This is a genomic window from Serratia sp. TSA_105.2 (assembly GCF_052692115.1).
Genome location: NZ_JBQZFT010000002.1, coordinates 114,351 through 342,785 on the forward strand (window position 1 = coordinate 114,351; position 228,435 = coordinate 342,785).

The following is a 228,435-nucleotide window of genomic DNA, read 5'->3' on the forward strand; positions in this document are numbered from 1 at the left end:
CGGCCGAGTTCTGCCGCAGGCCTACCTGCAGCAGGCGTGGCAGTTTACCCGCGAGCGGCAGCTGGCGCTGCATATCGACGGCGCGCGCATCTTCAACGCCGCCGTGGCGTTGAACCTGCCGCTGAAAGAGATCGTGCAATACTGCGACACCTTCACCATTTGCCTGTCGAAAGGACTGGGCGCGCCGGTCGGATCGCTGCTGTGCGGCAGCGAGGCCTTCATTCAGCGCGCGCTGCGCTGGCGCAAGATGACCGGCGGCGGGCTGCGTCAGGCCGGCATCCTGGCGGCGGCCGGTCTTTACGCTTTGGAGCATAACGTCGCGCGGTTGCGCGAAGACCATGACAACGCGGTCTGGCTGGAGCAACAGCTGCGGCAGATCGGCGTGGAGGTTGCCGAACCCGGCGCACAGACCAACGTGCTGTACCTGCGCCAATCACCGGCGCTGGCGGCCAAATTCGGCCCGTGGATGCGCGAACGCGGCGTGCTGATCAGCAGCGGCCCGCTGACGCGCATTCTGACCCACCTCGACGTCAGCCGTCAGGATCTGCAGCGGGTGGTCGAGCTGTGGCGGGAATTCCTCCAACAGCACGCCTGATCCCTCCTCCCCGGCGCGCCGGGGAGCCCTTCACCGCCCGCCGATGGCCTCGACAAAACGGCGGGTGATCTGCTGCGGGCGCGTAATGGCGCCGCCCACCACGACCGCATGTGCCCCCAGCGCCAGGCAGCGTGCGGCCATCGCCGGCGTTTCGACATTGCCCTCGGCGATGACCGGCACCGACACCGCCGCCAGCACCGCACGCAGAAAGCCGAAATCGTCCTCCGCCAGTCGGGCGCCCCGGCTTTCGGCGGTATAGCCGTGCAGCGTGGTGCCCACGCAGTCGAACCCCAATCTGGCAGCCTCTTGCGCTTCTTCCACGGTGGCAATGTCCGCCATCAGCAGCAGCCGGGGATACCTGGCGCGGATCGCGGCAACCAGCGCCGCCAGCTGCAGCGCCCCTGGCCGAGGGTGGCCGGTCGCGTCCAGCGCAATCATCTGTGGCGCCGCAGCCATCAGCTCATCGATTTCACGCAGGGTCGGCGTGATATAGACATCGCTACCGGCATAATCGCGCTTGATAATGCCGATCACCGGCAGCGCCACCGTGCGCATGATGGCTTTAACGTCTTCGACGCCGTTGGCGCGGATCGCCGCCGCACCGCCTTGCTCGGCCGCCAGCGCCATGCGTGCCATGATAAAATCGCTGTGCAGCGGCTCGTCGTCCAGCGCCTGGCAAGACACCACCAGCCGGCCCTTAATCTGCTGCAAAATGGAATGCGTCATAAATCCAACAACTCCTCGACTTCATTTTTAATGATGGTCACGTGCGGGCCATAGATCACCTGAACGCCGTTGCCGCGAACGATCACCGCCCGCGCGCCGCTGGCCTTCAGCCCGCCCTCGTCCAGCAACCGGCTCTGTTTTACCGTCACGCGCAGCCGCGTGGCGCAACAATCCAGTTCGACGATATTCTCTTTGCCACCCAGCGCCGCCAGCACCTGCTGCGAGCGTTCGGTGCCGGTCGTCACCGCTTCCGGTACGGTTTCCACCTCGCGCCCCGGCGTTTTGAAATTGAAGCGCAGGATCAGGAAACGGAACGTGAAGTAGTACAGGAAGAACCAGGGCACCCCGACCAGCGGCACATACATCCAATGGGTTTTCGCTTCGCCCTGCAACACGCCGAACAGCATGAAGTCGATAAAACCGCCGGAGAACGTCTGGCCGATGGTGATATGCAGAATGTGCGCGATCGCAAACGCCAGGCCGTCGAACAGCGCGTGCACCACGTACAGCGCCGGCGCGATGAACAGGAACGAGAATTCGATAGGTTCGGTGATGCCGGTCAGGAACGAGGTCAGCGCCGCCGACAGCAGCAGCCCGCCGACGCGCTTGCGGTTCTCCGGGCGCGCGCTTTGGTACATCGCCAGGCAGGCGCCGACCAGGCCAAACATCATGGTGATAAAGCGGCCGGACATGAAACGCGCCGTGCCGATGTAGAACTGCTGCGTATTCGGGTCGGCCAACTGGGCGAAGAAAATGCGCTGCGTGCCTTCCACCAGCTGTCCGTTGATCACTTCGCTGCCGCCGAGCGCGGTGGTCCAGAACGGCAGGTAGAAGATGTGATGCAGGCCGAACGGCCCAAGCATGCGCAGCACGAAGCCGTAGATAAAGGTGCCGAGATAGCCGCTGGCGTCCACCAGGCCGCCCATGCCGAAGATCAGCCGTTGGAAAGGCGGCCACACCACGGTCATCAGGGCGCCGACCGCCATCGCCGCCAGCGAGCTGACGATCGGCACAAAGCGCGAGCCGCCGAAAAAGCCCAGGAACGGCGGCAGCGCTATCTTGTTGTAGCGGCCGTGCAGATACCAGGTCACCAGACCGATGACTACCCCGCCGAACACCCCGGTCTCCAGCGTCTGGATGCCGAGAATCGTTCCCTGCCCCAGCGCGCCGGCGTTCTGCGTGGCCAGCGTGCCGTTGATTTTCAACAGCGCATTGATGGTGGCGTTCATTACCAGATAGGCGATCAGCGAGGCCAGCCCCGCCGTGCCCTTGTCGCTTTTTGCCAACCCCACCGCCACGCCGACCGCGAACAGAACCGCCAGGTTGGCGAACACGATGGCGCCGGCGCTGGCCATCACCGTAAATACGCTTTGCAGCCAGCCGACGTCGAGGAAGGGATACGCCTCGACGGTATTGGGATTGGACAGCGCACCGCCGATCCCCAGCAGCAGGCCGGCCGCCGGCAGCACGGCGATCGGCAGCATGAACGATTTGCCGAACAGCTGGGCTTTTTCGAACCAGCCGCCGGAGCGTGACAATTCTGGTGTTGACATAAATTTTTCCCCGCTATCATTTTTATAATGAAAATTTTTACCACATTAAAATTAATTTAATGAAAATTTTATTCATAACGATGATCGGCTTCACAATCCGTCGATTTCGCTGGCGAGCGGCGGCGTCTTTCCGCCACAATAGAAACGGGAATACTCAGAAAGGTAACGTGATGAATACAGGCAACTTGTTATTGCGGCTGCGGCAGGATTTGGCGGGGTACAGCCCCACGCTGCAAAAGCTCGGCAACTATCTTCTTGCGGAGCCCTCCCGCGCCGTTTACCTGACCATCACCGAACTGGCGCGTGAAAGCGCCACCAGCGAAGCCAGCGTCACGCGGCTGTGCCGCCATCTGGGCTGTAAAGGCTATACCGAATTTAAAATGGCGCTGGCCATCAGCCTGCAGCAAAGCCAGCCGGAGGCGGCGACGCGGCAAAGCGCGGCGGAAAATTTGGTGGAAGAGAGCGTCCAGGCGCTGCGGGATACCGGCGCGCTGTTGGATCCGCAGGCGCTGCAACAGGCGGCGGACAGCCTGCAGCGTTGCGCTTCGGTGCAGATTTACGGCGTCGCCGCCAGCGCCATCATCGGTGATTTCCTGCACTACAAGCTGTTGCGCCTCGGCAAACCGGCGCAGCTGTTCAGCGACATGCACCGGGCGGCGATGAATGCCGCCTCGCTGAGTGAGCGAGATCTGCTGATCGTCATCTCCAGCTCCGGCTCCACCAAGGACGTGCTGCATGCAGTGACGTTGGCTAAAGGGCGCGGTGCACGCGTGATCGCCGTCAGCAATACCCAACGCAGCCCGCTGGCCAAGATGGCGGATACGCTGCTGGTGGCGGCCAAACCGGAAGGGCCGCTGACCGCCGGCGCCCTGCCTGCCAAGGTCGGCGCCATGCTGCTGGTGGAGTTGATGATCGCCGAACTGGCTCAGCGCGATCCCGCCTACGCTCAGGCGATGCAGGCCACCGCGAGCGCTACCCTGCCACTGCTGCTGTAATCAGAAGATCCAGCGGCCATAAACCCAGTACCACAGCCCCAGCACCGCCGCCAGGTTGAGCGCCACGCTGAGGATGAACCAGGTTTTAAACGGCTGCTTCTGGGTTTTGTGGCGAAACAGCTGCTGTGCCGCCAGTGCGCCCAACCACCCGCCCAGCGCGCCGAACAGCAGCAGCGTCGCCTCAGGCACCCGCCGCCACCCCTTGCGCGCCGCCAGCTTATCGCCGCCGTAGATCAGAAACGTCAGCAGGTTGGCCAACAGCAACCACATCCACACCGGATGCAGCGAGAACAGGCTGGCGATCAGCGCCAGGCCCAGCAGGGCGTAACAAATCACATTGAGCTTCATGACATCCGGTTTTTCGTTCGGTAAGGGGCGCGTAGTGTGAACTCGCGTCGCGACGTATGCAACCGGCTTATACCCATACAAAAAGTGCATTTAAACCCTGAATTTGGCATCCTGTCGTTCAGCCAATCCTCTACCGTACAAGGCGGCCCGATGACACCCCAACGCGTACTGGTTCTTGGAGCCAGCGGCTATATAGGCCAGAACCTGATCCCGCACCTGATCGAACAGGGGCACCAGATTACCGCCGCCGCGCGGCGCATCGAGTGGCTGCAGGAGCGGAACTGGCCGCAGGTCAACTGCCTGTATGCCGATCTGTATCGCCCGGAAACCCTGAGCGCGGCGCTGTGGGAGATAGATACGCTTTACTATCTGGTACATGCGATGGGCGACGGCGACGACTTTATCGAGAAGGAGCGCCAGGCGGCGGAAAACCTGCGCGACGCGCTGCGCAATGCCAGCGTCAAACAGGTGATCTTCCTCGGCGCGCTGCAGCCGAACGACGACAGCTCACCGCACCTGGCGGCCCGCCGCCTGACCGGCGAGATCTTGCGCCAGAGCGGCGTGCCGGTGACCGAGCTGCGCGCCGGCATCGTCGTCGGCCCCGGCTCAGCGGCGTTCGAAGTGATGCGCGACATGGTCTATAACCTGCCGGTGCTGACGCCGCCGCGCTGGGTGCGCTCGAAGTCGTCGCCGGTGGCGCTGGAGAATCTGCTGGTTTATCTGGCCGACCTGCTGGCGCACCCGGCGCAGGAACACCGCATCTTCGACGTTGCCGGGCCGGAGTACCTCAGCTATCAGGATATGTTCAAACGCTTTATCGCCCTCAGCGGCAAGCGGCGCTGGCTGATCCCGATCCCTTTGCCGACGCGGCTGATTTCGGTGTGGTTCATCAGCCTGATCACCTCGGTGCCGACGCCGATCGCCCGCGCGCTGATCCAGGGGCTGAAGCACGATCTGCCCGCCGACGGCCGGCCGCTGCAGGCCCTGATCCCGCAGCGGCTGCACACCTTTGATCAGGCGGTCGCCACCACGCTGCAGCGCGAACAGGAGGTGGTCGATTCCGCCGACTGGGGCTACGATCCGGCGGCGCGGGCCCGCTGGCGCCCCGGCTACGGTTACTATCCAAAACAGGCCGGTTGTTCGCTGGACACCGCCGCCTCCAGCCAGGCCCTGTGGCAAACGGTGCAGCAGCTGGGGGGCGAAGAAGGCTATTTCTACGCCAATATTCTGTGGCGGATCCGCGCTCGCATGGACGACATGATCGGCAACGGGGTGGTCTACGGCCGCCCGGCGCGCGCGACCCTGGCGCTGGGCGACGAGATCGACGGCTGGAAAGTCATCACGCTGAAGCCGCTGCGGCAACTGGCGCTGCTGTTCGGCATGAAGGCACCGGGGCTGGGGCGGCTGAGCTTCAGCATCACCGATCACGGCGATCGCCGCACGCTGGACGTGCGCGCCTGGTGGCATCCGGCCGGCTTCAGCGGGCTGCTGTATTGGTTCGCCATGATGCCCGCACACCTGTTCATTTTTCGCGGCATGGCGAAGCGCATCGCCGAGCTTGCCGAGAGCCTGGACCGCCAACAGCGCTGACCGGCGTTCATTTGTCGATCAACCGCACAGTTTGCCGCTGTGCTTCGGGGCTTTCCGATTGCATAGCGCACGAAATCACGGAAGAATGGCATCTTATTTGCTGGGAGCGCCGCAAGCGCCCGCCGGTATTCCGATTTTGGGTGAGAATAGAGTCCGTTATGAAGGTATTGGTCACCGGTGCCACCAGTGGGTTAGGCCGTAACGCCGTTGAATATCTGCGCCGCCAGGGCATCAAAGTGCGCGCCACCGGCCGCAACCAGGCGATGGGCGGCCTGCTGGAAAAAATGGGCGCGGAGTTTATTCATGCCGATCTCACCAATCTGATCTCTTCGCAGGCCAAGGCGATGCTGGCGGACGTCGACGTGCTGTGGCACTGCTCCAGCTTTACCTCGCCCTGGGGCACCGAAGAGGCCTTCGAACTGGCCAACGTCCGCGCCACCCGCCGCCTCGGCGAATGGGCGGCGGCCTATGGCGTAGCGCAGTTCATTCACATCTCCTCCCCGGCGATCTATTTCGATTACCACCATCACCGCAACGTGACCGAAGACTTCCGCCCGCAGCGCTACGCCAACGAATTCGCGCGCAGCAAGGCCGCCGGCGAGCAGGTGATCCAGCAGTTGGCGCTATCCAATCCGCAGACCCATTTCACCATTCTGCGCCCACAGGGATTGTTCGGGCCGCACGACAAAGTGATGCTGCCGCGGCTGCTGCAGATGATCAAACGCTACGGCAACCTGCTGCTGCCGCGCGGCGGCGCGGCGATGGTGGACATGACCTACCTGGAGAATGCGGTGCACGCCATGTGGCTGGCGACGCTAAAAGAAGATACGCCGTCCGGCCGCGCCTACAACATCACCAACCAGCAGCCGCGCCCGCTTCGCACCGTGGTTCAGCAGCTGATCGACGATTTGGGCATGAAATGCCGCATCCGCTCCGTCCCCTATCCGATGCTCGACATGATGGCGCGCGGCATGGAACGCCTCGGCAGCAAAAGCGAGAAGGAGCCGGTGCTGACCCACTACGGCGTCGCCAAACTCAACTTCGACCTCACGCTCGATACCACCCGCGCGCAGCAAGAACTGGGCTATCAGCCGATCGTCTCGCTGGAAGAAGGCATCGCGCGCACCGCCCGCTGGCTGAAAGATCACGGTAAGCTGCACGGCCTGTAATCAACGCGTCGCGCCGTACTTCACCAGCAGCGCATCGACAATCGCCTCACTCTCTGCATCCGGCTCGCCGCGCACATCGTCGGGCCGGAAGTGCATCTGAAACGCCGCCAGCACATTGCGCTGCTGCCGCGCATCCCATGACGGGTCGATCGCATAGCCGTAACGCGCCAGCTTTTCGAGCAGTGCCGCCATCGGCACCGGCGCATGGCGATCGCGCCCCGCCAGCAAGCGCTGCACGTCTCGCTCGTCCGGCCAGGCGCCGATGCCGGCCTGCGCCAACTGCCGCCAGGGGAACAGCGGGCCGGGATCCTGTTTGCGCTGCGGCGCGATGTCGCTGTGCCCCACCACGTCCTGCGGCTGGATGCCATAGCGCTGGATGATATCGCGGCTCAGCGGGATCAGCACGGCGATCTGCTCCGCCGTATAGGGCTGCCAGTGGGTGAACAGCATGCTGCGGGTGAAACCCTTGTTGACGATTTCGATACCGATCGAGGTGTCGTTGAGGTTGCTGCGCCCGCGCCAGGCGCTGGCACCGGCATGCCAGGCGCGCATCGCCTCCGGCACCAATCGGTACACCGTCGGTTTGCCGCGCTCGCGCTGCGGGTGCGCCGGCAACAGGTAGTGTGCGCTGACGTGCTCGTCGGTCAGCGTTTTCAGCGATGAATGGAAGTCTTCCGCCGTGTAGTGCATCACCAAAAACCGGATGCGCTGATCGGCCCCCTGCGCCTGATGCAGGGTTTCGAGCTGGTAATCGCCGCGATCGACGAGCGTGTCCTGCTGCGGATTTTGGCATCCCGCCAACAGCGCGGCGGCGATAATCCCTGGCCAAATTTTCACTTATCCTCCTGATTGACGTCCGTGAAAGCGGTAACGCCGCGCGATTAATCTGTGTCCAATCATCACGCTCATCGAGAAATGATGACAGACAACGCCGATGTGCAAGCGGGTGTTTCTCCCGACTGGCGGCCTCTCACGCCCATGATAGTCTCAAAGTATCATCTGCGCTGAAAGAGCGGAGTCGAACATGTTCACACCTCGCTATCTGTCCTGGTTGCTCTGTGCCGCCATGCTGCCACTCAGCGGCTGCGATCAGCAAAAAGTCGCCGGTGCGATGGGCGGGAGCACACCGCCCCCGGCCGCTCCCGCCGCCACTGCAAGTGCGCCGGCCTATACGCCGCTGACCGCCGATCAGCTTTACCAATTGGTCAGCCCGGTGGCGCTGTTCCCCGACAAACTGCTGGCGCAAGTGTTGGCCGGCGCGGGTTACCCTGACCAAATCAGCGCCGCGGATGCCTGGCTGGCGCAAAACCGCGGCCTGCAGCTGGCGGCGCTCAGCTCGGCGGCCGACGCTCAGCCCTGGGATCCCAGCGTGCGCGGCCTGGTACAATTCCCCGACGTGCTCGATCAGATGGCGAAGAACATCCCCTGGACCACCGCCCTGGGCAGCGCCTACCTCAACGATCCCACCGACGTGATGAACGCCATTCAGGTGATGCGTCAGCGAGCGGCCAGCCAGGGTACGCTGAAAAACACCCCGCAGCAGCGCATCGTCGTAGCGCCGACGACGCGTTATGTCGAACAGCAGCCCTATCGCCAGAGCGTGGTGGCGGCGCCGGGCGAAACCATCGTCATCGAACCCAGCCAGCCGGATACGGTTTACGTCCCGCATTACGATCCCTGGGTGGCCTACGGCACGCCGATCCCCGCCTACCCCAGCTATCAGTATCAGCCTTCGGGCTATAGCGGCGGCGACATGTTGGCGGCCGGCGCGATCAGCTTCGGCGTCGGCATCGCGGTCGCCTCATTGTTCAATCAGCACAACAGCGGCTGGCACAACTGGGATATGCGCTGGGACGATCGACGCCAGCCGGTGGTCTACCGCAATGCGCCCTACGTGTCGCATTCCACCACCGTGGTAAATCGCGTCACCAACATCAACCAATATAACAACGTCAACAATGTGAATCGCAGCAGCACCAGCACGGTGAACAACTACAATACATCCCCCGCCGCGCCGACGCCGCGCTTCAACGCATCGACGCCGAACGCGGCGCCGCAACAACCGCGCGTCGCGCCTGCAGCCCATGCGCCGATGACCCTGCCGAACTTTGCGCATACCCAGCCGGTAGCGGCCGCGCCGCACGTGCAACAATCGGTCAACGCGCCCCATGTGCAGCAACCGATGAGCATGCCGACGTTCACGCATACCGCGCCGGCGGCGCCCCACGCGCAGCAGCCGATGGCCGTGCATTCCACGCCGGTACAGACGCATCCGATGCCGGCCGTCGCGCCGGTGCATCAATCCGCCGTGCGGCCACCGGTTCAGGTTGCGCCGCACGTCGCTCAGCCGGCGGTGCGCGAACCGGCCGCAACGTTGCATCCGGCGGTAGTACGCCCGATGCCGGTGCCGCAAGCACGCATCATGCCGCATCCGGCCCCGGTGCCGCAGATACGTCAACCGTCCGTTCAGCCGATACAGCATCGCCAGGAGCCGGCGTCGGTAAAACCGCAGGAGCACCGCCCGATCGTCGAGCAGCACAAGGTGGGGTAAAGCAAGAGAACGTCGCCCCGGTGGAACGGCCGGGGCGCGAGAATGGCGTTAGCGGCTGACTTTCACCGCGGTGCCGCTGACGGTCACCATCAGCATGCTGCCATCTTTGCCAACGGTTTCATAATCGATATCGATGCCGACCACCGCGTTGGCGCCCAGCTCTTTCGCCTGATCTTCCAGTTCTTCGAACGCAATCAAGCGCGCCTTGCGCAACTCTTTCTCATAAGCGCCCGAGCGGCCGCCGACGATATCGCGCACGCCGGCGAAGAAATCACGAAAAATGTTGGCACCGAGGATCGCTTCGCCGGTGACGACGCCACAGTATTCGGTGATGGTGAACCCTTCCAGGGTCGGGGTAGTTGAAAGCTGCATCAGAATTCCTTGTTTGATTAATTCAACGTATCTATGACCAGAAGATTGGCGTTATGTTCGCTTAATCAATGGCACGCAGTACGAATGCAAGGCCAAAAAACGCATTTATACTGTAAGCTATCGGTCTTCATGGTAGAGACTTTCACATAAGGTAATAAGATGAAAACAAAAACGATTGCGGCTGTTTTACCCTTAGCGCTGTTGCTGAGTGCCTGTACCACGGTGGAACCGGCATACAAGGATATCGGCACCCGCAGTGGCAGCTGTGTGGAAGGCGGCCCGGATACGGTCGCGCAAAAATTCTATGACCTGCGCATCCAGCAGGGTGCCGGCTTGCCGGACAGCAACCGCCTGGCGCAGCTGCAGCCCTATCTGAGCAAAGTGCTGTATCAGGATCTGGTCAGCGCCGGCCAGAACCCGGGCAAGCACCGGATAACCGGCGATCTGTTCTCCGGCAATGCGCAGGGGCCAAGCAGCGCCTCCGTCACCAGCGCCTCGACCATTCCTAACACCGATGCGAAAAACATCCCGCTGCGCGTTGACTTGAGCTACCAAAAAGACGCCAACAGCACCGTGAACTGGCAGGACGAAGTGCTGATGGTGCGCGAAGGGACCTGCTGGGTGGTTGATGATATTCGCTACCTGAATGTTCCAGCGCACGCCACCAACGGCAGCGTGCGCCAGGTGCTGGAAAACCAGTAACCCGCAATACCCCGGCCGACGCGGGCTTGCCGCGTCGGTCATCCCTGCCGTCAGTCCACCGCTCGAATTTCGTCCAATAGAAAAAATTTCGCTACCGATCTCACAGCCTGCACCACAAATCCCCTCCCTCGGCTTGAGTCGCGGTATCTTGTGCTAATCTTTTACTGTCCCGCCGCACACTCATAAATTTTAACGCACAAAGATTGCATAAGTATTCTGTGGAAGTTAACATTTGCGGCATCAATGTCTATTCAATTCTGGCGCATGAGTATTCAACTTAACGGTATCAATTGCTATTACGGCGCTCACCAGGCGCTGTTTGACATCACGCTGGATTGTCCAGCCGGGGAAACCCTGGTGCTGCTTGGCCCAAGCGGCGCCGGGAAAAGTTCATTGCTGCGGGTGCTGAACCTGCTGGAAATGCCGCGTTCGGGCCAACTGCAGATCGCCGGCAACCAATTCGACTTCAAGCAGGCGCCGGGCGAGAAAGCCATTCGCGAACTGCGCCAAAATGTCGGCATGGTCTTCCAGCAATACAACCTGTGGCCTCACCTCACTGTGGTTCAGAACCTGATCGAAGCGCCTTGCCGCGTGCTGGGTCTGACCAAGGCTCAGGCGATGGAGCGTGCCGACAAGCTGCTCAAGCGTCTGCGCCTGACCGACTTCGCCGATCGCTTCCCACTGCACCTTTCCGGCGGCCAACAGCAGCGCGTGGCGATCGCCCGCGCCCTGATGATGGAACCGCAGGTGCTGCTGTTCGATGAACCGACCGCGGCGCTGGATCCGGAAATCACCGCGCAGATCGTCAGCATCATTCGCGAACTGGCCGGCACCGGCATCACGCAGGTGATCGTCACCCACGAAGTGGAAGTGGCGCGCAAGACCGCCAGCCGCGTGGTGTACATGGAAAACGGCCACGTGGTGGAGCAAGGCGACAGCAGCCACTTTACGCAGCCGCGGACCACCGAGTTTGCCAACTACTTATCACACTAACAATTAACTTGCTGTAATTTGGGGAGTTTGCGATGAAAAAACTAATAATCGCCGCCGTTCTGGCCGGCATCAGCGTTTCCGCCTCCGCAGCCGAAACGATCCGTTTCGCTACCGAAGCCTCCTATCCTCCATTTGAATTTATTGACGCCGGCAACAAGATTCAGGGTTTTGATGTCGATCTGGCCAACGCACTGTGCAAAGAGATGCAGGCCGAGTGCACCTTCACCAACCAGGCGTTCGACAGCCTGATCCCGAGCCTGAAGTTCAAGCGTTTCGATGCGGTGATGGCCGGTATGGACATCACGCCGGAGCGTGAAAAGCAGGTGCTGTTCACCAAGCCGTACTACGATAACTCGGCGCTGTTCATCGCGCAGAAAGGCAAAATCGCCGACGTGGCGGCGCTGAAAGGCAAGAAAGTGGGCGTGCAAAACGGCACCACCCACCAGAAATACCTGACCGACAAACACCCGGAAATCACCACCGTGCCTTACGACAGCTACCAGAACGCCATTTTGGATCTGAAGAACGGCCGCGTTGATGCGGTGTTCGGCGATACCGCGGTGGTCAACGAGTGGCTGAAGCAGAATGACGCGCTGGCGGCAGTGGGCGCCAAAGTGACGGATAAAGACTACTTCGGCACCGGCCTCGGCATCGCGGTACGCCAGAAGAACACCGATCTGCAGGGCAAGTTCAACGCCGCTCTGGACAAGATCAAGCAGGATGGGACCTATGAAACCATCTACAAAAAATGGTTCCAGCAGTAATACGCCCCGATGAATGAATTACAACCTTTAGCAAGCGCCGCCGGCATGACCGTCGGCCTTGCCGTTTGCGCCCTGATCCTCGGGCTGATTCTGGCGATGCTGTTCGCCGTATGGGAATCGTCCCGCTGGAAAGCGGTCAGCTGGCTCGGTACCGCCTGGGTGACCGTGCTGCGCGGCCTGCCGGAAATCCTGGTGGTGCTGTTTATCTATTTCGGCTCGTCGCAGCTGCTGCTGATGCTCTCCGACGGCTTTACCCTCAACCTCGGTCTGTTCCAGCTGCCGATTCAGCTGGCGATCGACAACTTCGAAGTCAGCCCGTTCCTGTGCGGGGTGATCGCTCTGGCCCTGCTCTATTCCGCCTACGCTTCGCAGACGCTGCGCGGCGCGCTCAAAGCGGTGCCGCAGGGGCAGTGGGAATCCGGCCAGGCGCTGGGGCTCGGCAAGGCGGCGATCTTCTTTCGCCTGATCATGCCGCAGATGTGGCGCCACGCCCTGCCCGGCCTCGGCAACCAGTGGCTGGTGTTGCTGAAAGACACCGCGCTGGTGTCGCTGATCAGCGTGAACGATCTGATGCTGCAAACCAAGAGCATCGCCACCCGTACCCAGGAGCCTTTTACCTGGTATGTGATCGCGGCGGCCATCTACCTGCTGGTGACGCTGTTCAGCCAATACGTCATCAAACGCATTGAGCTGCGCGCCACGCGCTTTGAGCGGGGGCCGGCCTGATGATTGAGTATTTACCTGAGATCCTCAAAGGGTTGCACACCAGCCTGACGCTGACCGTCGCCGCGCTGATCGTCGCGCTGGTGCTGTCGCTGCTGCTGACGGTGATCCTGACGCTGAAAACGCCAATCCTGACGCCGCTGGTCAAGATCTACGTGACGCTGTTCACCGGCACGCCCTTGCTGGTGCAGATCTTCCTGATCTACTACGGCCCCGGTCAGTTTCCGGCAATCCGCGACTACCCGTGGCTGTGGAACCTGCTGTCGCAGCCCTGGCTGTGCGCGATGATAGCGCTGGCGCTGAACAGCGCGGCCTACACCACGCAGTTGTTCTACGGCGCGGTGCGCGCCATTCCCGCCGGACAGTGGCAGTCGTGCGAAGCGCTGGGCATGTCGCGCCGGCAGACGCTGCGCATTCTGCTGCCGTTCGCCTTCAAGCGCGCGCTGTCGTCTTACTCCAACGAAGTGGTGTTGGTGTTCAAAAGCACCTCGCTGGCTTACACCATCACGCTGATGGAGGTGATGGGTTACAGCCAGCTGATGTATGGCCGTACCTACGACGTCATGGTATTCGGCGCCGCAGGCCTGGTGTACCTGTGCGTCAACGGCCTGCTGACGCTGCTAATGCGCTTGGTGGAGCGCCGCGCGCTGGCGTTTGAACGCCGCAACTGAGGCCGCCTCTCCCCATAAGCCCCGCCCTTGTGCGGGGCTTTTTTTACCCCTGCAGCAATATTTAATCATTTACATTGCATTTTAATTCACTCAGTGGCAGGGTTATCAGCAGACGCACGCGCAAATATCTCTGGCGATTACCAGTAAAAACAAACGATAGCGAATAATCACTTTCAGGATCCAGACAGGAGCTCTACGCATGAAAAAACTGCTGCTTGCCGCGACGATGTTGGCCGGGATGACCTTTAACGCCACCGCGGCCGAGACCATCCGCTTCGCCGCTTCCGCCACCTACCCGCCGTTCGAATCGCTGGACGCCAACAACCAGATCGTCGGCTTCGATATCGATCTGGCCAACGCGCTGTGCAAGCAGATGCAGGCGCAGTGCACCTTCACCAACCAGGCGTTCGACAGCCTGATCGCCGCGCTGAAATTCAAGAAATACGATGCGGTGATTTCCGGTATGGACATCACGCCGGAGCGCAGCAAACAGGTCGCTTTCACCCAGCCTTACTACGCCAACTCGGCGATCGTGATCGCGCAAAAAGGCAAGTTCAGCTCGCTGGCGGATCTGAAAGGCAAAAAGCTCGGCATGGAAAACGGCACCACCCACCAGAAATACATGCAGGACAAGCATCCGGAGATTAGCACCGTCTCTTACGACAGCTACCAGAACGCCATTCTGGAGCTGAAAAACGGCCGTATCGACGGCGTGTTCGGCGACACCGCCGTGGTGAACGAGTGGCTGAAAACCAACCCGCAGCTGGCGCCGGTGGGCGAGCACATCACCGATGCGCAATACTTCGGCACCGGCCTCGGCATCGCGGTGCGCCCCGACAACCAGGCGCTGCTGGCCAAGCTGAACGCCGCGCTGGACGCCATCAAGGCCGACGGCACCTACAAGGCCATCAACGACAAGTGGTTCCCGCAGTAAACAATAAGGCCCGGTTATCCGGGCCTTATGTTTTATAAAATCCGCACCAACAGCGTCAGCACTTCGTAGTGCGCGGTATGCGGGAACATGTCGAACAGTTGCACCCGTTCGATGCGGTACCCCGGCAACATCTCGATATCTTTCGCCATGCTCTCAGCGTTGCAGCTCGAATAGAGAATAGAGTCCGGCGCCATCCGGCTCAGGTAGTCGCACAGCGCCTGGCCGATGCCGCGCCGCGGCGGGTTGACCAGCACCAGCTGCGGCACCTGGCCTTCGGCGGTGGCGAAGCGGGTGGAATCGAGCGCCTGAAAATCTACGTGCAACAGCCCTAACCGCTGCGCCGACTGGCGCGCGCAGGCGATCGCTTCCGCGCTGATTTCGATGCCGGTCAGCCGCGTTTGCGGTTGCGCGCAGTGCAGGCCAAAGCCGCCGACGCCGCAGAACAGATCCCACATGCTGTCGATACCCAACGCGCGCACCCAGTCGCGGGCGGTAGCATACAGATCGGCGGCCACCTGCGGGTTGGTCTGGAAGAAGCTTTGCGGGCGGATAAACAGCGGTACCTGATTGAACTGCTCCTCGAGCGCCTGCAGTTCGGTCAGCGCGATCTCGCGCTCCCCTTCCATGATCGCCATGTGCACCGGCTGAATATTGGCGGAGATCACCTTGAGCTGCGGCAGCTGCTGCTGCAGCCACGGCAGCGCGGCGCGCAGCTGCGCCAGCTTGGTTTCCGAGCGCAGCACGAAACGCAGCATCACGCCGCCGTCGAACGTGCTTTCGGTCAACAGCAGGTATTTCAACTCGCCGCGTTTGCGCGCCACGTTATACGGCGTCAGGCCCGCCCGGGCGATGAAGCTTTTCAGCACCGCAAACATCGGCGCAAAACCGGCGGGATACAGCGGGCAGTCGCTCAGATCGACCGGCGTGCCGTCGCGGTGCAGCATGCCGAGCAGCGGGCGCTCCACGCTGCCACTGACCACCATCTTGGCTTTATTGCGAAATGCGCTCAGTTCCCCCGTCGCCGGCTGCAGCCACTGCGCGACGTCGCGCCCGGCCAGCAGCGATTGCAGGTGATGCTGTTTGTCGGCCAGTTGCTGCGGATAGGGCTTTTCCAGCCACTGACAGGAACGGCAGGTGCCCGCCGTATACAAAGCGCAATGCATGAAGATTACCGTGAAGTTCAGGATGACGAATTAAGGGCGCAGAGTTTACCACTCCGCGCGCCTAAAATCTCACTTGCGCGCGGTGAAGAAGCGGCGGCTGGCGGTGGGAACAAACAGCAACGCCAGGATCACCGCGTCGGGGATCTTTTGCAGGATCAGAACGTGCAGGATTTGGCCGCTGGTTTCGCCTTCCACGGTGAACACCTCGGGGAAGACGCTGCCGATGGTGGCCAACAGCAGGTAAAGCACCACGATGCACTGGCAGACCACATAGCCCCAGCGCCCCCAGTTGCGACCGCGCATCACCGCAAAGCCGCAGCTGATTTGCAGGCACAGCAGCAACAGGCCGGCCAGAAAAATAAGGGTGGAATCCCACGCCTGCGCGCTGGTGTTGACGAACTCCTGCGCACCGTCGACGCCCAGTTCGCCCAACAGCAACACCACGCTGATACACTTGATCGCCACCATGGCGGTGCCCGCCACCATCACCGGCACCGGCGCATCCGAAGTCGATCTCATTCCCTGCCCGCTTTTCAGCATGTCTGACATATCCGTGTTCCGCTACGACGCGCCACCAATACAGATGGCGCATGTAAAGTCAGGTAGTTAGTTGCAATACTTATTGATTGCAAAAATAGCAGGTTTGTTACGATTCAGCTACGGGCCGCCCGCTGCAATTCGCGCGATCGTTGTTTTTCCGAGCGCGCCATAAACCACCAGGCGATCAGGCCGAGAATGCCCACCACCAGCAGGATCAAACTGGCCAGCGCGTTAATTTCCGGATTCACCCCCATGCGCACGCTGGAGAACACCAGCATCGGCAGCGTGGTGGCGCCCGGCCCAGAGACGAAGCTGGCGATCACCAGGTCGTCCAGCGACAGGGTAAACGCCAGCATCCAGCCGGAGATCAGCGCCGGCGCGATCATCGGCAAGGTGATGACGAAGAACACCTTCAGCGGCGTCGCCCCCAGATCCATCGCCGCCTCTTCAATCGAGCGATCCACCTCGCGCAGGCGTGAGCTGATCACCACCGCCACGTAAGCGGTACAGAACGTGACATGCGCCAGCCAGATGGTGAACATGCCGCGTTCCGACGGCCAGCCGAAAGCGTGCCCCATCGCCACGAATAGCAACAGCAGCGACAGGCCTGTGATCACGTCCGGCATCACCAGCGGTGCGGTCAGCATAAACGCAAAACCGGTCGAACCGCGAAAACGGCCGAAGCGCACCATCACCACGGCGGCGATGGCGCCCAGTACCACCGCGGCGGTGGCGGAGGCGGCGGCGATGGTCAGGCTGAGCCCCACGGCGCTGATCATCGCCGAGTCGTGGAACAGTTCGGTATACCAGCGCGTGGACCAGCCGGCCCACACCGTCACCAGCTTGGAACTGTTGAAGGAGTAGATCACCAACATCAGCATCGGCGCATACAGGAAGGTAAAGCCGATCGTCAGGATGGCGATACGCCACGGTGAACGCACTACCGGCAAGTTGTTCATTCCTGCCCCCCCATTTCCTTGTTCTGGTGTTTGTGGAACCACAAAATTGGCACGATCAGCAACAGAAGCATGATGGTAGCGACCGCCGAGGCCACCGGCCAGTCGCGGTTATTGAAGAACTCCTGCCACAGCACACGGCCGATCATGATGCTGTCCGGCCCACCGAGCAGTTCCGGGATCACGAACTCGCCCACCGCCGGAATGAACACCAGCATCGAACCGGCGATAATCCCGCCGCGCGTCAGCGGCACGATCACGCTGAAGAAGGTTTTCAGCGGCCGGGCCCCCAGATCCAGCGACGCCTCCACCAGCGAGTAATCCAGCCGGATCAGCGCCGTGTAGATCGGCAGCACCATAAACGGCAGATAGGAATAAACGATGCCGATATACACCGCCAGGTTGGTGTGCAGGATCACCAGCGGCTGGTCGATCACCCCCAGCCACATCAGAAAGTTATTCAGAATACCGTTGTTTTTCAGAATACCCATCCAGGCATAGACGCGGATCAGGAACGAGGTCCAGGAAGGCAGGATCACCAGCAGCAGCAGAATGTTGCGGGTTGACGCCTTGCTGTGGGCCACCGCCCAGGCCAGCGGATAGCCGATGATCAGGCAGCACAGCGTCGAGACCGCCGCCACGCGCAGCGACTGCAGATAGGCGTCGATATACAGCGGATCGTCGGTCAGCTGCAGGTAGTTGGCGAAGTTGAGCGCGATGTTCAGCTTGCCGTCCGCCCAGCTCAGCAGCTCGGTGTAGGGCGGCACCGCCAGCGCCAGCTCCGCCAGGCTGATCTTGAACACGATCAGGAACGGCAGCATGAACAACAGCGTCAGCCATAAATACGGCAGCGCGATCACCAGCTTGCGGCCGTGAGCCATCAGCAGGCGGTGAAACAGCGCCTTGAAGGTGCCGGGCGTTTTGGCCGGTGGCTCCGGCGTGCGTTCAGAAAGCAGGGTCATACGGGTTACTCCTCACCGGCTCCACTACACCGTCAACACGACGCAGCTGTCGGTTTCCCAGCACAGACGCACTTCATCGCCCCAGGTCGGCATCCCCTTGCGGAAACGGTGGCCGTTTTGCAACTGGGCGCTGATGATCTGCCCGCTGTGCAGCTTCACGTGATAGATGGACAGATCGCCCAGGTAGGCAATGTGCGCCACTTCCCCCACCGCGAAGTTGCAGCCGTCTTCCGGCACCTGTTCGCACAGCAGGATCTTTTCCGGCCGCAGCGCCACCTGGATCGGCACGCCGTCCACCACCGAGGCGTCCGGATCGACCTTGATCGCATGGCGCAATCCGGGGCTTTGCAGGATCAGCGCGTCATCGTGCCGCTCCTGCAATACGCAGTCGAAGACGTTGACCGAGCCAATAAATTCGGCGCTGAAGCGGCTGTTCGGATGCTCGTAGATCTCTTCCGGCTCGCCGATCTGCACGAATTTGCCGCGGTTCATGATGGCGATGCGCCCCGCCATGGTCATCGCCTCTTCCTGATCGTGCGTCACCATCACGCAGGTCACGCCGACGCGCTCGAGAATGTCGGTCACTTCCAACTGCATACGATCGCGCAGTTTCTTGTCCAGCGCGCCCATCGGCTCATCCAGCAGCAGCAGCTTGGGCCGTTTGGCCAGGCTGCGCGCCAACGCCACCCGCTGCCGCTGGCCGCCGGAAAGCTGGTGCGGCTTGCGCTTGGCGTACTCCTGCATGTGCACCAGCGCCAGCATTTCCGCCACCCGTTCGGCGATTTCCGCCCGCGGCATTTTGTCCTGCTTCAGACCGAAGGCGATATTCTGCTCTACCGTCATGTGCGGGAACAGCGCGTAAGACTGAAACATCATGTTGATCGGCCGCTGGTACGGCGGCACGTGCGACATATCCTGCCCATCGAGCACGATCTGCCCTTCCGAAGGCTGCTCGAAGCCGGCCAGCATGCGCAGCAAGGTGGACTTGCCGCAGCCGGACGGGCCAAGCAGCGCAAAGATCTCGCCCTTGTAGATGGTAAGGCTGACGTCTTCGACCGCATTCTGCCCGTCGAAGGTTTTAGTGAGGTTACGAATTTCCAGCAGAGGGGTGAAGACCTTCTGCGACTTGGCTTGAGGACGAGGGATGGCGTCGTTCAATCGGGGTGCTCTCCGGCGTAAAGCGGCACAAAACCACGGCGAGCGCCGTGGCCCAAAACGGCAATGCAGGCGGGGAGCGCCCGCCTGCCGGTTTACCGACGATGGGGGCTATCCCCCATCATCACTTCCCGCTTTTAACTTTAGTCCATGCGCGGGTAATGACACGGTCCAGCTTCGGCGACTGCACGTTGAGCGTGAACAGCTTGGCGCGCAGATCGGCCGGCGGATAGACGTTCGGGTTATCGCGCACCTCGGCGTTCACCAGCGGCGTGGAATCCTTCACCGCATTGGCGTAATAGACATAGTTGCTGATGCCCGCCATCACGTCAGGTTTCATCAGGAAGTTCAGGAACTGGTACGCGGCGTCTTTGTTCTTGGCGTCCGCCGGCATGGCGAACATGTCGAAGTAGGTCAACGCCCCTTCTTTCGGGATCGCATAGGCCACGTTCACGCCGTTCTTCGCCTCTTTGGCGCGGTTGGCCGCCTGCATTACGTCGCCGGACCAACCGATCGCCACGCAGATATCGCCGTTAGCCAGATCGTTGATGTACTGGGAAGAGTGGAAGTAACGAATGTTCGGCCGCAGCTTCAGCAGCAAATCGTTGGCCGCGCCGGTATAGTCCGCCGCATTGGTGCTGTTGGGATCCTTGCCCAGGTAGTGCAGCACGGTGGCGTAGACTTCGCTCGGCGCATCGAGGAAGGAGACGCCGCAGCTTTTCAGCTTCTCGAGGTTTTCCGGCTTGAGGATCAGATCCCAGCTGTCGACCGGCGCGTCTTTGCCCAATGCCGCCTTCACCTTGTCGACATTGTAGCCGATGCCGGTAGTCACCATCAGGTAAGGGATGCCGTACTTGTTGTCTTTGTCATTATGCGCCACCAGCTTCAGCATCTCAGGATCGAGATTCTTGTAGTTGGGCATTTTGCTCTTGTCGAGCGGCTCGAAGATGCCGGCCTGCGACTGACGCTCGAGGAAGTTGGATGAAGGAACCACCAAATCGTAACCGGTGCTGCCCGCCATCAGTTTGCCTTCCAGCACTTCGTTGGAGTCAAAGACGTCGTACACCACTTTGATGCCGGTTTCTTTCTGGAATTTGGCCAGGGTATCCGGCGCGATATAGTCGGACCAGTTATACACGTGCAGCGTTTTCTCTTCGGCTGACGCCGTGACGGACGCGGCCATCAACAGACCGGCAACCACACCCGATAACCACTTTTTACGTAGGGTGACCATCCGTAACTTCCTCCAAAACAGGGTAAATCATAGAATTGAACTTGTATCTGCAGCGATACAAAACCTTTCCTGATTGAGCGCAATCGTTGCAACCGCGAAATGAATGGCTATGCATATGATTGCATGCGCCTTTTTGCACTGCCCTGCTCGCGTGGTTACAAGGGAAATCGCAAGCCCTTTGCAGAATCAGCAGCATAGCCGCTGCCATCGCAACCCGCCAGCCCCCAGGGTAAAAAACGCCTTTTATCGATTTTTTATGCAGTTTTTCTCTATGTGATACGCCATTAACGGCACAAAAGGCGAGAAAGATCGGGCGGCAAAGGCCAAAGTGCAGAATATTTTATTGCGGAGGGGAATAACGGCAGCATGCCGCCGGAGCGACGGCATGCTTAAGATATGGCGAAGATCAGTGCAGCATCGGCTGACGCGCGGCGCCAGCGGGGATCTCTTCTTCGTCACCCATAAACAGCAGATCGTTCGCCCGCGCCTCGAGGATCACCATCGAGATCTGTTCTTCGCCCTGCTGCATGAAGTGGGTGAACTGCTCGTAAGTGATGCCGACCGCCACGCTCAGCGACTGGCAGACGATCAGCTTCGGCAGGTTGTCGTCCTGAATATCGACAAACGCCTTGATGGTCAGCGAACTGGCGTTGATTTGGCTCAGATCTGCCACCAACGGGATCAGCGCGGTCGGCTTCACCTCGGCCAGCGCGGAGAATAGGATGACGTTGTCCACCAGATCTATCTTGGCGTCGAACACGCCGTCGAAGTTCTGCATGTGCGGCAGGTGCAGCGCCTGGCAGGAATCGCACTCAAAGAAAGAAATGCCCGACTGATCCAGCCAGCGCCGCAACAGCGCCAAATCGGGGACAATGAGTGAATCCATAATAACCAGCCTCACAATATTCAATACGCGAAAAGGCGCATAGCTTACGGAATATTCACCCGATACGCCACGATCAATGCGGCTTAATTCACTAATTAAGATATTGCTCGGCGGGAAAAGTGCACCGCCCGCCCCGTCAACCGCCGGATTTCAGGCGAAAGCCAGGCCGGCCGCGCTGCTCGATGTATTCGATCATCATGCCGGCGATGTCCAGGCCGGTGGTGGTTTCCACGCCTTCGAGCCCCGGTGACGCGTTGACCTCCATCACCAGCGGGCCGCGCTCGGCGCGCAGGATATCCACCCCGGCGACGTCCAGCCCCAGCGTGCTCGCCGCTTTCACCGCGATCGCCCGTTCTCTGGCGGTGATGGTCACCTTGCGAGCGGTGCCGCCGCGGTGCAGGTTGGAGCGAAACTCACCCGGCTTGGCCTGACGCTCGATGGCGGCCACCACTCGGCCGCCGACCACCAGGCAGCGCACATCGCTGCCCTGCGCTTCGCGCACATACTCCTGCACCAGGATGTGGGCGTTCAGGCCGCGAAAGGCATCGATCACGCTTTCCGCCGCCTGGCGGGTTTCCGCCAGCACCACGCCGATGCCCTGCGTGCCCTCCACCAGCTTGACCACCAGCGGCGCGCCGCCGACCAGTTCGATCAGATCGCCGGTATCGTCCGGCGAATGGGCAAAACCGGTGATCGGCAGATCGATGCCCTGCCGCGCCAGCAGCTGCAGCGAACGCAGCTTGTCGCGGGCGCGGGTAATGGCCACGGATTCGTTTAGCGGGTAGCTGCCGAGCAGTTCGAACTGGCGCAGCACCGCCGTGCCGTAAAAGGTGATGGCGGAACCGATGCGCGGGATCACCGCATCGTAACGCTCCAGTTGGCGGCCGCGATAATGAATGGTCGGTGCCGCCGGATTGATGTTCATGTAGCAGGAGAGCGGATCGATGATATCGATGCTGTGCCCGCGATCTTCCGCCGCTTCACGCAGCCGCTTGCATGAGTAGAGCGTTCCGTCGCGAGAAAGAATGGCAATTTTCACTCGTCACCCCAAAAGCCAACGCCTGCCCGGCAGGCGGGTTAGCGGCCGCGGCGCTCAGGCGCGCGGATCGCTGTCCTGATTATCTTTCGATTGCGGTTTGCGACGATCGTTTTCCGGCGGCAACCCGCCGCGCATCAGCGGCCCGAAACCCTGCACCACGCGCCACACCAGAAATGCCGCCGCCGGCACCATCAGCGCCACGCCGAGGAAAATCATGCCGACCGCCGCCTGCTGCGACGCCAGCCAGCCCGGCAGCTGCAGGTGGCCGTGAATGCTGAGGTAGGCCAACACCAGCATCACGATGCCCAGCCCTTCCAACACCAGCACCGGGCGCGGTAAGTCACCGAATGAACGCATATTTTTCTTCTCCAGAAGGTCTGCCCCCAGTGTAGTGAATTCCCGTCGGCGGTGACAGCCCCGGCCGACAAATTGGTTACATGAATCAGATTAACAGGTAATTCCTGCTTTTTTTTCACCGCCTCAACGGGCATAGTAGGCGCCATCTGACGCAGGTAATGACTTTTTCGGTGACGGGATGTCGTTGCGGTAGCGAACAATTTATTGAAAATCCAATTAAGGAGCGTTGCATGTTTGCAGTAATCTTCGGGCGTCCTGGCTGTCCTTATTGTGTCCGCGCTAAAGAACTGGCGGAAAAACTGACTGAAGAACGCGACGATTTCAACTTCCGTTACGTTGACATCCACGCGGAAGGCATCACCAAGGCCGATCTGGAAAAAACCGTCGGCAAACCGGTTGAAACCGTGCCGCAGATCTTCCTGGATGAGAAGCACATCGGCGGTTGCACCGATTTCGAAGCTTACGCCAAAGAACACCTGAACCTGTTCCAGTAACTTTTTGAACAACAAAGACAAAAAAGGCGCTTAACGCGCCTTTTTTTATTGCCGCTGCCGCCGGTGCAGCTGCTGCAGCGTCTGCAACAGGCCGAGGGCGAACAGCATCAGCATCGCGCCGAACACGCACCAGAACACTGCGCTGGTGGCGTACGCCAGCTCTTGCCAGAACGAAGAGGACGGCGTCAGCCAGAAGTGGCGGATCAGCAGACACAGCGGCAGCGCATACAGCGCGCCGAGCAGCGGGCAAAGCAGCCGCTTGCGGCTCGACAGATAGCTGGCGATCGCACCGGGGATCACAAACAGCAGCAGGCCGGTTTCGCCGTGATGCTCATGATCCGTGCTGCCGAACAGGCCGGTTTGCTGGCCGATAAACACCAGGCTGAACAACAGAAAACAGCTGAGAATACCCAGCCAATATCTATAACTCGTCATGCGAATTCTCCCCCGCCCAATTACTGCATCAATAGAAATCGGCCCGGCCCCCACGCGGAGACGCTGAACCGAATTTTTTCCTTGGTCAAAAGAGAGTTAAATGCGCACGGCGGCGCAGGAAATCAGCTTTCTGTGCTGGCTGTCATCGGTCATAGCGTCTAGAATGAACGCCGCCGAACGATGGTTCGCTTCGCCTTACGCTGGTGGTGATTTATGACGTCGTTTTAAGGCTGAATTTATCTCTTATAGTTATCTATATCAAGCACTTACTGGTAAACAATAAGTTATCCTCCGTGAACATAAACGTCGCTAGTTTGTTAAACGGTAACTACATTCTGTTACTGTTCGTGGTACTCGCACTGGGGCTGTGCCTCGGTAAACTCCGTCTGGGCTCCGTCCAACTCGGTAATTCCATTGGCGTTTTGGTGGTTTCGCTGCTGCTCGGCCAGCAACACTTCGCCATTAACACCGAGGCGCTGAATCTCGGCTTTATGCTGTTTATTTTCTGCGTCGGCGTGGAAGCCGGGCCCAACTTTTTCTCGATTTTCTTCCGCGACGGCAAAAACTACCTGATGCTGGCGCTGGTGATGGTCGGCTCGGCGATGGTGCTCGCCATCGGTCTCGGCAAGCTGTTCCACTGGGACATCGGCCTGACCGCCGGCATGCTGGCCGGCTCGATGACTTCGACGCCGGTGCTGGTGGGCGCCGGCGACACACTGCGCAACACCATCGTCAACGGCCCGGCGCTGCTGGCGGCGCAGGATCATCTGAGCCTCGGCTACGCCCTCACCTACCTGATCGGTCTGGTCAGCCTGATCTTCGGCGCGCGCTACCTGCCGAAGCTGCAGCACCAGGACCTTTCCACCTCTGCCCAGCAGATCGCCCGCGAACGCGGCCTGGACACCGACAGCCAGCGCAAGGTCTACCTGCCGGTGATCCGCGCCTACCGCGTCGGCCCCGAGCTGGTGGCCTGGGCCGACGGCAAGAACCTGCGTGAACTGGGCATCTACCGCCAGACCGGCTGTTACATCGAACGCATCCGCCGCAACGGCATTCTGGCCAACCCGGACGGTGACGCGGTGCTGCAGGTGGGCGACGAGATCTCGCTGGTCGGCTACCCGGACGCCCACGCGCGGCTGGATCCGAGCTTCCGCAACGGCAAGGAAGTGTTCGATCGCGATCTGCTCGACATGCGCATCGTGACCGAAGAGATCGTGGTGAAGAACAGCAACGTGGTGAACAAGCGCCTGAGTCAGCTGAAGCTGACCGACCACGGCTGCTTCCTCAACCGCGTGATCCGCAGCCAGATCGAAATGCCGATCGACGACAGCATCGTGCTCAACAAAGGCGACGTGCTGCAGGTGAGCGGCGACGCGCGCCGGGTGAAGAGCGTGGCGGAGAAGATTGGCTTTATCTCCATCCACAGCCAGGTGACCGACCTGCTGGCATTCTGCGCCTTCTTCATCATCGGCCTGCTGATCGGCCAGATCACCATTCAGTTCAGTAACTTCTCGTTCGGCATCGGCAACGCCGCCGGCCTGCTGATGTCCGGCATCATGCTCGGCTTCCTGCGCGCCAACCACCCGACCTTCGGCTACATTCCGCAGGGCGCGCTGAACATGGTGAAAGAATTCGGCCTGATGGTGTTTATGGCGGGCGTGGGCCTGAGCGCCGGCGCCGGCATCGGCCACAGCCTGGGCGCGGTCGGCGGCCAGATGCTGATCGCCGGGCTGATCGTCAGCCTGGTGCCGGTGGTTATCTGCTTCCTGTTCGGCGCCTACGTGTTGCGCATGAACCGCGCCCTGCTGTTCGGCGCCATTATGGGCGCCCGCACCTGCGCACCGGCGATGGAGATCATCAGCGACACCGCACGCAGTAATATCCCGGCGCTGGGCTATGCCGGTACCTACGCCATCGCTAACGTGCTGTTAACGCTGGCGGGTTCACTCATCGTGGTGTTATGGCCGGGGATACTCGGCTGATCGATTAGCGGGAGAGATGGATCGGCGATAAAAATATTTTGATTTTTTTGTCGCCGGCCAGAACTTTCGTTGGGGGCCGCAGTCTGAATTAGTGCCACTGCTTTTCTTTGATGTCCCCATTTTGTGGAGCCCGATAATCCCGCCTTTTAGGTTCAAGATTATCGGGTTTTTTGTTGCCTGAAAAACGTATTACATCAACGGCCCACGGCCTCAAAATGCACCTTTTTACTGTGGTTCGGTCACACATCCCTCTGCTCATTCGTCATCTATATGTGTTAACCCGATAAATGAGGAGTTCTTATGACTACGCCAGTGAATACCGACCCTGTCAATCATGCGCAAAACATTGCCAACGTTTTTTCCGCGCTGCTGAAAGTGCATGGCGCTATCGATGCGCACAATCTGGAGCGCAAGATCTACCATCTCGTCCTCCTGCGCGCTTCGCAAATCAATGGCTGCGGTTACTGTGTCGAGATGCATACCAAAGAAGCGCGCGAGGACGGTGAAACCAACGCACGTCTGGACAGGCTGGTGGTATGGGAACACGTTGATGATTTCACGCCTCGCGAGCGCGCCGCATTTGCCTGGACAGAAGCGTTAACGCGGCTTGAACGCCATACCGAGTATGGCCCACTGCGCGCAGCATTGCGCGCGTACTATTCCGAGGAAGAAATCAGCGTACTAACCGCAAATATCACTATGATAAATCTGTGGAATAGAATTCATATTTCCGGCCACTAATATGAAAAACGACAAGTATGCAGCACTGTTCGAATCGAGAAGGTCGTTTCTGATCGGCCTCGCCTATCGTATTTTAGGTTCTCTGGCCGACGCGGAAGATGCCGTGCAAGATACCTATATCAAATGGTTACATGCGGATCGCCACAGCATTCTGAATCCTGCGGCCTGGCTGACCACCGTCTGCACTCGTCGTTGCCTCGACCTGCTGCGCGCCGCGCAGCAGGCTCGCGTCGATTATGTCGGTATTTGGCTGCCAGAACCCATTCAAACCGCCGTAGCCGAAACGCCCGAGCAGATGTTGGAGCTCTCATCGTCGCTGTCGACGGCCTTTATGCTGTTGCTCGAAAGACTCACTCCCCGCGAGCGCGCAGCCTATTTGCTGCATGACATCTTTGACTTGCCCTACGCGGATCTCGCCATGACATTAGGTGGAGAAGAAACGGCATGTCGTAAACTGGTGTCACGCGCGCGCACAAAAGTTGGCCACCCGGAGGAGCGTAACACCCAGCCCACAGAGCGGCAGAAGGCGTTGCTGATCGCTTTCAAAACGGCGGTGGAAACGGCAGATATCGAACCGCTTTCGACCCTGTTGTCCGAAGACGTTAAGCTCAGTGCGGACGGCGGCGGCAAAGTGCCCGCCAACCTGGCTGAACTCGTCGGCAAACGTGACGTACTCGAGTTTATCGGCGGTAAATTGCCCGTATTTTGGCGAGCCTATCTCTGGCAACACGCGCTCATCAATGGCGTGCCAGGCGCCTTGCTATCCGAACAAGGCCGTATTACGGCGTCTGTCAGCCTCAACTTGAATGCCGAAGGCCGACTGGCTCAGGTATTTATCGTGCGCAACCCAAGCAAACTTTCGCAACTCGACCGTCTGTGGACAATGCCTCTGCGGTAAGAACACCTTTACAACATGTGCCCACTTTCTGGTAATACAGCGAGACGGTTTATTGACTGACAGGGGCAGGCGGCCATTTCCCACCACGCTTAATTAGCTCGTCTTTGATGTGCTCAAGAGACTCTTTCGCCTCACTGCCGTCCTGACTCCTATTAATCAGCCGTTGCAGTTGATTACCCATCGTCCAACCCGAGTTGCCTCTTATATCGCTATCGGCACCTTTTTCTAAAAGAAGAATGACGTGGTCATAGGAGTGATAGTCTAAAGCATCGATGAGCAGCGTATCACCCAGTGAATTTCTTATATTTATATCCGCACCATAATCCAGCATGACCTCTAATGTCTCTGTATTCTTCGCAAGAATACTTTTAAATATAATTGGCTTATTGTTGATTTTATCTTTTGCATTAGGAGAGAGCCCCCCATCTAACATGGATTTTATCCAGATTCCCTTATCTGCCTTCATAACAAATTCAGCTGGGCTACTCCCCCCCTCAGCTCTTGGCTGCAGTGGATCTGCTCCCGCCTTGACCAGATCCGTAATGATCTTGAGCCGCTCTGGCGTGTTCTTGTCAAAGATAGCGTTATTTATCGCCCAGAATAGCAACGTCATCTCCGCCTTGGCCGGCCGATTTAACGTTTCTTTGCTTACCGTCGGTAAAACCTTATCCAGCTTTTGCCTGTCACCCTCGTAGATGATGTTAGCGATGTCCAGCTGCTTTCCTTCAAAGTAATCCTGTGGTTGTAGATCCCTACCTTGTTTGCATCCCTGCATCACAAACATCGACAGCACCACGGTGATAATCAGAGTAATGTGCTTCATGCCGTACCCGTCCACGTCAAACGCCCGTTATTTCACCCACCTGAAAGCTAACTAATTCACAATGTTTATCTTCTCTTTAATTTTAATTAATTTTTTTATATAAGAATTATTTTTGTCTCCTTTATCTATTTCCGCAGAAATCAGAGAAAGGAAGCTGTCATTAAAATCATCTTTGGCTAAGGGGTTAGCGCCATGAGCCAAAAGAACCTCAATGTGCTCAGGGCAACTGTTATACAGCGCATTAATTAATGGAGTTCTGTTCATAGACCCTTTGATATTAACATCAGCTTTGTACGCAATCAGCACCTTTAATGTTTCGGTATTCTTCGCTTCAAAACTTTCAAAAATAATAGGTTGATTATGAACCTTATCTCTGGCGTTTGGAGAAAGGCCACCTTCCAGCATGGCCTGTATCCAGACGCCTTTGTCCGCCTTCATAACAAACTCAGCGGGGCTACCTGGCGTGTTGGGTTGAGGCTGTAAAGGATCTGCGCCGGCCTTTACCAAATCCGTAATGATCTTGAGCCGCTCTGGCGTGTTCTTGTCAAAGATAGCGTTATTTATCGCCCAGAACAATAAGGTCATCTCTTCCTTAGCTGGACGGTTTAAGAGCTCTTTGTTTACTGATGACAACAGTTTATCCAACTGCGGCCTATCACCATCATAAATGGCTTTGGCAATGTCCAATTGCTGACCGTCAAAATAATCCTGCGGTTGTAAATCCATACCTTGTTCGCACCCCTGTATGATGAGCATAGACACTACCATCGTGATAATGAGAATAAGCTTTTTCATATTCTTCCCTTGATTGTGGCAATGTCATCGTCTTTTTCATTTTCAATGCATTGTATCGCCTGGTCTATACCGTGCTTATCCAGCAGTGAGCCTGTTCCACCGGGAAGCGTGTGTTTAACCCCTACGGCGTCAGGCGCCAACATGGACAACCGCTCTTTCGCCATCACCGCAGGCGGATAAAAATTGAGGTCTTTGGCATCCTCCCACAAATCAACCTCCTGCAGCTTAGTCAACAGCTCCCCTTTTACGCGATACGCCTGAATATTATCGGCTCTGCCTATTATCGAACCGCCGTATTTTTCTACGGTTCCCGCATTCAGACCCGCTGCATTAAACGTCCATGCCGGTTTACCGCTGGCCATGGAGGCCGCAGATGCCATGCCCCCGCCCAGTGAATGGCCAGATATCCCAACATCGCCTTTGATTGCTTTACCGATATTAACCGCTTTTTTGTAGTATTCAGAATTAAGCCCTATTCCCTGAGCACCATTGTTTGTCCAGTCGCTCAGGTTTTTAACGCCTGACAGATCCCCTTTTAATAAAGCTTTTTGAACTGCAGTGCTTATTCCTTCCGGGAGCTCAGGCGCACGCGATCCTCGAAACACCACCGTCGGACTCATCGCTTTACCAAAGATACTCTCGTCTGGTTGATAAACTCGGGCTAAAAAATCAGGATTTATCGGCTTGTCATAAAGCATTTTACTGTCCAGACCAAGCCTATTTAAAGCTCGCTCGTCATTACTGATATCTTTCCAGCCCTCCGGTACTCCAGGTAGTTCGCCTAGTGAATCGGTGGTCTTGTAAACATTCTCAGCCAGCTTCGCCTTTTCGACCGCGACGTTGTTCTCCGCCAATCGCTGTGCCGCCATGCGCGCATCCGGGTAAATGCTGCGGTTGCCTCGCCCTATCAGGTACTGGCGTTCTTGCCAGCGTTCTGCCTTGGTCATCGGACGAATGGCCTGCACCGTGGCGGCAACGGTTGCCACTGCGGTAGCGATGGCTTGCTGCAGAGGGGGATTCCGGATCGTATTCTGCCTCGCCGGCAGCACCGTCGGTTTTGCCCGCCGGCCATAGCGGCTGACCATTTCTTCATAGCGGGCGATCACGCGCCCTGTAGGATAAAAGGCAGGAAGAGAGCTGCCGGGATAGCGCTGTAATCGGCCTTCCGCGTCGACGTAAAACGCGTATTTGGTCGGCGTCCAGGCGCCAATTTCCTCATCAATCGCCAGCAAACCGCCCCGGTTGAGATCATCGAACACGCTGCGCTTCACAATCGCGTCCTCACGATAACCGGTGACGCCAATACCGGATTGAGTATTGCGGGTTATGGAGTACCGGCTGCTTATCGATATGCCTGCTGCGCCGCCGAACAGATAATGCCGTTCCAGCTCATGGTGCGCTTGTGTCGGGGTGAGTATCCGGGAGAAACTTTCCGGCGCCGTGTGTTCAGAAAAGAGAGAGAGCAGCTTCATACGGCGCCAGCCCGAACGTCACTTCCCTGAGGCGGCGTTCCGGCCCCTTTCCTTGTCACCTCGCCGAGATTTAGCGAACGATAACGCATTGGATATCCTTATCTTGCAGGTCACTGCATGTCCGTGAATGTTCGAAAAACTAGCACAATTCAGCAAAGATTGCTTTGTTGTCTTGCTGTTCACACCGTAACACTCGGTGGAGGAAATTCATGCAGTGGCGTTTTTCGGCAGCGGCGTCTGGCAAACGCCATAGGAAAATAAATCTCAGATAAAAGTCTGGCGGAGAATCAGAAGGGATATAGAGAAAAAGAAAAATGGCACACCCGACGTTGCTGGGCTGCTTTTGCTGCGCCGGCCCCAGGCCGGCGCAGCAACGCCCGTTTAGAACCGCTGTTTGATAGGTTCATCACTGTTCAGATTGCCGTTGGCCTGCGCTTCTCCGCAGGTGGTGGGGCCAAAGGCCACCACTTTGCCGTCGCTGTTTCTGAAGCCGACGTAGAACGGCGTCACGGTGCCGTTCGGCAAGCGGTGGTTATAGTCGTGGCACACGCCTTGGCCGTTCAGCGTCGGCCGGGTGGCAATCGGCGCGCCGAAATCCCGGCTGACCGAGCGCTTGTCGGCGCCAACGTGAAAGGCCTCGGCGATCTTTTGATCGCGCAGCAGGCTGAAGGTATCGCAGCCGGTTAACAACAGGCTCACCGCCACAACGGCACTCCCTAACCCTTTACTCATTTTTCACTCCCTCTATATATTGAACCTGGCGGCAATCACGCTGTTTTGCCGGGTAAACGTCGGCGAGCGCCCAAGGGCGTGCCTGCTCGCTAGAGCATTAAAAAGAGAAGCCATACAAATTAATGATTCAACGAATGAGATAACCGCCCCATCGCCCTGGAAAGAACCGAATGGGAACGCGTTACAGTTTGCGGATCACATTGCCAATCAGGCATTTCACGGCGTTGACTTGCGCCGTCAGCCCCGGCTTATCGGCGGGAAACACGCCGTCCAGCGCCGCGGTACCGACGGTGAAGCCAACCGCATTGCCCGTCACCACGGCGGCGATGCGCTCTTCCCGGTCGATAGACCCGGCGATATAAACCGGTTTGTCGACCGCATCGCACACCCGCCGAATCAACGTCGGCACGTCGCCGGCAAAGCGGTAGGCCAGCAGATCCAGCCCTGTCACGCCCGGTAAAGCGGCGCGCTGGCGGGCGCTGGCGACAATATCGTCAATGTCACCTTCCAGCACGCTGGGGTGGCCGCTGATGCGACCGGCAAACGGATAGTAGCGCAGGCCAGACTGACGAATGATCGACAGCACGCTTTCCGGCCGCGTTCCCCCCATCAAGACATCAACACCCAACGCCAGCGCCGCGCGCGCCGAATTCATCTCGCTTTCCTCATCCAGGCTAACCACTTCCAGATAAGCGGTGGCGCCGCCGGCGTGGATCGCCAGCGCCAACTGTTTGAGTTGGTCCAGCGGCAGGCCGATATCCTTAAAGCCGATATGCTTCACGCCGGCAGCCAGCACCTCTGGTAGCCGCGCTTGCGCATCGGGTACCGTGCTGTCGTTGCGCGTCAGCATGAAAATAAACTCGGGTGTGTGCATGGTGTTTCCTTATTGTCTTCAGGTGATGTGAGTTATTGGGCGCGCAGCATTTTTTCCGCCTGCCGGAAGGCGTACAGCAGGCTGGCGTGTTCCGCCCGTCCGCTGCCCGCGATATCAAACGCCGTACCGTGGTCGACCGAGGTGCGGATAAACGGCAGGCCGACGGTGACGTTAACGCCGTGATCCACCCCGAGATATTTCACCGGGATCAGGCCCTGGTCGTGATATTGGGCGACCACAATATCGAACTCCCCGCGCCGGGCTCGCATGAAAACGGTATCGCCGGGCCAGGGGCCGCTGACGTCCAACCCCTGTTCCCGCGCCAGGGCGATGGCGGGCACGATGACGTCAAGATCTTCGCGGCCGAACAGGCCGTTCTCCCCGGCGTGCGGATTCAGGCCGGCCACCGCAATGCGCGGTTTCGCTATGCCTAACGCCCGACAGGCCGTTTGCGCCAGATGAAACGCGCGCAGCTCGTTTTCCACGGTCGCCGCGTCGATGGCGTCCCGCAGCGAAACGTGAATGGAAACCAAGATCACCCGCAGCTCGTCGTTGGCCAGCATCATGGCGAAGTCCTGGGTGCCCGAGCGCGCCGCCAGGATCTCGGTGTGCCCCGGATAATCGATCCCCGCCAGGCGCATCGCCTCCTTGTTCAACGGGGCGGTGACGATGCCGGCGATACGCCCCGCCAACGCCAGATCGATGGCGGCAACCACCCAGGCATAAGACGCCGCGCCCGCGCGCTTATCGAGCCTGCCGGGGGGCAAGTCCACCGGCAGCGCAACGCCGGCGGAATAGACGGCGGTTTCTCCCCGCATCCAGGCTTCGTCCCATCCCGCCAGCGAGGCGGGCAGCTCGCGGATGTGCAGCGTCAGCCCCAGACTGGCCGCCGCGCGCGCCAGGGCACCGGCATCGCCAATCACCACATAAGGCGTACTCAACCGCTCTGTGGCCGCCAGTTTGGCGATGATCTCCGGCCCGATGCCGGCGGGATCGCCCATGGTTATCGCCAGCGGCAAGGTGGAAAGGGTCATCGTTCTTCTCCTTCTCGGTCAGCGCGCAACCGGGTTACGCAGTTCAACAACGTGGCAGCCCGGCCAAAACCGCCCGCCTTGGTGGCGAACGGCAGCCTGCGGCCCGGCAGATTTAACAACCCGAAAGGCACGCCGGGTTCCACCTCACCGAACAGCGTCAATGAGCCGGCCGCCATGGCGTCGACGATACGCCGCGCGGTATCGCCGCCGGTCGCCACCAGCCCATCGAAGGCTTGCGTGCAACGGCTGACGACCGCGCCCAGCGCAGCGGCATGATCCGCCGCGGCCGCTCGCGACCGGGGCGACATCAGGCAAACGACATCGGCACGCGCAAACGCCGCTCGCACCTCTTGCGCTACCGCCTCGGGATCGGCTGCTTCAGGCAGCGTAACCAGCACCGCGCCCGCCTGCCGCAGGCTTGCCAGCTGGGCGGCATTCGCCGGATGCAGGCTGCCAATCGCCACCAGCACCTTGCTGGCTCGCAGCGGCGGTTGAGCGGGCGGCGCGTTCTCCTCTGGGGATAACGCACGCGACAGCGCCGCCGCCAGGCCCGGCGATCCCACCCACACCACCGGTTCGGCAATGCCGATCCGCCCCACGAGCTCATCCAGCTCGCCGTTGCCTGCGGCGTCGAATACCTGAAAGCGCGTCGGCTCCAGCCCCGCCATGCGCTCCATGACGTAACCGGTGACGATCGGGTTCTTCGGATCGCGCGCAAAGGCGGTCTGCTCCAGCGCGACGCCGTCGACGTATTGCCGGCCGCCCACCGTGGTGCGGCCGGCATCCGGGAAGGCCGGCGCGACGATGGCGAGACGGCGCCCGCTGCCCGTCAGCGCCCCGCGCGTTTCCGGCCCCAGATTGCCACGCAGCGTGGAATCCACCGTTTTGTAGATGAGGCGCGCCGGTTTCACGCAGGCGGCGGCATGGCGAAAACGCCGCTCCGCCTGCTCCGGCGAAACGAAGCGGGAATCTAAATCGAAGGCGACGATCTCAGCGCCCTGCAACGCGGCATCGGGCAGGCGCAGCATGACGCAGGCATTCAGTCCGCGTGCGGCGAACGGGGCCGCGCCGTCGAGCGCGCTGGTAAGGTCATCGGCGAGAATGGCAATCATCGCAGTTACCCGTAAGTGGAAAGTGATGCACACTTTGGCGGATTTGGCTGGCAATAAAAAACGATTTGCGTAGTATCGATGATTGACAAAAACTCAATCAAAAGGGGGCGCAGTGCGTCAACGAAGATTGCCTAACCTGGCGGTATTGCGGGCTTTCGAAGCTACGGTGCGGTACGGCAGCGTGTCGAAAGCCGCCAAATCTCTCAACGTCACCGACGGCGCCGTCAGCCGCGCGGTGCGCGAATTCGAGCAGACCCTGGGATTCGCGCTGTTTCAGCGCACCAGCCGCATGGTGCATCCGACGCCGCAGGCGCAAGAGCTGGCGAGCGAGATCGGCCGGGGGCTGGACAACCTGCAATCGGCGATCGACCGCGCCTGTCGGCATCATCAGAATCGCCCGTTGGTGATCTCCTGCGAGCCGACCTTTCTGATCCGCTGGCTGATCCCGCGACTGGCCGGTTTACAGCAGGCGGTGGGGAAAGAACGCGATCTGCAGCTGGTCTCCGCCGGCGGCGCCGTCGCCTTCTCACGCGAGGGCATCGATCTGGCGATTCGCCGCAACGATTTCCCGATCGCCGACGACGTGATCGCCCGCCCGTTCCTCAAAGAGCGGGTCGGCCCGGTTTGCCGCCGAGAGCATGCCGCGGCGGGGCGTGAGTTGCGTGGCACCCTGCTCCACACCGAGACGCGCCCGCACGCCTGGCGCGACTGGTGCGCCCACAGCGGCATCGAGCTCCGGCCGGGCAACGAGCTGCGTTTCGAACATTTCTATCTCAGCCTGCAGGCGGCGGTCGCCGGCGCCGGTATCGGCATCGGCCCGTTGGCGCTGGTGGCGGATGATATCGTCAACGGCGCGCTGGTGGCGCCATATGGCTTTGCGCCTGACGGGACGGATTACGTGCTGATGACCCAGGCCGACGGCCAGGAGGATGCGATCTTCTCAACGGTGTTGGATTGGCTGATCGCCATGGGGGAAGAAACCGAACGGGCGGTGTTGGTGGGCGAAAAAAAAGCGTAATGGGGAAAAGTCTCCGCCTGCCGCGCAGGGCAAGCGGAGTGGCGTCAGGCGGCGATTACTTCTGTTCGGCCTGGCTTACGGTGTCTTCGGCTTTCCAGATGCGGTATTTCACTTCCGCGTCTTTCGGCGCGTATACCACGATCGGCAGGCGGCTGTTGTAGCGCTGCATCGCGGCATCACCCAGGTTGGCGGCGATGAATTGCTTGGTCTTGGTGTTGTCCGGGCAGCCCATCAGCGTGGAGGCCGGATCGGACAGCTTCTCCAGCACCAGGTAGTCATAGCCCCAGCCGGAGAGGGTTTTGGTCTCCAGCGTGCCGCCAATCATGTGGCGGTTGCAGTCCACTTCCAGCGTCTTGCCGATCAGCAGCTCCACCTTGTAGTTCTCTTCGTGCTCTTGCTTCGGCAGGTAGATCACCTGACGGTTCATGCCCTTCTCGGCTTTCGGGTAAGGCGCGACCTTTTCCAGTGGCTGCTTGCTGATATCCGCGTCATCGCCAGAGGTCGCCGCCATGGCGCCGGCGGAAACGGCCATCAGCAGGCCAGAAAATACAACGGATGCCTTGTTCATGTTTTATCCCTACACGTTGTCAAATAATCCGCCTATAAACTAATACACTACAGCCAAGCCCGCCACAGGTTTAATCTTCTTTACAATAGGCGTTCAATAGTGACAATCGCCTGATATCGTCGATTAACCGGAGCAATGACTCAGCGTTTCTTCAGGTTGGCAACATAGGCCTTCACCACCTGATAGACATAATCCTGGCATGCCAGCCCGGTTTGCGGATCGTAGTTGCCCTGATTGGTGATGTTGTTGGACAACACGCGAATGCCGACGAACGGCACCTTGAATTCGGCGGCGATCTGCGCGGCGGAGGCGGTCTCCATCTCTTCGACCGAAGTCTGATAACGGTCGTGGAAATAGCGAATGCGGTCCAGCTCGCTGTTCCACACGTCGGCCGAGCCGATTACTCCTTCCACGACCTTGCCCTGTCGGTAATCGCCCTTAACGCTTTGCGCAATCGCCAGCAGGTTGGTGTCAGCGGGAAACTGACGCAGGCTGTGCGCCTTTTTGTCCTCGCCGGCGCTGCCTTTGGAAGCCAACAGATCCATCGGCTGCCACTGCCGCGAGTCGCTGCCTTCCCCCAACGCCTTGGCCGGCGTTTTGAACGCCCCGAGATTGACCGAGTATTTGCCCAGCACGATGTCATATACTTTCAGTGCCGGATCATGGCCGCCGGCGGTGCCCTGGTTGATGATCGCCACCGGATGGAACTGCGTGGCGGCGATCGCCGTGGCCGCCGCGGCGTTGGACATGCCCTTCAGCGTCTCCGACACCACCACCGGGTAGCCGTCTACGGTGCCGTGCCAAAAGCGCCAGCCGCCGATCTGCTCCTCGCGCGGGTTCTCCAACCGCTGGGCGAAACGTTCCGCCTCTACCGGCATGGCGCCCTGCACCACGATCGGCCCGGCGGCCGCAGGTTGGCCAAAACTCAGCGGAGAAAAGGCCGCACCGGCAGCCGCCAACAGTAAGACACGCGCTTTATTCTTCATCACCACACTCTCATCCCAAAAAAAGCAAACGATTACCTTAGCCGAAGGCGGTAACGTCGGATAGGGTTTTCTTACCGGCGGACTAAGGTTTTCTTAAGACAGAATTATTACAGTGGCGCTATTCAATCCTGTCACCGAGCCTGCGCGTGAATCCAGAATCATCATTAAATCAATCCTCAACGGCACCGCAAAATAAGACAACCGCCCTTTACTCCCTGCCGACATCCTTTTACCGTTGGCAAGTTTTTGTCCTGCTGATCAGCGGTTTGGTCTTCCTGTGGCTCTCCCGCAACGAACAGCTGGACTGGGCGATCAGCAATTATTGGTACGATGCCGCCAGCGGGCATTTCCCGTGGCAAAACAATTATTGGCTGGACCTGATCAACCACCGCCTGCTGAAGCAAATAGTGATCGTCGGGGCGGTACTGGCGCTGTTTTGGGGCATCTATCGCCGCAGCGCGCGCCTGATTGTCAGCATGCTGCTTCTCGGCATCGGCCCGCTGGTGGTGGGCATTCTCAAGGCCACCAGCGCGCACTCCTGTCCGTGGGATCTGATCGAGTACGGCGGCAAGGCGATGTCCTTCCCGCTGTTCGGCGCGGTGCCGGCGCTGCCCGGCCCCGGTCGCTGTTTCCCCGGCGGGCACGCCTCGAGCGGTTTCGCAGTCATGGCGTTGTTTTTCCTGTTTTATCCGCAGCGCCCGCGCCTGGCCTGGTGGTGCTGGTGCGGCGGTATTGCGCTCGGCATGTTGATGGGCTTTGGTCAGATCATGCGCGGCGCACATTTTCTTACCCATAACCTGTGGGCGGGTTGGTGGGTTTGGTTAAGCCAGTTGGCTATTTATTGGACGGTTAGCGGCTATTGGAGCCGCAAGATGAGGTAACGGTTATGGAGCAGTTAAACCATGTTCTTTTCGCTTGGATCAATGCGACCCCGGCGTCTCCCGAGTGGATGATCGATTTCGCCACCTTTTTGGCACGCGATCTTATCATTATCGTGCCGCTGCTGATCGTCGGCCTGTGGCTGTGGGGGCCGCGAAGCCAGCTGGTTTCGCAGCGCGAAGTGGTGGCGAAAACCACGATCGCGCTGCTGTTCGCCATGCTTGCCGCCTCCACTATCGGCGCGCTGCTGCCGCATGAGCGCCCGTTCGTCGCCGGCGTGGGTTATACCTTCCTGGCGCACGCGCCGGACAGTTCGTTCCCCAGCGATCACGGCACCGCCATCTTTACCTTTGCGCTGGCGTTCCTGTTCTGGCACCGGGTCTGGTCCGGTGCGCTGCTGATGATTGTCGCCGTCGGCATCGCCTGGTCACGCGTTTACCTCGGCGTGCACTGGCCGCTGGATATGGTCGGCGGTTTCCTGCTCGGCCTGGTCGGCTGCCTGTTCGCTCAGCTGGTGTGGAATCTGTTCGGCGATATCCTCGCCGACAAGCTGTCGCGCCTGTATCGCTTCCTGTTCGCCTTCGCCATCCGTCGCGGCTGGGTGAAAGAGTAACCGCACAACATGACCGGGGCGTTACCGCCCCGTGATTTCACACCACGCCGGTGGTCACACAAAACGCCCGCGTTTTTCCCGCTCCCAGCATCACTCCCGCCTCCCCTTCCGGCGCGTTCGGCCGACAGTTCGCCGGCTGGATAAAAGCCAGCAGCCGCCGGTTGCCCTGAACGGCGATGCGCCGGAGACCATAGTTGAATTGCCCGGTGGCGAAGCGCGTCACATAGCGTCGGCCTTGCGGCGCCAGCATAAAGAACTCGGCCTGATCCACGTAACGCGTCAGATCGTCAGAGCACAGCAGCTCCTGCCCGATCGCATCCCCTATCAAAGCCGGTGTCGGCAGATTCTGGCGGAATACCGCGTCGGGAATGCAATCGTAGTTGAGGCAGCAAACATAGCGCAGCGGCTGCGGCCGCTCGCCCAGGTTGGTGACCTTCATCTCTATGGCGAACTGCGCGCTCTGCGCCGCCAGACGCAGCGCCGGGCCGATGCGCCAATGGCCGCCCAACCGCTCGCCCTCACCGTGCAACGCCAACTCATCGCCTGCCAGCTGCAGCCACACGCGCTGCATCTGTGGCGGCGCCGGGTCCTGACCCGACCAGGCGGGATAGAACGCGGCATCGTCAGCGCGCTTTTTTCCTGCGCCCCGCACGCTGCGGCGGCCCGACTTCAGTGAGTAACCGTCAAACTCAGCGTCCCAGATCGCGAGGCCCTGATACGGTAAAACCGTCAGCGCGCCACGGCTGTTCGCCAGCGTCAGCATCGGCCCGCGTTTTGCGCAGCGATGCGCACTCACCGCGAAATCCGCGTTGCGGAACAGTTCCTGCCGCTGCGCCCCGAAAGCTTCAGGAGCCAGATCGATGTTGATCTTCATCTTTTTTCCCTCGACGTTTCGCTCGCGCAGGCCGCGAGCCCCAAAATGTTATTTAAATAACAAATCAATCGTCCTTAATGTATACACATAACGGCATCATATCGTCGATCTCGTCGACATTTTTAAACACCACTAGGTTTATCAGCATCGTAATGTTATTATTTTCACATTACTCACCCCGTTTACTGTCTTAACCTCACTAAGGAACCGCGATGACCATCGAAAACATCGATTACGCCAGCTACGTTGACCACACCCTGCTGGCGATGGACGCCACCGAAATGCAGATCGCCAAACTGTGTGAAGAGGCGCAACAGCACAACTTCTATGCGGTATGCGTCAACTCCGGCTACGTGCCGCTGGCGGCCCAACTGCTGCAGGAAAGCACCGTGAAAGTCTGCTCGGTGATCGGTTTCCCGCTGGGCGCTGGCCTGACCGTCGCCAAAGCCTTTGAAGCCAAAGCGGCGATCGCCGCCGGCGCGCAAGAGATCGATATGGTGATCAACGTCGGCTGGTTGAAAAGCGGCCTGCTGGACGAAGTGAAAGCCGACATCGCCGCCGTGCGCGAGGTTTGCGCGGCGATCCCGTTGAAGGTAATATTGGAAACCTGCCTGCTCAGCGATGCACAGATCGTCCAGGTTTGTGAAATGTGTCGCGAACTCGATGTGGCCTTCGTGAAAACTTCCACCGGCTTCAGCACCGGCGGCGCTCGGGAAGAGCACGTCAAACTGATGCGCGAGACCGTGGGCAGCAAAATGGGCGTGAAAGCTTCCGGCGCCGTGCGCGATCGCGCCACCGCCGAGAAGATGATCAACGCCGGCGCCACGCGTATCGGCACCAGCTCCGGCGTCGCCATCGTTTCCGGCGCCCAGCCGGCGGCGGGCAGCTACTGATCGTCGGCATGCCCTGACGGGCATAGCCAATACACAACGATGCGGGACAATACGGGCGGCCAAGGCGGCCCGATATTGCCCCGCATCGTTGTGTTTAGCCGGAAATGCCGGCACGCCCTTTACCTCTATCACCTGTGGGAAGACGGACCTATGGAAACGCGGCGCGAAGAACGTATCAACCGGCTAGTTCAGGCGTTAAAACGCGCTGACAAGATCCACCTGAAAGAAGCCGCCGCGCTGCTGGGGGTCTCGGAGATGACCATTCGCCGCGATCTGAGCGCCGAACCGGCGGCGGTGGTGCTGCTCGGCGGTTACGTGGTGACCGATCCGCGCAGCAACGGCGTGACCAACTACTTTGTTTCCGATCAAAAAGCCAAGCAGGTGACGGAGAAACGGCGCATCGGCCTGCTGGCGGCGCCGTTGATTAACGAAAACGACACGGTGTTTTTCGACTGTGGCACCACCACCCCGGCGATCATCGACGCCATCCCCGACGAGCTGGCCTTCACCGCCGTCTGTCATTCGCTGAACACCTTCCTGGCGCTGCAGGACAAACCGAACTGCAAGGTGGTCCTGTGCGGCGGTGAGTTCAAGCCGAACAACTACATCTTTTCCAGCGTCGGTGGCCGCAACGAGCTCGATCACATCTGCCCGAACATCGCCTTTATCTCCGCCGCCGGCCTCAGCCTGCAGCACGGCGCCACCTGCTTCAACTTCGACGAGCTGGAGATGAAGCATCGCGCCATGGCGATGGCGCAGCAAAAGATCCTGGTGGCGGATCACAGCAAGTTCGGCAAAACCAAACCGGCCTGCATCGGCCCCCTGACGCAGTTTGATCGGGTGATCAGCGACCGCCAACCAGACGCCGACTTCATTGCGTTCTTCAACGACAACGCCATCGCCACCCGCTATTAATCCGCCTTCTGCGCCGTCGAAACCGGCGGCGCACCGCTGCAACCCCCTTCTTTCTTCGCCCGGAAATGAACAAATAATGCGCAATCGATTCGCGTTTTTCGCTTATCCGCACGCAACATCAGGTTAATAAAATGCAACAGGTCACCCGAGTGATTATTTTCTCGCAGGCTAAACACGCTGTCGGCGGCGTGAATTAACGACTATTTATGGCTTTTATATGATAAATCGCGCCAAAGGCCGGGATGTTTAAATAAACGGCGGTTTACGCGATTGCAGCAAATCTCGCCAATACCTGTTAGCTATCTGTTATTTATATGATGAATGGTTACGCATTTTTATCCGCTAACCACGTAAGTAATTTCCCTTCGTTATTAGCGGTGATTTTTAATAAAAAATCTTTAAAAACAAATAAATGAATGGAATTTTACTTAAAAATACAATGTGATCTACGTCACTAAAACTGCTTAATCCGGGTTTTTCGCTAGATCCAAAACCACGCATAAAATATATTGCTCGGCTTGCTGCTGAGTACAGCGCTTTATCCGGCTAATTATTGTACAAACCGCATAATCGCAGAAATTTTTATGAGAGCGTTCTCAGCACAAAATCTTACACAAATGTGCAACAAATGCGTGAAAAGTCGATTAAAAAGCTGATAACTGCACATATTGCGCATTTGAGAGCAGGATCACGGTTGTTTCTACTGTAAATCGTTATCTTGCCGCCAACAAAAATCGACAGGCAATGACCTGTCGGCAGCGGTAACGACTTTTATCGCCCGTGACGGTGAAAAGTCTTTAGTGAATTACCCGGCGCTGTGCCTTGGTAATGAACGCAATAAACAACCAGGGGGACGCCAAAACATCCCCGCAAGCAACACCTGATTCTTACCGCAAGCGTTGCCTGAATAGAACGTTTGACGGTTTAACCTTAAGTTTTGCCTTTTAATTTTAAATTCGTGTTCACTTCGGAGATATTTATGGACACTACACAGACCGGCACAATTGCCTCTGCGGCCTCGGGCTCCAGCAGTACCTGGCGTAAAACGGATACCATGTGGATGTTGGGCCTGTACGGCACCGCCATCGGCGCAGGCGTCCTGTTCTTGCCAATCAACGCCGGCATCGGCGGTTTAATTCCTCTGATCATCATGGCCATCATCGCTTTCCCGATGACCTTCTTTGCCCACCGCGGCCTGTGCCGTTTCGTTCTGTCCGGCAAAAATCCCGGTGAAGACATCACCGCCGTGGTAGAAGAGCACTTCGGCATCACCGCCGGCAAACTGATTACCCTGCTGTACTTCTTCGCCATCTACCCGATTCTGTTGGTTTACAGCGTGGCGATCACCAACACCGTCGACAGCTTCATCACCCACCAGTTGGGCATGACGTCGCCGCCGCGCGCCATCCTGTCGCTGATCCTGATCGTCGGCCTGATGACCATCGTGCGCTTCGGTGAGCAGGCCATCGTGAAAACCATGAGCATCCTGGTCTTCCCGTTCGTCGCGGTGCTGATGCTGCTGGCGGTGTATCTGATCCCTAACTGGACCGGCGCCATCTTCGAAAACGTGTCGCTGTCCGGCAGCGGTACCGGTATGGGCCACGGCCTGATCATGACCCTGTGGCTGGCGATCCCGGTAATGGTGTTCTCCTTCAACCACTCGCCGATCATCTCCGCCTTCGCCGTCGCCAAACGCGAAGAGTACGGCGCAGACGCCGAGAAGAAATGCTCCCGCATTCTGGCTTATGCACACATCATGATGGTGCTGACCGTGATGTTCTTCGTGTTCAGCTGCGTGCTGAGCCTGACGCCGGAAAACCTGGCGGAAGCCAAGGCGCAGAACATCTCGATTCTGTCTTACCTGGCTAACCACTTTAACAACCCGATGATCGCGTACATCGCGCCGGTTATCGCCTTCGTCGCCATCACCAAATCGTTCCTGGGCCACTACCTGGGCGCCCGTGAAGGCTTCAACGGCCTGGTTGCCAAGTCGATGAAGAGCCGCGGTAAAACCGTCAGCACCGCCAAGCTGAACCGCATGACCGCTATCTTCATGCTGGTGACCACCTGGATCGTCGCCACCCTGAACCCAAGCATCCTGGGCATGATCGAAACCCTGGGTGGCCCAATCATCGCCATGCTGCTGTTCCTGATGCCGATGTATGCCATCCGTAAAGTGCCTGCCATGCGCAAGTACAGCGGCCACATCAGCAACGTGTTCGTGGTTGTGATGGGTCTGATTGCCATCTCTGCTATCGTGTTCAGCCTGCTCGGCTAATCACGTCCGGCCGGCGCCGCTGCGCGCCGGCCCTCCCGCACTCCCCCATTTCCCGTATTCACCGCCTGAAACCTGAAGAAGGAGGCGAGACCATGGTCAGCGTTTTCGATATTTTCAAGATTGGCATCGGCCCATCCAGCTCCCACACCGTTGGCCCGATGAAAGCCGGCAAACAGTTCGTCGACGATCTGATCGCCCACCAGCAGCTGCAGGACACCACCCGCGTGGTGGTTGACGTGTACGGTTCGCTGTCGTTGACCGGTAAAGGCCACCACACCGATATCGCCATCATCATGGGCCTGGCCGGCAACCTGCCGCACGACGTGGACATCGACAGCATTCCTGGCTTTATCCGCGACGTCGAACAGCGCGGCCGCCTGCCGCTGGCCAACGGCCATCACGAGGTGGATTTCCCGCTGCACGGCGGCATGAATTTCCACAGCGACAACCTGCCGCTGCACGAAAACGGCATGCGCATCCGCGCCTTCGCCGGTGAACGCCTGCTGCACAGCAAAACCTATTACTCGATCGGTGGCGGTTTCATCGTCGACGAAGAGCATTTCGGCCAGTCCGCCGAGGGCGCCACGCCGGTGCCCTACCCGTTCAAATCAGCGCACGATCTGCAGCAGCATTGCAAAGACACCGGGCTGTCGTTATCCGGCCTGGTGATGCAGAACGAGCTGGCGCTGCGCAGCAAAGCGGATATCGACGCACACTTCGCCGACGTCTGGCAGGTGATGAGCGCCGGTATCGAACGCGGCATCAACACCGAAGGCTTGCTGCCCGGCCCGATGAAAGTGCCGCGCCGCGCCGCCGCGCTGCGCCGCATTCTGGTGACCGGCGACAAGAACAATATCGATCCGATGAACGTGGTCGATTGGATCAACATGTTCGCGTTGGCCGTCAACGAAGAGAACGCCGCCGGTGGCCGCGTGGTCACCGCGCCGACCAACGGCGCCTGCGGCATCATCCCTGCGGTGCTGGCTTACTACGACAAGTTCATCCGCCCGGTAAATGCCAATTCCTACACCCGCTATTTCCTGGCGTCCGGGGTGATTGGCGCGCTGTACAAGATGAACGCCTCGATCTCCGGTGCCGAAGTGGGCTGTCAGGGGGAAGTGGGCGTAGCCTGTTCGATGGCGGCGGCCGGGTTGACCGAGCTGCTGGGCGGCAGCCCGGCGCAGGTGTGCATCGCGGCGGAGATCGCCATGGAGCACCATTTGGGGCTGACCTGCGATCCGCTCGCCGGGCAGGTTCAGGTGCCCTGCATCGAGCGTAACGCCATTTCCGCCGTCAAGGCGGTCAACGCCGCGCGCATGGCGATGCGCCGCACCAGCGAACCGCGAGTTTGTCTGGATAAGGTGATCGAAACCATGTACGAAACCGGCAAAGACATGAACGCCAAATACCGCGAAACCTCCCAGGGCGGGCTGGCGATCAAGGTCGTTGCCTGCAATTGACCGCCACGGCGAATCACTAAAGGCGCCGGCCGTTCCGATCTGGCCGGCGCCGTTTCAATGCCGCTCTTTCCCTGCCGCAACGCCCGGCTGAATACCGGCTCGAGCCCCCACGGCGCCGGGGCTGGCGCTGTGCCGCAGCCAGCCGTAAAGTTCGGCATTACGCCGGAATCCCATCTTGCGCATAACGCTCATCTTATGATTGCTGACGGTTTTCACGCTGATGTCCAGCATCCGTGCGATTTGCGTCACCCCCATCTCCCGCGTCATACAGCGCATGATCTCCTGTTCGCGCAGCGTCAGGCCTCGGTGTTGGCATACGCAGTTCATGCCACAGCCCGGCCTGCTCGGCCATTTGCTGCGCCGCTCCAGCTCGGCGCTCACCTGATACAGCGCCGAGACCAATGGCATATCGTGGTAGATGACGCCGGCCTCCAGCGCGCAGCGGGTGCCGACGGTGCGCTTATGCCGCCCCTCCGGCGTCCGCAACGAGAAATACAGCGTTTTGCGCCCTGCGGCCTGCGCCTCAACGAAGTGACAAAAACAGCTTTGCACGCCGGGAGGAAAATAGCAGAACACCAGATCGGCTTCGTGAATCTGCTGCGCATCCAGTAACAGCGTGCGCTTGCCATAAGTGCTGAAGTGCAGCGCCAGGGCCTCCTGCCAACCGGCGCTGAAGTAGCGGTTTTCATCAAATAGCGCGATTTTTATCATGGTGCTCATCCCTGCCCTCCCGCCGTTCCGGTTTCCCGTTTAACCGCCTGGCCCCCCTTTGCCGGAGCCTGACTGTTGTCGATGCGTAATTCATAAATCATGGTGGCGTTGGGTGGCACTTTCGGCGGATAGCCGGTTTCACCGTAGGCCAGCGCCGGCGGCACGACCATCGTCAGCGAACCGTGGTTGTGCAGATGGCCTATCGCCTCCCGGAACAGCGGCGGATACTCGGACAGCGGTTGCGACAGCACCTTGCCGCTCAGTTCCATATCCTGGATCACCGTGCCGTCGGTCAATTTCTCCTTCACGACCACCTCGACCACCGCCGTTGGCGCCAATGCGCCCTCCCCGGCGTAATCCACCCGATACCAAAAGCCCATCGCCGACTGCTTTACGCCCTTTTGTTGACTGAACTGCGCCAGATAATCTTCATCACGCCGCCGCTGTTCGTTAACGCGTTTCTCACGCGCGGCCATGGCGGCGGCATCCGCCTGCGCCGTCAGCGTATTCAATTCATCCGGCGGCAGCTGCAAACGCCCCGACACGCTATCGATGACGCCCGCCAACAGGCTGTCGCGGTCCACCGGTACGCCCCAGCTTTGACGCTCCGTCACTACCCCCTGAATATCCCGCCCCAGCGCACTGCCCGCCGCATAGGACAAACGCTTGCGTTCATCCTTCAACTGCTCCGGCGTCACCTCCCATTGCAGCCGCTTATGCAGCGCCAACAGCGCTTCGCGCGCCTGCTGGGTCACTTTCTGCTCATCGGCCCGCTTCTGCTCACTCGCCTCCAGCGCGGTACGCAGAGCGTGCAGTTCCTCCTGGTGCTCGCGCTGGCGTTGTGCAAGCGTCTGTGCCGATGCCTGCGCAGCGGACTCCAGCTCGGTGGCGCGCCGTTCGGCCTGCATCCCCGCCGCTTTGGTTTTGGCGGTTTCCTGCGTCGCCTGCCGCAGCAGCGCCTCGGCGCGCTGCGCATCGGGCGAGCCGCGCCAGGCGGCGCCTAGCCCGGCGATCCACTGCTGCAGCGTTGACGAATCAGGCAACGTCGTGACGGATGGCATCGCTTTCTCCGCCCGCAGCGCGGCGAGTTCCTGGCGCAACACCGTCAGTTCCATTCGCTGGCGCGCCAGCTGTTGGTCACGCGCCAATAACTCCTGGCTCAGCGTAAAAGCTTTGGCCGGTGAAGCCGGCGGGTGGGTATCCGACGGAAGCTTTGCCGACTCACGCTTTTTTTGCCCCGCCCCGCGGTCGGCGGGCGCCGCGTTTTCGCTCGCCGGCCCGGTGTTCTGCCGTTGATATTGCTCGGCAAACTGCAGCAGCGCCGGCACGCCGTCGTCCGCCTGCGCGGCGCCGGTGAACAGCAGAACCGCACAGCCCAGCAGGCACAGCCTCATTTAACCTGCTCCCCGCGATCCGCCAAGCCGGTCAACACCGCCTGATTCACCCCGGCGCACAGATAGTTGACCTTGTAGCGATACAGCGCATCCACCGTCTCCTGCGTATCGCCGTTTACCCGGGCGCGCAGGTTGGCGTACTGCGAAGCGCCGCTCATCAGACTGTCGAAGGCCTGTTTATAGCGCTGATACTGTTTCTCGTCGATCGTGCGCAATGCGTCCAACTGCTGCTGGCACTGCTGCAGTTGCTCGGCCTCACGCTGCTTGCGCAAAGCCTCTTCTGAGGGAGCTTGCACAGCCTGATTTTTGGTGTTCGCGGCGGGCTTACCCGCTTTTTGGTTTTGGCAGGCGGCGGCGCTCAACGCCAACAGGCACAGCAGGCCCATGCGCAGGGCGCGAGTGAGGGGCTTTATCATCATTGCGTTTTTTGTCCTTGTAGACGCTTATTCGTATTCCAACGTAAAAGTGGCCACCGCGCTGAAGGTGCCGCGGCCGATGGACTTCGTTTGGATGGCCTCCGGCTCCCCCTGCACATAGGCTTGCAGCGTGAGCGTGGTGTTGCCGGCATTCAGGCGGAACTTATCGCTGGCGCGATTGAGCGGCAGCGCCTTGCCGGTGCTGTCCTCCAGCCCGATGCCGATCCCCGAGGCCAGGCTGCCGGCATCCAGCGCCAACAGGCCGGGCAGTTTGGCGTTCTCGGTGCCGGTAAATGTGATGGCCACCGTATTGCCCAGGCTGAGATCGCACTCGGTCAGGTGCAACGCGAAGGTTTGGCTATGGGTGCGGGTATTCAGATACAGGTATTTGTCGACGATGGTGCCGAAATCCAGTTGGATATCCTCATCTCCCGGCTGAATGACGCACGGCTCTGCCACCAGCGTACCGTGGAAGCGCATGTTTTCCGCCGCAGCCGCCGGCTGCGCCATCATGCCGGCCGCCATGGCCATGCCTGCCCCCAACAGCGCGCTCCGGCGCCGGTTCGTCTTTGTCGCGCGCATGACGCCACTCCCTTTGATTAGGCTTGCGCCGGTCCGACGCAAGCGGCGTATTAGTCGTAATAAAGGCGGAAATCGATCGCCGCACGGTAGGCGCCGGCGCTCAGCGTCGCCGGGGTGCGCACCGGCGTCACCGTATACGTCAGGGTGTTTTGTCCCGGCGTTAACAAGATCGGTTTGTTACGCGCGCCGAGGCGCACCGGCAGGCCGCTGGCATCCGCCAACTGCAACCCCAAGCCGGTAACGCCGGCGACCCTGACCAAACCCGGCGCGTCGTCATCCGCCGGCGCGGCAAACGCCACCGACACCGCAGGCTGGCTGCCGCTCCAGGCCAGAACCCCGGTCCAGGCGTCGCGGTTGCTCGCCGGTGCCCGCAGACAGTCTTTCAGCGTCAGCTCAAACGCCACCGGCGTGCCGCGATCGCCCGGGCGCTGGAAGTGCGCCGTTCCTGTCTCCCCCAGCCACACCTCCTGACGAGCGGTGGTCATTTCCAGACTGCAGGCGCTTTCCGTCAACGCGCCGTAGACGTGGAGCGTGCCGTTCGCCCCCTCCACGTCCCAGTTGTCCACCGCGCGGGCCGGCGGCATCAGCATCAGCATCGTGCCCGCCGTCAGCGGTACCATCAGCGCGGCCAACACCGTCAGGCCGATAGTGCGTCGCTGATGACGTTCATAGGCCTTTCCCAACAGCATGGGGATCTTTCGTTGCATGATTCGTTCACTCCGCTGTGTTCACTCTGTCTTCCCTGCCTGCGCGCGGCTCGTCATTTGGCGACCGGCACGACCTGGCAGGCATTGCCGGCGCAGCGGAAGTTCAACTGCGGCCGCCCACCGTAATCGTTGATGTATGCCAGCGACGGACCGTTGCCGAGGCTCGCGGCGGAGACGTTCAGCGGGGCGCTGGCCTTCGGCGCCACCATCAGCGGTTCGAAGCCCGCCGCCCCTTTCCCGCCCTTACCGGCGCTCGCCTCAACGATCGTCACGTAATACGGGGTCGGGTTGTTCACCACGTACTTGTCGCCCTGCCGGGTCAGCGTCAGCTGCTCCTGCCACGGCGCCGCGTTCTTCTTCGGGGCGAGCGCCGCCGGGCGATAAAACATTTTGATGCGCGTCTGCAGCGCTATCTGCAGCGTGTTCGGCTTATTGCTGCGCGGCGGGATCTCGCGCAGGTTGAAGTAATACAGCGTCTCCCGATCCTGCGGCAGCTGACGCGCCGCCGGCAGCGACTGGATCTTCACCTGGCTCGGTTTGCCCGGTTCCACCCGCTGCACCGGCGGCAACACGGTGAAAGGGCTTTGGATCTTGTTGCCGCGATCGTCTTCGATCCATCCCTGTGCCAGATACGGCAACTGTTTGTTCTGGTTACTGATGTTAAGACTGACCGTTTTCAGGTCGCCGTCGAAAATCACGCGCGTGCGATCCAGCGCGATGGCCGCATGAGCGGGCAGGCTGACCGCGCCGATCGTCAACGCGGCGGCGAGCGGGCCCACAAGGAAAACGGTCTTTCTGGTCATAGTCAGATTCATCATGTCTTCACGGTTCCAGTCGGCCGGAAGCGGACGAGCCCGCCCCGGCGGTTTAGCGGCGGAGCGGGCTCCGCCGGGTGTATGTCAGTTGGCGTCAGCCGCCGGCTTGTCGCCGGCAAGAGGACGGCAAGGCAGCAGCAACGTGTTCATCAACATTTCGGCCGGCAGCGGCGCCGGCAGCTGAATTTCACACTGCGCCGCGCCGTTCCAGTGCACGCTCATGCGCTCGCCGGGGTTGAGGCCGGACAGATAAACGCTGCCGCCATCATTGATGATGCCGGTCTCCTGTTTGCGGGCATTCAGCACCGTGGCGCCGAACGGCGGCTCGCTGCCGTCCGCCAGCTTGACTATCGCCATCGCCTTCTCGCCGGCAATCACCTCAAACTTGCGGTAGCCGATGGCCCCCTCGGTCAACGTGGCCTGCACCACGGAACGCGTCGCCTCGACGTTGTCGCTCAGGCTGTTGAGATCGATGCTGGCCTTGTTGCGGTAGTAGCTGTTTACATCCGCCACCACCGCCTTGCCGTAACGGTTGGTCAGCACCGTACTGCCGTAGCCGCGCACCGGTACACCGGCGACGCCTTCGGTATCGAGCAGCAAGCGCGTACCGCCCGGCGTATTGACGCGGTGCAGCACCGCCCCTTCCGCCGCCATCGTCAGGCCGCCCTGCGCGCCGATGCCGACGGCGCTGTAGCGGCCGGCCTGGTAGCTGGCGTTGGCGTTGATCTGCGCCATGTCGCCCTGATGGCTGTAATAACCGCTGGCCGTCGCTCCGCTGCGTGCGGCGCCGGCGCTGATCTGATAGTTGTTGTGTTCATCGACCCGGTTGTAATACCCGACCCGATGAGCGTTCTCTTCGCGATCGAGCGTCATGTTGTAACTGAGCGTGCCCGCGCTGCCCCAGGGCAGCGACAGCGACAGATACATCCCGTCGTCGTTGCGCTCGTTGTATCGGTTGCGATAGGCCGACAGCGACACGCTGACGTTCTTGAAATCGCCGATGTCGAAGTAGCGCGATACCATCAGGTTGTAACGATCGTTCGGCGCCCGATCCCAGTAGGTTTGGTGGCTGTAGTTGAGATAGGTGCTCAGCCCCAGATCGCGGAACTGTTTGTTGAAGGTAATGGTGTACATCTCCTTGCTCTTGCCGCTGCGCCCCCCTTCGTAACGCGCATCCAGGTAGTCCCCCATGCTCATGAAATCTTCCTGGGAGAAGCGGTAACCGGCGAAGGTGACCTGGCTGTCGTATTCATCGAAGTTCTTCGAATAGCTCAGCCGGTACGAACCGCCGGTCAGCGTGCCATCCTGCGGCAACCGCGCACGCGACTGCGTGGCATCGAACGACAGCGCTCCCAGCGCCATCAGATCGCGCCCGATCCCCAGCGACAGCGCGTTGTAATCGCCGCCGGCGATGCCCCCGCCGTACAGCGACCAGCCGTTGCTGATCCCCCAGGAAAACTCACCGGTGCCGAACATCGGCCCGCGCAGATGGTGCCCCCACTCCGATGGCTTGCCCGTCGCCAGCTTGTAACGCACCGTACCCGGCCGCGTCAGATAAGGGATGTTGGCGGTGTTCATCTTGAACTCCTGCACGCTGCCGTCTTGCTCTTCGACGCGCACGTCCAGCTCGCCGGAAACCGCATCGTTGATGTCCTGAATGCGGAACGGCCCCGCCGCCACCTGCGTTTCATACAGCACCCGCCCCTGCTGGCTGACCACTACCTTGGCGTTGGTTTTCGCCACGCCGGTCACTTCCGGCGCATAGCCGCGCAGGTTGGGCGGCAACATGCTGTCGTCGGATCGCAGGCTGACGCCGGTAAAGCGCAGACTGTCGAAAATGTCGGAGTTCAGGTAATCCTCACCCATCGTCAGCCGCGAACGCAGCGCCGGGATCGCCCGGTAGGCGTAATAGCGGCTCCAGTCGAACTGTTTGTCGGTCGGCTGAGAAGAGCCGGTCTGATGGTTGAGGTTGGCCTGCCAGTCGGCGCGCAGACGCCAGGCGCCCAGGTTGGCGCCGCCGGTGCCGTTGCCGCTCAGGCTGTAACTGCTGCCGCCTTTCTGATGTTTTTGCGTTTGGGCGTTGACGTTATAGTCAAACAGCAGCCCAGGAATACCGTCATCCCAGCGCGATGGCGGGTCCCAGTTTTCCGAGCTGTATTCCAGATAGGCCTGAGGAATGTTGAGATACAGCGAAGAGCTGGCAAGATCGCCGCGGGCTTCCATCCCCGCCAGACTGGAGGCGTCAAGGCAACGGCCGCCGTGCGTCCAGTTCAGCGTGCTTAACAGTTTTTCTTTCAGCCCCAGTTGGTTGACCAATTCCGGCGAAAGACAGGCTTCGCTGCCTTTAGGATCGTTCTCGGGCGCCATAAACGTCACCGGTTGTTCCGGCAGATCGTTCTTATTGACGTGCACCACCATGGTATAAACGCCCGGCATGATGTAGCCGCTGCGCGTGAATTGGCTCAGATCGATATTTTTGCGATCGTTGATGTCCAATACGTCGGTATTGAATTGAATAACGTCGGCGGCATAGACCAACGCGATTGGATTTCCCAGAGAAAGGGCAACGCAAAGCCCCAAGGCCTGAAGACGAAATAACTTCCCTGCCGGTGAAAGCATAATAAAGTCCTTTCAATAACGAATTAACCGTCAGTACGAGAAAAAATCAAAAATAATCCAGCTTAAAACGCACTGTGGAAAAATACGCTCCCACCTTCAACGGCTGGTGATTCGGCATCAACGTCATGGAATAATTCAGCACTCGGTTCCCCGGTATTATTCCCTCCATCGGCAAAGGTTTCCCTGGAATAACCGCCGTGCCGCTGCTGTCTTTTATCTCCAATGCAACGCCGCGCGCATCGCCCTGTACGCCAAACAGGGCGCCCTCCGCATAACCATCAAACGTGACCTGAAAGAATTTCCAGTCAGGCTTGTTTTCCGGCCGTTCCAAAATGCAATTGACCAATTCGATACTGAAAGGTTTGGTCATCCCCTGGCCGTCACGAATGATCTGCCCGAGAGGAATAGTGTCCATATCGATCGTCTGATCGCGGCTGCCGGCGGCAATAGCGCAGGCGGTGTCGATAATGGCGCCGTGCATGTTGACTTTGCCCCACCCCTGCGCGGCGGAAGTTGCATAGCCGGGCGCAAACGCCAACGACGCCAAAAGAACGGCACCCGCTCGATTCCTTGGTAAAAACATCGCGACATTCCTTTGACAGGGAGATTCACCAGGCATGCGGCGAACCCCATGCCTGGTTGATTAAGCCTTCGGGCTCACTTACTGATAAGCCAGGGTGAAATCGGCTACGGCAGTGAAATCGCCCGGAACGATGGCGGCGGAAGCGCCTTCGCCCTGCAGGTAGGCGGCGAAATGCAGGGTGTTGTTGCCGGTGTTCAGGGTCTGCGCAGTAGTCGCTTCACCCAGTTTGATCGGCTGGCCGTTGTAAGAGATGGCTACGCCGGCGCCGCTGGCGGTGCCCGCGATACCCAACAGATCCTTGTCGGTGGACGATGCTACGCCGCTGAAGGTGGTTTTAACGGTTTTCAGCGTGGTGATATCACACTGCTCCAGTTTGATCTCAAACGGACGCGGGTTGGATTTGCCGCCGTTTTTCAACGCCACGTTGGAAACCTGGCCCAGATCTACGGTCTGATCGATCGACTCGGGTGCAATAGAGCATGGCGCATCAATAATAGAGCCCGTGAAGGTGACCTTACCGTGTCCCTGATCGGCTGCCTGTGCAAAAGAACTTGCGCCAAATGCAATCACTGCAGCCATCATGATTTTGTTAAGTTTCATAGAACCTATATTCCTTATAAGAAAAAATGCATATTCCAATCAAGAAAAAGAGCAACAGGAAGCCTGCTCGCGCTTATATGTGCGCAGCCCTGATTCTTTAGCATCTTGCTGGTTGGTTAACTGCCAAAACCCAAAGGCACCGACAATAAACATGTCGATAACGGCAAGTCTGCAGCGGCCACTCCATTAATGAATTCGTCATATGAAAATAAACGAAATCACAACAAGCAGAGGCCAATACTTTCTAATCCGCCCTTCTTGTCCGGCGATGAATATTCTGGCAAATGCCTCTCGGCAAAAAAAGGCTTTTTTTGATCAAGGCGAACATTCGCAATTTATTTCCTAATTGAAGTTAATTTACTGTTATTTTTAGGCTCATAGATCGTAAAAGATACTTTTATAGAGCAATATCCTGTTTTTCCGTGATTCCCAAGTAATCAGATCGCAAAGTGGCGCTTTGTGAATATAATAAACCAAAATTTTAGGTTTCAGCGTGATACCACCCCTGCCTTGGCATAGGCAAAAACGGGGCGGGCAACGCCTTTTTTTTCAATCCTGATAAATAGATAGGAATTTTCTTTGTTCGCGCTTTACCTCGTTGTTGGTAGGCAGCGAAAGTTTGTTTTTTCTTAGGAATACGGCAATCGGAATACAGAGGAAGTGCTATGGATGCGTTATCCCCGAAACAAAAGGAAATACGGCAATTGCAGCACGATCTGCTGCAAACATTATTCGCACAGTCGCCCCGTAAGTGCCCCGTCGCCGGGTTGCCGCCACCGCGGCAATGGCTATCGACGCGGCAACTGGCCAATGCTGTCAACGTCGGTGTTTACCGGGCTCGGCGGCTGTTGTTGGATCTTGTCGCCCGACAAAAAGTGATTGTGACGGACGGCTCTATCAACAACTCGTTGAGGTGGTATCCCACCGCGTTGCTGAACGGTGATAACGACGGCATACCCAACAAAATTGCCCCCCACTCCCCTTTAACGAAATGAATATGGCCAACCGGCCTGATTGGCAATATTTCATTGCGGAGTAATGCCGCACACTATTTATATATATTGGGATATTATCGTGAGAAAAACAGCCCTGCTATTTTTACGTTGCTGCCTGGCATTATCTTTCTTCATGCTGATTGGCAACGCCAATGCGTTTACCTGCCGTACGTCCGATGGCGGACTGATTCCACCCGGGGGCTCGACCACGCCGGTTGACGTCCGGGTACGCATCGGGCCACAGCTTTCTTATGGCAAAAACGAAATCGTCAACGTCAGCCAGGTCACCTGTAAAAACGACGTCGCGAGCTGGTATGACTATCTCAAAACCGACAGTCCGGCGCTGTCGATGAACAGTGCGATTTTTGGCGCCATCGGCAGCGGTACCACCATCAACGGCACCGATTACAACTCTCCGGTGCCATCAGGTATCAGCGTACTCAGCCTTACCGGGTTACAGACTCAGTCGGTCGCCATCCGGGTCTATATCGTGTTGAACCGTTTCCCAACGCCGGACATCAAGGTGAACAAGGGCGACGTCATCGGCCAAATCAACTTTATTCAGACCAACGATCAGCCGGGTTGCCCGCAGTGCGGCGTTTATCGCTGGCGCCTGATCGCCGACAATGACGCTTACTTCGTCACCACCAGTTGCACCATCAACAACGGCCAGCAGATTAACGTCGACTTCGGCCAGATCCGTCAGGACTTTCTGACTCAAAGCGCCAGCGATGCCCAAATCAAACAGGACAAGGCGCTCAGCTACCAATGCGACGACCAGAGCGCGACGCAGGATATTCTGATCCGCATGGTCAGCGATGCCAGCGGCTTCTCCAGCGATTTTATCAAGACCAGCAACCCTAACGTCGGCGTGGCGATGGTGTACAACGGCGCGGTGGTAAAGCCCAACAACGCCTTCAGAACACGCATCGTCAACGGCTTGGGCAACGATACCGTGACCTTTGTGCCGGTGAAGAACAATGTGCCTTACACCAGCATCGCCACCGGCCCGTTGTCGGGTTCGGCCACGCTGATCTTCAGCGCACCTTGAGACGGGAGCCAAAATGAACATGACGAGAAAAACGCGCTGCGCTCTGCTGTGGGCGCTGAGCCTGATCAGCGCCGCCGTTCAGGCCGCCGATCAGGGCACCAAGGTCAACATCACCGCCACCGTGGTGGCGCCTCCGCCTTGCGTGATCAACGACGGGCGCACCATCGATATCGACTTCGGCAAGGTCGGCATCAAGCGCATCGACGGCAATCGCTATATGCAACGCATCGATTACAGCATCAAATGCGAGTTTCTGGACAACAGCCGCCAGCTGAAAATGAAGATCATGGGCGGCGCGGCGGCCTTCGACGGCAGCGTGTTAACCAGCAGCGTCAATGGATTGGGCATCAAGCTGTTGGCCAACGGTAAGGCCTTCGCCATCAATACGCCGCTGAACATCGACTACGCCAATCCGCCGACGCTTGATGCAGTGCCGGTGAAAAACAGCGCCGTCACCCTGGCAGAAGGCGATTTCACCAGCGGCGCCACCATGCTGGTGGACTACTTTTAATCACCGCGTCCCAGATACTCGCGAAAAAAAAGCCGCAACGTCTCCGTTGCGGCTTGGTCGAGGATCGTGCGCCCGGGGCGCGCTCCTCACATCAGGGCATTCAGCCGAAGATCCCGCCGAACCACTGGCTCAGCTTCATCATCACCATATCCCAGATGCGGCTGAAGAAGTTGCCCTCTTTCACCTCTTGCATCACCACCAGCGGGTGCTGCTCGATGGTCTTGCCGTCCAGCTGGAAATCGATGGTGCCGACCACCTGATTTTTCGCCAGCGGCGCTTCCAGCGTCGGCTGGGTCAGCTTGTAGCTGGCCTTCAGGTTTTTCATCTGCCCTTTCGGAATGGTGACCGAGGCGTCTTTCGCCACGCCAAGCGGCACTTCGCTGACGTCGCCGAACCACACTTTCTGGGTGACGAACGGTTTATCGGCCTTGATCGGCGTCGCGGTTTCATAAAAGCGGAAGCCCCAGGTCAGCAACTTTTCGCTTTCGCTGAAGCGCACGCGATCGCTCGGCGCGCCCAGCACCACCGAGATCAGGCGCATCGGGCCGTCGGTGGCGGACGCCACCAGGTTATGACCGGCGCCGCTGGTGTAACCGGTCTTGATACCGTCGACGTTCAGGTTACTGCTCCACAGCAGGCGGTTACGGTTAATCTGGCGGATCTTGTTAAAGGTGAACTCTTTTTCTTTATGCAGCGCGTATTCGTCCGGCACGTCGCGGATCAGCGCCTGGCTCAGCAGCGCCATGTCGCGCGCGGTGCTGTACTGCCCTTCCGCATCCAGGCCGTGCACCGTCAGGAAGTGGGTATTCTGCAGCCCCAGGGATTTGGCGTAGTTGTTCATCAGGCCGACGAACGAATCCTGGCTGCCCGCCACGTAGTCCGCCAACGCGATGCTGGCGTCGTTACCCGACTGGATCACGATGCCCTTATTCAGCTCCAGTACCGGCACCTGATCGCCCGGCTTGATAAACATCAGCGAAGAACCGCGCAGCGCCGGGTTACCGGGTGCCCAGGCGTCTTTGCCGACGGTGACCATGTCTTCCGGCTTGATCTTGCCGGCCTTGATCGCCTGGCCTATCACGTAGCTGGACATGATCTTGGTCAGGCTGGCGGGATCGAGGCGAGTATCGGCATTGCCTTCGGTCAGCACCTTGCCGCTGTTGTAATCCATCAGAATGAAGGCCTTGGCGTCTACCTGCGGCGGCGCCGGCGGCTCGGCCGCGTACACAGCCGGTGCGGCCAGCAACAGGATGCCTACGCTGAAGGTCAGTTTTTTCAGGGAAGTGGATAAGTTTTTTTTCATCATGACGTCGCCAGAGTGTCCATTCAAACCATTGAAATAGCGTTAACTTTCAAACATGTTCACGTTTTAAGCCAACCAGCGAGAGTGGCCCGGTGCGCGCGTGCCGGCCGCAACCCCCTGCGGCGCCCGTAACGGGTAACGCAGCGCACCGTAAATGCCCTTGCTGTGAGTTTATGTGATTTATCTTATTTTTGCAGGGTTTAGCGTGAATTTTCAGCATTTTTACATAACTGTACGCAGGCCCCCGCTTATCGTTCAAAAAAGCATCGTGGCGCGCATTTTTGCATCCACCCACGGCTACACGGCCAAGCATCTGCACCGCTAAACATCTGCGCTTCTATACGTCCAAAAAAGATTAATATATTCCATAATGGCATATAGAACCGTTATTTGTTCTTTTTAAAGCGCTTATCCTCAGCGCTATCATCCATATAACGACTTTTATACCGAATAATCCTGGAGATGAGTCATGGCGATCCCCCATTCCGTCATCGAGATGATTGGCAATACCCCGATGCTGGAACTGACCCAGTTCGATACCGGCCCGTGCCGGCTGTTCGTCAAACTGGAGAATCAAAACCCCGGCGGTTCGATCAAAGACCGCGTGGCGCTGTCGATGATCGAACAGGCCGAGCGCGACGGCAAGCTGCAGCCGGGCGGCACCATCATCGAAGCCACCGCCGGCAATACCGGCCTGGGACTGGCGCTGGTGGCGGCGCTGAAAGGCTATAAGCTGCTGCTGGTGGTGCCGGACAAGATGAGCCGCGAGAAGATCTTCCACCTGCGCGCGCTGGGCGTGGAAGTGCAACTGACCCGCTCGGACGTCGGCAAGGGGCATCCGGCCTACTATCAGGATTACGCCAAACGCCTGGCCGGGGAGATCCCCGGCGCTTTTTATATCGATCAGTTCAACAACCCGGCCAACCCGGCGGCCCATACCACCACCACCGCCCCCGAACTGTGGCGGCAAATGGAGCATGACGTGGACGCTATCGTGGTTGGCGTCGGCTCCGGCGGCACGCTGGGCGGGCTGAGCCGCTATTTCGCCGACGTTTCGCCGCAGACGGAATTCGTGCTGGCCGACCCTGCGGGTTCAATACTGGCGGACTATCTCGACAACGGCCGCATCGGCGAAGCGGGCAGTTGGCTGGTGGAAGGCATCGGCGAAGACTTCGTCCCGCCGCTCAGCGACTTTGACCAGGTTCGCCACGCTTACCGCATCGGCGACGCCGAAGCCTTCACCACCGCGCGCGATTTGCTGCGCAAGGAAGGCGTGCTGGCGGGATCGTCCACCGGCACCCTGCTGGCCGCCGCGCTGCGTTACTGCCGCGCACAGACCGAACCCAAGCGGGTAGTGACCTTTGTCTGCGACAGCGGCAACAAATACCTGTCTAAAATGTATAACGACCACTGGATGCTGGAACAGGGCCTGCTGAGCAAACCGCAGCACGGCGATCTGCGCGATCTGATCGCCTACCGCCACGACGAAGGCGCGGCCGTTTCTGCCGCGCCGGACGACACGTTGGCGATTGTGCACGCCCGCATGCGGCTGTACGACATCTCGCAGCTGCCGGTGCTGGAAGGCGACCGGGTGGTCGGCCTGATCGATGAGTGGGATCTGCTGAACGCCGTCCAGGCCGACGCCGCCCACTTCAGCCTGTCGGCCGGCAGCGCAATGACCAAGCGGGTCCATACGCTGCAAAAAGAAGCCGGCTACGAAGAATTGCAGGCCACCTTCAACCATGGCCACGTCGCGGTGGTGCTCGACGGCGAGCGCTTCCTCGGCCTGATTACCCGCACAGACGTGCTTAACGCCTGGCGCCAAAAATTACGTTAATAAGGACCCATTATGGCCAAGTTTGATACGTTGACCGTTCACGCCGGTTACACCCCGGACGCCACCGGCGCCGTGATGCCGGCGATTTACGCCACCTCCACCTACGCCCAACCGGCGCCGGGCGAGCATACCGGCTACGAATACTCCCGCAGCGCCAACCCGACGCGCACCGCGCTGGAAAGTGCCATCGCCGAACTGGAAGGCGGTAGCCGCGGCTACGCCTTCGCCTCCGGCCTGGCGGCCTGCTCCACGGTGCTGGAGCTGCTCGATAAGGACAGCCACCTGGTAGCGGTAGACGATCTGTACGGCGGCACCTATCGCCTGCTGGAAAAGGTGCGCAGCCGCACCGCCGGCCTGCGCGTCACCTACGTGTCACCGGCGGATCTCGCCGGGCTGGAACAGGCTATCGAGCCGGATACCAAAATGATCTGGGTGGAAACCCCGACCAACCCCTTGCTGAAGCTGGCGGATCTGAGCGCCATCGCCGCGATCGCCAAAAAGCATGGGCTTATCAGCGTGGCGGACAACACCTTCGCTTCGCCGTATCTGCAGCGTCCGCTGGATCTGGGCTTTGACGTGGTGGTGCACTCCGCCACCAAATACCTCAATGGCCACTCCGACGTGGTGGCCGGCGTCGCGGCGGTGGGGGATAACCCGGCGCTGGCGGAACAGCTCGGCTTCCTGCAAAACGCGGTCGGCGGCATTCTCGATCCGTTCAGCAGCTTCCTGACGCTGCGCGGCATTCGCACCCTGGCACTGCGCATGCAGCGCCACAGCGACAGCGCACTGCGCATCGCCCAGTGGCTGGAGAGCCAGCCGCAGGTGGAAAACGTCTATTATCCCGGCCTGCCGAGCCACCCGCAGCATGAACTGGCGGCGCGCCAGATGACGCGCTTCGGCGGCATGATCTCGGTGCGGTTGAAAGGCGACGACGCCTATGCGCGCCGGGTCATCCAGCGCTCGCGCCTGTTCACCCTGGCGGAAAGCCTGGGCGGTGTGGAAAGCCTGATCAGCCAGCCGTTCAGCATGACGCACGCCTCCATTCCGCTGGAACAGCGCCTGGCAACCGGCATCACGCCGCAGCTGGTGCGCCTGTCGGTGGGGATTGAGGATGTGGAAGATCTGATCGCCGATCTGCAACAGGCGCTGGCGGAATAATCGCCTGAATCAATCGCCATCAGCCCGGCCGGCGCGCCGGGCTTTTTTGTGCCCGCTATTCAGACGCCGATGACGTCCCGATAAAAGCGTTGTGCCACATCGGGGTGGGAACGGATGCGGCCTTTCAGGTAGTTATACCCCACGTCGCGCAGCAGCGGGTTGAGCGGATCGCTGGCCGGGCCGCGCGCCTGCGCCGCCAGCGGCGGCGGCAATTGATACAACGGCACCACCGCGTCCAAGCGCGCGCCGAGGAAGAAAGCGATCGACAGCCTGTCGCGCCCCGCCGGCGGCGTCTCCACCCGGTGCACCGTGGCGCGCAGGTAGCCATTGGTCGCCAGTTCCAGCAGCTCGCCGATGTTCACCACGAAGGTGTCTTCACGCGGCTGGGCGTCAATCCACCGCCCTTCGCTCACCTCCACCTGCAGCCCTTTTTGCTCGTCCTGCAGCAGGAAGCTGAGAAAGCCGGAGTCCTTGTGCGCACCGACGCCCTGTGCGCTGCCGGTAGCGTCCCGCCCCGGGTAGCGAATCAGTTTGATGTGTTCGTTGGGCTTCTCGCCGTACAAGCGATCGAAAGCCTGCTCCGGCAGCGACAGCGCCAAAGCGAAAGCGCGCAGCAGCCGCAGCGACATGGCGGTCATCGCCTGTTGCCACTGCAGCAGCAGCGGTTTCAGCGTCGGCAGCGCCGCCGGCCACTGGTTTGGCCCCTGCAGGCGCGCCCAGCGCGGGGTGTCGTCAGACAGCGTCAGCGCCGGGCGTTCGGCGCCGATATCGAACTGCTCGCGCCAGTCCGGCTGCCCGCGCGTGAGCTCCGCCGCCGCCCGGTTGTAACCGCGAAAGTGCGGCGAATGCACCATCTGCACCGCCAATTTGTCGGCTTCCGGCAGCGCGAAAAATTGCCGCGCGCCCTGCTGCAGCCGCGCATTCAGCGCACTGTCCACGCCGTGCCCGCGCAGATAGAAAAAGCCGACGTCGCGGGCCGCCGCGCGCAGATCGTCGAGAAAGGCGCGCCGCTGACACGCATCGCCGTCAAGCTGCGAAAGATCCAGCAGCGGCAGCGTCTTCAGCGTCGTCAGGTGCGTCATCATGCGGTTCCTCTTCTTCCCCGATCGCGATCGGGCTGCCGTACAGGCGAATAATCAACATTGTCTCTCCCCGGCGGGTGGTTGCGTTTTCCTCATAGTTACCACCGCGCTCGCCGGGGCGGCCAATATTGTTGCGTTCTAAGTTATGCAAACGTTCAACAAACCGTCGCAAAACCGTCATCAATGTTTCTTATGCTCTGCGCAATTTCGCCGACGCCGCTGGCTGGCGATGGGCGCTATCCGCTATCCTGTAAACGACCACATACCCTGCCTGCCGGAGAAATACTGATGGATTTAGCCTTATTCGACCTGGATGAAACCCTGATTGACGATGACAGCGCCAGCCTGTGGATCCGCTGGCTGGTCGGCCAGGGCTTCGCGCCGGCGGAGCTGGAGTTGCAGGAGCAGCAGCTGATGCAGCTCTATTATCAGGGCAAACTGTCGATGGAGGACTACATGCAGGCTACGCTGGCGCCGCTGACCGGCCTGAGCGTGCAAACCGTGGCCGGCTGGGTGCAGCGTTACATTCGCCGCGATATCCTGCCGCGCGTCTACCCCGCCGCCCGTGAGCGCCTGCAGTGGCACCGCGAGCGCGGCGACTGCATCCTGGTGATCTCCGCCACCGGCGAGCACCTGGTGGCGCCGATCGCCGAACAGCTCGGCGCCGACGATGCGCTGGCGATCGGCGTGGAAATCAGCGACGGCCGCTTCACCGGCAACACCTACGGCACCATGACCTACCAACAGGGCAAGGTGATCCGCCTGCAGCACTGGCTGGCACAGCATCCGCACCTGAAATTCGAACACAGCCACGGCTACAGCGACTCCCTCAACGATAAGGCGATGCTGCAATTCGTCGACAGCGCCACGGTGATCAACCCCGACAGCGAGTTGAGCGCGCTGGCGGCGGAACACGGCTGGGAAGTGTGCCGCTGGGAGCGCTGAGCGGCAGGCAAAAAGTGCCCTGCGGTGTGACAAAAAGCGCGTTGTGGCGTAGGTATTAAGGGTCTTTAATTCACTAACGGAGTTGCGCAATGCTGACCATTTGGGGCCGTGAGAATTCGAATAACGTCAGGAAGGTGCTGTGGTGCGCCGCCGAACTGGGGCTGAGCTACACCCACATCAACGCCGGCGGCGCGTTCGGCAAGGTGAACGAAAAGAGCTACCGCGCGCTGAACCCGAACGGCCTGGTGCCGCTGCTGCAGGACGATGACTTCGTGCTGTGGGAGTCCAACACCATCGTACGCTACCTGGCGGCGAAATTCGGCGACGCGACGTTCTATCCGCAAGATCTGCAGGCGCGCGCCGCCGCCGAGAAGTGGATGGACTGGACCACCTCGACCATCGTCCCGGCCTTCACCATCGTCTTTTGGGGCCTGATCCGCACCGCGCCGGAATTGCGCGACATGGCGAAAATCGAAGCGGCGATCGCCACGCTGGAAAAACACTTCGACGTCATTGAACAGGCGCTGGCACATCAGCCTTACCTCTCCGGCGACGCGTTCGGCTTCGGCGATATTCCGCTCGGCAGCTTCGCCTACGCCTGGTTCGAAATGCCGATCGCCCGCCGCCCGCGGCCGAACATGGAGCGCTGGTATCAGCAACTGCGCGCTCGCCCGGCCTATCAGCGCGGCGTGATGAGCGAACTCACCTGATCGCTGCGGGGCGTTACGACGCCCCCACTTTCAGCAGCTTGCCGTCCCGCTCGTCCGTCAGCAGATACAGATAGCCATCCGGCCCGCTGCGCACCTCGCGAATGCGCTCGCCGCGATCGCCCAGCAGCCGCTCCTCCGCCACCACCTTGTCGCCTTCCAACGTCAGGCGAATCAGCTCCTTTTGCGCCAGCGCGCCGATGAACAGCGAGTGCCGCCAGGCGGGGAAGCGCTGCCCGTCATAGAACGCCATGCCGCTGAGGCCGGGCGAAACCCGCCAATAGTGCAGCGGCTGCTCGGTGCCGGGCACCCGTTCCCCCCTGGCCTCCGGGATCGGCTGGCCGGAATAGTTGATGCCGTAGGTGGCCAGCGGCCAGCCGTAGTTTTTACCCGGCTGCGGGAGGTTGAGCTCATCGCCGCCGCGCGGGCCGTGCTCGTGTTCCCAGATCGCGCCGCTCCACGGGTTCAGCGCCAGCCCTTGCGGATTGCGGTGGCCGTAGGACCAAACTTCCGGCCGTTTGCCGGCCTGGCCGACCCAGGGGTTGTCCGGCGGCACTGCGCCTTCGGCGGTCAGCCGCACCAGCTTGCCCTGCAGCTTGTCGGTCTCCTGCGCCGTCGGCCGCTGGTTGTTTTCGCCCAGCGCGATAAACAGGTAGCCCTGCCTGTCGAACGCCAGCTTGCCGCCGAAGTGATTGCCGACCGACAGCTTGGGCAACTGGCGGAAGATCACCTTGAAGTTTTCCAGCCGCGCGCCGTCGTCGCTCAAACGGCCGTAGCCGACCGCCGTGCCGGCTTTGCCGCCGTCACCCGGTTCGGCGAAGCTGAGGTACACCCGGCGGCTGGCGGCGAAGTCGGGGGCCGGCAACACCTCCAGCAGGCCGCCCTGCCCCTCGGCGTAAACCTGCGGCACGCCGACGATCGGCGGTGACAGGCCTTTGCCCTGCTGCCACAGCCGCAGCCGGCCGGGCCGTTCGGTGATAAGCAAGCCTTGTTCCGCCGGCAAGAAGGCCAGCGACCACGGGTGTTCCAGGCCGTCCTGCAGTTGGCTGACCGTCGGCGCGGCGTGCAGCAGGCCGCTGCACAGCAGCAAACCGGCCAGTAAAGTCAATCGGGGCATGGCATCCTCCTGGAGGTGAAATGACCCGTTTAGTGTAGCCCACTCAGCGGGCACGGTCGTTTGCATTACATTTCAACAGGTTGCCTTTTGGCTCCTGTGTGCTTAAGTTAACGCATCACCCAGGAGGAATCATGGACATTACCGTTACCGACGCGATTGACGAACACACCCTCGATGCGATCAGGCAAGGCCTGCGCGCTTACAACCTGCCGCATATCGACGCCCGTCACCGCAAGCCGCTCAGCGTCTATGCGCGCGACGAGGCCGGTACGGTGATCGGCGGGCTGACCGCCGAAACCTGGGGCAACTGGCTGAGCGTCGAGTGGCTGTGGGTGGCGGACTCCCAACGCGGCAGCGGCCTCGGCGGCCGGTTGATGCGCGCCGCCGAACGCGAGGCGCAGGCGCGCGGCTGTCGCTACGCTCGCCTGGATACCTTCAGCTTCCAGGCGCGGCCGTTCTACGAAAAACTCGGCTATCAGCTGCAAATGACGCTGAAAGATTATCCGGTGGAACATGAGTGTTATTTTCTCACCAAAACTCTGACTGATTAATGGATGGACGGATGGACAGCAAAAGCATGGTGGTGAACTGTGTGGCGTACAAAGCCGGCCAACGGCTGGGCGAAGTGACCATCGACGATATCAGCGAGGTGGTCAAACAGCCGGACACCTTCGTCTGGCTGGGGCTGCGGCAGCCGGAGCCGGCGTTTATGCGCAAGGTGCAGGAGGAGTTCGGCCTGCACGATCTGGCGATCGAAGACGCGCTGTGTGCGCATCAGCGGCCGAAGTTGGAAACCTACGGCGACTCGCTGTTTATCGTGGTCAAGACCGCGCAGTGGGGCGAGCACGACGAAATCGAATACGGTGAAACCCACTTCTTCGTCGGCAAAAACTTTCTGGTGACGGTGCGCCACGGCGCCTCGCCCAGCTACGCGCCGATCCGCGCCAAGGCGGAAGAGAACCACAAGCAGATGTGCCGCGGGCCGGGCTTCGCCCTCTATTCGGTGCTGGACTTCGTGGTGGACAACTACCGCAGCGTGGTGACGCGCTTCGAGAGCACCATCGAGAATATCGAAGCCAACATGTTCCAGTCGGAGTTCGATCAGGCGGCGATCGAGAACGTCTATACCCTGCGCCGCCATCTGCTGGCGCTGCGCAACGCCGCGCTGCCGATGGATGAAATCTGCAACCAGCTGATCCGCCTGCACGAAGAGGTGATCCCGAAAGAGCTGCGCGCCTACGTGCGCGACGTGCAGGATCACGCGCATCAGGTGGTCAGCAATATCGACGACATGCGCGAAATGCTGACCAACGCCATGCACGTCAACCTGGCGCTGGTGACGGTCAAACAAAACGAAGTGGTGAAACGGCTGGCGGGCTGGGGCGCGATTTTGGCCATCCCGACGGTGGTCTTCAGCCTGTACGGCATGAACTTCGCCGACATGCCGGAGCTGAAGTTCCCTTGGGCCTACCACGCTACGCTGGGGGTGACCGCCGTCGGCTGCATTTTCCTGTATCAGAAGCTGAAGAAATCGGGCTGGCTGTAAGCGCCAAACGGCAGCTGTGTTCCCGCCGGCGAAAAAAAAAACCTGCAGGGCAGCCCGCCCCGCCGCTTCAATACAACTTCGGCCGCCGATCGCGATGCACGTGATTGTGGCGGCCGATGTGCTTGTCATCGGCCGCGCCGATATCCATCGATGCCAGTACCATGCCTTCGCCCGCCAGGCTCTGCGTCAACGGATAGCCGTCGGCGTCGACGATCACCGAGCCGCCGATCCACGCAACGCCGCGCTCCGTTTCACAACGATCGCACACCGCGATGAACAGCCGATTGACGGCGGCGTTGGCCTGCGCCTTCACCATCTCCGCCGGACGTTCGCCCTGCGGGCGCGGCGCCAGCGGCCAGTTGACCGGCGCGCACAGCAGCTGAGCGCCGGCCAACGCCGGCAGCCGCACCCACTCTGGGAATTCGAGATCGTAACAGATCATCACCGCCAACCGGCCGAAGCGGGTCTCGATGACCGGCGGCGGCCGATCGCCGGCGGTAAAAATGGTGCTCTCTTCGTGCCACAGGTGCGCTTTGCGATAAATCGCCCTCACCCCCTGCGCATCGATCAATGCCGCACTGTTGGCCACCTCGCCATCGGGCAGGCGCTCGCAGAAACCGGCGACGATCGCCACATCCAACTCGCGCGCCAAAGCTCCCCACAGGCTGAGGCTCGGCCCGTCTTCGGCCTCGGCCAACGCGCGCGCCTCCGCCTTATCGCACAGCACGTAGCCGCTGTTCACCAGCTCCGGCAGCACGATGACGTTGGCGCCGCGCTGCGCCGCCCGGCGGATCGCCTGGGCGGACAGCGCCCGATTGTGTTCCGCTTCCCCGACCCGCAACGCTAACTGGCAGCATGCGACGCTGATTTTTTCCTTCACTCCCGTTCTCCTTCCAATAAACCCTCGCAGCACAACGCCACCCGCCGTTCGGCTTCAAGATCGAGCTTCCGGCACATCACGACATAAACGCTCCCGGCCACCAGCAGGCCGACCAGAAAAGCGATATCCGCACCGCCCAGTAAAACAGCAAAGGGGCCGGTGTAAAAGCCCAACGTCATGAACGGCACCATCGCCAGCAGGCCGATCGCGTAGGCCGTCAGGCCGGAGCGCCCCCAGCGGCCGTAGATCCCCGCCGGGTTGAAGATTTCACCGATCGCGTAATGCCCGCCGCGCACCACGTAAAAGTCCATCAGATTCACCGCCGTCCAGGGCACCAGGAAATACAGCATCAGCAGCACGAAGGTATTGAAGCTGGCGAGATAGCTCGCCGGGATAGCCAACGCAACCGCAAACACCGTCAGGGCGACGACGCTAATGCCGATCATGCGTAATCTCAACGTCGGCGTCACTTTACGGAACGCGTCAATCGCGCTGAGGCTGGTCAGCATCGCGCCATAACAATTGACCGCCATGATGCCGACCAGCGAGGGCACCGCGATCAGCACGGCCAGCGTGCCAAATCCCGGGTAAACGGCATTACCCACCGCCTGTACGCTGCCGATCGCATCGGGGGCCGGTAGGGCTGAGGCCAGAAATGCGCCCAGCGACATCAGCCAAAGCGCCGATCCGGCCGCCCCCAGATAAGTCCAAAAGATCACGTTGGCAGACGGCGTTTCATGCGGCAAATAGCGTGAGTAGTCGGAGACGTACACCGCGTAGCTGATTTGATAACCGGCGGCAGCCGACAGCTGAATCAAAAAGGCCGCCCACGAAAAATGCCCGGCGCCGACGGCGGCATCCATCCGCAACGACAACACGGCGCCGATCGTCAGCACGCCGAACACCGCCATCATCACATAGGTCAGCCAGCGCTGCACCGCATGCAGCATATCGTGGCCGACGATCGCCAACAGCACGGCCACCGCGATCAGCAACGCATACCAGGGCAGACGGTGGCCCGGCAGCACCGTGTTGATCGCATCGGTCGCGAGAATAACGTTGAACACATTGAAGCCGATGTAAACAAACACCACGGCGGCAAAGGGAACGATGGCCCCACGCAGGCCGAATTGGGCCCGCGACTGGATCATCTGCGGCAGCCCCATGCGCGGCCCCTGGTTGGCATGGCACGCCATGAAGAACGTGCCGAACCCTACGCCGGCGGCAATGGCCAGCATCGAATAAAGCGCGCCCAACCCCAGCGCCGGGCCGGTGAAACCGACCACCATCGTCGTCAAAACGAAATTGCCGGTGAACCAAAACGGCGCCTGATGCCAAACCTTGCCATGCCGCTCGTGATGGGGTACATAGTCTATCGAGCGCACTTCAATTTTTGGGCGTGACGCCACATTGCGATTGTTCATGTCCCACCTCGTCTTTTCAACGCTCGGTTTGCGGCTGCAGCTGTGCCGCCGGGCGGCTCAACAGGCAGCCCAGCACGAAGGCGACGCCGCCGCCCAGCAGGCCGCCGTAGATTGGGCTGTTGGCGTCGATGCCGTGCCAGGCCATCAACCCCACCACGCACAGGCTGCCGGTCAACATGCTGGCAATGGCGCCGGCGCTGGTGGCGCGCGGCCAGAAGATCGCCCCTACCAGCGGGATCAGCATGCCGCCCACCAGCAGGTTATAGGCCAGCGTCAGCGCCGCCAGCACGTCGCGTACCACAAACGCCAGCCCCAGCATGACCGCGCCCATGACAAGCGTGGTGAAGCGCCCGGCGGCCAACCCGCCGGAAGGTTTGCGGCGGATGGTCGGCAATACGTCCTCCAGCGCGATGGTGGAAGAGGCCAGCAGGCAGGCGCTGGCGGTGGACATCAGCGCTGCCAACGCCGCGGCGGCCACCAGCCCGCTGACGCCGGCCGGCAACACCGCCTGCGCGATGGCGGCGAAGGCGCCGTCGGTGTTGCTGAGTGACGGCAGCACGATCTTGCCGGCCATGCCGATCAGCGCGCCGGTCACGCCGTACAGCACGCAATAGACGCCCGCCCCCAGCCCGGCGAAGCGCGCCACGTTGGCGCTGCGGGCGGTAAACACCCGCTGCCAGATGTCCTGGCCGATCAGAATGCCGAAGAAGTAGATCAGGAAGAACACCAGAATGGTGTCCAACCCGATCGACGACAGCTGGTAGTAACCGGCGGGCAGCAGGCTGGTGAAGGCTTCCCAGCCGCCGGCCTTGACGATGCTCATCGGCATCAGCACCAGCATCATGCCGACGGTCATGATGATGAACTGAATGATGTCGGTCAGCGTCAGCGACCACATGCCCCCCAGCGTCGAATACAGCACCACCAGCCCGCCGCCGAGCAGGATAGACGCGCTGAACGACAGGCCGAACATCACCTGCATCACGCTGCCGATGGCGATGATCGAGGTCACCGCCACCATCAGGTCATACGCCAGCATGATCGCACCGCTGGTGACCCGCGCGGCAGGGTGATAGCGCCGCGACAGCACCTGGCTGACGGTATACAGCTTCAGCTTGAGCAGCGGCTTGGCCAGCACCAGGCTCAGCACCACGATGCCCAACCCCAGCGCGCCGCACAGCCAGACGCCGGAGATGCCGTAGGTGTAGCCGAGTTTGACGCTGCCGATGGTCGACGCGCCGCCGAGCACCACCGCCGACAGCGTGCCCAAATACAGCCCCGGCCCCAGATTGCGCCCGGCGACCAGATACGCCTCTTTGGAATTGGCGCGGCGAATGCCCATCCACCCCACCGCGCCTATCACCAGAAAGTAAAACACCACGACCAGCAGATCGAGATTCATGGGTACCTCCACTCCGTTGTTATTGTTATCAGGGGCCCCGACGCAACCGCTCCGCCGGTAGGGTCAGCGCACCGGCCTCAGCGGGCCGGCAGCACGCACAACATTTCAAACAGCAGGTTGGCGGCCAGCAGCGCCGTGTTACCGGAGCGATCGTAAGGTGGCGACACCTCCACCACGTCGCCGCCCACCAGGTTCAGCCCGTGGCAGCCGCGCACGATCTCCAGCCCCTGCCAGACCGACAGCCCGCCGACTTCCGGCGTGCCGGTGCCCGGTGCGAAGGCCGGATCCAGTCCGTCGATATCGAAACTGAGGTAAACCGGCGCATCGCCCATCTGTTCGCGGATCTCCGCCATCAGCGGCGTCAGCGACCGGTGCCAGCAGGCCTCGGCCGGCACCACGCGGAAGCCCTGGCGCCGTGACCAGTCGAAGTCGTCCGCCGCATAGCCGCTGCCGCGCAGGCCAATCTGCACCACCTTTTCCGGCGCCAGCAGCCCCTCCTCGAACGCGCGGCGGAAGGTGGTGCCGTGCGCCAGCTGTTCGCCGAACATCTCCTCATTGGTGTCGGAATGCGCATCGACGTGGATCAGCCCGACCGGGCCATGCCGACGGGCGACGGCGCGCAGCACCGGCAGCGTCAGCGTGTGGTCGCCGCCGAGCGTCAACGGCATGCAGCCGTGCGCCAGGATCTCGTGGTAAGCCGCCTCGATGCGCTGCACGCTGTCCGCCAGGCTGTAAGGGTTGATGGCGACATCCCCCAGATCGGCCACCTGCAGCCGTTCGAACGGGGCAGAGCCGGTGCCCATGTTGTAAGGGCGGATCATCACCGACTCCTGGCGGATCTGGCGCGGGCCATAGCGGGTGCCGCTGCGGTTGGAGGTGCCGATATCCAGCGGAATGCCGACAAAGGCGGCATCCAGACCGTGCGCCTGGTCGGCCGCGGGCAGGCGCATCATGGTGGGAATACCGGCAAAGCGCGGCATGTCGTTACCGCTTTGGGGTTGGTTCAGCATGGCGTTTCCTTGTCTTTATCTGCGATGAATTGAAACATTTGAGCAACATTCGCAGACTACCCCGTTGGCCACCCCGGCTACCATTCCCGCTTTTGCATGTAAACATCGAAAAACGCGATGCAACTAACTTATTGAAGTATTGATTTTTATTTCCAATTCATGCCATAAGGAAGGCCATATCTTCAGCGCCGCCCCTATTTCTTCGATGTTAAAAATGGGTTAACCGGCCGACGTTCTGCGGAGGGGGAATGCTCACCAACCTAAGCGATATCGATCTGAAACTGCTGCGGGTGTTCGTCGCGGTGGCAGAAGCCCAGGGCGTCAGCGCCGCGCAGGAAACGCTGCTGATGAACCAATCCACCATCAGCACCCACCTGGCCTCGCTGGAAACCCGGCTGGGTTTTCGCCTGTGCCAACGCGGCCGCTCCGGCTTCCGGCTGACGCCCAAGGGCGAACGCATGCTGATCGCCTGCCGCTCGCTGTTCAACGCCGCCCGCGACTTCACCCGGGTCAGCCAGTCGCTGAACGGCCTGCTGACCGGCGATCTGCAGATCGGTCTGGTGGATAATCTGGTTTCGCTGCCGGGCAACCCGTTCAGCCAGGCCATCAAGCACTTCCAGCGCCGACATCAGGACGTGCAATTGCAGTGCCGCATCTGCTCACCGAACGAGATTGAGCAAGGACTGCTGCACCGGCAGCTCGATCTGGGCATCGGCTACTTCGGCCAACAGTTGGAGGCGTTGCGCTATCAGCCGTGGCTGGAGGAAACGCAGGCGATCTACTGCAGCGCGGATCACCCGCTGTTCGCGGTGGAAGAACCGGAGCGCGAGCAGATTGAAAACGCGCGCTGGGTCAAGCGCGGCTACCTGCTGGCGCAGCAGCTGTGCCCGATCGCGCCGCCTCACCTGGCTGCGGTGGCCCACCATATGGAAAGCGTCGCCCATCTGGTGCTGAGCGGCTCCTGTCTCGGCTACCTGCCCACCCACTACGCGGCGCGCTGGGTGGAACAGGGGCTGCTGCGGCAGCTGGGCGGCGCGGCGCTCTCTTATCGCGCCACGCTCAGCCTGGTCAGCCGCCCCGTCCAGCCCGACGAGGCGTTGAACGCACTGCTGGAGGATTTGGCGCGCGCCGCACGCCAATCACCTCATCGCTGAGAGGCCAGCGCCCGATTCATGGCAAACAGCGTGCCGGTTAAAGACAAGATGAGGAGCCCGATGATGGCCCAGGCAAAAGAGGCCGCTCCGCCCTTGTCGAGCAGCATGCCGCCGATCGCGCCACCGGCGGCCACGGCGGTATTCCAGCCCGTCGTATACATGGACTGCGCCACGTCGGCCGCGCGGCCGGAAAGGCGTGACAATGCCGTCTGCGTGAGAGTGGCGAAACCGCCGAAAGCCGCGCCCCACAATGCGACCGCGAGATACACCATCGGGGCTATCCGTCCCCCACTTGCCAGCAGCACGGCGGCGAGGGCAAAGATGACGATGCTCATCACCGTAAGAGATTGGACTCGTCGATCGACCAGCACCCCGGCGACGCCCAATCCGGCAATCGCGCCCAGCCCGAAGATAAACAGCACGATATCGACCCGCTCGGATAACCCCGACGGCGTGAGGAAAGGCTCCAGGTAGATATACAGAATGTTGTGGGCAACGATGAAGGTGAACACCACGAACAGCACGGCGCGGATCCCGCATTGCAAGAATACGCCGCTCAGAGACGGGCGATGCGCCTTAGCCTGGCCGGGGAAATCCGGCACGATGGCGATGATCCACACCACGAGCATCAGCGCCATCAACGTCATCAGGCCAAAGGCGCCCTGCCAGCCGATGGCTCGGCCAAGCAACGTGCCGAGCGGTACGCCGAGCACCAGCGCCAGGGTGGCGCCGGCGCCGGAGATCGCAATAGCGCGGCCGCCAAGATGGGCCGGTGACATGCGCACGGCGTAACCGGCCAGCAAGGACCAAACGATGCCGCCGAAAACGCCGGCGAAGAAACGCGTCGCCAATGAGACGTGGTAATCATGCGACAGCGCCGTGACGAGGTTAACGATGGCAAAACCGCCGATCGCGCTCAAGAGCAAGGGGCGGCGCCGCATGCCCTGCGTCAATGCAGTGAGCGGAATGGCGGCGACCAACGCGCCCACCGCATAGGCGGTGATGAACTGCCCCGCCAGGCTTTCAGACACGCTCAAATCGCCCGCGATCGAAGAAAGCACGCCCGCCGGCATGATCTCGGTCAGCAGCGTGATGAAAGCAGCCATCGCCAACGCCAGCAGGCCCCCCAGCGGCAACCGCTCGCTGCCCGCGGCAGGCGCAGATATCGTCGTTTGATTCATCAATCACTCCCTATTCAAAGATGTTTCCGCCCATTGCGGATGACGTTTGCATCATGCTGCCCACTCGCCGATAAAAGAAAAACAGGCTAAAGTGAACAACACTCGTGACATAAAGGTCATCAATAGAATGGAAGCCTATGGAAAGCTTGGGTTCTCTCGACGTTTTCGTGCGGGTCAGTGAAAGCCGCAGTTTCACGGCGGCCGGGCAACAGCTGGGGATCTCCGCGTCGGCGGTCAGCAAAACCATCGCCCGGCTGGAGGAACGGCTCAGCGTGCGGTTGTTTCACCGCTCCACCCGCACGGTCAACCTGACGCCGGAAGGGGCCTTGTTCCTGGAAAGGTGCCGACGCATTTTGAGCGAGGTGAAAGAAGCGGAAGCCGAACTGTTGCAAACGCGGGGAGCGCCCCAGGGTAAGCTGCGTATCAGTCTCCCGTCGCTGGGCACGCTTTTCATGCCAAAACTGGGGGACTTCAAGCGCCGCTATCCTGAGATCGAGCTGGATATTGATTATTCGGATAGGTTGGTTGACGTGATTGAGGAAGGTTTCGATGCCGTTATCCGCAGCGGCACCCCGAGCGATTCACGGCTGGTTGCCCGCCGGTTGGGCACCTGCCGCAAGGTTTTCGTTGGCGCGCCAGGCTATTTCAGCCAAGCGGGTATGCCGAGCAAGCCCGAGGATCTGACAAGCCATGCCCGTTTGCATTATCGCTTTCCCAGCACCGGCAAACTGGATGCCTGGCCGCTGGGAGACAAGACGGAGATGATCCCCGAACGGCCGGCCAGCATGGTGACAAATACCCTCGATCCGCAGGTTTGCTTCGCGGAACAAGGGCTCGGTATCGCTTATTTGCCGGAAATCGCCGTGCGCAGACAGCTGGAACAGGGCAGCCTGGTGACGGTTCTGGATGAATACGACCGCGAGAACATGGTTTTTCATGTCCTCTGGCCGTCGGGCCGCCACCTGTCAGTCAAAATCAGGCTGTTCGTCGACTTTGTAACGAGCCACCTTTTCCCGATTTAAACGACGTATGCCGCCTTAACTGACCGGCATGCGCGCCGGATCGGGATACTGGTACTCAAACCCCAGCTCGTTGCAGATGCGGTTGCCGTCCACCAGCCGCTCATCCTGATCCGCTTCGTCGGCGAACTGCGGCGGCTCCAGGTGCAGCTGCTCGGCCAGCGCCGGATAAAATTCGCGTTTGGCCGGATGGCGCGGCGCGCACAGGTTGTACACGTGACCGCCCTTCGGCAGCTTCAGCAACAGCTGGATGGCGGCGATGACGTCGTCCTGGTGCACCAGATTCACCCCCTGCGACCCGCCCTTCACGTCGAGTTTGCCCGCCAGGAAGCGGCCGGGGTGGCGGTCGGCGCCCACCAGGCCCGCCAGCCGCAGAATGTCCACCGAGGTGTTCGGCAATTCATGCAGCCAGCGCTCCAGCTCGGCCAGCACCCGGCCCGACGGCGAGACCGGCCGCAGCGGTGACTCTTCGCGCAGCGTGCCGGCGGTTTCGCCGTACACCGAGGTGGAACTGGTAAAGATCACCCGCGGCACGCCGAAGGCCATCGCGCTGTCCACCAGCATGCGCACCGCATTGAAATAGTTCTCGCTGCCTTCGACGGTGCGGCGTGCGGGCAGCGTCACCACCAGCGCATCCACGCGCAGCAGCGATTCCAGATCGTCCGGATCGCACACCAGCTCCGGCGTCAGCTCCAGTTGATAGCATTCGATGCCGCTCATGCGCGCGGCCTCGACGCCGTCCGGCGTGGTTTTGCTGCCGACCACGTCATACCCGCGGCCCATCAGCGATAACGCCAACGGCATGCCCAGCCAACCCAAACCAATAATGGCTACTTTTTTCATCCTCTTCCTCTCCTGAAGATCGCAGCGCCCTACCCCTAAGGCTACGCCACTGTGCACGGCGATACAATCTGCCCAGCTTAAGGTTAGGTAAAGCCGTCTGTGGCTAATAACTTAACCTGTTTCAATAAATTAAATTTATGACGTTAAAAAAGGGTTGCGCGGTGGACAGCGGATAGTTTAGCTTAATTGGCATACGGTTTTTACCGGCTTTTGATTAGAGAAAAACACCATGACACGCGTTCAGTTCAACCACCATCATCACCATCACCCTGACTAGTCTTTCAGGCGATGAGTGCTGGAAGACGGTTTGTTAATCTTCCAGTGGCGCGCAGAACGCAAGAGAGAGCCCTCGGAAGATATCTTCCGAGGGTTTTTTTTTGGCTCCGGACAGACAGAAAAGAATAGTTTTTACAATAAATTCATAAAATTACAGATTAAACAGAGGTTACCATGCTGGACAAGACACGTTTACGGATCGCAATGCAGAAGTCGGGCCGCCTGAGCGATGAATCCCAGGAGCTGCTGGCGCGCTGCGGCATCAAGATCAACCTGCAGCAGCAGCGCCTGATCGCCTTCGCGGAAAACATGCCGATCGATATCCTGCGCGTGCGCGACGACGACATTCCGGGCCTGGTGATGGACGGCGTGGTCGATCTGGGCATCATCGGCGAAAACGTGCTGGAAGAAGAGCTGCTCAGCCGCCGCGCTCAGGGCGAAGACCCGCGCTACTTCACCCTGCGTCGCCTCGATTTCGGCGGCTGCCGCCTGTCGCTGGCCACCCCGCTCGATGCCGAATACACCGGCCCGCAAAACCTGCAGGACGCCCGCATCGCCACCTCTTACCCGCACCTGCTGAAGCAATACCTCGACAAGCAGGGCGTGCGCTTTAAATCTTGCCTGCTGAACGGCTCGGTGGAAGTGGCGCCGCGCGCCGGCCTGGCCGACGCCATCTGCGATCTGGTCTCTACCGGCGCCACGCTGGAGGCCAACGGCCTGCGCGAAGTGGAAGTGATCTACCGCTCCAAGGCCTGCCTGATTCAGCGCGACGGCGAAATGCCGGAAGCCAAACAGCAGCTGATCGACCGCCTGATGACCCGCATTCAGGGCGTGATCCAGGCGCGTGAATCCAAATACATCATGCTGCACGCGCCGAGCGAGAAGCTGGACGAGATCGTCGCGCTGCTGCCGGGCGCCGAGCGCCCGACCATTCTGCCGCTGGCCGGCGCGCAGAACCGCGTGGCGATGCACATGGTGAGCAGCGAAACCCTGTTCTGGGAAACCATGGAAAAACTGAAAGCGCTCGGCGCCAGCTCGATTCTGGTGCTGCCGATTGAAAAGATGATGGAGTAACGCCATGTCGACCTTCAACACGCCGATCGATTGGGCAACGTGCAGCGCCGAACGCCAGGCCGAGCTGCTGATGCGCCCGGCAATCGCCGCTTCCGACAGCATCACCCGCACGGTGAGCGAGATCCTCGACAACGTGAAGGCCAACGGCGATCGGGCGCTGCGCGACTACAGCGCCCGTTTCGACAAGGCGGACGTCGCCGCGCTGCGCGTCAGCACCGAGCAGATCGCCGCCGCCTGCGCCCGACTGGGCGATGACATCAAACAGGCGATGGCGGTGGCCGTCGCCAACGTGGACACCTTCCACAACGCGCAGCGACTGCCGCCGGTGGACGTCGAAACGCAGCCGGGCGTGCGCTGCCAGCAGGTGACCCGCCCAATCGACTCGGTGGGCCTGTATATTCCCGGCGGGTCGGCGCCGCTGTTCTCCACCGTGCTGATGCTGGCGACGCCGGCGCGCATCGCCGGTTGCCGCCGGGTGGTGCTGTGCTCGCCGCCGCCGATCGCCGATGAGATCCTGTATGCGGCACAGCTGTGCGGCGTGCAGGAAGTGTTTCAGGTCGGGGGCGCGCAGGCGATCGCCGCCCTGGCGTTCGGCACCGAAAGCGTACCGCGCGTGGCGAAAATCTTCGGGCCGGGCAACGCCTTCGTGACCGAAGCCAAGCGGCAGGTCAGCCAGCGTCTCGACGGCGCGGCCATCGACATGCCGGCCGGGCCTTCGGAGGTGCTGGTGATCGCCGACGCCGGCGCCACCCCGGCGTTCGTCGCTTCTGATCTGCTGTCGCAGGCCGAACACGGCCCGGATTCGCAGGTGATCCTGCTGACGCCGGACGCGGCAATGGCGCAGGCAGTGGCCGAAGCGGTGGAAAGCCAGCTGGCCGAGCTGCCGCGCGCCGAGACCGCCCGCCAGGCGCTGGCGAGCAGCCGCCTGATCGTGGCGCGCGATCTGCCTGAGTGCGTGGCCATCAGCAACCGCTACGGCCCGGAGCACCTGATCATTCAGACCCGCAATGCGCGCGAGCTGGTAGACAGCATCACCAGCGCCGGTTCGGTGTTCCTCGGCGACTGGTCGCCGGAGTCCGCCGGCGATTACGCCTCCGGCACCAACCACGTGCTGCCGACCTACGGCTACACCGCCACCTGCTCCAGCCTGGGGCTGGCCGATTTTCAAAAACGCATGACGGTGCAGGAGCTGACGCCGCAGGGCTTCAGCAACCTGGCCGCCACCATCGAGACCCTGGCTGCCGCCGAGCAGCTGATCGCCCACAAGAACGCCGTGACCCTGCGCGTCGCCGCCCTGAAGGAGCAAGCATGAGCATCGAAAAACTGGCGCGCGCCAACGTTCGCGAGCTGACCCCTTATCAATCGGCGCGCCGCCTCGGCGGTAAGGGCGATGTGTGGCTCAACGCCAACGAATACCCGATCGCGCCCGAGTTCCAGCTGACCGCGCAAACCTTCAACCGCTATCCGGAGTGCCAGCCGGCGTTGGTGATCGAACGCTACGCCGCCTACGCCGGGGTGAAGAAAGAGCAGGTGCTGGTCAGCCGCGGCGCCGATGAAGGCATCGAGCTGCTGATCCGCGCCTTCTGCGAGCCGGGTAAAGACGCCATTCTGTTCTGCCCGCCGACCTACGGCATGTACGCCGTCAGCGCCGAAACCTTCGGCGTGGAGCGCCGCACCGTGGCCGCCAAAGAGGACTGGCAGCTGGATCTGCCGGCCATCGCAGACAGCATGGACAACGTGAAGCTGATCTACGTCTGCAGCCCGAACAACCCGACCGGCAACCTGATCGATCCGGACTCTCTGCGCAGCCTGCTGGAGCTGGCCAAAGGCAAGGCGATCGTCGCGGTGGACGAAGCCTATATCGAGTTTTGCCCGCAGGCCTCGGTGACCGGGTGGCTGAGCGACTATCCGCACCTGGCTATCCTGCGCACGCTGTCGAAGGCCTTTGCGCTGGCCGGCCTGCGCTGCGGTTTTACGCTCGCCAACGAAGATCTGATCGCCCTGCTGCTGAAGGTGATCGCGCCTTACCCGCTTTCGACGCCGGTGGCGGATATCGCCGCGCAGGCGCTGAGCGAAGAAGGTATCCGCACCATGCGCCAGCGCGTCACCGACATTGCCGCCACCCGCAGCTGGCTGCAGCAACAGCTGGAAAAATGCGCCTGCGTCGAGCAGGTTTTCGCCAGCGACAGCAATTACCTGCTGGCCCGCTTCACCGCCTCAAGTAATGTGTTTAAAAGCTTGTGGGATCAGGGCATTATCTTACGAGACCAAAACAAACAGCCCGGGTTGTCCGGGTGCCTGCGCATCACCATAGGCACCCGCGACGAATGTCAACGCGTGGTGGACGCCTTGTCCGCCCTGCCCGGTGCCAACCCGACTCGCCAGGAGCCAATGTGAGCCAAAAAATCCTCTTTATCGATCGTGACGGCACGCTGATCGCCGAGCCACCGGAAGATTTCCAGGTTGACCGCCTGGACAAGCTGGCGCTCGAGCCGGACGTGATCCCTTCCCTGCTGGCGCTGCAACAGGCGGGGTATCAGCTGGTGATGATCACCAATCAGGATGGGCTCGGCACCGCCAGTTTCCCGCAGGAAACCTTCGATCCGCCGCACAACCTGATGATGCAGATCCTCAGCTCGCAGGGCATTCAGTTCGCCGATGTGCTGATCTGCCCGCACCTGCCGGCGGACAACTGCGACTGCCGCAAGCCGAAAACCGCGCTGGTGAAGGGTTACCTCGAACCCGGCGTGCTGAATGCCGCCCACAGCTACGTGATCGGCGATCGGCCGACCGACGTGCAGCTGGCGGAAAACATGGGCATCCAGGGGCTGCGCTACCAGCGCGGCGTGCTGGGCTGGAAAGAGATCGTGCGCCAGCTGACCCTGCGCGATCGCCACGCGCGGGTTAATCGCGTGACCAAAGAGACGCAGATCGACGTCAACGTCTGGCTGGATCGCGAAGGCGGCAGCAAGATCAAAACCGGCGTCGGCTTCTTCGATCACATGCTGGATCAGATCGCCACCCACGGCGGCTTCCGCATGGAGATCGACGTCAAAGGCGATCTGTATATCGACGATCACCACACGGTGGAAGACACCGGCCTGGCGCTGGGTGAAGCGCTGAACAAGGCATTGGGCGACAAGCGCGGCATCGCCCGCTTCGGCTTCGTGTTGCCGATGGACGAATGCCTGGCGCGCTGCGCGCTGGATATCTCCGGCCGCCCGCACCTGGAATACAAGGCCGAGTTCAACTATCAGCGCGTCGGCGATCTCAGCACCGAAATGGTCGAGCACTTCTTCCGTTCGCTCTCTTACACCATGGGCTGCACGCTGCACCTGAAGACCAAGGGCAAAAACGACCACCACCGGGTCGAGAGCCTGTTCAAAGTGTTTGGCCGCACGCTGCGCCAGGCGATCCGCGTCGAGGGCAATACCCTGCCGAGCTCGAAAGGAGTGCTGTGATGAACGTGGTGATTTTGGATACCGGCTGCGCCAACCTGGCCTCCGTCACCTACGCGGTACGGCGCCTGGGCTATCAGCCGGAAGTGAGCCGCGATCCTGAGATCGTGCTGCGCGCCGACAAGCTGTTCCTGCCGGGCGTCGGTACCGCACAGGCGGCGATGGATCAACTGCGCGAGCGCGATCTGATCGAACTGATCAAGGCCTGCACGCAGCCGGTGCTGGGCATCTGCCTCGGCATGCAGCTGCTGGCGGCCAGCAGCGAAGAGAACGGCGGCGTGACCACACTCGGCCTCATCGATACGCCGGTCAAGCAGATGACCGACTTCGGCCTGCCGCTGCCGCACATGGGCTGGAACCAGGTGTCCGCACAGGCGGGCCACCACCTGTTCCGCGGCATCGATGACGGCGCCTACTTCTATTTCGTTCACAGCTATGCGATGCCGATATGCCCCAGCACCATCGCTCAGGCGAACTACGGCGAGCCCTTCACCGCCGCCGTGCAAAAAGACAACTTCTTCGGCGTGCAGTTTCATCCAGAACGTTCTGGAGAGGCCGGCGCGCAACTGTTGAAAAACTTTCTGGAGATGTAGGCAGCATGATTATTCCGGCTTTGGATTTGATCGACGGCAACGTGGTGCGTTTGCACCAGGGCGATTACGGCCAACAGCGCGACTACGGCAACGATCCGCTGTTGCGCCTGCAGGACTATCAGCAGCAGGGCGCACAGGTGCTGCACCTGGTCGATCTGACCGGCGCCAAGGATCCGGCGGCGCGCCAGATCCCGCTGCTGCGCAAGCTGCTGGCGGGGGTTGACGTGCCGGTGCAGGTCGGCGGCGGCATCCGCAACGAGCAGGACGTCAGCGCCCTGCTGGAGGCCGGCGCCACGCGCGTGGTGATCGGCTCCACCGCGGTGAAACAGCCGCAATTGGTGCAGAGCTGGTTCGAGCGCTACGGCGCCGACGCGCTGGTGCTGGCGCTGGACGTGCGCATCGACGCGCAGGGCGTGAAACGCGTGGCCATCAGCGGCTGGCAGGAGGATTCCGACGCCACGCTGGAACAGGTGGTTGAGCAGTTCCTGCCCTACGGGCTCAAGCACGTGCTGTGCACCGACATTTCGCGCGACGGTACGCTGGCCGGGTCCAACGTGGCGCTGTATCAGGAGATCGGCCGCCGTTATCCGCAGGTGGCCTTCCAGGCCTCGGGCGGCATCGGCAATCTGGACGACATCGCCCAGCTGCGCGGCAGCGGCGTTGCCGGCGTGATCGTGGGGCGCGCCCTGCTGGAAGGTAAATTTAGCGTTGAGGAGGCGATCGCATGCTGGCAAAACGCATAATCCCGTGCCTGGATGTTAAAGACGGGCAAGTGGTGAAAGGCGTGCAGTTCCGCAACCACGAAATCATCGGCGACATCGTGCCGCTGGCGCAGCGCTATGCGCAAGAAGGTGCGGACGAGCTGGTGTTTTACGATATCACCGCCTCAAGCGACGGCCGGGTGGTGGACAAAAGCTGGGTATCGCGCGTGGCGGAGGTGATTGATATTCCGTTCTGCGTCGCCGGCGGCATTAAAAGCGCCGAGGACGCCAGCCAAATCCTGTCTTTCGGCGCCGACAAGATCTCGATCAACTCGCCGGCGCTGGCCGATCCTGAGCTGATTAGCCGCCTGGCGGAACGCTTCGGCGTGCAGTGCATCGTCGTGGGCATCGATACCTGGTTCGACAGTGAAACCGGCAAGTATCACGTCAACCAATATACCGGCGACGAGAGCCGCACCCGCATCACCCAGTGGGAAACCCTCGACTGGGTACAGGAAGTCCAGCGCCGCGGCGCCGGTGAGATCGTGCTGAACATGATGAACCAGGACGGCGTGCGCAATGGGTACGATCTGCAGCAGCTGCGCCTGGTGCGCGAGGCCTGCAAAGTGCCGCTGATCGCCTCCGGCGGCGCGGGCACCATGGAGCACTTCCTGGAAGCGTTCCGCGATGCGGACGTTGACGGCGCGCTGGCGGCGTCGGTGTTCCACAAACAAATCATCAATATCGGCGAACTGAAAAGGTTCCTGGTTGAACAAGGCGTGGAGATTCGCGTGTGCTGACAGAACAACAGAGCAACCAACTGGACTGGGAAAAAACCGACGGCCTGATGCCGGCCATCGTGCAGCACGCCGTTTCCGGCGAAGTGCTGATGCTGGGTTACATGACGCCGGAAGCGCTGGCGACCACCGAGCAGAGCGGCAACGTCACCTTCTTCTCGCGCACCAAGCAGCGCCTGTGGACCAAGGGTGAAAGCTCCGGCCACTTCCTCAAAGTGGTCAGCATCACGCCGGACTGCGATAACGACACGCTGCTGGTATTGGCCAACCCGATCGGCCCGACCTGCCACCTCGGCAACAGCAGCTGCTTCCACCCGGCCGCCAGCGACTGGACGTTCCTCTATCAGCTGGAACAGCTGTTGGCGGAGCGCAAGCACGCCAGCCCGGACAGCTCGTACACCGCCAGCCTGTACGCCAGCGGCACCAAGCGCATCGCGCAGAAGGTCGGGGAGGAAGGCGTGGAAACCGCGCTGGCCGCCACGGTCAACGATCGCGAAGAGCTGACCAACGAAGCTTCGGACCTGATCTATCACCTACTGGTGCTGCTGCAGGACCAGGATCTGGATCTGAGCGCGGTGATCGGCCGGCTGCGCGAACGGCATCAGAAAAAAGCGTGACGCTAAATCGCGCCCAATAAAAAAGCCGCCGGGCGTTAACCTCGGCGGCTTTTTTTATCGTTCAACGAGCAGGCTTATTCCATCCATTCGGTATGGAACACGCCTTCCTTGTCGATACGTTTATAGGTGTGCGCACCGAAGTAGTCGCGCTGCGCCTGGATCAGGTTCGCCGGCAGCACCGCGGAGCGGTAGCTGTCGTAGTAGGCGATCGCAGCGGAGAAGGTCGGCGTAGGAATACCGTTCTGCACGGCGTAGGCCACCACGTCACGCAGCGCCTGCTGGTACTCGTCGGCGATTTGCTTAAAGTATGGCGCCAGCAGCAGGTTGGCGATATCGGCATCCGCCGCGTAAGCGTCGGTGATCTTCTGCAGGAACTGGGCGCGGATGATGCAGCCGGCGCGGAAGATCTTGGCGATTTCGCCGTAGTGCAGATCCCAGTTGTTTTCTTTAGACGCGGCTTTCAGCTGAGAGAAGCCCTGCGCGTAGGACACGATCTTGCCCAGATACAGCGCGCGACGCACTTTCTCGATGAACTCGGCTTTGTCTCCGGTGAACGGCGCCACTTGCGGGCCGGTCAGCACTTTAGACGCGGCAACGCGCTGGTCTTTCAGCGAGGACAGGTAGCGTGCGAACACCGATTCGGTGATCAGCGACAGCGGTTCGCCCAGATCCAGCGAGCTCTGGCTGGTCCACTTGCCGGTGCCTTTGTTGGCGGCTTCATCCAGGATCACATCGACCAGGTATTTACCCTCTTCGTCTTTCTTGGTGAAGATGTCTTTGGTGATGTCGATCAGGTAGCTGTTCAGTTCGCCCTTGTTCCACTCGGCGAAGGTTTCGGCCAGTTGCTCATTGCTCAGGTTCAGCGCCTGCTTCAGCAGAGAATAGGCTTCGGCAATCAGCTGCATGTCGCCGTATTCGATGCCGTTGTGCACCATCTTCACATAGTGGCCGGCACCGTCTGCGCCGATGTAGGTCACGCAAGGCTCGCCTTCCGCAACCGCAGCGATTTTCTCCAGGATTGGCGCCACCAGCTCGTAAGCTTCTTTCTGGCCGCCAGGCATGATGGAAGGTCCTTTCAGCGCGCCTTCTTCACCGCCGGAAACGCCGGTGCCGATGAAGTTGAAGCCCTGGTCGGACAGTTCGCGGTTACGACGGATGGTGTCCTGATAGTAGGTGTTGCCGCCGTCGATCAGAATATCGCCCTTGTCCAGGTGCGGAGTCAGCGAGGCAATGGTTTTATCCGTTGCTTCGCCCGCTTTCACCATCAGCAGGATGCGGCGCGGTTTTTCCAGTGATTCGACAAACTCTTCAACGGTGTAATACGGCGCCAGATTCTTGCCCGGGTTCTCAGCGATCACTTCGTCAGTTTTATCGCCAGAACGGTTGAAAATGGAAACGGTGTAACCACGGCTCTCGATGTTCAGCGCGAGGTTGCGGCCCATTACTGCCATGCCGACAACGCCGATTTGTTGCTTGGACATTTAGGAACTCCTGTCTGAGGATGACCCTGCCGGCAACGTCGGCCAGCAGGTTTTGTGATGTGGCACACATGTTAACTCAGGATTGGCTCGTGTGGGTAGTGATTGGTGCGATAGACGGTTGACAAAGAATGCTGCCAAAACAGTCAAGCACAGCTACTGAAATCACTAAAAAAATGCAGGAAGATTGCGTGTTAAAGGTGAAGGTTTATTGATGACGAGCACGGATCCTGTACAATCTCGCAGTTAAATCACAGTTGGGGTCAAAAGTGCGCGTACTTTCCTGCATTTTCTCTATTATTTTCATCGTGTTCTCAATGTTGGGAACGATTAAGATTTATATTGGTGGCAATTTTAATTGGCTCATCCAGTTGATGTTGCTGTCCGCTGCGGTTGCCAGCTCATTGATGGCCTCACCTCTTTCGCCGGGGCAAACGGTTCGCGCACGGCTGCGCAACCTGCGCAACTACAAGCCCATGATGATAGGCTGGCTGCTGTTTATGGCAGGCATAGCTATAGCGGCAGTGATGAATCACGGCACAGGGCTGTATACTTTGGCGAAATACGTCGCTTTCATGTTTGCACTTCTCTGCCTGTTGCTAATTTCCCCTCTCTCATCCGCTTTGCTTGAAAAAGCGCTTAGCATCACACTCGTCATTTCATTGGTGCCGCTGATACTTTTGGCGCTCTTCCGCCAACTTGACGCACTGGTGATTTTAGGCGATGGACGCATGGGGTGGCTCGCCAGTTGGCCCGGTGTCATTTGGAAAATCGGCGCCTTCGTATGGCCTTTTGCTGTTTGGCGCTGCTTAAAAAAAACCAATTTTATCAATGTGCTGTTAGCATTCGGCGCAGTGCTGGTCATGGCGCTCGACGGTAGCCGTACCTCTATGCTGTGGCTGGCGTTAGTATGGGGTGCCTTGGCAATGATTGCCTTCTTTGCTCGCGTGCAAACCCAGCCTGTGCGCGGTCATTTTAGCCTGATAGCCGTGACCTTGCTGTCGTTCTCACTTATTCAGCCCGTACTCCTGGGCTGGGTTTCAGGAGATTATGACAAACTGCTTGTTCAATTGATGGAGAAGCACACGAGCAATCATCCCGATACGGCCAACCTCAATATTAGTCATACTTTCGAAGAAACTTTGGCCGCGCCAAAAGAAACGACGGCAGACCGTTTGGTCAAAGGCGACAACAGTATACGTTTGCAAATGCTGCACACCGGGTGGCAGCAAACCGTAGATAAATTCCCTTGGGGAGGCGGTTTTGGCAGCACCCGGGTCGATGATTTTGGCGCCGACAGCGTGATTCACATGACCTATCTTCAGTTATTGGCTGATGAGGGCGTTTTATCGTTCATCGGCTACCTGCTGTTTATTTTGACTCCTCTCTATTACGGTCTGAAATTCGTCTTCGAAAAGCGGGAGCTTTTTGTCGAACGCTTCGAGTCTATGTTGAGTCCCTTATCGGTGCTGGCTCTATTCTTGTTCATGGGATGTTTCCACCCCCTCAGCAATGAGTTAACCGAATGGGCCATCGTTTTAACCGCAATTTCTATTGTGATATGCCATGTCCCGCGTCGCGACTAATACCTTTTGGTTAATGCTGGCTCAAATAGGCGGGTTGTTCATTCCGCTTATCGAATTGCCCGTACTGGCTCGCGCTCTAGGCCAACAAAACTACGGGCAAGTGCTTTATGCGCTGGGCATCGCTCTGACAGCCTCGGTGTTTGTTGAATTCGGCTTCAATTTCAGCGCAGCGCGTACCGTTGTCAAGATCAGAGAAAACAAGCAACAACTGGCTCAGTTGGTAAGCAATGTGTTGTTTGCCAAACTGCTGCTCAGTATGGCCGTTGGTGTCGCCGTAGGCGTCCTGATTCTGACAGGATCCGGTGCCACGACGATCCCTCATCATTGGTTCGTGTGGATATCGCTATTCATTCTGGCATTCGGTTTTACACCACTATGGTACTACGTCGGGATCGAAAAACTGGTTTTGCCGGCACTGCTGGATTTAGGCTTACGCAGCACGGGGCTTTTATTTACCATTTTGCTGGTGTCCTCACCACAACACGCTCAACGTGTACTTATGATTCAAGCCACTGTGGGCATCATTAACACCCTACTTCCAACCTTGCTGATGATGCGCTCCACTGGTTTAGGTCGCATCAGCTTTCGCGGTGCCGTTACCGTTCTGCGTGAAAGCTGGGAACTCTTTTTATACAAAGGGGCTCAAAGCATCATGGGGTCGATCGCTTCTACCCTACTGGGATTATTGGGCGGAGCTCGTACGGTTGGTGCCTTTGTACCCGCCGAAAAACTGGTTCGAGCTGCGAGCGGTTTAGCGGCCCCCGTTCTGAATGCTGCGTTTCCCCATCTGGTCAGACTGCAATCCGACTCGACGCATACCGCAAAACGGGTTGTTACCCTCGCACTGGGAGCGTTGTTCACCGTAACGGTCGCCTTCGCTCTGCTGACCGTCTGGCTAGCCGGTTGGCTGGTGAATACCATCTTCGGCCCCGGCTATCAGGATGCCATTGAGCTATTAAGCATTTTGGTATGGGTTGTCCCTTTACGCATTTGCAGCATGGCGTTGGCCATATTGTGGTTTATTCCAGGCGGTAAAGAGCAAGTTGCCAGCCGGGTCATGATGATCAATATAGCGATAATCTGCCTGCTTGCCTTCCTCCTGGTTCCCACATTAGGCGGGTTAGGCATGACTATCGCCTTCTTGGTTGCAGAGATAACCATGTTTTCCTTATTACTTTTTTTATTCTGTCGAAAACCGTCAGGTGTCGCGCCACAAACACCTACACTTGCCCGATTGCGGCACCGACAGTAACAGGATAGCCATGAGTCATTGCTTTATTCTCGATTGTGAAGGAAGCCAGTTTGAGTAACTTTGCCCTAAGCGTGGTTATAACTACCTATAACCGCCCAGATCTGCTCGCGCGCGCAGTGGATTCCGTTGTGACCGAAAGGAGTAGGCACAACAAAATACAAATCATAGTGGTTGACGACGCGTCCACGACAGCGCAGCCGGAATTTGCTATAGACGACCTGATCTTTCATCGAATGCCCGTCAACGGCGGCCCTGGCCCCGCTCGCATGCAAGGCTTAGCGTTGGCTAGCTCCCCCTGGGTCTTGATGCTTGACGATGACGATACGCTCGAACCCGGTACGGCTGAGTATTTGGCCACACGTCTACCCGAACCTGAAACGTCGGCGTATCCGGTGTATCAATTTGCCGTCAGCAAGCAAAATCAGAAAGAAGAATTTCGTCTGATCACTTTCGATGACTACGTGAACAAAACCATTACCGGCGATTTCACGCCCGTTTTTGATCGTGAACAATTTTTAGGTACCGGCTTACGCTATCCTGAAAATCGCGCCGGTGGCGAACACCTGCTGTGGTGGAAAGTTGCGGAGAAATTCGGTATTCCTTCGTATGATCGGCCGTTGGTGCGGGTTTCCAACGATGCCACTGTGCGCTTGACGCATTTTTCATCGCAAATCAGCAAAGCCGCCTACCACCAGCAACTGGCTGAAATGGCGCTGGCCGATTTCGGCGAGCGGCTGCAGCGCGATCATCCCGAGGAGTTTCGCCGGATACGTTTGGCGCATGTTACCTATAGCTTGCTTAACCGACAGTGTGCGACGGCACGCCAATCGTTAAAAAATGCTCCGCTCGGCGACAAGTTAAAAATGGCTTTATGGACGATCAGTTGGTTACCGCATTCTCTGATCAAGAAGTTATTCATTTCTTATCGTCAGCGCCAAGGGTAAAACAGCGATGCGTATAGACTACGTGATCACCGGTCTTGAGATCGGCGGCGCCGAATATCAAGTTGTCACGCTGCTCGAGAAATTGGCCGAGCGCGGCCATCAAGTACGCCTGATCTCATTGATACCACCGACATCTGCAGTATTTGTCGATCGACTGGCCACCGCCGGTGTCCCACTCCATGATCTGGGCATGCGTTCAGGTAAAGACCTGCCGCTCGCACTGCTCCGCTTGCGCAAGGAACTTTTGCGCAATCGGCCGGATGTCGTACACAGCCATATGGTGCACGCGAACCTGTTGGCTCGCCTGGTGCGGTTGTTCACGCCTTCTTTGAAATTAGTTTGCACAGCGCACAACACTCATGAAGGCGGAAAAATTCGCGATTGGGCATATCGCCTGACCAACCCACTCAGCCAGTTGAACACAACGATCAGCGAAGCGGCCACACGCCGGTTTATTGGCGAACGCGTTTTCAAGGCACGCAATACTCGTACCATTCCCAATGGAATTGATACTGCCAAGTTCAGCCCAGGAAAAGAACACAGCGCCTCTTTAGAGCGCCCTTTCCGCTGGTTGGCCGTCGGGCGTCTGGTCGAGCAGAAAGATTACCCGACGCTGATTGCGGCCTTTGGCAAACTCTCAGACAGCCAACTACTGATCGCCGGCCAAGGCCCATTGCTTGAAGCTTTGCAACGACAGGTTGAACAGGCCGGATTGGAAAAACGCATTGAATTTCTTGGCGTTCGTAATGATATTGAGCAACTGTATCGCCAGGTCGATGGTTTTGTCTTGTCATCGGAATGGGAAGGATATGGCTTGGTCGTCGCTGAAGCGATGGCTTCTGAACTTCCTGTCGTCGTCACCAATAGCGGCGGCCCCGGAGAAATCATCGGCAATACGGGCGAGAATGGTTTGCTGGTTCCGATCAAAGACCCTGAAGCGCTCGCCAATGCCATGGCTTCGATAGAAAGGATGTCCTTGCAAGATAGACGAAATTTAGGTCAGCATGCTCGATGTCGTGTCAAAGAAAAATACGCTTTAGATGAAATAGTTACACAGTGGGAATGTATTTATACAGAGCTAAAAAACAATAATTAATGGCTTTGGCGGTATATTGATAAGGTTTTTATGAAAATAGCACTAATAGGTACAGCAGCAAATTGTGTGGTTGGCTTTAGAGCCGATCTGATAAAGTCATTGCACCAGCAGGGGCATACGGTTTACGCCCTGGCTCTGGATTATGATGACAACACCCGCATGCAGGTTACAAATCTGGGAGCGATCCCGGTTGACTATAAATTCAGCCGGACAGGCCTCAATCCGCTAAAAGATTTCTTGGATACCTATACGCTTAGCAAACAGTTAAAGCGTTTAGCTCCCGACCTGGTTTTTTCCTACTTTTCTAAACCCAGCATATTTGGCACTTTGGCAGCCGTCATGGCGGGCGTTAAAAAACGTTACGCGATGCTGGAAGGTTTGGGCTACCTATTTACTGAACAGCCGCAAGGTGTGAGCAGGAAAGTAAGGCTTTTAAAAAAGATTCAGGTCATGCTCTACCGTTGTATCTTCCCAAGCCTTGATGCGCTCATTCTTCTGAATCCTGACGATCGTCATGATCTGCTGGTTAACTGCAAAATCAACGTCAAGCAGGCACATGTCTTAGGCGGTATCGGTTTGAATCTGGCTGACTATCCTTTCACGCCCCCTCCGACGTCCCCCGTTTCCTTCATCTTTATCGCCCGTTTGTTGGCCGAAAAAGGGGTTCACGAATACGTCGCCGCCGCAAAAATAGTTAAAGCCAAATACCCGGAAACTCGCTTCTATATGTTAGGCGCGATAGATACGCAAAACCCAGGCAGCTTAACAGGAAAATGCCTGAAGAATTTAATTGAAGACGATATCATCATCGCCCCAGGCCATGTATCAAACGTGGCGGAATGGATTGCGAAGTCCAGCGTTTTCGTTTTGCCTTCCTACTACCGTGAAGGGATCCCGCGTAGTACTCAGGAAGCAATGGCCATGGGACGTGCCGTTTTAAGCACGGATGTGCCGGGTTGTCGGGAAACCGTAGTTCAAGGCGTTAACGGTTATTTAGTCAAACGCTGGTCACATGCTGAGCTAGCGGAAAAGATGTGCGAATTGATCGAAAACCCACAAAAGATAACGGATATGGGGCTTGCCAGTTATCAATTGGCCCAAGAAAGATTTGACGCAGACAAAGTCAATAATCGCCTATTGGAGTTGCTGGAGATTCCTCAAACTCGTTGATATCAAGCCAAACCTGAATGATGCCGGTCGGCATCATTCAGGTCGTGATACCGAAGACAATCAGTCACGATAACCTTTAGGATTTTTCTTCTGCCAGTTCCAGGTATCGCGCATCATGTCATCGATACCCCGACTCACTTTCCACCCCAACTCCTGATAAGCCAGATCGGCGTTCGCCCAGAAAGCAGGCAAATCGCCGTCACGGCGAGGCAATATTTGGTAAGGGATCGTTACGCCGGACGCTTTTTCAAACGCCTGAACCATCGCCAACACCGAATGCCCTACGCCGGCGCCCAGGTTATAAGCCTTGAAGCCGTTGATCTTCGGCAGATGATCCATGGCTTTCAGGTGGCCTTCAGCCAAATCCATGACATGGATGTAATCGCGCTCTCCCGTGCCGTCCTTCGTCGGATAATCTCCGCCGAAAATACCCAGCTTTTCCAACTTGCCGATAGCCACCTGTGAGATGTAAGGCAGCAAGTTATTGGGGATACCGTTAGGGTCTTCACCAATCAGGCCGGACTCGTGAGCCCCCACCGGATTGAAGTAACGCAAAGCAATAATCGAAAATTGCGGTTCAGCCTTGGCAAAATCTTGCAGGATCTGCTCAACCATCAACTTCGATGTGCCATACGGGCTGGTTGTCCCGCCGATCGGGGTCGTCTCCACATAGGGCACCGGTGAATGGGCTCCATAGACGGTGGCGGAGGAACTGAAGATGAAATTATTTACGCCGGCACGACGCATGGCATCCAATAGCACCAGCGTGCCAGTCACGTTATTCTGATAATACTCCAGTGGCTTGCGCGTTGATTCCCCAACGGCCTTAAGGCCGGCGAAGTGGATCACTGCCGTAATCGAGTGCGCCTCGAAGAGGCGATGCAAGCATTCAGCATCCTGAACATCGCCCTGATAGAACACGGCGGCTTTCCCCGCCAGTTTTTCCACCCGCTGCAATGACTCCGCGGACGCGTTGGACAGATTATCCAACACCACAACATCCTCACCGCGCTCCAGCAGCGATAACACAGTGTGAGATCCAATATAACCGGCGCCACCGGTAACTAAAATTGCCATATCCACCCCTTACGCTTCGACAGCATCAAAGCATAGTTACTCGTTCTATAAGAAGGCCGTTTGTTTCATAGGACGTTTAAGCAGGCCATCCATTGATGTCGATACGCATAATACAGCTCAATGGTTCATGCATGAAGAGAAAACGGCAGCCACTGCCTTGCCCGACGGGGTCAGGTGCAACATTCTCCCTCGGCTATTTTCCTGCTTTAACGCTATATCGCACCCGATTCGACACCCAAACGTACAAGCCGTTCCCTGTCAATGGCGTTTGGGGGCATAGACGCCTTTTCAGGCAAGGAGAACCGCTCTGCTAATCAAATAGCGTCGCGTGATGAAAGGGCTCATCCATCGAAAAAGAGCAGCTCAACGCTGCTCTTTCAGATAAATATTCATGCCAGATTCCGCTCGGAAACGAGCTAACGACTGCGGGCAAAATACTGCGCTACCCGCATAACATCTTTTTCGTCCAACGTACCGGAGTCGCTCAGCAAGGTAATCCAGGACTTGATATAGGCGTACTTGGCGGAGGCCAGATCGCGCTGGGCGCTATAGAGCTGCTGTTCGGCGTTGAGCACGTCAACGTTGACACGTTGCCCGGCCAGCACGCTTTGCCGGGTCGCCGTCACCTGTGTGGTGGCCGATTGTACCGCCAGCTCATAGGCCGCCACCTTGGCGCGGCTGCTGATGCACAAATTGTACTGCTTGCGCAGATCGTTGAGCGTGGTGCCTGTCTGCGCATCCATTTCATACATCGCCTGGCCATAGCGCGCTGCCGCCTGCCGGGTCGACGCCGAAACGCCGCCACCGGAATAAATAGGCATGCTGACCTGCACACCGATACTGTCGGTACGGTATTTCTGGTTAACCGTGTTATCGCTGCTGGAGTCGTTTTCCGAATGCGAAGCATACAGCTGAACCTGCGGCATAAAGCCCGCCCGATTCCTTTCGACGTCATACTTAGCGGCATCCACGCCATGACGCGAGGCGGCCAGCACCGGGTTGTTCTCCAGCGCGATCTTTTGCCACTCTTCGAACTTGGACGGGATCAGCGGCGCCACCTTAAACTTGCCAGGCCGCAAAACCTGCAATTCATCCAGTTGGTTCAGCGGTATGCCGATAATCACTTCCAATTCGCGCTGCGCGGCGTCCAGCGCATCGCGCGCTTCGATTACCTGCGCTTCGGCCAGGCTGTAGCGGGCCTGAGTTTCCGATACGTCGGTAATGGTGCCTTCACCGGCGCTCATCAGGCGATCGTTCAAGGTCAACTGTTCCTTGTAAGCCGTCTTTTGCGCTTCGGCCAACGCGATTTGATCCTTGGAATAGGCCACTTCGACATAGGCGTTAATCACCCTAACCGCAAGATCCAGCAACTTACTGCGATAGCGCTCGTCCGACATCATCGTCTGCGCTACGCCGGCTTTGTAGCGCGCGTACGCTTCATAATCGAACAGCGGCTGCGTCAGCGTGATCGAGCTGGAATAACTGCGATATTGTTGCCGCCGGGTGACCTCCGAAACATTGCCGAAAAAGTCGCTCTGCGGGTATTTTTGCGTCTGCCAGTTACGCGGCGAATTCTGGTAGTTCAGCGACACTTTCGGCAGCAGCCCCGCCCTGCCGATGTTTTCGTTCTCATCTCCCGCTTCTTTCTCTTTTATAGCCGCCCGGAAGGTCGGGTCCTTTTCTAATGCCAGCGAATATGCGTCTAAAATCCCTATCGAATAAACCGGCGCAGATATCGCAAACAAAAGGGTGCCGATAACCAGACCGGCAGCCTGTCGTTTTGATTGAATCAAAATTATTCCTCGGTTAATGAAGTATGAGCGCGATCCAAAATAGGTTTAAACAGATAGCTCAGCAGCGAGCGTGACCCCGTTTTCACGAACACTTCTACCGGCATCCCCGGCTTGATGTCCTCGCCACTGAGCATCTTCATGCCCTCCGGCGAGACCGTGACCTGCATCTGGTAGTAAGGCTCACCGTTGGCTTTGTCGACCAGACGGTCGGCGGAAACCAACGTGACCGTTCCCGGAATTTTCGGGGTTTTGTTTTGGTTGAAGGCGGTAAACATCAGATCCACCGGCAACCCGTTGTACACCTTATCGATCAGGTCGACTTTGAGGCGAGAATCCACCACCAATGTCGCCTGGCTGGGTACAACGTCCATCAGGTGGTCACCCGCTCCCACGACGCCCCCCTGAGTGAAGATATTCAATCCGACTACGGTGCCATCCACCGGTGAAGTGATGGCGGTGTTGCCCAGATCGAAATCGGCCATTTGCAGCTTATTGCGAAACTCGCTGGCGTCCATTTGGGTTTGCGCCAGTTGCGTTCTGACCTCGCGCTGATAGTCGGCGAAACGCTGGTCGATACGCTGCTGAGACTCCTGCAGTTGCTTTTGCAGTTGGCCAATCCGCCCGACGGTTTCATCGATGCTGCTGTTCACCTCGGCAAACTGACGCTGCACTTCCAGGTAGCGGTTGCGCGGCAGGTAGCCGTCCGCCGCCAGTTGCTTCATGCTGTTCATCTGCTCACGCAGGCTGGAAAGTTGGATCTGCTTGTTGGCGCGCGAATCCTGCAGGCCTTTCAATTGGAAACGAATCCCGTCCATCGACTGCTTATAACCGTCAATTTCACTTTGCAGACCCTGGCGGCGGGAGGCGAACAGCTGGGTTTGCAACGCGATGATTTCAGCCACGCGCGGCTGATCCTTGATCTGGGTAAAAATGGGAGAAAAAGTGACGCTGCTCAGACCATCGCGTTCAGCGAGTAAACGCCCTTCGGTGGCCAGCGTGGTGTAATACTGGTCGCGCAGGGAATCGACCTGCGCCTGTGCCTGCACCTGGCTCAACTGCACCAGGACTTCACCAGCTTTCACCTTGTCGCCCTCTTTCACCGCGATATTTTTGATGATGCCGCTGGCCGGAGCCTGCACCGTTTTGCGGTTGCCGGAAACAGTTACCGATCCCGGTGATGCCACCCCTTTATCCAAAGGCGCGAATGCTGCCCAAGCCAAAAATCCGAACAGGCCAATTCCCACCACCAGCCAGCCCATCCGGGTAAACCGCCGTTCATCCTGCGGGATCTCTTCAATATACGAGTCTTGCGGCTCGCCAATGTGCGTCGACATACCAACTCCTTTAAACTGCGGACGGCAATAAAGCCATCAGGCAATTCACGGCTTAATTAATTTGCGTTTTCGGGATGTTGCCTTCATCCGGCTCGGAATTTACCGCCCTCACCGCTTGCTGAGGCGGTTGCGTCTGCGCTTTTTGCGCATTGGCTAACGCCTGAAGCACTTGTTGAGTCGGGCCGAACGCGTTGACGTTGCCATTCACCAAGAGCAACAGCTTGCTGGTCATCGACAGCAAATTGGTGCGATGGGTAATCAGAACCACCGTTTTATTACGTTGCTTGAGGAACATAATGGCCTGGTTCAACGCTTTCTCGCCCGCATCGTCCAGATTGGAGTTAGGCTCATCCAAAACCACCAGCGAAGGGTCGCCGTACAGTGCGCGCGCCAGGCCGATACGCTGTTTCTGTCCACCGGACAGCCCAGCGCCACCGTTACCGAGCACCGAATCGTAGCCGTTCGGGAAACGCAGGATCAGTTCGTGCACACCGGCCAGCTTAGCGGCTTCAATGACTTTCTCTGAGTCGATATCGTTAAAGCGTGCGATATTCTCGGCGATAGTCCCGGCAAACAGCTCAATGTCCTGCGGCAGATAGCCGATATACGGCCCCAATTCATCCTTGTTCCACTGATAGATGTCGGCATTATCCAACCGAACAATCCCTTCACTGACCGGCCAAATGCCGACCAGCAAACGAGCCAGCGTCGATTTCCCCGACGCGCTCGGGCCAATGATCCCCAGCACGTCACCGGGCTGGATAGCAAAACTCACGTTATGCAATACCGCATCGCCTTTGGATCCCGGCGGCGTGGCGGTGACGCCTTCTACGGCGAGTACCCCTTCCGGACGCGGCAAGGACATACCGGTACCCCGTTGCGGGTGCGTTTCCAGCAGCTTGACCAACCGGCCATAAGAAAGCTTCGCCGCGCTGTAGCTCTTCCAGACGTTAATAACCTGCTCAATCGGTGCCAGCGTTCGCCCCATCAGAATGGAGCCGGCGATCATCATACCGGGCGTGATATGCCCATCGATCGCCAGCCAGCCCCCCAACCCCAGCACCAGCGATTGCAGCGACATGCGCACAAACTTGGTGATCGACGTGACCCGCGATGCGCGTTCGCTGGCGATGCGCTGACTGTTCAAGAACCGCTGGTGCAAACCGAACCACCGGCGTTTCAGATTGGGCAACATCCCCAAAGCCTCGATCACTTCGGCATTTCGCAGATTGGTGCTGGCCAGCGTACCGGACATAATCGACAGCTTGCTGGCCTCCGCCAGCGGCTTTTTCGACACCATTTCGTTGATCACCGCCAATGCGATCAGCAACAGCGCACCGACCATGGCGAAGAGCCCCAACCAAGGGTTAAAGAGGAATATCACCAACAGATAGATCGGAAACCACGGCGCATCAAAGAAGGCGAACAGCGCGCTGCCGGTGAGGAATTGGCGCAGATTGGTCAAATCGCTCAGCATCTGGCCGGCGTCAGACGAACCGTTTTTCAGATTCGCCTCGTAGGCCGCAGTGTAGACTCGCGTGTTGAGGCGCATATCCAGCTGGCTACCGATACGGATCACCACCATGCTACGCACGTATTCCAACAGCGACATCATGCCGAACATGCCCAACATGATCAGCGTCAGCATCAACAGCGTGATTTCATTACGCGAAGGAAGCACCCGGTCGTAAACCTGGAGCATATAGATAGAAGGAACTAGCATTAATAAATTAATAAATGCGGTAAATATGCCAACGGTCCAGAAAACCTTGCTGCGAGTCCGTATAACATCCGCAATTTCGTTGCGCGGTATAAATTGATTCACTTTCTGCCCTTACATCATGTGCACTGTCAGTCCAATCCGCATTGATATTTATGAGATTAACCTCACAAAAAAAGCCCCAAACATGCTCAAGACTGCAGATGCTTTTTCATTAACTATAGATACATATATGGAATTCCAGCAAGGCTGGCAGATGAAAAAAACATGTGCCAAACAGAACAAAAAAAAACAATACAAAGCAAAAAGTTAGCGAAGGCTAAACGAGTATGCCATCACATCGCATCCGCCATGCATCACCGAAGCCATTCCCGATGCCACGCCAGCTAAATCATTAGAAATCTAATAATCCCCAATGTTAAAAAGCCAAAGGTAATTATTTTAGACATAAAAACATTAATTTCATGCAGCAAACCTGAAGGATTAATTGAGATCACAATTGGTTATAGAAAAACAAAAAACAAAAAAATAAAAAAAATCCTATAGCCTTGACAAAAATCTCATCAGCTCCTTTGATTAAACCGTGAAAGCAACAATTGGCATTAGTGTGTCATTTTTATATGCCGTTGTTTTTACAAGATTTAATACTAAAAAACCTGACCAAACCTCTTCCTGGCACGGCTATGGGGGGCCGGTCACATCTTTCTTATGTCCGTAGAAAATGGGTACATCCAAAGGGGTAACGTATGGCCACATTAGTAGCACAGCAAAAAGCGGCTGCTTTTTTCCTTGCAATCTCTGGAAAGAATATTGACACCGCGGCGTTAGATTACTACTCGCAGAAAATTGAAACTTCTGCACTTTCTCTGGAACAAGTTGCGCAAAAATTCATTGCAGGCACCGCAAGCCTGAACGGTCTGACGGCTTCTCAGATCGTAACCAAGATATACACCGCAGTAAACGGCAGCGCCCCTAGCAGCAGCGTGCTTGCCGATCTTTTAGCGGGCAACCCCACCACGGCGTCCGTCGTCGCCAAGGTGATTAACGACGTACTCAGCTACAGCGGTTTTGATTCAACGCTGCTGACAGCACAGAGCAATTTCGAAGCCCAAGTCGAAAAAACCCTGTTCCCTGTCGCAACCGCCGCATCGTCGGCCGGCGCAGCTGACGTCCAGGGTGTTTTCCATGTCGTGGGCTTAACGCAAACTCAGGACGGCATTACCTACTGGGGAACCGTATTGGCGCAGGGCAGCAAAACGCTGGCGGCGGTCGCACAAACCTTCGTGAACAACAGCCCGCTGAAAACGTTAAGCGATAGCGATTTCATCAACGCCATCTTCCAAAACAGCTATGAACGCGCACCAACTTCGGCCGAAAGCAGCAGCTATCTCGCCTTGCTGAGTGGCGGCTCGACTCGCGGCGACGTTGTAGCTCAAGTGATCGCAGCACTGAAGGGCACCGTTGCCGCCGGCGATACCACGGCCCAACAGCACTTCCAGGCGGCGACGCACGTGTGGCAACCGGGTGAACTGCCGGCTCTGAACTATCAAGAACAAGTCGCAGCGGCCTTCCTGGCAATTCCTGGCCGTGGCGTCGATGCCAGCGGGCTGGACACCTGGAGCAAAGAACTGTTTGCCGGTAAGACTTATGCACAAGTCATCACTACCCTGATCAATTCCGCAGAGTCGCAAAAGAAAGGCGCTCAATTGACTGGCGATGATTTTGTTCAGCATATCTTTACCCTGGTGCATGGCACCGCCGCCACCTCTGCGCAATTAGCCAGCTATGGTGCGCTGGGGAGCAAAACGGCCATCACGCAGGCCATTATCAACGACCTGCGCAGCTCCGTCGCCACTGACAGTGCCACCGTCACTCAACAGCATGGTTTCGAGTTCGATATCGGTACCAGCCTGCTGTACAAAACCGCGGCGTCTCTGACGGCAACGGCCGCCGGCGGCAACGCAACGGGGAGCGTCAACACCGGCGCATCTCACCAAATCAGCAACGCCGAAACGGCAGTGTTGACGGATGTGCAACTGAACGCCAATGCCGCCAGCATCGTGAACCTGAAGTTCGCCGACCATCTGGCGAATCTGACCATCAACGGCACCAGCGCAGCAACGGTCAACCTGTCTGACAACGGCGTTAACCCTGGTGTCGATATTACCGTTAACAATGGCAACGTGATTCTGAACGCCAGTTCCGGGAATGATGATGTCATCGTGACGTCGACGGCTAATATCGCCACGGGCACCGGCGATTTTAACCTTGGCAACGGCAACGACTCGCTGAAATGGGCGGGGAATGCGGCAACCGGCGCAGCCAATACCGTCGGCGCCGGCATCTCAGCTAATGGCGGCGCGGGTACGGACTCCATCTCCGCCAACTTCATTACCAAAACCGTGGTGACCAACCAAAACGCCTTGGGCGTTCGCACCAGCACCGTGACCAGCAACGCCAACAACTTCTCGAACTTCGAGCAGATCGACCTGACCGGCTATATCGGCAAGTCCGTCGGTACGCTGATTACGACGCCGCTGATTGGTTCACCGACTACCACCAGCGTGACAACGCCAAACAACACCTTTGACTTTGGCCTGACCAACGGCACGTCCACGGTCGAAGGCACTACGGGCGGCACGGTTACGCAGAACGCCGCGGCCACCAATCTGGGCACGCAGGGGTTTGTGGTCTCCGGTCTGGCCAACGTCAACGTCATTAACGCCGCCGGCGGCAACGCCGCGCAGTTGGCAGTGAAAGGGGATGCTACCGCTGCCAGTACGCTGAATTTCACCTTTGTCCAGAACGCCACCGATCACTTCAATATCAACTTCGATGCGGTGAGCTCTGCCAACGTCAATGCCGGCGCCATCACCCTCAACAGCAGCAGCAGCGCCCTGTTGGGTACCGCGCTGACCACGGTGAACGTGGCCTCAGGCGGTACCGGCAGCTTTGATAACATTCTGTCATTGGCCGGCACCAATGCGCAGGTTCAGACCATCAACGTGACCGGTGACCACGCGCTGGATCTGACGCTGGGCAGCGGTTTCAGCAACGTGCGTGATATCAATGCATCCACCAATACCGCGGGTCTGAATCTCGACTCCAGCCATGGCGGTACCGGTGACGGTATCATCGTTCAGTTGCTGAACATTCTGCCGCTGAGCGTCATTACCACCAACCTGTTGGCGCCGGTGTTGACGGCGTTGGGCCTGAACGGTTACCAAATGACCGTAGAAGGTTCCAGTGCTGCCGATACCCTGGGCGTGATTGGCAACACCACGCTGACCGGTGGCGCAGGTGCCAACACCTATGACATCAAGGCGAGTAACACGCAGGCGGGTGTGACCATCAAGGACTTTAATAGCCTCAAGGACTCGATTGTCGACGTGAACCATGGCGGCCTGACTATCTCCGATGACGCTAGCGGCACTGCGGTAGCGAACTACGGTACGCGCTCTGCCGACACGTTGGATGCGTTGTTGGGGACACTGGTGGGCGGTTTGACCAATGGCGTTATCGGTCTGCTGGGCGGTATCTTGGGTCTGGATAGCAGCAACTCGCTGACGGCGAAAGTGGGTGTGGCATCCGTTGTATTCAGCGGTGGCGGCAATACCGCCAGCTCCTATGTGATTATCGATAACAACGATAACCACACGCTGGACCTCAATGACACCGTGGTTTACCTGACTGGGCAAAACCACCAGCAATTGGTGGATACGCTGCACTACGCATAAGCGTAGCGCCATCGCCGAGCGAGCTGATTTGTATTCAGCGCCGCGAGGGGAAATGCAATACGTGTACTGATGCCAGCCGGCTATGCCGGCTGGTTTTTTATTGGCACCAATGTCGGCGAGTGATGAAGAAGCACGTCGCTTAAGCCTGGATAAAAAAAAACCGCAAGCTTATTAAGCTTGCGGTTTTTTATTCACGGCGCGTACGGCGCTCTCGATAGCCTACCAAGGCGATGCGATAGGAGCACTGGAACGCATCATTACCGGTACATCACCATCGGGTGCGGCCGTATTCCCCTGAACCTCTTTGAGCGGTGTGGCACTTTGGCTTTGCGGAGCTTCAGCAGACATAAAACTGCGCAGACTTGAAGAAATGCCGCTTGCAGGTTGGCTCACCGGTTTTTCCTGCCAGAAAAGCATCGCATGCTGATTATTCCCTTTCAGGGCTATGGAGATTTTCCCACCCGGCAGCACTTGATATTTTTCGACGGAGTACGATCGCGCAATATCTGCCACCTGACTTAAAGCCACCATCGACGGCTTCGGTTGACCGTTCCGCGTCAGCAACCCAAATCGATGTTCGTTGATTTTCGGGTTGTCGCCATCATCGAGCAAATCGTACCACCATACCCCCTTAATAAAGGGACGCGATTTGGCCAGGAAGGTATATTTCACCACATATTGCGCGGCCACATCTTTTGATAACCCGCCTTTACCGTCATAGGTTGGCACGCCGATTTCCGTGATATAAATCGGCACCGTCTTACCGGCTGCCTTTGCAAGCCGGGCCTCGAATTTATCCACGACGCCGAGGTTCCCCTCAGGGGCCCGTATAGCGTAATTATCGTTGCCATAGGAGTACGGGTGGATGGAGAAGCCATCAACGTAATTCAACACGCCGAGTTTAACGATGTTATCAACCCAGGAAGGATCGCGGGTGCCTGTTGGGTTAGCCGTTCCCGTAATGACAATTGCGTTGGGATCGGCTTTTTTAACCGCAGCCGCCGTTGCTTTCACCAGCGCGACGAAAATTTCCGGCGGCGGAGGCGTCCGCGGCTTTGGCTTAATTGCAGTGGCATTCGTCCATTCGTTCCAGATCTCGTAATACTTGATCTTGCCCTTGTATTTAGACGCTGTCCAATACGCATAATTGGCGAAAGCCTGAATGGCCTCAGGAGTGGTTGGATAACCCGATGGATCGTAAAGCTTGTTACCGTACGCCAATACTAATAACCCATTCAGACCGAATTTCGCCTGAGCATCGTTAAACGCTTGGTCAGCCTTTTGCATATTGCCGGTTATGACATATTGCCCTTTTTGCTGTTCCAACCCGCTCCAGGGAAAATCCGCACGATACGACGTGAAACCGTATCGCTTGATCAGCTCCAAATATTTATCCGGATCGCTGGGATACCAGCGAAAATGCGCATGCACCCCGACTTCGAAAGCCAACGCGTTCGCACTAATGAACATCAGCGGCAATGCGAGAGCCAGCGATGCGGCGGGTCGCTGGCGACGCATCCGTTTACGGCTTGCTTTAGTCAACATCTGACCTCCAGTTTTAAAAGAAAAATGAATCGTCTCAATACCCCAGAGATCAGGAAATCCGCATTTCCCGAGCGCGGCGCTCGGAGAAAATCTCAGTACGCCGCTTTATTAATGAATCCTTTGAAAATGGTCAGGAAGACGATTTTAATGTCCAACCAAACGCTCCAGTTACGGATATAGTCCAAATCGAACTCAACGCGCTTTTGCATTTTTTCCAACGTATCCGTCTCGCCACGCCAACCGTTGATCTGGGCCCACCCCGTAATGCCTGGCTTCATTTTATGGCGCAGCATATAGCCATTAATCAACTTTCTATACTGCTCATTATGTGCCACGGCATGCGGCCTTGGACCTACGATCGACATGTCGCCTTTCAATACATTGACAAACTGCGGCAGTTCATCCAGAGAGGTGCGCCGCAAGAAGGCACCGACCGGTGTTAAACGCGTGTCCCCTTTTTTTGCTTGAACGACTTTATCACCATCTTCCATCACGGTCATCGAACGGAACTTCCATACCTCGATAGCCTTGCCATCCATGCCATAACGCCTTTGTTTGAAGATGATCGGACCGGTAGAGGTAAACTTAACCATACCAGCGATCAGCAGCAGAACCGGAGAAATGAACAGCAGAATAAATATTGACAGAACGATGTCTTCAATACGCTTAATCACCTGGTTAATCCCGCTCATTGGCGTATCAAACAATGAAACGACAGGGACACCATTAATTTCTTCAGAACGCGACTGTAATATATTGAACGTAAAGATATCAGGAATCAGCATCACTGAGCAGGTCGTATCAGAAAGATCCGCAATCGTATCTTTGATCAATTTTTCCTGCTCCATCGACATTGCGATATATACCCGATCAATGCGCCCACATTTTGCATCGCTGACGAGTTGAGACAAGTCACCACAGCGCTCAATCTTGCTGTTCAATGGAGAATTATCATTGTCGTAAATGCCCAACACTTTAAATCCCATCCAGTGAGCATCACGTAAAGACTCTGCCAGGCGAATGCCGACGGGCATCGCCCCCATGATGGCCACATTACGGGTATTGAAACCAATATTGCGCATGTATCCCAAGAGCAGCCGGATCACACTGCGCGTAATGATCAAACCGCAGCACACCAACAGATACCATTGGATATAAATGGAATATTCGTTGTTGAACACATTTATCAATGCCACCGTGCCCGACGTCAACAGCAGGCTCAACGACCAGTTTTGCAGAATGAGCTGGATTTCCAGACCCGCGCGCACACCACGCCATGATCGATAAAAATCAGTAATACCACCAATCATTTGGAAGATGACGATCGAAATTAATACCATAATCCAGTGTTGCATGCTGAATGCGGCACCGGAGATTAAGCAGGATAAGTACAACCCGCTAAAGATAACGAAAATATCAGAGAAGCGCTGAAGCATTGAAGTAAGAGACGCATTAGTATGCAACACACCCCGACGGAAACCGTTCATAGATAACTGCCTATTAACTATCATAGTATAGATGCCTTTTGTTAGTTTTCTCTGGTACCTATATCACTTCGCAATGCTGGGCCGTATACCGCCCGCCCAGCATTAGAATATAGCTTTAAAACCAGAGATCAGCTTCGAAGCAAGGCCAGTATTTCCTCTGTTTTTTTCTGCATCAGTGCAGGATTGGCTCGCGACTCGACGTTCAAGCGCACCACTGGCTCAGTATTCGAGCTGCGTAAATTAAATCGCCAATCTGCAAATTCCAGACTAATGCCATCGGTCGTGTCATATTCCAGCGCCGAAGGCCGATAGCGATTTAATACTCTTTCGATCGCGGCTTTTGGATTTTGCAGTTTGCTATTAATTTCACCCGATGCTGGATACGCGATCATACGATCCCCGACCAACTCCCCGAGCGTCTTGTTCTTAATGCACAACAACTCAGCAACCAACAGCCATGGGATCATGCCGCTATCGCAATATGAAAAGTCGCGGAAGTAATGGTGGGCACTCATCTCGCCGCCGTATACGGCGTCTTCCAGGCGCATACGTTCTTTAATGAATGCATGGCCTGTTTTCGACATCACCGGCACTCCGCCCGCCTGCTTGACCACATCAATGGTGTTCCAGCTCAAGCGCGGGTCATGGATGATTTTCGCCCCGCCGTCTTTCTCCAGAAACGCCTCGGCCAGCAGGCCAACGATATAGTAACCTTCAATGAATCCACCGTTCTCATCGAACAAGAAGCAGCGATCGAAATCACCGTCAAACGCGATCCCCATATCTGCCTGGTACTGGCGCACTGCTTGCGCCGTATCTTCCCGACATTCCGGCAGCAACGGGTTAGGGATCCCGTTGGGGAAATTGCCGTCAGGCTGGTGATGAACCTTGATAAACTCAACCGGCACCTGAAGCTGCTTGAAACGCGATTCGATAGCATCGATGACGTGGCCGGCAGCGCCGTTACCGGAGTTGACCACCAGCTTCAACGGTTTGAAGTTAGCCGTATTCACATAGCCCAGCAGATGATCCACATACTCTTTTTCAATCGATATTTTTTCGTAGCTACCGCGCTTGGCCGGATCAACCGCAGCGAAGCTGTTATTTTCCGCCAGGCGCTGAATATCGCGCAAACCGGTATCACCGCTGATCGGTTTGGCTTGGCTGCGCACCAGCTTCATTCCATTGTAATTCATAGGATTATGGCTGGCCGTCACTTCGATGCCACCATCGAGACCTAGGTGGAAAGTGGCAAAATAGATTTCTTCAGTCCCACTGACACCAATATCCAGAACATTAACCCCAGCATCGCGTAGCCCCTCAGCCAACGCAAGTTTTAGTTCCTCGCTGGTCAAACGAATGTCCCCCCCGACGACAACGCTTTGAGGTTGCAAAAACTCTCCATAGGCACGGCCGACACGATAGGCGATATCGCTGTTCAGTTCTTCACCCAGTTGCCCGCGAATGTCGTATGCTTTGAAACAAGTCAATGATTGAGACATATTGAGATCCTTACCAAATGTAAATACAGCGATGCGGCTCAAATATCCGCCGCACCAAAATTCTTAATTATGCTGAGCGGAATCGCCGATTCGCACGATATCGTCCTCGCCCAAATAGGCGCCCGATTGAATCTCAATCAAATCCAACGGGATTTTTCCCGGGTTTTCGAGAGAATGTTCAACCCCAAGAGGGATATAAACGGATTCGTTTTCACTGATGAGTTGCATTTTTCCATTGGTATGCACTTTGGCGGTGCCTGACACCACCACCCAGTGTTCCGAGCGATGATGATGCATCTGCAAGGACAATTTCTCACCAGGTTTCACGGTAATGCGGCGAACCTGGAAACGATCGCCTTGCGCAATCGCATCATGTTTGCCCCATGGACGATAAACCTCTCGATGCTGTTTGCTTTCGGAGCGCTTTTGACGTTTCAGCTGATTGACGATTTCCTTCACGTCTTGCACTTTATCTTTATCGGCAATCAACACGGCGTCTTTTGTTTCAACCACAACCAGATTGTTCACCCCAACAGCGGCCACCAATTTATGCTCCGCGCGAATGTAGTTATTTGAACAGTTATGCTCAAGAACATCACCGAAAGTAGAGTTCCCTTTAGTGTCTTTTTCGCTGATTTCCCACAACGCAGACCATGACCCGACGTCATTCCACCCCGCGTCCAGAGGCACGACGACAGCATCTGCAGTCTGTTCCATCACGGCATAATCGACAGACTCGTCCGGGCAGGCGATGAAAGCGTTTCGATCAACGCGGATAAAGTCCATATCGGGGGTAAGATGCGCGAGCGACAACTTACACGCTTCCAAAATATCTGGGCGGAAGCGACCCAATTCTTCCAAGTAACGGCTGGCTTTGAACAAGAACATACCGCTATTCCAGAGATATTCACCGCTGGCCAGATACTGCTGCGCAGTATCAAGATCAGGTTTTTCAACGAACCGCGAAACGCCGCAAATACTGGAACCGTCGATGCTGGCACCTTTTTGAATATACCCATAGCCCGTTTCCGGGCCCGTCGGTACTATGCCGAAAGTAGCCAGTTTTCCCGCTTCAGCATAAGGAATAGCCTGATTCACCGCGTCGCGGAAAATCTCTTCGTCCTGAATGACGTGATCCGCGGCCAATACCAACATCAGCGGATCGTCACCGCTGGAAACGGCCTGCAAAGCGGCGAGCGCAATCGCCGGCGCGGTATTGCGCCCTACCGGCTCCAGGATAATATTATGTGACAAACGCGTTATTTGTCGTAGCTGTTCAGCCACGATAAAACGATGCTCTTCGTTACATATAACAAGAGGATCAATAATGTCTAACCCTTTAAGCCGCATGACCGTTGTTTGCAACATGGAAAACTCGTTGCACAGTGCTAAAAACTGTTTGGGAAATAATTCACGAGAAAGCGGCCACAGGCGACTTCCTGTTCCCCCAGCCATAATAACAGGGTAAAGGTTACTCATTTTTACTCTCACCGATTAAATATAATAGGAAACAAAAATTTATTTTCATTCCAAAAAACGTGGATGTATCGATTATCTGTAAAGACGGTAGGTATTGGATACCATTTTTTCTGAAGTGAAATTAGCATTGTAGAAATCGACACAGTCTGCTTTCATTGCACCCCAATCGTGTTTGTCGCGAGTACTCAGTATTTCAGCGGCCTCATCAGCTGCATTGGTCTCAAACAGATAGCCAGTAACACCTTCATTCACCACCTCCGGCAATGAACTGCAGCGGCTGGCAACCACAGGCAACCCATAGCTCTCTGCCTCAACGGCGACAAGGCCGAACGATTCCCAGCGGCTTGGCATCAACAACACATCCGCATAAGTAAAATAAGGAGCCATCTCTGCAGGCGTCAACCAGCCTTTAAAGTCCATTCGGACATGAGACGCGGGTTGTTCTTTCGCATGCACATTGCCGCCGACGATCGTGATTAAAAATCTGTCATCCAGTTTGTCGGCAATCTGCTGAACCAAATCAAATCCTTTTTGGTAATCAAAGCGGCCAACAAACAATATATTGATTTTATCTTGATGATAAGGGTTGGTATCATCGGGCAACGCGACAGGAGGCTCTACGCCGTTATACACCACGGTCAAATTACCAGGGTTAATTCCGGCCATCAGCGCCGTTCTTTTCTCATATTCGCTGGTACAGATGATCAGATCGGTATTCTTTTGCAGAACTTTCTCTATCTTGGCATAGACCTTTTTTTTCTTTTCTGATGTGTCCATCAGGAAAGAAAAAGCATGCGGGCAATAAATAATTTTGGGTTTGCACGTCATTCTTATCAATGGCGTTAACAACCGGCAAATAACCCCTGCAAAAGTACTGTGGACGTGAATGACATCCGGTTTTTCTTTACGCACCAACTGGATATAGTTAATAGCCAAAGAGATAAATGAAGAAATATTTCTCCCGGAACGCGAAAACACCTTCATTTTTTCATCAGGGAAAGCCCCGATCTCGCGGTATTGGCTATCGGGCAACACACAGTAAAAATCAAATTCATCATTTTGCTGTACAAGTTGTCTAATTACCGTAGCGACACCACCTTTCACTGTTTCGGCAACATGCAGCACTTTTTTTTTCATTACATAGCTCTCGTCATTATCTCGCTCAACGCTGCAGCCGAACGCATCCAATCGAAACGTTTGACATTCTCAAAACCCTCAGCGATTAACGTTTGGCGCAACGCTTCATCCTGTATAATCCGCTCCAGTGCCTGTTGCATTTCCGGGATATTCTCCGGATCAAAGTACAATGCACTCTGCAACAACACCTCGGGCAAAGAAGCACGATTGGACGATACTACCGCGCAGCCACAAGCCTGCGCTTCTAACGGAGGAATGCCAAACCCTTCATATAAAGAAGGAAACACAAAGGCACGAGCATGAGAATAGAGTTCGACAAGCTGTTGATCGCTCACCCGCCCCAAAAACTGTATGTTATCGTTCACCGCAGTTTCTTTTGTCGAAAACCCCACATCCGCGAAGTTCTTATTGGCGGCTCCAATGATTTTCAGTGTTACATCCTGGCTGTTTGCCATTTGAGAGAAAGCGGCAATCAGACCATGAAAGTTTTTGTGATAATTTGGAGACGAAACAGCCAATAAATAGGGGCGCTCTGTATTGGATACTGGCGCAGCGGGTTTAAACTGATCAGAGACCGCATTATAGATTACGTAAATATTTTTTAATGGGTAGTCAAACGCCTGGCTAATTTCTTTTTTAGAAAATTCACTAACCGTGATCAACGCCTTACTGTGACGCAGCATCAGAGGGACTAGGTTATTATAAACAAAACGAAACTTTGCAGAGTAGCTTTGCGGATAGCGTTTATATATAATATCGTGATGAGTAACAATTTTATTACGATAAAAGATCGGCGCCGTATTACAAAGATTAATGAGAAGCGGACTTTTCTTTTTCCTTAAAAAAGTGGGAAGCTCCAACTGCTCCCAAAAATGGCCACTTCTCTTACCTACCACCTGAACATTCAATTGCGACGCGATATCGTGATGAATAATATTAGGTGGCGATACAAAAATGACATCATGCCTAATTTTACTCAGCGCAAGACATATTTCTTGAGCAAACCGCTGAACACCTGTCAAATCCTGCGTTAAAAATCGCGCATTGACATAGATCATTAATTACCTCGTAACTTTAAATAACATCGCGTCAATGTAGCGATTGAATATAGCCTACATTCTTCCTTGACCGACTCACGGCCCCCGTCTCGGGCGTTCTAATCGACAATAACAAGATTGAGATAATGATTGGGAATATGTAGCCCGGATAGTTTGTCAACGGATTATTATAAACAAAGTTCATCGATAGCGAGATCATCCAGTATAGGTAAATACTGGGATTAAGGCCAAGACGAGTACGTTGATAAAGAATGCCAAGAATGACCGTAGCGACAATAACAAGAAGAATAATGCCGACATTCCCGTAATTCGACAACATGTAGATATACATACTGTCAAGTGGGATTGAGTTCGTGTTGTCATCACCAATCACCGCGTTGCCATTCACAGCATACCCAGCACCGATAAATGGCGAATATTCACTGTCAGCTCGCACGGCCTCTATATTGACTGTGCGAAGTAAAATGCTGTTCTCCGCATAAGCATTCTCCTTCGGAAATATCATCTCATAAATACTGTAATTGGTTGTCGTAATATAAAAGAACAGTGACAAGACCATCGTTACCATAGTAACTGAGTTCAGGCTAAAACGTTGAGAGAAGAAGCGTCTCAACATCAGGAACATGATATAAAGCAGCGCCATAATGATCGCCGTTTTCGATGTTGAAAATGCGATCCCTACCATAATGAGAAGAATATACTTTTTGCGATGTTTTACGCTTACATAAGGCGATAACACCAGTGCAAAGAACAGATATTCACTGAGGCTGAATGGCCCGGTGAGCAAACCAAAAGCACGTAATTGACCTTGGATAGTGCGCAGCAGAAGACCATATTCTTTACCAAACTGTGTCAACTGTGGGCCTGGGTCAAAACCGATTAGCGCATAAAGCAGGCCTGCCAAGCTGGATTCGGCGACCGCAAAAAGCGCATTCAATACGGCAAAGAAAATATAGTACTTGATGATTTTATTAACAATCTCGACACGTTCATTATATTCGAAAAGAAGTAAAACGGCCGCGAAGAAAAAAGAACCGAATGTAAGCAACTCTAAGCGAAACTGAACTATAGAGCGGAAGAAATCAAATCTGCCGGCAATCATACTAAGAAGAATATAAACTAACGAGAAGACTACCATTGACAAGAAAAAGACCAATACGCTTCTACACTGTTTTGATACGGTAGGATTACGCGCAAAAAGTAGTATTAGCACGAAAACTGGAACTGCCATGGCAAAAAAGTCTTTATATAACAAAAGTGCCCTGGTCGACATATACGCAGCGACGGTCACGACGCCGTTCAATGAGAGCAATGCCATGTACGTCAGCAAAAGAAAAACAACCAGCGACTTTGTCGATACTCTCATTATGACCCTCTATACACACTCTCATAGGCATCGGTTATTTTTTCCAGTTCAAAAAACGAACGACGCGATTTATTGTTATTTTCTCTAACGACGCTTACCACACTAGCGACAGAAAAATCTTTTAGCTCGAAAATGTTGTCGTAAAAAGCGGCGATTTCAGCCACACCACCATTGAAAGACGTATACACAACCTTACCAGAGATGGCTGATTCCGCAACTGTCCGCCCAAAGGGTTCATTCCACCGCGTCGGTAGAACAACGGCGTCAATCTGCGTCATAAACTCTTCAATCTTGATAAAGCCAAGCAAATGAATGCCTGCTTCCAACGCCAACCCCTTCAACTTCTCGCCAGAAGCGTCACCGTTGAATCTGCCGGCAGCGTAGAATGCAACCTGAGGATCGCCGCTGGCCTGTTTTGCCAGAGCACAAAACTCATCAAACCCTTTGTCTTCGGTGAGACGACCGACAAAACCGATCCTGACCTTTTCGCTGACGGTCGGTACGTAGTCTATCGCCGCGACAGGGTTGTAGATATGCGTATGCACCGCGTTGCGAGCAAATCCATTTCCCTGATGCAAGGCGGAAATATATTTACTAATACCAACAAAAGCATCCACGCGCTGACTGGCTTTTTTCTTTAGATAAGAGGCGATGCGCACTGCAGGCGAATGTACATCCATATTTTGGCCATGTTTAAACAACGTTCCATTAGGGTGGAATAGATAATAATCGCGAGTCGTATGCACCACGCGCGCCCCCAGCTTCTTGGCCACTCGCCACGCAGCAACGGAAAACCCGCTGAGGTTGTTGGTGTGCACCACATCCGGAGAAAACTTGCGTAGCTCGTTACGTATGGCTCGAGCCATAAATGGATTATAAGAATCGAGTAGGTGCCACATCGCTTTTTTTAATTTGCTTGCAGCTGATGCCTTGAACGGCCAGTACACATTCTTGAGAGGTAAATAGGCGATATGCACGCCATTAAGCGTGTCATACTTTACCTCATCAAGTTCATGAAGACAAAATACACCAACTTCATGCCCGGCCCGTTGCAAGCTTTCAGCCAACAGTTGGACTGATACTTCAGCACCACCTATTTTATAAGGAGCATAAAGCGTGTTAATTAAAGCAATCTTCATTCCCATCACCAAAATATAATTTATAAGATTAAAGCTTGTTTTTAATCAGCGTAATATCTGCGTTTTCATAACTCTCATAGTTTTTATAAATTGCGCCGACGAATCCGATCCACTCTGGCGACAAAACTTTCTCATCGAGAACATAAGCGGTTATTTTTATTTTTTCATCGTATATTTTTACAAGATTATCATACAATGATGAATAAAAACCGGCTATGGACCTGACGTTCTCCCCAGCCACAATCGGATAAACTTCAAAAGGAAAATCCAAGCGACGAACCTCTACATGCTTTCTGATTTCCTCTATTTTCTCTTCACGTTCGCGGCGGTGAGGAATATAAACAAGTTCAGCATCAGTCTGGTTTGACTTTAAATCGCTTATCATTTTAAGCGTCAAATCAATGTCATCAACAGACGTTACCCCCGCCTCAAAAAGTGGCGTGCCTATGATGAAGACTCTGTTCTTGCCATCAGGAAGGCTGGCCAGTTTAGCCTTAAAGTTTTGATAACTGTGTTTAATGACCACATCGCGTTTTGAAACATTGCCTTCAATGTTATACACAGAGAAAAAGGTTATTTTTTCGCGCTCATTATTGGTCATGCCAAGTGACTTAAGGAAAATCGACTTTACGATGCTCCGAGTAGTGACATTATTGTAACGTTTAATTCTGAGCGTTGCCGTACCGTCATCCAGTAGAACTACATTCCTTTTTGGGTACTTATGCGCCAAAATCCAAAAAACTCTGGCGCGGTACTCACCGGCAATCAAAGTGACAGTCTCCTTCGCACTCACTACTGAGGTCGTGCTCTTCAATTGCCGCTTAATGTCAAAAGCATTGCCCAAATTCCCCTCAACATCAATGGTTTTCAAGGAGCGATGCTTAATCATCTTCAGCAGATACACGATCTGCCCGTGATTCAACGCGGAATTGGCCGAGCGCTTATTGACAATCAGCAGATCGAGCATGATGTCATTCGCATCAAGATACTCAATGAGATTAAAAGCCTGAAGCGGCGACTCGATATACGCAATGTACTTACTCATATTTCTAATATCCGATTAAGCTACGGGCATGAATGTTTAGTTGCCGTTCAATGGAATTTGCCTTCAGCTTTAAGCTGCAGATAATGAGCAACATCACGTTGCGAAAAGGGTTTTGCAGGATGGCCGCCGGCTATAGCGTAAGGCTCTATATTTTTAACCACCACGCTACCGGCTTGGATAATTGCCCCCTCACCAATGCTGACGCCAGGGAGAACAATGACATTGATTCCTAACCACACATTATCTCCTATGTGCGTGTCCTTCAGCACATAAGTATTATCATAGGGAATAGCGTTTCCATGATGATTATGATTTTCTGTAATTAGCACACAACCAAAACCACAATGGAAATTATCACCAATAACAACACTGCCCTTGCCAACCACCGTCAAACCATTAGAGTTGAAGTTGTCGCCAAGCCGGGTTTTATTATTAACCACAGTTAAAAAATTAACTTTCGGATCGCGGCCGCAGCTTTCAGCCATTCTGATAACTTTTGAGCGATAACGCTGCTTACGTAAGTTTCGCAACCATCGTTTAAGACTTGCTAGCATCTTTTCCTCTCAATGCTGATCTGTCGCTTGCCACAATAAAAAGTCACTGCACATGCATAAAAACTGGAAATTGCATAAACCAGGCAGAAATACTCAACTTTGATTTCCGTCATGGTGATGACAAAGATACCAATCAAATGCGTAATCATCGAGCCCATAGTAATAATCGATATTAATTTATTTTTACGATAGTAAAACAGTGAGTGCGTAAAAATATAATAAATCGATAAAAATGCAGTTCCAGGCAAAAGTATGTTGAAGTAATAAATGGCGTTATTGAACTCAGCACTAAATAAATATGGAAAAACAAACGGCAGAATAAAGAAATAAATAATACATGAGACAACAACCAGAGCCGTGTACCCATATTGAATAAGTTCCACGCCTCTAAAATCATTCGCTTTAAGTTTGCGGTAAATAAATGGCTGGAACGCCTGATTGATTACACCAAAAAAAAGCATAACAATGGAGGTTAGCTGGAACGCCAAGCCATAAACCCCCACAACAGCAGTGCTCATGTAATGAGCGATAAAGAAACGATCTACCGATGACTTAATCCAATAACTACCGTGATGCGGTAATAAGGAAACTCCATAGCTAATGATTTCCTTATAACGTTTACGCGGCGGCTCGAGCTCGCTGCGTTTAACCGCTCTCTTTCGGTAGACAAAGAACTCATAAGCTAACTGAATGCTGAAAAATGATGCCGCTATCGCTATCAAACGTTGTCCTGGCGTCGCCGCTATCATTTCAAAAAGAGCGATCGTGAACAAAACGTTGAATGCGGAAAGCAAAAATTGACCGATAGCCGCAACTTTATAGGTCTGACTAATGCGTAAATGCGATAAATTGATAAAGTTCAGCGCTTGTGCCAGGGAAGCTAAAACAACCAGAAAACCATCACTGAAAGAAACTGAGATCTTGGTGACCAGTGTGACAATGTAGAATATAGCCACCAATAGCACGCTCGACGCGACAGCCAAAGTGATGTTATCTCTGCGGAACACCAGGGAACTCCCTTCCCCCTCCTGCATATATTTGACCGGCAACAGACCTTGACCACTGAACGAAATGAAAATGATCAAGATCTGAATAACGGACAAATAAAGAGTCAGCGCGCCGTACCCCGACGCGCCAAGGTGTGCTGTCAAATAAGGCAATATGATGAAGCCGATGACTTTGCCGAGAATATCCCCTATCGACAAAGCCGCAGCCCCCATAATGGCTTTACTCATTTATAGATACTTTTCCAGGAAGTTAAGCGCATGCCAGAACCCTTCCCCTTGGTTTTTGTGCCCCTGCCACACTTCAGGAATAAATTGCGCGCCCGGCGCATAGCGGCGCAGATCATCTGCCAGCTCGTCAAAGTTCACATCACCTTTACCGATCTGAACTCCTTCACCATCCACACCCAGTGCATCAACAATATGCATGTGCGCGGTATATGGGCCGACTTTCTGGGTGAAGCCATGAAGATCCCATTGGTAATAATTGCAAGCCATCATGGAGTGCGACGTATCATAGCAAATACGATAGTCGTATTTTTCACAGAACGCTTTAATCTCGTCCGGATCGACAAAGAGGTTGTGGTAGCTCTGGCCACCAAAGTGCCATGGGAATGGAGGCATCGTTTGGATGATAATTTCAACGCCTTCTTGATTGATCTCCCCCAAGGCGGCACCAATACGTTCGTACATCGCCTGACGCGACTCTTTCGGCAAGAAACCGGTGGTATTGAAACCACCCGCATTCACCACGATGACCGGACGCTCAGTTTTCGGGAAATACTGCTTTAATGCGCGAGTCACATCACAGACACGCTGCAGCTGTTTGATCGAATGGGCAAGATAAGCAGGATCATCCGTCGCCAGGTCCAAAATATGATCGTTGGCGAACAACTCTGGGCTATGTACCGCAAAACCGATATCTTCAGCGCCGGAGAAGAATTCGGTCAAATCCAGCTCCATGTCCTGATAGCTCAGGTGGAACTCGACGAAATCCAGGTTGGATTTATTCTTCAGCTTGCCGTAATCGTGATAGCGCACAGGAATGCCGAACGGACGATTGAAGTCATAGTCCTTAGCCTCTATCGCTACATCATTCAGATCTGACTCGTAGAAGTAACCGCCTTTTTCGTGGTCACGATTGGCTTTCTTGCCGACCAATTGCTCCAGATACAGAGGTTGCAAGCCCTGGCCCGGACTCTTCACTTCTACCATCTCGCGGGTAATGATTTCACCTTTTTTCAGATCGCGATTGATAATCAAACTCTTCGCCAGAGTTTCGCGATTGATCATTTCCCCTTGGGTGATAGTACGCTCGCCGGCATTGCCCATGGACTCTTCAACTTCGCGGATGCGCACAACCATCTCTTTGAACTCAGGTGGCAATAGAGACACTTTATGGTCATTGCCTTCCATAGATTTGTCGATGGTGAAGTGTTTCTCGATCACTCGCGCGCCCAAGGCAGTAACGGCGATCGGCACGGAAATACCGCGCTCATGGCCGGAATACCCGACCAGGCAACCCGTTACCTGCTGCAGACGCTTGATATAGGCCAGGTTGACGTCTTTAAACGGCGTCGGATACGTTGAGTTGCAATGCAGAATCACAAACTCGGCGCCTTTGGATTTCAGGAAATCAGCCGAGCTTTTGATTTCCGCTTCGCTGCACATGCCGGTAGAACAAATCAGTGGTTTGCCTGTAGCAGCCAGTGCGGCCAACATTTCGTGGTTGGTGAAGTCGGCGGAAGCGACCTTATAACCTTCCATACCGTAGTTTTCCAGTACTTCAAGGCTCTTCAGATCCCAAGGGGTACACAGCGGGGTCAACCCCTTCTCCTTGCAGTAATCGAACACTTCGATCAGTTCTTCATTGCTCAACTGGAATTTTCTTAGCAAATCCAGCGTGTACTGCGCGCCAAGATCGGCTGATTTGTCTTTATCGTTGCCGCCCTTATATAGCGAGCTCAGGTCGCGCATTTGGAATTTAACGCAATCAGCACCCGCGTCAACCGCCAGGTCAACCAGATGCTTAGCCAACTTGATGTCGCCATTATGGTTATTGCCAATTTCAGCAATAATGTACGTCGGCGAAGTTTCAGTGATGGTGTGCTTGCCAATCGTCAGGCCTTTTTCGCTTTGCAGCGCCACGGCGACCAGACGCCGATAGTCATCAACCAGCGGCAATACGTCAACGCCATTCGTAAACAGTGAGTCAATCTCGTTACGTGGCGCGTCCACTTTTTTATAGCGAACGTTCTGGTTCATCACTTCTGACATTTCGCGACTCAGATCGAAATCACCATTAGTGATCCAGCGGCGGAAATCACCGTCAGAAAAAGAGCCGCACAGCTTGCCGTCTTCAGTGACGACAAAAATAATTCGCTTTTTGTTTGAGTTGATTTTTTCTAATGCTTTAATGATTGATTCTGTTTCAAACACTAAAAAATCAGATATCTTTTTCTGGATTAACATAAATTATCTCCCACTCCAATTTTTCAAAATTACTTCAACAACCGCCCAATCCAGCAGGGTGTCAATTTCAAAGCTTTCCTCTTCAGACATCTTATGCGCAATGACTTTACCGCCAAGACGATTACCGGTGCTGAGGAGAATTTCACTTTTCGTAACGTAAATCGAACCGTTCTCTTTGAGTTTGATATTTTCAGGCTTAATATCTTGCCGACGCGGACGGTTTAAATAATCGTAATAAGCTTTCGGATTGTCTTCGTTTTCCCACAGAAAATGCCAAAACTCACAAACACTCAGTAATGAATCGGCTTCTTTTTCGATAATCTTTTTGATTGCAGAATCAATCGCATCATCTTTACGTACAGGAGAGGTTGCCTGCAGCAAGACGGTATAGTCTGGATGGTAATTCTCGTGTTCAGCCAACCATTCCAGGGTATGCAAAAGTGCAGGTTCCGTCGCGGCGGTATCGTTCGCGAGATGAGCAGGGCGCATGAACGGCACTTCTGCGCCATATTCCCTGGCTACAGCAGCAATATCCTCACAATCTGTTGAAACAATAACGCGCTCAATGCTCGAAGAATTTAGTGCCTGCTCTATACTCCAGGCAATTAATGGTTTACCTGCAATTTCTTTAATATTTTTCTTGGGAATACCCTTAGACCCACCCCTTGCCGGAATAATTGCAAGATTACTCATTTATTCTCTCCGAAATTGGATTTTACTAATTACTTTGAATGAATCAGAAAGCTCCTCATTACGAGGAGCTTTTACTTAGAAGGGGGTTTATTTATATTCGTAAGCGTAGTAGCCGTAGGCGCTACCCGATTTATTTTCAACGGCGTTAAGGATAATACCTTTAATTTCCATACCGTTTTGCTCGAAGCGACGAATACTCACTTCGATCTCTTTCAGCGAGTTCACGCCATAACGCGCGACCAACAAGGTAGTGCCTACATTGCGTGCGACAATCGCGGCATCCGTCACCGCCAGGATCGGCGGGGTATCGACCAGAACGATGTCATACTCTTTGCCCGCCCATTCCAGAAATTCCGTCAGGCGGTTGTGCATCAACAGCTCTGACGGGTTCGGTGGGATCTTGCCACGCGAGATAAAGCTAAGATTCTCAATCGAGGTCTGTTTGACCGCTTGCTGCGCTGTCGCTTGTCCTGACAATACATCGGACAGCCCTACGCCCAATTCACAGTTTAACAATGAGTGGGCATAGCCTTTACGCATATCGGCGTCCACGACCAGAATACGTTGCCCCGCCTGAGCGATAACGGCTGCCAAGTTGATACTGACAAACGTTTTACCGATACTTGGGCTGGCGCCCGAAATCATTAGAACGTTATTTTTGGCCTCCAAGGAGGCAAAATGCAGGCTGGTACGCAGGCTTCTGACGGCTTCGATCGCCAGATCGGCCGGATTGCCCACGGCAAGCAGGGTGTAACTCCTGTTGCTATTGCGCTTGCCGGACAGCATCGTTTCGCGGTCGCTTTTTTGCTGCCACTCAGACAGTGGAATACTGGCGTAAACGTTGATCCCTTGCTGTTCCAGCTGTTCCGGGCTTTCGATGCCGCGATGCAGCATGGTTTTAAGCAACACAAAACCCGTCGAGAACAAGCCACCAAGCAACGTGACTATCAGTACGATAATGGTTTTTTGCGGTTTAACCGGACGAGGCTGCGTAACGGCAGGATCCACGATTCGCACGTTACCAACCGTGCTCGCTTTAGTAATCCCCAGCTCTTGCTGTTTATTCAGCAACTGCATGTAAATCTCTTGCCCGGCCTGCACATCACGGGTCAAGCGCAAAATTTCCTGCTGGGTTTTCGGCATGACGCTGACACGCTTGTTCAGCTTGTCTTTTTCTTGCTGCAGCGTAGCGCGTTTTTCCATCAGTGCACGATAAGCGGGGTGTTCTTTGGTATAAAGTTTGGAGATTTCCGCTTCTTTAAACGTTAGCTCATTCAGTTGAGCTTCAACCCCCACGATCGTATCAAGAACAGACTTCGCTTCAAGGGACAGATCGACAGAATCATTCGCCTGACGGAAACGGTTGAGTTTATCTTCGGCGCTATCCAGCGAGCTGCGAACTTCCGGCAGTTGTTCTTTCAGGAAATCCAGGCTTTTAGCGGCCTCTTCCGATTTACGTTCAACATTCTGCAACAGATAATTTTTGCTGATGCTGTCAAGAATGTTTCGCACTAATACCGGATCGTCACCGGTCAAGCTCAACGCCAAAACGCCGGTATCTTTACCTTTGTCTTCAACGGTCAATGCATCCAACAGATTATTGGTCGCAACCAGTCGCGCCAACTTGGCGACTTCAAATACGGTGCCTGGCTCCGCTGAAATATCGCTTACCAGCAAGGAAACTCCATGGCCACTCTCCAGCGCACCGACTTTCCCTTTGATAATCTCAGTGCCGTTATTGCTCAACACATAATTCTTTGCGTCGATCACCGTCAATTCCAGCTCAAGATCGTCTGAGTTAGCTGGCACATTGAGGCGGGACAACGCAATTTTGGCAGGTTCGGTTCCCGTCAAGCGGGCCCAGCCGCGACCAAATATCGGGAAGTATTTTTGCTGCACCACCGTTTCAAGATTCAGATCATCGACAGTTTTGCCCGTCACCATGCGTGACTTTATCAGCTCGATCTCCGTGGAAGAGCCCGGTTGACTGTTCGGCAGCATTTGGGATAGGTCGTTGACCAACGAGTTACCGACGTTTTGTTCAACCTGAACCATCGCATCAGCTTGATATATCGGAGTCGCGAACAGTGAATAAATGATACCGGCAACAGAGAATAACGCAGTAATCCCGATGATGAGCCAGCGGTGATCAATTAAAGTTCCCAACAAGCGACTTAAATCAATCTCATCATGATTATTGGCTGTTGATAAGCCTGGTTTCGTATTATCAGTCATTGTAATCTCTGGTTAACGATTTAATGCCTGGGCCCATTTTTGGGCTGCATCATCAAGAAGGCGGTAAACAAACTCAAACGCTTCAGCGCTCTTTCTGTAGGGATCGGGAATTTCTTTCTGTCCCAACCAATGGGCGAAAAGCATGGTTTTGCCTCTGACCTCCGGAGCCAAACGGCAAACGGCATCGATATGCCCTTTCTCCATAACCAGAATCAATGAATATTCCCGGCACATTTCTTTCGTCAACTGTCTGGCTTCATGGCCCTCTAACGACAGCTGATGTTTTTCCGCAATGGAAATAGCGCTCTTATCCGCAGTTTTGCCAACCAAGGCGCCGATGCCTGCGGAAGCGATCTCTTTTTCCGGCAGATGCCGCTTCAAGAGACGCTCCCCCGTAGGGGAGCGGCAAATATTACCTACGCAGACTACCAAGATAGAATCAAACATGGCTAACCCCTCTACTACGGCCAGTTGCGGATACGCAGTGAGCCTTCCGTGAGATTGTTGAAGCTATCGATGGTTGGTGCCAACTGAACGATCAGACGGTTCCAACGCGCGATCGGCGCTGCCGTCACGTAAACAATGTCATACGGTTGCAGATGGAATTCAGCCCCCATAACCAATGCTGTCGCATCGGACATATTGAGCTGATAAATATTAGCCAGCTTGTCGCCCTGCGTTCCGTGCAATGGCCGGATAACGAACACGCCGGTCGCATCGGCTGCAGCTTGGCTTATCCCTTGAGAATTCCCCAGCGCTTCCGTCAACGTCATGCCGCTGCGATCCATTTTAAGCGTCGCAGGGGTCTTAACTTCACCCATAACAAACACTTTAAGATCGTCGTTGCGCGGAATATACAGAATATCCCCAGGATAAAGCAGACGGTTCTGAGTCAAATCCCCATTCTGCATCAATTGCTGCAATGAAAGACGCTGCTCTTTGCCGTTGTGGGTCAAGATGATGTTGCGCCAGTCGGCATTCTCCGTCAGCCCGCCGGCGGCGTTAATCGCATCCATCACCGTCAAAGGCACGTTGGTGATAGGCTGCTGCCCGGACTTGGTAACTTCCCCCGTCACGTAAGCTTTTTGCGAGCGGAAAGCGGCAATATTGACGTCAACCTGCGGGCTTTCGATGTACTGAGCCAAACGGGTGGCGATCTGATCGCGAATTTGGGTAACGGTTTTACCCACCACGTTCACCTTACCGATATAAGGATAGAAAATCGTGCCGTCGGAGTGCACCCAGTTGCCGGTGTCGCTGGCGCTGCGGTATTGCCCAGCAGGCGTCGTCAGTTCAGGGTGATCCCAGACGGTTACGTTAAGGACATCACCTACCCCGATCCGATACTCATACGTACGCAGCGATGCATCCAACTGCGCATTCGACTGAGCAATCACCTTTGCGGGACGCATAGAATCCAGCAGCTTCGGTGTCATAGGGTAAACATTGACCATCTTATCGATATCGAAGTCGGCATCTTCTTGTTTTACAACTTCTTTTCCGCTAGTCGATAGATGGGTTCCAGGAAACACAGTGCATCCACTAATTACGCTTATCGATATCAATAGCGATATCACTTTCAATTGTCGTTTTGCCATCAAGTTATCATCACTTTCAAGTAAATGTATCTGCAAAGCTACAATGCTCGCCAACCTTGGCTGCGTCGCTGTAACCTTATCAAACTGTCTGTCGCTTGCTGCGCTGTCTCAAAACATGAGCTCTGTTTGCAATTATCGAGAACGTTTATCTGCCGTTGACAAGAGCAAAGCTATTATGAGCGAGATAAATAAACTGGGATGCTCAGTACCGGTAAAAATCAATGCACAGGCGAGCTTAAACTTTAATTTTATGAATAACAGTGAGTTGTCAGAATCAGACGGCCAATACAGCATAAAAACTCAGTCGCCATAGCAACTCGGCTACTCGCCGTAGAATGTATACTAATATAAACAATGGGACAGTGAAATTCCCCAAAATTCAACAACTATTCTAGCTTCTCCCACCATGATGGCAACAGCCCTCATCGGGAGAAGCGATAAGTTTTACTCAAAGCGACAGCTGTTCAGCCCACTCGCGGAAAGCTTTGCCTTGGGTCGAGTGACGTAACCCATAAGTAACAAAAGCACGAAGGTAACCCAGCTTTTCACCGCAGTTGAACGATTCCCCGACCAACTCTGTCGCCTCTACCGGTTTATGCTTCAGCAATTCGGCAATGGCATCCGTCAGCTGAATTCGCCCCCAGGCACCCGGTTCGGTAGTTTCCAGCAACGGCCAAATATCCGCAGACAACACATAGCGCCCCACAGCGGAGTAGTTGGATTTCAGTTGGGTCTCCAATCCCGGTTTTTCGATAATCGACGTGATGCGGGAACTTTCGCCGGGGTTCAGACTACTGGCCTCACATTCCACCACGGAATAATCGTGCAGGACATGTTCATCCGCCGTTTGCACCAATACCTGGCTCAGGCCGGTTTGTTCAAAACGCGCAATCATGTGCGGCAGATTGTCTGTCTTCAAATCCGCTTTCGCGTCATCCAGTAAGATGTCCGGTAACAGAACAACAAACGGCGAATCACCGACCAACGGTTTGGCGCAGAGAACCGCGTGCCCCAGCCCCTTGGGTTGCCCCTGACGGATATGCATCAGCGTCACGCCTTTCGGCGTTATTGACTGTACTTCATCGAGCAGTTGCCGTTTAACCCGCGCCTCCAGCATCGCCTCCAACTCAAATGAGGTGTCGAAATGATTTTCGATGGCGTTCTTGGAAGAGTGCGTCACCAGGATGATCTCTTTAATCCCCGCCGCAACGCATTCGTTGACAATGTATTGAATCAACGGTTTATCAACGATCGGCAACATCTCTTTCGGAATCGCTTTGGTCGCAGGTAGCATGCGCATACCCAACCCCGCCACAGGAATAACCGCTTTCAACTTCGTCATGGTAGACCTCATTCAATCTGATGATCGCTTTCAGCCGCAGTGGCAACAGCCTGTTACTTGTTCAATGTCTGCTTCAGCCAGCGGCTGAAGCTCTCGCCTTCCGAACCGTGACGCAATCCATATTGCACAAACGCCTTCATATAGCCAAGTTTGTCGCCGCAATCATGCGACTTGCCGCTCATATGGAACGCTTCCACCGTTTGCTCTTTCATCAACATCGCGATCGCATCGGTGAGTTGAATCTCGTCGCCTGCACCCGGAGGGGTTTTTTCTAGCAGCGGCCAAATGTCGGCGGCAAGCACATACCGCCCAACAACCGCCAAATTGGAGGGGGCATCCTCACGAGCCGGCTTCTCGACCACCGCCGTCATCGGTGCGCTTTCACCTGCGGCTATCGCCGCGCCGGCACAATCGACCACACCGTATTTGGATACATCTTGTTCCGGTACCGGTTCAACCATGATCTGGCTGAAGCCCGTTTCGCCGAAACGCTGGAGCATTTTCGCCAGATTTTCCTTACGCAAATCCGCCGTAGAATCATCCAGTAAGACATCCGGCAACAGTACGACGAAAGGGGAATCCCCCACCATCGGCTTGGCGCACAGCACCGCGTGCCCCAGCCCTTTCGCCTGCCCCTGGCGCACCTGCATCACGGTCACATCCGGTGGACAAATGCTTTGCACTTCAGCCAGCAATTGTCGCTTCACACGCGCTTCGAGCATCGCTTCCAATTCAAAAGAAGTGTCAAAATGGTTTTCAATCGCGTTTTTCGATGAATGCGTCACCAAGACGATATCTTTAATCCCAGCCGCCACACATTCGGCAACGATGTACTGGATTAAGGGCTTATCGACCACAGGCAACATTTCTTTAGGGATAGCCTTGGTTGCCGGCAACATGCGGGTTCCCAACCCCGCTACAGGGATCACTGCCTTGAGCCTATTCTGCATATTCATTCCAATTCATCGTAGCGCTACATGCATCCATGGGAACGTGAAAAAGCACGCTACCGCCCTTGGCTTGTAGCTACCAAAGTACTGTTAATCACATTTTCACTCGCATCTCTGCGTGGCGTGAGTCAAAAACTTATGTAAAACGACACCTCATCCTTATTGGAACTGCCATACCGTTCACATAAAAATAAAAAATTCGATGCCTTTATAACCAAACAATGTTAGTTACTGCCGTTATATGGCTAAGATTCTTATACTAATACCCAAGTGATACAAGCCTTAGATCCCCCCAGCCCGCCGTTTTCAGAATAAGACTACTCATGCCGCATGCTGATACGAAGCATAGCTTAAGGAAACTGTTTCAATACTTTGATTTAAATAAATTTAATAAGCGTTTTTTTTCTGAGCGCATCACATTTCGGTTAATATCTGCCCCCCTACCCTGTCACCGTGGGCTAAGCGGCGGCGATCGCAGTTTGCGGCAATCGGCCATTGCCTCCTGATTAAAGTTGAATTTTGCCGTCTCAGCGCCCATCATTCCCGTGCGGCATAAGCCGTAGAACTTACAGGTGAAATTGGGCGTATGGAATGGATCGCTGATCCAACAATTTGGGCCGGCCTGGCCACGTTGGTCGTGCTGGAAATCGTGCTGGGTATAGATAACCTTGTCTTTATCGCCATTCTGGCGGACAAACTACCAAAACAACAAAGAGATAAGGCCCGTGTTGTCGGCCTGTTGCTGGCGCTGGTCATGCGTCTGGCGCTGCTCGCCTCTATCTCGTGGCTGGCGACCCTGACTAAACCGATGTTCATCGTCGCGGAGCACCCCTTCAGCGGCCGCGATCTGATCATGCTGGTCGGCGGGATATTCCTGCTGTTCAAAGCCACCATGGAGCTCAATGAGCGGCTGGAAGGCAAGGATGAAGAGCAACACGGCGCGCGCAAAGGCGCACGTTTCTGGCCAGTCGTGGCGCAGATCGTAGTACTGGACGCCGTTTTCTCGCTCGACTCGGTGATCACTGCGGTTGGGATGGTCGATCACCTGGCGGTGATGATGATTGCGGTCTGTATCGCCATCGGCCTGATGCTGCTGGCCAGCAAACCGCTGACGCGTTTCGTCAATGCTCACCCGACTATCGTTATCCTGTGCCTGAGCTTCCTGCTGATGATTGGCTTTAGCCTGGTGGCGGAGGGCTTCGGCTATCACATTCCGAAAGGCTACCTCTACGCGGCGATCGGTTTCTCGGTAATGATCGAGGCGCTGAACCAGCTGGCGCAGTTCAACCGCCGTCGCTTCCTGTCGAAGGTGCGGCCACTGCGCGAACGCACTGCCGAAGCGGTGCTACGCATGCTGAGTGGCAAACATGAAGAAGCGGAGGTCGATAGCCATTCCGCCAACCTGCTGGCCGACAGCGACAGCGAAAGCGGCGAGATCTTCAATCAGCAAGAGCGACGCATGATCGAACGCGTACTCGGCATGGCGCAGCGCACGGTCAGTAGCATCATGACCTCGCGTCACGACGTCGAATACCTTGAGCTGAACGATCCGCAGGAAAAGCTTACGCAATTGCTGGAGCGCAATCAGCACACGCGCATCGTGGTGGTGGAAAGCAGCGCCAGCGACGAACCGCTGGGCGTGATCCATACTATCGACGTCCTCAAACAGCAGTTGGCGCAGGCGCCGCTGGATCTGCGCGCGCTGATACGCCAACCGCTGATCTTCCCGGAACAGCTCACGCTGTTAAGCGCCCTGGAGCAATTCCGCCAGGCGCAGACGCATTTTGCCTTTGTGGTCGACGAGTTCGGCTCCGTCGAAGGCATCGTCACCCTGACGGACGTGATGGAAACCATCGCCGGCAATCTGCCGGAGGCCGGCGAAGAGGTGGACGCACGCCATGACATTCAGCAAGACGAAGACGGCAGCTGGATTGCCAACGGCTATATGCCGCTGGAAGATCTGGTGCTGTACCTGCCGATGCCGTTGGAAGAAAAACGCGAGTACCACACGCTGGCGGGGCTGCTGATGGAGCACAGCCAGCGCGTGCCGCAAGAAGGCGAGCAAATCAAGATTGGTGACTACCTGTTCGAGCCATTGGAGGTCAACAGCCACCGCATCCTGAAAGTGAAGATCACCCCGCCGCCCCCACCGGAGGACTACGAGGTTTAGCATTGAGGCCGGGCATCGCCCGGCCTTTCTTTTACTGGGGAACCAGCAGCTCGGTCGCCACGATCACCACCACCAACCCGACAATCACCGGCACCGAAGTACGCTTCACCACGTCAAAAGGCGAGATTTTCGCCATACCGGAGACCGCCACCACCACGCCGGAGACCGGCGACAACGTACGGCCGAGATTAGACGCCTGCAGCATAGGGATCACCAGATAGGCAGGATTCACGCCCATCTGTGCCGCCAGTTTCGGGATCAGTTCGACAAAGGCATAGAACGGCGCATTGCCGGAACCGGTGGTCATGGCCGCCAGCATGGTGATCACCACCAACACCAGCATCATGATCAAACCGCCGGTGCCGAACGACTGCGCCAACCCGATCAACCCGCTGATAAAGCCGACGGTGCTCAACCCCTGCGCGAACACCCCCGCGGCCACCAACAGCATCACCACGCTGGCGAAAGCGTCCGCCATGCCGCGATACGCCACTTCCAGGCCGCTGAATACCTGCTTGGCGCTGAAGCTGCGCATGAACTCGATCACGGCCGCCAGCAGCATGCACCCTACCAGCACGGTAATGATGTGCAGCTCAGGCCCCCATTTGCCGTCGAAGATCAGCACGCCGAGGATCGGCGTAAACGGCAATACAGCGTAAAAACCCGGCGCATGCGTTTTTATTTCGCTGACGTCCATGATGTGATGCTGTTCATTGTTCTTTTTGTCGAGATAGCGCTGCCAGAAAAAGTGCGCCACGGCCATGCAGACGATGGCGGCAATCGAGATAGGCAGCGTGGTTTTGAACGCGAAATCCACCAGCGGCATCTCCGCCGCCTTGGCTGCCAGCACCACGTCGCCGGAGGTCGGTGCCAGAATAATCGCCGCCGGCGAAGCGCAAATGGCCGCCGCTGCGCCGCGGCTAATGCCAACGTTCACCATCAACGGGAACAGCGTCGCCATCAGCAACACGCCGAGGCCGGTAGCGGAAGAAACCGCCAATGACATCAGGCAGGCGACAAAATAGGCCGCCACCATCAACAGATAAGGCGAGTTGATCATTTGCAGTGGGCGTGAAGCCAGCTTGACAACCACATCGTTGGCGCCGATATGCGTCATGTAGGCGGCGAAACCGCACAGCATCATGATCATCATGCCGAGATCGCCGCCGCGGCTCATCAGCAAGATCTTGACGTACTCGATGATATCGGTCGCGCGCCAACCGGTAGACGTGGCGCCGGACGGCAACAACGTTTTCCCCATCAGGGCGCTGATGCCGAGCAGCAGCAGCCCCCCCACCATCAAAACGCCGGTAGCGGAATACCCTTTGATGATGTAACGGCCCACGCCCGCCGCCACGGCGGCGCCAATAAGAAGCTCTATCATGTTTCCTCAACTCGTCATGTTTTCGCGCCCAGGCGCATCGCAATCGCAGAATAGGTTCCTACTCTGCACAAACTAAGCACGTTTCTTCATGACCTTCATCAAGGTAACGGAGGGAAATTATCGCGAGGAGCATCGATATTGACGCGGGCCACAGTATGGCCCGCGTCGGGGAATTACAGCTTGTCGAGCAGCTTCTTCAGATCCTGGCCTTCGCGCGAATCCTTGTTCTTTTCAGCCCATTTGTTCAGCGCATCTTTGGCCCGATCCTGCAGCGTTTTGCGCAGCACCTGATCGACCTGCAGTTGGTAATTCAGCTGTTGCCAAGGCCCGTAGACCCGCAGCGGGATCGGCGTTTTTTGCAGTTGCTCGATCAGTTCGCCGCGCCCTTGCCAACCGCCCGTGACGCGCACGTTAAGCGCCATATCGCACTGTTTTCCCGGCATATCGATACTGCCGGCGCCGGTCAGCGCCAGCAAAGGGGAGTCCGCCGTCAGGCTGCTGAGTTTGACAGTGCCTCGGCTCAGACTTGCCCGCGCCGAGACGCTTTTGACTTCGGTGTAGCGCTGATAGCTGTCTTGACCGCGCACGCTGTTATCGTTGCGCGCCACCGCCTGTTGGATCAATTGCTGAATGTTCAGGCCGTGCAGCTGTGCATCCTGCATCGCCAACTGCGCCGTGCCGCTCCAACGGTGCTCAAATGACTGTGAAGAAAGGCGATCGCCGGTCAAATCCCCTTTCATGCTGAATTTGCCGGTCAGCATCTGCGGCATGTCGAAGGCTTTGAGCACCGTGCTGAGCTCAACCTGGTTCAGGGTCGGCTGCACGTTTATCACCGGTTTATTGCCGCGAGCGTCGAGCGATCCCGGCAAGGAGAAATCGCCGCCGGCCAATTGCCCGGCAAGTTTATGCAGCGTCAACAGGCCGCGTTGATTATCCGCCGTGACGGCTAACTGGGTAACGTTCATACCGCGGTAGGTCAACTGCGCCGCCTGCAGATTCAGCTGTGCATTGAAATCGCGCAGCGCTTCCAGGTTCTGCTGCCGATCGTCAACCTGGCTGGCGATCACCGGCGCGGCGGTCACGGCGGGCTGCTCGGTGGTATTAGTGCTGGATTGCCAACCGGAAAGCGCGTCAAGATCGAGATTAGCCGAATTCAGGTTCACCACATAGCCGGGCACCATCCCCAGGCTGGCGCTGATATCGCCGGTCAACTGGCTGTTATTGGCACTGACGTTCAGCTGGCTGACGGCAATTTGCGCCGGCGTCTGCTGGTAGACCACCTGAGCATTACCCTCGCCTTGAATACCGCCGTTCGGAATATCCGCCCCCGACAATTGGTAATTGAACTGGGTCACCTTGGCGCCGATCTGGTGCGGGAACTGCTGCAGATCGATATCGGCCGCCATGCTGAAGGCCAGGTCGCGCTGATCGCGGTTGACCCGGCTGGAAATGTCCAGCTGCGCCTGCCGTTTCTCCGTTTGCTGCAGGGTAAGATTGATGTCCCGGACATTGATTTGCTCGTTGTCGGCGCGCTGCCAAATCAACAGGCTGTCCACGACGCGCAGGTTATCGATATCGAACTTCCAGGCCGCGTCTGCCGCATCAGCGCCGCTGCCGGCCGGCGCAATCGGGGCGTCCACTTGCGAGTGCTCTTCACTGTCGGGCGTGAGGCGAATGACGGCATTTTTCAACATCACCTGTTTCACAAACAGCTGATGCGACAGCAGCGGCAACAGTTTGACGTCAAGACGCATGTTTTCCGCGCTCACCACCGGCGCCTTGGCGCCCGGCGCAGTCAGCGTCATGCGCCCGGCCAGGATGCTGAGCTGCGGCCAGATATGCCAACGCAGATCGCCTTCGAGCGTTAGCTGGTAGCCGCTCTTCTGCTCGACCTTTTTGACCATGTAGCCGCGAAAATCATTCGGATTGACCAGCAGTACCAGCGCGGACATCCCCGCCACCACGACCACCAGTAAAATCGCCAATGTCGTCAGTAATCTTCTCATGCCACCCTCTTGTCAGCGCCACACCGACGGTGCATCCCGCGCCGTTAGTCCTTGTCGATTCGACTGGCTACTGCGCCCTGCTGATCGCGATATTTTGCGTCCTGCCGGCTGTTGTATGGCCGGGCTGCCGGGCCGGACAACGGCTCAAAGCTCAAGGCGCCAATCAGCATCCCCGGCCGCAGCGCCAGCGGCAGCTTGCCGGAGTTGTAAAACTCCAGCACGATGCGCCCGTGCCAGCCCGGATCGATACGGTGCGCGGTCACGTGCACCATCAGCCCCAGACGCGCCAGAGAAGAACGGCCGTCGAGCCAACCCACGAGATCGTTCGGCAGCGTCACGGATTCGAACGTCACCGCCAGGGCCAGTTCGCCGGGATGGAGGAAGAACGCCTCGCCTTCCGGCAAGACAATCTCGTCGCTCATCACGCGATCCAGCGCGGCGCTGACTTCATCTTTTGGCCCGCTAAGATCGATAAAAGGCGCAGTATGGCCGCGGAACACGCGGAACTGATTGCCCAAACGGACATCTACTGTGGCTCCGTTAATGCGTTCGAGCGGCGGGCGCGGGGAAATCACCAGTTTCTCGCTATCCAGCCAGGCTTCTATATCGCGGTCGCACAGTCTCATGTCTTTCTTCTCCATCAAAACGCGTCACTAAACAAAAATTGCCACACAACGGGCGAAAGGTCTATGCCGGGGTGCAAATAGTTGGCCGCCGGCCGGAAATGCGCATTTCCGGCCATTAAGCGGCATTATTCAAAGAATTGGCTGATTTTGGCTTTCAGAATATCGATCGCGATGCGGTTTTTGCCGCCGCGCGGGACGATGATATCGGCGTATTGTTTGGAAGGTTCGATAAACTGCAGGAACATCGGGCGCACGGTTTTCTGGTATTGCGCCATCACCGAATCCATCGAGCGGCCGCGCTCGTTGACGTCGCGCTTCATGCGGCGCATCAGGCAGATATCCAGCGGCGTGTCGACGAAGATCGAGAAGTTCATCTCCTGGCGCAGGCGGATATCCGTCAGCAGCAAGATCCCTTCCAGAATGATCACTTTTTTAGGTTCGAGATGGACGGTTTCTTTTTTGCGCGTGTGCTCGGTGTAGCTGTACAGCGGCAGTTCAATCGCCTTGCCGGCCTTCAGCATTTGCAGATGCTGGAACAGCAGGTTGTGATCCATGGCGCTCGGGTGGTCATAGTTGGTTTTGACCCGTTCTTCCATGGTCAGGTGAGTCTGGTCTTTATAGTAACTGTCTTCTGGAATAACGCCGATGTGCTCATCGCCGACCTGCTCGCGGAGTTCGCGGTACAACGTGCTGGCAATAAGGCTTTTTCCGGAGGCAGATGCGCCAGCTATACCAATAATGACGCACTGATGCGGATTGTCAGTCATAAAATTAAAGACCTGATTTCGTAATGTGAAGGGGGGGAACTAAAACGCGACAATTATAGGGAGTCGCCGGGGATTGCGCCACTGTATATTGCGCGGCGGCGGGCGAATTCGGGCTGCCATACCACGGGCACGCGGCATTTTAAGAATCTCGCGGCTAGGGCAACGCGCAGTAACGGGTTACACTCCCCGGCGCTGACTTTTGCTCCCCGCCCCCTTTCATCGGAGATTGATGTGCTGGATTGGTATTTTCTGACTTTTTTCGGCGACAGCATGTTGCTGCTGCCCTGCGCGCTGATTCTATTTTTATTGCTGCTCATCTCTCCCGCCACCCGCGCGGCGGGTTGGCAGTGGGCGCTGATCTTCGGATTCACCGGCGGGCTGGTCTGCCTGTCCAAACTGGCCTTTATGGGCTGGGGCATAGGCAGCGAGCGCTATGATTTCACCGGATTCAGCGGTCATTCAGCCCTCGCGGCAAGCATCTGGCCGCCACTGCTCTGGACGTTGACCGGCCGCTTTTACCACCCAATACGTAGCATTGCTTTGCTGACCGGGTGGATATTGCCTTTCGCCATCGGCGTTTCGCGGCTGGAAATTCGCGTTCACTCGGTATCCGAGGTGATCAGCGGGCTGATTTTAGGCTATCTGGCCAGCGCACTGTTCCTGTGGTTGCAGCGCAGCAAAACGCGCCCGCATCTCTCTTGGCCGCACTTCACCATCGCGCTGGCCTTGCCATTGGCGCTGATGGGGCAGCGGCAGCCGGCTCCCACCCAGGGGTTGCTGGAGCATATCGCCAAAACGCTGGCGCAGATCGAACGTCCCTATACCCGGGCAGATTTGCACAACCCCGCCCGCATCCCATAAAAAAACCCGGCGTTTAAGCCGGGCTCTTGCATTGCGATAGGCAGATTACAGCGCGCGGAACGCAATCTCTGTCGGGATCGCCTCGCCCTGCCAATACATCTGCGCAGCCACGCGACCGGCCAGTTGACGATACATTTCGGCGAATTCGCTGTCCGGGCGGCTGATCACCGTCGGCGTACCGCGATCCAGGTCTTCGCGCAGCGAAATATGCAGCGGCATCTGCCCCAGCAGACGGCTGTGGTATTTCTGCACCAGCTTCTCGGCGCCGCCGGTGCCGAAGATCGGCTCATGGTGACCGCAGTTGCTGCAGATGTGCACGCTCATGTTCTCCACGATGCCCAACACCGGCACATGCACTTTCTCGAACATCACGATGCCCTTGGCGGCATCCAGCAAAGCGATATCCTGCGGGGTGGTGACCACCAGCGCGCCGGTCACCGGAATGTTCTGCGACAGCGTCAGCTGGATGTCGCCGGTGCCCGGCGGCATATCCAGCACCAGGTAATCCAAATCCGGCCACAGCGTATCCTGCAGCAGTTGCATCAGCGCCTTGCTGGCCATCGGGCCGCGCCACACCATGGCGTTGTCGTCGGTCACCAGATAGCCGATAGAGTTGGTCGCCAGGCCGTGCGCCACGATAGGCGCCATGTGCTGACCGTCCGGCGAAGTCGGCCGCTCATGTTCGGTACCCAGCATGTTGGGGATCGACGGGCCGTAAATGTCGGCGTCCAGAATGCCGACCTTGGCCCCTTCGGCGACCAGCGCCAGCGCCAGGTTGACGGCGGTGGTGGATTTCCCCACCCCGCCTTTGCCGGAGCTGACGGCGATGATATTGCGCACGCCTTTGATACCGGCCTGGCCGTTGGCGCGTTTCAGCGTCGTGATGTCGTGTTTCAGCTTCCAGTCGATGGCGGAAGCGCCGGTCACGCGCAGCAATTCGGGGCCGACGCTCGCCTGCAGCGCCTCAAAACCGCTCTGCCAGGCAAACGGCATCGTCAGTTCGATATGCAACACATCGTCCAGTAACGCGCAGCGATGAATGGCCTTCAATGCGGTCAGGTTGTTTTTCAACGTCGGGTGTTCAAAGGCGGCCAGTACACCGGTCACCAGGGCGCGCAGAACTTCGGGGTTGGTCTGCTCAGGGGATTTTGCGTTCATCCCGGCTCCTTGATTTTGAATGGGTAGCTTCCGGCTAAGCATATCAGAACTGCGCTGCCGCTGGCGCATTTAACCTGCAAGAAACCGCCCTAGCAGCGAAGGGCGCGATCGGTTAACATCGAAGGCCCTTTTATTCATTACAGAAAGCAAGTTCTCACTATGGCTCAAGTCGCGAAAAAATTATTGGTGACGTGCGCGCTACCGTACGCAAATGGTTCCATCCATCTCGGCCACATGCTCGAGCACATCCAGGCGGATATCTGGGTGCGTTACCAACGAATGCGCGGCCACGAAGTGCATTTCATCTGCGCGGACGACGCGCACGGCACGCCGATCATGCTGAAAGCGCAGCAACTGGGCGTGAAACCGGAAGAAATGATCGCGGAGATGAGCCAGGAGCACCAGCAGGATTTCGCCGGCTTTGGCATCAGCTATGACAACTACCATTCGACCCATAGCGATGAAAACCGCGAGCTGTCCACCCTGATTTACAGCCGCCTGAAAGAAAACGGTTTTATCAAGAACCGCACCATTTCTCAGCTGTACGATCCGGAGAAAGGCATGTTCCTGCCGGACCGTTTCGTGAAAGGCACCTGCCCGAAATGCAAATCGCCCGATCAGTACGGCGACAACTGCGAAGTGTGCGGCGCCACCTACAGCCCGACGGAACTGATCGATCCGAAGTCCGTGGTTTCCGGCGCGACACCGGTGATGCGCGACTCCGAGCACTTCTTCTTCGACCTGCCGGCCTTCAGCGAAATGCTGCAGGCGTGGACGCGCTCCGGCGCGCTGCAAGAGCAAGTGGCGAACAAGATGCAGGAGTGGTTCGAATCCGGCCTGCAGCAGTGGGACATCTCCCGCGATGCGCCTTACTTCGGCTTCGAGATCCCGGATGCGCCGGGCAAATACTTCTACGTCTGGCTGGACGCGCCGATCGGCTACATGGGCTCCTTCAAGAACCTGTGCGACAAGCGCGGCGATCTGGACTTCGACGAGTTCTGGCGCAAAGACTCCACCACCGAGCTGTATCACTTTATCGGCAAGGACATCGTCTACTTCCACAGCCTGTTCTGGCCGGCGATGCTGGAAGGCAGCAACTTCCGCAAACCGACCAACCTGTTCGTGCACGGCTACGTGACGGTGAACGGCGCCAAAATGTCCAAGTCGCGCGGCACCTTCATCAAGGCCGGCACCTACCTGCAGCATCTGGACGCCGACTGCCTGCGCTATTACTACGCCGCCAAGCTCTCTTCACGCATTGATGACATCGATCTCAATCTGGAAGACTTCGTGCAGCGCGTAAACGCCGATATCGTCAACAAGGTGGTGAACCTGGCGTCGCGCAACGCCGGCTTTATCAACAAGCGCTTCGGCGGCAAACTGGCCGACAGCCTGGCCGATCCGGCGCTGTACCAGACCTTCGTCGACGCGGCGCAGAGCATCGCCGAAGCTTACGCCGGCCGTGAGTTCAGCCGCGCGATCCGTGAAATCATGGCGCTGGCCGATCTGGCCAACCGCTACGTGGATGAGCAGGCACCTTGGGTGGTGGCGAAGGAAGAAGGCCGCGACGCCGATCTGCAGGCCATATGCTCGATGGGCATCAACCTGTTCCGCGTGCTGATGACTTACCTGAAGCCGGTGCTGCCTTCGCTGACCGAACGCGCCGAAGCGTTCCTCAACGCCGAGCTGAGCTGGGACGCAATCCCGCAGCCGCTGCTGGGCCACCAAGTGAACGCATTCAAAGCGCTGTTCAACCGCATCGATCTGGACAAGGTCAGCGAAATGGTCAACGCCTCGAAAGAAGACATGGCCGCCGCCAAGCCGGTGACCGGTCCATTGGCCGATGATCCTATTCAGGAAACCATCACCTTTGACGACTTCGCCAAGGTGGACATGCGCATCGCCCTGATCAAGAGCGCCGACTTTGTCGAAGGCTCCGACAAACTGCTGAAGCTGCAGTTGGATCTGGGTGGCGAATCGCGCCAGATCTTCTCCGGCATTCGCTCCGCCTACCCGGATCCGAAAGCGCTGGAAGGCCGCCTGACCATCATGGTCGCCAACCTGGCGCCGCGCAAAATGCGCTTCGGCGTTTCGGAAGGCATGGTGATGGCGGCAGGCCCCGGCGGGAAAGAGATCTTCCTGCTGAGCCCGGACAGCGGCGCGCAGCCAGGCATGCAGGTCAAGTAACCGCGCCGGCGCGTTACATCAAGGGTCGAGCTTGCTCGGCCCTTTTTTAATGCCTCAAACCCAACGTTATAAACAGTAAGAAAAAGTCATAACCGCTCCGATTCCCTCGCCCGCCGCATCCCGCTATGATGCTCAGCAACAACAAATAGACGTCCAGATAGAAAGACTGCTATAACAGACCTTCACCGGGATCGTTACCCTGCTTTTTTGGAGCCTATAATAATGAAAAACCTCAAGACTTCGCTGCTCGCCCTCTGCCTGCTGGCCGCCCTGCCGCTGCAGGCGGCGGAAACCGCCGCCGTGCCGGCCGCCATCGCTCAGCATCAGGGGCCGGTGCGCATCGCGGTGATCCGCAATCTCGGCTCCGACGACAACACCACGCAATTTTTGGCGGGTGCCATTCAGGAAGGGCGCAAGCTGGGCTTCAAAGTGGACACCTTCCTCAGCAACGGCGACGACGCGCGCTTCCAGGACTTCGTCAACCAGGCTATCAGCCAGAAATATGACGGCATCATTCTCTCGCAGGGGCGAGCCCCCTATTCCACCGACCTGGTCAAACGCATCGCGGCGGCCGGTATCGCCGTCGCGGCTTTCGATACCGACGTCAGCGGCAGCGTTCCCGGCGTCACCGTCTCACAGCAGGACGACGCTTCACTGGCCAACGCCTCCTTCGGCCAGCTGGTGAAGGATTTCAACGGCCAGGCCAACATCATCAAACTCTGGGTAGCCGGCTTCCCGCCGATGGAACGCCGCCAGGCCGCCTATCAGCAGCTGCTGAAACAGCATCCGGGCATTCATGAGCTGGAATCGATCGGCGCGGTCTCCTCCGACGTACAGGGCGATACCGCCAACAAGGTGGGCGCGGTGTTGGCGAAATACCCGAAAGGCAAGATCGACGCCATCTGGGGCACCTGGGATGCCTTTACCCAAGGCGCTTACAAGGCGTTGAAAGAGAACGGACGTACCGAAATCAAGCTGTACAGCATCGATATTTCCAACCAGGACTTGCAACTGATGCGCGAAGCCGGCAGCCCTTGGCAGGTCAGCGTGGCGGTGGATCCGAAGCTTATCGGCGCGATCAACCTGCGCCTGGTGGCCAACAAGATCGCCGGGGAAAGTACGCCGGACAGCTATCAGTTCAAAGCGACGATCATTCCGCAGGCGCTGTTACAGGCGCAGCCGGGGCCGGTCAACGTCGCCGGGCTGGCGAAGATCATCCCCGGCTGGGGCAGCAGCAGCGACTTCGTGCAGCCGTGGTTCGCCACGCTGCAGGCCGAACACGGTAAATAATGCTGTTTTTGACGAGGCTGGCGACGCAGCCTCTGTTTTTAAACTAATTATCGGCTTTCCCCTTCCGTCCTCGCCAAAATGCGCTATGTTATCTGCATCACCCAATAACTGTATGCATAAACAGGCTTCGAATGAAGGGATTCCCCCCGCTGATCAACGTACTGCTGGCCAGTTCGCTGGTGTTGACCATCGGCCGCGGTGTTACGCTGCCGTTCATCACTATCTACCTCACCGAGCATTTCCATCTGCTGCCGAAGAGCGTGGGCGTTATCTTGGGTGTCAGCCTGACCCTCGGCATCCTTGCCAGCCTGTACGGCGGCTATCTGGTGGACAAATTCAGCAAGAACCGCCTGATCCGGCTGTCGATTTTATTGTTTGCGCTGAGCTTCTTCGCCCTTCCCTGGATCCCGCGCCCCGGCGGCGTGATCGTAGTGCTGGCGATCCTGCATACCTGTTATTCGGTGCTGAGCATCACCATTAAGGCCTGCTTCGCCGACTGGCTGCCGGTCGAGCAGCGCATCAAGGCTTTTTCAATCAACTACACATTGGTCAACGTCGGCTGGGCGATCGGTTCTGCGCTCGGCGTTCTGGTGGCCGGGCTTAGCCCGCTGCTGCCGTTTTACCTGTCGGGCGGGTTGGCGCTGGCGACGGTGGCGACGCTCAGCCTGCGCTTGCGCGGTCGGGAACAGCGCGCAACGCCAGCCGCCGCCCCCGCGGCGCTCCCCAACTTCCGCCAGACGGTGACTATCCTGCGCAGCGATCGGCGGCTGATCTACTTCACTCTCGGCAGTACCCTGGGTGCCGTCGTGTTCGGTCAGTTCACCGGCTATCTGTCGCAGTACCTGATCACCGTCTCCAGCGCCGAGTTCGCCTACAAAATCATCGGGCTGGTGATGATCGTCAACGCCAGCATCGTCATCGCCCTGCAATACCTGCTCAGCCGCGGCATGCGTCAGGAAAACATGCTGCGCTGGCTGGCGCTGGGCACGCTGTTTTTCATCGTCGGGCTGCTCGGTTTTATGGTGGCCGGCCAGGCGGTCTGGCTGTGGCTGGCGGCGATGGCGGTGTTTACCCTCGGCGAAATCATCGTTATCCCGGTGGAATACATGTTCATCGACTTTATCGCGCCGCCGCACCTGAAAGGCAGCTACTATGGGGTACAGAACCTCAGCGCGCTGGGCGGCGCCATCAACCCGGTACTGTGCGGGGTGCTGCTCAGCTATGCTGCCCCGCCGTGGATGTTCGTGATGCTGATCGTCGCCGCGCTGCTCAGCCTGCTGTTTTTCTTCCTCGGCCACCGGCTGGCGGAACACGCGGCGGAAACCGCCGAAGATACGCGCTAAACCCACGCGTACCAGCGATTGCGGGCTGTCAACCCGCCGTTCGGGCATGGTACCCATAGCGAGAATTCATGGTGCGATCTGTGGCATGGCTCACAGTTTAATTGTATGATGAATGCATCAGTTAAACGGGAAAAGACAATGGCCAACGTGCTCACACTGTGCTGGAAATACCTGAGAGCCCTGCTCCTCATCTACCTTTGTCTGTTCGTCGGCAATGCGCTGGCGGCGCTGCTGCCGTTCGCCATTCCCGGCAGCATCCTCGGCATGCTGCTGCTGTTCGCCCTGCTCTCGACCCAGATTATGCCGGCCAAATGGGTCAAACCCGGCTGCCATTTGCTGATCCGCTACATGGTGCTGCTGTTCGTGCCGATCGGCGTCGGGGTGATGAAATACTATGACCAGATCGTCGCGCATCTGGGCCCGCTGGTTATCTCTTGCCTCATCAGCACGCTGATGGTGCTGGTGGTGGTCGGCTATACCTCACACTATTTTCACCGCGAGCGCCGCATCGCCGGTAAGCCCGACGACACGGAGAGCAACCCATGATCCATGAAATCTGGTGGTCGCTGCCGCTGACGCTGGCGGTCTATTTCGCCGCGCGCTGGCTGGCGCGCAAGCTGAACATGCCGCTGCTCAACCCGCTGCTGGTTTCCATGGCGGTGATCATCCCGCTGCTGCTGCTCACCGGCATCCCCTATGAGCGCTACTTTCAGGGCAGCAAAATCCTCAACGATCTGCTGCAGCCGGCGGTTGTCGCGCTGGCCTTCCCGCTGTATGAACAGCTGCACCAGATCCGCGCGCGCTGGAAGTCGATTATCGCGGTGTGCTTCATCGGCAGCCTGACCGCCATGATCAGCGGCGGCGCCATCGCCCTGTGGCTGGGCGCCACGCCGGAAATCGCCGCCTCTATCCTGCCGAAATCGGTCACTACGCCGATCGCCATGGCCGTCGCGGATTCGCTCGGCGGCATTCCGGCGATCAGCGCGGTCTGCGTCATTTTCGTCGGTATCCTCGGCGCCGTGCTCGGCCATACGCTGTTCAACCTGTTGAAAATCACCACCCACTCGGCGCGCGGTCTGGCGATGGGTACCGCTTCCCACGCGCTGGGCACCGCACGCTGCGCGGAGATGGACTACCAGGAAGGCGCTTTCGGCTCGCTGGCGCTGGTGATCTGCGGCATCATCACCTCGCTGCTGGCGCCGTTCCTGTTCCCGGTGCTGCTGCACCTGTTCGGTTGAACAGGGTGAAACATGCGATACATCTCGCATTTATGTATCTCATTGCATTAATTTCATCGATTAAGAGACATTAATCACACTTTAATGTCTCTGGCCTGCCTAGAATGTTATCCCGTTAACCTGTAGAGAGACTTTCTATGCATCCGCGTTTTCACACCGCGTTCAGCGCACTGCCCGCGACACTGCAATCCGCCCTGCAGTCCTATCTGGACGCGCCTGACTTTCCGGCGATGTTCACGGCCGAGCAAGCGGCAGCGATCCGCACAGGCTGCGGGCTGGACGATGATGCGCTGGCATTCGCGCTGCTGCCGCTGGCGGCGGCCTGCTCGTTAACCCCGATATCACACTTCCACGTCGGCGCCATCGCGCGCGGGCAAAGTGGCAATCTCTATTTCGGCGCCAATATGGAATTCAGCGGTGCACCGCTGCAGCAAACTGTGCATGCGGAACAGTGCGCGGTTACCCATGCCTGGCTGCGCGGCGAGCCGGCGCTGGCCTCGGTCACCGTCAACTACACGCCGTGCGGCCACTGCCGTCAGTTTATGAATGAACTGAACAGCGGCGGTGAACTGCAGATCCGTCTGCCGGGCCGCGCGCCGGCCACGCTGGCGGACTATCTGCCGGACGCCTTCGGCCCGAAAGATCTGGATATCGCTTCGCTGCTGATGGACAAGGTCGATCACGGCCACCAGTTGGCGCTGGACGATGCGCTGACGCAGGCGGCCCTGGCGGCGGCCAATCAGAGCCACGCACCGTACAGCAACGCCCACAGCGGCGTGGCGCTGGAAACGGCAGACGGCACCCTCTACGCCGGCCGCTATGCGGAAAATGCCGCCTTCAACCCGAGCCTGCCGCCGCTGCAGGCCGCGCTGATCCTGCTGAACCTCTCCGGCGGCGATTGCCTGAACATCCGCCGCGCCGTGCTGGTCGAGCCGCAGGAGGCGATCCTCAGCCAGTGGGACGCCACCCGCGCCACGCTGGCGGCGCTGGGCTGCCAGAACGTCAACCGCGCCGCGTTCTAAGCGCGCCACGGCGGGGCCATCCGGTTTCGCCGTTAACAGTCCCGCCCGCCAAATACAATGCCCCAACACCGCCAGAGAGACTTTCTTTAGTTAAAAAATCATTTGATTGTCGATAATTACGCCAACCTGGTTCATCATCTGGCAACAAATGCTGTACATCTTCTCTTTATCTCTTAGGATCGTCGGCAATAAAGTTATCTGATACGTGAAGAGTAAAACTGATGGAACTAGAATACGAAAGCAAACGCCCGCTCTACATCCCTTACGCCGGCCCGATTCTGCTGGAATTTCCGCTGCTGAACAAAGGCAGCGCTTTCACCGAGGAAGAACGTAGCCACTTCAACCTGCACGGCCTGCTGCCGGAAGCGGTAGAAACCATCGAAGAACAGGTGGAACGCGCCTACCGTCAGTACCAGGATTTCAAGAACGACAACGACAAGCACATCTACCTGCGCAACATCCAGGACACCAACGAAACCCTGTTCTACCGCCTGCTGGACTCGCACCTGAGCGAGATGATGCCGATCATCTACACCCCGACCGTCGGCGAGGCCTGCGAACACTTCTCCGATATCTATCGCCGCGCGCGCGGGCTGTTCATCTCCTACCCGAACCGCGATCGCATCGATGACATGCTGCAAAACGCCACCAAGCAGAACGTCAAGGTGATCGTGGTCACCGACGGCGAGCGTATCCTCGGCCTGGGCGACCAGGGCATCGGCGGCATGGGCATCCCCATCGGCAAGCTGTCGCTGTACACCGCCTGCGGCGGCATCAGCCCGGCCTACACGCTGCCGGTGGTGCTGGACGTCGGCACCAACAACCCGCAGCGCCTCAACGATCCGCTGTACATGGGCTGGCGCCATCCGCGCATCTCCGGCGAGGAGTACCACGCCTTCGTCGAAGAGTTTATTCAGGCGGTCAAACGCCGCTGGCCGAACGTGCTGCTGCAGTTCGAAGACTTCGCGCAGAACAACGCCACCCCGCTGTTGAACCGCTATCGCGACGAGATCTGCTGCTTCAACGATGACATTCAGGGCACCGCCGCGGTGACCCTCGGCAGCCTGATCGCCGCCAGCCGCGCCGCCGGCAGCCAGCTACGCGATCAGACCGTCACCTTCCTCGGCGCCGGTTCCGCCGGCTGTGGCATCGCCGAGCAAATCATCGCGCAGATGAAGTCCGAAGGCTTGAGCGAAGACGAAGCGCGCGCCCGCGTATTCATGGTCGACCGCTTCGGCCTGCTGACCGACAAACTGCCGAACCTGCTCGATTTCCAGAGCAAGCTGGTACAGAAGAGCGACAACCTGACCGGTTGGGAAACCGCCAGCGACGCCATCTCGCTGCTGGACGTGGTGCGCAACGCCAAGCCGACCATTCTGATCGGGGTGTCCGGCCAGCCGGGGCTGTTTACCGAAGAGCTGATCCGCGAAATGCATAAGCACTGCGAGCGCCCTATCGTGATGCCGCTGTCCAACCCGACCTCGCGCGTGGAAGCCCGTCCGGAAGACATCATCAACTGGACCGACGGCGCCGCCCTGGTGGCAACCGGTAGCCCATTCGCGCCGGTGAGCTATAAAGAGCAGCTGTACCCGATCGCCCAGTGCAACAACTCCTACATCTTCCCGGGGATTGGCCTCGGCGTGCTGGCCTCCGGCGCTACCCGCGTCACCGACGCCATGCTGATGGCCGCCAGCCGCGCGCTGGCGGACTGTTCGCCGCTGGCCACCGACGGCCACGGCGCGTTGCTGCCGAATATCGACGATATTCAGGGCGTGTCGAAGTGCATCGCCATGGAAGTAGGTAAGGCGGCGCAGCTGCAGGGTGTGGCGATCGTCACCTCCGAAGACGCGCTGTCGAAAGCCATCGAGCACAACTTCTGGCGGCCGCAGTACCGCAGCTACAAGCGCACCTCGTTCTGATTGGCGCGCTGAAATGACCCAGCCCGGCTCCGCCGGGCTTTTTTGTGCGGCAAAACCGCCGAAAAATGCGGCGGTGGGCGTGCTTCAGGCGGTTCGCGTCTTGCGTCGGTCGGTCAGGTAAAGTAGCCTTGATCCATCTTTTTCAGCCCGGCGCGCGTAAGGCAACAACATGTGGAAACGCCTGATCATCAGCCTGTTCATCATCATTGCGGTGTTGATGGGTTCGGCTATTGCGCTCGATCGCTGGATCAGCTGGAAAACCGCGCCTTACGTCTACGACGAACTGCAGGAATTGCCGCACCGCCAGGTCGGCGTGGTGCTCGGCACCGCCAAGTATTACCGCACCGGGGTGATCAACCAGTACTACCGTTACCGCATTCAGGGGGCGATCAACGCCTATAACAGCGGCAAGGTGAAATACCTGCTGCTGAGCGGCGACAACGCCCAGCAAAGCTATAACGAGCCGATGACCATGCGCCGCGATCTGATCGCCGCCGGCGTGGCGCCGAGCGATATCGTGCTGGACTACGCCGGTTTCCGCACCCTGGACTCCATCGTGCGCACTCGCAAGGTGTTCGACACCAACGATTTCATCATCATCACCCAGCGCTTCCACTGCGAGCGCGCGCTGTTCATCGCCCTGCATATGGGCATTCAGGCGCAGTGCTTCGCGGTGCCGTCGCCGAAAGACATGATGACGGTGCGCGCCCGCGAGATCTTCGCTCGCCTGGGCGCGCTGACCGATCTGTACATCCTCAAGCGCGAACCGCGCTTCCTCGGCCCGCTGATCCCGATCTCCGCCATGCACACCGTGCCGGAAGACGCCCAGGGCTATCCCGCAGTTTCACCGGAACAGTTGGTGGAACTGGAGCACAAGCTGAAAGAAGAGAAGCAGAAAGCCAAACAGCCCTGACGCGGCAAACGCCCAAAACAAAGGCCGGCAATAGGCCGGCCTTTGTTGTCTGCGAGGTGGCAAATCTACTTCTTCTTGGCGTATTTCAACGAATCCAGCGCCACGGCGAAGATGATGATGCTGCCCTTGATGATGTACTGCCAGTACGGGTTGATGCCGATATAGGTCAGGCCGTAGTTGATGACGGTGAAGATGATCACCCCGGTCACCACGCCCCACACCGTACCCACCCCGCCGGCGAAGGAGACGCCCCCCACCACGCAGGCGGCGATGGCATCCAGCTCGTACATAAAGCCGAGGTTATTGGTGGCGCTGCCGATGCGCCCCGCTTCCAGCAGGCCGCCGAAGGCGTAGAACACGCCGGACAGCGCATAGATCATGATCAGGTTCAACGGCACGTTGACCCCGGACACCTTGGCCGCTTCCGGGTTACCGCCGATGGCGAAGATGTTCTTGCCGAAGCGGGTCTTGGTCCACAGGATCCAGACGAATATGATGGCGATCAGCGCATAGAAGGTGATGTACGACAGCTTAAAGTCGCCGAAGCGCAAGAAGCCTTGGGCAAAGGTGGAAAACTTCGGATCGAAGCCCGCGACCGGCGAAGCGCCGACCGAATCGTAATACAGCGAGTTGATGCCGTAGACGATGATCATGGTGCCCAAGGTGGTGATGAATGGCGTCACGTTGAGATAGGCGATAATCAGGCCGTTAACCAGGCCAATCACCGCACCGACCGCACACACCAGCAGGATGACCAGGGGAATCGACCAGGTTTCCATGTGCGGGAACACCTTGTTGACGTTATCCATCGACTGCAGCAGCGTGGCCGCCACCACCGCCGCCAGCCCCACCTGCCGCCCGGCGGACAGGTCGGTGCCCTGGGTCACGATCAGCCCCGCCACGCCCAGCGCAATGATGATGCGCACCGAAGACTGCGTCAGAATGTTGCTCAGGTTCATCAGGCTAAGGAAGGTAGGATCCTGAATGATGATGATGGCCAACAGCACCAGCAACACCACGTAAATGCCGCCTTCCTTGAAATAGGTAAATAAGGTTTTTTTATTTAGCGCGTTCATAATTCCGATCCTTAAAGGTGCAGGGAGGCGAGACGTAAGATTTCATTTTGCGAGGTCTGTTTGGTGTTAACGATGCCCGCAACCTGACCATTGCTCATCACCAAAATACGGTCGGTGATCCCCAAAAGCTCCGGCATTTCGGACGAGACGATAATGATCCCCTTGCCCTTCTTCGCCAGTTCGGTCATCAACTGATAAATCTCGAATTTGGCGCCCACGTCGATGCCGCGCGTCGGTTCATCCAGCATCAGGATCTCCGGCTGCGTCAGCAGCCAGCGGCCGATGATCACCTTCTGCTGATTGCCGCCGGACAGTGAGCCGATATGGGTGTGATGCCCCGGCGTTTTCACCCGCATGGCGTCGATCACCCACTGGGTGTCGCTCTTCATCCGCGCGTTATCCAGCAGGCCGAGCTTGTTTTTATAATTGCGGATATTGGAGATCAGCGAGTTGAAGCCCACGTCGAGGTAGGCATAAATCCCGGTGGAACGGCGTTCTTCGGTCACCAGCGCAAAACCGTGGTTGATCGCTTCGTTGGCGCTGTGGTTATCGATCGCCTTGCCGTGCAGCTTGATGGTGCCCGCCACCTTTTCGCGAATGCCGAACAGCGTCTCGACGATATCGGTGCGCTTGGCGCCCACCAGCCCGGCGATGCCGAGGATCTCGCCTTGGTGCAGATCGAAGGACACATCGCGGATCGAGGGCTGGCGCAACGACGTCAGGTTCTTCACCTCGAGGATCACCTCACCCGGCGTGTTCTGCCTGTCGGGGAAGCGCTGGCTGAGCGAGCGGCCGACCATCATGGCGATGATCTTGTCCATATCCAGCCCTTCCAGCGGTTGGGTGGCGATCCACTGGCCATCGCGCAGCACCGTTATCTCGTCGCACAGCTGGAAGATCTCTTCCATCTTGTGCGAGATATAAACGATGCCGCAGCCGCGCTCTTTCAGCTTGCGGATGATGGTGAACAGATGATTGACCTCTTTCTCCGTCAGCGAGGAGGTCGGTTCATCCATGATGACGATTTTGGCGTCGTAGGAGAACGCCTTGGCGATTTCGATCATCTGCATCTGCGACACCGACAGGTTGCCCACCTTTTCGCGCGGGTTGATGTCGATATCCAGCTCGTCGAAGATCGCCTGAGTGTCTTTGAGCATTTTTTCCTGATCGACGAACAGACCTTTGGTCGGGTAGCGCCCCAGCCACATGTTGTCCATCACGGTGCGTTGCAGTACTAGGTTCAGCTCCTGGTGCACCATGGAAACGCCGTGCTCCAGCGCTTCCTTCGAACTCTTGAAATCGATTTCCCGGCCCTGAAATACAATGCTGCCGCTGTCTTTTTTGTAAATGCCGAACAGGCATTTCAGCAACGTCGATTTCCCCGCGCCGTTCTCCCCCATCAGGGCGTGAATCGAGTGCGGGCGGACGCGTAAATTGACATTGTCCAAGGCTTTGACGCCGGGAAATGACTTACAGATATCCGTCATTTCCAGCAGAAATTCGCGTGAGCTATCGGCCATAAATACACCTGGCTTAACGATCTTGCAGTCGTAAACATCCCCGCCGGCGGTATTCCTGGTGTTGGCGCCGCAGGCGGGGTCTTAGCGGGATCTCAATTCTTATTTAACAAACTGAGACAGGTTGTCTTTATCTACGCCGACGTAAGGAATACGCACGACTTTATTTTCGACTTTATATTGGGTGCCTTCGGTGGCCGGTTTGCCCGCCGCCAGGTTTTTCGCCAGCTCGAAGGTGGCTTTCGCCTGGTTATCGGCGTCGTTCAGCACAGTGCCCGCCATCGCGCCGGATTTCACCAGCGCCAGCGCTTCAGGCAAGGCATCGACGCCAAACACCGGGATGCTGGTCTTGTTGTGCGCTTTCAGCGCTTCCACCGCGCCCATCGCCATGGCGTCGTTGTTGGCGATCACCACTTCGATCTTGTTGGCGTTCGGGCCGGAGAGCCAGGCGTCCATCTTGTCTTTCGCCTGCGCGGTATCCCACATCGCGGTATCCATCTGCAGTTGCTGGGTCTTGATGCCTTTTTCGTTCAGCGTTTTCACCACGTAGGTGGTGCGCGCTTCGGCATCCGGGTGGCCCGGCTCGCCTTTCAGCAGCACGAACTGGATCTGGCCGTCTTTGTTCAGATCCCAGGCCGGGTTGGCTTTCCAGTGTTTGGCGATCAGCTCGCCCTGGATCACGCCGGATTCTTTGGAGTCGGTGCCGACGTAATACGCCTTGTCGTAGCTGTCCAATGCCTTGCGGGAAGGTTCTTTGTTGTAGAACACCACCGGGATATCGTTTGCGCGCGCCTTATCGATAACCACCGGCGCCGCGGCCGGGTCGACCAGGTTAATCGCCAGCGCTTTCACGCCCTTGGCCAGCAGCACGTCGATCTGATCGTTCTGCTTGGACTGGTCGTTCTGCGAGTCATTCATCAGCAGGGTGACGTCCGGTGAAGCCTTGGCGTCTTTCTCAATAGCCTTGCGCACCACCGACATGAAGTTGTCGTCGTACTTGTAAATCGTGACGCCAATACGGGTGTCAGCATGGGCTGCGGCGCCAAACATCATGGCTGCGGCCATGGCGGCCAGGGTGAAAACCTTCTTATTCATTGTCAGTCTCCGGTTCTGTGTAGGGTATTACTCGTCTTTGAGCCAATGGTCACCGGCAGTGCGCACACCCCAGGCCAGGCGATTTCCACTCAACACCTGTCGTCCGTGGATCTTGTTATTTCCGAGAAATGCTGTGTCAGCGCGAGATAAAGGTTGCAGCGGCAAGGGCCTTTGCGCCGGAAAACGCCTAGAGCATAGACGGCGTGATGTTAATATTCTGTGAATTTTCTCACAGATTGAAAACGGTTACACAAGATTAAATCGTCAGAGAGTGACCGTCGCCTCACTTTGCCAGGGGGTGACAGAATGGCGCCGCACCAGCGTCGGCATGAACAGATGACCGGCCTGCGGCTCCGCCAGGCCTGCTGCGCCCTGCAATGCCAGCTCGGTCGCCAGCGTGGCCATCGAGACGATCGGGTAGCGCACCGTGGTGAGCTTGGGGCTGGTGTAACGCGCGATGGGGATGTCGTCGAAGCCGATCAGCGAGAAATGCTGCGGCACTGTGATACCGTTTTCTTTCAGCACCGCCATGGCGCCGGCGGCCATGGCGTCGTTGTAGGCGAACACCGCGCTCAGCTGTAGATTACGCCCCAGCAGCTCCACCATCGCCGCTTCGCCGCCCTGCAGATCCGGCGAACCGTAGGCGCGCCAGTTGTCGGGCGTGGCCAGCCCGGCGGCGGCCATCGCCTGCGCATAGCCCTGCTGGCGCAGCGGCCCGTCTTCGATCGGGTGATTGGAGCCCAGATAGCCGATGCGCCGATGGCCCTGCGACAGCAAAAGACGCATCGCCATTTCCGCGCCGCAGACGTTATCCAGCCCGACGCAGCGCGGCTCATAGCCGGGGATAATCCGGTTGATCAGCACCATGCCCGGCACCTGCTCCAGAAAGCCGATCAGCTCGGCGTCGCTCAGGGCTTTAGCATGGACAATCAGGGCATTACAGCGCTGGCGGATCAGCACTTCGATCGCGTGGCGCTCTTTGTCCGCCTGATGATAGCTGTTGCCGATAAGCAGGTATTTGTGGTGTTTCTGCGCCACCGTGTCTACCGCTTTCACCAGCGCGCCGAAGAACGGGTCGGAGACGTCCATCACCACCACGCCCAGCGTATCGCTGCTTTGGGTCGCCAGCGCCTGCGCGTTGGCGTTGGGGCGATAGCCCAGATCCGCCACCGCCTGCAGCACCTGTTCGCGCGTCTCCTTGCTGGTCAGCGCGCTGTGGTTCAGCACGCGGGAGACGGTCGCCACGGAGACCCCGGCGCGTTTCGCCACGTCGCGAATGGTGATCGGATGAACTGGAGGCATGCGGGATCCTGAAATCGGGGTAGTGGCCGGTGGCGCTATCCTACCCCGATTGGCCCGCTGCTCGCGTGAATTACGTCACAGGAAAGAAAACGTTTACATACATTTTTTTAACCTGCCGGCAGGCGCTCACTTCAACGCCCTGGGTTCCGCTGCGCCGGCGGCCAGCTGCGTCAGCCTGCGCCACAGCCACTCCATCGGCCCTTGCTCGAAGTAACGCAGCCACAGTGCGGAAAACGCCAGGTTGGCCAGCCAGACCAGCGGCACAAATGCCAACAGCTGCAGCCGGTCGAACTGCTCATAGAGGCCGAAGCGATAAAACAGCGTGGTGCAGATCAGCGTTTGCAGCAGGTAGTTGCTCAGCGCCATGCGCCCCACCAGGCTCAGCCAGTGGGCGATGCGCATGCGCGACAGCGCGGGCCAGAAACCGTAACACAGCGCCAGATAGCCCATCGCCTGCAGCGGCGCGCCCAGTTCGCGCGGCACCTGCAGCAGGAAACCGCTCCAGCGATAGTCCCAGTGGACTTGCCATTGCAGCGCCACCGCCGGCAGCTGGATCAGCACCGAAAGCGGCAGCAGCCACGCCGCCTGCCGCAGGTAATAGCAGGTGGAATAACTGCCGCGCAGCCAGCCGCTGCGCATCAGCCCGGCGCCGAACAGCATCAGCCCCGCCAGCTCCCAGCCATACTGCGCGCCGATGGCCAGCAGGCTGGACGAGAGCAGATCGACACGGCTGCGCCAGGCTTCGAAACCGCCCTGCAGCTTCCAGAACTTCTCGTACTGCAGCTCCGCCACGCCCGGCTGCCAGAAGCTGCCCGGCTCACCGTGCGAGATAAAACCGAGCAGCAGCAGCACCGCCACGCCGATCAGGTAGAGCACCACGCCGGTTTTCAGCAGCTGGAAAGTTTCTTTGGCTTCGCGGATCATGCGCCAGCACACCAGGCCGATCAGCCCGTAGGCCAGCAGAATGTCGCCGTCCCACAGGAAGATGGCGTGCGCAAGGCCGAACAGCACCAGCCACGACAGCCGCGCGCGGATCCAGCTTTTGCCGCGCCGCAGCAGCATTTGCAGCCCGGCGCCGAACAGCAGCGCGAACATCGCCAGGAACTTGGCCTGGGCGAAGAGATCGAGCAGCGCCCACGTCCAGGCATCGCGCGACGACGGCATGCCCAGATAGGCCGGGTTGAGGTAGGCGGCCTTCGGCAAGCCGAAGGCGCTGATGTTCAGCAATAAAATGCCGAGGATGGCGATGCCGCGCACGCAGTCCAGCGTGGCGATGCGCGGCAGAGGGTGACTGTTCATTTTTTATCGCTGTCTTCCGCTCATGAAAAAGGCGCCCGCAGGCGCCTGTTGTCGTCGTGCGGGTCGCCCCGCAACGCCATCACCCCTGGTGATGACGCACCGCACGCAGGAACTCCTGGCGGGTGTTCTGGCTGGACTTGAACAGCCCCCCCAGCGAGGTGGTGGTCGTGGCGCTGGTCGCGTCGCGAATGCCGCGCGCCTTGACACAATAATGGACCGCATCGATCGATACCGCCACGTTATTGGTGCCGAGCAGAGTTTGCAGCGCCACCAGGATCTGCTGGGTCAGGCGCTCTTGCACCTGCGGACGCTGGGAGAAGAACTGCACGATGCGGTTGATCTTCGACAGGCCGATCACCGAATCTTTCGGGATATAGGCCACGGTGGCCTTGCCGTCGATGGTCACGAAGTGGTGCTCGCAGGTGCTGGTCAACGTGATATCGCGCACCGTCACCATCTCATCCACCTTCATTTTGTTCTCGATGACGGTGATTTTCGGGAAGTTGGCGTAGTCCAGTCCGGAGAAGATCTCGTCGACATACATTTTGGCGATGCGATGCGGCGTCTCCGCCAGGCTGTCGTCGGACAGATCGAGATTCAGCAGCTGCATGATTTCGGTCATGTGCTCTTTGATGCGGCGCTTGCGCGTTTCGCGATCCAGCACTTCCCCGCGCAGCGGCGTCTCCAGACCACGCTCTTCCAGTGCCGCATGCACCAGCGCGGCTTCTTTACTTAATGATGTCATGTATTTGTTCTCCTGCGGACGGAACCCGCCGGCGGCCTGGTAGGGCGTGCGGCCGGCGAATTGCTTGCTCTCGTGACGGCAGAGTTTTCGTGGTGGATAACGTGAACCCGGTCAAGATTTTGCCCCACTGTAGATGAGAGCGCGGCGATTATCCAGTGATTGTGCTTCATCCACAGGTGAAATATTCGCATTTAGCACAATCAGGCCGGCTGCGGGATTCCACGTTTTTTGTATGGATTTCAATCAGCGCATCGCCGTTTTTTGCGCCAACCGCCGCGCCGGGGTATTCACCACCAGCGCACCGGCCACCCACAGCGCCGCCACCGCCACATACAGCGCCGGCTCCAGCCGATGGGTCATGGCAGTCGACAGCGCCGACAGCATCGGCCCGACCAGTTGACCGATCGCATAACCGGTGGTCAGCAATCCAGCCATGTAGCGCGCATGGCGCGGCGCCAGTTCACGACCGTGCTGAAGGGCAAGCTGCACCACGCAGAGGAAACCGCCGCCGGTCAGCACCGCCCCCAACGCCAGGCCGGCCACGCCCGGCACCACTTCAGCGCTCAGCACGCCCAACGCCTGTATCCACAGCGTGATCGCCAGCCGGCTCTGGGTGGTTAGCCGATGGCGGGTCAAAATGCCGATAACGATCCCCAACACCGCCGCGCCACCGAACACCGGCCAGACAAACTGCGCGAACAGGCTGCCGGGAAAACGCGCCGCCGCCATCTGCGACAAGAATGTCGCCGGCAGGATGTAGCCGAAGCCGGCCAGGCTGTAGCTCCACACCAGACGCTTGAGCGCCGGCGTCAGCAGCAGCGGCTCCGGGGCCACGTCCGGGCGATGCAGCTCGCCGCTGCGCGGCAGAAAGGCGCTAATCCCCCCAACCAACACCAGCGCCAGCCCCCCATACACCAGCCAGGCCTGCGCCGCCGTCAGTCCCAACGCGTTGATGCCCACCGCCAGCATGCCGCTAAGGAAGATGCCGGCGCCCGGCCCGGCGAACACCGCCGCGCTCAACGCCGGCCGGCCGTAGTTCGCCAACCGCTCGTTGGTCCAGGCCGCCACCAGCACCATCGCCCAGCCGCTGGCCCAGCCGATGACGAAGCGCAGCGCACCGTGCGTCCATTCATCCTGCGCCAGCGCCGACAGCAGCGTCAGCGCCACCGCGCCCCACACGCCAAGCCACAGGCGCCGCTCGACGTGGCGCGTGGCGCGCATCGCGTCGTAGGCGCCGCACAGGTAGCCCAAATAATTGATCGCCGCCACCAGCCCGGCGCCGGTGAGGCTGAACTGGTGTTCCGCGATCATCAGCGGCACCTGCGGGGTGAAAGCGAAGCGGCCAATGCCCATCGCAACGATCAGCGCGGCAAACCCGCTCAAGGCAATTCGTAAAGCCATATCGGCATCCAAAAGGTTAAAAGAAAGTTGCCAGTATCATGCCGCAGTATTAAACTCACAAAAACTGAATAATAGTTATCAAGTTCATCACGAAACGAGAATATTATGGATCTGACCCAGCTTCGCATGTTCTGCTGCGTGGCAGAAACCGGCTCGGTCGCCCGCGCCGCCGAGCAGCTGCACCGCGTGCCGTCGAATCTGACCACACGACTGCGCCAGCTTGAGCAGGAGCTGGGCGCCGATCTGTTTATCCGCGAAAAACAGCGCCTGCGCCTGTCGCCGATGGGCCATAACTTTCTGTGCTACGCCAACCGCATCCTGGCGCTGAGCGACGAGGCGATGAGCATCACCCATGCCGGCGAACCGGCGGGCAACTTCGCCCTCGGCTCGATGGAGAGCACCGCCGCCACCCGCCTGCCCTCGCTGCTGGCGGCTTACCACCAACGCTTCTCGCAGGTTTCGCTGTCGCTGACCACCGGCACCTCCGGCGAAATCGCCGATCGGGTGCGCGCCGGCACGTTGGCCGCGGCGCTGGTCGACGGCCCGGTGCCCTATGACGAGCTGAACGGCTGCATCGCCTATCCTGAACATATGGTGGTGATCTCCTGTCTCGATCACGCGCCGATCCACAGCGCCAAAGACGCCAACGGCGAGACGCTGTTCGCCTTTCGCGCCAGCTGTTCCTACCGCCTGCGGCTGGAGGCCTGGTTCAAGCGCGAAGGCGCGCGGCCGGGGCAGATCATGGAGATCCAGTCCTATCACGCCATGCTGGCCTGCGTCGCCAGCGGCGCCGGGCTGGCGATGATCCCGCATTCGGTGCTCAGCCTGCTGACGGGCCATGAGCGGGTTCGGGTTCACACCCTGCCGCCGGACGTGGCCGACACCGCCACCTGGCTGCTGTGGCGCCGCGACGCGTTCGGGCCGAACGTGCGCGCGCTGAAAGAGTTGATTATTGAACAGACGGAAACCGCCGCTGTTGATGAAAGCACCCCCAACGATTTATCAGACGTTGTCGATATCGCCTGATTTAAAAAGAAAACCACTGAGGAGACTATGATGGAGATGATCAAAACCCGCGCCGCCGTTGCCTGGGGCCCGAACCAGCCGCTGAAGATCGAAGAAGTCGAGCTGATGCCACCGCAAAAAGGCGAAGTGCTGGTGCGGATCGTCGCCACCGGCGTTTGTCACACCGACGCCTACACCCTGTCCGGCAAAGATCCGGAAGGCGTGTTCCCGGCGATCCTCGGCCACGAGGGCGGCGGCGTGGTGGAAGCGGTCGGTGAAGGCGTCACCAGCGTGGCGGTCGGCGATCACGTGATCCCGCTCTACACCCCGGAGTGCGGCGAGTGCAAATTCTGTAAATCCGGCAAGACCAACCTGTGCCAGGCGATCCGCGCCACCCAGGGCAAAGGGCTGATGCCGGACGGCACCACCCGCTTCTTCAAGGATGGCAAGCCGATCTTCCACTACATGGGCACGTCCACCTTCTCCGAGTACACCGTGGTGCCGGAAATCTCACTGGCGAAAATCAACAAGGAAGCGCCGCTGGAAGAAGTGTGCTTGCTGGGCTGCGGCGTGACCACCGGCATGGGCGCGGTGATGAACACCGCCAAAGTGCAGCCGGGCGATACCGTGGCGATCTTCGGCCTGGGCGGCATCGGCCTGTCGGCGATCATCGGCGCGCAGATGGCCGGCGCGGGCCGCATCATCGGCATCGACATCAACACCAGCAAGTTCGATCTGGCCCGCAAGCTGGGCGCCACCGATCTGATCAACCCGAAAGACTATGACAAGCCGATTCAGGACGTGATCGTCGAGCTGACCGACGGCGGCGTCGATTTCTCCTTCGAGTGCATCGGCAACGTCAACGTGATGCGTTCCGCGCTGGAGTGCTGCCACAAAGGCTGGGGCGAATCGGTGATCATCGGCGTCGCGGGCGCCGGCGAAGAGATCTCGACCCGTCCGTTCCAACTGGTGACCGGCCGCGTCTGGCGTGGTTCGGCGTTCGGCGGCGTCAAGGGCCGTTCGCAGCTGCCGGGCATCGTCGAACGCTATCTGGACGGCGAATTCGCGCTGAACGACTTTATCACCCACACCATGGGGCTGGAGCAGATCAACGAAGCGTTCGATTTGATGCACGAAGGCAAATCGATCCGCACCGTCATCCACTTCGACCAATAAGCCAGGAGGCAGAGATGACGTTGTCATTGGAACTTCTCGAAGAGCACCGCATGTTCGGCGGCTGGCAGCAGCGCTATCGCCACGCGGCGCAGAGCCTGAATTGCAACATGACATTCAGCATCTACCTGCCGCCGCCGCGCGATGACAACCCGCCGCCGGTGCTGTACTGGCTGTCGGGGCTGACCTGCAACGACGAGAACTTCACGTTGAAAGCCGGCGCGCAGCGCATCGCCGCCGAGCTGGGCCTGGTGCTGGTGATGCCGGACACCAGCCCACGCGGCGACGAGGTGCCGAACGACGAAGGCTACGATCTGGGCCAGGGCGCCGGGTTCTACCTGAACGCCACCCAGGCGCCGTGGGATCGCCACTTCCGCATGTACGACTACATCAGCGCCGAACTGCCGGCGCTGATCGAACAGCACTTCAGCGTCAGCGATCGTCAGTCGATCTTCGGCCACTCGATGGGCGGCCACGGCGCGCTGATGATGGCGTTTCGCAATCCGCAGCGCTTCCGCTCGGTATCGGCGTTCGCGCCGATCGTTAACCCGTGCCAGGTGCCGTGGGGCCGCAAGGCGTTCACCGCCTATCTGGGCAGCGACGAAAACCAGTGGCTGCAGTATGACAGCTGCCATCTGCTGGCCAGCGGCGCGGAAAAAATGCCGGTCCTTATCGATCAGGGCGACGACGACCAGTTCCTGGCCGACCAGCTGCAGCCGGCGCGGTTGGCCGAGCTGGCGCGCCAGCGCGACTGGCCGCTGACGCTGCGCATCCAGCCGGGGTACGATCACAGCTACTTCACCATCGCCACCTTCGTGGAAGATCACCTGCGCTTCCACGCCGAGCACCTGTTCCGCTGATAAAAAATCCGGGTGGTTAAACCGCCCGGATTTCTTCAGATTCCGTTGAGAAAAAATCGATAATTATCCTCCCATTTGCGTGGGCTAAGCGAGTGCCCAGAGATCGGCGGGCAGCCTGATACTATTTGAAAAATCAATAAAACAGGGAAAACACAAAAAATAAAAATAGGATGATATAACCAGCAAACCTCATGACAACTAACTATCTGCAATCTCCACATCTAATATTATTCCAATTAATTAAATGGCCATTATTTCACTCTGATTTAAGCAATTCATAGTTATTATCATTTTATATCCTTTAATTAGCTCAGCAATTAAATAATTTAATATCCAGATTTGTTGTGGAAATAAATCACCCTGATACGATTAAGTGTAAGGCTAGGATTACCCCCATGCCGACGCACAGATAAATAACGCTTTTTTATTACATAATGAAGATTAGAGGAAAATACCATGAGACAAGTTCAGAAAATCACCGTCAATAATAAAGGCGGCTATGTATTTAATTTCTCAGTGCAATGGTTAGGAAGCGACGGAAAATGGAATACCACTGACTGGAACAGTGGGAATTATCCTGTCGCGCAGTCCAGAACAACACCTCCACTTAATGAAATTGGTGTTCCGGATGATGCATTGGCTGTAACGCCATATGGGCATGCAGTGCTCGGCACCTCAGGCCAGGGAACACCATTTGTTTCCTCTGCCTCCAACGGACAGATTGCGACCTATGATGCCGTTGGAACGACGCTAATCGGTTTTGCCATTGTACTGATCGAGTAGCCTGGATAAAGGGAATTGCAGGCCTGAAATACCGGCAATTCCCAGAAGAGCGCGTTAAACAGCAGCAGCAGATTTTTAATGACACGATTATCATTAAAAACTGGCCGTACCTAATCCTGGTCAGAAAGACCTGAAAAAAACAACAGCCAAAATAAAACACAAACACAGCGGCATAGGAGTAAAATAACACGCCAGGACACATCATCAGAAGTAAACGCAATTTAGTGGCAAAACAGCTTTAACGGCATTAGCATATTGAACCCACTTATCGACTGACGGGCAACCAAAAGTAAAGAAGAACGTGGATTTCACTTTCCCTCCCTTAATCGCGATAAAAAAAGCGAGCGCGCAAAAAGTTGCATAGGTCTGAATATCCGGCAGAAACAGGCTATACGCCATGCAGAATACCCACATGGCAATAGCTTTCTCCATTACCCTTTCAGCTTCGGATCGAGCGCGTCGCGCAATCCGTCGCCCAACAGGTTGAAGGCCAGCACGGTAATGAATATCGCCAGGCTGGGGAAGATCGCCACGTGCGGCGCAATCACCATATCGGCGCGCGCCTCGTTGAGCATCGCTCCCCACTCCGGCGTCGGCGGCTGGGCGCCCAGGCCCAGAAACGACAGGCTGGCGGCGGTGATGATCGAGGTGCCGATGCGCAGGGTGAAATAGACCACGATCGAAGACAGGGTGCCCGGCAGAATGTGCCGCAGGATGATGGTCCAGTCCGAGGCGCCGATGCTGCGCGCCGATTCGATATAGGTCAGGTGCTTCAGCACCAGCGTATTGCCGCGCACCAGGCGGGCGAAGGCCGGAATGCTGAAGATCGCCACCGCGACGATCACGTTGGCCATGCCGCTGCCCATGATCGCCACCACGCCGATCGCCAGCAGAATGCCGGGAAACGCAAACAGCACGTCGCAGACGCGCATCGTGAGGCGATCCCACCAGCCCTCATAGTAGCCGGCCAGCAGCCCCAGCAGGGTGCCGAGCGCCCCGCCCGCCAGCACCGAGAACACCCCGGCCGCCAGCGAAATGCGCGTGCCCATCAGGATGCGGCTGAAGATATCGCGCCCGAGGGAATCCACGCCCAGCCAGTGCATCAGCGAAGGCCCTTCGTTCAGCCGGTCATAGTCGAAGTAGTTTTCCGCATCGAACGGTGCCAGATAAGGCGCCAGCAGCGCCGCCGCAATCAGCAGCAGCACGAACAGGCCGGCGACCAGCGCCGCCCGCTGGCGGCGAAAACGCCGCCAAAACTCGCCCCACGGCGTGCGTACCGCGTTGGGGTCGATAAGCGGCATCGCCTTCAGTGCGGCGTTGCGCCGCCAATGCTTAATCATGCCGCGTCCTCATTGATAACGAATCGCCGGGTTGATCGCCGCGTACAGCATATCCACCAGCAGGTTGATCAGGATGAATTCCAGCGAGAACAGCAGCACCTCGGCCTGGATCACCGGGTAATCGCGCATCTCCACCGAGTCCACCAGCAACCGCCCCAACCCCGGCCAGTTGAACACCTTCTCCACCACGATCGAACCGCCGAGCAGGAAGCCGAACTGCAGCCCCATCATGGTCACCACCGGGATCATCGCGTTGCGCAGGCCGTGTTTCATCACCACCACGCTTTCCCGCACGCCCTTGGCGCGCGCGGTGCGCATGTAGTCCTCCTGCAGCACCTCGACGAACGACGCGCGGGTGAAGCGCGCCATCACCGCCGCCACCGCCGCCCCCAGGGTGATCGAAGGCAGAATGTAGTGCCGCCAGCTGTCGGCGCCCACCGTCGGCAGCCACCCCAGCTCGACCGAGAACACCTGCATCAGCAGCATGCCGAGCGCAAAGGCCGGGAACGAGATCCCCGACACCGCCAGCGTCATGCCGAGGCGATCCGGCCAGCGGTTGCGCCACACCGCCGACACCACGCCAATCGCCAGGCCGAACGCCACCGCCCACAGCATGCTGGTGACGGTCAGCCAGAAGGTCGGCATAAAGCGCGAGGCGATCTCTTCGCTCACCGGGCGTTTGGACACCATCGAGATACCGAAGTCGCCCCGCAGCGCGTTAACGAAGAAGTGCGCGAACTGCTGCGGCAGCGGCTTATCCAGCCCCAAATCCTTGCGCACCAGCTGCACCACCGCCTCGTCGGCCTCCGGCCCCGCCGCCAGCCGCGCCGGATCGCCCGGCAGCAGATGGACGAACAGGAATACCAGCACCGCCACGATCAGCAGCGTCGGGATCAGGCCCAGCAGTCGTTTCAGAAAATAATTGAGCATCTCATTCCTTCCCCCGCCCACCGCCGTCTGGCCGCAGGCGGGGATGGGCGCCTTATTTCAGATCGGCGTTATCAAAGTTGAACGAGGTATCCGGCATCACGTAGAAGCCGCTCAGCTGTTTGCTGTTGGCCGACAGCAAACGTTCGGTCGCCAGGAAGATCCAGGGCGCGTCGGCCCAGATGCGATCCTGCGCGTCCTGATACAGTTTCTGCTTCTCGGCGCGATCGGTGGTCGCCAGCGCGTCGGTCAGATCCTTGTCCACCTGCGGGTTGCTGTAGAACGCGGTGTTGAACTGCTTCGGCGGCGCCGCCTGGGTAGAGAACAGCGGCGACAGCGCCCAGTCCGCTTCCCCGGTCGAGGCCGACCAGCCGGTGTAGAACAGCCGCACGCCGGTGTCTTTCACCCCGACGCTCTCCACCTGCGCCGCACGCTGCCCGGCATCCATCGCCGTCACCGTCACTTTCACCCCCACCTGCGCCAGCTGCTGCTGGGTGAACTGCAGCACCTTCTGCGCGGTGCTGTGGTTGTGGGAAGACCACAGCGTGGTGGTGAAGCCGTTCGGGTAACCGGCCTCTTTCAGCAGCTCGCGCGCCTTGGCCGGATCGTACGGCCATGGCTTATAGCGGGCGGCGAAGTCGATGGCCGGCGGCACCGGCCCTTCCGCCGGCACCGCGTAGCCGGAGAACGCCACTTTGATCAGCGCGTCCTTGTTGATGGCGTAGTTCAGCGCCTGGCGCACCTTCGGGTTGTCGAACGGCTTCTGGGTGACGTTCATGCTGATGTAACGCTGCAGGATCGACGGCGCGGCCACCACGTCCAGCTTGGTGTTGCCCTCCAGCACCTTGGCCTGCTCGTAGGGGATCGGGAAGGCGAAGGTCGCCTCGCCGGTCTGCAGCATCGCCGCACGGGTGTTGTTATCCACCACCGGGCGCCAGGTGATGCTGTCGAGCTTCGGCAGCCCCGGCTGCCAGTAGCCGTCGAACTTCTTCACCTTGACGAAATCGGTCTGGTTCCAGGTCACGAATTGATACGGCCCGGTGCCGACCGGGTGGAAACCGATCTCCTTACCGTATTGCTTCAGCGCCGCCGGCGAGATGATCGCCGCCGCCGGGTGCGCCAGGTTGTTGACGAACGCCGAGAACGGCGCCTTCAGCACGATCTTCACCGTATTGGCGTCCACCGCCTCGGTTTTGTCGATCATCTTGAACAGGTTGTAGCGCTTGAGGTGACTGTCCGGGTTGCTGGCGCGATCGAGGTTGATCTTCACCGCCTCGGCGTTGAACGCGGTGCCGTCGTGGAATTTAATCCCCTGGCGCAGTTTGACGGTGTAGGTCAGGCCGTCTTTGCTGACCTCATAGCTGTCCGCCAGCACGTTCACCAGCTTCATGTCCTTATCGAAGCCGAACAGCCCCTGATAGAAAGACTTGGCCACCGCCTGCGACAACGTATCGTTGGCATCGTAAGGATCGAGGGTGGTGAAGTTGGAGGCCACGGCGATCACCGCGTCCTTCGCCGCCCAGACCGGGCCGCTTCCCGCCGCCAGCAGTACGGCGGCCAACAGCGCATTGCGTTTGAATGTGTGCTTCATGTCGCTTGTCTCTCCTGAGGTCTTTAAAAAGCACCGGCGATCGGGTGGCGGGCGACAAAGTGCCCGGCGCCAACCTGCACCAGCGGTGCGGTAACGGGTTCATCGCCCAGCGCGCGCACTGGGCTCGGGATCTCATCGGCCGGCAGCGGCTGCCGTTTGTGGGCATGAGCGGGATCGGCCACCGGCACCGCCGCCATCAGCTTGCGGGTGTAGGGGTGCTGCGGATTGTCGAACACCGCCTGCCGCGGGCCGATCTCGACGATCTGCCCGAGGTACATCACCGCCACCCGGTGGCTGATGCGCTCCACCACCGCCATGTCGTGTGAAATAAACAGAAAAGCGATGCCGAACTCGCGCTGCAGATCGAGCAACAGATTGACGATCTGCGCCTGAATCGACACGTCCAGCGCCGAGACCGCTTCGTCGGCGATCACCACTTTCGGGTTCAGCGCCAGCGCGCGCGCGATGCAGATACGCTGGCGCTGGCCGCCGGAAAATTCGTGCGGGTAGCGGCGCGCATGCTCCGGCAGCAGGCCGACGCGTTCCAGCAGCCAGGCCACCCGTTGCTCAGCCTCCCGGCCGCGCATCACGTTGTGCACCAGCAGCGGCTCCATGATGGAAAAACCGACCGTCAGGCGCGGATCGAGCGAGGCGTAGGGATCTTGAAAGATGAACTGAATATCGCGCCGCAGGTGCTGCAGCGCCGGCCCCTTCAATTGGTCTATCCGCCGCCCGGCGAAGGTGATGGTGCCGCTCTGGCTGTCCACCAGCTTCAGCAAAGAGCGCCCGGTGGTGGACTTGCCGCAGCCGGACTCGCCCACCAGCCCCAGCGTCTCGCCGGGGTAAAGATCGAAACTGACGTTTTCCACCGCGTGCACCCGGCGAGTGACCCGATTGAACAGTCCGCCGCGCAGATCAAAGCGCGTGACCAGATGCTCCACCCGCAGGATCGGCGCGGCACCGGGCGGCACGGTATCCTGCGGCGCGGTATCCGCCTCGCCGCCCGGCAGCGGAAACTTCGCCGGCAGCGGCCGATCGGCCATCGCCCCCAACTTCGGCACCGCCGCCAGCAGCGCCCGGGTATAGGCCTGTTGCGGCGCGGCGAACAGCTCGCGCACCCGATTTTGCTCCACCTGCTCACCGCGGCGCATCACCAGCACCCGGTCGGCGATCTCCGCCACCACGCCCATGTCGTGAGTGATGAAGATCACCCCCATCTGCATCTCCTTTTGCAGCACGCGGATCAGCTGCAGGATCTGCGCCTGGATGGTGACGTCGAGGGCGGTGGTGGGCTCATCGGCGATCAGCAACGCCGGCTTGCAGGAGAGCGCCATGGCGATCATCACCCGCTGGCGCATGCCGCCGGAAAGCTGGTGCGGGTAGCGCCCCAGCACCTCTTTGGCCTCCGGAATGCGCACCAGATCGAGCATGCGCAGCGCCTCCTGGCGCGCGCTGCGGTGGTCCATGCCCTGATGCAGGCGCAGCGATTCGGCGATCTGCTCGCCGACCGGAAACACCGGGTTCAGCGAGGTCATCGGCTCCTGGAAGATCATCGCCATGTCGGCACCGCGCACCGTGCGCAGCGTGCTCTGCGAGGCGCGCGCCAGATCGAGCAGCGCGCCGTCGCGCCGGCGCAGCGTCATGGCACCGCTGACGATGCGCCCGCCGCCCTGCTCCACCAACCGCATCAGCCCCAGCGAAGTCACCGATTTACCGGAGCCGGACTCACCGACGATCGCCAGCGTCTCGCCGCGATCGAGATCGAACGACAGGTTGCGCACCGCTGCCACGGCGCCGTCCGCTTGAGGAAAGCTGATGCTCAGATCGCGCACCGTCAGCACCCGCTGCGGCGGCAATGACAACCCATCGCCGGCGGGCCGGAATGAAACGTCGGTCATACACCCTCCCGGTGAACGCTTAGCGATAAATCCCGACGGACGGCGCATCGCCGACATAACCAAAACCGCGATACATCCCCTCGCAGTTAAACGGCAGCGCGATATTGCCGTGGCGATCGACAGCGATCATGCCGCCGCTGCCGCCCAGTGCAGGCAACTTTTCCATCACCACCCGATCGCTGGCCGCCTGCAGGCTGAGGCCACCGTATTCGATCAGGGCGGAGACGTCATAGGCCGCCACGCCGCGCATGAAGATTTCGCCGGTGCCAGTGCTGGAGACCGCCACGGTGGCGTTGTTGGCATAGCAGCCGGCGCCGATGATCGGCGTGTCGCCCACTCGCCCGGCCTGCTTGTTGGTCATGCCGCCGGTGGAGGTGGCGGCGGCGAGGTTGCCCAGCGCATCCAGCGCCACCGCGCCGACGGTGCCGAATTTGCGATCGGGATCGAGCGGATCGCCGGCCTGCGCCGCGCCGTCGTGATCGAGCAATACCCGGCCCTGCTCCGCCTGGGCGCGGTGCAGCTGATCGAAACGTTCCTGGGTAAAGAAGAAATCGGGGGTGACCATTTCCAGGCCGTGTGCCGCGGCAAACTTCTCGGCGCCTTCGGCGGCAAACAGCACGTGTTCGCTGTTTTCCAGCACTGCGCGCGCCGCCAGCACCGGGTTGCGGATATGGCTGACGCCGGCGACAGCGCCGGCATCGCAGGTGCGGCCGTCCATCACGCAGGCGTCCAGTTCGTGAGTGCCCTGATGGGTAAACACCGAGCCTTTGCCGGCGTTGAACAGCGGGCACTCTTCGAGCAGCCGCACCGCTTCGGTCACCGCGTCCAGCGCACTGCCGCCCTGCGCCAGTATCGCCTGCCCGGCGGCCACGATCTCGGACAGCGCCTGGATATACAGCCGTTCTTTTTCCGCACTCAGCGCCGCCCGGGTAATTGCGCCCGCGCCGCCATGAATGGCAATCACTGGTTTGCTCATTTGCCTGACACCCTGTGTTAATACCGCCGTTGCACAGCGAATAAGCTGAGCGCGGTATCATTATTATTCAGTCTTTTTCGACTCTATTTAGTCCTACAGTGGAAGTACAGCATAACGTCCACGTCCCGCTTTTAGCGTAGTCCGCTTAGACCGTTTCGCACCTTGAAATAGCTTATTGGAATAAAAACAGCAGGTTATAAAAAGTAGCAAACCGCCGATCGTACGGCCGAGATTATTGGTAATTCCGCGTGCGGAAATAGCGGCATGGCGTAAGGAAATAAACGTTCGCGCTGAATAACGCTTATTGCGGCGCCCGGCCTGCTGTTTTTTCCCCGGCCGGGCGCAGATGATCCAACGATTAAAAACCCGATCCAGGCTGTTGTAAAAAGGCCTCTTCTTCCGGCGTGCTGGTGCGCCCCAATATCGCATTGCGATGGGGGTAGCGGCCGAAACGATCGATGATCGCCTTATGGCGCAGCTCGAACTCCAACTGGTCGCCGTTATTGAGCTCGGTGTACAGCACCAGCGCCTGCTGGTGGATCAGCGGCGATTCCGAATGCATGAACGGCAGATAAAGGAAGCCGCGCTGCTCGCGGCTCAGCCGTTCGCACTCGCCGCTGCGGATCGCCTCCTGCGCCAGGATCAGCGCCATGCCGTCGCAGGCGAACGACTGTGGCGTACCGCGAAACAGGTTGCGGCTGAACTGATCGAGCACGATCACCTCCGCCAGGCGCCCTTCGATGGTGTCGCGCCAGTGCGCCAGCTCTCCCGCCGCCGCTGCACGCCAGATTTCGCCGAAACGGCTGTGCAGCAGACGATCGAAATCGTCGTCCTTTTTGAACCACATGATCGGTTCGATCTCGTCGAACCAGAACTCGATAACCTGTTTATGCATCATGATTCTCCTCTGTTTTACGTAGTTTATACCCGATCGCCCCAGCGCCGCAGTGCGAAAGATGGCGGGCATAACCCGTTCTCCCCCCCGGCGTTCTCTGCCATAATACCCGCACTTTGTCGCTATTTTAGCGCCCCCTGATTACGGAGTTCCCTTTATGGATCATTGCCATACTTCCGATCTCATCTCCCTGGAGCAAGCGCTGGAAAAAATGCTCGGGCAGATCGCCCCGCTGCAGCAAACCGAATCCATCGCGCTGACCGCCGCCGCCGGCCGCATCACCGCCGCGCCGGTGGTCTCGCCGCTCGACGTGCCGCCGTTCGCCAACTCGGCGATGGACGGCTATGCGGTGCGCCTCGCCGATCTGGCGGCCAATGCGCCGCTGCCTGTCGCCGGTAAGGCCTTCGCCGGTGCGCCGTTCGACGGCCAATGGCCGGCCAACAGCTGCGTGCGCATCATGACCGGCGCGCCGATCCCCGCCGGGGCGGACGCGGTGGTCATGCAGGAGCAGGCAGAAGTGAGCGACCAGGGCGTGCGTTTTACCGCGCCGGTTGAAGCCGGCCAGAATATCCGCCTGGCGGGTGAAGACATTCGCCGGGGCGCGAGCGTGTTGCCGGCCGGCGTGAAGCTGGGCGCCGCGCAGCTGCCGCTGCTGGCTTCGCTTGGCGTCGCCGAAGTGCTGGTAATGCGTAAGCTGAAGGTGGCGGTGTTCTCCACCGGCGACGAACTGCAGCCGGTCGGCCAGCCGCTGCAGGCGGGCCAAATCTACGACACCAACCGTTTCGCGGTGCGCCTGATGCTGGAACAGCTGGGCTGCGAGGTGCTCGATCTCGGCATTATCCGCGACGATCGCGCTGCGCTGCGCGCCGCATTTGAACGGGCAGACAGCCAGGCCGACGTGGTCATCAGCAGCGGCGGCGTCTCGGTCGGCGAGGCCGACTACACCAAACAGATGCTCGACGAGCTGGGCCAGGTCAGCTTCTGGAAGCTGGCGATCAAACCCGGCAAACCCTTCGCCTTCGGCAAGCTCGGCCACGCCTGGTTCTGCGGTCTGCCGGGCAACCCGGTTTCCGCCGCCCTGACCTTCTACCAGCTGGTGCAACCGCTGTTGGCGAAGCTGGCCGGCCACAGCGACTGGCGCCTGCCGCCGCGCCTGCGGGCGCGCGCATTGACGCCGCTGAAGAAATCGCCGGGCCGCCTCGATTTCCAGCGCGGCGTGTTCAGCAGCAACGCCGCGGGCGAACTGGAGGTCAGCACCACCGGCCACCAGGGCTCGCACGTCTTCAGCTCCTACAGCCAGGGCAACTGTTTCATCGTGCTGGAGCGCGAACGCGGTTCGGTGGCGGTAGGCGAAACGGTGGAGATCGAGCCGTTCAACGCCCTGCTGAGGAGCTGAGCATGCTGCCGGAATTGACCGACGCCGAAGCGCTGCGCTACAACCGCCAGATCGTGCTGCGCGGCTTTGACTTCGACGGCCAGGAGAAGCTGAAGGCCGCCCGCGTGCTGATCGCCGGGCTGGGCGGGCTGGGCTGCGCCGCTGCGCCTTACCTGGCGGCGGCCGGCGTCGGCCATCTGGTGCTGGTGGATTTCGACACCGTCTCGCTCTCCAATCTGCAGCGCCAGATCCTGCACCGCGACGATCGCATCGGCCAGAGCAAAGTCGCCTCCGCCAGGCGGGAACTGAGCGCCATCAACCCGCATATCCGCATCGACGCGATCGACGGCCGTTTGGAAGATGAGGCGGTTGCGGCAGAGATCGCCGCCTGCGATCTGGTGCTGGACTGCACCGACAACGTGGCGGCGCGCGACGCCCTGAACCGCCTGTGCCACGCGCAGCAGAGGCCGCTGGTTTCCGGCGCGGCGATCCGTATGGAAGGCCAGCTCAGCGTGTTCACCTATCAGCCGGGCGAGCCCTGCTACCGCTGCCTGAGCCGGCTGTTCGGCGACAGCGCCCTCACCTGCGTCGAAGCGGGCGTGATGGCGCCGCTGGTCGGCACTATCGGCACCCTGCAGGCGATGGAAGCCATTAAGCTGCTGGCCGAGTATGGTCAGCCGCTGCGCGGCAAGCTGTTGATGTTCGATGCGATGAGCATGCAGTTCCGGGAGATGAAACTGCCGAAGGATCCGCACTGCGAGGTGTGCGGCGGGGAATGACGGATAAAAAAAGGGCGGGATAATTCCCGCCCTGATGCGTTGCCGCGAGGGTTACACGATGCCCTGGCTGCGCAGATAGTCTTCGTAGTTGCCGGTAAAGTCGATCACCTTGTTCGGGGTGATTTCCAGAATCCGGGTTGCCAGCGAGCTGACGAACTCACGGTCGTGGGAGACGAAGATCAGCGTGCCTTCGTACATCTCCAGCGCCATGTTCAGCGATTCGATGGATTCCATATCCAGGTGGTTGGTCGGTTCGTCCATCACCAGAATATTCGGGCGCTGCATCATCAGCTTGCCGAACAGCATGCGGCCCTTCTCACCACCGGACAGCACCTTCACTTTCTTCTTGATGTCGTCCTGGCTGAACAGCAAACGGCCCAGCACGCTGCGCACCGCCTGCTCGTCGTCTTTTTCCTGCTTCCACTGGCTCATCCAGTCGAACACGGTCAGAGTATCGTCGAACTCGTATTCGTGATCCTGCGCGTAGTAACCGATACGGGCGTTTTCCGACCACTTCACGGTGCCGCTGTCCGGCTGCGCGTCGCCCACCAGCGTTTTCAGCAGGGTGGTTTTACCGATGCCGTTGGCGCCCAGCACCGCAACCTTCTCACCCACTTCCACCATCAGGTTCAGCTTGCTGAACAGCGGGCCGTTGTCGAAGCCCTTGGTGAGCGCTTCCACTTCCAGCGCGTTACGGAACAGCTTCTTGTCCTGATCGAAACGGATGAACGGGTTCTGGCGGCTGGAGGCCTTCACTTCTTCCAACTGGATCTTGTCGATCTGGCGGGCGCGCGAGGTGGCCTGCTTGGATTTGGAGGCGTTGGCGCTGAAGCGGCTGACGAACGATTGCAGCTCGTTGATCTGCGCCTTCTTCTTCGCGTTGTCGGCCAGCAGACGTTCACGCGCCTGGGTGGCGGCGGTCATGTATTCGTCGTAGTTGCCCGGATAAACGCGCAGCTCGCCGTAGTCCAGATCCGCCATGTGGGTGCAGACCATGTTCAGGAAGTGACGGTCGTGCGAGATGATGATCATGGTGCTGTTGCGTTCGTTCAGCACCTGCTCCAGCCAGCGAATGGTATCGATGTCCAGGTTGTTCGTCGGTTCGTCGAGCAGCAGGATTTCCGGATCGGAGAACAGCGCCTGCGCCAGCAACACGCGCAGCTTCCAACCCGGCGCGATTTCGCTCATCGGGCCGTAGTGCTGTTCCACCGGAATACCGACGCCAAGCAGCAGTTCGCCGGCACGCGCTTCGGCGGTGTAACCGTCCATCTCGCCGTAGGCGACTTCCAGATCGGCCACTTTATAGCCGTCTTCTTCGCTCATCTCCGCCATGGCATAGATGCGGTCGCGCTCTTCCTTCACCGCCCACAGCTCGGTGTGGCCCATGATCACGGTGTCCAGCACGCTGTATTGTTCGAAGGCAAACTGATCCTGACGCAGTTTACCCAGACGCTCGTTCGGATCGAGGAACACGTTGCCGCCGGTCGGCGCCAAATCGCCGCCGAGGATTTTCATAAAGGTGGACTTGCCGCAGCCGTTGGCGCCGATCAGGCCGTAACGGTTGCCGCCGCCGAATTTGACAGAGATGTTTTCAAACAACGGCTTGCTGCCGAACTGCATGGTGATGTTGTTGGTGCTTAACACAGCGCTCGCTCTTTATACATAGGGAATGTGATTTGGCGCGCATTATGCCACAACGGGGTGCAGAGATCGCGGGAAGTTTTGGTGACATTTTGAGCGGCGCCGACGGATGAATCATACCTGCGTTGGATAATACCGATGAAAGTCACGGGGAGGCTTCGCTCAGCAAACCATACAATAGCTCGAACAAATTCACAAAACATATTAATTATCGGGATTAATTAAAATAAAAAATGAAATACATTCTCGCCAGATACCGCACCAGGTAAGAATAAATCGCACCTGAATACCTCTTGAGAATCATTGATACAGTCAACACACTTCTATTTAATTCTATTTCTTGCCGACTATCGCCACATATTCTGCTATACGCGATATTTTGTGACCGCCTTCTTAAATGCCAGGGGTTTTTCGATGATTAATGCGCGACAGCTCACTAAATCGGCACTAAACCACCTCACTACCACACGTCATAAATTCAAAAAAAACATATAAATACAAAAAGTTAAAAAAATCAAACCAGCATTATCCCGTTAATCGCCCTCATATTGCATAGAATTGTACATACAAGTATATGTAAACGTGACGTTGCCATTTTGTTGGCGTTTCGGGTCTCGGTTATCGCCGCACCAGATAACGCCGTCTGTGGCCAGAAAATAATAACAACACACCGTCCACCTATCGCGAGAGATAACGATGAACACTGCTGAAAAAACCTTGCCCAAAAGCCAAACGGCGGAGAAAAGCGCGGTAAAATACAAAGTCATTGTCGGTGCCAGCCTGGGCAACGGCCTGGAGATTTTCGACTTCACCGTGTACAGCTTCTTTGCCGCCATCATCGGCAAACTCTATTTTCCCAGCGACAGCGCCTACGGCTCTTTGTTGATGTCGGTGGCGGTGTTCGGCGTCGGCTTTATCATGCGCCCGCTGGGCAGCATGGTGCTGGGCGCCTATGCCGACCGGGTCGGCCGCAAGGCCGCCATGCTGATGACCATCGTGCTGATGGGCGTCGGCACCGCCCTGATTGCCTTCGCGCCAACCCATGCGCAAATCGGCGTTCTGGCACCGGTGCTGATCGTAGTCGGCCGCCTGATTCAGGGCTTCGCCGCCGGCGGTGAAGTGGGCTCAGCGACCACGCTACTGCTGGAGTCCGCCGGGGCCAATCAGCGCGGCTTTTTCGTCAGTTGGCAGGCCATCAGCCAGGGCGTCAGCGCCCTGCTCGGCGCCTCTTGCGGGCTGGCGCTCACCTATTTTCTGTCGGAAGAGGCGCTGTATGCCTGGGGCTGGCGCGTGCCGTTCATCATCGGCCTGCTGATCATTCCGGTCGGCGTCTATATCCGTAAGCACCTGGAAGAGACCTACAGCGGCGAACAGCCGGATCGTGCGCGGGTACCGCTGAATCCGGTATGGGATCTGGTGAGCAACCATGCTAAAGACCTATTGCTGGGGGTGCTGGTCATCATGTCCGGCACCGTGATGGTTTATGTGGTTCTGCTTTACATGCCGACCTACATGATGCAGACCTACCACATCGCCGGCCCGACTGCCTATCTGTTCAGCTGTATCGCCTCCGTGGTGCAAATCGTGGCGGTCTATTACGCCGGGCGCTATGTCGATCGGATCCAGAATTACAAAAGGCCGCTGCTGTTCTCGATCTTTGCGGCGTTGATCCTGATTTACCCGACCTTCTGGTTCCTCAGCGCCACGCAAACCCTGTGGCTGGCGATCGTCTTCCGCATCCTGCTGATCGGCGCGCTAGGCATCAACATGCTGGCCAGCACCATGCTGATCGTCTCGGCGCTGCCGCGCCACGTGCGCGCCACCGGCACCTCGATGATTTACGCCTTCGGCGTGACGCTGTTCGGCGGCTCGGCGCAGCTGATCGTCACCTGGCTGCTGGAGACCAGCGGCAACCCGCTGGCGCCGGCGTGGTACGTGACCGGCATGCTGACCGTCAGTCTGATTGCCACTCTGCTGTTCCAGGAGCGCCACACCGAGTAAGGCCCCCGGGTGGCCGGTCAGCGCAGTTGCTTCTCCAGCCACGCGCGCATGTCCACCACCACCCGCGCCATCTCGCTGGTGCCATTTTCGCGCCGCATCACATGGTCCAATCCAGCGTAATTGACATAGGTAATGTTCGTTTTGCCGTCGGCCCGCAATTCGCCGATCATATTGTCGACCGCACCTGGCGAAACGGCGCGATCCTGGTCGCCCTGCACGATCAGCACCGGCGTCTTGATGCTGCGCAGGGTGGCGAGTTGATCGATGTTCAGCATGCCATGCCACCAGTCATAGCCATGATCGCTGGCGTTCAGGGGGAACGGCGGCGCCGTCATCACCTGCTGTAAAAATGCGTTCAGCCCGGCCACCTCTTCCTTCGGCGCGCCGGCAGCGCTGTGGCGCACGTCGTCGATAAACCGGCGCCCGCCACCGCTGAACGCGAGGGTGGCGTCAATCCGGCCCGAGGAGGCCGTCACCAGATTGGCGATCACCGCCCCTTCGCTGCCTCCCAGCACCACGACCTTTTGATAGCCGTTGCGCGCAATCACCGCCTGCAGCGCCTGGGTGACATCACTCACCCGCCGCTGCGGCGTGTCATGCTGCACAAAAGCATCCGGGCAATCCTGCCGCGGGACTTCTTCGCGGTACGGCAACCGGTCGTCGATGCCGTATTTCTCCACCGTCAGCAGGTCTGCGGCGGGTAACACCTGCCGCAACGGCGCCAGCAGGCGGATATGCCGCACGCTGTTGCAATCCGATCCTTGCAGGATCACCAACAGCGCCGCCGACGATTGCCCGGGTACCGCGGCGTCCAGATAGTAATGAATACTCGAACCGTCTTCCCTGGGCAGCATCAGCGCCGCAGGTTGCGCCATCGCCAGCCCGCTCCACAGCGCCAAAGCGCTCAGCATCCCCTCATTACTTGCTCCTCTTCCCTGTTACGTTCGGTTAAGTCGCCTTTTCTGGTCTACGCTTCATGCCAACCACTTTTCTGACAGGGAAGCGCTACCATGCCGCACCTCTATAACACCGCGCTGCTGATCGGCGCGGCGCTGAGCGCCATCGCCGCGCTGCTGCATATCTGGGTGATCGCCGCCGGGCCGCGCGGCTACCGGCTATGCGGCGCCGGCGAACGCTTCATTAAGGCGGCGGAAGCGGGTAAAAAGTTCCCGGCCGTCGTCACCGCCGGTATCACGCGGTGCTGTTTATTTGGGCGCTGTATGCGCTTTCCGGCGCGGGCCTGATCGCACCGCTGCCGCTGCTGCGTCCCGCGCTGTTTATCATTACCTTCATCTACCTGCTGCGCGGCGTCGCCGGCCCCTTCGCACTGCGCGATACCGGCCGCAGCCAGCGCTTTATCGTCGTCAGCTCGCTGATTTGCCTCGGCTTCGGGCTGGTGCATCTGCTGGGGATGACGTAGCGCTGGGGGGCGTTGGCGTAACGCCCTGTTCCTGCAAGACGGCAATAAACGCCTGCGCGGCGGCGCTGCGGTAGGCGCCTTTGCGCTGCAGCCACACTGCCTGCCGCACCGGCATGGCGTTGGCCAATGCCACTTTTTTCAACTGCCGGTTCTCGCGCGCAATGGCGGCCGGCAGCAGCGTGGCGAGCTGCCCGCGCCGCACGATCTCGACGATGGCGCCCAGCGCGTTGGCCTCCACCGCCACCTGCGGCCGAAATCCCAGCTGCGTGCAGTAGCGATCGATAAACTGGCGCGTGGCGAAGTCGCCGCTCAGCAAAGCCAGCGGCAGATGTTGCCACTCCGCCAACGTCAGCGGCCGGCGATGCACCGCCAGGGGATGGTCGGCGCCGACCATCAGCTCCAGCGTCTCACAGAACAACGCCGCCGCTTCCACCTCCGCCGACTGCGCCATCTCGAAGGCGATCCCCAGATCCAGCCGATCCTGCGCCAGCAGCACCTCAATTCGCTCTTGCGCCATCTCCTCAACGCTCAGCGTAATCCCCGGATAGCGGCGGTAGAACGCATCGATCGCCGGCCCCACCAGATAGGCGGTGAAGGTCGGCGTCATCGCCAGCCGCAAATGGCCGCGCGCCAGCGTCGCCACGTCATGGATCGCCCGCGCGCCGGCGTCCAGATCCTGCAGCGCCAAGCGCGCATAGCGCATCCACGCCTCACCGGCGTCGGTCAGGCGCACGGCTCTGCCGCTGCGATCGAACAGCGGCGCCCCCAATGTGTCTTCCAACTGCTTGATCTGTTGAGACAGCGTCGGTTGCGAGACGTGCAGCGCTTCGGCGGCGCGGGTAAAGTTGCCCTGTTCGGCAACGGCCAGAAAATAACGGATGTGTCGCAGCAGCATAGCGCCCCAGCTATTAGTAAAACCTATAACCGGCATTATAAATGGGTCTTAGACCCTATAGCCAGAAGCGTTCATCATGCCGCCATCGCATAACGACACCCAATGGAGAAACGGATGAAAGAGGTGATTGAAGGCTTCCTGAAGTTCCAGCGCGAAGCCTTTGTTGAACGCACGGCGCTGTTTCAGCAGTTGGCGACCCGCCAAAACCCGCGCACCCTGTTTATCTCATGTTCCGACAGCCGCCTGGTACCGGAGCTGGTCACCCAGCGCGAGCCGGGCGATCTGTTCGTGATCCGCAACGCCGGTAACATCGTGCCTTCTTTCGGCCCAGAACCCGGCGGGGTTACCGCCTCGGTCGAGTACGCCGTCGCCGCGCTGGGCGTGGAAGATATCGTGATCTGCGGCCATTCCGACTGCGGCGCGATGACCGCCATCGCCACCTGCCAGTGCCTGGATCACCTGCCGACGGTCGCCGGCTGGCTGCGTTACGCCGATTCCGCGAAGGCGGTCAATCAGGCTTATCCGCACGCCTCCGACGAGGCCCGGGTCGCGTCGATGGTGCGCGAAAACGTCATCGCCCAGCTCAACAACATCAAAACGCACCCTTCCGTCGCCCTGGCGTTGGATCAGGGTCGCCTGACGCTGCACGGCTGGGTCTATGACATCGCCAGCGGCGCTATCGAGGCGCTGGACGGCGAAACCCGCCGCTTCGTGCCGCTCGCCACCCATCCCGACGTGACCGCCACCCCGGCGATCGCCCGTTTTTAAGCCAACAAAAGGAGCTAACATGACACACTCTCTGCATAACGCCGCCCCGCGCGAAGCGCTCACTGACACCATTATGGCCGCCAAGATCCGCCATAACCTGACGTTCGACGCGCTGGCCGAGGGCACCGGTCTCAGCCTGGCGTTCGTCACCGCCGCGCTGCTGGGGCAGCATGCGCTGCCGGAACCGGCGGCGCGCACGGTAGCGGCCAAGCTGGGGCTGGACGAAGAGGCGGTGCTGCTGCTGCAAACCATCCCGCTGCGCGGCAGCATTCCTGGCGGCGTGCCGACCGATCCGACCATTTATCGCTTCTATGAAATGCTGCAGGTTTACGGCTCCACGCTGAAAGCGCTGGTGCACGAGCAGTTCGGCGACGGCATCATCAGCGCCATCAACTTCAAGCTGGATATCAAAAAGGTCGCCGATCCGGACGGTGGTGAACGCGCGGTGATCACCCTGGACGGCAAATACCTGCCGACCAAGCCTTTCTGATTGGCCTTGCGCCGGCGGCCCGCGCCGCCGGCAAATTGACAGCCAACCGGCCATTGGCTACATTATCTGCGCTGAAACGCCGCCCTGGCGTTTTTCACTGCCCGAGGCCTGTATGTTGGAGATTGTAACCACCCGATAGTCGCTTCCTTGCCGTATGGCGAGGGACTCTGACGTATCCGACGCGCGTTTGCGCGGGGATGCGCGTATCTGGGGTTATTACAGGATCTCCCAACATGAACATTTCCAAAGCGGAACAACGCGTGCTGCACGTGTTGGCCAAAGGAGGCTATATCGCCTTCACCCGCAACGACGCCGGTCGCGTCACCCACGTCGAATGCTACACCCGCGAAGGGCTCGGCCTGGCCGACTGCTCGCTGGCCGTCTTCACCAAACTCAAAACCAAACGCCTGATCCTCTCTCGCCAGGGGCGCCCTTATCGCGTCACCTTCGCCGGGCTCAAGGCCGTGCGTGCGCAGCTGGATAACCGTTAATCATCGATACCGGCCGGGCAGGTAGCCCGGTCGGCTCAGCCTTATTTAATCAGGATACAACCATGAACATCACTTTACGCCACGAAACGCCGGCCGACGTCGGCGCCATCGCCACCCTGACCGCCGCCGCGTTCCTGCATGCCGAACACAGCAGCCACACCGAGCAGTTTATCGTCAACGCGCTGCGCGCGGCAGGCGCTCTCACCCTGTCGCTGGTCGCTGAGCACAATGGTACACCGATCGGGCACGCGTCCGTCTCGCCGGTCATACTCAGCAACGGCACCGCCGGTTGGTACGGGCTGGCGCCGGTGTCGGTGCTGCCAGCCAGTCAGAGCCGGGGGATCGGCAGCCGGCTGATCCGCCAGCTATTGGCCGAACTGCAGGAACGGCACGCCGCAGGCTGCGTGGTGCTGGGCGATCCGAACTATTACGGCCGTTTCGGCTTCCAGGCGCAGACCGCGCTGACCCTGCCGGGCGTGCCGCAAGACTACTTCCGCGCCATCGCCTTCCAGGGCGCGCTGCCGTGTGCGGAAGTCGCCTTCCACAACGCGTTTAACGCCGAATCCTAACCTTGTTGCCGGCGCCGTCATGGCGCCGGTTTTCAGTTCTGTTCGCCATAACGCAAAACGGTCATCCCTTCCTCTTCCGCCGGGGGAACAAAGTACTGTGCCAGGCGCTCAAACTCCGCTTCGCTCAGTGTAAACGGGTGCTCGCCGCGCGCGTTTCTCAGCGTTATCCGGCTCAGGCACTGCGCATGGCTGACGTCGAGAAAATGCAGGCAGTGCGCGACGCCGGCCTCCTCCGCCAACGCTTTGGCCCAGCGCCGCCTGTCCGGCGTATTCATCGGGAAATCGAGCGCCACGGACCAGCCGCCGCGCAGCAGCTGAACGAGGTGCCCGCCCAGCGCCCGCCGTAACCGTTCGGAACAGCGCGCATAGTCTTGCAGGCTGGCCATCTCCTGTTCATACAGTGTCGCCAGCCACGCATCTTCGACCAGCAACAGCGTTTGCGGTTGCTGTGCCAAACGCTGCGCCAGCGTCGATTTGCCTGCGCCGGCCTTGCCGCACATCAGGTGTAAAACTGCAGGGTAGGTTTTCATGACGTTCTCCGGTCGTTGCCGGAGGGGGATAAAAAAACCCGCCTTGCCGGCGGGTTTTTTATTGGCGACACACGCGCTATCCCACCACACGAAGCATGGTGATAATAATTTGCGCGAATGGTCGGTAAGATTTTTTCATAGCTAATGAATATGACAACCGTGCGCCGTTGTCAATTCGCCGTCATCAATCCCTGTTCTCGCACAAACTCGGTGAATAAACTCACTTTCTGCTGCACATGCCGGCGCGTCGGGTAAACCGCGAAGACCTGATGCACTTCGGCAATCTGTTCAGGAAACAGCCGCACCAGCCTGCCGGCGGCGATTTCGGGATCCGCCACGAACGACGGCAGCGAACCGATGCCCAATCCCGCCACCAGCATATCCCGCAGCATCAGGCTGTTGTTGGCGATCAACCGGGGAATGAACGTCACGCTCAAGCTCTCCTCGCCGGCGGTGAACTGCCACTGCCCCGGCCGTTCCGCCAGGGAATAGGCCAGACAGCTGTGCCGCTGCAAGTCATTCGGCGTTTGCGGCACGCCGTGCTGCGCCAAATAGCCGGGCGCGGCGCAAATTCGCTGGTGCACTTCACCCAGCGCCCGGGCGCTGAGGGAAGAATCCGGCAGCCGTCGGCGAATGCGCAAGGAAATATCGAAGCCGGCCGCCACCACGTCCAATACCCTGTCGTCCAGCGTCAGCTCCACCTGCAGCTGCGGGTAACGTTGCATAAACGGCGGCAGCAGCGGCGACAGCACCGTCAGGCCGAACGAAAGCGGCGCATTGACCCGCAGCGTGCCGGAGACCTGCTGCACGCTGGCGGCAACCGTCTGCTCCAGCGCGTCGAACTCGCCGAGCAATCGGCAGGCTTCCTGGTAATAGAGCTGCCCGGCTTCGGTCAGGCTCATGCTGCGGGTGGTGCGTACCAGCAACAATGTCCCCAACCGGTTCTCCAACTGTTTAATCTGCTTGCTCAACGCCGCCGGCGTGATCGCCAGATCCTCCGCCGCCTTATAGAAACTGTTGCGCTCAACCACGCGGCGAAAGGCGCGCATCGTCAGTAGCACGTCCATATTATGTCCTACAAGTTAATTATTAATTCAATAAACCATAGATTATTAACCTCAACAACCTCAGTAGACTTTATTCAACCACTCCCCTGAATGGGAAGTGAATTTAATCTGCTGATAAATATGGAGTTAATAATGAAAAAGACCCTGTTCGCATTGATGCTCGGCCTGAGCGCCGCCACCGCCCCCGTCGCCGGGCTGGCGCAATCCCCCGCCGCCGACAGCCGCCAGGCGGGTTATGTGCAACCGCTGACCGCCGACAACAGTCTGCTGCTGCTGGTCGATCTGCAGGACATGTTCGGCATGACCATTTCCTCTATCGACCAAACCAATCTGGTGAATAACGCCGCCGGTATCGCCAAGGCCGCCAAGGTGTTCAACGTGCCGACCATTCTGGCCTCGGCTAACGCCAAAAGCTTCGCCGGGCCGGTATTCCAGCCGGTGACGCAGGCACGCCCGGACCTGCAGGTGTACGATCGCACCGCCATCAACGTCTGGCAGGATCGGCGCGTGGTGGATCTGATCAAACAATCCGGCCGCAAGAAAATCATCATCGGCGGGCTGTGGACCGCCAGCTGCGTGATGCTGCCGGCGCTGTCTGCCCTGGGCGAGGGTTATGAGGTTTATATCCTGTCGGACGTCACCGGCGACATTACGCCAGACAGCCAAAACAACGCCATGCAGCGTCTGATACAGGCGGGCGCCACCCCTATCAACTGGGTGGCATTAATGCTGGAATGGCAGCAGGACTGGAGCCGCAAAGCCACGGCGGGAGGCGTATTGCAGATCGCCCGCGACCACGGCGCCGCCTGGGGGATGGGCGCCAGCTACGCCGGAGCAATGAAAGTGGGCAGCGAAGCGAAATAGCAGACGAAAGCCCGCCGCCGGCGGGCTTTTTTCAGGTGTGGTGATAGCAACGGCTATCCTGTGGCGCCTGATCGCGACTCTCCAGCCCGTAGTCCCGCACCACCTCCGCCACCCGCAGCCGATACTGCGCCAGCACCTCGCCACGGCCGCGCGCCTGCGCCGCCCGGTGCTGCTCGAGATTGCGCCACTGCTGCACCGCCGCCTCGTCGCGCCAGAAGGAGAGCGACAGCAGGCGCGCAGGATCGGCCAGGCTTTGAAAACGCTCGATGGAAATGAATCCGTCGATCTGCGCCAGCAGCGGCTTCAGCTCCGCCGCCAGCGCCAAATAGGTATCGCGCTGCCCGTCGGCGGCCTGCAGTTCAAAAATCACGGCGATCAATATCGTTTCCTCTCAACGGTAACATTCAGGTGCGCGCACATTGTAGCCATCGCACCGATTCTAACGCCCGCTCATCAATATCCAGCGAACACAGACGCACAGGCCCAGAGTGCGATAACCACAGGCTAGCAATGGACGCGCAGTCATACTTCGTCTAACCTCGAAGTATGCATAACATCGACATCGAAGATCGTTTCGCGGCGCTGAGCGCCGCCATCGCCGACCGCACCCGGGCGCGCATGCTGTGCCTGTTGATGGACGGGCGCGCCTACACCGCCACCGAGCTCAGCGCGGCGGTCGAGGTCGCCCCGTCCACCGCCAGCGCGCATCTGGCGAAACTGCTGGAACAGCGGCTGATCGCCTGCGTCAAACAGGGGCGCTATCGCTATTTCCGGCTGGCCGGTCAGCCGGTGGCCGACGCGCTGGAAGGCCTGATGGCGCTGGCGGGCGTACCACGCCCGTCGGTGAAAAGCAGCACGCCCACCACGCTGCAATATGCTCGCACCTGCTACGACCATATGGCGGGCGAGGTGGCGGTAAAGCTGCACGATCGGCTACATGCGCTGAACTGGCTGGTCGGTGAAGAAGACTACCGGTTAAGCGACGCCGGTCAGGCCGCGCTGACGCGGTTAGGCGTCGATTGCTCCCCCGCCCCCACCCGCCGCCGTTTCGCCTGCGGCTGTCTGGACTGGAGCGAACGCCGTTCTCACCTCGGCGGCGCGCTGGGCGCCGCGCTGTTGGTCGCCTTTATTCAACGCGGCTGGATCGTGCGCCAACTCGACAGCCGCGAGCTGCAGCTGACCCCCGCCGGTAAAAAAGCGCTGGCCGCACATTTTGACCTCACGGTGTAACCCGGCGGCGGGGTAGTTTTACTGCAATACTCAAAGGGTACGCTTAAGCGCCCCCGCCAACCCGAGGAGTTTCCATGCTCGATTCCACCCAATTCCCGATCGTCAAACGCTGGCCGGCTCAGCACCCGGAACGGCTGCAGCTCTATTCCCTGCCGACGCCGAACGGTGTCAAAGTGTCCATCATGCTGGAAGAGATCGGCCTGCCCTATGAGGCGCACCTGATCGACATCGGCAACAACGAAACCTGGACGCCGGAATTTCTGGCGCTGAACCCGAACGGCAAGATCCCGGCGATCATCGATCCCGATGGCCCCGGCGGCCGGCCACTGCCGCTGTTCGAATCCGGCGCCATTCTGCTCTACCTGGCGGAAAAGAGCGTCCGTTTCCTGCCGCAGGATCCGGCGCAGCGTTACGAAACCATTCAGTGGGTGTTCTTCCAGATGGCCGCCGTCGGCCCGATGTTCGGCCAGCTCGGTTTCTTCCACAAATTCGCCGGGCGCGAGTATGAAGACAAACGGCCGCTGGAGCGCTACAAGAACGAATCGAAACGCCTGCTCGGCGTGCTGGAAACGCGCCTGGAGGGCCGCGACTGGATCATGGGCGCGGACTACACCATCGCCGATATCTCGCTGCTGGGCTGGGTGCGTAACCTGATCGGCTTTTATGAGGCCCGCGAGCTGGTGGAGTTCGACAGTTTCCCCCGCGTCGCGCAGTGGCTGGAGCGCGGTCTGGCGCGGCCGGCAGTGCAGCGTGGGCTGGCTATCCCGGCGCGCGCGGCCTGACGCCAAACGGGGTGGCCGCCGGGCCATCCCGTCTCTCGCTGTCATAAAATTGTCATCCCCCTGCTCTACTCTCCTTACGTAACAATTTGATGTTATTTACATTGTTGTATTACGACAAGGAGCTTACCCCATGCAACCTGCTGTATCCCTGATCGCCGGCGCCGTGCTGTCCGCCCTGCTCTGTTCCTCCGCCATCGCGGCGGAAACCTCGGCCAATGTCGATGGCCTGACCGAGCGCGCCGCGCGCGGCACCCTCACCGAGCCGGGCGGCGCCCGTCGCCTGGCCGGCGATCAGACCGCCGCGCTGAAGGCGTCGCTGTCGGACAAAACGGTGAAAAACGTGATCCTGCTGATCGGCGACGGCATGGGGGATTCCGAGATCACCGCCGCGCGTAACTACGCCGAAGGCGCAGGCGGTTACTTCAAGGGCATCGACGCTCTGCCGCTGACCGGGCAATACACCCACTACTCGCTGGACAAGAAAACCCACAAACCGGATTACGTGACCGACTCCGCCGCCTCCGCCACCGCCTGGGCCACCGGGGTGAAAACCTATAACGGCGCGCTCGGCGTGGACGTGAACGGCAAAGACCAGCCAACGCTGCTGGAGATCGCCAAGGCGGCCGGCAAGGCCACCGGCAACGTCTCCACCGCCGAACTGCAGGACGCCACGCCGGCGGCGCTGGTGTCGCACGTCACCTCGCGCAAATGCTACGGCCCGGAGGAAACCAGCGAGAAATGCGCCGCTAACGCGCTGGAAAACGGCGGCCGCGGCTCCATCACCGAGCAGCTGCTGAAAACCCGCGCCGACGTCACGCTGGGCGGCGGCGCGAAGTCCTTCAACCAACTGGCGAAAAGCGGCGAATGGCAAGGAAAATCGCTGAAGGACCAGGCGGCAGCGCAGGGTTACCAGTGGGTGAGCAACGCGGATGAACTGCAGGCCGTTACCCTGGCCAATCAGCAAAAACCGCTGCTGGGCCTGTTCGCCGACGGCAACATGCCGGTGCGCTGGCTGGGGCCGAAAGCCAGCTATCACGGCAACCTCGACAAGCCGGCGGTAACCTGCGAAAACAACCCGGCGCGCACCGCGGCCACGCCAACGCTGGCGGCGATGACCGAAAAAGCGATCGCGCTGCTGAAAGACAACCCGAACGGTTTCTTCCTGCAGGTAGAGGGCGCGTCGATCGATAAGCAGGATCACGCCGCCAACCCGTGCGGGCAGATTGGTGAAACCGTCGATCTGGACGAAGCGGTGCAAAAAGCGCTGGCCTTCGCCCGCGCCGACGGCAACACGCTGGTGATCGTCACCGCCGACCACGCGCACTCCAGCCAGATTGTCGCCGCCGACGCCAAAGCGCCGGGCCTGACCCAGACCTTGACCACCAAAGACGGCGCGCCAATGACCCTGAGCTACGGCAACTCGGAAGAAGAATCGCAGGGGCACACCGGCACCCAGCTGCGCGTCGCGGCCTACGGCCCGCACGCCGCCAACGTGGTGGGGTTGACCGATCAGACCGATCTGTTCTTCACCATGCGCGATGCGATGGGCATCAAGTAACCACCTTGTGAATCCTGGCCGCCCGTAGCGGCGGCCATTTATTATGGGTTACCGATGTATATTTGCAATTTAACCGCAATTATTGTGTGATAACGAAATAACGTTTAATCGCGCGACAATTAGCCCCTGAAAATAACGCGGTTATACGCCCTTTCCCCCCTATCTGTTTATTCCTGCGGCAGCAACCGGCCTATTTTTGCTTATATTCATTTTTTTTAGTTACAAAAGTAGTTTTTAACATTCTCGCAAACAATAATACCCCGCCAGTAACGTGAACCGATCAATTTGCATCCGGACGGCCTGCAATAGTTCACTTTTCGTTAAAAACCCTATTAACAAAAAGGCATTATCGCTGCCTATCGGCTCACGCCGGGCGGTCGGCTTCACTATTTTCCAGGGTAACTCCCGCTAAATTCTTTCACCTGCAATGAGTAGAATTTACACACAAGAGATTTAATTCAATGAGAAAATTACTCGTCCTGATTTTCAGCCTCAGCCTGTTTAGCGTTACGCAGCAGGCAGCGGCTGAAGAGAAGAATAAAACCGTCGACGTGGTGTTGATCGGCGGCGGCATCATGAGTGCCACCTTGGGTACCTATCTGCATGAGCTGGAGCCGACCTGGACCATCGACATGTACGAGCGCATGAACGGCGTGGCGGAAGAGAGCTCCAACGGCTGGAACAACGCCGGTACCGGCCACTCCGCCTTCAGCGAAATGAACTACACGCCGGAAAAAGCCGATGGCACCATTGACATCAGCAAGGCGGTGAAGGTCAACGAGTCTTTCGAAATCTCCCGCCAGTTCTGGTCTTATCAGGTGAAGAACGCTGTCCTGAAAGATCCGAAATCCTTCATTAACAGCGTGCCGCACATGAGCTTCGTGTGGGGTGACGACAACGTCAACTTCCTGCGTAAACGCTACGCGGCGCTGCAGCACAGCACCCTGTTCCGCGGCATGGAATACTCCGAAGATCCTGCGCAAATCAAACAGTGGGCGCCGCTGGTGATGAACGGCCGCGATCCGGCGCAGAAAATCGCCGCGACCCGCATGCCGCTGGGTACCGACGTCAACTTCGGCGTGATCACCCACCAGCTGGTTGACGCGCTGAGCACCAGCGACAAGTTCAAGCTGAACCTGAGCCACGAAGTGCGCGACATCAAGCGCAACGCCGACCAGACCTGGAGCGTGACCGTTGCCGATCTGAACCGCGACGGTAAAGAAACCACCGTTAACGCCAAGTTCGTGTTCATCGGCGCAGGCGGCGCGTCCCTGACCCTGCTGCAGAAATCCGGCATCCCTGAAGCCGACGGCTACGGCGGCTTCCCGGTCGGCGGCCAGTTCCTGGTCACCACCAACCCGGCGATCGCCAACCAGCACCTGGCCAAAGTGTATGGCCTGGCCAGCGTAGGTTCGCCGCCGATGTCCGTGCCGCACCTGGATACCCGCATGCTGGACGGCAAGCGCGTGCTGCTGTTCGGGCCGTTCGCCACCTTCTCCAGCAAGTTCCTGAAGAACGGTTCGCTGTTCGATCTGCTGCACTCGCTGAGCACCTCGAACCTGATGCCGATGACCCACGTCGGCCTGGATAACTTCGATCTGGTGAAATACCTGGTCGGCCAGCTGATGATGAACGACGACGATCGCTTCGCCGCGCTGAAAGAGTACTTCCCGGACGCCAAGCAGGAAGACTGGAAGCTGTGGACCGCAGGCCAGCGCGTACAGATCATCAAGAAAGACGCAGATAAAGGCGGCGTGCTGCAGTTCGGCACCGAAGTCGTCAGCTCTGAAGACGGCAGCATCGCCGCTCTGCTGGGCGCTTCGCCGGGCGCTTCCACCGCTGCGCCAATCATGCTGCACCTGATGGAAACCGTGTTCAAAGACAAAGTGGCGACGCCGGAATGGCAGAGCAAGCTGAAAGAGATCATCCCGTCCTACGGCCACAAGCTGAACGGCGATATCGAGATGACCAATAAGATCCGCGGCTACACCAGCAGCGTACTGGGTCTGAACTACATTGAAGTGAAGCCGGAAACCAACTGATTTTCCACTCGTTTCCTGCTGAAAAGGCCGCTTTATGCGGCCTTTCCTTTATCCCCCTGCGATTCAAAGAGCATTTTTGGTCACCTTTTTACCCCCGGTTTACCCTTGCGTAACGGCGCACTCACGCCTATTATCAAAGCATATTCTTGGATAATTAAGCTAAGTCACTGTGACCTGAATGTCGTTTTTGCGGGAGAACTAAAACCATGGATCGCGTCAATATCATTCACGATTTACTAGACTGGATTGAAACTCATCTGGACCAGCCGCTGCTGCTGGATAACGTCGCCGCCAAGTCGGGCTACTCCAAATGGCACCTGCAGCGCATGTTCCGCAGCACCACCGGCCACGCGCTCGGCAGCTATATCCGCGAGCGGCGTCTTTCGCAGGCGGCGCAGGCGCTGCGTTCCAGCCCACGCCCGATCCTGGATATCGCCCTGCAATACCATTTCGACTCTCAGCCTTCGTTCTCACGCGCCTTCAAGAAACAGTTTGGCAAAACCCCGGCGGTCTATCGCCGCACCACCCGCTGGGACGTCGCGGAATGGCCGGCGCAGCCGGTAGAGGCGGAGGCCGAACCGCGCCACGATGCCCCTACGCTGCCTCGTTGGTATGCGGGCAAGCCGCCGGAAGGCGTTTGCATCAGCTGGATGGGGCTGCGTTAAGCGATAACGCAAAAAAGCCAATGGATAAACCCCATTGGCTTTTTCGTCGGAACGCGACTTAGTTGTACTCGATGGTAAAGGTGGCGGTCGACTTGATATTGCCGCCTTTAATCGTCGAACCGGTACGATAGTAGCGTGCCTTCAGCGGCAGCGTTAAGGTATTGGCCTGGTTGGGAATGGTACGTCCGGCATTGACCGCATCGCCATTCTTGATCGGCTGGGTCGTATTGCCGGTCAACAGCTGGACGGCAACACCGGATGCTGTGTTGGCGCCAGGCTCGGATTTGATCACCCCAGGTGCATTGGAAGCATCCTGCGTATAGTCAAAACGCACATTGACGATCCCTTGTCCCGCACTGCCTGGCAACAGATCCTCGCCAACGCCGCCAACGCAATTGATATTGATATCAAATGCTTTTTCACCCTGTGTTGAACCTACGCCGCCAAACGAAGCTGCAGTGACGGTATCCAGATTAACCACCTTGTTCTTGGAACCGCTGTCCACGTTGCAAGTAGACGTCACGATCGTCAGGCTGTTGGCGTCGACGATCGATTCCAGCATCGGCAACCCCTGACCGGAACCATCCATATAGTAAGTCGTGTACTTGCCTGGGACCAGTTGGCCAGTGCCGGTTTGCGCGGCGGTTTTCACAATGTCGATCTTAAAGTAACCGCCATTCAGGTTGACGGTTGTATTACCCCGTAATGCCAACGTGTGGGGATAATAAGTACTTATTGTCCCCGCTTCACGGTATAAACGAATCCCGATACCTGGAATATTGGTGCTCCAGACATTGCTGAAGCTGGTCCGGCTGCCCTGGAGGATCTGCCCAATCGCGCTACCGCCGTTATAACAACGACCATAACCGGAGACCGGGTTAATCGCGAACTGACCGGTGACCAAGGTGTCTCCAACCTGGCTGCTTGGCGTAACCAGCACGCGCCCAAGCTTCATGTTGATCACCTGCGCCTTGTAGCCATTATTAACGTAACAGGCGGCATAAGCGCTCTGGCCGCCCGCCATCAGCAGTCCGAGCAGCATCAGGCATTTCGCTGACGCTTTATTCAGCGGTGGAACACGCGTAAACTTTATCATTTGCAACTCGCTTCAATAATTTCGTAGTCAGGATTATTGCTTTGCGCCTTGGCGCTATAGCTGACAGAGCACTGCTGCGTTGGCTGTGTGCCCCACTTAATCTGCAACAAACCTTTCTTAGCTTCGGTACGCAAGTAGATACGACTGCCCTGCCCAACAATGCCGACCACCTGATTACGGGTATCCAGCACTTCAGCACCAAACGGCAGCGCGTTGCCATCAGGGCCGAGCGCATGAATGATCAATGCCTGGCCTTTCGTTGTTTTGAATTCCAGCCGGGCAACCGCGCCGGCATATGGCGCAACCTGTTGGCTGCTACTTTCCAATTCAACATCGCGCGACATGCCGCTCGGATCGAGCGTTACGCTCGTCATGCGATATGGTGCAACATAAGGAACCACAGCATAACCGTTGTCATCGATACGAACGCCTGGCGAGTTGGTCACAATCGCGCCAGCGGCGTCTGGCGCTTCCACCAGCACCATAGTCTGTCCGCGTTGCGGTGTCAGCGTGACGCCGCCGCTATGGGCAACCACGCTGCCCGATGCGCCGATCGACGACTGACGGTAATCTTTACCATAGCTGTAGGACCCGTTCATCGTGGCGAAACGGCTACGGTATTCACCGCTCACGCTGCTGTTGGTGCCGCCAGAGCGATCGTTGGCTAACGTAGCGCTATAGCTGATGTTGTTGTCTTCGCCGGTTGAACCGTTCATGCCCACACGGCTGCTGTCGTAACCGTTGTCGGTGTAGCCCAGTGAACTGTTCAGGCTCAGGGTTTGCGAACCGACGCTGAATGGAATCGACAGTGTCAGGTAATAGCGAGTCTCATCTCGGTTGTACATATCCGAAGTACGCATGGCGGAAAGGCCGTAGGTCACGCGACCATAATAGTTGTTATAGCCCACCTGGTACTGCTTGGTGCTCCCGCCACGGTTCCAGTAGTCACGTACCGAACCGGTGATGTACAAGGAACCGTAATTGTCGCCCAGCCCTTGGTTCAGCGTCAGCTGGTATTCGCTACGCTGGCGGTTAACCGCATCTGCGCTTAAACCCTTGCGCTCATTGTCACGGGAGTAGACGGCATCCTGCAAAGAGAGGTAGCCGGAAGTCGAATAGCGATAAGCGGCGATCGTGAAGTTGGTGTTGGTTTCGGTCATCAACTTGCTGTAGCTGAGCTTATAGCTCTGGCCCGATTGGTCACCCTGCTTCAAGCGGGTATTGGACTGCGTGACGTCCAGCGCAAATGCGCCAACCGGTGTCGCGACCGCGCTGCCCACCAGCACTGCACCATAGCCATCGCTGACGATCCCGCCTGTGTATCCCGTAAGAATGTTGGTAAAACCGCGCTGATAAGTCGCCTGGAACATGTCGGGTTCCTTGCTTAAATTATCATCGCGTACTCGACCCGCAGTGATGGCATAACGCTGAATACCTGGACGAAGCATCTGCGCTACCGAAGCATAGGGTACGCTGAACTGGCGTTTGCTGCCGTCGGCCTCGTTAATGGTGACATTCAGATCGCCGCCGTAACCCGTAGGGTAGAGGTCGTTGATGATGAACTCGCCCGGAGCGACGGTAGTTTGGTAGATCAGCTGGTTATTCTGACGTACTTCCACCAGGGCGTTGCTTTGCGCGACGCCACGCACAACCGGCGCATACCCGTTCAATGAATCAGGCAGCATGCGATCGTCCGTGGCGATCTGCACGCCGCGAAAACCGATGGAGTTGAAGAAATCACCGCTGGTGTAACTGTCGCCCAACGTCAGCATACCGCGGATAGACGGCATTGCCCGCTGCGCATAAGTCGCGGTGTTTTGCCAATGGGTGCTGTCGTTAGAACGCCAGTTCACGTTGGAATCGTGACGCAGCTGCCAACCCGCCACGTTCAACCCGGCATTCAACGTTAAATATGCATTAGTTGAATCGGAGTTGCTGCCGTTGGCAGAGCTGTGGGTATTGAACGCATTGAAGTTATACGACAGGCTGCCCGCGGTAATACCGCGATCCCAGAAGCGCGGATCGACATAGCCGCGAGCGCTGCGGCGCAGCGCTGCCTGAGGGATGCTGATATCCATGCGCAGCGTACTTGTGTCCAAGCGGTAATAGGCTTCCGGCACCCATTGAGTCAGCGTTTTGCACGTCTCGGTATTAACGGCAGGATCCGTGCTCATTGTGGAGGTATCCACACCGAACTCATCCAACGACAGTAAGCTAAAACAGGTATCGGCGCTGTTTTTCCCCGGCACGTTTTTAAAGTCGATACTTTTTTTGCCTTTCCACTCGCCGTTCACATACACGTCGAGCGAATATTTTCCAGCCAAGATCGGGTTACCATCGCGGAATCGTGAAAGATCCACGCCCTGCGCTTCCCCAATCAGGAAGCTGCTGTTAAAAGTCGCTTCAACCGGTGCCGCCGGCTTTTTGCTATCGGCCCCCCCCTCCGCCCAGGACGCCGCAGGGGCCGCCAGACAGAGCGCGCTACCGGTTAACAGCAGAATCGATTTATAATTGGACAGCGCCATTTTAACAGCTGCAGAGATAGGTAACTCTTTCATATCAAGCATTCCTTTACCAAATTAAGCTCGCCCTCTGAAATAAATTGCTCTGGGCCTGAGGCTCTGTTCCAAGAGTTACTTTTGCTTATTCTTAGTACGGGACACGCGTCCGCCAAAATCATTAATAGTGGTGTAGGCAATGTCAGCAATGCGCGCGCTGTCGCCGGAGAAGGACAATGTCTTTTCCTGTCCGGGTGCCAACATGTCGCCGTGCGGGGCCAACGGCACACGCTTTTGGTTTACGACGGCATTAATCTCGGTAAATGATACATAGTACGGCGTTGGGTTTTTCACGCTGACGCCCGCAGCGCTGAAGCGCCACTGCAGTTTTTCCGGCGCATCATTCGCTTCTCCCGCTAGACCGGTCGGCCGATACAGCAGTTTTACGCGGGTACGGAATGCCACCTGTAAAAAGTTTTCAGGTGCGCCATTGTTTGCCCCGGTTGGTGCTGGCGGGATCTCCAGTACGTTCAACCAGAACAAGGATTCTTTGTCTTGCGGCAAACTCGCCGTGGTCAATGAAACGCGCAGCGCTTGGCCGGTAGCCGGTTCAACACGGCTGATTGGCGGTGAAACGATAAATGGCGCTTTGCTGTTTTCTGGTGTGGTTTTTGCGTCGCCTTCATCAATCCAAGACTGAATAAGTGCCGGTGAAGCACCATTATTTGATAATTGGACGGTAACTTCCCGTTGCTTTCCCGGATAAATAATACGAGTACCGTTAATAATGACACTGGAAAAAACGCTGCTACTGAAAAGCATGGCGCTCAGCAATATGCTGTATTTTTTAAATGAGTTCTTCATTATCTTATCGCTACGGTAAGGGAAAACGGTGGGGGTATAACTCCCCCACCCGAATAAGAATATTACTTAAAGAAATATTACTTACTGGTAAATGATGGTGTACTGAACGCTAGAAGTCACATCACCAGCGCCGGCAGCGTTGGTAGCGTAATATTCAGCGTAGTAGTTCAGGTCAGCAGAGTCGCCTTCGTTAGCAACGGTAACCCACTGGGAGTTATTCTGCGCGCCATTAGCACCAGCAGCCAGGATAGGCAGGAATTGGTTGTTACTGCCCAGCAGCTGGATCTGCACGTTAGTTGCAGCATCAGTCTGCGCCTGGTTGTTCAGACGGCCAGTATTGAAATCAACAGTAGCGCCCGGTTCGAAATAAGTAGCTACCTGGCCTTTAGAGCATTTGGTCAGGTTGATCGCGAACGGAGTACGGCCAGCAGTTGCGCTCTGAGTTGCCAGAGTAGAAGCAGAAACAGTTGGCAGAGTTACGGTGAAATCTTTACCGCCTGGGGTGCTGATAGTACAAGTTTGGTCAGTCACTTTACCGTTGAAAGTAATAGTACCGTCAGCAGCTTGAGCAGAGAAAGAAGAAATAGCAGCGGTGCTTACAGCCAATGCCAATACAGCAGACAGTTTAGAGATTTTCATATTTAGACTCTCGATGAATTAATACGCTTATAAAGTACATTCAGCGATGCTACTCCTTGTCAGGAATGAAGCCCGATGAATCCATTGCCGGACGAAATATAGACTAAGCATATTCTTAATGTTAAATCGTTTAAAACATTCATAAGGCCCCTCTTGATAGGAATAAACTATCGGCGGATACCTATCGATCGATGTTGACGATTCATATGAATAGGAATAATCTGTGTTTGGGAAAGCTGCAGAGTTCAAGATTTTGCATTAAGGCCTGAAAATCAGAATATTATCCCAAATATTTACATTTAGTAACAGATTGCGACGTTTGGACTTCGGCACGAATTACGCGTTAAATGGTCTGTCGACACGCTTCGGCCATCCTGAAGCTTTAAATAAGAAATTTACCAATAAACCTGGAGTAACTTTCTTTTTAAACATTTAAAATCAATAAGTTAAATATCAATCCAAGGATTGGGAAATGAGCAGTTCTTTCAGAGAGAAAAATAACGGCATTAATTATGTTTTTCAGCCAATGTTCGCGAAATCGGGACAATTGCTGGCCGTTGAATGTCTGTCTCGCTTTACGTTTAATAGCGAGTACGCCCATTTTTCTCCCGAACAGTTCTTTCGTCACGCGGACAGCGCCACCCGGATTGAGATTTTGATGGATCAGATCAATCTGATCGATAAATACAAACACTGGTTTCATGAAAACCAAGTGATAGCCACTTTGAATGTTGACGATTATTCCCTGCAATCGCTGGCGAATACTCACTTTGCCGAAAGAATTAATGCCCTGCGCTGTATTCATTTTGAGATCAGCGAGAATTCAACCCGGCTGGTGAAAGATCGCGTGCACGGCGATCCGTCATTGAATAGTTATTCATTTTGGCTCGATGATTTTGGTTCTGGCTATGCGGGTTTTTCCGCGTTGTACAACAGCCAGTTCCGCTTCGTTAAGCTCGACCGTTTTCTGCTTTGGGACTTCATGAAAAAGTCCGGCGGTGAGGGCTTGATGCGCGCGTTGCTGCGCTTCTTTTACCTTAATCATTACAAGGTAATTATCGAAGGAGTTGAAACTCCCGAACACAAGAAATGGCTGGATGAAATGCCATATTACGCACTGCAGGGAAAGCTGTGGAAGGAATCCAGCATCAAGGATTTGAACTCGCTTCTTACAGCTGAATACTTTTAACTCGGTATTGGTGTTTGCCCTATGTCTAAAAACAACGTTCTTGTGATTAGTGAGTGTAAGTACAGCTATGTTGGCCTGTCGGTGCTGCTGAAGAAACACTACGGCGCGTACGATATCCGCCTGTTTTCCGATTTCATGCACGGCGGCGCCAAAGCTGAGAAGATCACCAAGCACGATATCGCGCTGATTTTCACCTCGCAAAATCTGGAACAGAGCGTCAACGTGATCGAAAGCCTGGTGTCCCTGCACCAGCAGTACAACAGCAAGACGCGTCTGCTGGTGTTTTATGACGACGAGCGGGTAGTGAAACTGTTGTCGATCCTGGGGATTTCCGTTGAGTTGGTCTCTACCCGCATTCCGCTTTATTCGCTGCAAGAAAAAATCCAGCGGCTGCTGGAAAGCAAAGAACCGGGCGGCATCAGAGTGCAGAAAACCCGCGAGCTCAGCCCGGCAGAAAGCGACGTGATCTTCAATCTGCTGCGCGGCGACAGCCTGTTGCACATTGCGGAAAAGCGCGGTACGCACCCGAAAACCATCTTTTCGCAGAAATACAGCGCGATGAAAAAGCTGCGGCTGCGCAGCATGAGCACCATCTTCGTCGCCGGCAAATAACCTGCCCAGGCTTGTTGCGCGGTACGCCGCGCGGCAACCTGCCCTCTCCCGCCAAGTTAAATTAATGTAACAACCGGCGACAAAGCAGCAACAGACACACAACATCCCCTCCTGTTGGTTACGATTTGCACACGGATTATCCGTGAGTCATGTCGTGTGGATTAAAATAAACATCAGGAGATGTTATGAAGTCGTCCTTATTCAGCCGCTACACCTGCTTTGTGCTGAGCATCTTGCTCACCCTGGTTTTCTTGATCATGATGCGCAACTATCCGTGGTTTTGGCTGCCGGCCCTGGCCTGCGGTGGCTTGATGGTGCTGGGCATTTACGATCTCACGCAACAGCGCCACGCCATCTGCCGCAACTACCCGATCATCGGCCGCCTGCGCTTCTTCTTCGAATTCATCCGTCCGGAACTGCGCCAGTATTTCCTCGAGCAGGACAACGAAGAGATCCCGTTTTCGCGCACCCAACGCACGCTGGTGTATCGCCGGGCGAAAAACGAGATGGGCGACAAACCGTTCGGCACCCTGCTGGACGTCTACCAGACCGGCTATGAGTGCATCGGCCACTCCATGCGGCCGGTGGAAGCTGCCGACCCGACCAGTTTCCGCATCACCATCGGCGGCGCCGACTGCCGCCAGCCCTACTCCGCGTCGATCTTCAACATTTCGGCCATGAGCTTCGGCGCGCTCTCCGCCAACGCCATTCGCGCACTCAACCTCGGCGCGGCCAAGGGTAACTTCTACCACGACACCGGTGAGGGCAGCATCAGCCGCTATCACCGCGAAAACAACGGCGATCTGGTGTGGGAACTGGGCAGCGGCTATTTCGGCTGTCGCACCGCCGACGGCCATTTCGATCCGCGGCGCTTTGCCGAACAGGCGCAAAGCCCGCAGGTGAAAATGATTGAAATCAAGCTCAGCCAGGGCGCAAAACCCGGCCACGGCGGCATTCTGCCGGCGAAAAAGGTGGATGCGGAAATCGCCGCCACCCGCGGCGTGCCGGAAGGGGTCGATTGCATCTCGCCGGCGTCGCACAGCGCCTTCACCACCCCGCTGGAAATGATGCATTTCATCCAGCAGCTGCGCGAGCTGTCAGGCGGCAAGCCGGTCGGTTTCAAGCTGTGCATCGGCCATCCGTGGGAGTTTGTCGCCATCGTCAAGGCGATGCTGCACACCCGCATCCTGCCGGATTTCATCGTGGTGGACGGTAAGGAAGGCGGCACCGGCGCCGCGCCGCTCGAGCTTTCCAACTATATGGGCATGCCGCTGCGCGAAGGGTTGCTGTTCGTGCATAACACGCTGGTAGGCTGCGGCCTGCGCGACCAGATCAAGATAGGCGCCAGCGGCAAGATCATCAGCGCCTTCGACATCGCCAGCGTGCTGGTGCTCGGCGCAGATTGGGTGAACTCGGCGCGCGGCTTTATGTTCGCCGTCGGCTGCATCCAGTCGCAAAGCTGCCACACCAACCACTGCCCGACCGGCGTGGCGACGCAAGATCCGCTGCGGCAAAAGGCGCTGGTGGTGCCGAACAAGGCGGAACGCGTCTACCACTTCCATCAAAATACGGTGAAAGCGCTGGCGGACATGCTGGCGGCGGCCGGCGTCAGCCGCCCGGAGCAGCTGACCTCGCACCATATGCTGCGCCGCATCACGCCGACCGAGATCAAAGTGTACGCCGATATCTATTACTACCTGGAGCCAGGCGCGCTGCTGCAACCGGAGATCAAAAGCGAGTTCTACGCCCGCATGTGGCGTATGGCGACGTCCACCAGTTTCGATCAGGCGATCTCGCTGCCGGCGGCATGATGGGATAAGGAATAAAAGAGAGTTGCCCCCTCGCCTTGGGGGAAGAGCATATGGAGAGGGGTTGCTTGCTACGGCGGCCCTCCCCCTCAACGGCGAGAGGGCGTGTCGGTTACTGCTTGCGCACCGGCGCATCGCCGGCGACGTAATAGTCGGCGGTGCTACGCGGCAGCGGCGCGCGCTGGCGAATGCGATCGGCTAACTTCTCGGCGATCATGATGGTGGTGGCGTTCAGGTTACCGGTGATGATCAGCGGCATGATCGACGCATCCACCACCCGCAATCCTTCCATGCCATGCACCCGGCCCTGCCCATCGACCACCGCCATCTCATCCTCGCCCATCTTGCACGAGCAGGACGGGTGGAAGGCGGTTTCGGCGTGCTCGCGCACGAAAGCGTCCAGCTGTTCGTCGGTCTGCACCTCAGGCCCCGGGCTTATCTCGCGGCCACGGTATTCGTCCAAAGCCGGCTGCGCCATGATCTCGCGCGTGATGCGAATAGCGTCGCGGAACTCCTGCCAGTCCTGTTCGGTCGCCATGTAATTGAACAGAATGCTCGGGTGCTGGCGCGGATCTTTCGATTTCACCTGCACCCGGCCGCGGCTCGGCGAACGCATCGAGCCGACGTGCGCCTGGAAGCCGTGCTCTTTCACCGCGTTGCTGCCGTTGTAGTTAATCGCCACCGGCAGGAAGTGATACTGAATGTTCGGCCAGGCGAACTCTGCGCGGCTGCGGATGAAACCGCCGGCCTCAAACTGGTTGCTGGCGCCGACGCCGGTACCGTTGAACAGCCATTCCGCGCCGATCTTCGGCTGGTTGAACCATTGCAGCGCCGGGTACAGCGACACCGGTTTCTTACAGGCGTACTGCAGGTACATCTCCAGGTGATCCTGCAGGTTTTCCCCGACGCCCGGCAGATCGTGCACCACCTTGATATCCAGGCTGTTCAGCAGCGCCGCCGGGCCGACGCCCGAACGCTGCAGGATCTGCGGCGAGGCGATGGCGCCGGCGCACAGCAGCACTTCGCGCCGCGCTTTGGCGTGAGTCAGCTGATTGCTGTCGCCCTGCAAATAGTTGACGCCCACCGCACGCTTGCCGTCGAACACGATATGGTCGGTCAGCGCATGGGTAACGATCTTCAGGTTCGGCCGTGAACGCGCCTGATCCAGGTAACCGCGGGCGGTGCTGGCGCGGCGCCCTTTCGGCGTCACGGTGCGATCCATCGGGCCGAAGCCTTCTTGTTGGTAACCGTTCAGATCGTCGGTGCGCGGGTAACCCGCCTGCACGCCGGCTTCCACCATCGCGTGGAACAGTTCGTTGTTACCGGCTTTCGGCGTGGTGACACTCACCGGGCCCTCGCCACCGTGGTAATCGTTCGGGCCGATATCGCGCGTTTCCGCCTTGCGGAAATACGGCAGGCAGTCCAGATAGGTCCAGTCTTCCAGACCCGGCGCCTTGGCCCAGTTATCGAAATCCATCGCGTTGCCGCGAATGTAACACATACCGTTGATCAGGGACGAACCGCCCAGCCCTTTGCCGCGGCCGCATTCCATCCGGCGGTTGTTCATGTGCGGCTCAGGATCGGTTTCATACGCCCAGTTATAGCGGCGGCCCTGCAGCGGAAACGCCAGCGCGGCCGGCATCTGGGTACGGAAATCCATCCGGTAATCCGGGCCGCCGGCTTCCAGCAGCAGCACGCTGACGTCGGCGTCCTCGGTCAATCGAGTGGCTAACACGTTGCCGGCAGAACCGGCACCGATAATGATGTAGTCAAATTCCATTCATTATCTCCTAAATATTCGTATGCCTGAATGATGCGAATGGCTTGAATTCCGCATGCTGAATATAACAAGGCAGTTTTGGATGCGAAAAAGATATATCCCCTATGGATTTCGAGTTACAGCTAGGCGGCAAGGGCGCAGAGCCCCAGGAGCTTACTCAAGTAAGTGACTGGGGTCTGCGCTCGCAGCCAACAACGCTGTAGCTTGAAAGACGACGGGGATAGTTAAAATACCGAGGCGTATTCGCCCAGCTCGACCTGCACCGATTTGATCTGGGTGTAGTGTTCCAGCGTCGTCAGGCCGTTCTCGCGGCCAACGCCGGACTGCTTGTAGCCGCCGACCGGCATTTCCGCCGCCGACTCGCCCCAGGTGTTGATCCAGCAAATGCCGGCTTCCAGCTGGTGGATCACGCGGTGCGCGCGAGCCAGATCGTTGGTCACCACGCCCGCAGCCAGGCCGAAGGTGGTGTCATTGGCGCGGCGCACCACTTCCTCTTCGCTCTGGTAGCTGAGAATGCTCATCACCGGCCCGAAGATCTCCTCGCACACGATTTCCATGTCGTCGCGGCAGTCGCTGAATACCGTCGGCGCCACGTAAGCGCCCTTGCCGAATTCGCCGTGGGTGACGCGTTCGCCGCCGCACAGCAGGCGCGCGCCGCTGTTCTTGCCGCTCTCGATAAAGCGCAGCACCGACTCCATGTGCGCGAAGCTGACCAGCGGCCCGAAGTTGGTCTGCGGATCGGTCGGATCGCCGAGGCGAATGCGCTTCACGCGCTCGAGGATTTTCGCCTCAAACTGCGCCTGCAGCGCCGCCGGCACGAAGACGCGGGTGCCGTTGGTGCACACCTGGCCGGAGCTGTAGAAGTTGGCCATCATGGCGATATCGGCGGCGCGATCCAGATCGGCGTCGTCGAAAATAATCAGGGGCGACTTGCCGCCCAGCTCCATGGTGACTTCCTTCAGCGTCGACCCCGACGCATTGGCCATCACCTTCTTGCCGGTTTTGACCCCGCCGGTGAAAGAAACTTTGGCGATGCCCGGATGGTCGGTCAGGTACTGCCCCACTTCCGCGCCGCTGCCGGTCACCACGTTGAAAACGCCGTCCGGCAGGCCGGCTTCGGTGTAAATCTCCGCCAGCTTCAGCGCCGTCAACGAGGTGACTTCGCTCGGTTTGAAGATCATCGCGTTGCCCGCCGCCAGCGCCGGCGCGGACTTCCACAGCGCGATTTGGATCGGGTAGTTCCAGGCGCCGATGCCGGCCACCACGCCCAGCGGTTCGCGGCGGGTATAGACGAATGAGGTTTCGCGCAGCGGGATCTGTTCGCCTTCAATGGCCGGGATCAGGCCGGCGTAATACTCCAGCACGTCAGCGCCGGTAACGATGTCCACCGCGGTGGTTTCCGACATCGCTTTGCCGGTATCCAGCGTTTCCAGCGCCGCCAGTTCATCGTTGCGCTCGCGCAGAATATCCACCGCGCGACGCAGGATGCGCGAACGCGCCATCGCCGTCATCGCCGCCCACACCTTCTGCCCGCTGGCCGCGCTGGCCACCGCACGATCGACATCTTCAGCGCCGGCGGACTGGACTTCAGCCAGAACTTCGCCGTTCGCCGGGTTAATGGCGTTGAAGGTTTTTCCAGCGGTGCTGTCTACATAGGCGCCATGAATATAGAGCTTCTGCAAGCCAAAACGGGACATAGGATCTCCTTGGGTTATCCTCCGGGCGGCGTCTGCCCCCGGAGTTGGAACGTGATGTATTCGGTCGTGAGCGCCAGCGCCTGCGCCTGATTGAACGCCGAGCCGCGCAGCGCGCTGCGCAGCCACAGTCCGTCGATCAGCGCCGCCAACCCCTTGGCCGCCAACCGCGCCTGCGGCTGCGGCATAACGCGGCGAAACTCGGCGCACAGGTTTGAATAGAGCCGGCGGCCGTTCACCTGCTGCAGCCGGTTGAGCTGCGGTTGGTGCAGACTGCTGGCCCAAAAGGCCAGCCAGGTCTTCATCGCCGCGCTGTTGATCTGGCTGTCGTCGAAGTTGCCGGCGACGATCGCCTGCAGCCGCGCCGACGGGCTGTTATCGGTCAGCGCCTGCAAGCGCAGCTTCACCGCCTCGCCCAGATGGCTGATCAGATAGCGCATCGTGGCTTCCAGCAGGCCGTTCTTGTCCTTGAAATAATGGCTGATGATGCCGTTGGAAACGCCGGCCCGCCGCGCGATCTGCGCGATGGTGGCGTCATGCATTCCCACTTCGTTTACCGCGGCGAGCGTGGCATCAATCAACTGCTGCCTTCTGATTGGCTGCATTCCTACCTTTGGCATATTTCGACTCTCACAAAACCGACTTCGGCCTTATCTCAGCGGGCAAATTTCACTGCCGTTTCGCCCGTGATTCAGGTCATCATGAGGACTATTAAACTTTTTTTTGATTGAACGTTCAATAAAAATTGCATATATTTTATTGCCGCCTGGTTAAAAAATTGTACTATCTGGTTGTGGAACTGGCTGATTTTTGTGAGGTAATTAACGAATCTGACCAAAATCAGTGGCTGTAAGCGGTTCCCGCCGCGAAGCGCGTCGGCGCTTCATTAACAGGCGAAAGCGGTATCATTCAGGCCCTCCTCACGGGGATGGCCACCGCCTTCATTCGCCCGTTTTCCAGAGGCCAACGCGCCCCGGAATGCGGAGCGGCACGATTTTTTCAGTTCAGAGGATGACGATGACAACCCACGAAACCTCCTCCAAACCGCAGCAGGACCGCCTCAACCCTGTGGTTTTCTTCACCTCGGCAGGGCTGATCCTGGCCTTCTCGCTGATGACCATCTTTTTCACCGACTTCTCCGGGCAGTGGATCACCCGCACGCTGAATTGGGTGTCGACCACCTTCGGTTGGTACTACCTGCTGGCGGCGACGCTGTACATCGTGTTCGTGGTGTTTATCGCCGCTTCGCGCTTCGGCTCGATCAAGCTCGGGCCGGAACAGTCCAAGCCGGAGTTCAGCCTGATGAGCTGGGCGGCGATGCTGTTCGCCGCCGGCATCGGCATCGACCTGATGTTCTTCTCGGTCGCCGAGCCGGTGACCCAGTACATGATGCCGCCGGAAGGCGACGCGCAAACGCTGGAAGCCGCGCGCCAGGCGATGGTCTGGACGCTGTTCCACTACGGCCTGACCGGCTGGTCGATGTATGCGCTGATGGGCATCGCCCTCGGCTACTTCAGCTATCGCTACAATCTGCCGCTGACCATCCGCTCGGCGCTGTACCCGATCTTCGGTAAGCGCATCAACGGGCCGATCGGCCACAGCGTGGACATCGCCGCGGTGCTCGGCACCATCTTCGGCATCGCCACCACGCTGGGCATCGGCGTAGTGCAGCTCAACTACGGCCTCAAGGTGTTGTTCGAGATCCCGGAAAACCTGACGGTGCAAGGCTCGCTGATCCTGCTGTCGGTGATCATGGCCACCATCTCGGTCACCTCGGGCGTCAACAAGGGCATCCGCATCCTGTCCGAGCTGAACGTGCTGCTGGCGCTGGGCCTGATCCTGTTCGTGCTGTTCTTCGGCGACACCGAGTTCCTGCTCAACGCACTGGTGCTCAACGTCGGCGATTACGTCAATCGCTTTATGGGCATGACGCTCAACAGCTTCGCCTTCGATCGGCCGGTGGAGTGGATGAACAACTGGACGCTGTTCTTCTGGGCCTGGTGGGTGGCGTGGTCGCCGTTCGTCGGCCTGTTCCTGGCGCGCATCTCGCGCGGGCGCACCATTCGCCAGTTCGTGGTCGGCACGCTGATCATACCGTTCGTGTTCACCCTGCTGTGGCTGTCTATCTTCGGCAACAGCGCGCTCTACCAGATCATTCACGGCAACGCCGAGTTTGCACAGGAAGTGATGCAGTTCCCGGAGCGCGGCTTCTACAGCCTGCTGGCGCAATATCCCGGCTTCACCTTCAGCGCCTCGGTGGCCACCATCACCGGCCTGCTGTTCTACGTCACCTCGGCGGACTCCGGTTCGCTGGTGCTGGGCAACTTCACCTCGCGCCTGGCCGACATCAATAATGATGCGCCGAACTGGCTGCGTATTTTCTGGTCGGTGGCCATCGGCCTGCTGACCATCGGCATGCTGATGACCGACGGCGTGCCGGCGCTGCAGAAAACCACGGTGATCATGGGCCTGCCGTTCAGCTTCGTGATCTTCTTCGTGATGGCCGGGCTGTATAAATCACTGCGGGTGGAAGACTACCGCAAGGCCAGCGCGCTCAGCACCCTGGCGCCGGTGCCGGTCTCCAGCCACGACGTGCTCAACTGGAAACAGCGCCTGTCGCGGGTGATGAACTACCCGGGCACCCAGTACACGCAGAAGATGTTGGATAAGGTTTGTCGTCCGGCGATGCAGGACGTGGCGCGCGAGCTGGAGTTGCGCGGCGCGAAAGTGGAGTTCAGCGAAGTGCCGCCGACCGAAGACGAGCGTCTGAACCACCTGGAGCTGCTGGTACGCCTGGGCGAGGAACAGAACTTTATCTATCAGATCTGGCCGATGCGCTACTCGGTGCCGGGCTTCACCTACCGCGCCCGCTCCGGCAAGTCGCACTACTACCGGCTGGAAACCTTCCTGATGGAAGGCACCCAGGGCAACGACCTGATGGACTACAGCAAGGAACAGGTGATTGGCGATATCCTCGACCAGTACGAGAAGCACCTGAACTTCCTGCACATTCATCGCGAAGCGCCGGGGGGCACCCTGACCTTCCCGGATATGTGACGGTCGATAAATCACGAGAGGGCGTAGCCAGGCTACGCCCTTTTTTATGCCTGCTCGGCCGGCAAGTCGGCTTTCAGCAGCACCAGGGAACCGGCCAGCAACACCAGATCCTTGATTAAAAAGCTGGTGGCGCCGGCCATGGCCGGAAAACCGCCGGCGGAAGGCTCCCAGGCCCCCGGCGTGGAAAAGATCAGCGTCAGCGTGGTCAGGTAGGTCACCGTCGAACCGATCGCCCCCAGCAACCCCAGCCGCCGTGACCAGAATCCCGCCAGCAGCAGCAAACCGAAGCTCCACTCGGCAACGCCCAGCGCATAGCTGGCGCCGCGGATGCCGAACGCCTGATGCATCCAGCTCAGCAGCGGGCTGTTGCCGATCAGCGGTACCAGCCCCTGCGCCTCGTAATCAAACCACTTGGCGTAACCGAAGGCGGCGAAGATCACCACCAGCGCCGCGCGCATAAAGATAACGTCCCCGTTCGAGCGCTGAAAGCGCCGCAGCCATGTCGCCAGCATCATCCTCTCTCCTTATGTTGCCCACGGCCGCCGCGGATCGCCCGCTTGCGGCCGCGGGGTACGGCGGCTTAGTGCCCCATCGCGTCCTTCTTCATTTCGTCTTTCTTCATGCCGTCTTTGGCCATACCGTCTTTCGCCATGCCATCCTTTTTCATCGCGTCTTTGCCCATCTTGTCTTTCTTCATGCAGTCCTTGCCCATGCACGCTTTCTTCATGCCGTCTTTGGCCATGCCGTCGTGCGACATCTGGCTCATGCCGTCCTTTTTCATCGCGTCTTTGCTCATGCCATCGGCGGCGTTGGCACCGGCCACGCCCAGCATCAGCGCGCTGCACATCATCATTGCGAATAACTTTTTCATGGTATTTCCTTTCGTCATGTCAAAGGCACCGAAGTGCCGGAGAATGGCCGGCGGCCGCCTCAGCTGCCGCCAAACCAGTTGTAACCCTGGTCTTCCCAGTAACCGCCCGGGAAGCGGTTGGTGACCTCGATCACCTGAATGTGTTTCGGGTTCTTGTAGCCCAGCTTGGTCGGCATGCGCAGCTTCATCGGGTAGCCGTACTTGCGCGGCAAGATCTGGCCGTCATAGGTCAGCGCGATAATCGTCTGCGGGTGCAGCGCGGTGGCCATGTCGATGCTGGTGTAGTAATCGTCGGCGCATTTGAAGCTGACGTAGCGGGCGCTCAGATCCGCGCCGATCGCCTTGAGAAAGGTCGCGAACGGCACGCCGCCCCACTTGCCGATGGCGCTCCAGCCCTCGACGCAAATATGGCGCGTCACCTGGCTGACCTGCGCCATCCGGTGCAACTGCGGCAGGCTCCAGGCGCGTTTGTCCCGCACCAAACCGGCCACTTCCAGCCGGTAGTCGTCACCGTTGATGTCCGGCGCGTCCTCCTCGGCGTAGAAAGCGTTGAACGGGAACGGCCGGGTGATCATCGATTCCGGGTAGACCGGCGCCAGGCGATCGCCGTTGAACAGCCAGCCCTGTACTCGATCATTGAAGCGCGAGATGCGGCTCAGCGCCTGTTCAACGTTGGCGTTATCGCTGAGATCGCAGCCGGTGAGCATGGCGATGCCGCCCAGCGTCAGGCCGTTGCGCAGAAAGCGGCGGCGCGAAGGCGCGCTCAACAGCCGCTGCGCTTCTTTGACGATCGCCTGCCCTTCACCGATCGTCATGATCCGTTTATCCTTTTCCATCATTCACTCCTTAGCGTCCGCGCAGCATGGCCAGCAGCGTCCGGGGCACCAGCGCCACCATCACCAGGTGAATCGCGACGAAGGCCACCAGCGCCGACATGGCGAAAAAGTGGATATAGCGCGCCGCCTCATAGCCGCCGAGCAGCGTACGCAGCAGCGGAAACTGCACCGATTTCCACAGCACCAGCCCGGACAGCGCGCTCAGCGCACCGAGGATCATCACCGACAGATAGGCCACGCGTTGCACCATGTTGTAGTGGCGCAGGTCGGCGTGTTGCAGCCTGCCACGCAGCGCGGCGCCTATATCGGCGAGAAACTGCCGTGGGCTGAGCGGCCAATATTTGCGTTTGAAACGCCCGCTGGCCAGGTTGATCAGCAGGTAGCACAGCCCGTTGATGCCGAACAGCCACATGCCGGCGAAGTGCCACTGCAGCGCGCCGCCCAGCCAGCCGCCGAGCGTCAGTTCATTGAGAAAGCTGAAGTTGAACAGCGGTGAGGCGTTGTAGATGCGCCAGCCGCTGGTCACCATGATCAGCATCGCCAGCGCATTCAGCCAGTGCGTCAACCGCAGCCACAGCGGATGCACCGTCTGTCGTTGTTCCGGGGTGAGAGTGAGGCTCATAAAGATTCCTGCCAGCTAACGATGCGATAAGCCGAGTATTCCCCGGATTTGTTCCCCAAGACCTCACGCAAAGTTAAATAAAATGTGATAACTCCGCCGGTGGGGGTTGTGTAGACTTCAGAGAGAAACGGGCAATCGGCGGTAATGAGAATGGACAAGCCAAAACGAATTTTGATCGTCGAGGACGACGGCGACATCGCCGAACTGCTGCAGCTGCATCTGCGCGACGAAGGTTACGCCATCAGCCACGCCGCCGACGGCAACCGAGGAATGGCGATGCTGGAACAGGGCGGCTGGGACGCCCTCATCCTCGATCTGATGCTGCCGGGCGTGGACGGATTGGAGATTTGCCGCCGGGCGCGCACCATGACGCGCTACACGCCAATCATCATCACCAGCGCGCGCTCCAGCGAGGTGCACCGCGTGCTGGGGCTGGAACTGGGCGCCGACGACTATCTGGCCAAGCCCTTCTCCATGCTGGAGCTGGTGGCGCGGGTCAAGGCACTGTTTCGCCGCCAGGAAGCGATGAGCCGCAACCTGCGCATGGACGCCGGCGTGCTCAGCTTCAACGATCTGACCATCGACCCCATCGCCCGCGAAGTGCACCTGCACCAGCAGCCGGTCGAGCTGACGCCGCGCGAATTCGACCTGCTGTACTTTTTCGCCCGCCACCCGGGCCAGGTGTTCTCGCGCCTGAGCCTGTTGAATCAGGTTTGGGGCTATCAGCACGAGGGGTATGAGCACACCGTCAACACCCATATCAACCGGCTGCGTATCAAGATCGAGCGCAACCCGGCGGAACCCGAGCGCATCCTCACGGTGTGGGGCATGGGCTATAAATTCGCGGCCGCGCCGCAAGAGTGAGCCATGAAAAACCTTACGTTAGCGCAACGCCTCACGCTGATCTTCGCGCTGCTGATCGTCATCGGCTGCGCCTTTTCCGGCTGGATGCAGGTGCGCAGCAGCACCCAGTACAGCCAGGCGGTGATCCAGCGCCTGTCCGGCAACCTGGCGCAGCATATCGCCGACAGCAACCCGCTGCTGGGGGTGAACGGGCCGGATCCGCAGGCGGTGCATACCCTGTTCGATCAGCTGATGGCGGTGAATCCCAGCGTTGAGGTTTACCTGCTCGACAAGCAGGGCGCGATTATCGGCCACGCCGCGCCGGCCGGGCATCTGAAGCGGCAGCGGGTCGCGCTGCCGCCGCTGCAGGCGCTGCTCGGTGGCGCGCCGATGCCGGTGTATGGCGACGATCCGCGCAGCGTGGACGGGCGCAAGGTGTTCAGCGTCGCGCCGCTTAAGGTCGATGGCCGGATCGAAGGCTATCTGTACGTGGTGCTGCTCGGCGAAGAGTACACGACGCTGGCCAGCAACGCCCAGTTCAACTCGGCGGTCAGGATGGCGCTGTGGACCTCCGGGCTGATGGTGCTGTTCAGCCTGCTGGCCGGCGGTTTCGCGTTTTATTGGGTGACGCGCCCTATCCGTCGCCTGACCCGGCAGGTCAGCGCGCTGGACAACGGCGGCATCGAGGCGGTGCAAGCTTACGCGGCGCTGCCGGCGGTACGGGCCGGGCGCGACGAAGTCAGCCAGCTGCAGCAGGCTTTCCACCGCATGGCGCAGCGCCTTGCCGAACAGTGGCAAACGCTGGCGCAGCAGGATCGGCTGCGGCGTGAGTTCATCGCCAACGTCTCGCACGATCTGCGCACCCCGCTCACCTCGCTGCACGGCTATCTGGAGACGCTGTCGGTCAAGGCTGCCACCCTGAGCGAAGCCGATCGGCGGCGCTATCTGGAGATCGCGCTGGCGCAGAGCCGCAAAGTGGGCAAGCTGGCACAGGAGCTGTTCGAGCTGGCGCGGCTGGAGTACGGCGTAGTGAAACCGCAGAAAGAGCCTTTTTCCCTCAGCGAGCTGTTGCAGGACGTGTTCCAAAAGTTCGAGCTGGCGGCGGAGGCGCGCAACCAGCGGCTGCATGCCGACATTCCCCCCGGCATTCCGCCTGTGTTCGCCGATCTCAGCATGATTGAGCGGGTGCTGACCAACCTGTTGGACAACGCCATTCGCCATACGCCGCCCGGCGGCGACATCGGCGTGCGGCTGTGGCGGCAGGACGATCAGGTGATGGTGCAGGTCAGCGACAGCGGCCCCGGCATTCCGCAGACGCTGCGCGCCGATCTGTTCGTGCGCCCGTCTGTCCTGAGCGGCGCCCGGCGCCCTTCCGGCGGACTGGGCCTGATGATCGTGCGACGCATTCTGCAGCTGCACGACAGCGATATTCAGCTGATCGAACAAGCGCAAAGCGGCGCCTGCTTCCGCTTTGCCATTCCGCCGCGTTAATCGAGGCAGCTGCGATCGACGCTGATAAATTTGTCGTTATAGATAATGAATTTCTGCCCCTTCAGCCGAATACCGGCATGGGTCAGCGTATCGCCGGGGCGCAGGTATTCGGTGACGCCCTCTTCATCCGTGCTGTTGCAACCCGGCTTGAGCAGGAACTTGAAGTAGGTGTTGCCGGTGTTGGTGAGCGTACCGCGCTGGGTATCGAGCCGATAGGCAAAGTTTACCTGACGCGGGCGCACCACCAGAATGGTGTCCATCACCACGATCGGCTCCAGGTTGACGCCGGCGCCCCGACGCGGCCCCGGCTCGAACAGTCGGGTCGGCACTTCGCGAAATGATACCCGGTAATAACGCTCGCGATTATCCTGCGGCCCGCGGTAGAAAAACTTATAGTACTCCGCCTGCCCGGCCTGCAGCGTCAGCTGGCGCGGCGCGAACAGCAGCTCGCCGTCCGCCGGCCGGCTGCGCACCTCGCGCTCTCCCGGCCGATCGATGGCGCGAATGCTCACCTGATACAGGCGCGCGCTGCGGTTGTTGTTCAACACCCGCTTGGCGGTGAATGAGCGGTCCTGATCCATGGCAAACGTCAGGGTACCGACATTGATCGCGCCGGCAGTAAAGGGGAAGGACAAACACAGCAACCCTATCAGCACAAGTTTCACGCCCTGCCCTCAATTGATGTTGCGCCAGGTGGCTTCGACATGAATTTCACCGGCGGCGCTGACGTCGCCATACCAACCGTTACCGTCGACGGTTCTCAGCGAGATCGGATTGTTCATCGGAATGCTAAAGGTCACGCGGGTCTTGTTCAGCACCCCCACTTCGCCGGAGATATCATTCCACGGCGTGCTGCTCCAGAGCGCATTGGTCATGTCGTGCCACTGGCCATCGCAGCCGGCGGCGAAGCTCTGCTGGCCGTTGGTGCTGGTGGTGATGCCGAGGGTGGCGGGGAACGGCACCTGGGTACTGTTATCCGCCGAAGAAAAGAGGCAATAGTTCACCCCGTTGATCGCCTGAGTCGGCCCGGTCGCCATCACTCTCACCTGATCGGCGGCGGTTTTGCCGCTGGTGGTCACGAAGTAGCCGAACTCCAGCGCCGGCTCCGCCGGGCCGACATAACCTTCACGGTGTGGGCTGTTGTCGTAATCATCGGAAATAATGCTGATGCTGAAATCGCGCGGCTTGATAATCAGCTGGTTTGAGGTGGAAAACTCATACCATCCCGACTCCGGCGAAGTGGTGTTCTGAAAACGGAAATTGATCAGATCGCGAGTGCCGCTGTCGGAAATCCCCAGCGCGACCATCTGTTTGAAGAAGTTACTGGAGAAGAACACATACACGGCGTTGCTGCTCTTCAACTCGTTAAAGGTATAGTAGCTGCCGGTGCCCGACGTATTTTTCCAGGTGTTGCCGTTCAGACTGAACTGCAGATCGGCGGCGTTCACCGCTGAAGACAGCGCCGCATGGTTAATCGCCGGGAAAATATGAATCGAGGTATTGCTCACGCTGCCGTCGGTCTGCAAATCGTAGCTGACCATCTTGCACATGATGCCTGAGCGGGCGCCGATGGTCTGGTTCTTGCAATCGGCATTGCCCTCGCCGATGATCGGCACCCCATCGCTGTTGACGAACACCTCCGATACGGCGTTGGTATTGATAAAGCGCAGGTGGGCCGCCTTGCTGTGCGTGACGGTGCGCTTGTACCAGCTGCCGCTGGCCTGATCCCGACAGCGGCCGCCGGCCGCGGCGTCGTAAGCCACCGACGTTTGGCAGCCGTTGATCTGCATGCTGAATGCGTCACCCGCCGCCATCTGCTTCAGATACTGATAGAAGCTCGGCGACATCATGCCGTGCATCCATTTTGCGCCGCCGGGCGTGACCACGGCACCGTAAAATCCCTTTTCGTCGGTAGTCTGCGGCAGAATCAAGCTGGTATCCATATTGCAACCGGCATACCAGTTGATGCAGCGCAGGCCGAGGAACGGATTCTTTATCGGCGCATTTTCCAGCCACATGTCATAGCGCCAGTTGGCATTCAGCCCCGTGTTGTAACCATTATCCACGTACCCCAGGCTCTGCTGATAGACAGTGCCGGAACCGCCGTATTTCAGCCCGGTCCACTTATTGGCGCCGGTCATGCGCGGATCCAGCCCGCCGGCCGGCGTGACGAAAAAGTTGTCGTCGGCGTTGTTCTCCACGAAGACAAATTTCATGACCGCCGCATCCGGCCAGTTGGTCTGGCTGACCGCCGCCTGCAGCGCGGGGGCGACCAGCGCCAACAACAACAGCGCAACGTTAGCTTTCATGGTCAGACTCCCCGGATGACATATTGCCCGCATAGGTTTTCAGCCCGGTGCAGATCACGTCGCCGACCCACACGGCGCCTTGCGCCTTGCTGAGATCCAAATCCACTTCGCATGTCTGATTGCCGCCGTGGGTAAAATCGATAACCGGGAATTTCTTGTCGACGTCCATGATAAATTCGCCTTTCTCATCGGTGCGGGTGCGGCCGATATGGTTCTTGATATAGGCGTTGGCCAGCAGCGTGCCGTCCTCCGCTTTGATGCGGCCGAACACCGTCACCATCTGTTTTATCTCCGGCGAGATCACCGCCACGTTGCCCGGATACAGGGTGAGCTTGCTCTTGCGCCTGGTGACGATGTCGAAGCTCTCCGCCGAGTTTTTGTTGTTCATCAGCTCAACGTCGTACTGACCGTAAGGCGACAAAGGCAGGTAATTCTTATTGCCGCTCAGCTTCACCATCCGGCCGTCAACCCGAGCGGTCAGCAGGCCGTCGTTTTCAATGCCGGTATTGAAGATAATCCCGGCGTTGCCTTCGTTGCGGCCGCTGATGGCAATATCGCGCCCTTGCCAGCCCATGCTGCCGCTCGCGGTCAGGCTGCTGTTAACGTAGCCGTCGGCGGAGCTGCTGACGTTGAGCGTGCCGGCAGAATACTTGGTGTCGAAGCGCGCATAGCCACCACCGTTGAAGCGGTTGTCGCCGCGGGTATCACCGGAAATCGCCCGCGACAGGTTGGCGCCCAAGGTGCGGATCGGCCCGTCCTTGATGTCCTTGCGCGCCGCCAGGTTGGCGGTGGTGTAGCCGTTTTGATTGGAAACGCCGGCGCTGAGCCAGTTGCCCATCGGCAGTGAAAAATCGAGCGCGATGTACTTGCCGGTATTGGCGTTGCTGCTGCCGTTGTTGTAGCGTTGCACGCCCGCACGTACGCCCAGCGTGCCGAAGCGGCCGGTAAAGATGTTCTGGTAATAGTCGGCGTTGTAATAGTGACTGTCGTTCTTCTTATCGTCGTTGTAGCTGGCGCTCAGGGTGCCCAGCGGAGACCACAGCGCCCCCAGATTAAGGCTGCCGCCAACGGCGCGGTTATAGGCGTCATTTTGCAACAGACGATCGCCAATCTGCGTTTTCTCCTGATTGATCCATACGCTGCTGAAGCCGCCGGGCAACGCGGCGCTGACGCTGTTGACCAGGCTCCAGGAGCGATCGGAGGCCGCCATGTTTTGCAGGTTGATCTGAATCGACTCGGTCACCGGCAGGCTGATGCGGCTCTCGCCGACGGCGTTGCCGTCAAACGAATACCCCGACAGCGCCCAATTAAGCGTTTGCAGATTGCCGGTAGCCGAAGCGCCAAGCAAATAAGAGTCCTTTGCCGGGCGGTGGCGCTCCCGTTCGCCGCGCCAGTCGTCCATGCGCAGCATCCCGCCCCAGAATTGCCAGGCCAGCGGCGCATTCGCACCGCGATTGGGGCTGAACAATTTATTCACTCGCTGCATGCGTTTATCGACCACTTTGCCGTTGACCACGACCTCCACCTCTACGTCATAGATACCGTAGGGCAAACTGCCGGTGTCCACTTCATGGTTGCCCATCGTGAAGTTTTGTACGCTGAGCAGCCGCCCGTCGCGCGACAGATGCACCTCGCCGGCCGAGGGGAAAAAAACCACGATCGGCGTCAGCGATTGGGAATTATCGAAGACCGTCGAGTTGGCGCGGTTACCGTAGGACAGACCATAAATCTTGCTCGAGTTGATGGTCGTGACCGGCCCCAGCGACTGCAGATTCCAGCTGTCCAGCATGCCGGCGGCGAAACGGCGGCCGGCGAAATCACGCTCGTACATCGCTTTGTACAGCGTGGCGTTTTCATCGCCGCTGCCGATACCGTAGATGGAACCGTTCAACTCCACGTGGTGTTCACGCAACGCCGTGACGCTGTTGAGCGATAAATAACTGGAGGTGTTGCCTTCGCTGGCGCGGGCCCGGTTATCGTAGACCCCGAGGTTATAATCCAGCGTGCTGCTTACGGCATCCACGCTGGACGCGCCGATGTCGCTGGAACGAGCGCGCAGCACCGTCCCCAACGCGGATTCCTTCACCACCAGCTGCAGGTTGAGCTGCCGGAAATCCAGCGCCAGCCAGGCGTCGTCCGCGATCCGGATATGCTGCTGCCGATCGAATGGCGCATCCTGCAAAGCCTGCAGCTGACCGGCAATCGCCGCCGTCAGCCGGGCGCCGTCGTCGTTATCCTCCAGCGTCACCCGACGAATCTTTAGCCTGTCCTGATCCAGGTAGAGAAAGGCATGGCCGATGCGGCTGTCGTCTTTGACGCCATCGCTCTTTTCATAATGCAACAACAGCGGAATACTCATCCCCTCGCGCAACGCCAGGCTGAAAGTGTGCGGGATCAGCACGCCGTTAATCTGCGTCAAACCGGCCGCCATCGCCATACGGCCAGGCAACAGCGTCGGGAGCGCCAGCGCACCGGCAGCCAAAAGCGTTCTCAACAGCACAGCGTTCACATGCCACTCCTTGCGTGATTGTTTTGCATCCATCGTGGATAACGCGCGCATTACTTCACCGGGATAAACTGTTCGCCGTGCCACAGCGCGACGCGTCCTTTTTTATCGTTGACGTCAACCTTGCTGAAGGCGCGATCCTTCCCCGGCATCACGAAATAGTTTTCCTTGCAGTCGCTGCCGTCTTGCTTGTTCCTGCAATTGCCGTAGGCCACCACTTTGAACGTGGCGTTGCCGGTGTTTTTGATCCGTCCGTTGGCGAACTGATAGGCGAAGCGATCCTGCCGAGGCGCCACCACCAAAATAGTGCCGATGCGCGCCGACGTGGTGGCCACGGCATTACGCCGAGCCGAGTTTTGCCCCGCCTCGCTCAACGCCTGATCGAACCAAACGATGCGGTAGTAACGCTCCTGGGCATCATTCGGCCCCTTGTAGTAAAAGCGGATCACATCGCTGGCGTTGGCCGGCAAGATCAGGCTGGCGGGCGACAGCAACATTTCATCCCGGCTGCTCATCGGGATCACCGTGCCGGAGGCCAGGGGACTGGAAATGCGTTCGATCTTGATGGTCACCAGCCGGCCGCTGTCGGTGGTGTTTTTGATTTCCTTGCTCAGGCGCGCGCTGTCGCCAGGCATGAAGGCGCTGATCTCACCCACATCGAGCGCCAAAGCCGGCCGCAGCAGCATTAACATCAGGGTGACGGCGAGAGAAAAGCGTGTCATTGCGGTATTCCACTGGCGTTGATGAGCGATAAATAGCAGGAGGTCTCCCCCCTGCCAGATGCAGATCGTTCGGGGGATTAGGAAGTCCAGGTCGCGTTGAACTCGACGCTGACGTCGCCGCTCCAGATACCTTCCGGCAGCGTGCTGAAATCCGTGACGGCGGTGGTGCCGTTTGACGTCGCGCCGATGATGCTGAAGGTGAACTGATCCTGCGCGCTGGTGCGGCCGGCCTGGTTGTAGGCGTTGGACAGGGCGCTCAGATTGCCGCCCAAAATGCCGGCGGTGGTGTCGATCATGGTGGTTTCAGCCGTTTTCCCGACCACCGCACCGTTATAGTTCACCCCGACTTCCAGCGTAGAACCGGAAGTATCCAGCTGAGTCAGCGTATTGGAGACCAGTTTTGAGGTCAGTTTGAAAGCGGTGGCCGTGGTATCGCCTTCCACGGTGACGTCAAACAGGCCTTTCTGGCTGTTGAAACCCTTAATGCCTTCTGCATAGTTGAAGGCCAGACTGCCAATCGGCGTCACAACCAGTTTGCTGGTGGTGTCTTTCTTGGCGGTCGCAGACCAGGTTGCCAGCGCCTGAGCGGTAACGTCGGCGGCTTGAGCAGTGCTGACCGCTGCAAAGGCGGAAACGATCGCCAGAGCCAGTGTCATTTTCTTCATGGTATAACTCCCTTCAATGTTGAATATGTTTTCTTTCTTTCGTCCATTCTCAGCCAGCCGTTTGCATCACTGCGTTTAGCCAGTCTGCTTGACGCCACAAGAATATCCCCGGCCGGTCAAAAAAGAATCATTAACTATTAAAGTTCAAATATTTAGATTTAAATCCCGCAATTAATGTTTTATCCCCCATCAATCACATTAAAAAACGGGTTAAGCCTTCGATGAAAGCACAATCACATTGTGGTTTAACCCGGCAAGGCGGGTATTGTTTAACCACAAATACGCTCTGTTCGCCCTTCCCATGGCGGTGAAAATTTCAGCGCTGGCGTTGTTCGCTGAGGGAAAAGATTGATTGGATTTACACAAGGGGCAGCAGCCAATCAAGATCGGCCGCTGTAGAGAAAAGGGGGGCTTATCGCCACGTGTCAGGAAGGGTATCGGGTTCTCAGGGTATGAATAAGCCGCATAAATCCGGCCTGATTGAGGCCCAGTTTTCGCATAATATTCAGTTTATGGGAGCTTATGGTTTTGTAACTTCGCCGGGTCACGTTGGCGATGCTTCGTGGAGATGCGCCGGCAACCATCATGGCCAAAACTCGCCATTCAGTGGCAGATAATGCGGCTGCAGAGTGCACCAGCCGGGCGCGAATATGCGGGGAACGATAGCCGGAGAACTCACCCGCAGCCGCAATGGCGTCACTCAGGCAATGCAAAGGCTCCTTCTTTGCCACTATCGCTATGCGCGCATCCGTCGCCAACAACGCTAATATACCGGGATGTTCTACAGCGGTGAAAATCACCAAGGGAATTTCCGGCCAGACATTTTTTGCCGTTAGAATGAACCGTAATACATCATACAAATATTCTCTCTGATGATATAACTCCATAATAAGCACGCGAGGCTTTCCTTCTTTCAATGCCTCCTCCAGCTCCCTCAAGGTATCGATAAAATGCCTGCCATTTGTTCGGGTAATGAGAAATGCTTCCATTCCTCTTCTCACTAAATAGCTGGGTTCGAAAAATAGCAGCGCATCAGCGAAATCGGCTTTAACCATACATAATCACCATAATTAGGTAGAAAGCGGTAGAGAAAGAGAAATAGCTCTCGATAAACGCCACACGGCAGCCCGCCAAATGAAAATCAAACGTTTAATTTCAATACTGTCATATTTTTGTCATATCCATCTTCCTCTCAATCGCGTTGGGCGGCGGCTATCAATGGTCAATTAATAAACTCGGCATTGTCGCTTTCCAACCCTGAACAGATCTCCATTTTATGTTCACGCAAAATCTTGCAGCGCAGCAGGAATAAGCGGGAAATGCCGGAAATGTAAGTTCTGACCTGATTGCTGCGCACCACCAGCAAAAACTCATCGCCGCTGCATTCTGCCGTTTGGTGAGCGGCGTAAGCCAGAATGTCTCGATTCAGGCTGGCGTTGACCGACGCCGAGGCAGCAGGCAACGAGATGAAAACCTTACAGTTGCCGGACTTTCCCAGGTAGCTCTCCTGCCGGGCCTCCGAGCCGCTGAAATAGGCGGTGACAGCAATGGCCATGAGGATCCCCCCCAGGACCAATGCAAAGATCATCAGCCAGCCGCGGCGGAAATCACCAAAAAAAGAGGTGGCCCGGTTGATGACGGTTGCGGACGGCGGATTTATCGCCGCTTCGGTCACAGACTCCGGCAAAGAGACGACGGGTTCTGCATCGTGAATATCTTCCGCTTCCTCATAAGACTCGATGGTAATCTCATCACGCAGCATAAAACCCACTTTAGGGACCGTGACAATAACCTCTTCCTCGACGCCCAGATTTTTAATCACCCGACGTAACTTGCTGACGCACTGATTAAGATTATTATTGCTGGACACCATGCCGTAATCGTCCCAGACCTTCTTGAATATCAGTTCACGCCCTACGGCCTCACCATGGTGGGCAATCAACAGCAGCAACAACCGTTTGGAAGGACTGGATATGGATATGGGATCGTCAGAAAAATCTGTTGGGCTAAGGGTTCTGGTGTCTGCGTCAAAGAGAATATGGTCATTAAATCTATATTTCATTTTATTCACATGTATTCACTATAGCGATCATTTATAGTTTGGCGTCAAATGTTAATGAAATATTAAATAAATATTTAATCAGGTAATTCGCGAAAATACCCAAGTGCAGGCAAGAAAAACCACTCAATTAACGCCACGAAATACGCTTTGTCACCTCACCATCGTTTATATAGGATTTTTCTTGCAAACCATAACCAAAGGTTAACCAATCACCACATTCATTGATATATTGACGCGACAAAAACCACAAAATTAGTTTTTTGTGTTGCAAATTATCAATTTTAAGGAAAATCATCTCAAAAAAAGACCGCAGAACTAAATTTTAATAAAAAAATAATAACACGTGAATGTTGAGCGTAATCACAGACCGCAGTCCATCTGCATTAGCCCGATGAATTAACGCGTTTGCCGCGACGCAAATGTTAAATTTGCGGTTCAGCCAAGGCTGATGGGAAACAATAATGAAAGGAAAAACTTACGAATGACGCCTGTCGCATTTTCCGCAACAGGCGAAAACATTCGCTGTAGCTCATTGAACTGATGAAGGGAATATCAGGCTAAAGGTCAAGCAAGCGGAACCCCGGCCATCTGAACACTGCGCGCGAACCTCACCGCCGTGCAGCGTCATGATGGCGCGCACGATAGACAGCCCCAGCCCACTGGCATGATTGCCAGCGCTGCGCGCAGGATCGGCGCGATAGAAGCGATCGAACAATTTTTCCAGCTGTGCCGGCGCGATCGGCGGCCCCTGATTGATAACCTGCACCCACCAGGCATCGGCGCGCCGTTCAGCCCGCAGGACGATCCGGCTGTTTTCGTCGGCATAACGCACTGCGTTAGCCACCAGGTTGCTCAACGCCCGCTGGAACAGCATTGCGTCCGCCTTCAACCCGCCCTCACCTTCGCAGCTCAGCACGATGCCGCGTTCTTCCGCCAGCCCCTCGAAGTAATCCGCCACCCGCCGCAGCTCCAGCGCCACATCCAAACGACTGTAGTTCAGCGCAGACTGCGCCTCGCCGGCACGCGCCAGGAACAGGATATTTTCCACCATGCGGGAAATGCGCTCCAGCTCATCCATATTGTTCGACAGCAGGGTTTCGTACTCCTCCACGCTGCGGGGCTGGTAAAGCGCCACCTGACACTGGCCCATCAACGCCCCTACCGGGGTGCGGATTTCATGGGCCAGATCGGCGGAAAACTGCGTCAGCCGCTGGTAGCCTTCATTCAACCGATCGAGCATCGCATTGAACGAACGGGTCAACTGCTGCAACTCCTTCGGCGCCCCCTGCTCGCTGAGGCGTGTCGACAGCGTATTGGGCGCAATCTGCGACGCCTGCGCCGCCATGCGCCATAACGGCTTCAACCCCCGGCGCATGACCCCATACCCCAGGAGCGCAATCAGCAGGAAAGCCACCGCCACCGCTGCGACGATGCGCCACAGGTAACGCGCCAGCATCTTCTGTTCGTTGACCATCACGTGCGCGGCGGAGATCTGCAACAGGCTGCCGTCTTCCAGGCGCACCATCGCCGAAGCCGCGCGCAGCGGCACCCCCTGCGCCGTTTCCCCACTGCGGACGGCGGCCAGCGTCTGCGCCTCGCCGGCCGGCGTCGGTGCGATCGGCGGCAATGCTACCCCGGCCGGGTTCACGTTGATGAGCGGTTTTTGTCCCGGGATTTGGAAAATCAGCACGTCCTGTTCATTACCCAGCATGTTTTCAAACAGGCCGTTATTGGCGGTAAGACGCGCCAAAGGAAAGCGCTGCCCCAGTAGATGGCGGAAATACTCTACGCGCCCGGTCACCTGCAGATCGCTGCGCAGCGTCATTTCCTGGCGCATGGCGCTATACAGATACCCACCCGTCCCGCTCACCACCAACGCGGCCACCAGCGCGAACAGCGTGGCGGTGCGCAGCGTCAGCGACACCGGCCGACGCGAAGTGCGCCCGCTCACGAGCGTGGCTCGCAGACATAGCCGATGCCGCGCACGCTGTGGATCAGCTTGACGTCGAACGGCCGGTCTATTTTAGCGCGCAGGCGTTTGATGGCCACGTCAACCACATTGGTGTCGCTGTCAAAATTCATGTCCCACACCTGAGAGGCTATTTGCGTGCGCGACAGCACTTCGCCCTCGCGCCGCACCAGCAGATGCAGCAGCATGAACTCCTTGTTGGTCAACGGGATCACCTGATCCTGGCGCACCGCCCGGCGGCGCAGCACGTCCAGCTGCAGATCGGCGATGGCGTAATGATCGGCTTCGCGCGCCGGCCCGCGGCGCAGCAAGGTGCGCAAACGCAGCACCAGCTCGGTGAACGAGAACGGCTTGATAAGATAGTCGTCCGCGCCCAGCTCCAAACCGTGGATGCGATCCTGCACGCCGTCGCGGGCGGTGAGAAACAGAATCGGCACGTCGCTTTTCTTGCGCAGCACCTCGATGATCTGCCAACCGTCCAGCCCCGGCAGCATCACATCGAGTACGATCGCATCGTAGTCCTGCTCCAACGCGCGAAACAATCCGTCGGTGCCGGTGCGCGCCAAATCGACGCCGTACCCCGCTTCACCCAGCCCTTTCTTCAGGTAATCCCCTGTGCCGATATCGTCTTCAACTACCAGTATTCGCATGCTCACCACCTCGTTACGTCTGCAAAAATACTAGCAGCTTCGGCGGACAAACTTGATGACATTAATGTCATCAAACGGCCATGGCGCTGACCCAATGGCTCAACCATGCTTAACCGGCAAACTCATTTCAGGAGAACGTTATGATTACCCGTCATCGTATAGCCGGTTTACTGTTATCCACCCTGCTGCTGTCCAGCGGCCTGGCCGCCGCCGCCCAAACGCCGGGCAAAGTCATCGCGCCGCTGCGCGGCACCATCAGCCAGGTGGCCGACGGCAGTCTGCAGCTGACCGATCGCAAAGGCGAGACACTCAGCGTCAAGCTGAACGATCAGACCAAAGTGCTCAGCGTGTCCAAAGCCACGCTGGACGACATCAAACCGGACAGCTTTATCGGCACCGCCGCCGTGCCGCAGCCGGACGGCACGCTCAAAGCGCTGGAGGTGCACGTGTTCGCCGCCAGCCTGCGCGGCACCGGCGAAGGGCACTCGGCCTGGGAATCCGCCGACGGCAAAGTGGACACCATGACCAACGGCACCGTCGGCAAACTGGTGAAATCCAACGGCCGCACCCTGACCGTCACCTACGGCAACCAGCAGAAAACCGTCGTCGTGCCGGAAGATGTGCCGATCGTGACGCTGGATCCAGGCGATTTGAGCCTGCTGAAGCCGGGCGTGCACATCGTGCTGTTCTCCGCCGTCAACGATAAGGGCGAGCGCATCGCCACCCGCATTTCCGCCGGCAAAGACGGCACCGTGCCGCCGATGTAACCGGAGAAAGCCATGAAAACCAACGCGTCGCGGCCGGTGCATCGCTGGCCGGTTCGAATCACTCATTGGATCAACCTGTTCGCCATGGTGTGCATGTTCATGAGCGGTTGGGAGATCTATAACGCCTCGCCGCTGTTCGATTTCCGCTTTCCGTCACAGATGACGCTGGGCGGTTGGCTGGGCGGCGCGATTGGTTGGCATTTGGCGGTGATGTGGCTATTGGCGCTCAACGCCCTCTGCTATTTGCTGTGGAGCCTGTTCAGCGGCCATTTTCGCCGCGATCTGTTGCCGCTGCGCGTCGGCGCGCTGCGGCAGGATATCTGGCTGGCGTTGACGCTGCGTCTGCGCCACCGGCATGGCCACTACAACGCCATTCAGAAACTGATGTATCTCGGCGTGCTGGCGCTGGGCCTGTTGCTGGTGCTGTCCGGCCTGGCGATCTGGAAGCCGGTTCAGCTGCAGGGATTGGTCGCCCTGTTTGGCGGCTTCGATTTTGCGCGCTACGTGCATTTCTTCGCCATGGCCGGCATCGGCCTGTTCGTGGCGATCCACGTTTTCATGGTGATCGTCGTGCCCAAAACGCTGTGGGCGATGATAACGGGTGGCAAACATGAATGAGAAAAAACCGCGGGCAACCGCGCCAAAACTAGAACCGGACCAAAAAAAGCAGCTGGTCAATCTGCAGCGCCGCCTGATGCTGCGTTCCGGCCTGACGCTGGGCGGCATCGCCATGCTCTCCGGTTGCAACCTGCAAGACGGCGATCGGGTGGATAAGGTGCTGTGGGCCATGTCGCGCTGGAACGACCGGGTGCAGGCCTGGCTGTTCAGCGGCCAGCGGCTGGCGCAAACTTACCGGCCCGATCAGATTACCCACCCTTTCCCTTTCAACGCGTTTTACCCGGAATACAACGTCCCCGAGATCGATCTCGCCGGCTACCGGCTTGAGGTCGCCGGGAAGGTGGAGAAGAAAGCGCCCTGGACGCTGGAACAGCTGCAGCGGCTGCCGCAGCAAAGCCAAATCACGCGTCTGATCTGCATTGAGGGCTGGAGCGCCATCGGCCAATGGGGCGGCGTGCCGCTGCGCACCTTTCTGCAGCACGTCGGGGCGGATCTGAATGCCGGTTACGTCGGCTTCAAATGCGCCGATCGCTATTACTCCAGCCTCGACATGGCCACCGCGCTGCATCCGCAGACCATCCTGGCACTGGATTTCGGCGGCAAGGCGCTGCCGGCGGACTATGGCTACCCGCTGCGACTGCGGGTGCCCACCAAGCTGGGGTTCAAAAACGCCAAACATATCGCCGCGATCTTCGTCAGCGACGTCAATCCGGGCGGGTATTGGGAGGATCAGGGCTATAACTGGTTCAGCGGCATTTAGTTTTGCGCAGCGCTGCGCATAAGCCTCATCGGCGGCTGGAGGATCTTCTCCGCCGCGGTTAATAATTTGTTCGTCACAACGGAGATAACTATAGGAAAAATAATAGTAAAAAGGATTTTATCATGGAGATTGATGTGAGGGAGATCAATGCGCGACCGGTCACAGAGTATAGATACCGAATAACAGTTTATAAAAATGCCGGCAGCGTTGCTGCGTATTACCTTGATTTTAAAAAAGCGACGTTAAGGATGCGTCAATGGCTGATTGGGGCCTATCCTGCCTCGGAAGTATTAGACAATGCTTATGCCATGGAACTGTACGATGTAAGAGCATTGGAAACCCGGGCCCAAGTAGCCAGATCCTTATTTGATACCTATACCAGGATGGCGTACACCCGATATGAACGAGAACAACTCTTCATTAATGGCATCGGCCTGGCGATTGTCACTTTTGTGGTGCAATACCAAGCGAGATTGATTTTCAGCGTACCGCTCAGGCCGGCATTAGCCAGAATTTATGACTCGCTCTTGAAAAAACATGCGCATCACGTACATTATTTGTACAACACAGAGCTTATTGAGGACGGATTATATGTCATCGAAATCCCGCCTGTTAACGGCAGAATCCCACCCAACCCCTATGAGCATGAAGGAACGGCACCAAAAAGAGATGCAAGCTTTCCACGAGGAATGGGCTGAACAAAGGCGCCGCGAATGGCATGAACGCGGCGGCGTTGAAGCCAGTGAAGCGCCCGCACGTGGCATCGATACCGAACTTTCATCCTGATTCCGGTTCGTTCTTACTCTTCTTCCCCTGCCGTCAATAACGCAAGCCCCGCTTGCTCGATGGCTTCCCGCGCGGCGGCGGGCAGCCCCTCGTCGGTAATGACGGCGTCAAAGGCGGCGATCGGCAGCGCCAGGTAGGTCGCGATCTTGCCGTATTTCGAGGTGTCGCTGAGCAGAATGCAGCGGCGGCTGGCCTCGACGATGGCCTTCTTTACCATCACCTTGTCTTCGTTCGGCGTCGACAGGCCGCGCATGCTCCACGAAGAGGCGGAGATAAACGCCAGATCGATAAACAGACCGCGCAGCGCCTGCGCCGCCGCTTCGCCGACGCAGGAACGATTTTCCCGGCACACGGTGCCGCCGGTGTGGATGATTCTGCACTGGCTATGTTCAATCAGGAAGCCGGCGATGACAAAGTCGTTGGTCACCACCGTCAAATCGTCACGTTCTCCGATCTGTTTCGCCAGCGCCAGCGTGGTGGTGCCGGCATCCAGATAAATACAGCTGTTGGCGGGAATTTGCCGCGCCGCCAGCCGGCCGATGGCGATTTTCTGCCGGCTGAACATCCCCTCTTTAGCCTGGTGCGAAGGTTCGCTCGCCACCCGCTCGGGCGCCTGCACGCCGCCCGAGACCGACTGCACCGCGCCCTGTTCCTCCAGCTTTTGCACATCGCGGCGGATCGTCATGTGCGACACCCCCAGCCGTTCAGTCAGCTCGGCAATGCTGACGACGCCGCGTTCGGATACCAGCGCAAGAATTTGTTGATGGCGTTCTACAGGTATCACGGTTCCCTCTCGTTGCTGCGGTGATAATAATTGTGATTTTACGTCAATTTTCGTTCGCCGATAGCCCTAATTTTTCACGGCGTGACGGCGCGCGCAGTGGCGCCAGACAAGCATAAACTTATTTAAAAACATAATAGTAATGTTGATACAGGCCAGAAACCGCACAAAAAACTCGTCTCACGCATTGTTAATTATTGTGATAACGATCGCGGATAAACGGCCGCCAAGCGCTTACATTTAACACAACAAAACAAATTATCACTAAAATTAACAGGAGTGCAGTATGACACACCCAGGGAAATATGCCGTCTGCATCATTGGGCTGGGCGCGATGGGCATGGGCGCGGCGCGCTCGTGCCTCCGCGCCGGATTGACCACCTACGGGGCGGACCTGAATCCGCAGGCGCTGGCGGCGCTGCAACAGGCCGGCGCGAAACAAACGTCTACCAGCGCGTGCGACTTCGCGGCCGAGCTGGACGCCGTGCTGCTGCTGGTGGTGAACGCCGCCCAAGTGAAGCAGATCCTGTTCGGCGAACAAGGCCTGGCGCCAAAGCTCAAGCCGGGCACCGCGGTGATGGTCTCTTCGACCATTTCCGCCGATGACGCCAAACAGATCGAGCAACGGCTGCTGGACTACGGGCTGCCGATGCTGGATGCGCCGGTTTCCGGCGGGGCGGCCAAGGCGGAGGAAGGCCAGATGACGGTGATGGCCGCCGGCGGCGACGCCACCTTCGATCGCCTGCAACCCGTGCTGGACGCCATCGCCGGCAAGGTGTACCGCATCGGCGAGACGATCGGCCTGGGCGCGACGGTAAAAATCATCCACCAACTGTTGGCTGGCGTGCACATCGCCGCCGGCGCGGAAGCCATGGCGCTGGCCGCCCGCGCCGGCATCCCGCTGGACGTGATGTACGACGTGGTCACCCACGCCGCCGGCAACTCCTGGATGTTCGAAAACCGCATGCGTCACGTGGTCGACGGCGACTATGCGCCCAAGTCGGCGGTGGATATCTTCGTCAAGGATCTGGGGCTGGTAGCGGATACCGCCAAGGCACTGCACTTCCCGCTGCCGCTGGCCTCCACCGCTTTCACCATGTTTACCGCCGCCAGCAACGCCGGTTACGGTAAAGAAGACGACAGTGCGGTGATCAAAATCTTTGCCGGCATCGACCTGCCGCAGAAAAAGGAGGCAATCTGATGCTGCTCGGCGTAATCGCAGATGACTTTACCGGCGCGACCGATATTGCCAGTTTTCTGGTGCAAAACGGCCTGCCGACGGTGCAGCTGAACGGCGTGCCGCAAGACGAAACGCAGGTAAACGCACAGGCGGCGGTCATTAGCCTGAAATCGCGCTCCTGCCCGGCAGAACAGGCGGTCGAACAATCGTTGCAGGCGCTGGCCTGGTTGCAAAAACAGGGCTGCCGTCAGTTCTACTTCAAATACTGCTCCACTTTCGACAGTACCGCACAAGGCAATATCGGCCCGGTGACCGACGCCCTGCTCGCCACGCTGGGGGAAAGTTTCACGGTTGTCTCACCGGCGCTGCCGGTAAACGGCCGCACGGTCTATCAGGGCCACCTGTTCGTCGGGGAACAGCTGCTGTCTGAATCCGGCATGCGTCATCACCCGGTCACACCGATGACCGAGAGCAACCTGCTGCGCCTGATGGAGTCTCAGGCCGCCGGGCGCTGCGGGCTGGTAACGGCGGCGGAAATGGATCGCGGCGCCGAGGCGGTCAGCGAGAAACTGCGGCAATTGGCGCAGGACGGCGTGCGCTACGCAGTGCTGGATACGCTCAACGAACGGCATCTGCTCATCCAGGGTGAAGCGTTGAAAACGATGAAGCTGGTGACCGGCGGTTCGGGCCTGGCGATCGGCCTGGCGCGGCAATGGGCGCAGAACGGCGAACGTTCGGCAGAGGCGGCCGGTGCGCCGCAGGGGGAAAAAGCGGCGGTGCTGTCGGGCTCGTGTTCTGTGATGACCAACCGGCAGGTGGCGCACTATCGCGAACGCGCTTCGACGCAGGCCATCGATATCGGCCGCTGCCTCGAGCCACAGGCGCGCGCCGCCTACGCCGCCGAGTTGGCGCATTGGGCGCAGCGCCACGCCGGGGAGGCGCTTGCCCCACTGATCTACGCCACCGCAGCGCCGGAAGCGCTGCAGCAAACGCAACGGCAGTACGGTAGCGCCGCCAGCGAGGCGGTGGAGGCATTGTTCGCCGAGCTGGTGGTGCAGCTGCGCCAGTTGGGATTCAGCCGCTTTATCGTCGCCGGCGGCGAAACCTCCGGCGTGGTCACGCAGGCGCTGGGCATTCGCGGTTTCCATATCGGCCCCAGCATTTCCCCCGGCGTTCCCTGGGTGCTGGCCAACGATCGGGCCATTTCCCTGGCATTGAAGTCAGGCAATTTTGGCGATGAAGCCTTCTTCGTGCGCGCGCAAACGGAGTTTCCAGTATGACCATCGAACAGCAGGCACGAGAAGAGATGGTGCGCCTGGGCGCTTCGTTTTTCCAACGCGGTTACGCCACCGGCTCTGCCGGCAACCTCTCGCTGCTGCTGCCGGACGGCGCGCTGTTGGCAACGCCGACCGGCTCCTGTCTCGGCGAGCTGCAGGCCGATCGCCTGTCTAAAGTGAGCCTGAACGGCGACTGGCTCTCCGGCGACAAGCCGTCGAAAGAGATCAGCTTTCACCGAGCGCTGTATCTGAACAATCCGGAATGCAAAGCGGTGGTGCACTTGCATTGCACCTACCTCACGGCGCTCTCTTGCCTGCAGGGGCTGGACGTCGACAACGCCATCAAACCGTTCACCCCCTATGTGGTGATGCGCGTCGGCAAGGTGCCGGTGGTGCCCTACTACCGCCCCGGCGACGAAAGGCTGGCGCAGGATCTGGCCCGCCTGGCGCCCACCCACCGCGCCTTTTTGCTGGCCAACCACGGGCCGGTGGTGACCGGTAAAGACCTGCGAGCGGCGGCGGACAATGCCGAAGAGATGGAAGATGCGGCGCGGCTGATCTTCACCCTCGGCGATCGTCCTATCCGCTATTTGACCGATGATGAAATTGCCGAATTACGGAGCTGAACCATGCCTAAATTTGCCGCCAATTTATCGATGATGTTTAACGAAGTGCCGTTCCTCGAGCGCTTCGACGCCGCTGCCGCACAGGGCTTCAGCGCGGTGGAGTTCCTGTTCCCTTACGACTATCCCGCCGAGCTGTTGGCCGAAAAGCTGCGCGAACACGGCCTGCAACAGGTGCTGTTCAACACCGCGCCCGGCGATGCCGCCGCCGGCGAATGGGGGCTGGCGGCGCTGCCGGGCCGCGAGCAGGACGCACGCGCCGATATCGACCGCGCGCTGGCCTACGCCATCGCCCTTTCCTGCCCCTGCGTGCACCTGATGGCCGGCGTGGTGCCCGCGGGCGCGGATCGGCAGCGTTATCTCGACACCTTTATCGCCAATGCGCGCTATGCCGCCGACGCCTTCGCCCCGCACGGCGTCAAGGTGCTGCTCGAAGCGCTCAGCCCGCCGGTCAAGCCCGACTACCTGTTTGCCAGCCAACACCAGGTGGCGGAAGCCGTGGCGGCGATCGGGAGACCGAACGTGTTCATTCAGTTCGACTTTTTCCACGCGCAGTTAGTGGACGGCAATATCAGCGGGCTGCTGGAGACGCTGGCCGGGCGCTACGCGCATATCCAGATAGCCTCCGTGCCGGATCGCCATGAGCCGGACGAAGGCGAACTGAATTATCCGTGGCTGTTCGACAGACTGGATGCGCTCGGCTATCAGGGTTGGATAGGCTGCGAATACCGGCCGCGCGGCGACACCGCCGCCGGGCTCGGCTGGCTGAAGCCTTACCGCTAACGCCGCCGCCGACACCAGGAAATCGATTTTATAACAATGAAACGCACCCGTATCGCCACGCGGCGATCGCGGTGCCCAACGCTTACCCAACGAAAGGCTTTTTTCATGTCTACCTCTCTGCTGTTGCTGATTGCCGTACTCGGCGTGGTGCTGCTGTTATTGATGGTCATCAAGGCGAAGGTGCAGCCCTTCGTCGCGCTGTTGGTGGTCAGTCTGCTGGTGGCGTTGGCCAGCGGCATTCCGACCGGCGAAGTGATGAAAGTGATGACCGCCGGGATGGGCGGCGTACTTGGCTCGGTGACCATCATCATCGGTCTGGGCGCGATGCTTGGCCGCATGATCGAACACTCGGGCGGCGCCGAGTCGCTGGCGCAACGCTTCAGCCAGGGGCTGGGGCCGAAACATACCGTCGCCGCACTGACCCTCGCCGCGTTTATTCTCGGCATTCCGGTATTCTTCGACGTCGGTTTTATCATTCTGGCGCCGATTATCTATGGCTTCGCCAAGGTCGCTAAAGTGTCGCCGCTGAAGTTCGGCCTGCCGATGGCCGGCGTGATGTTGACGGTACACGTCGCGCTGCCGCCGCACCCTGGCCCGGTCGCCGCCGCCGGTTTGCTCAACGCCGACATCGGTTGGCTGACCATCATCGGCCTCGCAATCTGTATTCCGGTCGGCGCGATCGGCTATTTCGCCGCCAACTACCTCAACCGCAAAACCTATCCATTATCGATAGAGGTGCTGGAACAGCTGCAGCTGGCGGCGCCGGAACCGCGGCCGGAAGGGCAAGCGCCGCTCAGCGATCGCATCAACCCGCCCGGCGCCGGCCTGGTGGCGGCGCTGATCGTCATCCCGATCGCCATCATCATGCTCGGCACCGTCTCCGCTACGCTGTTGCCGGCCGGCTCGGCGCTGCGCGATACGCTGTCGCTGCTGGGCTCACCGGCGGTGGCGCTGATGATCGCCCTGCTGCTGGCCTTCTATTTTCTGGCGCTGCGCCGCGGCTGGAGCCTGCAGCACGCCAGCGACGTGATGGGCGCCGCGCTGCCGACCGCTGCAGTGGTGATCCTGGTGACCGGCGCGGGCGGCGTGTTCGGCAAGGTGCTGGTGGAATCCGGCGTCGGCAAAGCGCTGGCAGAAGTATTGACGGCCATCGGCCTGCCGCTGGTGCCCGCCGCCTTTATCATTTCGCTGGCGCTTCGCGCTTCGCAGGGGTCCGCCACCGTGGCGATCCTGACCACCGGCGGCCTGTTGTCGGAAGCGGTCAGCGGCTTGAATCAGCTACAGCTGGTGCTGGTGACGCTGGCGACCTGTTTCGGCGGGCTGGGGCTTTCCCACGTCAACGACTCCGGTTTTTGGATCGTCACGCGCTATCTGGGGCTGTCGGTGGCCGATGGCCTGAAGACCTGGACGGTGCTGACCACCTTGCTCGGCCTGAGCGGCTTTCTGTTCACCTGGCTGTTGTGGCTGGCGGTGTGATTTCTCTGGCATACTGAACGCCGTTGTTTTTCATCGCCTTTCACCCTGTGCAGGAGCAGCAACATGACCGTAATCAACACCGCGCCAACGCTTGTCACCGAACGCCTGCGGCTGGACGCGCATACGCTGGACGACTTCGACTCGCTGGCCGCTCTGTGGGCCGATCCGCTGGTGGTACGCTATATCGGCGGCACGCCGCGCGACCGGGAAGACTCCTGGGGGCGCCTGATGCGCTACGTCGGCCACTGGGCGCTATTGGGGTACGGGTATTGGGCGGTGCGTGACAAACAGAGCGGCGAGTATCTCGGCAGCATCGGCTTCTCCAACTTCCTGCGCGACATCACCCCGGCGCTCGACGCGCCGGAAATGGGCTGGACGCTGGTGAGCTCGGCGCACGGCAAAGGCTACGCCACCGAGGCTTTGCGGGCGGCGCTGGCCTGGGGTAAAACACACCTGCCGGGCGAGAAAACCGTCTGCATCATCTCGCCGGAAAACCAGGCCTCGCTGGCGCTGGCGAAAAAAGTCGGCTTTAGCGAAAGCCACCGCAGCGAGTATCACCAGAGCCCGATCGTCGTGATGCATTGCCCACTCTAAAACTTAACCGCGTTGCAGCGCCAACGCCGTCTGAATGAAGTTGTCCCGCAGCGCGTCGGCGCGTTGCGGGTCCCAGGCGATACCGACCTGCCACTCCGTTTCCTCGCCGCTCAGCGGCAGAATGTCGATGCCAGCCGGCGCGATATGCGTGATGCTGTGCGGCAACAGCGCGACGCCGACGCCGGCGGCGACCAGCGCCAGCAGCGTCTGGATATCGCCGGCCTGCTGCACCACGTTCGGCGTCAACCGGTGAGCGGCGATAAACCGCAGCGACTGATCGCTCAGCCCGCGCCCGCGTTTAGGGGTCAACTGCAGCAGCGGCAGCTGATTGAAACGCGCCATCAGATCGTCGGCGTGCAGCGCCAGCGCGCCCGGCGCAGCCAGCACCAACCGGTCACTCAGCATTGCCACGCCGCACAGCGGCGTAGTGACAGGCAAACGCACGAACCCCGCCTGCAACTCCCCCTGTAACAGCAGCTGATACTGCCGTTCCGACGGGATATCCTCCAGGCCGATCGCCACCTCGGGAAAACGCTGGCGAAAGGCGGCTACCAACTGCGGCGCCAGATGAAAGCTGGAAAGGCCAAAACCCAGCGCCAGCCGCCCCGCTTCCCCGAGTGCCACCCGCCGGGCGCGCCGCTGAAACTGCTGGTACTGTTCCACCAGCGCCTGCGCCTCCGGGTAAAGCCGCTGCCCGCCGGCGGTGAGCACAGCCCCCTGCCGGCCACGCTCGAACAGCCGAACGCCGAGCTGGGTTTCCAGCGCCTGAATCTGCTTGCTCAGCGCCGGTTGGCTGATGTACAGCCGGCTCGCCGCCTGCCGATAGTTGCCTTGTTCGGCCAGCGCCACCAGGGCGCGCAGTTGCTTTATATCCATTCCATTAGGTTATCAAATAGGGAATTTAATTGATTATACAGTAATCAATCTACCTGCTGTAATCAACGCAGACCCTAACCGGAGAGATACCATGACCATCTCATTGCGCGCCGCCACGGTGCAATTCCAGCATCGCGCCAACGATAAGAATTACAACCTCTCGACCATTGAGCGCTTTATCGCTCAGGCGGCCGAGCAGCAGGTACAGCTGCTGGCCTTCCCGGAAATGTGCATCACCGGCTACTGGCACGTGCGCCATCTGTCCGACGCCGAGGTGCGCGCGCTGGCGGAGCCGATCGCGAGAAGCCCTTCGCTGGCGCGCATTCGCCCGCTGGCGGAGCGTTACAACATGGCGATCGGCGTCGGGCTGATCGAGCTGGGCGACGACGGCCGTTGCTACAACGCCTATGCCGTTTGTCTGCCGGACGGCGCGCTGCATGTGCACCGTAAACTGCACGCCTTCGAACACCCGGCTATCGCCAGCGGTGATCGCTATACGGTGTTCGATACCCCCTGGGGCGTGCGCGTAGGCGTATTGATCTGCTGGGACAACAATCTGGTGGAGAATGTACGCGCGACGGCGCTGCTGGGCGCGGAAGTGCTGATGGCCCCGCACCAGACCGGCGGCACTCATTCGCGCAGTCCGCACGGCATGAAGCCGATCCCACAGGCGCTGTGGCAGCGGCGGGCAGAAGATCCGCAGGCGATAGAAGCCGCCTTTCGCGGTGAGCACGGCCGCGGCTGGCTGATGCGCTGGCTGCCCTCGCGCGCTCACGACAACGGGCTATTTTTGCTGTTCAGCAACGGCGTGGGCCGCGATGACGATGAGGTGCGCACCGGCAATGCGATGATCCTCGATCCCTACGGCCGCATCGTGGCGGAGACCTGGGCGGCGCAAGATCGGATGGTCAGCGCCGATCTCGACCTGGCGCTGATCCCGCTCAGCACCGGCCGCCGCTGGATTTATGGACGCCGCCCCGAGCTGTACGGTTCACTGACCGAACCGCAAGGCTATGAGCGCGATGCCCGCAGCGCGCGCTTTTCGACGCAGCCGACGGGGCGCGGCGGCTAATGACAGATAAAAAAAATCCGCCCGAAGGCGGATTTTTTATCCGCGCAGCAACCTGTGCCGCGCATTCACGCCCGCAGGCATGAAGAAATCTTAGAAGCGGTAGCCTACGCCAACGTTCCAGCTGCCAACGTCCACGCTGCGGATGCGGCTCTGCTCGTAGCCAACGTCCAGGGCAACGTTTTCGATTGGGTTGAACTGCAGACCGGCACCGTAGGTGAAGCCGTAGTCGCTGTTGCCACCTTTGTTACCGCCAGCCTGGGCGTTGTCGATGTTTTTGCCGTAGCCAACACCGATCACACCGTAGATGCTCGCCCAGTCGTTGAAGCGGTAAGCTGGACCTGCGGTGATGGAATCGTACTGAGATTTCTTGTAGAAACCGTTTTCAGAACGATTTTTTTCCAGGTGGGTGAAAGAGCCGATCACACCCAGTGGGTTGTTGTCGAACTCGTAACGGTATTTCAGGTTGAAACCGTCGGCCTTGTTAGCAACGCCTTGGAGATCACCCTGCGCATAGCCAGCGGATACGGTGCTCTGACCAGCGAATGCGGTACCTGCGCTAACTGCTAATACGCAAGCTGCTACTGCGGAAAGACATGCAATTTTTTTCATAACCACCTCAAACGCGTTTTATTATTAAATACATCCATTTGTTCATGCTTTGAAAATATAACAAAAATTAGCGTGAAACTCTGCCTTGAAATGAGTGTCTAATGCTTTATATCGTGTAACAGAAGATTTCAAGAACAGTGTATCTGCTTCTTTTCGCTCTATTTTCGGCCGTATTCTACGGCTTTCTGTGACAAAAATCACCAATTTAATATCCAGATAATTCTTAAGAAAAAGCGCACTTTTTGACCAAATTCGCCACATCTCATCCGAGGATCGGCGGATTTCACCGCGATGCGCGCTTTTCTCAGACAGATTTTCGCCATTTCATTTACACTGCTCGCATCCCCGTTTCGACCGTTTTCTCAAGGCTGAGGAACGGCGCAAAAAAGGCCCGTTAAGGATGTCGTTATCTACTTCCGGCAGAGCGCCCTCCGCGCTGCTGCCCATCTGTCTGTTAATCATCGCCATGGTGTCTATCCAAAGCGGTGCCTCGTTGGCCAAAAGCCTGTTCCCGATCGTGGGCGCAGAAGGCATTACGACGCTGCGTCTTTTCATCGGCACCCTGATTCTGTTCATTATCTTCCGCCCGTGGCGTATGCGCATCGTCGCCGGCAGCCGCTTGCCGCTGCTGATTTACGGCCTGTCGCTCGGCGCGATGAACTACCTGTTCTACCTGTCGCTGCGCACCGTGCCGCTCGGCATCGCCGTAGCGCTGGAGTTTACCGGCCCGTTGGCGGTGGCCATGTTCTCTTCGCGGCGGCCGATAGACTTCCTCTGGGTGGCATTGGCGATCGCCGGGCTGTGGTTCCTGTTGCCGCTCGGCCACGACGTAGGCGGGATCGATCCGTTCGGTGCCGCCTGTGCGCTCGGCGCCGGCGCCTGCTGGGCGGTCTATATCATTTTCGGCCAAAAGGCCGGCGGCGATCACGGCCCCGGTACGGTGGCGCTCGGTTCTTTGATCGCCGCGCTGGTGTTCTGCCCGATCGGCGCCTGGCAAACCGGCAGCGTGCTGTTCAACCTCGATATTCTGCCAGTGGCGCTGGCGGTGGCGATCCTCTCCACTGCGCTGCCTTATTCGCTGGAGATCATCGCGCTGCCCAAAATTCCGGCGCGTACCTTCGGCACCTTAATGAGCCTGGAACCGGCGATGGCGGCGCTGTCCGGCATGCTGTTCCTCGGCGAACACCTGAGCGGCGTGCAATGGTTGGCGCTGGCGGCGATAATCGCCGCCTCCATGGGTTCCGCCCTGACCATTCGCCCCAAGCCGCGCCTCGAAAGCCTTTCCTGATCGCCTGACTCGCCTGCCGACCGCAACGCCGGAATGCAGGCGGGTTAACTGTTTTCCTCGTGACAAATCGGCATACTTCCCCTTAGCCTGTATCGCAGGCTCTTTGGACTTTCGCTCACATGGAGAATAACAGTGATTCACAACAGCCTGTTCAACCCACGCTTCGGCCGCGGACTCGCGCCGGCGCTGGTTTCAACCCTGACCGAGTTGCGCCGATGCGACCTGCCCGAACTGGCGCTGGGCCATCACCCGATCGACGGCGACAATATCTTTATGGACGTGATGACGCTGACCACCGTGCCTACGGCGGAAAAGCGCGCCGAAATGCATCAGGAGTACATCGCGCTGCATCTGCTGATCAGCGGCGAAGAACGCATCGAATACGGCCTGGCGGGCGACGGGCATCGCGAACATCCGCACGCAGAAAATAGCGACCTTCTGCTGCTGGATATCAAACGCCACCCGCAAACGCTGCACATGACGCACGGCATGTTCGCGATCTTTTTCCAGATGGAACCGCACAAGACCGGCTGCCTGTGGCAGCGCCCGCAGCAAATCAAGAAAGCGGTGGTGAGGATCCATCACCGTCTGCTGCTGTGAACCTGCGGCAGCGTCCGTAGAAAATCGGCGGCCTGGCGGGGAGAGCGCAAGCGCTTGAAACGGCGCCCTACATCGGTACGGGCCATCTCCGCCAGGTATTTTCGCCGGTTCTTCGAGTAAGTGCGGATCGTCCACAGCACGATCGACTCGCGGCTAAAGAAAGAACGGCGGAAACTTTCCCGATTGCCGGTGCCCGGCCACAGCTCGCTTTTGCTGGCCGCGCGCCGGCACGCGCGGCGCACGGCCTGCCACAGCGTGCGGCAGAAACCGTAGTCCAGCCACAGGATATAATCGACCTCGCGCCACTTGATCGGTTGCGTGCGGCTGTAGTTGCCGTCCAGCACCCAGCCTCCTCCCGCTTCGGCCAGCGCCTGCTCAAGCCGCGCCAGGAACGCGGCATCGGGCGTCCCCTGCCACTCAGGCCGCCAATAGAGTCTGTCCATCTCGATATAGGGAACGTCAAGGCGTTCCGCCAGTTGACGCGCCAGGGTGCTTTTACCGCTGCCGCTGGTGCCGACGACGTTAATTTTCATCACTCGCCAATAAAGACTGGGGATAATTCCCTTACTTTAGCCGTATCATTTATGGCTATCAATCTGAATAGGCTTGAAATTAACACCACGATAACAAAGTGGATATTTATCCGGAGCAGTATGCATGCAGAAAATAAGATAACAGGGATAAATCGTCACTGATCTAAATAATAACCAAGTACAAAAATCGCAATAAAATTCATCAGATTACACAAAAACAAAAATCAAATAAAAATAGTGCCATTAGGCCATTCCTATTTGTGCAATAGCCATTTTCGTGCGGCAAAAATAAATACCCCTGCTATAATTGATCCCGTAACGAAATAGGACAACGACTAATCAAGAGGATATCTGATATGAGTACCGCTAAACTGGTGAAAACGAAATCTTCTGATCTGCTGTATACCCGTAACGATCTGGACGAAAAAGTTAAACTGGCCGCCATCAAGGCGCTGAACCATCAGGTCGTGCAATTCATCGATCTTTCATTGATCACCAAACAGGCGCACTGGAACATGCGCGGCGCGAACTTCATCGCGGTCCATGAAATGCTGGACGGCTTCCGCACCGCCATCATCGAGCATCAGGACACCTTCGCCGAACGCGTGGTGCAACTGGGCGGCGTGGCACTAGGCACCGTACAGGTGGTCAACGATCGGACACCGCTGAAAAGCTATCCGACCAATATCCACAGCGTGCAAGAGCACCTGAAGGCGCTGGCCGACCGCTACGGCGCGGTCGCGAATGACATCCGCAAAGCCATTACCGAAGTGGAAGACGAAGACACCGCCGATATGTTCACCGCCGCCTCGCGCGATCTGGACAAGTTCCTGTGGTTCATCGAATCCAACATCGAATAACGCGAAAGCGTTGCAGCGCGCCCGTCGTTCCGGGCAGAACAGGCCGGGCTTTGCCCGGCCTGTTTTCTTTTGCGCGACCGTTGCATTGTACAAAAAACGCCCCATATTAAACGGTGAGGTTCCCTTGTCAGGAGGTAATGATGGCCAGCGGCTGGGCGGCGGACGGCGCCGTACAAGATCAGATTGATTCCACCGTCGACGATGCGGTGCAGCGCGCGCGTGAAGCGCTCGGGCACGGCGAGAGCGAACGCTATTGCCAGGAATGCGGAGAGGCGATCCCCGAGGCGCGCCGCAAGGCGTTAACGGGCGTGCGTTTTTGCCTCGCCTGCCAGGCAGAACAAGACAAAAAACACGCGGCCGCCAGCCTGTACAACCGGCGCGGCAGCAAAGATAGCCAGTTGCGCTAGCATTATCTGCTCCCCCTTTTCTCCCTTCGCGGCCCCGCGTGCACCGTCAGTGCATCATGAAAGTTAGAGTTAGTTATCAATATTGAAGCAAAAACGTTAAAGAACGGTTGTTTCACAGCCAAATTTTGGTTAATGATAGCCCCGTGCACCAAGATAATTCTTACGCACCATTTTGGTGCCCCGCTTTGGTGCGTAACCATAACAATTTGCCTTTCCGGCACAACATCACGCAATAACTCTTTGTTTTTATGGTAGTTGAAAACATGGCACGATTTTTTCATGGCACCAACTGCAATATAAAAAATGGGTAATCCGCAACCTGTACAGGAATTCCTCTCATGAAGTCGATTTTTAAAGTCTCCCTGGCCGCACTCTCTCTGGCCTTTGCCGTAAGTTCCCACGCAGCAGACAAACTGGTGGTCGCCACCGACACCGCTTTCGTTCCTTTTGAGTTCAAACAAGGCGACAAATACGTCGGCTTCGACATCGACCTGTGGGCCGCCGTCGCCAAAGAGCTGAAGCTGGACTACACCCTGAAACCGATGGACTTCGGCGGCATCATTCCGGCGCTGCAGACCAAAAACGTCGACCTGGCGCTGGCCGGCATCACCATCACCGATGAGCGCAAAAAAGCCATCGACTTCTCCGACGGCTACTACAAGAGCGGCCTGCTGGTGATGGTCAACGCCGACAACAACAGCGTGAAAAGCATCGACGATCTGAACGGCAAAGTGGTGGCGGTGAAGAGCGGCACCGGCTCGGTGGATTACGCCAAGCAGCACATCAAAACCAAGGATCTGCGTCAGTTCCCTAACATCGACAACGCTTACATGGAGCTGGGCACCAAGCGCGCCGATGCGGTGCTGCACGACACGCCAAACATCCTATACTTCATTAAGACGGCCGGCGCCGGCAAGTTCAAAACCGTAGGCGATTCGCTGGAAGCACAGCAGTATGGCATCGCCTTCCCTAAAGGCAGCGACGAGCTGCGCGAGAAGGTGAACGGCGCGCTGAAAACCCTGCGCGAGAACGGCACCTATAACGAGATCTACAAGAAGTGGTTCGGCACCGAACCTAAGTAAGCTGTGAATTTGGCAAGCTATTAACTTAAGCACAGGGGGCGCTTAACCCCCTGCGCTTCGTTGTATCTGATACCCACGTTTGGGATCACCGGGAGAAATATCATGCAGTTCGACTGGAGCGCCATCTGGCCCGCCATTCCTATCTTGTTAGAGGGCGCCAAAATGACCCTGTGGATTTCGGTCCTCGGTCTGATTGGCGGCCTGATCATCGGCCTCGTCGCCGGCTTTGCCCGCACCTACGGCGGTTGGATCGCCAACCACATCGCGTTGGTGTTTATCGAAGTGATCCGCGGCACGCCGATCGTGGTGCAGGTGATGTTCATCTACTTCGCCCTGCCGATGGCATTTAGCGACTTGCGCATCGATCCGTTCACCGCGGCGGTGGTGACCATCATGATCAACTCCGGCGCCTACATCGCGGAAATCACCCGCGGTGCGGTGCTGTCGATTCATAACGGTTTCCGCGAAGCCGGCCTGGCGCTCGGCCTGTCGCGCCGCGAAACCATCCGCTACGTCATTATGCCGCTGGCGCTGCGCCGCATGCTGCCGCCGCTGGGCAACCAGTGGATCATCAGTATCAAAGACACCTCGCTGTTCATCGTGATCGGCGTGGCGGAGCTGACCCGTCAGGGTCAGGAAATTATTGCCGGTAACTTCCGCGCGCTGGAAATCTGGAGCGCCGTGGCGGTTATCTATCTGATTATTACCCTGGTGCTGAGCTTCGTGCTGCGTCGTCTGGAAAGAAGGATGAAAATCCTGTGATTGAATTTAAAAACGTCTCCAAGCATTTTGGCCAAACCCAGGTGCTGCACAACATCGATTTGAAGATCGACAAAGGCGAAGTGGTGGTGATCATCGGGCCGTCCGGCTCCGGCAAATCCACCCTGCTGCGCTGCATCAACAAACTGGAAGAGGTCACCAGCGGCGATCTGATCGTCGACGGCCTGAAAGCCAACGATCCTAAAGTGGACGATCGGTTAATCCGCCAGGA

215 protein-coding genes, 1 pseudogene and 1 other annotated feature (2 of these 217 running past the window's edge) are annotated in these 228,435 nt (G+C 58.2%); of the genes and pseudogenes, 100 read left to right on the forward strand and 116 right to left on the reverse strand.

The features are described from left to right. Positions 1-595, forward strand: the 3' portion of a protein-coding gene (gene ltaE, locus ACUTSC_RS06875) for a low-specificity L-threonine aldolase (protein ID WP_123894484.1). It extends 422 nt beyond the left edge of the window; only the last 595 of its 1,017 coding nucleotides appear in the window; the start codon falls outside the window, past its left edge; the stop codon is at positions 593-595. A gap of 30 nt (positions 596-625) precedes the next feature. Here the strand turns inward: ltaE and ACUTSC_RS06880 are convergent, their stop codons facing one another. Both ACUTSC_RS06880 and ACUTSC_RS06885 read right to left on the reverse strand, forming a co-directional pair. After that, positions 626-1,321 (reverse strand): N-acetylmannosamine-6-phosphate 2-epimerase, encoded by a 696-nt coding sequence (locus tag ACUTSC_RS06880; protein ID WP_445653226.1) that lies wholly within the window; start codon positions 1,319-1,321, stop codon positions 626-628. After that, positions 1,318-2,874, reverse strand: coding sequence for a PTS transporter subunit EIIC (locus ACUTSC_RS06885; RefSeq protein ID WP_197766482.1), 1,557 nt, complete (start codon positions 2,872-2,874; stop codon positions 1,318-1,320). Before ACUTSC_RS06885 ends, ACUTSC_RS06880 begins: the two co-directional genes overlap by 4 nt. A 167-nt stretch (positions 2,875-3,041) precedes the next feature. On the opposite strand from ACUTSC_RS06885, the gene ACUTSC_RS06890 reads away from it, so the two are divergent. Continuing rightward, positions 3,042-3,869, forward strand: a complete 828-nt coding sequence (locus ACUTSC_RS06890; protein ID WP_197766483.1) for an SIS domain-containing protein — start codon at positions 3,042-3,044, stop codon at positions 3,867-3,869. On the opposite strand, the gene ACUTSC_RS06895 is transcribed toward ACUTSC_RS06890, so the two are convergent. Beyond that, positions 3,870-4,217: a DUF1294 domain-containing protein gene (locus tag ACUTSC_RS06895; RefSeq protein ID WP_197766484.1), complete on the reverse strand. Its 348-nt coding sequence runs from the start codon at positions 4,215-4,217 to the stop codon at positions 3,870-3,872. Positions 4,218-4,367: 150 nt separating this feature from the next. Here ACUTSC_RS06895 and ACUTSC_RS06900 point away from each other — a divergent pair, with 150 nt between their 5' ends. Both ACUTSC_RS06900 and ACUTSC_RS06905 read left to right on the forward strand, forming a co-directional pair. Next, on the forward strand, positions 4,368-5,807 hold the full coding sequence (locus ACUTSC_RS06900; RefSeq protein WP_197766485.1) for a DUF2867 domain-containing protein: 1,440 nt from the start codon (positions 4,368-4,370) through the stop codon (positions 5,805-5,807). A gap of 158 nt (positions 5,808-5,965) precedes the next feature. Beyond that, positions 5,966-6,976 carry an NAD-dependent epimerase/dehydratase family protein gene (locus tag ACUTSC_RS06905; protein WP_004928393.1) on the forward strand — a complete coding sequence of 337 codons (1,011 nt, stop codon included), beginning with the start codon at positions 5,966-5,968 and terminating at the stop codon, positions 6,974-6,976. On the opposite strand, the gene ACUTSC_RS06910 is transcribed toward ACUTSC_RS06905, so the two are convergent. After that, positions 6,977-7,813: an N-acetylmuramoyl-L-alanine amidase gene (locus ACUTSC_RS06910; RefSeq protein ID WP_197766486.1), complete on the reverse strand. Its 837-nt coding sequence runs from the start codon at positions 7,811-7,813 to the stop codon at positions 6,977-6,979. Between the two features lie 187 nt (positions 7,814-8,000). Between ACUTSC_RS06910 and ACUTSC_RS06915 the strand changes: the two genes are divergently transcribed. After that, positions 8,001-9,527, forward strand: a complete 1,527-nt coding sequence (locus ACUTSC_RS06915; protein WP_197766487.1) for a DUF3300 domain-containing protein — start codon at positions 8,001-8,003, stop codon at positions 9,525-9,527. A gap of 48 nt (positions 9,528-9,575) precedes the next feature. Here ACUTSC_RS06915 and ACUTSC_RS06920 read toward each other — a convergent pair whose 3' ends face one another. After that, the gene (locus tag ACUTSC_RS06920) at positions 9,576-9,899 is read right to left on the reverse strand and encodes a heavy metal-binding domain-containing protein (protein ID WP_004928400.1); all 324 of its coding nucleotides are present in this window, start codon (positions 9,897-9,899) and stop codon (positions 9,576-9,578) included. Positions 9,900-10,058: 159 nt separating this feature from the next. Here ACUTSC_RS06920 and ACUTSC_RS06925 point away from each other — a divergent pair, with 159 nt between their 5' ends. From ACUTSC_RS06925 to artJ (ACUTSC_RS06950), 6 genes are all read left to right on the forward strand, one after another. Next, positions 10,059-10,601 carry a lipoprotein gene (locus ACUTSC_RS06925; protein ID WP_197766488.1) on the forward strand — a complete coding sequence of 181 codons (543 nt, stop codon included), beginning with the start codon at positions 10,059-10,061 and terminating at the stop codon, positions 10,599-10,601. 264 nt (positions 10,602-10,865) lie between these two features. After that, on the forward strand, positions 10,866-11,594 hold the full coding sequence (gene artP / locus ACUTSC_RS06930; protein WP_038884338.1) for an arginine ABC transporter ATP-binding protein ArtP: 729 nt from the start codon (positions 10,866-10,868) through the stop codon (positions 11,592-11,594). Positions 11,595-11,626: 32 nt separating this feature from the next. Beyond that, entirely contained in the window at positions 11,627-12,358 is a 732-nt protein-coding gene (gene artJ / locus ACUTSC_RS06935) for an arginine ABC transporter substrate-binding protein (protein ID WP_004928409.1), read from the forward strand. A 9-nt stretch (positions 12,359-12,367) separates the two neighbouring features. Further along, a complete protein-coding gene (gene artQ, locus ACUTSC_RS06940) occupies positions 12,368-13,084 on the forward strand; it encodes an arginine ABC transporter permease ArtQ (RefSeq protein WP_015377299.1) in 717 nt (238 codons plus the stop codon). After that, a complete protein-coding gene (gene artM / locus ACUTSC_RS06945; protein ID WP_033637817.1) occupies positions 13,084-13,752 on the forward strand; it encodes an arginine ABC transporter permease ArtM in 669 nt (222 codons plus the stop codon). Before artQ ends, artM begins: the two co-directional genes overlap by 1 nt. Before the next feature lie 199 nt (positions 13,753-13,951). Continuing rightward, on the forward strand, positions 13,952-14,686 hold the full coding sequence (gene artJ, locus ACUTSC_RS06950; RefSeq protein ID WP_197766489.1) for an arginine ABC transporter substrate-binding protein: 735 nt from the start codon (positions 13,952-13,954) through the stop codon (positions 14,684-14,686). 32 nt (positions 14,687-14,718) lie between these two features. On the opposite strand, the gene rlmC is transcribed toward artJ (ACUTSC_RS06950), so the two are convergent. The 9 genes from rlmC to ACUTSC_RS06995 all read right to left on the reverse strand — a co-directional run bounded on the left by rlmC (position 14,719) and on the right by ACUTSC_RS06995 (position 22,978). Further along, entirely contained in the window at positions 14,719-15,849 is a 1,131-nt protein-coding gene (rlmC, locus tag ACUTSC_RS06955) for a 23S rRNA (uracil(747)-C(5))-methyltransferase RlmC (RefSeq protein ID WP_197766490.1), read from the reverse strand. Positions 15,850-15,918: 69 nt separating this feature from the next. Then, positions 15,919-16,398: a YbjO family protein gene (locus ACUTSC_RS06960; protein ID WP_197766491.1), complete on the reverse strand. Its 480-nt coding sequence runs from the start codon at positions 16,396-16,398 to the stop codon at positions 15,919-15,921. A 104-nt stretch (positions 16,399-16,502) separates the two neighbouring features. After that, positions 16,503-17,348, reverse strand: coding sequence for a putrescine ABC transporter permease PotI (gene potI, locus ACUTSC_RS06965; RefSeq protein ID WP_197773171.1), 846 nt, complete (start codon positions 17,346-17,348; stop codon positions 16,503-16,505). Beyond that, a complete protein-coding gene (gene potH / locus ACUTSC_RS06970) occupies positions 17,345-18,307 on the reverse strand; it encodes a putrescine ABC transporter permease PotH (RefSeq protein ID WP_049202213.1) in 963 nt (320 codons plus the stop codon). Before potH ends, potI begins: the two co-directional genes overlap by 4 nt. A gap of 24 nt (positions 18,308-18,331) precedes the next feature. Further along, the gene (gene potG, locus ACUTSC_RS06975; RefSeq protein WP_060443364.1) at positions 18,332-19,465 is read right to left on the reverse strand and encodes a putrescine ABC transporter ATP-binding subunit PotG; all 1,134 of its coding nucleotides are present in this window, start codon (positions 19,463-19,465) and stop codon (positions 18,332-18,334) included. 121 nt (positions 19,466-19,586) lie between these two features. Beyond that, positions 19,587-20,696 carry a spermidine/putrescine ABC transporter substrate-binding protein PotF gene (gene potF, locus ACUTSC_RS06980; protein WP_063989389.1) on the reverse strand — a complete coding sequence of 370 codons (1,110 nt, stop codon included), beginning with the start codon at positions 20,694-20,696 and terminating at the stop codon, positions 19,587-19,589. 406 nt (positions 20,697-21,102) lie between these two features. After that, positions 21,103-21,582 carry a type III secretion system chaperone family protein gene (locus tag ACUTSC_RS06985; protein ID WP_063989388.1) on the reverse strand — a complete coding sequence of 160 codons (480 nt, stop codon included), beginning with the start codon at positions 21,580-21,582 and terminating at the stop codon, positions 21,103-21,105. A 136-nt stretch (positions 21,583-21,718) separates the two neighbouring features. Then, complete coding sequence (gene rimK / locus ACUTSC_RS06990; protein WP_038880682.1) at positions 21,719-22,621, reverse strand: 30S ribosomal protein S6--L-glutamate ligase; 903 nt, start codon at positions 22,619-22,621, stop codon at positions 21,719-21,721. Positions 22,622-22,675: 54 nt separating this feature from the next. After that, complete coding sequence (locus ACUTSC_RS06995) at positions 22,676-22,978, reverse strand: YbjC family protein (RefSeq protein ID WP_033646672.1); 303 nt, start codon at positions 22,976-22,978, stop codon at positions 22,676-22,678. 230 nt (positions 22,979-23,208) lie between these two features. Here ACUTSC_RS06995 and ACUTSC_RS07000 point away from each other — a divergent pair, with 230 nt between their 5' ends. Continuing rightward, a complete protein-coding gene (locus ACUTSC_RS07000) occupies positions 23,209-23,472 on the forward strand; it encodes a GrxA family glutaredoxin (RefSeq protein ID WP_004938676.1) in 264 nt (87 codons plus the stop codon). 45 nt (positions 23,473-23,517) lie between these two features. Here ACUTSC_RS07000 and ACUTSC_RS07005 read toward each other — a convergent pair whose 3' ends face one another. Continuing rightward, positions 23,518-23,907: an inner membrane protein YbjM gene (locus tag ACUTSC_RS07005; RefSeq protein WP_197766493.1), complete on the reverse strand. Its 390-nt coding sequence runs from the start codon at positions 23,905-23,907 to the stop codon at positions 23,518-23,520. Positions 23,908-24,200: 293 nt separating this feature from the next. Between ACUTSC_RS07005 and ACUTSC_RS07010 the strand changes: the two genes are divergently transcribed. The 3 genes from ACUTSC_RS07010 (at position 24,201) to sigJ (ending at position 27,528) form a co-directional block, all read left to right on the forward strand. Next, positions 24,201-25,889 carry an aspartate:alanine antiporter gene (locus tag ACUTSC_RS07010; protein WP_197766494.1) on the forward strand — a complete coding sequence of 563 codons (1,689 nt, stop codon included), beginning with the start codon at positions 24,201-24,203 and terminating at the stop codon, positions 25,887-25,889. Between the two features lie 300 nt (positions 25,890-26,189). Continuing rightward, the gene (locus ACUTSC_RS07015) at positions 26,190-26,630 is read left to right on the forward strand and encodes a carboxymuconolactone decarboxylase family protein (RefSeq protein ID WP_197766495.1); all 441 of its coding nucleotides are present in this window, start codon (positions 26,190-26,192) and stop codon (positions 26,628-26,630) included. 1 nt (position 26,631) lies between these two features. After that, positions 26,632-27,528, forward strand: coding sequence for an RNA polymerase sigma factor SigJ (gene sigJ, locus ACUTSC_RS07020; protein ID WP_443003663.1), 897 nt, complete (start codon positions 26,632-26,634; stop codon positions 27,526-27,528). A gap of 49 nt (positions 27,529-27,577) precedes the next feature. Here sigJ and ACUTSC_RS07025 read toward each other — a convergent pair whose 3' ends face one another. The 7 genes from ACUTSC_RS07025 to ACUTSC_RS07055 all read right to left on the reverse strand — a co-directional run bounded on the left by ACUTSC_RS07025 (position 27,578) and on the right by ACUTSC_RS07055 (position 34,370). Further along, positions 27,578-28,351: an ankyrin repeat domain-containing protein gene (locus ACUTSC_RS07025; RefSeq protein WP_197766497.1), complete on the reverse strand. Its 774-nt coding sequence runs from the start codon at positions 28,349-28,351 to the stop codon at positions 27,578-27,580. Between the two features lie 51 nt (positions 28,352-28,402). Then, complete coding sequence (locus ACUTSC_RS07030; RefSeq protein WP_445653227.1) at positions 28,403-29,146, reverse strand: ankyrin repeat domain-containing protein; 744 nt, start codon at positions 29,144-29,146, stop codon at positions 28,403-28,405. Next, the gene (locus ACUTSC_RS07035; protein WP_445653228.1) at positions 29,143-30,618 is read right to left on the reverse strand and encodes a phospholipase; all 1,476 of its coding nucleotides are present in this window, start codon (positions 30,616-30,618) and stop codon (positions 29,143-29,145) included. Before ACUTSC_RS07035 ends, ACUTSC_RS07030 begins: the two co-directional genes overlap by 4 nt. Positions 30,619-30,999: 381 nt before the next feature. After that, positions 31,000-31,350: a hypothetical protein gene (locus ACUTSC_RS07040; protein ID WP_123894463.1), complete on the reverse strand. Its 351-nt coding sequence runs from the start codon at positions 31,348-31,350 to the stop codon at positions 31,000-31,002. A 181-nt stretch (positions 31,351-31,531) separates the two neighbouring features. Further along, on the reverse strand, positions 31,532-32,224 hold the full coding sequence (locus ACUTSC_RS07045) for a hypothetical protein (RefSeq protein ID WP_197773168.1): 693 nt from the start codon (positions 32,222-32,224) through the stop codon (positions 31,532-31,534). Positions 32,225-32,256: 32 nt separating this feature from the next. Then, positions 32,257-33,258, reverse strand: a complete 1,002-nt coding sequence (gene pdxA, locus ACUTSC_RS07050; protein WP_197773167.1) for a 4-hydroxythreonine-4-phosphate dehydrogenase PdxA — start codon at positions 33,256-33,258, stop codon at positions 32,257-32,259. Further along, a complete protein-coding gene (locus tag ACUTSC_RS07055; protein ID WP_197766503.1) occupies positions 33,255-34,370 on the reverse strand; it encodes a four-carbon acid sugar kinase family protein in 1,116 nt (371 codons plus the stop codon). Before ACUTSC_RS07055 ends, pdxA begins: the two co-directional genes overlap by 4 nt. Positions 34,371-34,482: 112 nt before the next feature. On the opposite strand from ACUTSC_RS07055, the gene ACUTSC_RS07060 reads away from it, so the two are divergent. Further along, entirely contained in the window at positions 34,483-35,388 is a 906-nt protein-coding gene (locus ACUTSC_RS07060; protein WP_197773166.1) for a LysR substrate-binding domain-containing protein, read from the forward strand. Between the two features lie 55 nt (positions 35,389-35,443). Here ACUTSC_RS07060 and eco read toward each other — a convergent pair whose 3' ends face one another. Next, positions 35,444-35,956 (reverse strand): serine protease inhibitor ecotin, encoded by a 513-nt coding sequence (eco, locus tag ACUTSC_RS07065; RefSeq protein WP_063989379.1) that lies wholly within the window; start codon positions 35,954-35,956, stop codon positions 35,444-35,446. A 140-nt stretch (positions 35,957-36,096) separates the two neighbouring features. Beyond that, entirely contained in the window at positions 36,097-36,942 is an 846-nt protein-coding gene (locus tag ACUTSC_RS07070) for a 5'-methylthioadenosine/S-adenosylhomocysteine nucleosidase (RefSeq protein ID WP_197766914.1), read from the reverse strand. Between the two features lie 146 nt (positions 36,943-37,088). On the opposite strand from ACUTSC_RS07070, the gene ACUTSC_RS07075 reads away from it, so the two are divergent. Together ACUTSC_RS07075 and ybjG are read left to right on the forward strand one after the other, a co-directional pair. After that, positions 37,089-37,823: a phosphatase PAP2 family protein gene (locus ACUTSC_RS07075; RefSeq protein WP_445653229.1), complete on the forward strand. Its 735-nt coding sequence runs from the start codon at positions 37,089-37,091 to the stop codon at positions 37,821-37,823. A 5-nt stretch (positions 37,824-37,828) separates the two neighbouring features. Then, positions 37,829-38,434, forward strand: coding sequence for an undecaprenyl-diphosphate phosphatase (gene ybjG, locus ACUTSC_RS07080; RefSeq protein WP_063989376.1), 606 nt, complete (start codon positions 37,829-37,831; stop codon positions 38,432-38,434). Positions 38,435-38,471: 37 nt separating this feature from the next. On the opposite strand, the gene ACUTSC_RS07085 is transcribed toward ybjG, so the two are convergent. Further along, on the reverse strand, positions 38,472-39,308 hold the full coding sequence (locus ACUTSC_RS07085) for a hypothetical protein (protein ID WP_197773164.1): 837 nt from the start codon (positions 39,306-39,308) through the stop codon (positions 38,472-38,474). Positions 39,309-39,520: 212 nt separating this feature from the next. Between ACUTSC_RS07085 and deoC the strand changes: the two genes are divergently transcribed. From deoC to ACUTSC_RS07105, 4 genes are all read left to right on the forward strand, one after another. Then, positions 39,521-40,201 (forward strand): deoxyribose-phosphate aldolase, encoded by a 681-nt coding sequence (deoC, locus tag ACUTSC_RS07090; protein WP_197773163.1) that lies wholly within the window; start codon positions 39,521-39,523, stop codon positions 40,199-40,201. A gap of 150 nt (positions 40,202-40,351) precedes the next feature. Next, positions 40,352-41,116: a DNA-binding transcriptional repressor DeoR gene (gene deoR / locus ACUTSC_RS07095; protein ID WP_445653230.1), complete on the forward strand. Its 765-nt coding sequence runs from the start codon at positions 40,352-40,354 to the stop codon at positions 41,114-41,116. 979 nt (positions 41,117-42,095) lie between these two features. Continuing rightward, the gene (locus ACUTSC_RS07100; RefSeq protein WP_038881129.1) at positions 42,096-43,394 is read left to right on the forward strand and encodes an HAAAP family serine/threonine permease; all 1,299 of its coding nucleotides are present in this window, start codon (positions 42,096-42,098) and stop codon (positions 43,392-43,394) included. A 92-nt stretch (positions 43,395-43,486) separates the two neighbouring features. Next, positions 43,487-44,854: an L-serine ammonia-lyase gene (locus ACUTSC_RS07105; protein WP_025302221.1), complete on the forward strand. Its 1,368-nt coding sequence runs from the start codon at positions 43,487-43,489 to the stop codon at positions 44,852-44,854. Positions 44,855-44,908: 54 nt separating this feature from the next. On the opposite strand, the gene ACUTSC_RS07110 is transcribed toward ACUTSC_RS07105, so the two are convergent. The 9 genes from ACUTSC_RS07110 to ACUTSC_RS07150 form a co-directional block, all read right to left on the reverse strand. Further along, entirely contained in the window at positions 44,909-45,574 is a 666-nt protein-coding gene (locus tag ACUTSC_RS07110) for a LuxR C-terminal-related transcriptional regulator (RefSeq protein ID WP_197766508.1), read from the reverse strand. Further along, complete coding sequence (locus ACUTSC_RS07115) at positions 45,571-46,959, reverse strand: FKBP-type peptidyl-prolyl cis-trans isomerase N-terminal domain-containing protein (RefSeq protein WP_445653231.1); 1,389 nt, start codon at positions 46,957-46,959, stop codon at positions 45,571-45,573. The genes ACUTSC_RS07110 and ACUTSC_RS07115 overlap by 4 nt, the downstream gene beginning before the upstream one ends. Next, positions 46,956-47,378, reverse strand: a complete 423-nt coding sequence (locus ACUTSC_RS07120) for a hypothetical protein (protein WP_197766510.1) — start codon at positions 47,376-47,378, stop codon at positions 46,956-46,958. The genes ACUTSC_RS07115 and ACUTSC_RS07120 overlap by 4 nt, the downstream gene beginning before the upstream one ends. 24 nt (positions 47,379-47,402) lie before the next feature. After that, positions 47,403-47,957 (reverse strand): fimbrial protein, encoded by a 555-nt coding sequence (locus ACUTSC_RS07125; protein WP_130017501.1) that lies wholly within the window; start codon positions 47,955-47,957, stop codon positions 47,403-47,405. A gap of 50 nt (positions 47,958-48,007) precedes the next feature. Then, on the reverse strand, positions 48,008-48,646 hold the full coding sequence (locus tag ACUTSC_RS07130) for a fimbrial protein (RefSeq protein ID WP_063989367.1): 639 nt from the start codon (positions 48,644-48,646) through the stop codon (positions 48,008-48,010). Positions 48,647-48,717: 71 nt separating this feature from the next. Further along, positions 48,718-49,482, reverse strand: a complete 765-nt coding sequence (locus ACUTSC_RS07135) for a fimbria/pilus periplasmic chaperone (protein ID WP_048321394.1) — start codon at positions 49,480-49,482, stop codon at positions 48,718-48,720. Positions 49,483-49,563: 81 nt separating this feature from the next. Continuing rightward, complete coding sequence (locus ACUTSC_RS07140) at positions 49,564-52,098, reverse strand: outer membrane usher protein (RefSeq protein ID WP_049234301.1); 2,535 nt, start codon at positions 52,096-52,098, stop codon at positions 49,564-49,566. A 46-nt stretch (positions 52,099-52,144) separates the two neighbouring features. Then, positions 52,145-52,681, reverse strand: coding sequence for a fimbrial protein (locus tag ACUTSC_RS07145; RefSeq protein WP_047728021.1), 537 nt, complete (start codon positions 52,679-52,681; stop codon positions 52,145-52,147). A gap of 78 nt (positions 52,682-52,759) precedes the next feature. Then, complete coding sequence (locus ACUTSC_RS07150; RefSeq protein WP_025302212.1) at positions 52,760-53,281, reverse strand: fimbrial protein; 522 nt, start codon at positions 53,279-53,281, stop codon at positions 52,760-52,762. A 665-nt stretch (positions 53,282-53,946) separates the two neighbouring features. Here ACUTSC_RS07150 and ACUTSC_RS07155 point away from each other — a divergent pair. The 3 genes from ACUTSC_RS07155 to ACUTSC_RS07165 all read left to right on the forward strand — a co-directional run bounded on the left by ACUTSC_RS07155 (position 53,947) and on the right by ACUTSC_RS07165 (position 55,838). Then, positions 53,947-54,276, forward strand: coding sequence for a hypothetical protein (locus ACUTSC_RS07155; RefSeq protein WP_107227682.1), 330 nt, complete (start codon positions 53,947-53,949; stop codon positions 54,274-54,276). A gap of 133 nt (positions 54,277-54,409) precedes the next feature. Continuing rightward, the gene (locus tag ACUTSC_RS07160) at positions 54,410-55,327 is read left to right on the forward strand and encodes a fimbrial protein (RefSeq protein ID WP_074181182.1); all 918 of its coding nucleotides are present in this window, start codon (positions 54,410-54,412) and stop codon (positions 55,325-55,327) included. A 19-nt stretch (positions 55,328-55,346) separates the two neighbouring features. Further along, a complete protein-coding gene (locus tag ACUTSC_RS07165; protein ID WP_242512531.1) occupies positions 55,347-55,838 on the forward strand; it encodes a fimbrial protein in 492 nt (163 codons plus the stop codon). 100 nt (positions 55,839-55,938) lie between these two features. Here ACUTSC_RS07165 and ACUTSC_RS07170 read toward each other — a convergent pair whose 3' ends face one another. Further along, on the reverse strand, positions 55,939-57,144 hold the full coding sequence (locus ACUTSC_RS07170; RefSeq protein WP_186766758.1) for a serine hydrolase: 1,206 nt from the start codon (positions 57,142-57,144) through the stop codon (positions 55,939-55,941). Between the two features lie 466 nt (positions 57,145-57,610). Here ACUTSC_RS07170 and ACUTSC_RS07175 point away from each other — a divergent pair, with 466 nt between their 5' ends. Next, positions 57,611-58,978 (forward strand): pyridoxal-phosphate dependent enzyme, encoded by a 1,368-nt coding sequence (locus ACUTSC_RS07175; protein ID WP_197766511.1) that lies wholly within the window; start codon positions 57,611-57,613, stop codon positions 58,976-58,978. Positions 58,979-58,990: 12 nt separating this feature from the next. Then, on the forward strand, positions 58,991-60,136 hold the full coding sequence (locus ACUTSC_RS07180; protein ID WP_197766512.1) for a trans-sulfuration enzyme family protein: 1,146 nt from the start codon (positions 58,991-58,993) through the stop codon (positions 60,134-60,136). Between the two features lie 59 nt (positions 60,137-60,195). Here ACUTSC_RS07180 and ACUTSC_RS07185 read toward each other — a convergent pair whose 3' ends face one another. Beyond that, positions 60,196-61,218 carry an isopenicillin N synthase family dioxygenase gene (locus ACUTSC_RS07185; protein WP_445653232.1) on the reverse strand — a complete coding sequence of 341 codons (1,023 nt, stop codon included), beginning with the start codon at positions 61,216-61,218 and terminating at the stop codon, positions 60,196-60,198. Then, positions 61,163-61,399, reverse strand: coding sequence for a hypothetical protein (locus ACUTSC_RS07190; RefSeq protein ID WP_445653233.1), 237 nt, complete (start codon positions 61,397-61,399; stop codon positions 61,163-61,165). Before ACUTSC_RS07190 ends, ACUTSC_RS07185 begins: the two co-directional genes overlap by 56 nt. Positions 61,400-61,506: 107 nt before the next feature. Between ACUTSC_RS07190 and ACUTSC_RS07195 the strand changes: the two genes are divergently transcribed. Together ACUTSC_RS07195 and ACUTSC_RS07200 are read left to right on the forward strand one after the other, a co-directional pair. After that, positions 61,507-62,163 (forward strand): HAD family hydrolase, encoded by a 657-nt coding sequence (locus ACUTSC_RS07195; protein WP_004938759.1) that lies wholly within the window; start codon positions 61,507-61,509, stop codon positions 62,161-62,163. Between the two features lie 89 nt (positions 62,164-62,252). Next, positions 62,253-62,873, forward strand: coding sequence for a glutathione S-transferase N-terminal domain-containing protein (locus tag ACUTSC_RS07200; RefSeq protein WP_197773159.1), 621 nt, complete (start codon positions 62,253-62,255; stop codon positions 62,871-62,873). A 13-nt stretch (positions 62,874-62,886) separates the two neighbouring features. Here the strand turns inward: ACUTSC_RS07200 and ACUTSC_RS07205 are convergent, their stop codons facing one another. Next, on the reverse strand, positions 62,887-63,987 hold the full coding sequence (locus ACUTSC_RS07205; protein ID WP_193146050.1) for a PQQ-dependent sugar dehydrogenase: 1,101 nt from the start codon (positions 63,985-63,987) through the stop codon (positions 62,887-62,889). A gap of 131 nt (positions 63,988-64,118) precedes the next feature. Between ACUTSC_RS07205 and ACUTSC_RS07210 the strand changes: the two genes are divergently transcribed. Further along, the gene (locus ACUTSC_RS07210; protein ID WP_033654621.1) at positions 64,119-64,538 is read left to right on the forward strand and encodes a GNAT family N-acetyltransferase; all 420 of its coding nucleotides are present in this window, start codon (positions 64,119-64,121) and stop codon (positions 64,536-64,538) included. Positions 64,539-64,549: 11 nt separating this feature from the next. Then, positions 64,550-65,533: a magnesium and cobalt transport protein CorA gene (locus tag ACUTSC_RS07215; RefSeq protein ID WP_025302200.1), complete on the forward strand. Its 984-nt coding sequence runs from the start codon at positions 64,550-64,552 to the stop codon at positions 65,531-65,533. 67 nt (positions 65,534-65,600) lie between these two features. Here the strand turns inward: ACUTSC_RS07215 and ACUTSC_RS07220 are convergent, their stop codons facing one another. The 4 genes from ACUTSC_RS07220 to speB form a co-directional block, all read right to left on the reverse strand. Further along, positions 65,601-66,413 carry a nitrilase-related carbon-nitrogen hydrolase gene (locus ACUTSC_RS07220; protein ID WP_445653234.1) on the reverse strand — a complete coding sequence of 271 codons (813 nt, stop codon included), beginning with the start codon at positions 66,411-66,413 and terminating at the stop codon, positions 65,601-65,603. After that, on the reverse strand, positions 66,410-67,837 hold the full coding sequence (locus ACUTSC_RS07225; protein ID WP_445653235.1) for a purine-cytosine permease family protein: 1,428 nt from the start codon (positions 67,835-67,837) through the stop codon (positions 66,410-66,412). The genes ACUTSC_RS07220 and ACUTSC_RS07225 overlap by 4 nt, the downstream gene beginning before the upstream one ends. A 16-nt stretch (positions 67,838-67,853) precedes the next feature. After that, a complete protein-coding gene (locus ACUTSC_RS07230; RefSeq protein ID WP_445653236.1) occupies positions 67,854-69,239 on the reverse strand; it encodes a sodium:solute symporter in 1,386 nt (461 codons plus the stop codon). Positions 69,240-69,316: 77 nt separating this feature from the next. Then, complete coding sequence (speB, locus tag ACUTSC_RS07235) at positions 69,317-70,249, reverse strand: agmatinase (protein ID WP_033637774.1); 933 nt, start codon at positions 70,247-70,249, stop codon at positions 69,317-69,319. Positions 70,250-70,497: 248 nt separating this feature from the next. Here speB and ACUTSC_RS07240 point away from each other — a divergent pair, with 248 nt between their 5' ends. Beyond that, positions 70,498-71,403, forward strand: coding sequence for a LysR family transcriptional regulator (locus tag ACUTSC_RS07240; RefSeq protein WP_047728053.1), 906 nt, complete (start codon positions 70,498-70,500; stop codon positions 71,401-71,403). On the opposite strand, the gene ACUTSC_RS07245 is transcribed toward ACUTSC_RS07240, so the two are convergent. Next, the gene (locus ACUTSC_RS07245; protein WP_445653237.1) at positions 71,394-72,584 is read right to left on the reverse strand and encodes an MFS transporter; all 1,191 of its coding nucleotides are present in this window, start codon (positions 72,582-72,584) and stop codon (positions 71,394-71,396) included. The genes ACUTSC_RS07240 and ACUTSC_RS07245 overlap by 10 nt on opposite strands. A 137-nt stretch (positions 72,585-72,721) precedes the next feature. On the opposite strand from ACUTSC_RS07245, the gene ACUTSC_RS07250 reads away from it, so the two are divergent. Further along, positions 72,722-73,606, forward strand: a complete 885-nt coding sequence (locus tag ACUTSC_RS07250) for a LysR family transcriptional regulator (RefSeq protein ID WP_445653238.1) — start codon at positions 72,722-72,724, stop codon at positions 73,604-73,606. A 15-nt stretch (positions 73,607-73,621) separates the two neighbouring features. On the opposite strand, the gene ACUTSC_RS07255 is transcribed toward ACUTSC_RS07250, so the two are convergent. After that, positions 73,622-74,446 (reverse strand): SDR family oxidoreductase, encoded by an 825-nt coding sequence (locus ACUTSC_RS07255; RefSeq protein WP_149572154.1) that lies wholly within the window; start codon positions 74,444-74,446, stop codon positions 73,622-73,624. Positions 74,447-74,675: 229 nt separating this feature from the next. Between ACUTSC_RS07255 and hisL the strand changes: the two genes are divergently transcribed. From hisL to hisIE, 9 genes are all read left to right on the forward strand, one after another. Then, complete coding sequence (gene hisL, locus ACUTSC_RS07260) at positions 74,676-74,723, forward strand: his operon leader peptide (protein WP_100396937.1); 48 nt, start codon at positions 74,676-74,678, stop codon at positions 74,721-74,723. Beyond that, positions 74,699-74,825, forward strand: a sequence feature (His leader region). Its footprint overlaps the gene before it by 25 nt. A 71-nt stretch (positions 74,826-74,896) precedes the next feature. Further along, a complete protein-coding gene (gene hisG / locus ACUTSC_RS07265) occupies positions 74,897-75,796 on the forward strand; it encodes an ATP phosphoribosyltransferase (protein ID WP_049202244.1) in 900 nt (299 codons plus the stop codon). 4 nt (positions 75,797-75,800) lie between these two features. Next, on the forward strand, positions 75,801-77,108 hold the full coding sequence (gene hisD / locus ACUTSC_RS07270) for a histidinol dehydrogenase (RefSeq protein ID WP_443002668.1): 1,308 nt from the start codon (positions 75,801-75,803) through the stop codon (positions 77,106-77,108). Beyond that, positions 77,105-78,193 (forward strand): histidinol-phosphate transaminase, encoded by a 1,089-nt coding sequence (gene hisC, locus ACUTSC_RS07275; protein ID WP_197766521.1) that lies wholly within the window; start codon positions 77,105-77,107, stop codon positions 78,191-78,193. Before hisD ends, hisC begins: the two co-directional genes overlap by 4 nt. Further along, complete coding sequence (gene hisB, locus ACUTSC_RS07280; RefSeq protein ID WP_033637767.1) at positions 78,190-79,257, forward strand: bifunctional histidinol-phosphatase/imidazoleglycerol-phosphate dehydratase HisB; 1,068 nt, start codon at positions 78,190-78,192, stop codon at positions 79,255-79,257. The genes hisC and hisB overlap by 4 nt, the downstream gene beginning before the upstream one ends. After that, on the forward strand, positions 79,257-79,847 hold the full coding sequence (gene hisH, locus ACUTSC_RS07285) for an imidazole glycerol phosphate synthase subunit HisH (RefSeq protein WP_064290206.1): 591 nt from the start codon (positions 79,257-79,259) through the stop codon (positions 79,845-79,847). Before hisB ends, hisH begins: the two co-directional genes overlap by 1 nt. Positions 79,848-79,852: 5 nt before the next feature. After that, a complete protein-coding gene (hisA, locus tag ACUTSC_RS07290) occupies positions 79,853-80,590 on the forward strand; it encodes a 1-(5-phosphoribosyl)-5-[(5-phosphoribosylamino)methylideneamino]imidazole-4-carboxamide isomerase (RefSeq protein WP_445653239.1) in 738 nt (245 codons plus the stop codon). Continuing rightward, on the forward strand, positions 80,572-81,348 hold the full coding sequence (gene hisF, locus ACUTSC_RS07295) for an imidazole glycerol phosphate synthase subunit HisF (RefSeq protein WP_041034248.1): 777 nt from the start codon (positions 80,572-80,574) through the stop codon (positions 81,346-81,348). Before hisA ends, hisF begins: the two co-directional genes overlap by 19 nt. Further along, positions 81,342-81,962, forward strand: coding sequence for a bifunctional phosphoribosyl-AMP cyclohydrolase/phosphoribosyl-ATP diphosphatase HisIE (gene hisIE / locus ACUTSC_RS07300; protein WP_197766522.1), 621 nt, complete (start codon positions 81,342-81,344; stop codon positions 81,960-81,962). Before hisF ends, hisIE begins: the two co-directional genes overlap by 7 nt. A 74-nt stretch (positions 81,963-82,036) precedes the next feature. Here hisIE and gndA read toward each other — a convergent pair whose 3' ends face one another. Beyond that, entirely contained in the window at positions 82,037-83,443 is a 1,407-nt protein-coding gene (gene gndA / locus ACUTSC_RS07305) for an NADP-dependent phosphogluconate dehydrogenase (protein ID WP_197766523.1), read from the reverse strand. A 266-nt stretch (positions 83,444-83,709) separates the two neighbouring features. Between gndA and ACUTSC_RS07310 the strand changes: the two genes are divergently transcribed. The 5 genes from ACUTSC_RS07310 to ACUTSC_RS07330 are packed head-to-tail and all read left to right on the forward strand — an operon-like array spanning position 83,710 to position 89,488. Continuing rightward, positions 83,710-85,026, forward strand: a complete 1,317-nt coding sequence (locus tag ACUTSC_RS07310; protein WP_443006757.1) for a hypothetical protein — start codon at positions 83,710-83,712, stop codon at positions 85,024-85,026. Further along, the gene (locus ACUTSC_RS07315) at positions 85,007-86,278 is read left to right on the forward strand and encodes an oligosaccharide flippase family protein (RefSeq protein WP_197766525.1); all 1,272 of its coding nucleotides are present in this window, start codon (positions 85,007-85,009) and stop codon (positions 86,276-86,278) included. Before ACUTSC_RS07310 ends, ACUTSC_RS07315 begins: the two co-directional genes overlap by 20 nt. 50 nt (positions 86,279-86,328) lie before the next feature. After that, positions 86,329-87,222 (forward strand): glycosyltransferase, encoded by an 894-nt coding sequence (locus tag ACUTSC_RS07320; protein ID WP_197773151.1) that lies wholly within the window; start codon positions 86,329-86,331, stop codon positions 87,220-87,222. Between the two features lie 7 nt (positions 87,223-87,229). Next, positions 87,230-88,318 (forward strand): glycosyltransferase, encoded by a 1,089-nt coding sequence (locus ACUTSC_RS07325; protein ID WP_197766527.1) that lies wholly within the window; start codon positions 87,230-87,232, stop codon positions 88,316-88,318. Positions 88,319-88,348: 30 nt separating this feature from the next. Continuing rightward, complete coding sequence (locus tag ACUTSC_RS07330) at positions 88,349-89,488, forward strand: glycosyltransferase (RefSeq protein ID WP_197766528.1); 1,140 nt, start codon at positions 88,349-88,351, stop codon at positions 89,486-89,488. Positions 89,489-89,548: 60 nt separating this feature from the next. Here ACUTSC_RS07330 and galE read toward each other — a convergent pair whose 3' ends face one another. From galE to ACUTSC_RS07350, 4 genes are all read right to left on the reverse strand, one after another. Beyond that, positions 89,549-90,565 (reverse strand): UDP-glucose 4-epimerase GalE, encoded by a 1,017-nt coding sequence (gene galE, locus ACUTSC_RS07335; protein WP_445653240.1) that lies wholly within the window; start codon positions 90,563-90,565, stop codon positions 89,549-89,551. Between the two features lie 416 nt (positions 90,566-90,981). Next, positions 90,982-92,358 carry a TolC family outer membrane protein gene (locus tag ACUTSC_RS07340; RefSeq protein WP_063989336.1) on the reverse strand — a complete coding sequence of 459 codons (1,377 nt, stop codon included), beginning with the start codon at positions 92,356-92,358 and terminating at the stop codon, positions 90,982-90,984. Between the two features lie 2 nt (positions 92,359-92,360). Then, positions 92,361-93,692, reverse strand: a complete 1,332-nt coding sequence (locus tag ACUTSC_RS07345; protein ID WP_063989335.1) for an HlyD family type I secretion periplasmic adaptor subunit — start codon at positions 93,690-93,692, stop codon at positions 92,361-92,363. Between the two features lie 52 nt (positions 93,693-93,744). Continuing rightward, the gene (locus tag ACUTSC_RS07350; RefSeq protein WP_445653241.1) at positions 93,745-95,517 is read right to left on the reverse strand and encodes a type I secretion system permease/ATPase; all 1,773 of its coding nucleotides are present in this window, start codon (positions 95,515-95,517) and stop codon (positions 93,745-93,747) included. Between the two features lie 641 nt (positions 95,518-96,158). Between ACUTSC_RS07350 and ACUTSC_RS07355 the strand changes: the two genes are divergently transcribed. Then, positions 96,159-99,149: a DUF4214 domain-containing protein gene (locus ACUTSC_RS07355; RefSeq protein WP_197766530.1), complete on the forward strand. Its 2,991-nt coding sequence runs from the start codon at positions 96,159-96,161 to the stop codon at positions 99,147-99,149. Between the two features lie 219 nt (positions 99,150-99,368). Here ACUTSC_RS07355 and ACUTSC_RS07360 read toward each other — a convergent pair whose 3' ends face one another. From ACUTSC_RS07360 to galU, 18 genes are all read right to left on the reverse strand, one after another. Next, positions 99,369-100,694, reverse strand: a complete 1,326-nt coding sequence (locus ACUTSC_RS07360; protein WP_197766531.1) for a cellulase family glycosylhydrolase — start codon at positions 100,692-100,694, stop codon at positions 99,369-99,371. A gap of 92 nt (positions 100,695-100,786) precedes the next feature. Next, positions 100,787-102,181, reverse strand: a complete 1,395-nt coding sequence (wcaJ, locus tag ACUTSC_RS07365; protein WP_197766532.1) for an undecaprenyl-phosphate glucose phosphotransferase — start codon at positions 102,179-102,181, stop codon at positions 100,787-100,789. 128 nt (positions 102,182-102,309) lie between these two features. Continuing rightward, on the reverse strand, positions 102,310-103,683 hold the full coding sequence (gene cpsG, locus ACUTSC_RS07370) for a phosphomannomutase CpsG (protein ID WP_197766533.1): 1,374 nt from the start codon (positions 103,681-103,683) through the stop codon (positions 102,310-102,312). A 63-nt stretch (positions 103,684-103,746) separates the two neighbouring features. Next, entirely contained in the window at positions 103,747-105,162 is a 1,416-nt protein-coding gene (locus ACUTSC_RS07375; protein ID WP_443002672.1) for a mannose-1-phosphate guanylyltransferase/mannose-6-phosphate isomerase, read from the reverse strand. Positions 105,163-105,234: 72 nt separating this feature from the next. Then, the gene (locus ACUTSC_RS07380; RefSeq protein WP_197766535.1) at positions 105,235-106,299 is read right to left on the reverse strand and encodes a glycosyltransferase; all 1,065 of its coding nucleotides are present in this window, start codon (positions 106,297-106,299) and stop codon (positions 105,235-105,237) included. Then, on the reverse strand, positions 106,299-107,357 hold the full coding sequence (locus ACUTSC_RS07385) for a glycosyltransferase (protein WP_197766536.1): 1,059 nt from the start codon (positions 107,355-107,357) through the stop codon (positions 106,299-106,301). Before ACUTSC_RS07385 ends, ACUTSC_RS07380 begins: the two co-directional genes overlap by 1 nt. 31 nt (positions 107,358-107,388) lie before the next feature. Further along, positions 107,389-108,723, reverse strand: coding sequence for an O-antigen ligase family protein (locus ACUTSC_RS07390; protein ID WP_197766537.1), 1,335 nt, complete (start codon positions 108,721-108,723; stop codon positions 107,389-107,391). Continuing rightward, a complete protein-coding gene (locus ACUTSC_RS07395) occupies positions 108,723-109,862 on the reverse strand; it encodes a glycosyltransferase (RefSeq protein WP_197766538.1) in 1,140 nt (379 codons plus the stop codon). The genes ACUTSC_RS07390 and ACUTSC_RS07395 overlap by 1 nt, the downstream gene beginning before the upstream one ends. 28 nt (positions 109,863-109,890) lie before the next feature. After that, positions 109,891-110,907: a hypothetical protein gene (locus ACUTSC_RS07400; protein WP_443002674.1), complete on the reverse strand. Its 1,017-nt coding sequence runs from the start codon at positions 110,905-110,907 to the stop codon at positions 109,891-109,893. A 47-nt stretch (positions 110,908-110,954) separates the two neighbouring features. Next, positions 110,955-111,461 carry an acyltransferase gene (locus ACUTSC_RS07405; protein ID WP_197766540.1) on the reverse strand — a complete coding sequence of 169 codons (507 nt, stop codon included), beginning with the start codon at positions 111,459-111,461 and terminating at the stop codon, positions 110,955-110,957. After that, positions 111,455-112,696 (reverse strand): oligosaccharide flippase family protein, encoded by a 1,242-nt coding sequence (locus ACUTSC_RS07410; RefSeq protein WP_443002675.1) that lies wholly within the window; start codon positions 112,694-112,696, stop codon positions 111,455-111,457. Before ACUTSC_RS07410 ends, ACUTSC_RS07405 begins: the two co-directional genes overlap by 7 nt. Then, positions 112,697-114,937 (reverse strand): N-acetylneuraminate synthase family protein, encoded by a 2,241-nt coding sequence (locus ACUTSC_RS07415; RefSeq protein ID WP_197766542.1) that lies wholly within the window; start codon positions 114,935-114,937, stop codon positions 112,697-112,699. Between the two features lie 3 nt (positions 114,938-114,940). After that, positions 114,941-115,630 carry an acylneuraminate cytidylyltransferase family protein gene (locus tag ACUTSC_RS07420; protein ID WP_197766543.1) on the reverse strand — a complete coding sequence of 230 codons (690 nt, stop codon included), beginning with the start codon at positions 115,628-115,630 and terminating at the stop codon, positions 114,941-114,943. 87 nt (positions 115,631-115,717) lie between these two features. Continuing rightward, complete coding sequence (wzc, locus tag ACUTSC_RS07425) at positions 115,718-117,865, reverse strand: tyrosine-protein kinase Wzc (RefSeq protein ID WP_197766544.1); 2,148 nt, start codon at positions 117,863-117,865, stop codon at positions 115,718-115,720. Between the two features lie 12 nt (positions 117,866-117,877). Further along, a complete protein-coding gene (locus tag ACUTSC_RS07430) occupies positions 117,878-118,312 on the reverse strand; it encodes an arsenate reductase/protein-tyrosine-phosphatase family protein (RefSeq protein ID WP_016928433.1) in 435 nt (144 codons plus the stop codon). Positions 118,313-118,326: 14 nt separating this feature from the next. Further along, a complete protein-coding gene (locus ACUTSC_RS07435; RefSeq protein ID WP_197766915.1) occupies positions 118,327-119,463 on the reverse strand; it encodes a polysaccharide export protein in 1,137 nt (378 codons plus the stop codon). A 448-nt stretch (positions 119,464-119,911) separates the two neighbouring features. Next, on the reverse strand, positions 119,912-120,805 hold the full coding sequence (locus ACUTSC_RS07440) for a sugar phosphate nucleotidyltransferase (RefSeq protein WP_197766545.1): 894 nt from the start codon (positions 120,803-120,805) through the stop codon (positions 119,912-119,914). 53 nt (positions 120,806-120,858) lie between these two features. Beyond that, positions 120,859-121,755: a UTP--glucose-1-phosphate uridylyltransferase GalU gene (gene galU, locus ACUTSC_RS07445; protein ID WP_197766916.1), complete on the reverse strand. Its 897-nt coding sequence runs from the start codon at positions 121,753-121,755 to the stop codon at positions 120,859-120,861. A 586-nt stretch (positions 121,756-122,341) separates the two neighbouring features. Between galU and ACUTSC_RS07450 the strand changes: the two genes are divergently transcribed. Continuing rightward, on the forward strand, positions 122,342-123,925 hold the full coding sequence (locus ACUTSC_RS07450) for a TerC family protein (RefSeq protein WP_197766546.1): 1,584 nt from the start codon (positions 122,342-122,344) through the stop codon (positions 123,923-123,925). Positions 123,926-123,956: 31 nt separating this feature from the next. Here the strand turns inward: ACUTSC_RS07450 and dcuC are convergent, their stop codons facing one another. The 4 genes from dcuC to udk form a co-directional block, all read right to left on the reverse strand. Beyond that, the gene (gene dcuC / locus ACUTSC_RS07455) at positions 123,957-125,309 is read right to left on the reverse strand and encodes an anaerobic C4-dicarboxylate transporter DcuC (RefSeq protein ID WP_197766547.1); all 1,353 of its coding nucleotides are present in this window, start codon (positions 125,307-125,309) and stop codon (positions 123,957-123,959) included. Between the two features lie 173 nt (positions 125,310-125,482). Beyond that, the gene (gene asmA / locus ACUTSC_RS07460; protein WP_445653242.1) at positions 125,483-127,315 is read right to left on the reverse strand and encodes an outer membrane assembly protein AsmA; all 1,833 of its coding nucleotides are present in this window, start codon (positions 127,313-127,315) and stop codon (positions 125,483-125,485) included. Between the two features lie 44 nt (positions 127,316-127,359). Further along, complete coding sequence (gene dcd, locus ACUTSC_RS07465) at positions 127,360-127,941, reverse strand: dCTP deaminase (RefSeq protein WP_004938917.1); 582 nt, start codon at positions 127,939-127,941, stop codon at positions 127,360-127,362. A gap of 125 nt (positions 127,942-128,066) precedes the next feature. Beyond that, positions 128,067-128,708, reverse strand: coding sequence for a uridine kinase (udk, locus tag ACUTSC_RS07470; RefSeq protein ID WP_004938922.1), 642 nt, complete (start codon positions 128,706-128,708; stop codon positions 128,067-128,069). Between the two features lie 231 nt (positions 128,709-128,939). On the opposite strand from udk, the gene ACUTSC_RS07475 reads away from it, so the two are divergent. Beyond that, on the forward strand, positions 128,940-129,569 hold the full coding sequence (locus ACUTSC_RS07475) for a phosphatase PAP2 family protein (RefSeq protein WP_197766549.1): 630 nt from the start codon (positions 128,940-128,942) through the stop codon (positions 129,567-129,569). Positions 129,570-129,614: 45 nt separating this feature from the next. Here the strand turns inward: ACUTSC_RS07475 and apbC are convergent, their stop codons facing one another. Further along, positions 129,615-130,727, reverse strand: coding sequence for an iron-sulfur cluster carrier protein ApbC (apbC, locus tag ACUTSC_RS07480; RefSeq protein WP_445653243.1), 1,113 nt, complete (start codon positions 130,725-130,727; stop codon positions 129,615-129,617). Positions 130,728-130,886: 159 nt separating this feature from the next. Between apbC and metG the strand changes: the two genes are divergently transcribed. From metG to sanA, 8 genes are all read left to right on the forward strand, one after another. After that, positions 130,887-132,914: a methionine--tRNA ligase gene (gene metG, locus ACUTSC_RS07485; protein ID WP_033637732.1), complete on the forward strand. Its 2,028-nt coding sequence runs from the start codon at positions 130,887-130,889 to the stop codon at positions 132,912-132,914. 222 nt (positions 132,915-133,136) lie between these two features. Further along, positions 133,137-134,204: a substrate-binding domain-containing protein gene (locus tag ACUTSC_RS07490; RefSeq protein ID WP_197766551.1), complete on the forward strand. Its 1,068-nt coding sequence runs from the start codon at positions 133,137-133,139 to the stop codon at positions 134,202-134,204. Between the two features lie 131 nt (positions 134,205-134,335). After that, complete coding sequence (locus ACUTSC_RS07495; protein ID WP_197773148.1) at positions 134,336-135,547, forward strand: MFS transporter; 1,212 nt, start codon at positions 134,336-134,338, stop codon at positions 135,545-135,547. Positions 135,548-135,685: 138 nt separating this feature from the next. Continuing rightward, a complete protein-coding gene (locus ACUTSC_RS07500) occupies positions 135,686-136,093 on the forward strand; it encodes a CidA/LrgA family protein (RefSeq protein WP_197766553.1) in 408 nt (135 codons plus the stop codon). After that, the gene (locus ACUTSC_RS07505; protein ID WP_197766554.1) at positions 136,090-136,785 is read left to right on the forward strand and encodes a CidB/LrgB family autolysis modulator; all 696 of its coding nucleotides are present in this window, start codon (positions 136,090-136,092) and stop codon (positions 136,783-136,785) included. Before ACUTSC_RS07500 ends, ACUTSC_RS07505 begins: the two co-directional genes overlap by 4 nt. Positions 136,786-136,922: 137 nt before the next feature. Beyond that, positions 136,923-137,807, forward strand: coding sequence for a cytidine deaminase (gene cdd, locus ACUTSC_RS07510; RefSeq protein ID WP_197766555.1), 885 nt, complete (start codon positions 136,923-136,925; stop codon positions 137,805-137,807). 221 nt (positions 137,808-138,028) lie between these two features. After that, on the forward strand, positions 138,029-139,726 hold the full coding sequence (locus ACUTSC_RS07515) for an NAD-dependent malic enzyme (RefSeq protein ID WP_025302151.1): 1,698 nt from the start codon (positions 138,029-138,031) through the stop codon (positions 139,724-139,726). 169 nt (positions 139,727-139,895) lie between these two features. Next, entirely contained in the window at positions 139,896-140,639 is a 744-nt protein-coding gene (sanA, locus tag ACUTSC_RS07520; RefSeq protein WP_197766557.1) for an outer membrane permeability protein SanA, read from the forward strand. A 65-nt stretch (positions 140,640-140,704) separates the two neighbouring features. Here sanA and mglC read toward each other — a convergent pair whose 3' ends face one another. From mglC to ACUTSC_RS07555, 7 genes are all read right to left on the reverse strand, one after another. Beyond that, complete coding sequence (mglC, locus tag ACUTSC_RS07525) at positions 140,705-141,715, reverse strand: galactose/methyl galactoside ABC transporter permease MglC (protein ID WP_004938953.1); 1,011 nt, start codon at positions 141,713-141,715, stop codon at positions 140,705-140,707. A gap of 11 nt (positions 141,716-141,726) precedes the next feature. Continuing rightward, positions 141,727-143,235 (reverse strand): galactose/methyl galactoside ABC transporter ATP-binding protein MglA, encoded by a 1,509-nt coding sequence (mglA, locus tag ACUTSC_RS07530; protein ID WP_033637724.1) that lies wholly within the window; start codon positions 143,233-143,235, stop codon positions 141,727-141,729. A 99-nt stretch (positions 143,236-143,334) separates the two neighbouring features. Further along, positions 143,335-144,327, reverse strand: a complete 993-nt coding sequence (gene mglB, locus ACUTSC_RS07535) for a galactose/glucose ABC transporter substrate-binding protein MglB (protein ID WP_060421506.1) — start codon at positions 144,325-144,327, stop codon at positions 143,335-143,337. Between the two features lie 264 nt (positions 144,328-144,591). After that, entirely contained in the window at positions 144,592-145,629 is a 1,038-nt protein-coding gene (gene galS / locus ACUTSC_RS07540; protein WP_445653244.1) for an HTH-type transcriptional regulator GalS, read from the reverse strand. A gap of 126 nt (positions 145,630-145,755) precedes the next feature. After that, entirely contained in the window at positions 145,756-146,928 is a 1,173-nt protein-coding gene (yeiB, locus tag ACUTSC_RS07545; RefSeq protein WP_445653245.1) for a DUF418 domain-containing protein YeiB, read from the reverse strand. Positions 146,929-147,007: 79 nt separating this feature from the next. Then, the gene (gene folE, locus ACUTSC_RS07550; protein WP_004938969.1) at positions 147,008-147,673 is read right to left on the reverse strand and encodes a GTP cyclohydrolase I FolE; all 666 of its coding nucleotides are present in this window, start codon (positions 147,671-147,673) and stop codon (positions 147,008-147,010) included. A gap of 243 nt (positions 147,674-147,916) precedes the next feature. Continuing rightward, a complete protein-coding gene (locus tag ACUTSC_RS07555; protein WP_445653246.1) occupies positions 147,917-149,074 on the reverse strand; it encodes a YbfB/YjiJ family MFS transporter in 1,158 nt (385 codons plus the stop codon). A gap of 105 nt (positions 149,075-149,179) precedes the next feature. Between ACUTSC_RS07555 and ptrR the strand changes: the two genes are divergently transcribed. The 4 genes from ptrR (at position 149,180) to ACUTSC_RS07575 (ending at position 152,895) form a co-directional block, all read left to right on the forward strand. Then, positions 149,180-150,100 (forward strand): putrescine utilization regulator PtrR, encoded by a 921-nt coding sequence (gene ptrR / locus ACUTSC_RS07560; RefSeq protein ID WP_445653247.1) that lies wholly within the window; start codon positions 149,180-149,182, stop codon positions 150,098-150,100. Between the two features lie 30 nt (positions 150,101-150,130). Next, positions 150,131-151,255, forward strand: coding sequence for an S-(hydroxymethyl)glutathione dehydrogenase/class III alcohol dehydrogenase (locus tag ACUTSC_RS07565; protein WP_063988868.1), 1,125 nt, complete (start codon positions 150,131-150,133; stop codon positions 151,253-151,255). Positions 151,256-151,269: 14 nt separating this feature from the next. Beyond that, positions 151,270-152,112, forward strand: coding sequence for an S-formylglutathione hydrolase (gene fghA / locus ACUTSC_RS07570; protein WP_077038636.1), 843 nt, complete (start codon positions 151,270-151,272; stop codon positions 152,110-152,112). 456 nt (positions 152,113-152,568) lie between these two features. Then, on the forward strand, positions 152,569-152,895 hold the full coding sequence (locus ACUTSC_RS07575; RefSeq protein ID WP_074181154.1) for a hypothetical protein: 327 nt from the start codon (positions 152,569-152,571) through the stop codon (positions 152,893-152,895). Positions 152,896-153,099: 204 nt separating this feature from the next. On the opposite strand, the gene ACUTSC_RS07580 is transcribed toward ACUTSC_RS07575, so the two are convergent. The 7 genes from ACUTSC_RS07580 to ACUTSC_RS07610 all read right to left on the reverse strand — a co-directional run bounded on the left by ACUTSC_RS07580 (position 153,100) and on the right by ACUTSC_RS07610 (position 160,522). Continuing rightward, positions 153,100-153,327, reverse strand: coding sequence for a hypothetical protein (locus ACUTSC_RS07580; RefSeq protein WP_197766559.1), 228 nt, complete (start codon positions 153,325-153,327; stop codon positions 153,100-153,102). Beyond that, positions 153,327-154,235, reverse strand: a complete 909-nt coding sequence (gene gsiD, locus ACUTSC_RS07585) for a glutathione ABC transporter permease GsiD (protein ID WP_197766560.1) — start codon at positions 154,233-154,235, stop codon at positions 153,327-153,329. The genes ACUTSC_RS07580 and gsiD overlap by 1 nt, the downstream gene beginning before the upstream one ends. A gap of 9 nt (positions 154,236-154,244) precedes the next feature. Then, positions 154,245-155,165 (reverse strand): glutathione ABC transporter permease GsiC, encoded by a 921-nt coding sequence (gene gsiC, locus ACUTSC_RS07590; protein WP_038880960.1) that lies wholly within the window; start codon positions 155,163-155,165, stop codon positions 154,245-154,247. A 52-nt stretch (positions 155,166-155,217) separates the two neighbouring features. Beyond that, positions 155,218-156,753, reverse strand: a complete 1,536-nt coding sequence (gsiB, locus tag ACUTSC_RS07595; RefSeq protein WP_197766561.1) for a glutathione ABC transporter substrate-binding protein GsiB — start codon at positions 156,751-156,753, stop codon at positions 155,218-155,220. 23 nt (positions 156,754-156,776) lie between these two features. After that, entirely contained in the window at positions 156,777-158,651 is a 1,875-nt protein-coding gene (locus tag ACUTSC_RS07600; RefSeq protein WP_197766562.1) for a dipeptide ABC transporter ATP-binding protein, read from the reverse strand. A 19-nt stretch (positions 158,652-158,670) separates the two neighbouring features. Next, positions 158,671-159,627 (reverse strand): isoaspartyl peptidase/L-asparaginase, encoded by a 957-nt coding sequence (locus tag ACUTSC_RS07605; protein ID WP_197766563.1) that lies wholly within the window; start codon positions 159,625-159,627, stop codon positions 158,671-158,673. A 358-nt stretch (positions 159,628-159,985) separates the two neighbouring features. Next, entirely contained in the window at positions 159,986-160,522 is a 537-nt protein-coding gene (locus ACUTSC_RS07610; RefSeq protein ID WP_060421380.1) for a DUF924 family protein, read from the reverse strand. Between the two features lie 157 nt (positions 160,523-160,679). Here ACUTSC_RS07610 and moeA point away from each other — a divergent pair, with 157 nt between their 5' ends. Together moeA and moeB are read left to right on the forward strand one after the other, a co-directional pair. Next, on the forward strand, positions 160,680-161,918 hold the full coding sequence (gene moeA, locus ACUTSC_RS07615; protein WP_197766564.1) for a molybdopterin molybdotransferase MoeA: 1,239 nt from the start codon (positions 160,680-160,682) through the stop codon (positions 161,916-161,918). A 2-nt stretch (positions 161,919-161,920) separates the two neighbouring features. Beyond that, positions 161,921-162,676 carry a molybdopterin-synthase adenylyltransferase MoeB gene (moeB, locus tag ACUTSC_RS07620; RefSeq protein WP_197766565.1) on the forward strand — a complete coding sequence of 252 codons (756 nt, stop codon included), beginning with the start codon at positions 161,921-161,923 and terminating at the stop codon, positions 162,674-162,676. Between the two features lie 51 nt (positions 162,677-162,727). Here the strand turns inward: moeB and ACUTSC_RS07625 are convergent, their stop codons facing one another. Beyond that, positions 162,728-164,320 (reverse strand): ABC-F family ATPase, encoded by a 1,593-nt coding sequence (locus ACUTSC_RS07625; RefSeq protein WP_033637709.1) that lies wholly within the window; start codon positions 164,318-164,320, stop codon positions 162,728-162,730. A 693-nt stretch (positions 164,321-165,013) separates the two neighbouring features. Between ACUTSC_RS07625 and ACUTSC_RS07630 the strand changes: the two genes are divergently transcribed. Next, entirely contained in the window at positions 165,014-166,318 is a 1,305-nt protein-coding gene (locus ACUTSC_RS07630; protein WP_197766566.1) for an MFS transporter, read from the forward strand. A 17-nt stretch (positions 166,319-166,335) separates the two neighbouring features. Here ACUTSC_RS07630 and ACUTSC_RS07635 read toward each other — a convergent pair whose 3' ends face one another. Continuing rightward, entirely contained in the window at positions 166,336-167,229 is an 894-nt protein-coding gene (locus ACUTSC_RS07635; RefSeq protein ID WP_197773137.1) for a prolyl oligopeptidase family serine peptidase, read from the reverse strand. Positions 167,230-167,328: 99 nt separating this feature from the next. Here ACUTSC_RS07635 and ACUTSC_RS07640 point away from each other — a divergent pair. After that, a pseudogene (locus tag ACUTSC_RS07640) lies at positions 167,329-167,738 on the forward strand (hypothetical protein). On the opposite strand, the gene cynR reads toward ACUTSC_RS07640, so the two are convergent. Next, positions 167,683-168,633, reverse strand: coding sequence for a transcriptional regulator CynR (cynR, locus tag ACUTSC_RS07645; RefSeq protein WP_197766569.1), 951 nt, complete (start codon positions 168,631-168,633; stop codon positions 167,683-167,685). The pseudogene ACUTSC_RS07640 and the gene cynR sit on opposite strands and share 56 nt — an antisense overlap. Before the next feature lie 114 nt (positions 168,634-168,747). Here cynR and ACUTSC_RS07650 point away from each other — a divergent pair, with 114 nt between their 5' ends. The 4 genes from ACUTSC_RS07650 to ACUTSC_RS07665 all read left to right on the forward strand — a co-directional run bounded on the left by ACUTSC_RS07650 (position 168,748) and on the right by ACUTSC_RS07665 (position 170,951). Further along, positions 168,748-169,401 (forward strand): carbonic anhydrase, encoded by a 654-nt coding sequence (locus tag ACUTSC_RS07650; protein WP_087762194.1) that lies wholly within the window; start codon positions 168,748-168,750, stop codon positions 169,399-169,401. 19 nt (positions 169,402-169,420) lie between these two features. Continuing rightward, positions 169,421-169,891, forward strand: coding sequence for a cyanase (gene cynS / locus ACUTSC_RS07655; RefSeq protein WP_038880935.1), 471 nt, complete (start codon positions 169,421-169,423; stop codon positions 169,889-169,891). Between the two features lie 233 nt (positions 169,892-170,124). Beyond that, positions 170,125-170,382 carry a YjhX family toxin gene (locus tag ACUTSC_RS07660; protein ID WP_004939031.1) on the forward strand — a complete coding sequence of 86 codons (258 nt, stop codon included), beginning with the start codon at positions 170,125-170,127 and terminating at the stop codon, positions 170,380-170,382. A gap of 62 nt (positions 170,383-170,444) precedes the next feature. Beyond that, positions 170,445-170,951: a GNAT family N-acetyltransferase gene (locus ACUTSC_RS07665; protein ID WP_141958540.1), complete on the forward strand. Its 507-nt coding sequence runs from the start codon at positions 170,445-170,447 to the stop codon at positions 170,949-170,951. Between the two features lie 32 nt (positions 170,952-170,983). Here ACUTSC_RS07665 and ACUTSC_RS07670 read toward each other — a convergent pair whose 3' ends face one another. Then, entirely contained in the window at positions 170,984-171,481 is a 498-nt protein-coding gene (locus ACUTSC_RS07670) for an AAA family ATPase (protein ID WP_060440377.1), read from the reverse strand. Positions 171,482-171,651: 170 nt separating this feature from the next. Continuing rightward, positions 171,652-172,548: a LysR substrate-binding domain-containing protein gene (locus ACUTSC_RS07675; protein ID WP_197766572.1), complete on the reverse strand. Its 897-nt coding sequence runs from the start codon at positions 172,546-172,548 to the stop codon at positions 171,652-171,654. 132 nt (positions 172,549-172,680) lie between these two features. On the opposite strand from ACUTSC_RS07675, the gene ACUTSC_RS07680 reads away from it, so the two are divergent. Further along, positions 172,681-173,412, forward strand: a complete 732-nt coding sequence (locus ACUTSC_RS07680) for an isochorismatase family protein (protein ID WP_197766573.1) — start codon at positions 172,681-172,683, stop codon at positions 173,410-173,412. A 31-nt stretch (positions 173,413-173,443) separates the two neighbouring features. Here the strand turns inward: ACUTSC_RS07680 and ACUTSC_RS07685 are convergent, their stop codons facing one another. Then, positions 173,444-173,791: an antibiotic biosynthesis monooxygenase family protein gene (locus tag ACUTSC_RS07685; RefSeq protein ID WP_063988849.1), complete on the reverse strand. Its 348-nt coding sequence runs from the start codon at positions 173,789-173,791 to the stop codon at positions 173,444-173,446. 167 nt (positions 173,792-173,958) lie between these two features. Here ACUTSC_RS07685 and ACUTSC_RS07690 point away from each other — a divergent pair, with 167 nt between their 5' ends. From ACUTSC_RS07690 to ACUTSC_RS07710, 5 genes are all read left to right on the forward strand, one after another. Then, entirely contained in the window at positions 173,959-174,642 is a 684-nt protein-coding gene (locus ACUTSC_RS07690; RefSeq protein ID WP_445653248.1) for an ArsR/SmtB family transcription factor, read from the forward strand. Positions 174,643-174,716: 74 nt separating this feature from the next. Beyond that, positions 174,717-175,424, forward strand: coding sequence for a glutathione S-transferase N-terminal domain-containing protein (locus ACUTSC_RS07695; RefSeq protein WP_445653249.1), 708 nt, complete (start codon positions 174,717-174,719; stop codon positions 175,422-175,424). 130 nt (positions 175,425-175,554) lie between these two features. After that, positions 175,555-176,982: an alkaline phosphatase gene (gene phoA, locus ACUTSC_RS07700; RefSeq protein ID WP_060429775.1), complete on the forward strand. Its 1,428-nt coding sequence runs from the start codon at positions 175,555-175,557 to the stop codon at positions 176,980-176,982. 461 nt (positions 176,983-177,443) lie between these two features. Continuing rightward, complete coding sequence (locus ACUTSC_RS07705; protein ID WP_197766575.1) at positions 177,444-179,024, forward strand: malate:quinone oxidoreductase; 1,581 nt, start codon at positions 177,444-177,446, stop codon at positions 179,022-179,024. A gap of 206 nt (positions 179,025-179,230) precedes the next feature. Continuing rightward, entirely contained in the window at positions 179,231-179,689 is a 459-nt protein-coding gene (locus tag ACUTSC_RS07710; RefSeq protein WP_197773130.1) for a helix-turn-helix domain-containing protein, read from the forward strand. A gap of 58 nt (positions 179,690-179,747) precedes the next feature. On the opposite strand, the gene ACUTSC_RS07715 is transcribed toward ACUTSC_RS07710, so the two are convergent. The 4 genes from ACUTSC_RS07715 to ACUTSC_RS07730 all read right to left on the reverse strand — a co-directional run bounded on the left by ACUTSC_RS07715 (position 179,748) and on the right by ACUTSC_RS07730 (position 184,786). Beyond that, the gene (locus ACUTSC_RS07715) at positions 179,748-180,785 is read right to left on the reverse strand and encodes a fimbrial protein (RefSeq protein ID WP_047568552.1); all 1,038 of its coding nucleotides are present in this window, start codon (positions 180,783-180,785) and stop codon (positions 179,748-179,750) included. After that, positions 180,782-183,343, reverse strand: coding sequence for a fimbria/pilus outer membrane usher protein (locus ACUTSC_RS07720; protein WP_197766577.1), 2,562 nt, complete (start codon positions 183,341-183,343; stop codon positions 180,782-180,784). Before ACUTSC_RS07720 ends, ACUTSC_RS07715 begins: the two co-directional genes overlap by 4 nt. 75 nt (positions 183,344-183,418) lie before the next feature. Further along, complete coding sequence (locus ACUTSC_RS07725) at positions 183,419-184,147, reverse strand: fimbrial biogenesis chaperone (RefSeq protein WP_154870604.1); 729 nt, start codon at positions 184,145-184,147, stop codon at positions 183,419-183,421. Positions 184,148-184,228: 81 nt separating this feature from the next. Then, positions 184,229-184,786 carry a fimbrial protein gene (locus ACUTSC_RS07730; protein ID WP_041034152.1) on the reverse strand — a complete coding sequence of 186 codons (558 nt, stop codon included), beginning with the start codon at positions 184,784-184,786 and terminating at the stop codon, positions 184,229-184,231. A 472-nt stretch (positions 184,787-185,258) separates the two neighbouring features. Here ACUTSC_RS07730 and ACUTSC_RS07735 point away from each other — a divergent pair, with 472 nt between their 5' ends. The 3 genes from ACUTSC_RS07735 (at position 185,259) to ACUTSC_RS07745 (ending at position 188,398) form a co-directional block, all read left to right on the forward strand. After that, entirely contained in the window at positions 185,259-185,975 is a 717-nt protein-coding gene (locus ACUTSC_RS07735) for an EAL domain-containing protein (protein WP_047568560.1), read from the forward strand. 21 nt (positions 185,976-185,996) lie between these two features. After that, complete coding sequence (locus ACUTSC_RS07740) at positions 185,997-186,587, forward strand: LuxR family transcriptional regulator (RefSeq protein WP_004939094.1); 591 nt, start codon at positions 185,997-185,999, stop codon at positions 186,585-186,587. A 185-nt stretch (positions 186,588-186,772) separates the two neighbouring features. After that, positions 186,773-188,398, forward strand: coding sequence for an FMN-binding glutamate synthase family protein (locus ACUTSC_RS07745; protein WP_445653250.1), 1,626 nt, complete (start codon positions 186,773-186,775; stop codon positions 188,396-188,398). 109 nt (positions 188,399-188,507) lie between these two features. Here ACUTSC_RS07745 and betA read toward each other — a convergent pair whose 3' ends face one another. The 3 genes from betA to betI all read right to left on the reverse strand — a co-directional run bounded on the left by betA (position 188,508) and on the right by betI (position 192,489). Beyond that, entirely contained in the window at positions 188,508-190,175 is a 1,668-nt protein-coding gene (betA, locus tag ACUTSC_RS07750) for a choline dehydrogenase (protein ID WP_063988839.1), read from the reverse strand. 224 nt (positions 190,176-190,399) lie between these two features. Beyond that, positions 190,400-191,872 carry a betaine-aldehyde dehydrogenase gene (gene betB, locus ACUTSC_RS07755; protein ID WP_445653251.1) on the reverse strand — a complete coding sequence of 491 codons (1,473 nt, stop codon included), beginning with the start codon at positions 191,870-191,872 and terminating at the stop codon, positions 190,400-190,402. Between the two features lie 14 nt (positions 191,873-191,886). Continuing rightward, on the reverse strand, positions 191,887-192,489 hold the full coding sequence (betI, locus tag ACUTSC_RS07760; RefSeq protein WP_197766579.1) for a transcriptional regulator BetI: 603 nt from the start codon (positions 192,487-192,489) through the stop codon (positions 191,887-191,889). A gap of 397 nt (positions 192,490-192,886) precedes the next feature. Between betI and ACUTSC_RS07765 the strand changes: the two genes are divergently transcribed. Continuing rightward, complete coding sequence (locus tag ACUTSC_RS07765; protein WP_060440723.1) at positions 192,887-194,926, forward strand: choline transporter; 2,040 nt, start codon at positions 192,887-192,889, stop codon at positions 194,924-194,926. A gap of 44 nt (positions 194,927-194,970) precedes the next feature. Here ACUTSC_RS07765 and ACUTSC_RS07770 read toward each other — a convergent pair whose 3' ends face one another. From ACUTSC_RS07770 to ACUTSC_RS07785, 4 genes are all read right to left on the reverse strand, one after another. Further along, positions 194,971-195,441 carry a YkgB family protein gene (locus tag ACUTSC_RS07770; protein WP_033637683.1) on the reverse strand — a complete coding sequence of 157 codons (471 nt, stop codon included), beginning with the start codon at positions 195,439-195,441 and terminating at the stop codon, positions 194,971-194,973. A 65-nt stretch (positions 195,442-195,506) separates the two neighbouring features. After that, entirely contained in the window at positions 195,507-195,797 is a 291-nt protein-coding gene (locus ACUTSC_RS07775; RefSeq protein WP_102984056.1) for a pentapeptide MXKDX repeat protein, read from the reverse strand. 59 nt (positions 195,798-195,856) lie between these two features. Continuing rightward, positions 195,857-196,633 carry a molybdopterin-dependent oxidoreductase gene (locus ACUTSC_RS07780; protein WP_197766581.1) on the reverse strand — a complete coding sequence of 259 codons (777 nt, stop codon included), beginning with the start codon at positions 196,631-196,633 and terminating at the stop codon, positions 195,857-195,859. 10 nt (positions 196,634-196,643) lie between these two features. Then, positions 196,644-197,255 carry a cytochrome b/b6 domain-containing protein gene (locus tag ACUTSC_RS07785; RefSeq protein ID WP_197766582.1) on the reverse strand — a complete coding sequence of 204 codons (612 nt, stop codon included), beginning with the start codon at positions 197,253-197,255 and terminating at the stop codon, positions 196,644-196,646. A gap of 150 nt (positions 197,256-197,405) precedes the next feature. Here ACUTSC_RS07785 and ACUTSC_RS07790 point away from each other — a divergent pair, with 150 nt between their 5' ends. Both ACUTSC_RS07790 and ACUTSC_RS07795 read left to right on the forward strand, forming a co-directional pair. Next, positions 197,406-198,119 (forward strand): response regulator transcription factor, encoded by a 714-nt coding sequence (locus tag ACUTSC_RS07790; RefSeq protein WP_047728196.1) that lies wholly within the window; start codon positions 197,406-197,408, stop codon positions 198,117-198,119. Between the two features lie 3 nt (positions 198,120-198,122). Further along, positions 198,123-199,589 carry a HAMP domain-containing sensor histidine kinase gene (locus ACUTSC_RS07795; protein ID WP_445653252.1) on the forward strand — a complete coding sequence of 489 codons (1,467 nt, stop codon included), beginning with the start codon at positions 198,123-198,125 and terminating at the stop codon, positions 199,587-199,589. On the opposite strand, the gene ACUTSC_RS07800 is transcribed toward ACUTSC_RS07795, so the two are convergent. The 9 genes from ACUTSC_RS07800 to ACUTSC_RS07840 all read right to left on the reverse strand — a co-directional run bounded on the left by ACUTSC_RS07800 (position 199,586) and on the right by ACUTSC_RS07840 (position 210,472). Continuing rightward, entirely contained in the window at positions 199,586-200,254 is a 669-nt protein-coding gene (locus ACUTSC_RS07800; RefSeq protein WP_197766584.1) for a fimbria/pilus periplasmic chaperone, read from the reverse strand. The genes ACUTSC_RS07795 and ACUTSC_RS07800 overlap by 4 nt on opposite strands. A 9-nt stretch (positions 200,255-200,263) precedes the next feature. Then, positions 200,264-201,898 (reverse strand): fimbrial adhesin EcpD, encoded by a 1,635-nt coding sequence (gene ecpD, locus ACUTSC_RS07805; RefSeq protein WP_197766585.1) that lies wholly within the window; start codon positions 201,896-201,898, stop codon positions 200,264-200,266. Continuing rightward, a complete protein-coding gene (locus tag ACUTSC_RS07810; protein ID WP_197658383.1) occupies positions 201,888-204,407 on the reverse strand; it encodes a CS1-pili formation C-terminal domain-containing protein in 2,520 nt (839 codons plus the stop codon). The genes ecpD and ACUTSC_RS07810 overlap by 11 nt, the downstream gene beginning before the upstream one ends. A 50-nt stretch (positions 204,408-204,457) precedes the next feature. Then, the gene (locus ACUTSC_RS07815; RefSeq protein ID WP_038880871.1) at positions 204,458-205,126 is read right to left on the reverse strand and encodes an EcpB family pilus assembly chaperone; all 669 of its coding nucleotides are present in this window, start codon (positions 205,124-205,126) and stop codon (positions 204,458-204,460) included. Between the two features lie 77 nt (positions 205,127-205,203). After that, positions 205,204-205,791 carry a common pilus major fimbrillin subunit EcpA gene (ecpA, locus tag ACUTSC_RS07820; RefSeq protein WP_004939148.1) on the reverse strand — a complete coding sequence of 196 codons (588 nt, stop codon included), beginning with the start codon at positions 205,789-205,791 and terminating at the stop codon, positions 205,204-205,206. A gap of 425 nt (positions 205,792-206,216) precedes the next feature. Beyond that, positions 206,217-206,846, reverse strand: coding sequence for a LuxR C-terminal-related transcriptional regulator (locus ACUTSC_RS07825; RefSeq protein WP_445653253.1), 630 nt, complete (start codon positions 206,844-206,846; stop codon positions 206,217-206,219). Positions 206,847-207,013: 167 nt separating this feature from the next. Continuing rightward, positions 207,014-207,853: a winged helix-turn-helix domain-containing protein gene (locus ACUTSC_RS07830; protein ID WP_197766918.1), complete on the reverse strand. Its 840-nt coding sequence runs from the start codon at positions 207,851-207,853 to the stop codon at positions 207,014-207,016. A 529-nt stretch (positions 207,854-208,382) separates the two neighbouring features. Continuing rightward, positions 208,383-209,804 (reverse strand): heavy metal sensor histidine kinase, encoded by a 1,422-nt coding sequence (locus ACUTSC_RS07835; RefSeq protein ID WP_197766587.1) that lies wholly within the window; start codon positions 209,802-209,804, stop codon positions 208,383-208,385. Then, entirely contained in the window at positions 209,801-210,472 is a 672-nt protein-coding gene (locus ACUTSC_RS07840; protein WP_021504273.1) for a heavy metal response regulator transcription factor, read from the reverse strand. The genes ACUTSC_RS07835 and ACUTSC_RS07840 overlap by 4 nt, the downstream gene beginning before the upstream one ends. Before the next feature lie 140 nt (positions 210,473-210,612). On the opposite strand from ACUTSC_RS07840, the gene ACUTSC_RS07845 reads away from it, so the two are divergent. The 4 genes from ACUTSC_RS07845 (at position 210,613) to ACUTSC_RS07860 (ending at position 213,315) form a co-directional block, all read left to right on the forward strand. Continuing rightward, entirely contained in the window at positions 210,613-211,239 is a 627-nt protein-coding gene (locus tag ACUTSC_RS07845; protein WP_197766588.1) for a hypothetical protein, read from the forward strand. 12 nt (positions 211,240-211,251) lie between these two features. Continuing rightward, the gene (locus tag ACUTSC_RS07850; protein WP_197766589.1) at positions 211,252-211,857 is read left to right on the forward strand and encodes a cytochrome b/b6 domain-containing protein; all 606 of its coding nucleotides are present in this window, start codon (positions 211,252-211,254) and stop codon (positions 211,855-211,857) included. Then, positions 211,850-212,617, forward strand: coding sequence for a molybdopterin-dependent oxidoreductase (locus ACUTSC_RS07855; RefSeq protein WP_197766590.1), 768 nt, complete (start codon positions 211,850-211,852; stop codon positions 212,615-212,617). The genes ACUTSC_RS07850 and ACUTSC_RS07855 overlap by 8 nt, the downstream gene beginning before the upstream one ends. A gap of 122 nt (positions 212,618-212,739) precedes the next feature. Further along, a complete protein-coding gene (locus ACUTSC_RS07860) occupies positions 212,740-213,315 on the forward strand; it encodes a hypothetical protein (protein WP_197773125.1) in 576 nt (191 codons plus the stop codon). A gap of 101 nt (positions 213,316-213,416) precedes the next feature. On the opposite strand, the gene ygbI is transcribed toward ACUTSC_RS07860, so the two are convergent. After that, positions 213,417-214,187 (reverse strand): DNA-binding transcriptional repressor YgbI, encoded by a 771-nt coding sequence (ygbI, locus tag ACUTSC_RS07865; RefSeq protein WP_197766592.1) that lies wholly within the window; start codon positions 214,185-214,187, stop codon positions 213,417-213,419. A gap of 283 nt (positions 214,188-214,470) precedes the next feature. Between ygbI and ltnD the strand changes: the two genes are divergently transcribed. The 6 genes from ltnD to ACUTSC_RS07895 all read left to right on the forward strand — a co-directional run bounded on the left by ltnD (position 214,471) and on the right by ACUTSC_RS07895 (position 220,117). Continuing rightward, complete coding sequence (gene ltnD, locus ACUTSC_RS07870) at positions 214,471-215,385, forward strand: L-threonate dehydrogenase (protein WP_084826576.1); 915 nt, start codon at positions 214,471-214,473, stop codon at positions 215,383-215,385. Next, a complete protein-coding gene (gene otnK, locus ACUTSC_RS07875) occupies positions 215,385-216,644 on the forward strand; it encodes a 3-oxo-tetronate kinase (protein ID WP_080440232.1) in 1,260 nt (419 codons plus the stop codon). The genes ltnD and otnK overlap by 1 nt, the downstream gene beginning before the upstream one ends. Then, positions 216,641-217,267, forward strand: a complete 627-nt coding sequence (gene otnC / locus ACUTSC_RS07880) for a 3-oxo-tetronate 4-phosphate decarboxylase (protein WP_060440396.1) — start codon at positions 216,641-216,643, stop codon at positions 217,265-217,267. Before otnK ends, otnC begins: the two co-directional genes overlap by 4 nt. Before the next feature lie 3 nt (positions 217,268-217,270). Then, complete coding sequence (otnI, locus tag ACUTSC_RS07885; RefSeq protein WP_197766593.1) at positions 217,271-218,047, forward strand: 2-oxo-tetronate isomerase; 777 nt, start codon at positions 217,271-217,273, stop codon at positions 218,045-218,047. A gap of 105 nt (positions 218,048-218,152) precedes the next feature. Then, entirely contained in the window at positions 218,153-219,523 is a 1,371-nt protein-coding gene (locus tag ACUTSC_RS07890) for a GntP family transporter (protein ID WP_142109518.1), read from the forward strand. Between the two features lie 63 nt (positions 219,524-219,586). Then, positions 219,587-220,117 carry a GNAT family N-acetyltransferase gene (locus ACUTSC_RS07895; protein WP_060432713.1) on the forward strand — a complete coding sequence of 177 codons (531 nt, stop codon included), beginning with the start codon at positions 219,587-219,589 and terminating at the stop codon, positions 220,115-220,117. Positions 220,118-220,120: 3 nt separating this feature from the next. Here ACUTSC_RS07895 and ACUTSC_RS07900 read toward each other — a convergent pair whose 3' ends face one another. After that, entirely contained in the window at positions 220,121-220,993 is an 873-nt protein-coding gene (locus tag ACUTSC_RS07900) for a LysR substrate-binding domain-containing protein (protein WP_197766595.1), read from the reverse strand. Between the two features lie 91 nt (positions 220,994-221,084). On the opposite strand from ACUTSC_RS07900, the gene ACUTSC_RS07905 reads away from it, so the two are divergent. After that, the gene (locus tag ACUTSC_RS07905; protein WP_197766596.1) at positions 221,085-222,065 is read left to right on the forward strand and encodes a nitrilase family protein; all 981 of its coding nucleotides are present in this window, start codon (positions 221,085-221,087) and stop codon (positions 222,063-222,065) included. A gap of 90 nt (positions 222,066-222,155) precedes the next feature. On the opposite strand, the gene ompX is transcribed toward ACUTSC_RS07905, so the two are convergent. Further along, positions 222,156-222,674: an outer membrane protein OmpX gene (ompX, locus tag ACUTSC_RS07910; protein ID WP_033637662.1), complete on the reverse strand. Its 519-nt coding sequence runs from the start codon at positions 222,672-222,674 to the stop codon at positions 222,156-222,158. A 400-nt stretch (positions 222,675-223,074) separates the two neighbouring features. Between ompX and rhtA the strand changes: the two genes are divergently transcribed. Beyond that, the gene (gene rhtA / locus ACUTSC_RS07915) at positions 223,075-223,962 is read left to right on the forward strand and encodes a threonine/homoserine exporter RhtA (protein WP_445653254.1); all 888 of its coding nucleotides are present in this window, start codon (positions 223,075-223,077) and stop codon (positions 223,960-223,962) included. Positions 223,963-224,094: 132 nt separating this feature from the next. Beyond that, a complete protein-coding gene (locus ACUTSC_RS07920) occupies positions 224,095-224,562 on the forward strand; it encodes a YhcH/YjgK/YiaL family protein (protein ID WP_197766597.1) in 468 nt (155 codons plus the stop codon). Here ACUTSC_RS07920 and ACUTSC_RS07925 read toward each other — a convergent pair. Next, positions 224,544-225,095 (reverse strand): AAA family ATPase, encoded by a 552-nt coding sequence (locus ACUTSC_RS07925; RefSeq protein WP_197773123.1) that lies wholly within the window; start codon positions 225,093-225,095, stop codon positions 224,544-224,546. The genes ACUTSC_RS07920 and ACUTSC_RS07925 overlap by 19 nt on opposite strands. Before the next feature lie 356 nt (positions 225,096-225,451). Between ACUTSC_RS07925 and dps the strand changes: the two genes are divergently transcribed. The 5 genes from dps to glnQ all read left to right on the forward strand — a co-directional run. Further along, positions 225,452-225,955: a DNA starvation/stationary phase protection protein Dps gene (gene dps, locus ACUTSC_RS07930; protein WP_004939215.1), complete on the forward strand. Its 504-nt coding sequence runs from the start codon at positions 225,452-225,454 to the stop codon at positions 225,953-225,955. Positions 225,956-226,095: 140 nt separating this feature from the next. Then, positions 226,096-226,362 (forward strand): DksA/TraR family C4-type zinc finger protein, encoded by a 267-nt coding sequence (locus ACUTSC_RS07935; protein ID WP_197766920.1) that lies wholly within the window; start codon positions 226,096-226,098, stop codon positions 226,360-226,362. A gap of 338 nt (positions 226,363-226,700) precedes the next feature. After that, positions 226,701-227,444: a glutamine ABC transporter substrate-binding protein GlnH gene (glnH, locus tag ACUTSC_RS07940; protein ID WP_004939223.1), complete on the forward strand. Its 744-nt coding sequence runs from the start codon at positions 226,701-226,703 to the stop codon at positions 227,442-227,444. A gap of 102 nt (positions 227,445-227,546) precedes the next feature. Continuing rightward, positions 227,547-228,206 (forward strand): glutamine ABC transporter permease GlnP, encoded by a 660-nt coding sequence (glnP, locus tag ACUTSC_RS07945; protein ID WP_019454487.1) that lies wholly within the window; start codon positions 227,547-227,549, stop codon positions 228,204-228,206. Further along, positions 228,203-228,435, forward strand: partial view of a glutamine ABC transporter ATP-binding protein GlnQ gene (gene glnQ, locus ACUTSC_RS07950; protein ID WP_004939230.1) — the beginning only. The gene runs 490 nt beyond the window's last position; 233 of the gene's 723 nt are visible here — the first part of the coding sequence; it begins with the start codon at positions 228,203-228,205; the stop codon falls past the right edge of the window. The genes glnP and glnQ overlap by 4 nt, the downstream gene beginning before the upstream one ends.

What these genes read in the sequence shown, in the direction of transcription:
- ACUTSC_RS06880 (WP_445653226.1), bottom strand. Translation starts at nt 1,321, where the DNA reads ATGACGCATTCCATTTTGCAGCAGATTAAGGGCCGGCTGGTGGTGTCT.
- ACUTSC_RS06885 (WP_197766482.1), bottom strand. Translation starts at nt 2,874, where the DNA reads ATGTCAACACCAGAATTGTCACGCTCCGGCGGCTGGTTCGAAAAAGCC.
- ACUTSC_RS06895 (WP_197766484.1), bottom strand. Translation starts at nt 4,217, where the DNA reads ATGAAGCTCAATGTGATTTGTTACGCCCTGCTGGGCCTGGCGCTGATC.
- ACUTSC_RS06900 (WP_197766485.1), top strand. Translation starts at nt 4,368, where the DNA reads ATGACACCCCAACGCGTACTGGTTCTTGGAGCCAGCGGCTATATAGGC.
- ACUTSC_RS06905 (WP_004928393.1), top strand. Translation starts at nt 5,966, where the DNA reads ATGAAGGTATTGGTCACCGGTGCCACCAGTGGGTTAGGCCGTAACGCC.
- ACUTSC_RS06915 (WP_197766487.1), top strand. Translation starts at nt 8,001, where the DNA reads ATGTTCACACCTCGCTATCTGTCCTGGTTGCTCTGTGCCGCCATGCTG.
- ACUTSC_RS06920 (WP_004928400.1), bottom strand. Translation starts at nt 9,899, where the DNA reads ATGCAGCTTTCAACTACCCCGACCCTGGAAGGGTTCACCATCACCGAA.
- ACUTSC_RS06925 (WP_197766488.1), top strand. Translation starts at nt 10,059, where the DNA reads ATGAAAACAAAAACGATTGCGGCTGTTTTACCCTTAGCGCTGTTGCTG.
- artP (WP_038884338.1), top strand. Translation starts at nt 10,866, where the DNA reads ATGAGTATTCAACTTAACGGTATCAATTGCTATTACGGCGCTCACCAG.
- artJ (WP_004928409.1), top strand. Translation starts at nt 11,627, where the DNA reads ATGAAAAAACTAATAATCGCCGCCGTTCTGGCCGGCATCAGCGTTTCC.
- artQ (WP_015377299.1), top strand. Translation starts at nt 12,368, where the DNA reads ATGAATGAATTACAACCTTTAGCAAGCGCCGCCGGCATGACCGTCGGC.
- artM (WP_033637817.1), top strand. Translation starts at nt 13,084, where the DNA reads ATGATTGAGTATTTACCTGAGATCCTCAAAGGGTTGCACACCAGCCTG.
- artJ (WP_197766489.1), top strand. Translation starts at nt 13,952, where the DNA reads ATGAAAAAACTGCTGCTTGCCGCGACGATGTTGGCCGGGATGACCTTT.
- rlmC (WP_197766490.1), bottom strand. Translation starts at nt 15,849, where the DNA reads ATGCATTGCGCTTTGTATACGGCGGGCACCTGCCGTTCCTGTCAGTGG.
- ACUTSC_RS06960 (WP_197766491.1), bottom strand. Translation starts at nt 16,398, where the DNA reads ATGTCAGACATGCTGAAAAGCGGGCAGGGAATGAGATCGACTTCGGAT.
- potI (WP_197773171.1), bottom strand. Translation starts at nt 17,348, where the DNA reads ATGAACAACTTGCCGGTAGTGCGTTCACCGTGGCGTATCGCCATCCTG.
- potH (WP_049202213.1), bottom strand. Translation starts at nt 18,307, where the DNA reads ATGACCCTGCTTTCTGAACGCACGCCGGAGCCACCGGCCAAAACGCCC.
- potF (WP_063989389.1), bottom strand. Translation starts at nt 20,696, where the DNA reads ATGGTCACCCTACGTAAAAAGTGGTTATCGGGTGTGGTTGCCGGTCTG.
- ACUTSC_RS06985 (WP_063989388.1), bottom strand. Translation starts at nt 21,582, where the DNA reads ATGGATTCACTCATTGTCCCCGATTTGGCGCTGTTGCGGCGCTGGCTG.
- ACUTSC_RS06995 (WP_033646672.1), bottom strand. Translation starts at nt 22,978, where the DNA reads ATGCGTTCATTCGGTGACTTACCGCGCCCGGTGCTGGTGTTGGAAGGG.
- ACUTSC_RS07000 (WP_004938676.1), top strand. Translation starts at nt 23,209, where the DNA reads ATGTTTGCAGTAATCTTCGGGCGTCCTGGCTGTCCTTATTGTGTCCGC.
- ACUTSC_RS07005 (WP_197766493.1), bottom strand. Translation starts at nt 23,907, where the DNA reads ATGACGAGTTATAGATATTGGCTGGGTATTCTCAGCTGTTTTCTGTTG.
- ACUTSC_RS07015 (WP_197766495.1), top strand. Translation starts at nt 26,190, where the DNA reads ATGACTACGCCAGTGAATACCGACCCTGTCAATCATGCGCAAAACATT.
- sigJ (WP_443003663.1), top strand. Translation starts at nt 26,632, where the DNA reads ATGAAAAACGACAAGTATGCAGCACTGTTCGAATCGAGAAGGTCGTTT.
- ACUTSC_RS07025 (WP_197766497.1), bottom strand. Translation starts at nt 28,351, where the DNA reads ATGAAGCACATTACTCTGATTATCACCGTGGTGCTGTCGATGTTTGTG.
- ACUTSC_RS07030 (WP_445653227.1), bottom strand. Translation starts at nt 29,146, where the DNA reads ATGAAAAAGCTTATTCTCATTATCACGATGGTAGTGTCTATGCTCATC.
- ACUTSC_RS07035 (WP_445653228.1), bottom strand. Translation starts at nt 30,618, where the DNA reads ATGAAGCTGCTCTCTCTCTTTTCTGAACACACGGCGCCGGAAAGTTTC.
- ACUTSC_RS07040 (WP_123894463.1), bottom strand. Translation starts at nt 31,350, where the DNA reads ATGAGTAAAGGGTTAGGGAGTGCCGTTGTGGCGGTGAGCCTGTTGTTA.
- ACUTSC_RS07045 (WP_197773168.1), bottom strand. Translation starts at nt 32,224, where the DNA reads ATGCACACACCCGAGTTTATTTTCATGCTGACGCGCAACGACAGCACG.
- pdxA (WP_197773167.1), bottom strand. Translation starts at nt 33,258, where the DNA reads ATGACCCTTTCCACCTTGCCGCTGGCGATAACCATGGGCGATCCCGCC.
- ACUTSC_RS07055 (WP_197766503.1), bottom strand. Translation starts at nt 34,370, where the DNA reads ATGATTGCCATTCTCGCCGATGACCTTACCAGCGCGCTCGACGGCGCG.
- eco (WP_063989379.1), bottom strand. Translation starts at nt 35,956, where the DNA reads ATGAACAAGGCATCCGTTGTATTTTCTGGCCTGCTGATGGCCGTTTCC.
- ACUTSC_RS07070 (WP_197766914.1), bottom strand. Translation starts at nt 36,942, where the DNA reads ATGAAGAATAAAGCGCGTGTCTTACTGTTGGCGGCTGCCGGTGCGGCC.
- ybjG (WP_063989376.1), top strand. Translation starts at nt 37,829, where the DNA reads ATGGAGCAGTTAAACCATGTTCTTTTCGCTTGGATCAATGCGACCCCG.
- ACUTSC_RS07085 (WP_197773164.1), bottom strand. Translation starts at nt 39,308, where the DNA reads ATGAAGATCAACATCGATCTGGCTCCTGAAGCTTTCGGGGCGCAGCGG.
- deoC (WP_197773163.1), top strand. Translation starts at nt 39,521, where the DNA reads ATGACCATCGAAAACATCGATTACGCCAGCTACGTTGACCACACCCTG.
- deoR (WP_445653230.1), top strand. Translation starts at nt 40,352, where the DNA reads ATGGAAACGCGGCGCGAAGAACGTATCAACCGGCTAGTTCAGGCGTTA.
- ACUTSC_RS07100 (WP_038881129.1), top strand. Translation starts at nt 42,096, where the DNA reads ATGGACACTACACAGACCGGCACAATTGCCTCTGCGGCCTCGGGCTCC.
- ACUTSC_RS07105 (WP_025302221.1), top strand. Translation starts at nt 43,487, where the DNA reads ATGGTCAGCGTTTTCGATATTTTCAAGATTGGCATCGGCCCATCCAGC.
- ACUTSC_RS07110 (WP_197766508.1), bottom strand. Translation starts at nt 45,574, where the DNA reads ATGAGCACCATGATAAAAATCGCGCTATTTGATGAAAACCGCTACTTC.
- ACUTSC_RS07115 (WP_445653231.1), bottom strand. Translation starts at nt 46,959, where the DNA reads ATGAGGCTGTGCCTGCTGGGCTGTGCGGTTCTGCTGTTCACCGGCGCC.
- ACUTSC_RS07120 (WP_197766510.1), bottom strand. Translation starts at nt 47,378, where the DNA reads ATGATGATAAAGCCCCTCACTCGCGCCCTGCGCATGGGCCTGCTGTGC.
- ACUTSC_RS07125 (WP_130017501.1), bottom strand. Translation starts at nt 47,957, where the DNA reads ATGCGCGCGACAAAGACGAACCGGCGCCGGAGCGCGCTGTTGGGGGCA.
- ACUTSC_RS07130 (WP_063989367.1), bottom strand. Translation starts at nt 48,646, where the DNA reads ATGCTGTTGGGAAAGGCCTATGAACGTCATCAGCGACGCACTATCGGC.
- ACUTSC_RS07135 (WP_048321394.1), bottom strand. Translation starts at nt 49,482, where the DNA reads ATGATGAATCTGACTATGACCAGAAAGACCGTTTTCCTTGTGGGCCCG.
- ACUTSC_RS07140 (WP_049234301.1), bottom strand. Translation starts at nt 52,098, where the DNA reads ATGCTTTCACCGGCAGGGAAGTTATTTCGTCTTCAGGCCTTGGGGCTT.
- ACUTSC_RS07145 (WP_047728021.1), bottom strand. Translation starts at nt 52,681, where the DNA reads ATGTTTTTACCAAGGAATCGAGCGGGTGCCGTTCTTTTGGCGTCGTTG.
- ACUTSC_RS07150 (WP_025302212.1), bottom strand. Translation starts at nt 53,281, where the DNA reads ATGAAACTTAACAAAATCATGATGGCTGCAGTGATTGCATTTGGCGCA.
- ACUTSC_RS07155 (WP_107227682.1), top strand. Translation starts at nt 53,947, where the DNA reads ATGGATGCGTTATCCCCGAAACAAAAGGAAATACGGCAATTGCAGCAC.
- ACUTSC_RS07160 (WP_074181182.1), top strand. Translation starts at nt 54,410, where the DNA reads ATGCTGATTGGCAACGCCAATGCGTTTACCTGCCGTACGTCCGATGGC.
- ACUTSC_RS07165 (WP_242512531.1), top strand. Translation starts at nt 55,347, where the DNA reads ATGACGAGAAAAACGCGCTGCGCTCTGCTGTGGGCGCTGAGCCTGATC.
- ACUTSC_RS07170 (WP_186766758.1), bottom strand. Translation starts at nt 57,144, where the DNA reads ATGATGAAAAAAAACTTATCCACTTCCCTGAAAAAACTGACCTTCAGC.
- ACUTSC_RS07175 (WP_197766511.1), top strand. Translation starts at nt 57,611, where the DNA reads ATGGCGATCCCCCATTCCGTCATCGAGATGATTGGCAATACCCCGATG.
- ACUTSC_RS07180 (WP_197766512.1), top strand. Translation starts at nt 58,991, where the DNA reads ATGGCCAAGTTTGATACGTTGACCGTTCACGCCGGTTACACCCCGGAC.
- ACUTSC_RS07185 (WP_445653232.1), bottom strand. Translation starts at nt 61,218, where the DNA reads ATGACGCACCTGACGACGCTGAAGACGCTGCCGCTGCTGGATCTTTCG.
- ACUTSC_RS07190 (WP_445653233.1), bottom strand. Translation starts at nt 61,399, where the DNA reads ATGACGGTTTTGCGACGGTTTGTTGAACGTTTGCATAACTTAGAACGC.
- ACUTSC_RS07195 (WP_004938759.1), top strand. Translation starts at nt 61,507, where the DNA reads ATGGATTTAGCCTTATTCGACCTGGATGAAACCCTGATTGACGATGAC.
- ACUTSC_RS07200 (WP_197773159.1), top strand. Translation starts at nt 62,253, where the DNA reads ATGCTGACCATTTGGGGCCGTGAGAATTCGAATAACGTCAGGAAGGTG.
- ACUTSC_RS07205 (WP_193146050.1), bottom strand. Translation starts at nt 63,987, where the DNA reads ATGCCCCGATTGACTTTACTGGCCGGTTTGCTGCTGTGCAGCGGCCTG.
- ACUTSC_RS07210 (WP_033654621.1), top strand. Translation starts at nt 64,119, where the DNA reads ATGGACATTACCGTTACCGACGCGATTGACGAACACACCCTCGATGCG.
- ACUTSC_RS07215 (WP_025302200.1), top strand. Translation starts at nt 64,550, where the DNA reads ATGGACAGCAAAAGCATGGTGGTGAACTGTGTGGCGTACAAAGCCGGC.
- ACUTSC_RS07225 (WP_445653235.1), bottom strand. Translation starts at nt 67,837, where the DNA reads ATGAACAATCGCAATGTGGCGTCACGCCCAAAAATTGAAGTGCGCTCG.
- ACUTSC_RS07230 (WP_445653236.1), bottom strand. Translation starts at nt 69,239, where the DNA reads ATGAATCTCGATCTGCTGGTCGTGGTGTTTTACTTTCTGGTGATAGGC.
- speB (WP_033637774.1), bottom strand. Translation starts at nt 70,249, where the DNA reads ATGCTGAACCAACCCCAAAGCGGTAACGACATGCCGCGCTTTGCCGGT.
- ACUTSC_RS07240 (WP_047728053.1), top strand. Translation starts at nt 70,498, where the DNA reads ATGCTCACCAACCTAAGCGATATCGATCTGAAACTGCTGCGGGTGTTC.
- ACUTSC_RS07245 (WP_445653237.1), bottom strand. Translation starts at nt 72,584, where the DNA reads ATGAATCAAACGACGATATCTGCGCCTGCCGCGGGCAGCGAGCGGTTG.
- ACUTSC_RS07250 (WP_445653238.1), top strand. Translation starts at nt 72,722, where the DNA reads ATGGAAAGCTTGGGTTCTCTCGACGTTTTCGTGCGGGTCAGTGAAAGC.
- ACUTSC_RS07255 (WP_149572154.1), bottom strand. Translation starts at nt 74,446, where the DNA reads ATGAAAAAAGTAGCCATTATTGGTTTGGGTTGGCTGGGCATGCCGTTG.
- hisG (WP_049202244.1), top strand. Translation starts at nt 74,897, where the DNA reads ATGCTGGACAAGACACGTTTACGGATCGCAATGCAGAAGTCGGGCCGC.
- hisD (WP_443002668.1), top strand. Translation starts at nt 75,801, where the DNA reads ATGTCGACCTTCAACACGCCGATCGATTGGGCAACGTGCAGCGCCGAA.
- hisC (WP_197766521.1), top strand. Translation starts at nt 77,105, where the DNA reads ATGAGCATCGAAAAACTGGCGCGCGCCAACGTTCGCGAGCTGACCCCT.
- hisH (WP_064290206.1), top strand. Translation starts at nt 79,257, where the DNA reads ATGAACGTGGTGATTTTGGATACCGGCTGCGCCAACCTGGCCTCCGTC.
- hisA (WP_445653239.1), top strand. Translation starts at nt 79,853, where the DNA reads ATGATTATTCCGGCTTTGGATTTGATCGACGGCAACGTGGTGCGTTTG.
- hisF (WP_041034248.1), top strand. Translation starts at nt 80,572, where the DNA reads ATGCTGGCAAAACGCATAATCCCGTGCCTGGATGTTAAAGACGGGCAA.
- gndA (WP_197766523.1), bottom strand. Translation starts at nt 83,443, where the DNA reads ATGTCCAAGCAACAAATCGGCGTTGTCGGCATGGCAGTAATGGGCCGC.
- ACUTSC_RS07315 (WP_197766525.1), top strand. Translation starts at nt 85,007, where the DNA reads ATGTCCCGCGTCGCGACTAATACCTTTTGGTTAATGCTGGCTCAAATA.
- ACUTSC_RS07325 (WP_197766527.1), top strand. Translation starts at nt 87,230, where the DNA reads ATGCGTATAGACTACGTGATCACCGGTCTTGAGATCGGCGGCGCCGAA.
- ACUTSC_RS07330 (WP_197766528.1), top strand. Translation starts at nt 88,349, where the DNA reads ATGAAAATAGCACTAATAGGTACAGCAGCAAATTGTGTGGTTGGCTTT.
- galE (WP_445653240.1), bottom strand. Translation starts at nt 90,565, where the DNA reads ATGGCAATTTTAGTTACCGGTGGCGCCGGTTATATTGGATCTCACACT.
- ACUTSC_RS07345 (WP_063989335.1), bottom strand. Translation starts at nt 93,692, where the DNA reads ATGTCGACGCACATTGGCGAGCCGCAAGACTCGTATATTGAAGAGATC.
- ACUTSC_RS07355 (WP_197766530.1), top strand. Translation starts at nt 96,159, where the DNA reads ATGGCCACATTAGTAGCACAGCAAAAAGCGGCTGCTTTTTTCCTTGCA.
- ACUTSC_RS07360 (WP_197766531.1), bottom strand. Translation starts at nt 100,694, where the DNA reads ATGTTGACTAAAGCAAGCCGTAAACGGATGCGTCGCCAGCGACCCGCC.
- wcaJ (WP_197766532.1), bottom strand. Translation starts at nt 102,181, where the DNA reads ATGAACGGTTTCCGTCGGGGTGTGTTGCATACTAATGCGTCTCTTACT.
- cpsG (WP_197766533.1), bottom strand. Translation starts at nt 103,683, where the DNA reads ATGTCTCAATCATTGACTTGTTTCAAAGCATACGACATTCGCGGGCAA.
- ACUTSC_RS07375 (WP_443002672.1), bottom strand. Translation starts at nt 105,162, where the DNA reads ATGAGTAACCTTTACCCTGTTATTATGGCTGGGGGAACAGGAAGTCGC.
- ACUTSC_RS07380 (WP_197766535.1), bottom strand. Translation starts at nt 106,299, where the DNA reads ATGAAAAAAAAAGTGCTGCATGTTGCCGAAACAGTGAAAGGTGGTGTC.
- ACUTSC_RS07385 (WP_197766536.1), bottom strand. Translation starts at nt 107,357, where the DNA reads ATGATCTATGTCAATGCGCGATTTTTAACGCAGGATTTGACAGGTGTT.
- ACUTSC_RS07390 (WP_197766537.1), bottom strand. Translation starts at nt 108,723, where the DNA reads ATGAGAGTATCGACAAAGTCGCTGGTTGTTTTTCTTTTGCTGACGTAC.
- ACUTSC_RS07395 (WP_197766538.1), bottom strand. Translation starts at nt 109,862, where the DNA reads ATGAAGATTGCTTTAATTAACACGCTTTATGCTCCTTATAAAATAGGT.
- ACUTSC_RS07400 (WP_443002674.1), bottom strand. Translation starts at nt 110,907, where the DNA reads ATGAGTAAGTACATTGCGTATATCGAGTCGCCGCTTCAGGCTTTTAAT.
- ACUTSC_RS07405 (WP_197766540.1), bottom strand. Translation starts at nt 111,461, where the DNA reads ATGCTAGCAAGTCTTAAACGATGGTTGCGAAACTTACGTAAGCAGCGT.
- ACUTSC_RS07410 (WP_443002675.1), bottom strand. Translation starts at nt 112,696, where the DNA reads ATGAGTAAAGCCATTATGGGGGCTGCGGCTTTGTCGATAGGGGATATT.
- ACUTSC_RS07415 (WP_197766542.1), bottom strand. Translation starts at nt 114,937, where the DNA reads ATGTTAATCCAGAAAAAGATATCTGATTTTTTAGTGTTTGAAACAGAA.
- ACUTSC_RS07420 (WP_197766543.1), bottom strand. Translation starts at nt 115,630, where the DNA reads ATGAGTAATCTTGCAATTATTCCGGCAAGGGGTGGGTCTAAGGGTATT.
- wzc (WP_197766544.1), bottom strand. Translation starts at nt 117,865, where the DNA reads ATGACTGATAATACGAAACCAGGCTTATCAACAGCCAATAATCATGAT.
- ACUTSC_RS07430 (WP_016928433.1), bottom strand. Translation starts at nt 118,312, where the DNA reads ATGTTTGATTCTATCTTGGTAGTCTGCGTAGGTAATATTTGCCGCTCC.
- ACUTSC_RS07435 (WP_197766915.1), bottom strand. Translation starts at nt 119,463, where the DNA reads ATGGCAAAACGACAATTGAAAGTGATATCGCTATTGATATCGATAAGC.
- ACUTSC_RS07440 (WP_197766545.1), bottom strand. Translation starts at nt 120,805, where the DNA reads ATGACGAAGTTGAAAGCGGTTATTCCTGTGGCGGGGTTGGGTATGCGC.
- galU (WP_197766916.1), bottom strand. Translation starts at nt 121,755, where the DNA reads ATGCAGAATAGGCTCAAGGCAGTGATCCCTGTAGCGGGGTTGGGAACC.
- ACUTSC_RS07450 (WP_197766546.1), top strand. Translation starts at nt 122,342, where the DNA reads ATGGAATGGATCGCTGATCCAACAATTTGGGCCGGCCTGGCCACGTTG.
- dcuC (WP_197766547.1), bottom strand. Translation starts at nt 125,309, where the DNA reads ATGATAGAGCTTCTTATTGGCGCCGCCGTGGCGGCGGGCGTGGGCCGT.
- asmA (WP_445653242.1), bottom strand. Translation starts at nt 127,315, where the DNA reads ATGAGAAGATTACTGACGACATTGGCGATTTTACTGGTGGTCGTGGTG.
- dcd (WP_004938917.1), bottom strand. Translation starts at nt 127,941, where the DNA reads ATGAGACTGTGCGACCGCGATATAGAAGCCTGGCTGGATAGCGAGAAA.
- udk (WP_004938922.1), bottom strand. Translation starts at nt 128,708, where the DNA reads ATGACTGACAATCCGCATCAGTGCGTCATTATTGGTATAGCTGGCGCA.
- apbC (WP_445653243.1), bottom strand. Translation starts at nt 130,727, where the DNA reads ATGAACGCAAAATCCCCTGAGCAGACCAACCCCGAAGTTCTGCGCGCC.
- metG (WP_033637732.1), top strand. Translation starts at nt 130,887, where the DNA reads ATGGCTCAAGTCGCGAAAAAATTATTGGTGACGTGCGCGCTACCGTAC.
- ACUTSC_RS07490 (WP_197766551.1), top strand. Translation starts at nt 133,137, where the DNA reads ATGAAAAACCTCAAGACTTCGCTGCTCGCCCTCTGCCTGCTGGCCGCC.
- ACUTSC_RS07495 (WP_197773148.1), top strand. Translation starts at nt 134,336, where the DNA reads ATGAAGGGATTCCCCCCGCTGATCAACGTACTGCTGGCCAGTTCGCTG.
- ACUTSC_RS07500 (WP_197766553.1), top strand. Translation starts at nt 135,686, where the DNA reads ATGGCCAACGTGCTCACACTGTGCTGGAAATACCTGAGAGCCCTGCTC.
- ACUTSC_RS07505 (WP_197766554.1), top strand. Translation starts at nt 136,090, where the DNA reads ATGATCCATGAAATCTGGTGGTCGCTGCCGCTGACGCTGGCGGTCTAT.
- cdd (WP_197766555.1), top strand. Translation starts at nt 136,923, where the DNA reads ATGCATCCGCGTTTTCACACCGCGTTCAGCGCACTGCCCGCGACACTG.
- ACUTSC_RS07515 (WP_025302151.1), top strand. Translation starts at nt 138,029, where the DNA reads ATGGAACTAGAATACGAAAGCAAACGCCCGCTCTACATCCCTTACGCC.
- sanA (WP_197766557.1), top strand. Translation starts at nt 139,896, where the DNA reads ATGTGGAAACGCCTGATCATCAGCCTGTTCATCATCATTGCGGTGTTG.
- mglC (WP_004938953.1), bottom strand. Translation starts at nt 141,715, where the DNA reads ATGAACGCGCTAAATAAAAAAACCTTATTTACCTATTTCAAGGAAGGC.
- mglA (WP_033637724.1), bottom strand. Translation starts at nt 143,235, where the DNA reads ATGGCCGATAGCTCACGCGAATTTCTGCTGGAAATGACGGATATCTGT.
- mglB (WP_060421506.1), bottom strand. Translation starts at nt 144,327, where the DNA reads ATGAATAAGAAGGTTTTCACCCTGGCCGCCATGGCCGCAGCCATGATG.
- galS (WP_445653244.1), bottom strand. Translation starts at nt 145,629, where the DNA reads ATGCCTCCAGTTCATCCGATCACCATTCGCGACGTGGCGAAACGCGCC.
- yeiB (WP_445653245.1), bottom strand. Translation starts at nt 146,928, where the DNA reads ATGAACAGTCACCCTCTGCCGCGCATCGCCACGCTGGACTGCGTGCGC.
- folE (WP_004938969.1), bottom strand. Translation starts at nt 147,673, where the DNA reads ATGACATCATTAAGTAAAGAAGCCGCGCTGGTGCATGCGGCACTGGAA.
- ACUTSC_RS07555 (WP_445653246.1), bottom strand. Translation starts at nt 149,074, where the DNA reads ATGGCTTTACGAATTGCCTTGAGCGGGTTTGCCGCGCTGATCGTTGCG.
- ptrR (WP_445653247.1), top strand. Translation starts at nt 149,180, where the DNA reads ATGGATCTGACCCAGCTTCGCATGTTCTGCTGCGTGGCAGAAACCGGC.
- ACUTSC_RS07565 (WP_063988868.1), top strand. Translation starts at nt 150,131, where the DNA reads ATGGAGATGATCAAAACCCGCGCCGCCGTTGCCTGGGGCCCGAACCAG.
- fghA (WP_077038636.1), top strand. Translation starts at nt 151,270, where the DNA reads ATGACGTTGTCATTGGAACTTCTCGAAGAGCACCGCATGTTCGGCGGC.
- ACUTSC_RS07575 (WP_074181154.1), top strand. Translation starts at nt 152,569, where the DNA reads ATGAGACAAGTTCAGAAAATCACCGTCAATAATAAAGGCGGCTATGTA.
- ACUTSC_RS07580 (WP_197766559.1), bottom strand. Translation starts at nt 153,327, where the DNA reads ATGGAGAAAGCTATTGCCATGTGGGTATTCTGCATGGCGTATAGCCTG.
- gsiD (WP_197766560.1), bottom strand. Translation starts at nt 154,235, where the DNA reads ATGATTAAGCATTGGCGGCGCAACGCCGCACTGAAGGCGATGCCGCTT.
- gsiC (WP_038880960.1), bottom strand. Translation starts at nt 155,165, where the DNA reads ATGCTCAATTATTTTCTGAAACGACTGCTGGGCCTGATCCCGACGCTG.
- gsiB (WP_197766561.1), bottom strand. Translation starts at nt 156,753, where the DNA reads ATGAAGCACACATTCAAACGCAATGCGCTGTTGGCCGCCGTACTGCTG.
- ACUTSC_RS07600 (WP_197766562.1), bottom strand. Translation starts at nt 158,651, where the DNA reads ATGACCGACGTTTCATTCCGGCCCGCCGGCGATGGGTTGTCATTGCCG.
- ACUTSC_RS07605 (WP_197766563.1), bottom strand. Translation starts at nt 159,627, where the DNA reads ATGAGCAAACCAGTGATTGCCATTCATGGCGGCGCGGGCGCAATTACC.
- ACUTSC_RS07610 (WP_060421380.1), bottom strand. Translation starts at nt 160,522, where the DNA reads ATGCATAAACAGGTTATCGAGTTCTGGTTCGACGAGATCGAACCGATC.
- moeA (WP_197766564.1), top strand. Translation starts at nt 160,680, where the DNA reads ATGGATCATTGCCATACTTCCGATCTCATCTCCCTGGAGCAAGCGCTG.
- moeB (WP_197766565.1), top strand. Translation starts at nt 161,921, where the DNA reads ATGCTGCCGGAATTGACCGACGCCGAAGCGCTGCGCTACAACCGCCAG.
- ACUTSC_RS07630 (WP_197766566.1), top strand. Translation starts at nt 165,014, where the DNA reads ATGAACACTGCTGAAAAAACCTTGCCCAAAAGCCAAACGGCGGAGAAA.
- ACUTSC_RS07635 (WP_197773137.1), bottom strand. Translation starts at nt 167,229, where the DNA reads ATGCTGAGCGCTTTGGCGCTGTGGAGCGGGCTGGCGATGGCGCAACCT.
- cynR (WP_197766569.1), bottom strand. Translation starts at nt 168,633, where the DNA reads ATGCTGCTGCGACACATCCGTTATTTTCTGGCCGTTGCCGAACAGGGC.
- ACUTSC_RS07650 (WP_087762194.1), top strand. Translation starts at nt 168,748, where the DNA reads ATGAAAGAGGTGATTGAAGGCTTCCTGAAGTTCCAGCGCGAAGCCTTT.
- cynS (WP_038880935.1), top strand. Translation starts at nt 169,421, where the DNA reads ATGACACACTCTCTGCATAACGCCGCCCCGCGCGAAGCGCTCACTGAC.
- ACUTSC_RS07660 (WP_004939031.1), top strand. Translation starts at nt 170,125, where the DNA reads ATGAACATTTCCAAAGCGGAACAACGCGTGCTGCACGTGTTGGCCAAA.
- ACUTSC_RS07665 (WP_141958540.1), top strand. Translation starts at nt 170,445, where the DNA reads ATGAACATCACTTTACGCCACGAAACGCCGGCCGACGTCGGCGCCATC.
- ACUTSC_RS07670 (WP_060440377.1), bottom strand. Translation starts at nt 171,481, where the DNA reads ATGAAAACCTACCCTGCAGTTTTACACCTGATGTGCGGCAAGGCCGGC.
- ACUTSC_RS07675 (WP_197766572.1), bottom strand. Translation starts at nt 172,548, where the DNA reads ATGGACGTGCTACTGACGATGCGCGCCTTTCGCCGCGTGGTTGAGCGC.
- ACUTSC_RS07680 (WP_197766573.1), top strand. Translation starts at nt 172,681, where the DNA reads ATGAAAAAGACCCTGTTCGCATTGATGCTCGGCCTGAGCGCCGCCACC.
- ACUTSC_RS07690 (WP_445653248.1), top strand. Translation starts at nt 173,959, where the DNA reads ATGCATAACATCGACATCGAAGATCGTTTCGCGGCGCTGAGCGCCGCC.
- ACUTSC_RS07695 (WP_445653249.1), top strand. Translation starts at nt 174,717, where the DNA reads ATGCTCGATTCCACCCAATTCCCGATCGTCAAACGCTGGCCGGCTCAG.
- phoA (WP_060429775.1), top strand. Translation starts at nt 175,555, where the DNA reads ATGCAACCTGCTGTATCCCTGATCGCCGGCGCCGTGCTGTCCGCCCTG.
- ACUTSC_RS07705 (WP_197766575.1), top strand. Translation starts at nt 177,444, where the DNA reads ATGAGAAAATTACTCGTCCTGATTTTCAGCCTCAGCCTGTTTAGCGTT.
- ACUTSC_RS07710 (WP_197773130.1), top strand. Translation starts at nt 179,231, where the DNA reads ATGGATCGCGTCAATATCATTCACGATTTACTAGACTGGATTGAAACT.
- ACUTSC_RS07715 (WP_047568552.1), bottom strand. Translation starts at nt 180,785, where the DNA reads ATGATAAAGTTTACGCGTGTTCCACCGCTGAATAAAGCGTCAGCGAAA.
- ACUTSC_RS07720 (WP_197766577.1), bottom strand. Translation starts at nt 183,343, where the DNA reads ATGAAAGAGTTACCTATCTCTGCAGCTGTTAAAATGGCGCTGTCCAAT.
- ACUTSC_RS07725 (WP_154870604.1), bottom strand. Translation starts at nt 184,147, where the DNA reads ATGAAGAACTCATTTAAAAAATACAGCATATTGCTGAGCGCCATGCTT.
- ACUTSC_RS07730 (WP_041034152.1), bottom strand. Translation starts at nt 184,786, where the DNA reads ATGAAAATCTCTAAACTGTCTGCTGTATTGGCATTGGCTGTAAGCACC.
- ACUTSC_RS07735 (WP_047568560.1), top strand. Translation starts at nt 185,259, where the DNA reads ATGAGCAGTTCTTTCAGAGAGAAAAATAACGGCATTAATTATGTTTTT.
- ACUTSC_RS07740 (WP_004939094.1), top strand. Translation starts at nt 185,997, where the DNA reads ATGTCTAAAAACAACGTTCTTGTGATTAGTGAGTGTAAGTACAGCTAT.
- ACUTSC_RS07745 (WP_445653250.1), top strand. Translation starts at nt 186,773, where the DNA reads ATGAAGTCGTCCTTATTCAGCCGCTACACCTGCTTTGTGCTGAGCATC.
- betA (WP_063988839.1), bottom strand. Translation starts at nt 190,175, where the DNA reads ATGGAATTTGACTACATCATTATCGGTGCCGGTTCTGCCGGCAACGTG.
- betB (WP_445653251.1), bottom strand. Translation starts at nt 191,872, where the DNA reads ATGTCCCGTTTTGGCTTGCAGAAGCTCTATATTCATGGCGCCTATGTA.
- betI (WP_197766579.1), bottom strand. Translation starts at nt 192,489, where the DNA reads ATGCCAAAGGTAGGAATGCAGCCAATCAGAAGGCAGCAGTTGATTGAT.
- ACUTSC_RS07765 (WP_060440723.1), top strand. Translation starts at nt 192,887, where the DNA reads ATGACAACCCACGAAACCTCCTCCAAACCGCAGCAGGACCGCCTCAAC.
- ACUTSC_RS07770 (WP_033637683.1), bottom strand. Translation starts at nt 195,441, where the DNA reads ATGATGCTGGCGACATGGCTGCGGCGCTTTCAGCGCTCGAACGGGGAC.
- ACUTSC_RS07775 (WP_102984056.1), bottom strand. Translation starts at nt 195,797, where the DNA reads ATGAAAAAGTTATTCGCAATGATGATGTGCAGCGCGCTGATGCTGGGC.
- ACUTSC_RS07780 (WP_197766581.1), bottom strand. Translation starts at nt 196,633, where the DNA reads ATGGAAAAGGATAAACGGATCATGACGATCGGTGAAGGGCAGGCGATC.
- ACUTSC_RS07785 (WP_197766582.1), bottom strand. Translation starts at nt 197,255, where the DNA reads ATGAGCCTCACTCTCACCCCGGAACAACGACAGACGGTGCATCCGCTG.
- ACUTSC_RS07790 (WP_047728196.1), top strand. Translation starts at nt 197,406, where the DNA reads ATGGACAAGCCAAAACGAATTTTGATCGTCGAGGACGACGGCGACATC.
- ACUTSC_RS07795 (WP_445653252.1), top strand. Translation starts at nt 198,123, where the DNA reads ATGAAAAACCTTACGTTAGCGCAACGCCTCACGCTGATCTTCGCGCTG.
- ecpD (WP_197766585.1), bottom strand. Translation starts at nt 201,898, where the DNA reads ATGAAAGCTAACGTTGCGCTGTTGTTGTTGGCGCTGGTCGCCCCCGCG.
- ACUTSC_RS07815 (WP_038880871.1), bottom strand. Translation starts at nt 205,126, where the DNA reads ATGACACGCTTTTCTCTCGCCGTCACCCTGATGTTAATGCTGCTGCGG.
- ecpA (WP_004939148.1), bottom strand. Translation starts at nt 205,791, where the DNA reads ATGAAGAAAATGACACTGGCTCTGGCGATCGTTTCCGCCTTTGCAGCG.
- ACUTSC_RS07825 (WP_445653253.1), bottom strand. Translation starts at nt 206,846, where the DNA reads ATGGTTAAAGCCGATTTCGCTGATGCGCTGCTATTTTTCGAACCCAGC.
- ACUTSC_RS07830 (WP_197766918.1), bottom strand. Translation starts at nt 207,853, where the DNA reads ATGAAATATAGATTTAATGACCATATTCTCTTTGACGCAGACACCAGA.
- ACUTSC_RS07840 (WP_021504273.1), bottom strand. Translation starts at nt 210,472, where the DNA reads ATGCGAATACTGGTAGTTGAAGACGATATCGGCACAGGGGATTACCTG.
- ACUTSC_RS07845 (WP_197766588.1), top strand. Translation starts at nt 210,613, where the DNA reads ATGATTACCCGTCATCGTATAGCCGGTTTACTGTTATCCACCCTGCTG.
- ACUTSC_RS07850 (WP_197766589.1), top strand. Translation starts at nt 211,252, where the DNA reads ATGAAAACCAACGCGTCGCGGCCGGTGCATCGCTGGCCGGTTCGAATC.
- ACUTSC_RS07855 (WP_197766590.1), top strand. Translation starts at nt 211,850, where the DNA reads ATGAATGAGAAAAAACCGCGGGCAACCGCGCCAAAACTAGAACCGGAC.
- ACUTSC_RS07860 (WP_197773125.1), top strand. Translation starts at nt 212,740, where the DNA reads ATGGAGATTGATGTGAGGGAGATCAATGCGCGACCGGTCACAGAGTAT.
- ltnD (WP_084826576.1), top strand. Translation starts at nt 214,471, where the DNA reads ATGACACACCCAGGGAAATATGCCGTCTGCATCATTGGGCTGGGCGCG.
- otnK (WP_080440232.1), top strand. Translation starts at nt 215,385, where the DNA reads ATGCTGCTCGGCGTAATCGCAGATGACTTTACCGGCGCGACCGATATT.
- otnC (WP_060440396.1), top strand. Translation starts at nt 216,641, where the DNA reads ATGACCATCGAACAGCAGGCACGAGAAGAGATGGTGCGCCTGGGCGCT.
- otnI (WP_197766593.1), top strand. Translation starts at nt 217,271, where the DNA reads ATGCCTAAATTTGCCGCCAATTTATCGATGATGTTTAACGAAGTGCCG.
- ACUTSC_RS07890 (WP_142109518.1), top strand. Translation starts at nt 218,153, where the DNA reads ATGTCTACCTCTCTGCTGTTGCTGATTGCCGTACTCGGCGTGGTGCTG.
- ACUTSC_RS07895 (WP_060432713.1), top strand. Translation starts at nt 219,587, where the DNA reads ATGACCGTAATCAACACCGCGCCAACGCTTGTCACCGAACGCCTGCGG.
- ACUTSC_RS07900 (WP_197766595.1), bottom strand. Translation starts at nt 220,993, where the DNA reads ATGGATATAAAGCAACTGCGCGCCCTGGTGGCGCTGGCCGAACAAGGC.
- ACUTSC_RS07905 (WP_197766596.1), top strand. Translation starts at nt 221,085, where the DNA reads ATGACCATCTCATTGCGCGCCGCCACGGTGCAATTCCAGCATCGCGCC.
- ompX (WP_033637662.1), bottom strand. Translation starts at nt 222,674, where the DNA reads ATGAAAAAAATTGCATGTCTTTCCGCAGTAGCAGCTTGCGTATTAGCA.
- rhtA (WP_445653254.1), top strand. Translation starts at nt 223,075, where the DNA reads ATGTCGTTATCTACTTCCGGCAGAGCGCCCTCCGCGCTGCTGCCCATC.
- ACUTSC_RS07925 (WP_197773123.1), bottom strand. Translation starts at nt 225,095, where the DNA reads ATGAAAATTAACGTCGTCGGCACCAGCGGCAGCGGTAAAAGCACCCTG.
- dps (WP_004939215.1), top strand. Translation starts at nt 225,452, where the DNA reads ATGAGTACCGCTAAACTGGTGAAAACGAAATCTTCTGATCTGCTGTAT.
- ACUTSC_RS07935 (WP_197766920.1), top strand. Translation starts at nt 226,096, where the DNA reads ATGGCCAGCGGCTGGGCGGCGGACGGCGCCGTACAAGATCAGATTGAT.
- glnH (WP_004939223.1), top strand. Translation starts at nt 226,701, where the DNA reads ATGAAGTCGATTTTTAAAGTCTCCCTGGCCGCACTCTCTCTGGCCTTT.
- glnP (WP_019454487.1), top strand. Translation starts at nt 227,547, where the DNA reads ATGCAGTTCGACTGGAGCGCCATCTGGCCCGCCATTCCTATCTTGTTA.